Origin of the sequence: Janthinobacterium sp. 344 (assembly GCF_900112025.1) — a bacterium.
Lineage (GTDB): Bacteria > Pseudomonadota > Gammaproteobacteria > Burkholderiales > Burkholderiaceae_D > Janthinobacterium.
The window spans coordinates 148339-379024 of the sequence record NZ_FOKL01000002.1 but is presented as its reverse complement, the minus strand read 5'-3'; the positions used below and the strand labels follow the sequence as shown (position 1 = coordinate 379024).

The 230686-nt window shown below is 63.1% G+C and carries 208 protein-coding genes, 1 tRNA gene and 1 other RNA gene (1 of these 210 cut by a window edge); 145 read left to right on the top strand and 65 right to left on the bottom strand.

Going from position 1 to position 230686, the window contains the following annotated elements:
- Positions 1-475, top strand: partial view of a nicotinate phosphoribosyltransferase gene (gene pncB, locus BM193_RS07930; protein WP_092798365.1) — the end only. The gene continues 716 nt to the left of window position 1, outside the view; only the last 475 of its 1191 coding nucleotides appear in the window; the start codon falls outside the window, past its left edge; the stop codon is at positions 473-475.
- Positions 476-628: 153 nt separating this feature from the next.
- On the opposite strand, the gene BM193_RS07925 is transcribed toward pncB, so the two are convergent.
- Complete coding sequence (locus tag BM193_RS07925) at positions 629-928, bottom strand: antibiotic biosynthesis monooxygenase family protein (protein WP_092798366.1); 300 nt, start codon at positions 926-928, stop codon at positions 629-631.
- A 118-nt stretch (positions 929-1046) separates the two neighbouring features.
- A complete protein-coding gene (locus BM193_RS07920; RefSeq protein ID WP_092798367.1) occupies positions 1047-1397 on the bottom strand; it encodes a hypothetical protein in 351 nt (116 codons plus the stop codon).
- Positions 1398-1591: 194 nt separating this feature from the next.
- Between BM193_RS07920 and BM193_RS07915 the strand changes: the two genes are divergently transcribed.
- The 4 genes from BM193_RS07915 (at position 1592) to BM193_RS07900 (ending at position 5131) form a co-directional block, all read left to right on the top strand.
- Positions 1592-2173 carry a DJ-1/PfpI family protein gene (locus BM193_RS07915; RefSeq protein WP_092798368.1) on the top strand — a complete coding sequence of 194 codons (582 nt, stop codon included), beginning with the start codon at positions 1592-1594 and terminating at the stop codon, positions 2171-2173.
- Between the two features lie 66 nt (positions 2174-2239).
- Positions 2240-3469, top strand: coding sequence for a GAF domain-containing sensor histidine kinase (locus tag BM193_RS07910; RefSeq protein WP_092798369.1), 1230 nt, complete (start codon positions 2240-2242; stop codon positions 3467-3469).
- A 3-nt stretch (positions 3470-3472) separates the two neighbouring features.
- The gene (locus BM193_RS07905) at positions 3473-4156 is read left to right on the top strand and encodes a response regulator (RefSeq protein WP_092798370.1); all 684 of its coding nucleotides are present in this window, start codon (positions 3473-3475) and stop codon (positions 4154-4156) included.
- A 279-nt stretch (positions 4157-4435) separates the two neighbouring features.
- Positions 4436-5131: a Crp/Fnr family transcriptional regulator gene (locus tag BM193_RS07900; protein WP_092798371.1), complete on the top strand. Its 696-nt coding sequence runs from the start codon at positions 4436-4438 to the stop codon at positions 5129-5131.
- Here the strand turns inward: BM193_RS07900 and BM193_RS07895 are convergent.
- The gene (locus BM193_RS07895) at positions 5128-6318 is read right to left on the bottom strand and encodes an MFS transporter (protein WP_092798372.1); all 1191 of its coding nucleotides are present in this window, start codon (positions 6316-6318) and stop codon (positions 5128-5130) included. The genes BM193_RS07900 and BM193_RS07895 overlap by 4 nt on opposite strands.
- Before the next feature lie 91 nt (positions 6319-6409).
- Here BM193_RS07895 and BM193_RS07890 point away from each other — a divergent pair, with 91 nt between their 5' ends.
- The 4 genes from BM193_RS07890 (at position 6410) to BM193_RS07875 (ending at position 9867) form a co-directional block, all read left to right on the top strand.
- A complete protein-coding gene (locus BM193_RS07890) occupies positions 6410-6862 on the top strand; it encodes a winged helix-turn-helix transcriptional regulator (RefSeq protein WP_092798566.1) in 453 nt (150 codons plus the stop codon).
- Positions 6859-8073 (top strand): D-amino acid dehydrogenase, encoded by a 1215-nt coding sequence (locus BM193_RS07885; RefSeq protein WP_092798373.1) that lies wholly within the window; start codon positions 6859-6861, stop codon positions 8071-8073. The genes BM193_RS07890 and BM193_RS07885 overlap by 4 nt, the downstream gene beginning before the upstream one ends.
- Positions 8074-8076: 3 nt before the next feature.
- Positions 8077-9048: a GlxA family transcriptional regulator gene (locus BM193_RS07880; protein ID WP_092798374.1), complete on the top strand. Its 972-nt coding sequence runs from the start codon at positions 8077-8079 to the stop codon at positions 9046-9048.
- A gap of 129 nt (positions 9049-9177) precedes the next feature.
- Positions 9178-9867 carry a M24 family metallopeptidase gene (locus BM193_RS07875; protein ID WP_092798375.1) on the top strand — a complete coding sequence of 230 codons (690 nt, stop codon included), beginning with the start codon at positions 9178-9180 and terminating at the stop codon, positions 9865-9867.
- Here BM193_RS07875 and BM193_RS07870 read toward each other — a convergent pair.
- Both BM193_RS07870 and BM193_RS07865 read right to left on the bottom strand, forming a co-directional pair.
- On the bottom strand, positions 9864-10943 hold the full coding sequence (locus BM193_RS07870) for a hypothetical protein (protein ID WP_092798376.1): 1080 nt from the start codon (positions 10941-10943) through the stop codon (positions 9864-9866). The two genes, BM193_RS07875 and BM193_RS07870, sit on opposite strands and share 4 nt — an antisense overlap.
- Positions 10944-11012: 69 nt before the next feature.
- Positions 11013-12044, bottom strand: coding sequence for a MerR family transcriptional regulator (locus BM193_RS07865; RefSeq protein ID WP_092798377.1), 1032 nt, complete (start codon positions 12042-12044; stop codon positions 11013-11015).
- A gap of 339 nt (positions 12045-12383) precedes the next feature.
- Between BM193_RS07865 and BM193_RS07860 the strand changes: the two genes are divergently transcribed.
- The 12 genes from BM193_RS07860 to BM193_RS07805 all read left to right on the top strand — a co-directional run bounded on the left by BM193_RS07860 (position 12384) and on the right by BM193_RS07805 (position 23773).
- Complete coding sequence (locus BM193_RS07860) at positions 12384-13394, top strand: zinc-binding alcohol dehydrogenase family protein (protein ID WP_092798567.1); 1011 nt, start codon at positions 12384-12386, stop codon at positions 13392-13394.
- A gap of 131 nt (positions 13395-13525) precedes the next feature.
- Positions 13526-14443: a GntR family transcriptional regulator gene (locus BM193_RS07855; RefSeq protein ID WP_092798378.1), complete on the top strand. Its 918-nt coding sequence runs from the start codon at positions 13526-13528 to the stop codon at positions 14441-14443.
- A gap of 28 nt (positions 14444-14471) precedes the next feature.
- Complete coding sequence (locus BM193_RS07850) at positions 14472-14804, top strand: UxaA family hydrolase (RefSeq protein ID WP_092798379.1); 333 nt, start codon at positions 14472-14474, stop codon at positions 14802-14804.
- On the top strand, positions 14801-16024 hold the full coding sequence (locus BM193_RS07845; protein ID WP_175533198.1) for a UxaA family hydrolase: 1224 nt from the start codon (positions 14801-14803) through the stop codon (positions 16022-16024). Before BM193_RS07850 ends, BM193_RS07845 begins: the two co-directional genes overlap by 4 nt.
- Before the next feature lie 10 nt (positions 16025-16034).
- Positions 16035-17069: an aldo/keto reductase gene (locus tag BM193_RS07840; protein ID WP_092798569.1), complete on the top strand. Its 1035-nt coding sequence runs from the start codon at positions 16035-16037 to the stop codon at positions 17067-17069.
- Complete coding sequence (locus BM193_RS07835; RefSeq protein WP_175533197.1) at positions 17066-17896, top strand: amidohydrolase family protein; 831 nt, start codon at positions 17066-17068, stop codon at positions 17894-17896. Before BM193_RS07840 ends, BM193_RS07835 begins: the two co-directional genes overlap by 4 nt.
- Before the next feature lie 42 nt (positions 17897-17938).
- Positions 17939-18268: an L-rhamnose mutarotase gene (locus BM193_RS07830; protein WP_092798380.1), complete on the top strand. Its 330-nt coding sequence runs from the start codon at positions 17939-17941 to the stop codon at positions 18266-18268.
- 76 nt (positions 18269-18344) lie between these two features.
- The gene (locus BM193_RS07825; RefSeq protein ID WP_092798381.1) at positions 18345-19100 is read left to right on the top strand and encodes an SDR family oxidoreductase; all 756 of its coding nucleotides are present in this window, start codon (positions 18345-18347) and stop codon (positions 19098-19100) included.
- A 188-nt stretch (positions 19101-19288) separates the two neighbouring features.
- The gene (locus tag BM193_RS07820) at positions 19289-20155 is read left to right on the top strand and encodes a fumarylacetoacetate hydrolase family protein (protein WP_092798382.1); all 867 of its coding nucleotides are present in this window, start codon (positions 19289-19291) and stop codon (positions 20153-20155) included.
- A gap of 76 nt (positions 20156-20231) precedes the next feature.
- Complete coding sequence (locus BM193_RS07815; RefSeq protein ID WP_254785951.1) at positions 20232-21776, top strand: sugar ABC transporter ATP-binding protein; 1545 nt, start codon at positions 20232-20234, stop codon at positions 21774-21776.
- Between the two features lie 5 nt (positions 21777-21781).
- A complete protein-coding gene (locus BM193_RS07810) occupies positions 21782-22756 on the top strand; it encodes an ABC transporter permease (RefSeq protein WP_092798384.1) in 975 nt (324 codons plus the stop codon).
- Between the two features lie 54 nt (positions 22757-22810).
- A complete protein-coding gene (locus BM193_RS07805) occupies positions 22811-23773 on the top strand; it encodes an ABC transporter substrate-binding protein (protein WP_092832267.1) in 963 nt (320 codons plus the stop codon).
- A 19-nt stretch (positions 23774-23792) separates the two neighbouring features.
- On the opposite strand, the gene BM193_RS07800 is transcribed toward BM193_RS07805, so the two are convergent.
- Positions 23793-24704, bottom strand: a complete 912-nt coding sequence (locus tag BM193_RS07800) for a LysR family transcriptional regulator (protein ID WP_092798386.1) — start codon at positions 24702-24704, stop codon at positions 23793-23795.
- Positions 24705-24800: 96 nt separating this feature from the next.
- Here BM193_RS07800 and BM193_RS07795 point away from each other — a divergent pair, with 96 nt between their 5' ends.
- Complete coding sequence (locus tag BM193_RS07795) at positions 24801-25868, top strand: SDR family oxidoreductase (RefSeq protein ID WP_092798571.1); 1068 nt, start codon at positions 24801-24803, stop codon at positions 25866-25868.
- Between the two features lie 99 nt (positions 25869-25967).
- On the opposite strand, the gene BM193_RS07790 is transcribed toward BM193_RS07795, so the two are convergent.
- The 3 genes from BM193_RS07790 to BM193_RS07780 form a co-directional block, all read right to left on the bottom strand.
- Positions 25968-26912, bottom strand: a complete 945-nt coding sequence (locus tag BM193_RS07790) for an SMP-30/gluconolactonase/LRE family protein (protein ID WP_175533196.1) — start codon at positions 26910-26912, stop codon at positions 25968-25970.
- A gap of 64 nt (positions 26913-26976) precedes the next feature.
- Positions 26977-27219 carry an Imm32 family immunity protein gene (locus BM193_RS07785; RefSeq protein ID WP_092798387.1) on the bottom strand — a complete coding sequence of 81 codons (243 nt, stop codon included), beginning with the start codon at positions 27217-27219 and terminating at the stop codon, positions 26977-26979.
- A 3-nt stretch (positions 27220-27222) separates the two neighbouring features.
- Positions 27223-27972, bottom strand: coding sequence for a hypothetical protein (locus BM193_RS07780; protein ID WP_092798388.1), 750 nt, complete (start codon positions 27970-27972; stop codon positions 27223-27225).
- Between the two features lie 469 nt (positions 27973-28441).
- On the opposite strand from BM193_RS07780, the gene BM193_RS07775 reads away from it, so the two are divergent.
- A complete protein-coding gene (locus BM193_RS07775) occupies positions 28442-28684 on the top strand; it encodes a hypothetical protein (RefSeq protein WP_092798389.1) in 243 nt (80 codons plus the stop codon).
- Positions 28685-28908: 224 nt separating this feature from the next.
- Here the strand turns inward: BM193_RS07775 and BM193_RS07770 are convergent, their stop codons facing one another.
- On the bottom strand, positions 28909-29211 hold the full coding sequence (locus tag BM193_RS07770; RefSeq protein WP_092798390.1) for an HNH endonuclease: 303 nt from the start codon (positions 29209-29211) through the stop codon (positions 28909-28911).
- A 573-nt stretch (positions 29212-29784) separates the two neighbouring features.
- Here BM193_RS07770 and BM193_RS28220 point away from each other — a divergent pair.
- Entirely contained in the window at positions 29785-30480 is a 696-nt protein-coding gene (locus BM193_RS28220; RefSeq protein ID WP_139176163.1) for a GNAT family N-acetyltransferase, read from the top strand.
- Position 30481: 1 nt separating this feature from the next.
- Positions 30482-30712, top strand: a complete 231-nt coding sequence (locus tag BM193_RS28215; protein ID WP_139176165.1) for a hypothetical protein — start codon at positions 30482-30484, stop codon at positions 30710-30712.
- Here the strand turns inward: BM193_RS28215 and BM193_RS07765 are convergent.
- The 5 genes from BM193_RS07765 to ompA all read right to left on the bottom strand — a co-directional run bounded on the left by BM193_RS07765 (position 30693) and on the right by ompA (position 34650).
- Entirely contained in the window at positions 30693-31505 is an 813-nt protein-coding gene (locus tag BM193_RS07765) for a site-specific integrase (RefSeq protein WP_139176167.1), read from the bottom strand. The two genes, BM193_RS28215 and BM193_RS07765, sit on opposite strands and share 20 nt — an antisense overlap.
- Positions 31506-31848: 343 nt before the next feature.
- Positions 31849-32209: a transfer-messenger RNA gene (gene ssrA / locus BM193_RS07760) on the bottom strand.
- A 125-nt stretch (positions 32210-32334) separates the two neighbouring features.
- Positions 32335-33039 carry an HAD family hydrolase gene (locus tag BM193_RS07755; RefSeq protein WP_092798391.1) on the bottom strand — a complete coding sequence of 235 codons (705 nt, stop codon included), beginning with the start codon at positions 33037-33039 and terminating at the stop codon, positions 32335-32337.
- 68 nt (positions 33040-33107) lie between these two features.
- The gene (ubiG, locus tag BM193_RS07750; protein ID WP_092798392.1) at positions 33108-33803 is read right to left on the bottom strand and encodes a bifunctional 2-polyprenyl-6-hydroxyphenol methylase/3-demethylubiquinol 3-O-methyltransferase UbiG; all 696 of its coding nucleotides are present in this window, start codon (positions 33801-33803) and stop codon (positions 33108-33110) included.
- A 133-nt stretch (positions 33804-33936) separates the two neighbouring features.
- Positions 33937-34650 carry an outer membrane protein OmpA gene (gene ompA / locus BM193_RS07745; protein ID WP_092798393.1) on the bottom strand — a complete coding sequence of 238 codons (714 nt, stop codon included), beginning with the start codon at positions 34648-34650 and terminating at the stop codon, positions 33937-33939.
- A gap of 610 nt (positions 34651-35260) precedes the next feature.
- On the opposite strand from ompA, the gene gyrA reads away from it, so the two are divergent.
- The 15 genes from gyrA (at position 35261) to BM193_RS07670 (ending at position 52542) form a co-directional block, all read left to right on the top strand.
- Positions 35261-37957, top strand: coding sequence for a DNA gyrase subunit A (gene gyrA, locus BM193_RS07740; protein WP_092798394.1), 2697 nt, complete (start codon positions 35261-35263; stop codon positions 37955-37957).
- A gap of 149 nt (positions 37958-38106) precedes the next feature.
- Positions 38107-38691 (top strand): DUF2059 domain-containing protein, encoded by a 585-nt coding sequence (locus tag BM193_RS07735; protein WP_092798395.1) that lies wholly within the window; start codon positions 38107-38109, stop codon positions 38689-38691.
- A 26-nt stretch (positions 38692-38717) separates the two neighbouring features.
- On the top strand, positions 38718-39809 hold the full coding sequence (serC, locus tag BM193_RS07730; protein WP_092798396.1) for a 3-phosphoserine/phosphohydroxythreonine transaminase: 1092 nt from the start codon (positions 38718-38720) through the stop codon (positions 39807-39809).
- Positions 39810-39989: 180 nt separating this feature from the next.
- Positions 39990-41060, top strand: coding sequence for a prephenate dehydratase (gene pheA / locus BM193_RS07725; protein ID WP_092798397.1), 1071 nt, complete (start codon positions 39990-39992; stop codon positions 41058-41060).
- A gap of 156 nt (positions 41061-41216) precedes the next feature.
- Positions 41217-42323, top strand: a complete 1107-nt coding sequence (gene hisC, locus BM193_RS07720) for a histidinol-phosphate transaminase (protein WP_092798398.1) — start codon at positions 41217-41219, stop codon at positions 42321-42323.
- Between the two features lie 4 nt (positions 42324-42327).
- A complete protein-coding gene (locus BM193_RS07715) occupies positions 42328-43236 on the top strand; it encodes a prephenate dehydrogenase (RefSeq protein WP_175533195.1) in 909 nt (302 codons plus the stop codon).
- Between the two features lie 18 nt (positions 43237-43254).
- Entirely contained in the window at positions 43255-44610 is a 1356-nt protein-coding gene (gene aroA / locus BM193_RS07710) for a 3-phosphoshikimate 1-carboxyvinyltransferase (RefSeq protein ID WP_092798399.1), read from the top strand.
- An 87-nt stretch (positions 44611-44697) separates the two neighbouring features.
- A complete protein-coding gene (gene cmk / locus BM193_RS07705; RefSeq protein WP_092798400.1) occupies positions 44698-45366 on the top strand; it encodes a (d)CMP kinase in 669 nt (222 codons plus the stop codon).
- 153 nt (positions 45367-45519) lie between these two features.
- On the top strand, positions 45520-47232 hold the full coding sequence (gene rpsA / locus BM193_RS07700; RefSeq protein ID WP_071650172.1) for a 30S ribosomal protein S1: 1713 nt from the start codon (positions 45520-45522) through the stop codon (positions 47230-47232).
- Between the two features lie 20 nt (positions 47233-47252).
- The gene (locus BM193_RS07695) at positions 47253-47558 is read left to right on the top strand and encodes an integration host factor subunit beta (protein ID WP_008446215.1); all 306 of its coding nucleotides are present in this window, start codon (positions 47253-47255) and stop codon (positions 47556-47558) included.
- A 234-nt stretch (positions 47559-47792) separates the two neighbouring features.
- On the top strand, positions 47793-48095 hold the full coding sequence (locus BM193_RS07690; protein ID WP_092798574.1) for a LapA family protein: 303 nt from the start codon (positions 47793-47795) through the stop codon (positions 48093-48095).
- A gap of 45 nt (positions 48096-48140) precedes the next feature.
- On the top strand, positions 48141-49316 hold the full coding sequence (gene lapB / locus BM193_RS07685) for a lipopolysaccharide assembly protein LapB (protein WP_092798401.1): 1176 nt from the start codon (positions 48141-48143) through the stop codon (positions 49314-49316).
- 78 nt (positions 49317-49394) lie between these two features.
- A complete protein-coding gene (locus BM193_RS07680) occupies positions 49395-50762 on the top strand; it encodes a UDP-glucose dehydrogenase family protein (protein WP_092798402.1) in 1368 nt (455 codons plus the stop codon).
- Positions 50759-51703 carry a D-glycero-beta-D-manno-heptose-7-phosphate kinase gene (gene rfaE1, locus BM193_RS07675; RefSeq protein WP_092798403.1) on the top strand — a complete coding sequence of 315 codons (945 nt, stop codon included), beginning with the start codon at positions 50759-50761 and terminating at the stop codon, positions 51701-51703. Before BM193_RS07680 ends, rfaE1 begins: the two co-directional genes overlap by 4 nt.
- A gap of 155 nt (positions 51704-51858) precedes the next feature.
- Positions 51859-52542, top strand: a complete 684-nt coding sequence (locus tag BM193_RS07670) for a ComEA family DNA-binding protein (protein ID WP_254785950.1) — start codon at positions 51859-51861, stop codon at positions 52540-52542.
- Positions 52543-52627: 85 nt separating this feature from the next.
- Here the strand turns inward: BM193_RS07670 and BM193_RS07665 are convergent, their stop codons facing one another.
- Entirely contained in the window at positions 52628-53593 is a 966-nt protein-coding gene (locus BM193_RS07665; protein WP_254785947.1) for a LysR family transcriptional regulator, read from the bottom strand.
- Positions 53594-53680: 87 nt separating this feature from the next.
- Here BM193_RS07665 and BM193_RS07660 point away from each other — a divergent pair, with 87 nt between their 5' ends.
- The gene (locus BM193_RS07660; RefSeq protein ID WP_092798405.1) at positions 53681-55090 is read left to right on the top strand and encodes an MFS transporter; all 1410 of its coding nucleotides are present in this window, start codon (positions 53681-53683) and stop codon (positions 55088-55090) included.
- On the opposite strand, the gene BM193_RS07655 is transcribed toward BM193_RS07660, so the two are convergent.
- The 3 genes from BM193_RS07655 to BM193_RS07645 form a co-directional block, all read right to left on the bottom strand.
- Positions 55005-55865: a sterol desaturase family protein gene (locus tag BM193_RS07655; protein WP_092798406.1), complete on the bottom strand. Its 861-nt coding sequence runs from the start codon at positions 55863-55865 to the stop codon at positions 55005-55007. The two genes, BM193_RS07660 and BM193_RS07655, sit on opposite strands and share 86 nt — an antisense overlap.
- A gap of 174 nt (positions 55866-56039) precedes the next feature.
- The gene (locus tag BM193_RS07650; protein WP_092798407.1) at positions 56040-56789 is read right to left on the bottom strand and encodes a PEPxxWA-CTERM sorting domain-containing protein; all 750 of its coding nucleotides are present in this window, start codon (positions 56787-56789) and stop codon (positions 56040-56042) included.
- 243 nt (positions 56790-57032) lie between these two features.
- Positions 57033-58598 (bottom strand): phospholipase D family protein, encoded by a 1566-nt coding sequence (locus tag BM193_RS07645; protein WP_092798408.1) that lies wholly within the window; start codon positions 58596-58598, stop codon positions 57033-57035.
- 203 nt (positions 58599-58801) lie between these two features.
- On the opposite strand from BM193_RS07645, the gene BM193_RS07640 reads away from it, so the two are divergent.
- Positions 58802-60154, top strand: coding sequence for a M20/M25/M40 family metallo-hydrolase (locus BM193_RS07640; protein WP_092798575.1), 1353 nt, complete (start codon positions 58802-58804; stop codon positions 60152-60154).
- Here BM193_RS07640 and BM193_RS07635 read toward each other — a convergent pair.
- Entirely contained in the window at positions 60151-61917 is a 1767-nt protein-coding gene (locus tag BM193_RS07635; RefSeq protein ID WP_092798409.1) for an FAD-dependent oxidoreductase, read from the bottom strand. The two genes, BM193_RS07640 and BM193_RS07635, sit on opposite strands and share 4 nt — an antisense overlap.
- A gap of 247 nt (positions 61918-62164) precedes the next feature.
- Here BM193_RS07635 and cysM point away from each other — a divergent pair, with 247 nt between their 5' ends.
- A complete protein-coding gene (cysM, locus tag BM193_RS07630; RefSeq protein WP_092798410.1) occupies positions 62165-63067 on the top strand; it encodes a cysteine synthase CysM in 903 nt (300 codons plus the stop codon).
- Between the two features lie 253 nt (positions 63068-63320).
- Here cysM and BM193_RS07625 read toward each other — a convergent pair whose 3' ends face one another.
- The 5 genes from BM193_RS07625 to BM193_RS07605 all read right to left on the bottom strand — a co-directional run bounded on the left by BM193_RS07625 (position 63321) and on the right by BM193_RS07605 (position 69513).
- Positions 63321-63653, bottom strand: coding sequence for a hypothetical protein (locus BM193_RS07625; RefSeq protein WP_034751784.1), 333 nt, complete (start codon positions 63651-63653; stop codon positions 63321-63323).
- 439 nt (positions 63654-64092) lie between these two features.
- Positions 64093-65241, bottom strand: coding sequence for a lytic murein transglycosylase B (mltB, locus tag BM193_RS07620; protein WP_092798576.1), 1149 nt, complete (start codon positions 65239-65241; stop codon positions 64093-64095).
- Between the two features lie 11 nt (positions 65242-65252).
- Positions 65253-67316 (bottom strand): transglutaminase TgpA family protein, encoded by a 2064-nt coding sequence (locus BM193_RS07615; RefSeq protein ID WP_092798411.1) that lies wholly within the window; start codon positions 67314-67316, stop codon positions 65253-65255.
- Positions 67313-68590 carry a DUF58 domain-containing protein gene (locus BM193_RS07610; RefSeq protein WP_092798412.1) on the bottom strand — a complete coding sequence of 426 codons (1278 nt, stop codon included), beginning with the start codon at positions 68588-68590 and terminating at the stop codon, positions 67313-67315. The genes BM193_RS07615 and BM193_RS07610 overlap by 4 nt, the downstream gene beginning before the upstream one ends.
- 5 nt (positions 68591-68595) lie before the next feature.
- On the bottom strand, positions 68596-69513 hold the full coding sequence (locus BM193_RS07605; RefSeq protein WP_092798413.1) for an AAA family ATPase: 918 nt from the start codon (positions 69511-69513) through the stop codon (positions 68596-68598).
- 226 nt (positions 69514-69739) lie between these two features.
- Between BM193_RS07605 and BM193_RS07600 the strand changes: the two genes are divergently transcribed.
- Positions 69740-70666, top strand: a complete 927-nt coding sequence (locus BM193_RS07600; protein WP_092798414.1) for a histone deacetylase family protein — start codon at positions 69740-69742, stop codon at positions 70664-70666.
- Between the two features lie 9 nt (positions 70667-70675).
- Here the strand turns inward: BM193_RS07600 and BM193_RS07595 are convergent, their stop codons facing one another.
- Positions 70676-71065 carry a hypothetical protein gene (locus tag BM193_RS07595; protein ID WP_139176169.1) on the bottom strand — a complete coding sequence of 130 codons (390 nt, stop codon included), beginning with the start codon at positions 71063-71065 and terminating at the stop codon, positions 70676-70678.
- Positions 71066-71240: 175 nt separating this feature from the next.
- Positions 71241-72029, bottom strand: a complete 789-nt coding sequence (locus BM193_RS07590) for a hypothetical protein (protein ID WP_092798416.1) — start codon at positions 72027-72029, stop codon at positions 71241-71243.
- 204 nt (positions 72030-72233) lie between these two features.
- On the opposite strand from BM193_RS07590, the gene ylqF reads away from it, so the two are divergent.
- Positions 72234-73181 (top strand): ribosome biogenesis GTPase YlqF, encoded by a 948-nt coding sequence (gene ylqF / locus BM193_RS07585; RefSeq protein ID WP_092798417.1) that lies wholly within the window; start codon positions 72234-72236, stop codon positions 73179-73181.
- A gap of 156 nt (positions 73182-73337) precedes the next feature.
- Here the strand turns inward: ylqF and BM193_RS07580 are convergent, their stop codons facing one another.
- The gene (locus BM193_RS07580) at positions 73338-74141 is read right to left on the bottom strand and encodes a DODA-type extradiol aromatic ring-opening family dioxygenase (protein ID WP_092798418.1); all 804 of its coding nucleotides are present in this window, start codon (positions 74139-74141) and stop codon (positions 73338-73340) included.
- 113 nt (positions 74142-74254) lie between these two features.
- Between BM193_RS07580 and BM193_RS07575 the strand changes: the two genes are divergently transcribed.
- The 5 genes from BM193_RS07575 (at position 74255) to BM193_RS07555 (ending at position 78758) form a co-directional block, all read left to right on the top strand.
- The gene (locus BM193_RS07575) at positions 74255-75145 is read left to right on the top strand and encodes a LysR family transcriptional regulator (RefSeq protein ID WP_092798419.1); all 891 of its coding nucleotides are present in this window, start codon (positions 74255-74257) and stop codon (positions 75143-75145) included.
- Between the two features lie 150 nt (positions 75146-75295).
- Positions 75296-76864 carry a TonB-dependent receptor domain-containing protein gene (locus tag BM193_RS07570; RefSeq protein ID WP_175533194.1) on the top strand — a complete coding sequence of 523 codons (1569 nt, stop codon included), beginning with the start codon at positions 75296-75298 and terminating at the stop codon, positions 76862-76864.
- A 158-nt stretch (positions 76865-77022) separates the two neighbouring features.
- A complete protein-coding gene (locus BM193_RS07565; protein WP_092798421.1) occupies positions 77023-77694 on the top strand; it encodes a thiol:disulfide interchange protein DsbA/DsbL in 672 nt (223 codons plus the stop codon).
- A 12-nt stretch (positions 77695-77706) separates the two neighbouring features.
- A complete protein-coding gene (locus tag BM193_RS07560; RefSeq protein ID WP_092798422.1) occupies positions 77707-77931 on the top strand; it encodes a hypothetical protein in 225 nt (74 codons plus the stop codon).
- An 80-nt stretch (positions 77932-78011) separates the two neighbouring features.
- Positions 78012-78758, top strand: a complete 747-nt coding sequence (locus BM193_RS07555; RefSeq protein WP_092798423.1) for an SDR family oxidoreductase — start codon at positions 78012-78014, stop codon at positions 78756-78758.
- Here BM193_RS07555 and BM193_RS07550 read toward each other — a convergent pair.
- The 6 genes from BM193_RS07550 to BM193_RS07525 form a co-directional block, all read right to left on the bottom strand.
- Entirely contained in the window at positions 78755-79654 is a 900-nt protein-coding gene (locus BM193_RS07550; RefSeq protein WP_092798424.1) for an efflux RND transporter periplasmic adaptor subunit, read from the bottom strand. The two genes, BM193_RS07555 and BM193_RS07550, sit on opposite strands and share 4 nt — an antisense overlap.
- Positions 79655-79706: 52 nt before the next feature.
- On the bottom strand, positions 79707-79907 hold the full coding sequence (locus tag BM193_RS07545) for a DUF1656 domain-containing protein (RefSeq protein WP_070224633.1): 201 nt from the start codon (positions 79905-79907) through the stop codon (positions 79707-79709).
- A complete protein-coding gene (locus BM193_RS07540; protein WP_254785945.1) occupies positions 79897-82041 on the bottom strand; it encodes an FUSC family protein in 2145 nt (714 codons plus the stop codon). The genes BM193_RS07545 and BM193_RS07540 overlap by 11 nt, the downstream gene beginning before the upstream one ends.
- 10 nt (positions 82042-82051) lie before the next feature.
- Positions 82052-82558 carry a MarR family winged helix-turn-helix transcriptional regulator gene (locus BM193_RS07535; RefSeq protein ID WP_092798578.1) on the bottom strand — a complete coding sequence of 169 codons (507 nt, stop codon included), beginning with the start codon at positions 82556-82558 and terminating at the stop codon, positions 82052-82054.
- A 73-nt stretch (positions 82559-82631) separates the two neighbouring features.
- Positions 82632-84044, bottom strand: coding sequence for an efflux transporter outer membrane subunit (locus tag BM193_RS07530; protein WP_092798425.1), 1413 nt, complete (start codon positions 84042-84044; stop codon positions 82632-82634).
- 130 nt (positions 84045-84174) lie between these two features.
- Positions 84175-84489, bottom strand: a complete 315-nt coding sequence (locus BM193_RS07525; RefSeq protein WP_092798426.1) for a DUF4148 domain-containing protein — start codon at positions 84487-84489, stop codon at positions 84175-84177.
- A gap of 285 nt (positions 84490-84774) precedes the next feature.
- On the opposite strand from BM193_RS07525, the gene BM193_RS07520 reads away from it, so the two are divergent.
- From BM193_RS07520 to BM193_RS07510, 3 genes are all read left to right on the top strand, one after another.
- Positions 84775-85107 carry a hypothetical protein gene (locus BM193_RS07520; protein WP_092798427.1) on the top strand — a complete coding sequence of 111 codons (333 nt, stop codon included), beginning with the start codon at positions 84775-84777 and terminating at the stop codon, positions 85105-85107.
- 124 nt (positions 85108-85231) lie between these two features.
- Complete coding sequence (locus tag BM193_RS07515; RefSeq protein ID WP_254785943.1) at positions 85232-85537, top strand: hypothetical protein; 306 nt, start codon at positions 85232-85234, stop codon at positions 85535-85537.
- Between the two features lie 103 nt (positions 85538-85640).
- Complete coding sequence (locus BM193_RS07510) at positions 85641-86111, top strand: DUF2244 domain-containing protein (protein WP_092798429.1); 471 nt, start codon at positions 85641-85643, stop codon at positions 86109-86111.
- 19 nt (positions 86112-86130) lie between these two features.
- Here the strand turns inward: BM193_RS07510 and mgrA are convergent, their stop codons facing one another.
- Entirely contained in the window at positions 86131-87171 is a 1041-nt protein-coding gene (gene mgrA, locus BM193_RS07505) for an L-glyceraldehyde 3-phosphate reductase (protein ID WP_092798430.1), read from the bottom strand.
- Between the two features lie 140 nt (positions 87172-87311).
- Here mgrA and BM193_RS07500 point away from each other — a divergent pair, with 140 nt between their 5' ends.
- Complete coding sequence (locus BM193_RS07500) at positions 87312-88874, top strand: CYTH and CHAD domain-containing protein (RefSeq protein ID WP_175533193.1); 1563 nt, start codon at positions 87312-87314, stop codon at positions 88872-88874.
- Positions 88875-88908: 34 nt separating this feature from the next.
- On the opposite strand, the gene BM193_RS07495 is transcribed toward BM193_RS07500, so the two are convergent.
- The 4 genes from BM193_RS07495 to BM193_RS07480 form a co-directional block, all read right to left on the bottom strand.
- Positions 88909-89775: a Kdo hydroxylase KdoO gene (locus BM193_RS07495; protein WP_092798432.1), complete on the bottom strand. Its 867-nt coding sequence runs from the start codon at positions 89773-89775 to the stop codon at positions 88909-88911.
- An 80-nt stretch (positions 89776-89855) separates the two neighbouring features.
- Positions 89856-90227 carry a lysozyme inhibitor LprI family protein gene (locus BM193_RS07490; protein ID WP_092798433.1) on the bottom strand — a complete coding sequence of 124 codons (372 nt, stop codon included), beginning with the start codon at positions 90225-90227 and terminating at the stop codon, positions 89856-89858.
- Positions 90228-90460: 233 nt separating this feature from the next.
- Positions 90461-91039 (bottom strand): superoxide dismutase [Fe], encoded by a 579-nt coding sequence (gene sodB, locus BM193_RS07485; RefSeq protein WP_071078930.1) that lies wholly within the window; start codon positions 91037-91039, stop codon positions 90461-90463.
- A gap of 184 nt (positions 91040-91223) precedes the next feature.
- Positions 91224-92243, bottom strand: a complete 1020-nt coding sequence (locus BM193_RS07480; protein WP_092798434.1) for a LacI family DNA-binding transcriptional regulator — start codon at positions 92241-92243, stop codon at positions 91224-91226.
- 449 nt (positions 92244-92692) lie between these two features.
- Here BM193_RS07480 and BM193_RS07475 point away from each other — a divergent pair, with 449 nt between their 5' ends.
- From BM193_RS07475 to BM193_RS07450, 6 genes are all read left to right on the top strand, one after another.
- On the top strand, positions 92693-93988 hold the full coding sequence (locus BM193_RS07475) for an extracellular solute-binding protein (protein ID WP_092798435.1): 1296 nt from the start codon (positions 92693-92695) through the stop codon (positions 93986-93988).
- Between the two features lie 77 nt (positions 93989-94065).
- Positions 94066-94989, top strand: coding sequence for a carbohydrate ABC transporter permease (locus BM193_RS07470; RefSeq protein ID WP_217638488.1), 924 nt, complete (start codon positions 94066-94068; stop codon positions 94987-94989).
- A complete protein-coding gene (locus tag BM193_RS07465; RefSeq protein ID WP_092798437.1) occupies positions 94986-95804 on the top strand; it encodes a carbohydrate ABC transporter permease in 819 nt (272 codons plus the stop codon). Before BM193_RS07470 ends, BM193_RS07465 begins: the two co-directional genes overlap by 4 nt.
- A 32-nt stretch (positions 95805-95836) precedes the next feature.
- Positions 95837-97210, top strand: coding sequence for a GH1 family beta-glucosidase (locus BM193_RS07460; RefSeq protein WP_092798438.1), 1374 nt, complete (start codon positions 95837-95839; stop codon positions 97208-97210).
- A gap of 1 nt (position 97211) precedes the next feature.
- The gene (locus tag BM193_RS07455) at positions 97212-98264 is read left to right on the top strand and encodes an ABC transporter ATP-binding protein (RefSeq protein ID WP_092798439.1); all 1053 of its coding nucleotides are present in this window, start codon (positions 97212-97214) and stop codon (positions 98262-98264) included.
- 106 nt (positions 98265-98370) lie between these two features.
- The gene (locus tag BM193_RS07450; protein ID WP_092798440.1) at positions 98371-100818 is read left to right on the top strand and encodes a TonB-dependent receptor; all 2448 of its coding nucleotides are present in this window, start codon (positions 98371-98373) and stop codon (positions 100816-100818) included.
- A gap of 130 nt (positions 100819-100948) precedes the next feature.
- Here the strand turns inward: BM193_RS07450 and xseA are convergent, their stop codons facing one another.
- Positions 100949-102310, bottom strand: coding sequence for an exodeoxyribonuclease VII large subunit (gene xseA / locus BM193_RS07445; protein WP_092798441.1), 1362 nt, complete (start codon positions 102308-102310; stop codon positions 100949-100951).
- A 1340-nt stretch (positions 102311-103650) separates the two neighbouring features.
- Between xseA and BM193_RS07440 the strand changes: the two genes are divergently transcribed.
- The 9 genes from BM193_RS07440 (at position 103651) to BM193_RS07400 (ending at position 111120) form a co-directional block, all read left to right on the top strand.
- Positions 103651-104256 carry a MotA/TolQ/ExbB proton channel family protein gene (locus BM193_RS07440; protein ID WP_092798442.1) on the top strand — a complete coding sequence of 202 codons (606 nt, stop codon included), beginning with the start codon at positions 103651-103653 and terminating at the stop codon, positions 104254-104256.
- Positions 104253-104693 carry an ExbD/TolR family protein gene (locus BM193_RS07435; RefSeq protein WP_092798443.1) on the top strand — a complete coding sequence of 147 codons (441 nt, stop codon included), beginning with the start codon at positions 104253-104255 and terminating at the stop codon, positions 104691-104693. The genes BM193_RS07440 and BM193_RS07435 overlap by 4 nt, the downstream gene beginning before the upstream one ends.
- A gap of 114 nt (positions 104694-104807) precedes the next feature.
- A complete protein-coding gene (lpxK, locus tag BM193_RS07430) occupies positions 104808-105863 on the top strand; it encodes a tetraacyldisaccharide 4'-kinase (protein ID WP_092798444.1) in 1056 nt (351 codons plus the stop codon).
- Entirely contained in the window at positions 105844-106020 is a 177-nt protein-coding gene (locus BM193_RS07425) for a Trm112 family protein (protein WP_092798445.1), read from the top strand. The genes lpxK and BM193_RS07425 overlap by 20 nt, the downstream gene beginning before the upstream one ends.
- 2 nt (positions 106021-106022) lie before the next feature.
- Complete coding sequence (kdsB, locus tag BM193_RS07420) at positions 106023-106778, top strand: 3-deoxy-manno-octulosonate cytidylyltransferase (protein WP_092798446.1); 756 nt, start codon at positions 106023-106025, stop codon at positions 106776-106778.
- A gap of 243 nt (positions 106779-107021) precedes the next feature.
- The gene (gene adk / locus BM193_RS07415) at positions 107022-107678 is read left to right on the top strand and encodes an adenylate kinase (RefSeq protein ID WP_070224611.1); all 657 of its coding nucleotides are present in this window, start codon (positions 107022-107024) and stop codon (positions 107676-107678) included.
- A 179-nt stretch (positions 107679-107857) separates the two neighbouring features.
- On the top strand, positions 107858-109981 hold the full coding sequence (locus tag BM193_RS07410; protein WP_092798447.1) for a sodium-translocating pyrophosphatase: 2124 nt from the start codon (positions 107858-107860) through the stop codon (positions 109979-109981).
- A 192-nt stretch (positions 109982-110173) separates the two neighbouring features.
- Positions 110174-110608, top strand: a complete 435-nt coding sequence (locus BM193_RS07405; protein ID WP_092798579.1) for a hypothetical protein — start codon at positions 110174-110176, stop codon at positions 110606-110608.
- Between the two features lie 11 nt (positions 110609-110619).
- Positions 110620-111120, top strand: coding sequence for a glycine zipper family protein (locus BM193_RS07400; RefSeq protein ID WP_092798580.1), 501 nt, complete (start codon positions 110620-110622; stop codon positions 111118-111120).
- On the opposite strand, the gene BM193_RS07395 is transcribed toward BM193_RS07400, so the two are convergent.
- The gene (locus BM193_RS07395) at positions 111117-113177 is read right to left on the bottom strand and encodes a TonB-dependent receptor domain-containing protein (protein WP_092798448.1); all 2061 of its coding nucleotides are present in this window, start codon (positions 113175-113177) and stop codon (positions 111117-111119) included. The genes BM193_RS07400 and BM193_RS07395 overlap by 4 nt on opposite strands.
- A gap of 280 nt (positions 113178-113457) precedes the next feature.
- Between BM193_RS07395 and BM193_RS07390 the strand changes: the two genes are divergently transcribed.
- From BM193_RS07390 to BM193_RS07185, 43 genes are all read left to right on the top strand, one after another.
- Entirely contained in the window at positions 113458-113898 is a 441-nt protein-coding gene (locus BM193_RS07390) for a hypothetical protein (protein WP_139176171.1), read from the top strand.
- A gap of 166 nt (positions 113899-114064) precedes the next feature.
- Positions 114065-114823 (top strand): 3-hydroxyacyl-CoA dehydrogenase, encoded by a 759-nt coding sequence (locus BM193_RS07385; protein WP_092798450.1) that lies wholly within the window; start codon positions 114065-114067, stop codon positions 114821-114823.
- A 210-nt stretch (positions 114824-115033) separates the two neighbouring features.
- The gene (gene ggt, locus BM193_RS07380) at positions 115034-116809 is read left to right on the top strand and encodes a gamma-glutamyltransferase (RefSeq protein ID WP_092798451.1); all 1776 of its coding nucleotides are present in this window, start codon (positions 115034-115036) and stop codon (positions 116807-116809) included.
- Between the two features lie 219 nt (positions 116810-117028).
- Entirely contained in the window at positions 117029-118198 is a 1170-nt protein-coding gene (locus BM193_RS07375; protein WP_092798452.1) for a patatin-like phospholipase family protein, read from the top strand.
- A gap of 87 nt (positions 118199-118285) precedes the next feature.
- Positions 118286-121159: a ligand-binding sensor domain-containing protein gene (locus BM193_RS07370; RefSeq protein WP_254785941.1), complete on the top strand. Its 2874-nt coding sequence runs from the start codon at positions 118286-118288 to the stop codon at positions 121157-121159.
- 36 nt (positions 121160-121195) lie between these two features.
- The gene (locus BM193_RS29050) at positions 121196-122515 is read left to right on the top strand and encodes an ATP-binding protein (protein WP_254785939.1); all 1320 of its coding nucleotides are present in this window, start codon (positions 121196-121198) and stop codon (positions 122513-122515) included.
- A gap of 86 nt (positions 122516-122601) precedes the next feature.
- Positions 122602-123312 (top strand): response regulator, encoded by a 711-nt coding sequence (locus BM193_RS07365; RefSeq protein WP_092798453.1) that lies wholly within the window; start codon positions 122602-122604, stop codon positions 123310-123312.
- Between the two features lie 93 nt (positions 123313-123405).
- Positions 123406-125025, top strand: a complete 1620-nt coding sequence (locus BM193_RS07360; RefSeq protein ID WP_092798454.1) for an AMP-binding protein — start codon at positions 123406-123408, stop codon at positions 125023-125025.
- Positions 125022-127397: a bifunctional salicylyl-CoA 5-hydroxylase/oxidoreductase gene (locus BM193_RS07355; RefSeq protein WP_092798455.1), complete on the top strand. Its 2376-nt coding sequence runs from the start codon at positions 125022-125024 to the stop codon at positions 127395-127397. Before BM193_RS07360 ends, BM193_RS07355 begins: the two co-directional genes overlap by 4 nt.
- Positions 127398-127416: 19 nt before the next feature.
- Positions 127417-128199 (top strand): SDR family NAD(P)-dependent oxidoreductase, encoded by a 783-nt coding sequence (locus tag BM193_RS07350; protein ID WP_254785938.1) that lies wholly within the window; start codon positions 127417-127419, stop codon positions 128197-128199.
- A 25-nt stretch (positions 128200-128224) separates the two neighbouring features.
- Positions 128225-128746, top strand: coding sequence for a MarR family winged helix-turn-helix transcriptional regulator (locus BM193_RS07345; protein WP_092798457.1), 522 nt, complete (start codon positions 128225-128227; stop codon positions 128744-128746).
- 10 nt (positions 128747-128756) lie between these two features.
- Positions 128757-129611, top strand: a complete 855-nt coding sequence (locus BM193_RS07340; RefSeq protein ID WP_092798458.1) for an enoyl-CoA hydratase family protein — start codon at positions 128757-128759, stop codon at positions 129609-129611.
- A 1-nt stretch (position 129612) separates the two neighbouring features.
- Positions 129613-130764 carry an acyl-CoA dehydrogenase family protein gene (locus tag BM193_RS07335; protein WP_092798459.1) on the top strand — a complete coding sequence of 384 codons (1152 nt, stop codon included), beginning with the start codon at positions 129613-129615 and terminating at the stop codon, positions 130762-130764.
- A gap of 35 nt (positions 130765-130799) precedes the next feature.
- On the top strand, positions 130800-131192 hold the full coding sequence (locus tag BM193_RS07330) for a RidA family protein (protein ID WP_092798582.1): 393 nt from the start codon (positions 130800-130802) through the stop codon (positions 131190-131192).
- A 120-nt stretch (positions 131193-131312) separates the two neighbouring features.
- Positions 131313-132050 carry a PEP_CTERM-anchored TLD domain-containing protein gene (locus BM193_RS07325; RefSeq protein WP_254785936.1) on the top strand — a complete coding sequence of 246 codons (738 nt, stop codon included), beginning with the start codon at positions 131313-131315 and terminating at the stop codon, positions 132048-132050.
- 69 nt (positions 132051-132119) lie between these two features.
- Positions 132120-132194 (top strand) — tRNA-Arg (locus BM193_RS07320).
- A 172-nt stretch (positions 132195-132366) separates the two neighbouring features.
- Entirely contained in the window at positions 132367-134259 is a 1893-nt protein-coding gene (locus tag BM193_RS07315) for an ATP-binding cassette domain-containing protein (protein ID WP_092798460.1), read from the top strand.
- A gap of 176 nt (positions 134260-134435) precedes the next feature.
- The gene (locus BM193_RS07310) at positions 134436-135098 is read left to right on the top strand and encodes a CAAX prenyl protease-related protein (protein WP_175533192.1); all 663 of its coding nucleotides are present in this window, start codon (positions 134436-134438) and stop codon (positions 135096-135098) included.
- Positions 135099-135138: 40 nt separating this feature from the next.
- A complete protein-coding gene (gene epsL, locus BM193_RS07305) occupies positions 135139-136410 on the top strand; it encodes an XrtB/PEP-CTERM-associated polysaccharide biosynthesis outer membrane protein EpsL (RefSeq protein WP_254785934.1) in 1272 nt (423 codons plus the stop codon).
- A gap of 8 nt (positions 136411-136418) precedes the next feature.
- Entirely contained in the window at positions 136419-137801 is a 1383-nt protein-coding gene (locus tag BM193_RS07300; RefSeq protein ID WP_092798463.1) for an undecaprenyl-phosphate glucose phosphotransferase, read from the top strand.
- Positions 137802-138415: 614 nt separating this feature from the next.
- Positions 138416-139402 carry an EpsD family peptidyl-prolyl cis-trans isomerase gene (locus BM193_RS07295; protein WP_254785932.1) on the top strand — a complete coding sequence of 329 codons (987 nt, stop codon included), beginning with the start codon at positions 138416-138418 and terminating at the stop codon, positions 139400-139402.
- A 46-nt stretch (positions 139403-139448) separates the two neighbouring features.
- On the top strand, positions 139449-140237 hold the full coding sequence (gene epsE / locus BM193_RS07290) for a polysaccharide export protein EpsE (RefSeq protein ID WP_175533191.1): 789 nt from the start codon (positions 139449-139451) through the stop codon (positions 140235-140237).
- A 65-nt stretch (positions 140238-140302) separates the two neighbouring features.
- Positions 140303-141706 carry a chain length determinant protein EpsF gene (gene epsF / locus BM193_RS07285; RefSeq protein ID WP_092798465.1) on the top strand — a complete coding sequence of 468 codons (1404 nt, stop codon included), beginning with the start codon at positions 140303-140305 and terminating at the stop codon, positions 141704-141706.
- Positions 141707-141724: 18 nt separating this feature from the next.
- A complete protein-coding gene (gene epsG / locus BM193_RS07280) occupies positions 141725-142603 on the top strand; it encodes a chain length determinant protein tyrosine kinase EpsG (RefSeq protein WP_254785995.1) in 879 nt (292 codons plus the stop codon).
- Positions 142604-142644: 41 nt separating this feature from the next.
- Complete coding sequence (gene xrtB / locus BM193_RS07275; protein ID WP_254785993.1) at positions 142645-143514, top strand: exosortase B; 870 nt, start codon at positions 142645-142647, stop codon at positions 143512-143514.
- On the top strand, positions 143511-144194 hold the full coding sequence (epsI, locus tag BM193_RS07270; RefSeq protein WP_175533190.1) for an exosortase-associated protein EpsI, B-type: 684 nt from the start codon (positions 143511-143513) through the stop codon (positions 144192-144194). The genes xrtB and epsI overlap by 4 nt, the downstream gene beginning before the upstream one ends.
- 82 nt (positions 144195-144276) lie before the next feature.
- Positions 144277-145848 carry a hypothetical protein gene (locus tag BM193_RS07265; RefSeq protein ID WP_092798469.1) on the top strand — a complete coding sequence of 524 codons (1572 nt, stop codon included), beginning with the start codon at positions 144277-144279 and terminating at the stop codon, positions 145846-145848.
- Positions 145849-145897: 49 nt separating this feature from the next.
- Positions 145898-146605 carry a glycosyltransferase family 32 protein gene (locus BM193_RS07260; protein WP_092798470.1) on the top strand — a complete coding sequence of 236 codons (708 nt, stop codon included), beginning with the start codon at positions 145898-145900 and terminating at the stop codon, positions 146603-146605.
- A gap of 68 nt (positions 146606-146673) precedes the next feature.
- The gene (locus BM193_RS07255) at positions 146674-147702 is read left to right on the top strand and encodes a glycosyltransferase family 2 protein (protein ID WP_092798471.1); all 1029 of its coding nucleotides are present in this window, start codon (positions 146674-146676) and stop codon (positions 147700-147702) included.
- The gene (locus tag BM193_RS07250; protein WP_175533188.1) at positions 147699-148991 is read left to right on the top strand and encodes a flippase; all 1293 of its coding nucleotides are present in this window, start codon (positions 147699-147701) and stop codon (positions 148989-148991) included. The genes BM193_RS07255 and BM193_RS07250 overlap by 4 nt, the downstream gene beginning before the upstream one ends.
- Before the next feature lie 409 nt (positions 148992-149400).
- Positions 149401-151638, top strand: a complete 2238-nt coding sequence (locus BM193_RS07245) for a DUF4962 domain-containing protein (RefSeq protein ID WP_254785929.1) — start codon at positions 149401-149403, stop codon at positions 151636-151638.
- Between the two features lie 113 nt (positions 151639-151751).
- Positions 151752-152978: a glycosyltransferase gene (locus BM193_RS07240; protein WP_092798473.1), complete on the top strand. Its 1227-nt coding sequence runs from the start codon at positions 151752-151754 to the stop codon at positions 152976-152978.
- 158 nt (positions 152979-153136) lie between these two features.
- The gene (locus BM193_RS07235) at positions 153137-154456 is read left to right on the top strand and encodes a phenylacetate--CoA ligase family protein (RefSeq protein ID WP_139176175.1); all 1320 of its coding nucleotides are present in this window, start codon (positions 153137-153139) and stop codon (positions 154454-154456) included.
- 98 nt (positions 154457-154554) lie between these two features.
- A complete protein-coding gene (locus BM193_RS07230) occupies positions 154555-155127 on the top strand; it encodes a serine acetyltransferase (RefSeq protein ID WP_217638489.1) in 573 nt (190 codons plus the stop codon).
- Between the two features lie 61 nt (positions 155128-155188).
- On the top strand, positions 155189-156259 hold the full coding sequence (locus BM193_RS07225) for a glycosyltransferase family 4 protein (protein ID WP_175533187.1): 1071 nt from the start codon (positions 155189-155191) through the stop codon (positions 156257-156259).
- A 143-nt stretch (positions 156260-156402) separates the two neighbouring features.
- Positions 156403-158259, top strand: a complete 1857-nt coding sequence (locus tag BM193_RS07220; protein ID WP_254785927.1) for a heparinase II/III family protein — start codon at positions 156403-156405, stop codon at positions 158257-158259.
- Between the two features lie 17 nt (positions 158260-158276).
- Complete coding sequence (locus tag BM193_RS07215) at positions 158277-159587, top strand: nucleotide sugar dehydrogenase (RefSeq protein WP_092798476.1); 1311 nt, start codon at positions 158277-158279, stop codon at positions 159585-159587.
- The gene (locus tag BM193_RS07210) at positions 159568-160830 is read left to right on the top strand and encodes a glycosyltransferase family 4 protein (RefSeq protein WP_092798477.1); all 1263 of its coding nucleotides are present in this window, start codon (positions 159568-159570) and stop codon (positions 160828-160830) included. The genes BM193_RS07215 and BM193_RS07210 overlap by 20 nt, the downstream gene beginning before the upstream one ends.
- Before the next feature lie 50 nt (positions 160831-160880).
- The gene (locus BM193_RS07205; protein ID WP_092798478.1) at positions 160881-162035 is read left to right on the top strand and encodes a nucleotidyltransferase family protein; all 1155 of its coding nucleotides are present in this window, start codon (positions 160881-160883) and stop codon (positions 162033-162035) included.
- 20 nt (positions 162036-162055) lie between these two features.
- On the top strand, positions 162056-163522 hold the full coding sequence (locus BM193_RS07200; RefSeq protein ID WP_092798479.1) for a mannose-1-phosphate guanylyltransferase/mannose-6-phosphate isomerase: 1467 nt from the start codon (positions 162056-162058) through the stop codon (positions 163520-163522).
- A 182-nt stretch (positions 163523-163704) separates the two neighbouring features.
- Positions 163705-164262: an FxDxF family PEP-CTERM protein gene (locus tag BM193_RS07195; protein ID WP_092798480.1), complete on the top strand. Its 558-nt coding sequence runs from the start codon at positions 163705-163707 to the stop codon at positions 164260-164262.
- Between the two features lie 84 nt (positions 164263-164346).
- Positions 164347-164925, top strand: a complete 579-nt coding sequence (locus BM193_RS07190) for an FxDxF family PEP-CTERM protein (protein WP_092798481.1) — start codon at positions 164347-164349, stop codon at positions 164923-164925.
- Between the two features lie 215 nt (positions 164926-165140).
- Positions 165141-166097, top strand: a complete 957-nt coding sequence (locus BM193_RS07185) for a TIGR03790 family protein (protein ID WP_092798482.1) — start codon at positions 165141-165143, stop codon at positions 166095-166097.
- Positions 166098-166193: 96 nt separating this feature from the next.
- On the opposite strand, the gene BM193_RS07180 is transcribed toward BM193_RS07185, so the two are convergent.
- Positions 166194-166886: a PEP-CTERM sorting domain-containing protein gene (locus BM193_RS07180; protein WP_175533186.1), complete on the bottom strand. Its 693-nt coding sequence runs from the start codon at positions 166884-166886 to the stop codon at positions 166194-166196.
- 522 nt (positions 166887-167408) lie between these two features.
- Between BM193_RS07180 and BM193_RS07175 the strand changes: the two genes are divergently transcribed.
- The 4 genes from BM193_RS07175 to BM193_RS07160 all read left to right on the top strand — a co-directional run bounded on the left by BM193_RS07175 (position 167409) and on the right by BM193_RS07160 (position 172624).
- Positions 167409-170405 (top strand): ExeM/NucH family extracellular endonuclease, encoded by a 2997-nt coding sequence (locus tag BM193_RS07175; RefSeq protein WP_092798484.1) that lies wholly within the window; start codon positions 167409-167411, stop codon positions 170403-170405.
- Between the two features lie 10 nt (positions 170406-170415).
- Positions 170416-171054, top strand: a complete 639-nt coding sequence (locus tag BM193_RS07170) for an NF038129 family PEP-CTERM protein (RefSeq protein WP_092798485.1) — start codon at positions 170416-170418, stop codon at positions 171052-171054.
- 194 nt (positions 171055-171248) lie between these two features.
- Positions 171249-171950: a winged helix-turn-helix domain-containing protein gene (locus BM193_RS07165; protein ID WP_092798486.1), complete on the top strand. Its 702-nt coding sequence runs from the start codon at positions 171249-171251 to the stop codon at positions 171948-171950.
- The gene (locus tag BM193_RS07160) at positions 171947-172624 is read left to right on the top strand and encodes a LuxR C-terminal-related transcriptional regulator (protein ID WP_092798487.1); all 678 of its coding nucleotides are present in this window, start codon (positions 171947-171949) and stop codon (positions 172622-172624) included. Before BM193_RS07165 ends, BM193_RS07160 begins: the two co-directional genes overlap by 4 nt.
- Here BM193_RS07160 and BM193_RS07155 read toward each other — a convergent pair.
- The 3 genes from BM193_RS07155 to BM193_RS07145 form a co-directional block, all read right to left on the bottom strand.
- On the bottom strand, positions 172615-173067 hold the full coding sequence (locus BM193_RS07155; protein WP_175533185.1) for a protease inhibitor I9 family protein: 453 nt from the start codon (positions 173065-173067) through the stop codon (positions 172615-172617). The two genes, BM193_RS07160 and BM193_RS07155, sit on opposite strands and share 10 nt — an antisense overlap.
- A gap of 363 nt (positions 173068-173430) precedes the next feature.
- Positions 173431-176595, bottom strand: coding sequence for a S8 family serine peptidase (locus tag BM193_RS07150; protein WP_092798489.1), 3165 nt, complete (start codon positions 176593-176595; stop codon positions 173431-173433).
- Positions 176596-176638: 43 nt separating this feature from the next.
- Complete coding sequence (locus tag BM193_RS07145) at positions 176639-177394, bottom strand: NF038120 family PEP-CTERM protein (RefSeq protein ID WP_254785925.1); 756 nt, start codon at positions 177392-177394, stop codon at positions 176639-176641.
- 473 nt (positions 177395-177867) lie between these two features.
- Between BM193_RS07145 and gspG the strand changes: the two genes are divergently transcribed.
- The 12 genes from gspG (at position 177868) to BM193_RS07085 (ending at position 188052) form a co-directional block, all read left to right on the top strand.
- Positions 177868-178311, top strand: coding sequence for a type II secretion system major pseudopilin GspG (gspG, locus tag BM193_RS07140; RefSeq protein ID WP_092798490.1), 444 nt, complete (start codon positions 177868-177870; stop codon positions 178309-178311).
- 36 nt (positions 178312-178347) lie between these two features.
- Positions 178348-179553, top strand: a complete 1206-nt coding sequence (locus BM193_RS07135; protein ID WP_092798491.1) for a type II secretion system F family protein — start codon at positions 178348-178350, stop codon at positions 179551-179553.
- Entirely contained in the window at positions 179550-181250 is a 1701-nt protein-coding gene (locus BM193_RS07130; RefSeq protein WP_092798492.1) for a GspE/PulE family protein, read from the top strand. Before BM193_RS07135 ends, BM193_RS07130 begins: the two co-directional genes overlap by 4 nt.
- Before the next feature lie 19 nt (positions 181251-181269).
- Positions 181270-182094, top strand: coding sequence for a hypothetical protein (locus BM193_RS07125; RefSeq protein WP_139176177.1), 825 nt, complete (start codon positions 181270-181272; stop codon positions 182092-182094).
- Entirely contained in the window at positions 182091-182639 is a 549-nt protein-coding gene (locus BM193_RS07120) for a hypothetical protein (protein ID WP_092798494.1), read from the top strand. Before BM193_RS07125 ends, BM193_RS07120 begins: the two co-directional genes overlap by 4 nt.
- The gene (locus tag BM193_RS07115; RefSeq protein ID WP_092798495.1) at positions 182636-183211 is read left to right on the top strand and encodes a hypothetical protein; all 576 of its coding nucleotides are present in this window, start codon (positions 182636-182638) and stop codon (positions 183209-183211) included. Before BM193_RS07120 ends, BM193_RS07115 begins: the two co-directional genes overlap by 4 nt.
- Positions 183208-183729, top strand: coding sequence for a hypothetical protein (locus tag BM193_RS07110; protein ID WP_092798496.1), 522 nt, complete (start codon positions 183208-183210; stop codon positions 183727-183729). The genes BM193_RS07115 and BM193_RS07110 overlap by 4 nt, the downstream gene beginning before the upstream one ends.
- Positions 183729-185762, top strand: coding sequence for a secretin N-terminal domain-containing protein (locus BM193_RS07105; RefSeq protein WP_092798497.1), 2034 nt, complete (start codon positions 183729-183731; stop codon positions 185760-185762). Before BM193_RS07110 ends, BM193_RS07105 begins: the two co-directional genes overlap by 1 nt.
- Positions 185759-186250, top strand: coding sequence for a type II secretion system protein (locus BM193_RS07100; protein WP_092798498.1), 492 nt, complete (start codon positions 185759-185761; stop codon positions 186248-186250). Before BM193_RS07105 ends, BM193_RS07100 begins: the two co-directional genes overlap by 4 nt.
- 3 nt (positions 186251-186253) lie before the next feature.
- Positions 186254-186646: a type II secretion system protein gene (locus BM193_RS07095; protein WP_092798499.1), complete on the top strand. Its 393-nt coding sequence runs from the start codon at positions 186254-186256 to the stop codon at positions 186644-186646.
- A 4-nt stretch (positions 186647-186650) separates the two neighbouring features.
- Complete coding sequence (locus BM193_RS07090; RefSeq protein WP_092798500.1) at positions 186651-187328, top strand: type II secretion system protein; 678 nt, start codon at positions 186651-186653, stop codon at positions 187326-187328.
- A 226-nt stretch (positions 187329-187554) separates the two neighbouring features.
- Positions 187555-188052 (top strand): FxDxF family PEP-CTERM protein, encoded by a 498-nt coding sequence (locus BM193_RS07085; RefSeq protein WP_092798501.1) that lies wholly within the window; start codon positions 187555-187557, stop codon positions 188050-188052.
- A gap of 404 nt (positions 188053-188456) precedes the next feature.
- On the opposite strand, the gene murJ is transcribed toward BM193_RS07085, so the two are convergent.
- Positions 188457-190004 (bottom strand): murein biosynthesis integral membrane protein MurJ, encoded by a 1548-nt coding sequence (gene murJ, locus BM193_RS07080; protein WP_092798502.1) that lies wholly within the window; start codon positions 190002-190004, stop codon positions 188457-188459.
- Positions 190005-190301: 297 nt separating this feature from the next.
- Between murJ and rpsT the strand changes: the two genes are divergently transcribed.
- Positions 190302-190568 (top strand): 30S ribosomal protein S20, encoded by a 267-nt coding sequence (gene rpsT / locus BM193_RS07075; RefSeq protein WP_010395935.1) that lies wholly within the window; start codon positions 190302-190304, stop codon positions 190566-190568.
- A gap of 154 nt (positions 190569-190722) precedes the next feature.
- On the opposite strand, the gene BM193_RS07070 is transcribed toward rpsT, so the two are convergent.
- The 3 genes from BM193_RS07070 to BM193_RS07060 form a co-directional block, all read right to left on the bottom strand.
- Complete coding sequence (locus BM193_RS07070) at positions 190723-191181, bottom strand: DUF192 domain-containing protein (protein ID WP_092798503.1); 459 nt, start codon at positions 191179-191181, stop codon at positions 190723-190725.
- A 148-nt stretch (positions 191182-191329) separates the two neighbouring features.
- Positions 191330-191656 carry a hypothetical protein gene (locus BM193_RS07065; protein WP_092798504.1) on the bottom strand — a complete coding sequence of 109 codons (327 nt, stop codon included), beginning with the start codon at positions 191654-191656 and terminating at the stop codon, positions 191330-191332.
- A 117-nt stretch (positions 191657-191773) separates the two neighbouring features.
- Entirely contained in the window at positions 191774-192337 is a 564-nt protein-coding gene (locus BM193_RS07060; protein WP_092798505.1) for a pseudouridine synthase, read from the bottom strand.
- A gap of 320 nt (positions 192338-192657) precedes the next feature.
- Between BM193_RS07060 and icd the strand changes: the two genes are divergently transcribed.
- Complete coding sequence (icd, locus tag BM193_RS07055; RefSeq protein WP_092798506.1) at positions 192658-193911, top strand: NADP-dependent isocitrate dehydrogenase; 1254 nt, start codon at positions 192658-192660, stop codon at positions 193909-193911.
- An 87-nt stretch (positions 193912-193998) separates the two neighbouring features.
- Here icd and BM193_RS07050 read toward each other — a convergent pair whose 3' ends face one another.
- Complete coding sequence (locus BM193_RS07050) at positions 193999-194202, bottom strand: transcription antiterminator/RNA stability regulator CspE (RefSeq protein WP_010395943.1); 204 nt, start codon at positions 194200-194202, stop codon at positions 193999-194001.
- Between the two features lie 321 nt (positions 194203-194523).
- On the opposite strand from BM193_RS07050, the gene clpS reads away from it, so the two are divergent.
- The 3 genes from clpS to BM193_RS07035 all read left to right on the top strand — a co-directional run bounded on the left by clpS (position 194524) and on the right by BM193_RS07035 (position 200785).
- Positions 194524-194826, top strand: a complete 303-nt coding sequence (gene clpS, locus BM193_RS07045) for an ATP-dependent Clp protease adapter ClpS (protein ID WP_034751577.1) — start codon at positions 194524-194526, stop codon at positions 194824-194826.
- Positions 194823-197123, top strand: coding sequence for an ATP-dependent Clp protease ATP-binding subunit ClpA (clpA, locus tag BM193_RS07040; protein ID WP_092798507.1), 2301 nt, complete (start codon positions 194823-194825; stop codon positions 197121-197123). The genes clpS and clpA overlap by 4 nt, the downstream gene beginning before the upstream one ends.
- 299 nt (positions 197124-197422) lie before the next feature.
- On the top strand, positions 197423-200785 hold the full coding sequence (locus BM193_RS07035; protein WP_175533184.1) for a S41 family peptidase: 3363 nt from the start codon (positions 197423-197425) through the stop codon (positions 200783-200785).
- A gap of 183 nt (positions 200786-200968) precedes the next feature.
- Here the strand turns inward: BM193_RS07035 and BM193_RS07030 are convergent, their stop codons facing one another.
- Together BM193_RS07030 and prpR are read right to left on the bottom strand one after the other, a co-directional pair.
- On the bottom strand, positions 200969-201895 hold the full coding sequence (locus tag BM193_RS07030) for a phytanoyl-CoA dioxygenase family protein (protein WP_139176179.1): 927 nt from the start codon (positions 201893-201895) through the stop codon (positions 200969-200971).
- A gap of 26 nt (positions 201896-201921) precedes the next feature.
- Positions 201922-203547 (bottom strand): propionate catabolism operon regulatory protein PrpR, encoded by a 1626-nt coding sequence (prpR, locus tag BM193_RS07025; RefSeq protein WP_092798509.1) that lies wholly within the window; start codon positions 203545-203547, stop codon positions 201922-201924.
- Positions 203548-203757: 210 nt separating this feature from the next.
- Between prpR and BM193_RS07020 the strand changes: the two genes are divergently transcribed.
- Entirely contained in the window at positions 203758-207420 is a 3663-nt protein-coding gene (locus BM193_RS07020; RefSeq protein WP_092798590.1) for a sensor domain-containing protein, read from the top strand.
- Here BM193_RS07020 and xth read toward each other — a convergent pair.
- On the bottom strand, positions 207417-208181 hold the full coding sequence (xth, locus tag BM193_RS07015) for an exodeoxyribonuclease III (protein ID WP_092798510.1): 765 nt from the start codon (positions 208179-208181) through the stop codon (positions 207417-207419). The genes BM193_RS07020 and xth overlap by 4 nt on opposite strands.
- Positions 208182-208786: 605 nt before the next feature.
- On the opposite strand from xth, the gene BM193_RS07010 reads away from it, so the two are divergent.
- The 4 genes from BM193_RS07010 to BM193_RS06995 all read left to right on the top strand — a co-directional run bounded on the left by BM193_RS07010 (position 208787) and on the right by BM193_RS06995 (position 210440).
- Positions 208787-209158, top strand: a complete 372-nt coding sequence (locus BM193_RS07010) for a phiTE_015 family protein (protein ID WP_092798511.1) — start codon at positions 208787-208789, stop codon at positions 209156-209158.
- Positions 209159-209168: 10 nt separating this feature from the next.
- Positions 209169-209357: a DUF1653 domain-containing protein gene (locus BM193_RS07005; protein WP_065306721.1), complete on the top strand. Its 189-nt coding sequence runs from the start codon at positions 209169-209171 to the stop codon at positions 209355-209357.
- A 68-nt stretch (positions 209358-209425) separates the two neighbouring features.
- Entirely contained in the window at positions 209426-209896 is a 471-nt protein-coding gene (locus tag BM193_RS07000) for a CreA family protein (protein ID WP_092798512.1), read from the top strand.
- A 10-nt stretch (positions 209897-209906) separates the two neighbouring features.
- A complete protein-coding gene (locus BM193_RS06995; protein ID WP_175533183.1) occupies positions 209907-210440 on the top strand; it encodes a hypothetical protein in 534 nt (177 codons plus the stop codon).
- Positions 210441-210627: 187 nt separating this feature from the next.
- Here the strand turns inward: BM193_RS06995 and BM193_RS06990 are convergent, their stop codons facing one another.
- A complete protein-coding gene (locus BM193_RS06990) occupies positions 210628-212121 on the bottom strand; it encodes a leucyl aminopeptidase (protein WP_092798513.1) in 1494 nt (497 codons plus the stop codon).
- Between the two features lie 67 nt (positions 212122-212188).
- On the opposite strand from BM193_RS06990, the gene lptF reads away from it, so the two are divergent.
- From lptF to BM193_RS06970, 4 genes are read left to right on the top strand one after another with little or no spacing between them, the layout of a single operon-like run.
- Positions 212189-213334 (top strand): LPS export ABC transporter permease LptF, encoded by a 1146-nt coding sequence (lptF, locus tag BM193_RS06985; RefSeq protein WP_092798514.1) that lies wholly within the window; start codon positions 212189-212191, stop codon positions 213332-213334.
- A complete protein-coding gene (lptG, locus tag BM193_RS06980) occupies positions 213331-214500 on the top strand; it encodes an LPS export ABC transporter permease LptG (protein ID WP_092798515.1) in 1170 nt (389 codons plus the stop codon). Before lptF ends, lptG begins: the two co-directional genes overlap by 4 nt.
- A complete protein-coding gene (locus tag BM193_RS06975; RefSeq protein WP_092798516.1) occupies positions 214500-214907 on the top strand; it encodes a sirohydrochlorin chelatase in 408 nt (135 codons plus the stop codon). Before lptG ends, BM193_RS06975 begins: the two co-directional genes overlap by 1 nt.
- Positions 214904-215872: a Stealth CR1 domain-containing protein gene (locus BM193_RS06970; RefSeq protein ID WP_254785923.1), complete on the top strand. Its 969-nt coding sequence runs from the start codon at positions 214904-214906 to the stop codon at positions 215870-215872. The genes BM193_RS06975 and BM193_RS06970 overlap by 4 nt, the downstream gene beginning before the upstream one ends.
- On the opposite strand, the gene BM193_RS06965 is transcribed toward BM193_RS06970, so the two are convergent.
- The 8 genes from BM193_RS06965 to BM193_RS06930 all read right to left on the bottom strand — a co-directional run bounded on the left by BM193_RS06965 (position 215869) and on the right by BM193_RS06930 (position 223633).
- Positions 215869-216501 (bottom strand): hypothetical protein, encoded by a 633-nt coding sequence (locus BM193_RS06965; protein ID WP_092798518.1) that lies wholly within the window; start codon positions 216499-216501, stop codon positions 215869-215871. The two genes, BM193_RS06970 and BM193_RS06965, sit on opposite strands and share 4 nt — an antisense overlap.
- Before the next feature lie 263 nt (positions 216502-216764).
- Positions 216765-217532, bottom strand: a complete 768-nt coding sequence (gene cobA / locus BM193_RS06960) for a uroporphyrinogen-III C-methyltransferase (RefSeq protein ID WP_092798519.1) — start codon at positions 217530-217532, stop codon at positions 216765-216767.
- A gap of 27 nt (positions 217533-217559) precedes the next feature.
- On the bottom strand, positions 217560-218876 hold the full coding sequence (locus BM193_RS06955; protein WP_092798520.1) for a sulfate adenylyltransferase subunit 1: 1317 nt from the start codon (positions 218874-218876) through the stop codon (positions 217560-217562).
- Positions 218876-219787 (bottom strand): sulfate adenylyltransferase subunit CysD, encoded by a 912-nt coding sequence (gene cysD / locus BM193_RS06950; RefSeq protein ID WP_092798521.1) that lies wholly within the window; start codon positions 219785-219787, stop codon positions 218876-218878. The genes BM193_RS06955 and cysD overlap by 1 nt, the downstream gene beginning before the upstream one ends.
- A 34-nt stretch (positions 219788-219821) precedes the next feature.
- Positions 219822-220538: a phosphoadenylyl-sulfate reductase gene (locus BM193_RS06945; RefSeq protein WP_092798522.1), complete on the bottom strand. Its 717-nt coding sequence runs from the start codon at positions 220536-220538 to the stop codon at positions 219822-219824.
- A gap of 9 nt (positions 220539-220547) precedes the next feature.
- The gene (locus tag BM193_RS06940; RefSeq protein WP_092798523.1) at positions 220548-221108 is read right to left on the bottom strand and encodes a DUF934 domain-containing protein; all 561 of its coding nucleotides are present in this window, start codon (positions 221106-221108) and stop codon (positions 220548-220550) included.
- Positions 221101-222789 carry a nitrite/sulfite reductase gene (locus BM193_RS06935; protein ID WP_092798524.1) on the bottom strand — a complete coding sequence of 563 codons (1689 nt, stop codon included), beginning with the start codon at positions 222787-222789 and terminating at the stop codon, positions 221101-221103. The genes BM193_RS06940 and BM193_RS06935 overlap by 8 nt, the downstream gene beginning before the upstream one ends.
- 70 nt (positions 222790-222859) lie before the next feature.
- Positions 222860-223633: a sulfite exporter TauE/SafE family protein gene (locus tag BM193_RS06930; protein WP_092798525.1), complete on the bottom strand. Its 774-nt coding sequence runs from the start codon at positions 223631-223633 to the stop codon at positions 222860-222862.
- Positions 223634-223792: 159 nt separating this feature from the next.
- On the opposite strand from BM193_RS06930, the gene BM193_RS06925 reads away from it, so the two are divergent.
- From BM193_RS06925 to BM193_RS06915, 3 genes are all read left to right on the top strand, one after another.
- Complete coding sequence (locus BM193_RS06925; RefSeq protein ID WP_092798526.1) at positions 223793-224734, top strand: CysB family HTH-type transcriptional regulator; 942 nt, start codon at positions 223793-223795, stop codon at positions 224732-224734.
- Positions 224735-224795: 61 nt separating this feature from the next.
- Positions 224796-225446, top strand: a complete 651-nt coding sequence (locus tag BM193_RS06920) for a class I SAM-dependent methyltransferase (RefSeq protein WP_092798527.1) — start codon at positions 224796-224798, stop codon at positions 225444-225446.
- 199 nt (positions 225447-225645) lie between these two features.
- A complete protein-coding gene (locus tag BM193_RS06915) occupies positions 225646-226644 on the top strand; it encodes a porin (RefSeq protein WP_092798528.1) in 999 nt (332 codons plus the stop codon).
- Positions 226645-226692: 48 nt separating this feature from the next.
- Here BM193_RS06915 and BM193_RS06910 read toward each other — a convergent pair whose 3' ends face one another.
- The 3 genes from BM193_RS06910 to BM193_RS06900 all read right to left on the bottom strand — a co-directional run bounded on the left by BM193_RS06910 (position 226693) and on the right by BM193_RS06900 (position 230175).
- Positions 226693-227826, bottom strand: coding sequence for a PAS domain-containing sensor histidine kinase (locus tag BM193_RS06910; RefSeq protein WP_254785921.1), 1134 nt, complete (start codon positions 227824-227826; stop codon positions 226693-226695).
- Positions 227827-228055: 229 nt separating this feature from the next.
- The gene (locus tag BM193_RS06905; protein ID WP_092798530.1) at positions 228056-228814 is read right to left on the bottom strand and encodes a LytR/AlgR family response regulator transcription factor; all 759 of its coding nucleotides are present in this window, start codon (positions 228812-228814) and stop codon (positions 228056-228058) included.
- A 68-nt stretch (positions 228815-228882) separates the two neighbouring features.
- Positions 228883-230175 (bottom strand): sensor histidine kinase, encoded by a 1293-nt coding sequence (locus tag BM193_RS06900; RefSeq protein ID WP_092798531.1) that lies wholly within the window; start codon positions 230173-230175, stop codon positions 228883-228885.
- Between the last annotated feature and the right edge of the window lie 511 nt (positions 230176-230686).

The window sequence follows — 230686 nt, the reverse complement described above, 5'->3', positions numbered from 1 at the left end:
AGCGGCACTGGAAGACTGGGTGCAGGAATACCGTGGCGACCTGGGCATCGCCTTGACGGACGTGGTGGGCATGGATGCCTTCCTGGCCGACTTCGACCTGTATTTCGCCAAGCTGTTCGACGGCTTGCGCCACGATTCGGGCGATCCGGTCGAATGGGGCGAAAAGGCGCTGGCCCACTACGCGGCCCTGCGCATCGACGCCAACACCAAGCGCCTCGTGTTTTCGGACGGACTGGACCTGGACAAGGCCTTTGCCCTGTACCAGCACTTCGCCGACCGCATCATGACGGGCTTTGGCATCGGCACCAATCTGACCAACGACGTCGGCTTGACGCCGCTCAACATCGTCATGAAGCTGGTGCGCTGCAATGGCCAGTCCGTGGCGAAACTGTCGGACTCGCCAGGCAAGACCCTGTGCAAGGATGAGACTTTCCTCGCCTATCTGCGGCAAGTGTTCCACCATCCTGCCGTCTGAGCGGCTGGCGCCGGCTTGATGACGTCAAGCTGGCATCTGGCATCTGGCGCAGGTCGGATTGGCGCGGCAACGCCGCGCGTAAGCCGACAAAGCCGCGCTCCAAGCCGCGCTCAAATGCGGCGGGCTGTGCCCGGGGGGATTTGAAAACCCCGCTTAAAACCCCGTCACCACCGTGTTCATGTGCTCCACCTGCGGCGGCGCGGCGAAAAACTCGCCGACCAAGGCACGCCAGGCCTGGAAGTCGTCGCTGCCGCGGAAATGCACGGTATGGTCTTCCAGGGTCGTCCAGCCCACCACCAGGCGGTAGGCGTCGCCGTTTTCGATCGAGCGTTCCAGGCGCATCGATTCGCAGCCGCGTGCGCGCTGGAACAGGGGCACGGCTTTGGTCACGGCCGCTTCGAACGCGTCGTGCGTGGCCGGTTTGATGTGGATGTGGGCAATTTCAAAAATCATGGCGAGTTCCGCTGTGGAATGAAGGAACGCTGATCTTGCCATAATTCGGCGCCGCAGGGGAGGGCGGGCCCAGCGCACTGCCCGCCGCTGCCATTGCCGTTATTGCCGCTGTTGCCCGTTATTGCCGCTGTTGCCCGCGATCGCCATGCTGCGCGCGCTTGCCGCCGACACTGCCGCCGTCCTTGCCACCAGCATGGCTGGCCGTGCGCTGTTCGATGTCGCTGCCACCCCACTGCTGCACGATGGTGTGTGCGCGTTCGGCTTCGCCCGCATGGCGCAGGGCGACGACGAGGCGGAACATGCCGCGCCAGGCCGCCTTGCCTTGCAAGGAACCCGCTTCATCGCCCACCGTGTCGAGTTCCACCGCGTTCGTGGGAAAACCCTGTTCCAGCAGGGCGCTGCGGGCCTGCTGCGCATCGGTCAAATGATCGAAGATGCGGATCAGGACGGGAGGGGCGAGGGTGCTCATGGCCGGGCTTTCCAGAGGTGTCGTCTGAATTTGACCTATGAGCCTTTAAATAATTCTGCCTCAGCCTCTAAATTCCTGCATTAAGGCGCAAAAGTTTGATAAATATCCAGTATGGTTGCCAAGTCGCGCTAAGATACGCCTTGCGGTGCATCGGGCAGGCGGGATGCGGGATCAATCTTTCATAGGAGAACCAAATGGCAGCGAAGAAAATTCTGTTTTTGACCGGCGATTTTGCAGAAGATTATGAAACGATGGTGCCATTTCAGGCCCTGCTGATGCTGGGCCATGCCGTGCATGCCGTCTGCCCCGGCAAGAAAAGCGGCGAGACGATCAAGACGGCCATCCACGATTTCGAGGGCGACCAGACCTACACGGAAAAGCCGGGCCACCTGTTTACCCTGAATGCCAGCTTCGACGAGATCGATCCGGCCGACTATGACGCCGTGATGATCGCCGGCGGCCGCGCCCCCGAATACCTGCGCCTGAACGAGAAAGTCATCGCCGCCGTGCGCCATTTCGCCGCAGCGGGCAAGCCCGTCGCCGCCGTCTGCCACGGCGCGCAATTGCTGGCCGCCGCCGATGTCATCCGCGGCAAGCGCATTTCCGCCTATCCCGCCTGCGCGCCGGAAGTGAAACTGGCGGGCGGCACGTATGCCGACATCGCCGTCACGGACGCCGTCACGGATGGCCAGTTCGTCACGGCGCCCGCCTGGCCCGCGCATCCGGCGTGGCTGGCGCAGTTCGTCAAGCTGCTGGGTACCGAGATCCATTTATAATCTTGTCTGCCCGGCGCGCCGCAGTGGCGCTAGCCGGGCGTATCACTTTTCAGATTCGAGTTTTTCATGCAAGCGCCGCGCAGTCATTCTTCCCGCAAACAACTCCCCGCTTCGCGCTGGCGCCAGCGCCGCCTGGCGCAATCGTCCGGCCTGAGCGCCGCGCAGGAGCGCCAGCTGGCCACCCTGCACGAGATTTCCACCCTGCTGGCGGGACAGCACGCCATCGACGCCCTGTGCCGCGGCTTTTTGCGCCACGTGATGCAGTTCGCGCAGGCCGAAGGCGGCACCGTGCGCATTCTCGATCCGCAGCAGGATACCGTGCACATGATCGTGCATGAGGGCATTTCCGACGCCATGGTGGAAGAGGAACACTGCATCCGCAACAACGATTGCCTGTGCGGCGCGGCCGTGGCGCAGGGCGTGATCCAGATCCGCGATTTCCGCCAGGTCGATGCGCTGCAGCGCTACCGTTGCCAGGACGAGGGTTTCATCGCCATCGCCGTGTTTCCCATCCTCGCGCGCGAGCAGGTGGTGGGCAGCTTTTCGCTGCACTTTGCGCGCCCGCAAGCCGTGCATGCGCAGCAGCAGGGCTGGCTGGAAACGCTGGGCCAGAGCCTGGGCATCGCCATTGAAAACCAGCGCCTGATCGCGCGCGAAAAGGAATTCGCCGTGGCGCGCGAACGCAGCCTGCTGGCCGAGGGCTTGCACGACAGCATCGCGCAAAGCCTGAACTTCATCAGCCTGCAAGTGCAGATGCTCGACGATTCCGTGCGCCGTGGCCAGCTCGACGAGGCGGCCGAAGTACTGCCGCTGATGCGCATGGGCGTCGAGCAAAGCTACCAGGACGTGCGCGAGCTGCTGGTCAATTTCCGCACGCGCTGGCACGGCAGCGACCTGGAAAGCAAGCTGGCGGAAGTGCTGGCCAAGTTCGAGCTGCAGACGGGCGTGGCGGGCACCCTGGAGATGAGCGGCAATGGCGCGCCGCTGGCGCCCGAGCAGCAGCTGCAGATCCTGTTCATCGTGCAGGAGGCGCTGTCGAATATCCGCAAGCATGCGCAGGCCGGCAACGTGGCGCTGCGCGTGGAGAACGGCCGCGATTTTGCGCTGCAGGTGCGCGACGATGGCGAAGGGTTTGCCGCCAATGTGCGCGACAAGAAAACGGAATTGCAGATCGGCTTGCGTATCATGCAGGAGCGGGCCGAGCGGCTGGGCGCGCAATTCGCCATCGACAGCACGCCCGGTGGCGGCACGACGATCTCGCTGGCCCTGCCGGAAGCCCGGCGCCAGGCCGCGTAACAGATGACTCATATTTATCAAGCAGAAGAACTCAACACAGTGAACGCACCCATCAAAATCCTGCTGGTCGACGACCACACCTTGCTGCGCAGCGGCGTCAAGCTGCTGCTGCAGCGCAATCCTCTGTTCCAGGTGGTGGGCGAGGCGTCGAACGGACTCGACGGCGTGCGCCTGGCGGCCGAGCTGCAGCCCGACGTAGTGCTGATGGACTTGAACATGCCGGGCGTGTCCGGCGTGGAAGCGCTGCAGCTGATCTTGCAGGACTTGCCGCAGATGGTGGTGCTGATGCTGACCGTGTCGGAAAACGCGGCCGACCTGGGCGCGGCCCTGCGCGCGGGCGCGCGTGGCTACTTGCTGAAAAACATCGAGGCCGAGCAGCTGGGCCAGGCCATCCTGCGCGCCGCGGCCGGCGAGTCCGTGATCGCCGACGCCATGACGGCCAAGCTGGTGTCGCAGTTCCGCGCCGGCCAGAGCGCGCCCGAAGCGGACTACGACAAGCTGACGCCGCGCGAACGCGAAGCCATGGCTTGCCTGGCACGCGGTCAGAGCAACAAGGAAATCGCGCGCCAGCTGGACGTGGCCGAAAGCACGGTCAAGATTCACGTGCAAAACATTCTCAAGAAGCTTAAGCTCAGCAGCCGCGTGCAGATCGCCGTCTACGCCGTCGAGCGCGAGCTGGGCAAATAAGAGTAGCGACATAAGCGGCTGCGCGTCGCACTTTGCGACCTGCGATGCTCATCGTGCTCAGGCACAGTTCCGCTTCTCAGTCGCAACGCGCTGCCGCTCGCTGCGGTTCTGCTCAGCACTCTAAAAATCAAACAATGCGCAAATACATGGCAAAAAATGCGCGATTGTTTGACCTGCATGGCGTTCCGGCCTAGACAACCCTAGTTCCTTTGACGTATGGCCTTGACCGTGCCTGCGCATTACACTCTTAGTCATTCGCTAATCTAATAAGAGAGTGTCATGCATAAGGTCAACGTCGATGGCTTGCTGTCGAGCCAGGCTCTGTTCCGCCATATTTCCCCTTCGCAATTAGAGCAATTGCGCCAGGATGTCGTGCGCGTCGAAGTGGAAAAAGGCAAAGTGCTGTTCCGCAAGGGCGAAGTGGCGGAAGGCGCCTATGTGGTGGTCTTCGGCCTCGTCAAGCTGAGCGTGTTTTCCATGGAAGGGACCGACAAGGTCCTGGAATTGATCCGCCCGGGCCAGAGTTTCGGCGAAGCCATGATTTTCCTCGATGAACCGTATCCGTTCTGCGCCGAAGCGCTCGAGCACTGCCTGCTGCTGCGCATCCCGCCGCACGCGCTGCTGCGCCTGCTGGACCAGTCGCCCCGCATCGCGCGCCAGATGATGAACAGCCTGTCGCACCACCTGATGGGCTTCATCCGCAACGTGGAGCGCTGCTCCGTGCAGAACGCCACCCAGCGCGTGGTCGAGTATCTGCTGCAGGCCTCGGACCAGCAACGCTCGAACGAGGTCAAGCTGGACCTGAAGAAAAGTCTGTTGGCATCGTTCCTGAACCTGGCGCCCGCCACCCTGTCGCGCGTGCTGCACCAGCTGACGGACTTGCACCTGATTAAAGTCAGCGGCTCGCTGATCCAGATCCAGCCCGATGCACTGAAAACATATCGCCATGGCTCGGCCACGGCGCTGCTCAATTAAGTCTTTTCAGCAGGCAAGGTCAGCCGCCAGAACAGCAGGGCCAGCAAGCTGACCGCCGCGCCCAGCGCGCACACCCCATGCCAGCCCGCCAGCGCATACACGCTGGTGGCGGCAATCGCTCCCATCCCGCTTCCCACCGCATAAAACAGCATGTAGCACGCCACCAGGCGGCTGTGCGCGTCGCTGTCTTCCTTGAAGATCAGGCTCTGGTTCGTCACGTGGATGGCCTGGCCCGCCAGGTCCAGCGCGATGATGCCGACGATTAGCGGCCACAGGGCCGCGCCCGCAAAACTGAGCGGCAGCCATGCGGCCAGCAGCAGCAGCAGGGCCGCGCCCGTCGTCCATTGCGCGCGGCCCTGGTCCGCCATGGCCCCCGCGCGCGCCGCGCCCAGCGCGCCGATCACGCCCACCAGGCCAAAGGCGCCGATGGCCGTGTGCGTATAGCCTTGCGCCGTCAGGGGCAGCACCAGCGCGCTCCAGAAAATATTGAACACGGCAAACATCAGCAAGGCCAGCATGCCGCGCACGCGCAAGACCTTGTTGTGCCTCAGCATGTCCAGCATCGACAGCAGCAGCGTGCCATACGCGAGCTTTTTATGCGGCAATGCCGGCGGCGGCAGCATGCGCCACAGCAGCAACAGCAGGGCGCCAGCGATGGCGGCCGACACGCAATACACGGCGCGCCAGTCGGCCACGTCCGCCACTACGCCGGACAGGGTGCGCGCCAGCAGCAAGCCGATCACCACGCCGCCCTGCGCCATGCCGACCACGCGGCCCCGCTCATGGGCGGCCGCCGCGCTGGCCGCATAGGCGATCAAGCCCTGCGTCATGGCCGTGCCCAGCAAGCCCACCAGCAGCATGCCGGCCAGCAAGGCGGCCGTGGAGCGGGCGCAGGCCAGCGCCGCCAGCACCATGGCCAGCAGGGCCAGCTGGAACAGGGTCAGGCGGCGCCGGTTCAGCATGTCGCCCAGCGGCACCAGCAGCAGCAGGGCCAGCGCGCAGCCCAGCTGCGTGGCCGTGATGACCATGCCGCTGGCCGCCTCCGTCATGCCGAATTCGTGCGCCAGGGTGGCCAGCAGAGGCTGGGCGTAATACACATTGGCCACGCTGAGGCCGGCCGCCGTGGCAAACAGCCAGACGAGAGTGGGGGGAAGGGTGGTCGTGATGGGTGGGTTCGTATCGCGCATGGGATTCCGGATAAGTGGTTTCAAATTAAAACTAGTTGGAGTCTACGGCGAATAGTTTTAAAATGCAACCACTCAATCCTGGAGCATGACGATGGCCAAGCGCAAGAGCCTGAAAACCGATCCCTGTCCCGTGGCGCGCGCGCTCGACGTGATCGGCGAGCGCTGGTCGCTCTTGATCGTGCGCGACGCCTTCGACGGCATGCGCCGCTTTGGCGAATTCCAGAAAAGCCTGGGCGTGGCGAAGAACATCCTGGCCGACCGCCTGCACACCCTGGTGCAGGAGGGCATTTTTGATGTCGCGCCCGCCTCGGACGGCACGGCCTACCAGGAATATGTGCTCACACAAAAGGGACTGGGCCTGTTCCCCGTCGTCGTCGGCTTGCGCCAGTGGAGCGAGGCGCAATTGTTCGAGCAGGGCGAGGCGCATTCGACCCTGCTGCAACGCGCTTCAGGCTTGCCCGTGCGCCGCATGGAGGTGCAGGCGCCGGACGGGCGGGTCCTGCAGGCGGGCGATACCGTCGTGCACAAGGTGGCGGCGCCATGAGCCGCACGGTGGCTGTCATCGGCGGAGGCATCACGGGCGTCACCACGGCCTACGCGCTGGCGAAACGGGGCATGCACGTGACCCTGATTGAACGCCACCGCTATGCGGCCATGGAAACGTCGTATGCGAACGGCGGGCAATTGTCGGCCTCGCATGCGGAAGTGTGGAACCACAAGGCGACCGTGCTGAACGCGCTGAAATGGATGGCCCGGCGCGACGCGCCGCTGCTGCTCAACCCGACGCCGGGCTGGCACAAGCTGAGCTGGTTTGCGGCGTTTCTCGCCGCCATGCCTGACTATGAACGCAATACGATTGCCACGACGCGCATGGCGATTGCCGCGCGCGATCACCTGTTTGCGTGGGCGCAAGAAGAAAATATCGATTTCGACCATCGCCGCGCCGGCATCCTGCATGTCTACCGGGAACGCGCCGGTTTCGAGCGGGCGGCCCGCGTCTCGCGCCTGCTGGCGCAGGGCGGCTTGCAGCGGCGCGCCGTCACGCCGCACGAGATGCGCGCCATCGAGCCAGCCCTGCACGGCGATTTTTACGGCGGCTACTACACGGACAGCGATTCCACGGGCGACATCCACAAGTTCACCAGCGGCCTGGCCGACGCCTGCGCGCGCCTGGGCGTGGCCTGCCGCTATGACACGCAGGTGACGGCGCTGGCGCGCGAGCACGGCAAGGTGCGCGTGAGCGCGGGTGGGGACAGCACCGTGTTCGACGCCGTCGTCATCTGCGCGGGCACGGCCAGCCGCGCCATGGCGGCAACGCTGGGCGACCATGTCAACGTGTATCCCGTGAAAGGGTATTCCATCACCGTGCAGCTCGATGACGACGCCAGCCGCGCAGCGGCCCCCAAGGTCAGCCTGCTCGACGATGCGACCAAGCTGGTCAGCAGCCGCCTGGGCGAAGACCGCCTGCGGGTGGCGGGCACGGCGGAATTCAACGGCATCAACCACGACATCCGCGCCGACCGCATCCGTCCATTGCTGCAATGGGTGGCGCAATGTTTTCCCGGCGTGCATACGCGCAAGGTGATTCCCTGGGCCGGCCTGCGTCCCATGCTGCCCGACATGCTGCCGAAAGTGGGGCGCGGCAAGGCGCCCGGCGTGTACTACAACACGGGCCACGGCCACCTGGGCTGGACCCTGGCGGCGGCGACGGCCGAGCTGGTGGCGCAGCAAGTGGCGGCCGTGGCGCAGGATTGACGCATGCCGACGATTGCCATCCTGATCTTTCCCGGCGTGCAGGCGCTCGACGTCAGCGGACCCATGGACGTGTTCGCCGAAGCGAACCGTTTTTTACCGGCGGATCGGCAGTACACGATCGAGGTGCTGGGCACGCGGGAAGGCATGCTGCGCTGCTCGAACGGGCTGTGCCTGGCCGCGCACCGCCACTATGCACAGGCGCGGGCGTCCTACGACCTGTTGCTGGTGGCGGGCGGCCCCGGCTTGCCGGCGCAAGCGCCTGACGCCGACCTGAGCGCCTGGCTGGCCGGCGCGGCCGGCAGGGCGCGCCGCCATGGTTCCATCTGCAATGGCGCATTCTTGCTGGGCCACGCGGGTTTGCTCGATGGTAAGAAAGTGGCCACGCACTGGAACGACGCGGCCGCCCTGGCCGCCCGCTTTCCGCTGGCGCGCGTCGATGCGGACAGCATTTATGTGCACGACGGCAAGCTGGTCAGTTCGGCGGGCGTGACGGCCGGCATCGACCTGTCGCTCTCCTTGCTGGCCGAGGATGGCGGGGTGGGTGGCGCGCAGCTGGCGCTGCAGGTGGCGCGCCGGCTGGTGGTGTACACGCAGCGGCAGGGCGGGCAATCGCAGTTCAGCCCGCACCTGACGCCCGTGGTCGATGCGGCCTCGCCCGTGGCGCAGGCGCAGCAATACGTGCTGGCGCACCTGGGCGAGGCGCTGGACGTGGAGACCCTGGCGCGGCTGGTGGCCATGAGTCCGCGCAACTTTGCCCGCGTGTTTGCGCGCGAACTGGGCGTGACGCCGGCGCATTTCATCGAAAGTGCCCGGCTCGATGCGGCGCGCGCCCTGCTGGCCGCCAGCGCCGAGCCGTTGAAAACCATAGCCTGGCGCTGCGGCTTCGGCACGGCCGACCAGCTGCGCACGGTATTCCTGCGGCGCCTGGGAGTATCTGCCAAACAATACCGGCAACACTTTTCCCGCCCTCGATAGCCCGATGGCAGGAATTCCCGGCTGGCTGTCCGGAAAGCGCGGCAGCCAGCCGCCCCGCCAGTCCAGCCGCACACCTATACTTTTCCTGCTGGCGCGCCATTCCGGCCGCGCCCTGGAAAAGGTCCAACCATGGAAGAAATACTCGACGCCGAGCGGGTCGGTCCCGCCTACACGGAAGACGGCATGCTGCTGGCGCGCCGCAAGACGCGCGAGGCGATCGCCGCCATTGCCGCGCGCATCCGCCCCGGCATGCTGGAAGAAGATGCCGTCGCGATGGCGAAACAGGTGCTGCTGGACATGGGCCTGGCCCTGAGCTGGCATCCCACGCGCGTGCGCTTCGGGCGCAATACGATAAAACCGATGAAGCGCGCTTCCGAGCCGGGCGTGATACTGCAGGAGCACGATATCTTCTTCCTCGATATCGCCCCCCGCGTGCAGGCATGGGAAGGCGATGGCGGCGCCACATTCACGCTGGGCGACAGCGAACAACAGGCGGACTATGCGCGCTGCGCGCACGACGCGCAATGGCTGTTCCACCAGGTGCGCGCCGTGTGGCAGCGCGACCGGCTCACCGGACAGGCCCTGTATGCCTACGCGGCGGATGAGGCACGCAAGCTGGGCTGGGAACTCAATGTCGACCTGGGCGGCCACAGGGTCTCGGACTTTCCGCACGCGACCATCCACGCGGGCGCGCTGGCCGACGCGGAGTTTTCACCGTCGCCCATGCGCTGGATCCTGGAAATTCACCTGCGCCATCCGACCCTGCCGTATGGCGCTTTCTTCGAAGACATGCTGCTCGATGACAGCTACTATGCCTAGTTCTTCGGCAACAAATCGCTGAGCGCGGCGCGGCCCTTGACGGTGAGGAAGGGACCGACCTTGTTGTAGGGCAGTAAAAAATCGTTTTCGCAGCCGCTGCCGTTCGCGTCTTCCCAGAACGACACGCCTTCCGGCTTCAAGGACAGGTGGAAGCGGCCGCGGCCGTCGTAATCCGTGCCCTGGCATTCGGCATCGATCTTGACGTCCTTGAACAGGGCCTGGCGCAAGCGGTCCGGCAATTCGGCCTTGTCGTCGCCATCGCTGGCGCTGGCGCCGAACCAGTTCCACACGTCCGTTTCCTGGCCCGTTTTCACGTCCCAGGTGCGGAAGCGGATGGAAATGCCGCTGGCGCCATAGCCGGCCGCCCAGCGGTAGAATTTGATCGTCACCCAGCGCGGCGACCAGTAGGTGGGCTCCGCATACACCTCGTCTTCCGTCGTGAAGCCGTTGCGGCCCAGGTATTCGCGGCGCGTGGCATAGAAGTCGGCCAGGTCTTTCTTGTTCTTTGCCAGCACGCCGCGCAGCTGCGCGTTGATTTTCGCGATGCCGTCGCCGGGCGCCATCAGTTCCACGGTGATGGTGTCGCCCACTTGCAGGTTGCGGTATTGCTTGCCTTCGAAGGCGATGGGCTTGCTGACCTTGGTGCCGGGAAAATCTTCCAGCGCCAGGTTGTAGGCGTCGCTGGCGCAGGACGGATGGTCGCGCTCGCCCGCCGCTTCCAGCAGGCTCAAGGCCAGGGGCAGGGCCTTGCCGCTTTTCGGCTCCGTCCACGTGCCGGTGAGCTTTCCGCCCTGCGGCGCACCCAGGCGCCACGTGCCCGTGGTATCGCCCTTGGCGTCGGATTCGCTCCAGTCGCTCTTGCCGTTCGCCATGGACAGCATGATCGGCGTCTTGTAGCGCGTGTAGTAGTAGCTGCCGCTGCGGTCAGCCCCCTGCGTGGGGCTGGGCTGGTTGAAGCAGGCGACGATATTGGCCTTGCCCAGCGTGCCCTGCCACACGCCTTGCACGGGCGCATCGGCAGCCATGGCGCTGTGCAAGGCGGGCAGGGACAGGCAGGCGAACAAAAAACGGCGCATCGGATTTTCCTGTGGTTGACGATGGCCGATTCTACATGGCCATCGCCGGTACGCGCCGCACGTCCGCTGCTATGCCGGCTTTTCCTGCGCCACCACGGCCATCGCCGCGCCCAGGTATTGCAGCATGGCCCCATCGACGAAGCTGCCTTGCATCAAGCGCGGTTCCTGCTGGTGCGCCTGGCGAAATTTCAGCTGCGTGGCAGGGTCCGTGCCCGCATACGCGCGGAACAGCTCCAGCCACTGCCGCGCCAGTTGCAGCACGGCCGCATCCGTGGGCGGCGTGCGCGCATCCATGGCGGCGCGCACGGCGGCGATCAGGGCCGGCCATTCGCCCGCGCGCTTGCCATAATTGGCCACCAGGTAGGCGTATTCCCGTTCATCGAGGAAGGGTTTGTACAGCGCCATGCGCGAGGCGTTGAAGGCGGCCAGGATGAACCGCATCAAGTCGGCATCGATGCTGGTCGTGTGCTGCATGGACGGCTCCTGCGCATGCATGTCGTTCAGGCGCGCGAACAGGCCTGGGTGGGCGCCCGTGTCGCGCACCAGCTTGACCATCCATTCCGTCGCCAGCGCCTGCGCTGGCGCATCGTCGGGGCCGGCGCCCGTGGCCTGCAGCGCGCGCACCCTGGCGACGAGCGCCTTCCATTCCTGTTCCACGGCGCTATCTGTCAGCAGCGGCAATTGCCGCAGTTCTTCGGGGGTAAAGTATTTGTCGTACATGGTCATCAACTCCATTGTGGTGAGCCACTCGGCCAGTTCCGGTGCCTGTCCTTGCGCCAGTTGCGCCTGCAGGGCGAGCAGGCGCTCGCGCAGGGTGGAAGCCTGCGCGATCTGGCGTTCCAGCATGGCGATCTGCTGCGCCACGATGGAATGCAGCGGCAGGTCCGGGCCGGCGAGGGCATTGGCGATATCGGCCAGCGACAGCCCGAATTTGCGCAGCGCCATGATCCGGTGGAGCCGGTCCATGTCGCCGTGCTGGTACAGGCGGTAGCCAGTTTGCGTGCGCGCCGAAGGCGAGAGCAGGCCGATGCGGTCGTAGTGGTGCAGGGTGCGGATGGTCAGGCCCGTGAGCCTGGCCAGTTCACCGATTTTCAACAGCATCGCCTTCTCCTTGTCCTCAGTGCGTGCTACCACGATGGCGCCTGACGCAAGGTCAGGGTCAAGCAGGAATGTAGCAGAGAGCCCGAAAAAAACCGAAAAAGAATCCGTTGACCTTCATTTTTTTGTACGGTATATTTATAAAACCGAACGACGGCAGCAGCTAGAGAAACAGGTTCAGGCCGGGCGGCATGGTGGCATGATCGTTGTGCGGCGCAGCAAGACGCGCCACTGGCAGGGCTGGAAAGACAATCCGCGCAGACGGATTTTTTTCACAGTTGGTTTGTACGTTAAATATAATATGCCGCCGGCAAGATCCGGACGGCGAGAGAGACGACCATGATGAAAAGTATCGTTTGCGATACGCCTGGCAGTTTGCGCATGGAGCGGCGCCCCATGCCCGTGCCGGCCGACGGTGAAGTGCTGCTGCGCATCCGCCGCATCGGCATCTGCGGCACCGACATGCATATCTTCCGCGGCACCCAGCCTTTTCTCAGTTATCCGCGCGTCATGGGCCATGAGCTGTCCGGCCACGTGGCCAGCGCGCCGGCCGGCTCGCGCCTGGCCGTGGGCGACCAGGTGTACGTCATGCCGTACCTGTCCTGCGGCACGTGCATCGCCTGCCGCCAGGGCAAGACCAACTGCTGCACGCGCATCGAGGTGCTGGGAGTGCACCGCGACGGCGGCATGAGCGAATACCTGGCGCTGCCCGAGCGCTTCGTCTTCCGGACGGAAGGTATTTCGCTCGACGACGCGGCGATGATCGAATTTCTCGCCATCGGCGCGCATGCCGTCAAGCGCGGCGCGGTCGATGCGGGCAAGCGCGTGCTGGTGGTGGGGGCTGGCCCCATCGGCATGGCCGTGATGCTGTTCGCATCGTTGAAAGGCGCCGACGTGACGGTGCTCGATGGCCGCGCCGACCGCCTGCAGTTCTGCCGCGAGGCGCTGGGCATCGCCCGCACGGTGCCGCTGGGCGACGGCGACACAGCGCTGCTGTCGGACGCCACCGGCGGCGAATTTTTCGACGTGGTGTTTGACGCCACCGGCAATATCGCGGCCATGGAGCGGGGGCTGGACTTCGTTGCCCATGGCGGCGCCTATGTGCTGGTATCGATCGTGCGCGATCGCCTGTCCTTTTCCGACCCCGAATTCCACAAGCGCGAAACCACCTTGCTGGGCAGCCGCAATGCCACGGCCGAGGATTTCGAGGACGTGGTGGCGGCCATGAAGGCGGGGCGGGTACCCACCGCGCTGCTCAACACGCACCGCGCCACGCTCGATGAGTTTACCGGCGTGCTGGAACACTGGATGCAGCCGTCGGCTGGCGTCATCAAGGCCATCGTCGAGGTCTGAGATGCGCCACCTTCCCCACCGCCAGAGCGCTTGCCGCCATGCCGCAGCGGCGTGCCGATTCCACGCGATATCGACTAAAATGCCAACTCATTCCACTTTCTCTTTCGCTGACATAGCGCCCGCACCCTTCCATGTCAAAACCCGCCACCGTCTTCAAGCGCAGCACCAATCTGCTACTGCAATTTCTCGCCGAGAATGTCGCGGTGGGCGAGATGCTGCCGACGGAGCAGTACCTGACGACCATCTGCCAGGGCAGCCGCACGGCGGTGCGCAGCGCGATCGCGTATCTGTCCACGCGGCGCCTGATCAGCAGTCCGGCGGAACGGCGTTTGCTGCGCAAGCCGATACCGGGCGACTACTTCGACATCGCCGAGTTGCAGTCGGGCGCCGAGCGCATCCAGCAGGTGCTGATGGAACGCGTGTACCAGCGCGACATGCCGCCCGGCGCGGAGTTTTCGGAAGCGGAGCTGGCGCGCGAGGCGGGCGCCAGTACCGTCAGCGTGCGCGAGTTCCTGATCGGCTTTTCGCGCTTCGGCCTGATCGAAAAGAAGCCGCGCGGCGGCTGGCGCCTGTGCGCCTTCGACCGCTCCTTCGCCACCGAGCTGGCCGACATGCGGCGCATGTTCGAGATGGCGGCCGTGGAGCAATTCGCCACCCTGCCGCCCGGCGATCCGGCCTACGCGGAACTGGCGCGCCTGATACGCCAGCACGAGAAGCTGGCGGCGAAGATCGACACGCGCCACAACGCGTTTCCGGCGCTGGACCGCGAGTTCCACACCTTTTTGATCGGGCTGCTCAACAACCGCTTCGCCCAGGGTTTCTACGATATCGTCTCGTTTGTCTTCCACTATCACTACCAGTGGGACAAGGGCGAGGAAAAGGGCCGCAACAAGTATGCGGTGCAGGAGCACCTGGCGATCCTGCGGGCGCTGGCCGAGCACGACGTGCCCAAGGCGCTCGAGTGCATGAAGTCGCACCTCAATTCCTCGCGCAGCACCATGCTCGAATCGATCATCACGCGCGAACAGCTGGCCCAGCCCGGCGTCTAGCAACGCCAGCGGCAGCGGGGGAGCGTCCATGAGCGCCACCACGCCACCGAGCCTGCTGCTGATGTCGCCCGACGACAATTGCCTGATCGCCCGCACGGCCCTGCGGCGCGGCGACAGCGTCAGCATCGACGGCGCCGCCGTGACCCTGGCGCAGGATATCCAGATCGGCCACAAGGTGGCGCGCCGCGCGCTGGCCGTGGGCGACAAGGTGCTGCGCTATGGCGCGCTGATCGGCAGCATCACGGCGCCCGTCGCCATCGGCGAACATATCCATACGCACAACCTGGCAAGCGATTACATCCCCACGTTTACCCTGGGCCAGGACGGCCACCATTTCCTGGACAAGGACGCCACGCCATGAACGCTCCCCTGACAAACCCGCCCTTGTCGGGCTACCTGCGCGCCGATGGCCGCAAGGGCATCCGCAACATCGTGGTGGTGGCCTACATGGTCGAATGCGCGCACCACGTGGCGCGCCAGATGGTCAATGCCTTTCCCGGCCAGTCCGTGCACCTGATCGGCTTCACGGGCTGCTTCCCGAATGAGTACGCGGACCAGGTGATGCGCCGCCTGCTGACGCACCCGAACGTGGGGGCCGTGCTGCTGGTGTCGCTGGGCTGCGAAGGCTTCAACAAGTATGGCTTGAGCAGCGCGGTGGCCGACAGCGAGCGCCCCGTGCACACCATCACCATCCAGGAAAACAGCGGCACGCGCCCCAGCGTGCGCAGCGGCGTGGAATGGATAGGCTGGGCACTGGAGCACCTGGCGGGCCAGGTCCGCGTGCCGATGGCGCTCGATGAACTGGTGGTCGCCACCATCTGCGGCGGCTCCGACAGCACCAGCGGCATCACCGCCAATCCCGCCGTCGGCGTGGCCTTCGACACCCTGATCGCCGCCGGCAGCCCGTGCATCTTCGAGGAGACGGGGGAACTGGTCGGCTGCGAATACCACATGCAGCGGCGCGCCGTCAGCCCGGCGCTGGGCGACGCGATCGTCGAGACGGTGGCCAAGGCCGCGCGCTACTACACCATCATGGGCCACGGCAGCTTCTCGCCGGGGAACGCGGACGGCGGCCTGACCACGCAGGAGGAAAAATCGCTGGGCGCCTACGCCAAGAGCGGCTCCTCGCCCATCGTCGGCATATTGAAACCGGGCGACCAGCCGGCCGGCGGCGGCCTGTACCTGCTCGACGTGGTGCCGGACGGCGAGCCGCGCTTCGGCTTCCCGAACGTCTCGGACAACGCGGAAATCGTCGAACTCATTTCCTGCGGCGCGCACATCACCCTGTTTACCACGGGGCGCGGCTCCGTGGTCGGTTCGGCCATCTCGCCCGTCATCAAGGTGTGCGCCAATCCGCAGACCTTCGAGCGCCTGGCCGACGACATGGATGTCAACGCTGGCAAGATCCTCACGGGCGAAGCGACCCTGGAGGAAGTGGGCGCCGAAATCGTCGCCGCCGTGCTGCATGTCGCCAACGGTGAACTGAGCCGCTCGGAAGACCTGGGACACCAGGAATTCGTGCTGACGTATAAACAATTCGACGCGGCGGGGCCAGGCTGTTTTCCCCTGCGCGCTGCCTGAGGTGGCCATGATGGACGTGACACAACGTCGTACCCTGCCGCGCGGCGGCCTGTCCCTGCCATGCATCGGCATGGGCTGCGCCCCGCTGGGCGGTTTGTACCAGCCTGTCAGCGAGGCGCAGGCGCGCGCCACGCTCGATGGCGCCTGGGAGGAGGGCGTGCGCTTTTTCGATACGGCGCCGTTCTACGGCTATACGCTGTCCGAACGCCGCCTGGGCGCCGCGCTGCGCGGCCGGCCGCGCGAGCAGTTCGTCGTCAGCACCAAGGCGGGGCGGCTGATGCGGCCCGATGAAGGCGTACTGCCCGGCGCCGACGGCTTTGCCGCGCCGCTGCCCTTCCGTCCGCATTTCGACTACACCTACGACGGCATCCTGCGCTCGCATGACGACAGCCTGCGGCGCCTGGGACTCGAGCGCATCGACATCCTTTTCGTGCACGATATCGGCAAGGTGACGCATGGCGCCAACGATGGCCATTACTGGCGCCAGCTGACGCAGGGCGGCGGCTTTCGCGCGCTCGACGCGCTGCGCGCCAGCGGGCAGGTGGCGGCCGTGGGCCTGGGCGTCAACGAGACGGACGTGATTCTGCGGGCGATGGCGGAATTCGACCTCGATTGCACCTTGCTGGCCGGCCGCTACACCCTGCTGGAGCAGGAGGCGCTGTCGCCGCTGCTGGACCTGTGCGTCGAACGGGGCAACGCCATCGTCATCGGCGGCCCGTTCAACTCGGGCGTGCTGGCGGGGAACGGCAAATTCAATTATGCCGACGCGCCCGCCGAGATATTGGAAATCGTCGCGCAGCTCGACCTCGTCTGCCGCAGGTACGGCGTGCCGCTGCAGGCGGCCGCGCTGCAATTTCCGCTCGCCCATCCGGCCGTGGTGTCGTGCATCCCGGGCGGGCAGGACCTGGCGCAGCTGCGGCAAAACCTGGGCTGGTTCGCCGCGCCGCTGCCCGACGCCTTGTGGCTGGCATTGCTGCGCGCGGGCCTCATCGATGAACGCGCGCCCGTGCCGCTGCGCGCGCCATTCCTGGCGGCCACCGCATGATGCGCATCGACGCCCACCAGCACTTCTGGCAGCTGGCCGCGCGCGCGGGCGCCTGGCCGCCGCCGTCCTTGGCCGCCATCCACCGCGACTTCGCGCCGCACGACCTGGCGCCGCTGCTGGCCGAACATGGCATCGCCGGCACGGTGCTGGTGCAGTCGCTGCCGTCGTCCGCCGATACCGATTACCTGCTGGCGCTGGCGGAAAAGACCAGCTTTATCCGTGCCGTCGTGGGCTGGACCGATCTGCTGGCGATGGAGGCGCCGGCGGCGATTGCCCGCCTGGCATCCAACCGCAAGCTGAAAGGCCTGCGCCCGATGCTGCAGGATCTCGATGACGCGCAGTGGATTGCCGATCCCGCGCTGGCGCCGGCGTTGAGGGCCATGGCGGCACACGGCTTGCGGCTCGACGCGCTGGTGCTGCCGCGCCACTTGCCGGCGCTGCTGCAGTGCGCGCTTGCCTATCCATCGCTTGCCATCGTGATCGACCATGCGGCCAAGCCGCCGATTGCCGACGCAGTCTTTGGCCACTGGCGCGAACACATGGCGCAGCTGGCCGCGCTGCCGAACGTGCACTGCAAGCTGTCCGGGCTGGTGACGGAAGCGCGGCCCGGCTGGAATGTGGACGAGCTGCGCCCGTATGTCGCGCATGTGCTGGACGTGTTCGGCGCCCGGCGCGTGATCTGGGGCAGCGACTGGCCGGTGGTCGACCTGGCCGGCGGCTATGCGGCCTGGCTGGCCGCCAGCGAGGCGCTGCTGACGCATCTGGGCCAGCAGGACAGGAACGATATTTTCGGCCTCAATGCTTGCCGGTTTTATGGGCTTGAATAAGGTGGCTGGCTGGTCGGCTGACGCCAATAGAAAGGAGTCGCAATGCAAAGAATGGGCATGGTCATCGGCATTGCGCCGGACCGCATCGCCGAATACAAGACCCTGCACGCCGCCGTCTGGCCGCAGGTGCTGGCCAAGCTGTCGGCGGCGCATGTCGGCAATTATTCGATCTTTTTGCGCGAGCCGGAAAACCTGCTGTTCGCTTACTGGGAATATCACGGCAAGGATTTTGAGGCCGACATGGCGGCCATCGCCGCCGATCCGGAAACGCAGCGCTGGTGGACCTTTTGCGCTCCATGCCAGCTGCCCCTGGCCTCGCGCGCCGACGGCGAGCACTGGGCGATGATGGAGCAGGTTTTCTACCTTGCTTAGCAAGAATCCGGGGTCAGACCCGCCGGGTCTGACCCCAGCAGTTAAGGTGTTTGGTTAAAAAATAAAAGGAGACAACATGACCGCCAGACTACAAGGCAAAACCGCCCTGCTGACGGCCGCCGGCCAGGGCATCGGCCGCGCCACGGCCGAAGCGTTCGTGCGCGAAGGCGCCACCGTGATCGCCACGGATATCAACCAGGCGCAGCTCGATGCGCTGAAGGAGCAGACGGGATGCGCGATCCGCCGGCTCGACGTCACCGATGGCGCGGCGATCAGCGCGCTGGTGCACGACATCGGCGACGTCGACATCCTGTTCAATTGCGCGGGGTTTGTCGATGGCGGCAGCATCCTCGACTGCGACGAGGCGGCCTGGGAGCGATCCTTCGAGATCAACGCCCGCTCCATGTACCGGCTGATGCGCGCCGTGCTGCCCGGCATGCTGGCCAGGGGCGGCGGCTCCATCGTCAACATGGCGTCGGTGGCGTCGAGCGTGAAAGGGGCGCCGAACCGCTTTATTTACGGCACCACCAAGGCGGCCGTGGTGGGCATGACCAAGTCGGTGGCGGCGGACTTCGTCACGCGCGGCATCCGCTGCAACGCCATCTGCCCCGGCACCATCGAATCGCCATCGCTGCAGGAGCGCATCGCCGCGCAGGCGGCGGCGACCGGCGCCAGCATCGCTGACGTGCAGGCCGCCTTCGTGGCGCGCCAGCCCATGGGCCGCGTGGGCCGCGCCACGGAAATCGCCGCGCTGGCCGTCTACCTGGCTTCCGACGAATCGGCTTTCACCACCGGCATGGTGCACGTCATTGACGGCGGCTGGTCCAACTAAGGACACCCGACCAAACCTACTGCGCGTCGCGATATGCGGCTTGCGATGCTCACTGTACATTCGTACAGCTGCGCTTCTCGGCCACATCTCGCTTCCGCTCGCTACGGTTTTGCCGGGTGTCGTGAAGGCGCGGGCCTGATTGCTAGCGAACTTTTTATGTTGTTTGATATTTACTTGAAAGTTTAATCATGAAACTGATGCGTTATGGCGCCAAGGGCGCGGAAAAACCGGCACTGATCGATGCGGATGGCGCCGTGCGCGACCTGTCCGGCGTGCTGGCCGATATCACCGCGGCCACGCTTGGCAAGGAGGGCCTGGCGAGCCTGGCCGCCCTGGATGTCGGCAGCCTGCCGGTGGTGGACCATCCGGGGCGCATCGCGCCGCCCTGGAAGGGATTGGGCAAGTTCATCTGCGTGGGCTTGAACTACGCCGACCACGCGGCCGAATCGGGCATGGCGGTGCCGTTTGAACCGGTGCTGTTCATGAAGGCCAGCAGCGCCGTCATCGGCGCCAACGACGCCGTGGTGCTGCCAAAGGAATCGGGCAAGAGCGACTGGGAAGTGGAGCTGGGCGTCGTCATCGGCAGCACCGCGCGCTATGTCAGCGAAGAAGACGCGCTGTCGCACGTGGCCGGCTACTGCGTGGTGAACGACCTGTCCGAACGCGAGTACCAGCTGGAGCGGGGCGGCCAGTGGGACAAGGGCAAGGGCTGCGACACCTTCGGCCCGGTCGGCCCGTGGCTCGTCACCAGCGACGAGGTGGCGGACCCGCAAGACCTGGGCCTGTGGCTGGAAGTGAACGGCAAGCGGGTCCAGGATGGCAATACGCGCACCATGGTCTTCGGCGTGGCCAGCCTGGTCAGCTACATCAGCCGCTTCATGACCCTGTACCCGGGCGACATCATCAGCACGGGCACGCCGCCCGGCGTGGGCATGGGCCAGAAGCCGTCGGCCGTGTACCTGAAGCCGGGCGACACCATGCGCCTGGGGATCGACGGCCTCGGTGAACAGCGGCAGACGGTGCATGCCTGGAATCCGCAATTGATCGACGGCTGACAGCGGCACCTGACCGGCGCGCCACGCAACATGCCCAGACATGGGCGCGCCGGCTTATCGCAGTGGAGGAGACACGATGCATCAATCCGAAGAGATACTCGCGCTGAACAAGGTGAGCAAGCGCTTTCCCGGCGTGCTGGCGCTGGACAGCGTCAGCTTCAGCCTGCGCAAGGGCGAGGCGCACGCGCTGTGCGGCGAGAACGGCGCCGGCAAATCCACCCTGATGAAGGTGATGAGCGGCGTGTACCAGGCCGACGAGGGGGAACTGGTCTACAAGGGCAAGGTGTGCAGTTTTTCCTGCAGCGTGGACGCGGAAGCGGCCGGCATCGCCATCATTCACCAGGAACTGAACCTGATTCCGCACCTGAGCGTGGCGGAAAACATCTTCCTGTCGCGCGAACCCGTGCGCGGCATCTTCATCGACCGCAAGAAAATGCGCGCCGATGCGCAAGCCCTGCTGGACCGCCTCAAGCTGCGCATCGACCCGCGCCAGCTGGTAAAAAACCTGTCCTGCGCGCAGCAGCAGATGGTGGAAATCGCCAAGGCGCTGTCGCTCAAGACGGAAGTGCTGATCATGGATGAACCCACGTCCTCGCTGACGGAAAGCGAGACGGGGCAGCTGTTCGACATCATCAATGAATTGAAACGCAACGGCGTGAGCGTGGTCTACATCTCGCACCGGCTCGAGGAAATGCAGCACATCATCGACAGGGTGACGGTGCTGCGCGACGGGAAATTCGTCTGCACCGACGATTTTTCCGCCACCACGCTCGACGCCATCGTGGCCAACATGGTGGGCCGCACGCTCGACGAGAAATTTCCCGAGCGCGTATCGCAGCCGACCGGCGATGTGCTGCTGCGCGTGACGGACCTGCACCGCAAGGATGTCTTCGGGCCGCTGAGCTTTGACCTGCGGCGCGGCGAGATCCTCGGCTTTTCCGGCCTGATGGGCGCCGGGCGCACGGAGGTGGCGCGCGCCATCTTTGGCGCCGATCCGCTCACCGGCGGCGCGATCCACCTGGGCGATGCGGCCATCAGCATCGGCAGCCCGATCGACGCCATCGGCCACGGCATCGCCTATCTGTCGGAAGACCGCAAGAGCCATGGCCTGGCGGTGCGCATGTCGGTGGCGGCGAACCTGACCCTGACGAATGTCTCGGCGCTGGCCAACCGCTTCGGCTTCATCGATTTCGCCAAAGAGGAAGCGGTGGCCAGGCAGTACATCGCGGCGCTGGGCATCAAGACGCCGAACTCCCGGCAGATCGCGCGCAATCTGTCGGGCGGCAACCAGCAAAAGATCGTCATCAGCAAATGGCTGTACCGCGAATCGAAAATCATCTTCTTCGACGAACCGACGCGCGGCATCGACGTGGGCGCCAAGTTCGCCATCTACCAGCTGCTCGACAAGCTCGCCTCGGAAGGCATCGGCGTGGTGCTGATCACCTCCGAACTGCCCGAGATCATGGGCATGACGGACAGGGTGGCCGTGTTCCACGAAGGGCGCATCAGCGGCATTGTCAACACGCGTGAATCGTCGCAGGAAGAAATCATGCATCTCGCCTCGGGGCGCATAGCCAGTCCCACGCTGGGCCAGGCGGCAGTCCCACAAACAGAAAGCTGAGAATAATGAACAAAGAACTGATCCAAAAATTCGCCGCGCTGGGCAGCCTGTCCCTGCTGCTGCTGGTGTTCTCGCTGACCAGCGACGCCTTTTTCTCCGTCAGCAACGGCATGAGCGTGGCCCTGCAGGTGACGTCGATCGCCTACCTGGGCATCGCCGCCACTTGCGTCATCATCACGGGCGGCATCGACCTCAGTTCCGGCTCCGTGCTGGCGCTGGCCGGCGTGGCCGCCGCGCTGCTGGTGAAAAGCGGCGTGCCCGTGCCCGTCGCCATGTTGGGCGGCATCGTGGTGGGCGCCATGTGCGGCGCCGTGAACGGCTTTTGCATCACGCAATTGAAGCTGCCGCCCTTCATCGCCACCCTGGGCATGATGCTGATCGCGCGCGGCCTGGCCTTGCAGGTGACGGGCGCGCGCGCCATCTCGGGCCTGGGCGAATCGTTCGGCGAACTGGGTAATGGCGTGTTGTGGCGCATCGAGCGCGACACGGGCGGCACGTTTCCCGAGGTCGTCTTTCCCGGCATTCCGTACCCGGTGGTGCTGATGGTGGTGATCGCCGTGGCCGTGTCCATCATGCTCAGCCGCACCACCTTTGGCCGGCATATCTACGCCGTCGGCTCGAACGCCGAGGCGGCCCGCCTGTCCGGCGTGAAGGTGGGCCGCGTCACCCTGCTGGTGTACACCCTGTCGGGCGCCTTGTCCGGCCTGACCGGCTGCGTGCTGATGTCGCGCCTGGTGACGGCGCAGCCGAACGAAGGCGTGATGTATGAACTCGATGCGATCGCCAGCGCCGTGATCGGCGGCGCCTCGCTGATCGGCGGCATCGGCACCATTTCCGGCACCGTCATCGGCTCCTTCGTCATCGGCATCCTGCGCAATGGCCTGAACATGAACGGCGTGTCGAGCTTTATCCAGCAAATCATTATCGGACTGGTCATCCTGCTGACCGTCTGGATCGATCAGAAGCGCAACCGCGCCTGAGGCAGTGCAGCAACGCAGTCACACCCATAAATCTAAAATTAAATGAGGACGACAATGAAAACCATCCAAGCCTTCAACACCATCCTGCTCGGCCTGTTGACCGCGGCATTTGCCCTGGGCAGCAGCGCCGCCGTGGCCGCGCCGGGAGAGATCGCGGTGATCGTCAAGACCACCAACTCGAACTACTGGCAGAACGTGAAGAAGGGCGCGTCGGCCAGCGCCGCCGATGCCAAGGGCTATACCATGACGTTCCAGGGACCGGCGTCGGAATCGGCCATCGCCGACCAGGTCAGCATGGTGGAAAACGCCGTCACGCGCAAGGTGGCGGGCATCGTGCTGGCCGCCTCGGACCCGGACGCGCTGGTGCCGGCCCTGAAAAAGGCGTGGGAAGCGAAGATCCCCGTGGTGCTGATCGATTCGCTGGTGGCCGACAGCGGCAAGCGTTATTACCAGTCCTTCCTGTCGACCGATAATGAGGCGGCGGGCGAGCAAAGCGCCAAGGCGCTGATCTCGCAAGTGGGCAAAACGGGCAAGATCGCCGTGATGTCGTACGTGGCCGGCGCCGGTTCCGAAACGGGCAGGGTGGGCGGCTTCAAGCGCTACATCGAAAAGAACTCGCAGCTGCAGATCGTCGGCACGTATTACTCGCAGTCGCAGATGGCCACGGCGCTGAACCAGACCACCGACGTGCTGGCATCGAACCCTGACCTGAAGGGCATTTTCGGCGCCAACGAGCCGACGGCGGTGGGCATGGGCCGCGCCATCGCGCAGGCCGGCAAGGCGGGTAAGGTGATCGCCGTGGGTTTTGACGGCAACGAGGACCTGAAGAACTTCGTCAAGGACGGCATCCTGTACGCGACCGCCGTGCAGGGTTCGTATTCGATGGGCGCGCTGGGCGTGAAAACGGTGGTCAGCCTGATCGAAGGCAAGAAGGTGGCGCCGTTCGTCAACACGGGCGTGGTCATCGTCACCAAGGCGAATGTCGACCTGCCGGAAGCGAAGAACGTGCTGTATTGATTTTCAGGTTTTCACATCCTCAGATCGTCAGGCGCTGGCGCAATTCCTGCAGCAGGGTGCCCGTCTTCGGCGTCAGCTGGCGCGCCAGCGGCCATGCCAGGTACAGCGGCAAGCCTGGCGTGGCCAGCTGCGGCAGCACGGCCACGATGGCGCCTGATGCCAGGTATTCTTCCACCAGCCAGGTAGCCAGCTGCGCCACGCCCAGGCCCGCCAGCACGGCGGCCGTGCGCGCCTCGGCGTCGCCCACCGTCATGCGCGGCGCGGCCACGCGGTATTCCAGCTGGCCGCCATGTTCATCGCCGGGAAAGACCCACGGCATGGGCGAGCCGTCGCCGCGGCCGTAGGCGATGCAGTCGTGCCGCTCCAGTTCCGCGATGGAGGCGGGCGTGCCGCGCCGCGCCAGGTAGGCGGGCGCCGCGCACAGGATCAGGCGTTCCGCGCCCAGCTGCATCTGGCCCAGCGCGGCAGGCCAGTGCGATGGCGCGCCGATGCGCACGGCGATATCGATGCGCTCCTCGAACAGGTCGACGAAGCGGTCGCTGAAGGCGATCGACGGCTGCAACTTCGGATACTGCGCGCACAGCTCCAGCAGCGCCGGCATCACGCGCAGCCGGCCATACGAGGCGGGCACGCCGATGCGCACCTTGCCCGCCAGTTCCGTCGCGTGTTCGGCCAGCACGTCTTCCGCGTCCGCCAGTTCCTGCAGCACGCGCTTGCAGGTGGCGTAGTAGGCGCGGCCCGCCTCGCTCAGCTTCAGGCGGCGCGTGCTGCGCTCGAACAGCAGCACGCCCAGCCGCTCCTCCAGCCGCGCCACGCTCTTGCTGACGGCCGAACTGCTCAGGTGCAATCGCTCGGCCGCCCTGGTAAAACTGCCCGCGTCCGCCGTGGCGAGAAACGGCGTGATGCCTTTGAGATGTTCCGATGAAAACATGATTGAAGAATTTTTTTCACGAATAAGGTGAAATACTATCGTGGATAAGAATTCTCGTCGCGGATATGATGGGTTTTTCTTTTGGAGGCCCCCTTCATGCAAAACCACGCCCTCATCATCGGCGCCAGCGGCGTCATCGGCAGCAACCTGGCCAGCCATCTGCTGGCGCAAGGCTGGCGGGTCACGGGCGTCTCGCGCGGCCGCACGCCCGTGCCGGCCGGCTGTACCGCATTGCAGCTCGATGCGACGGATGGCGCGGCTGTCACCGCCGCGCTGGCGGACCTGGACGCCAGCCACGTCTTCTTCACGGCGTGGGCGCGCCAGGCCAGCGAGCAGGAAAACATCCGCGTCAACGGCGCCATGGTGGCCAACGTGCTGGCCGCGCTGGGACCACAGGGCCACGTGCGCCACGCGGCGCTGGTGACTGGCCTCAAGCACTACCTGGGACCGTTCGACGCGTACGGCAAGGGGGCGGTGCCCGTGACGCCGTTCCGCGAAGAGCAGGGCCGCCAGGAGGTGGAGAATTTTTACTACGAACAGGAAGACCGCCTGTTCGCGGCCGCCGCGCAATATGGCTTTACGTGGAGCGTGCACCGCCCGCACACCATCATCGGCTACGCGCTGGGCAACGCCATGAACATGGGACTGACCCTGGCCGTGTACGCCAACCTGTGCAAGGCCAGCGGCCAGCCTTTCGTCTTCCCCGGTTCGTCAGCGCAGTGGCATGGCTTGTCCGACGTGACGGACGCGGGCCAGATCGCGCGCCACCTGGCATGGGCGGCGGACAGCCCTTGCGCGCGCAACGAGGATTTTAATATCGTCAACGGCGACGTCTTCCGCTGGAAGTGGCTGTGGCCGCGCCTGGCCGCATATTTCGGCGTCGTGGCGGTGGACATGCCGGAGACGATGGCGCCCCTGGCGGAGCGCATGCAGGACGCGCCGGCGCAATGGCGCGCTATCGCCGAACAGCATCAGCTGGTGGAACCCGACATCGGCCACCTCGCCTCATGGTGGCATACGGACGCCGACCTGGGACGGCCGATGGAAGTCATGACGGACATGGGCAAGAGCCGCAAGGCCGGTTTCCTCGATTACCAGGATACGCCCGATGCTTTCTTCAAGCTGTTCGAGAAGCTGAAGGCGGAGCGCGTGATTCCCCGCTGACCCTGTCGCGGCCAGCCACGCTGTCGGATGACGCGCTGCGCGCTCATCCGACCTGCCCGGCCATTGCGCTTGCGTATAGGTCGTAATCCGACGCCAGCTCTATTCCGGCTTGCGGCGTTCCTGCGCCCGCTGCCATTCCAGGCCCGGCCGGTCGACGCGAAATTGCAGCAAGCGTCCCTGCACCACTTCCGTCACGTAGGCCGTGCGGCCATCGGGGCCGCCGAAGGTGATGTTGCTGGGCTTGGCGCCTGGCACGCTGATCTCGCGCAGGATGCGTCCCTGCGGCGACAGCTTGACGACGCTGGCCTTGCCATAGCGCGTCACGTACAGGTTGCCGTCGACGTCCACGCGCATGCCGTCCATGCCGAAATCGTCGAACTTGATCAGCAGGCGCTTGCCCGTCAAGCTACCGTCCGCTTCGATGTCGTAGGCCCAGATATTGCGCTGCACGCTTTCATTCACGTACAGGGTCTTGCCGTCGGGACTCACTTCGATGCCGTTGGCCGTGCCCATGGTGTCGAGCGCCAGGGTCACTGTGCCGTCCTGGGCGATGCGCCACACGCGGCCCGTGTTTTCCTTCCAGTTCGGATCGCTCGCATACAGCACGTCGTCCCGCGTGATGGCGATATCGTTGGGCTGCGTCATGCGCGGTTCGCGCGCGTGGATGGTCAATGCGCGGGTGGCCGGATCGACCAGGTAGATCGTGTGTTCCATGTAGTCGGCCAGATACATCTGGCCACGGCTGCCGAAGCGGATGCCGTTGGCGATGCTGGTGCCGGGCAAGGTCAGCCACACTTCGCCGCTGCCGTCCGGACGCACCTTGCCGATGGTTTGCTGGCGCGCGAAGTTGACGGCATAAATATTGCCATCCGCATCCACGGCCGGGCCTTCGATACCCTTGGTGAAGGAATGCGGTGCCGTCAGGGTGGTGGCGAGGAACAGCGCTTCGTGCGCGGGCGGGCTGGCGCAGGCGGACAGGGTGGCCAGCGGCATGGCCAGCAGGGCCGCGCGCAGCCACGGCAGGGCGTATCGGGAATGGGGCATCTGGTGTTCTCTGTGAGGCGAAGGTGGCGTATGTTACCCGACGTGGGGCGGCCGGGGCGCCAATCTAGGCGGCCACCACGACCAGGTCGGGGAAGTCGTCCTGCCAGTCCGGCCATGCATCCTGCAGATGCGCGTGCATGCCGGCGCGCTCCTGCGCCTGATCAAACGTATCGGCGCTGGCCAGCAGAAAATGGGCGATGGCGCGCAGGGTGGCCGGGTCGGCGTGGATGGTCACGTCGGAGCAGGGCAGCGCTTGCTCGGACGGCGTGTCTTGCAAGTAGCAATGCAGGGAAAGGTGGGGGCGCATGGGTCAATTGTTGATGTACGCGCCCAGCATGGCGTGCGCGTTCAGCGCGGCGCGGGCCGCTTCCAGTTCCTCGGGGGGCAGGTACCAGAAGGTCCAGGCGCCATGCGCTTCGCAGCGGCCATCTGCCAGCATCGCGTCGCGTAGCGCTTGCCGGCGCGCGGGCGGCAGCGCGTCCAGTTTGGCTTGCGTGAAACCATTGATGGCATACACATCGCGCAGGTGCGCGTCTTCCTGGCCGCGCCGCTGGATGGCGGCCCAGTTATTTGCGGGGCAAGGAATGCCAAAGGTCATCGGATGGGCCTCATCGAGCTGCCGGTAGCCGAGTGCGTAGCCGGTGCCATAGCCCTGCGTTTCAGCGTAGCAGTACAGATACTCGCAATGCTCGAACAGGCCGGGTATGGCCCGTGCTCCGTCGAACAACGGCGCCAGCGCAAGCTTGCCGGCGTGTATGGACAGCATGAGCGGCGAGCGCGACGCATAGATGGCTTGCGCGTCGCAGTTGACGGCCTCGTCAGCTTCGTCGGGCGGCACGATACGCGGCGAAAGCAGACAGATGCCGTCGGTCTCTGGCGCGAACAGCATCTTCTCGTAATTTCGCTGTGAGAACTTGACGATCTTGCCGCGCCGGTTGCCGTAGCGCTCGACGGGTTCGCCGATCTGCGCGAACCAGGCGAACAGCTGGGCGCTGGCGGCAGCGGGATCAAAGGCGGTATCTTTCTTGAATTCGCCTACCAGGAAGTGATATGGGTCCATGTGTCGCTAGAGTGAATGGGCAGCGCGCATGATGCCATGCGCTTGGCCATACGGCTAGCGCGCGCAACTGTGTGGGCGGGCTGATGAACTATGCTGTGTGGAGGAACGATGGATGCATGGCGGCCCATGCCAGGGATGTGCCGCCTCGTGAAGACCGCGCTCTCTATACTGTGCCCGCCTGGTGGCCATGGGCGGCGATGGCGGGGCGAAAGCCGAGGACGCACGATTGGACGGCGCAATGGATGCGTTCAAGCGTATGATGCAAGCAGAGATGTGGCTGCCGCAAGGCGGCCCGCCCGCCACCGGCATCGCGTGCCGCAGCGCCACCCGCGCGCGCCTTTGCGTGGTTCGACGGCTGCCTGCGTGCACAGTATCGGCTGCGGCTGCGGCCGTGGCCTCCGCTGCTGGCGTGACTGGATTTTTTCGTGGTTTTGGCATTCATTGGTAGCAACGACAACGAGGAGACATCATGGAAAAGCCCGAATTCATCTTGGCCGCCAAGGCCATGGAAACCTTGGAGATGTATCAGACCTTCTACGGCAGCTCCGGCGAATACCAGGCGCATCAGCAGGAAGTGCTGAAGCTGCTGCGCCACAAGGGCGCATCGCTGCTGGTGTCCGAGCATGGCGCGGCGAAATTCTTATTGGCATTTGCCGATGCGCTGGAGGTGGCGGGGTTGCCGGGGGAGTATGTGCCATTGAGCAGGCGGTAGCGCTTCACGGGCCTGATGCTTGCATGGAAAAACAGACGCATTGTCATGCCAGCATCCATGCTTAGGCCGGGCTGCGCCATGGCCGCTGCTGACGATATGGAATCCACGCTGAGCAACCGTTGCCCGGCCACTGTGCCCGGCAATCATGCGCTGCGCCTTGCGGTGGGAGCGGACGGCGCCGATGCGCGCTCCGAATCGCCACCCGTAGTTTAAGACTGCGCTTCTCAGCGCGGGAGTTGATAGCGTATCAGCAGCGTAGGTCCTTTGCCGCCGGATGGCGTCAGCAGTATCTCGTCGCCGGGCAGCATCTCTTCATACATTACCGTACAGCAGGTCGGCATCGAGTGGCCGCGCGCCGGATAGACGCCCACGTCGGTGTGCAGGTTCGCAGCGCGTACGTCCACGCTGGTCTTGCCGGCTTTGGCTTCCTCTTGCAGCAGCTTGCGCAGTGCGGTGACGAAGTCCCCTTTGCTGAGCCTGGCTGGTGCCTGGGGGGCTTGCGGGCGAGCGCTTGTGTCGTTTTTCATGGCTGTTTCTTTCAGTTATACATTTCCGCCACTATATCATTTGTCCATTTGTCCATTTTTCCGGAATGTTGCATGAAAGTTCATTTGTGGGGTTGACTATTCGAGACCGAACGAGCGGGCGAGTCACGGGCGAGGGGCGGGTCTGCCCTTCGGACGCGGCTTGAGGCATCGATATTGTCGTGAGGGAAAACCATCTGCGGCGCAAGAGCTGGCCAAATGAATCGGAGAGGGTTGCGCTTGCAAGTGCAATCCGGTGTTGCGGCGCAGGGCTGCGGTCGCCGACGGCCCCGCCGCCCCCCCCCCCCCCGCGCCTCGTACCGGTCGCGGATTGGACGCCCGTGCTCTGCATGCATGGAATAAATAAAAAGGGCCGGCCCGCTAAAACGGGGATGCCCATTTTATTTATTCAGTGGTGGGGAGGGCGGGGAATCGAACCCACCGCAAAATGAGGAAGCGCCCAGCCAAAGACAGCGAGGTCGTCTAAAAGCTGTCATCGGTGTTAGACGTGATTTTTGCATATGGGAAATTTAAGTGACATACTGGGTGTTCGATGACGTAGCGTGAGGACTAAGTGTGGAAACTGTAAAAGTTGAATTTACTGGTAACGTATCTTTGAATATCCATCCGGAGATAGGCGATGATATCTTTCTTGACGAAAAAAATATCACATCTCGGCTATGGGAGTTGGCTGGAGCTTTCGACGGTTCTGATCTAACAGTTACCTTTGAGATCACTGAAACAGTGTGGGGTGCAGTACCTGCATTTGTCTTGACGGTGAATCATAAAGTGCTATTGGAAAAGCCTATGATAAGGAAAATTCTTCTCGTCTCTGAAGATAGCAATGTAGAAGGTAGTGCTCACCTGAGCATCATGGAAAATGTTGAATTTTACTTACGTAAAGACTATCGAGGGCAGGGCATTGGCCGAGAGTGCTTTGCTGTAGAGGTTGCAGCAGCACATGATCTTGGTTTCGCTAAAATACTTGCCAACGCCGCAAGTCGCCCAAAGGATGGTTGGATTGTATGGCCGAAATTGGGATACGACGCTGTAATCGAACAAGATATTTATGAAAAGATCATGTCAAGGTCAGATGCCCCGACATCTTTGCCACCACTGGGAGTGGCAAGAATTTCGGATCTTTGGGAGCAAAATTTGTTCGCCTTGTGGGACGAGCATGGCACAGGGTGTATCATGGAGTTTGATTGCTCCTCACGACAAAGTTGGTCGATGAGGCGACTTTTGGAGTCGAAAAAAGGAATAGGTGAATAAAATGGCAACATTTTCTTATAAAGGCGGCAAAACATTGGGCGTGGCACCTATGGCCGCAGTAAAAGCATCCATGAAAAAAAGCGCTGCTAAGGGGCACATAGAATATCTTGATGTTAAGGTTCACCACACTATGATCAAGGCGGATTCGATTAAAATCATCACGAATGCTCCAACCGTCAATGATTTTTTTAAAATTGCAGATAAAAAAAAGCTCACTTACGATGAGTCGTAAAAAGCAGTCTATCTGAAATCCCGTAGATGCCCTCAGCCTTGCTTCCTGCATTTATATCTGCATCAGGCATCCAGCGTCCGTATACTCGGGCGATCATTGTCCAGTCAGCATGGCCCATTTGTTTGGCAACCCACATTGGGTGTTCCCCAGCCGATAGCATCATGCTGGCGTATGTGTGCCGCGTTTGATAAGGGTTGCGATACCGCACGCCAGCATTTTGCAGGATGCCGGTCCATAAAGTCTTGCGGATCGGCTGGTCCCCTTCCCAGCGCCGTTCCAGGCGCGGATTTTGAAAAACTTCTTCGCCCTTCGCCCACGTGAATGCCTTTTGCTCCTGCAGCGCATGCATGGCACGCTCCAGAAGCTTGATTTCGCGGCGGCCGGCGTTCGTTTTCGTGCTCTCTGCCGTTTTGGAATGCTGGGTGAGGGCACGCGTCACCATCACGACGCCCCGCACGAAGTCCACGTCGGCCCAATCCAGGGCCACCAGTTCGGACGTGTGCAGACCGGTCCAGAAGGCAAACTGCAGCAGTTTGCGCCCCTGGCCGGTTGCTTGCGTGAGAATCGCCGCCTGCTCTTCTTTCGTGAACGGGTCGATATCGTCCTTCGACTGGGGCGCCTCGACCTTGGAATAGCACCAGCGCGCCAGCGGATTGACCTCGATCAGCTCGTCTTCTATCGCGTCGTCCAGCGCCTTGCGCAGCACGCTCTGGATGTTCGCCATGGTCTTGTTGGTTGCATTCATGGGCTCCGGCTTCGCCCGCACGTCCTTTTTTCGTAACGCCGACAGCATGATGGTGCCACCAGGGGGATCAACTGGCTAACGACGATCTTGCGATAGCCGTTGTACGTGGTGGCCTTGGGGCGAGGGCCAGGTCTGTCATTCGTATGCGGCCTGAATGGTCGATGTTGTTGTTAGGAAAACCGCCTGCGGCGCAAGAGCTAGCCAGACGAATCGGAGAGGGTTGCGCTTGCAAGCGCAACCCGGTTTTGCGGCGCCGAGCTGCGCTCGCCGACGGCCCCGCAAAACCCCCGCGCCCGTGCCGGACGCGGATGCGATGCCCGCGCTCTGCATGCATGGAATAAATAAAAAGGGCCTCCCCGCCAAAACGGGGAAGCCCTTTTTATTTATTCAGTGGTGGAGACGGCGGGAATCGAACCCGCGTCCGCAAGCACTCCACAGACAGTTCTACATACTTAGCACTATCATTTAATTTAACTCAGCCAGCACGGATGTGCACGTTATGGGCAAGCGAGTTACCTATTATTTAGTCGGACGCTAAGTAACCCAGCATACGACGAGTCCCTGTAAATGACTCTAGAGCTTTTGACGGCCCACCCCAGGGACGAGGTGTTCTAGAGCTAACAGCGATTAAGCTGCCAGTGCGTACGAGTTATCGTTTGCAGTTAAGTTTTTTCTGGGTGTATTTACGAGGTAACCAGCCCTCGGTATGCCCTGCGCTGCTTTGCAACCCACGTCGAAACCAGGTCGTCCCCACAGAACCTTCATTGTAGCGCAATCTTCACACTCTTGCATGATGCATTCGCAGTACGGGATACCAGGCCAGGCGAATGCACTGTCCAGCCTCAATCCTCAATCCTCAAGCCTCAAGCCTCAAGCCTCAGGCGGCCAGCTGCCGCTCGCGCGCCGCCTTCACCACAGTGCTTACCAGCTCCAGCAGCGCCTGCGGGGTGTCCAGCAGGTGGTCGGCCTTCCAGTGCTGCGGCTCGACGGCGCCGCAGTAGCCCCAGGCGCAGGCCACCGTGCGCATGCCGGCGGCGCGGCCGGCCTGGATGTCGCGCAGGTCGTCGCCCACGTACCAGCAGTCCTCCGGCGCCAGAGCGAGGCGGCGGGCCGCTTCCAGCAGGGGCGCGGGGTGCGGTTTCGGGTGCGCCATGGTGTCGCCCGAGATCACACAGCCGGCGCCGCCCAGGCCGATCTGGCCAACCAGCGGGTCGGTGAAGCGGGCGGCCTTGTTGGTCACTACGCCCCAGGCCAGGCCCAGGGCGCTCAAGCCATCCAGCATGGCGGGGATGCCGTCGAACAAGCGGCTTTCCACGGCCAGGGCCGCTTCATAGTTGTTCAGGAAACCGTCTTTCAGGGCTTCGTAGCCGCTTTCGCCGGGGGCAATGCCATACGACGCGGCGATCATGCCGCGCGCGCCGGCCGAGGCGGTGGGGCGCAGGATGTCGTAGGGCGTCGGCGCCAGGCCGGCGCGCGAGCGCAGCAGGTTGATGGCCGCCGCCAGGTCGGGCGCGGTGTCGGCCAGGGTGCCGTCGAGGTCGAACAGGATGGCGCGCGGGGCTGGCGGATGGTCAGTGATCATGGCGGGCGAAGTGTGTCAAGTAGGAATGAAAAATGGCGGCCGCAGCCGCCTTGTTTTGTGCGTGATGGTTACAGGGGCCGGGTGCAGGCCACCAAATAATTGACGCTGGTATCGCTATTAAGTGAGTAAATCTTGGTCAAGGGATTGTAGCCCATGCCGCGCATGCTGTTGACGTCCAGGCCGGCGCTGCGCACGTATTGCGACAGTTCGGCCGGGGTGATGAATTTGTCGTAGTCGTGCGTGCCTTTCGGCAGCAGGCGCAGGACATATTCCGCGCCCAGGATGGCGAACAGATACGCTTTCGGGTTGCGGTTCAGGGTCGACAGGAAGACGTGGCCGCCCGGTTTCACCAGCGCGGCGCAGGCCTTGACGATGGCGGCGGGATCCGGCACGTGTTCCAGCATTTCCATGCAGGTGACGACGTCGTACTGGCCCGGCTCTTCCTCTGCCATCGCTTCGGCGGCGATCAGCTTGTAGCGCACCTTGGCGCCCGATTCCAGGCTGTGCAGGTCGGCGACCTTCAGGGCCTTGTCGGACAGGTCGATGCCCGTCACGTCGGCGCCCTTGCGGGCCATCGATTCGGCCAGGATGCCGCCGCCGCAGCCGATGTCGATCACGCGCTTGCCGGCGAGCGGCACTTTCGCGTTGATCCATTCCAGGCGCAGGGGGTTAATTTCGTGCAGGGGACGAAACTCGGAAGTGGGGTCCCACCAGCGGTGGGCCAGCTCACTGAATTTTTGGATTTCAAGAGGGTCGGCGTTCATAGGTCGAATAATAGCGGCAATTTTACAATTGGGCAGCCACGGACGAAAAAAACCCCGCCGGAGCGGGGTTTTTTCATGCAGGCCTTGACTTGCGCGATAACTTGCGGCAAGCGCCAGCTTAGCGGCTCAGCTATTACTTGTTGCGGGTACCGACAACTTCGATTTCCACGCGACGGTTTTTAGCACGGCCTTCAGCGGTAGCGTTGCTAGCCACTGGTTGTTTTTCGCCTTTGCCTTCGGTGTACACGCGGTTGCTTTCAACGCCTTTGGAAACCAGGTAGGCTTTGACAGCATCAGCACGACGTACCGACAGTTTTTGGTTGTAAGCATCGGTGCCGACGGAGTCGGTATGACCCACAGCGATGATGACTTCCAGGTTGATGCCGCCCAGTTGTGCGGTCAGCTCGTCCAGCTTGGCTTTGCCTTCTGGCTTCAGCGTAGCTTTGTCGAAATCGAAGAATGCATCAGCAGCGAAGCTGACTTTTTCCGAGGTAGGAGCAACCACGACTGGCACTGGTACGACGACGACTGGTGCTGGAGCAACTACGACTGGTGGCGGAGGTGGAGCCACGCATTTGCCGTCTTGCAGAGTTTCTGGCTCTACGCACAGGGGCACGTCGCAACCTGGCACCGCGTCAGCTGGTGTCCAGTAACCGGTGCGCCAGCACAGGCCGAATGGGTCACGCACGATCACGCCGCGAGCATCTTGCACGTAAGCGCTTTTTGGGCTAGGTGCTTTGATGTCAGTAGTAACTGGCGCGAACGGTGGGGAGGTTGGGGTTTGGGCCGAAGCCGAGCCAGCAATCACTGCGGATGCAGCGAAAAACAGCGTTACAAATTTATTCATTCTTTTTTCCTTTCGGGGGGTGATATCCGCAGAACAACACTGCGCTACTGGTGCTACGTGCCAAGATTTTATCATGTAGACCATATGCGCTCGTTTCAGATTGCGAAACTAGCAATTAACTTCCCAGTCATTTTGCCACACGCATCAGGGGCACACGACCGTGGTTAAATCAAAGCTTGCCCGATTTTAGACCGCACGTTGTTTTCGCGCAACGTAAATGCCCATTTGTAACGCGTCTGTAACAATTGATCGTTTTTTTTGCCTCTTTTTAGGGCAGAGGCCTTGAACTGGTATTGCCATTGTGCATTATCGACAGCCGGGGCGCATGGCGCCGGTGCAAACTGTCAATATTGCCGACCCGGCCAATTTGTACAGGTAGCGGGGCGCGCATGCTAAAATCGTGCGCTTGGCTGTTAAGAGTGTCAGACAAAAAGTTCACGGCGGCGCGGCATGGCCTCGACGTACCAGCGGTACGCCTGGCGGCATTGTCGCTGCCCTGGCCACTTTTTGCCCGGCACTCCGCCATAACAGCCACCCAGGATATGCAGTATTGCGTCATACATTGCGTAGCAGATAAGTTAACCACAGCCTGAGAGCAGTCGAACCGCCAATGGATCAATTCGCAAAAGAAACAATTCCAATTTCCCTCGAAGAAGAGATGCGCAAGAGCTACCTCGATTACGCCATGAGCGTGATCGTCGGGCGCGCTCTGCCGGATGCGCGCGATGGCTTGAAGCCAGTGCACCGCCGGGTCTTGTTCGCGATGCATGAAATGAACAACGTGTGGAACCGCCCTTACGTCAAGTGCGCCCGCGTGGTCGGCGAAACCATGGGTAAGTACCACCCCCACGGCGACGCCTCGATCTACGACACCTTGGTGCGCATGGCGCAAGATTTTTCGCTGCGTTACATGCTCATCGATGGCCAGGGCAACTTCGGCTCCGTCGACGGCGACGGCGCCGCGGCGATGCGTTACACCGAGTGCCGCCTGGACAAGATCGCCAGCGAATTGCTGGCCGACATCGACAAGGACACCGTCGACTTCCAGCCCAACTATGATGGCAAGGAAAAAGAACCGACGGTCTTGCCGACGCGTATCCCGAACCTGCTGATCAACGGCTCCTCCGGTATCGCGGTGGGCATGGCGACGAACATTCCGCCACACAACATCACCGAAGTCATCAACGGCGCGCTGCACGTGCTGCGCAACCCGGACTGCACGATCGATGAATTGATCGAACTGATCCCTGCACCCGATTTCCCCACCGCCGGCATCATCTACGGCGTGTCGGGCGTGCGCGACGGCTACCGCACGGGCCGTGGCCGCGTGGTCATGCGCGCCAAGACGCACTTCGAGGAATACGGCAAGGACGGCGGCCGCATCGCCATCATCGTCGACGAGCTGCCATTCCAGGTCAACAAGAAATCCTTGCTGGAACGCATCGCCGAAAACGTGCGCGACAAGAAGCTGGACGGCATTTCCGACATCCGCGACGAGTCCGACAAGTCGGGCATGCGCGTGGTGATCGAGCTGAAACGGGGCGAAGTGCCGGAAGTGGTGCTGAACAATCTGTACAAGCAGACGCAGCTGCAAGACACCTTCGGCATGAACATGGTGGCCCTGGTCGATGGCCAGCCAAAGCTGCTGAACCTCAAGCAGATGCTGCAATGCTTCCTGTCGCACCGCCGCGAAGTGGTGACGCGCCGCACCGTGTTCGAACTGCGCAAGGCGCGCGAGCGGGGCCACGTGCTCGAAGGCCTGGCCGTCGCGCTGGCCAACATCGATGACTTCATCGCCATCATCAAGGCCGCGCCGACGCCGCCGATCGCCAAGGTCGAGCTGATGGCACGTCCCTGGGATTCCTCCGTCGTGCGCGAAATGCTGGCCCGCACGGGCGACGGCACGACGCCAGGCGGCGTGGATGCCTACCGTCCGGAAAACCTGCCGAAGCACTATGGCATGCAGGCCGATGGCCTGTACAAGCTGTCGGACGACCAGGCGCAGGAAATTTTGCAGATGCGCCTGCAGCGCCTGACCGGCCTGGAACAGGACAAGATCGTCAACGAGTACAAAGACATCATGGCGCATATCGCCGACTTGCTCGACATCCTGGCCAAGCCGGAGCGCGTGACCGTCATCATCACCGATGAAATGACCCTGGCGATGAACGAATACGGCGCCGGCAACAAGGACGTGCGCCGCTCGCAGATCGAACTCAATGCCACCGACCTGGAAACGGAAGACCTGATCACGCCGCAGGACATGGTCGTGACCCTGTCGCACACGGGCTACATGAAGGCGCAGCCGATCACCGAATACCGCGCGCAAAAACGCGGCGGCCGCGGCAAGCAGGCGATGGCGACGAAAGAGGAAGACTGGATCGACCAGCTGTTCATCGCCAATACGCACGACTACATCCTGTGCTTCTCGGATCGTGGCCGCATGTACTGGCTGAAGGTGTGGGAAGTGCCGCAAGGCTCGCGCAACTCGCGCGGCAAGCCGATCGTCAACATGTTCCCGCTGCAGGACAACGAGAAGATCACCGTGATCCTGCCGCTGTCGGGCGAGAACCGCACCTTCCCGGAAGACCATTACGTCTTCATGTCGACCAGCCTGGGCACCGTGAAAAAGACGCCGCTGAAGGACTTCAGCAATCCACGCAAGGCCGGCATCATCGCGGTCGACCTGGACGATGGCGACTTCCTGATCGGCGCGGCGCTGACCGATGGCCAGCACGACGTGATGCTGTTCTCCGATTCGGGCAAGGCAGTGCGCTTCGACGAAAACGATGTGCGTCCGATGGGCCGCACGGCGCGCGGCGTGCGCGGCATGAACCTGGAAGAAGGCCAGCACGTGATCGCCCTGCTGGTGGCCGAGAACGAGCAGCAGTCGGTGCTGACGGCCACGGAAAACGGCTACGGCAAGCGTACGCCGATCACCGAGTACACGCGCCACGGCCGTGGCACGAAAGGCATGATCGCCATCCAGACCAGCGAGCGCAACGGTAAAGTGGTTGCCGCGACCCTGGTCGACACCAGCGATGAAATCATGCTGATCACCACCGGTGGCGTCCTGATCCGCACCCGCGTGTCGGAAATCCGCGAGATGGGCCGCGCGACGCAGGGCGTGACCCTGATCGCCGTGGAAGACGGCACCAAGCTGTCCGGCCTGCAGCGCGTGGTGGAAACCGATATCGACGAAGTCGAGCTGACGACGGAGGCGGGCACGGATGCCGCGCCGGCGGCAGCGGCTGAACCAGCCGATCCGGCTGCGGCCGACCGGGCAGACCCGGCCCAGCCGGAGTAAGATGATTGGGGCTCTTTCGGGAGCCCCAATTGCTATTGGCGCGCCAGTTGCGCCTCAGCAGAATTTCGCAGGTCGGCTTAGCCCGTCGGGCGCAAGCCGGCGCCTGCCGGCCGCAACCCTTTTACCCGTCACTCAAGACCCCGCATGCCATGAGAAAAATCGTCGCCACCTTCTTCGCCGCGTTGTCGCTGGCCTTCCTTGCGACCCTGCCAGCCCTGGCCCAGAGCGCGCAAGCGACGCCGGCGCGCCAGGCCGCGCCCAGCCCCGCCATGAAAGTGGCCGTGCGGCGCATGCTCGACGCGATGCAGTTCCCGCAGCTGACGCGCAATATCTTCGACCAGATGCTGCAATCGGTGCCGGCCATGATCCGCCAGTCGGCGCAGCAGCAGATCAATACCGACCCGCGGCTCGACGAGCAGCGCAAGGCGCGCGCGCTGGCCAGCGCCGAGGAAGAGATTCCCCTTGCCGTCGGCACCCTGACGCAGGTGCTGGCCGACCCGACCCTCATCGACGAACTGGCCGCCGAGATGGTGCCCCTGTACGCGCGCTACTACACGGTGCAGGAAGTCGAGCAGCTGACGGCGTTTTACCAGACCCCGCTGGGGCGCAAGATGCTGGCCACCATGCCGCAGCTGTCGGCCGAATCGATGGCCATCAGCCAGCGCGTGCTGATCCCGCGCGTGAACGCCGTGCTGGAGCAGGTCATGCGGGCGGCCACGCAGCCGTCCCACTAATTTTCATTTTTGCCAAGGACCATATCGTGACTCCTATCTATAATTTTTCCGCCGGCCCGGCCGTGCTGCCGAAGGAAGTGCTGGCGCAAGCCGCGGCCGAAATGCAGGACTGGCATGGCAGCGGCATGTCGGTGATGGAAATGAGCCACCGTGGTCCCGAGTTCATCTCCATCTACAAACAGGCCGTGGCCGACCTGCGCGAACTGCTGGCCGTGCCCGAGAATTACAAGATCCTGTTCCTGCAGGGTGGCGGCCTGGGCGAAAACGCCATCATCCCCATGAACCTGGTGCGCCATGGCGCCACGCAGCCGGCCACCGTGGACTTCGTGCACACGGGTTCCTGGTCCGGCAAGTCGATCAAGGAAGCGGCCAAGTACGCCACCGTCAACGTGGCGGCATCGTCGCAGGCGGCCGGTTTCACGCATGTGCCGGCCGTCTCGGAGTGGCAGCTGACGCCAGGCGCCGCCTACCTGCACATCTGCACCAATGAAACCATCGACGGCGTGGAGTTCCAGCAGGCGCCAGGCGTGCCGGCAGGCACCACCATCGTGGCCGACATGTCGTCGCACATCCTGTCTCGCGTGGTCGACGTGTCGCAATATGGCGTGATCTTCGGCGGCGCGCAAAAGAATATCGGCCCGGCCGGCCTGACCGTGGTCATCGTGCGCGAAGACCTGCTGGGCAAGGCGCTGGCCATCTGCCCGTCCGCCTTCGACTGGTCCATCGTGGCCGAACATGAGTCGATGTACAACACGCCGCCCACCTACGGCATCTATATCGCCGGCCTGGTTTTCCAGTGGCTCAAACGCCAGGGTGGCGTGGCAGCCATGGAACAGCGTAATATTGAGAAAGCGGCGCTGCTGTACGCGGCGCTCGATGCGGACGACTTCTACCAGAACCGGGTCGCCCCGGAATACCGCTCGCGCATGACCATCCCGTTCTACCTGCGCGATGAAAGTCTGAACGACGCATTCCTGGCCGGCGCCAAGCAGCGCGGCCTGCTGCAACTGAAGGGCCACAAGTCCGTCGGCGGCATGCGTGCATCGATCTATAACGCGATGCCGATCGAGGGCGTGCAAGCCCTGGTCAACTATTTGAACGAGTTTGCCGGACGCTAGAATGCCAGCCAAAAAGTCCAGGGCGTTGTTGCATTGCCTCGTCGTACATTCGTACTGTCAGCGGCAACGCGCCTAGCCCTGATCATTTTGTCCGGCATCCTCATGAATGAGCGCGCCGGCCCGCCGCCGGCGCAGGCCGCGCGGCAATGATTGAAGTACAGCTGACGAAACAAACCAACCATGACCGATAAATTGAAACCGCTGCGCGAACAGATCGATGCGATCGACGCGCAAATCCTCGACCTCCTGAACCGCCGCGCGCAGATCGCCCAGCAAGTGGGCCACGTGAAGGCGGAAACGCAGGCGCCCGTGTTCCGCCCCGAGCGCGAGGCGCAGGTGCTGCGCGGCGTGGCAGAACGCAATCCCGGCCCGATGGGCGACCGCGAGGTGCAGACCATCTTCCGCGAAATCATGTCATCCTGCCGTTCGCTGGAAAAGCGCGTCACCGTGGCCTACCTTGGCCCGGCCGGCACCTTCAGCGAGCAGGCCGTCTATCAACAGTTTGGCAGCGCCGTCGAAGGCTTGCCATGCGCGTCCATCGATGAAGTGTTCCGTTCCGCCGAGGCGGGCACGGCGGACTTCGGCGTCGTGCCCATCGAGAATTCCTCGGAAGGCGCCGTCAACCGCACGCTGGACATGATGCTGCAGACGAGCCTCATCATCAGCGGCGAAGTATCGATCGCCGTGCACCACAGCCTGATGACGAAGAGCGGCAACATGGAGGGCGTCACGTCCATCTGCGCCCATTCGCAGGCGCTGGCCCAGTGCCAAGTGTGGCTGAACCAGAATTACCCGCACATCGCGCGCCACGCCGTGGCCTCTAACGCGGAAGCGGCGCGCATGGCCGGCGAAGACGGCACGGTGGCGGCGATCGCCAGCGAACTGGCGGGCGCGCAGTACAAGCTGGGCGTGGTCAAGGGCCATATCCAGGACGATCCGCACAACCGCACGCGCTTTGCCGTCGTCGGCACCTTGCAGACGGCGCCGTCGGGCAAGGACCAGACCTCGCTGGTCTTGGCCGTGCCGAACAAGGCGGGCGCCGTGTACCAGCTGCTGGCGCCCCTGGCGAAACATGGCGTGTCGATGACGCGCTTCGAGTCGCGCCCGGCGCGCATGGGCAGCTGGGAGTATTATTTCTATGTCGACGTGGAAGGCCACGTGCACGACGCCGCCGTCGCCCAGGCGCTGGCCGAGCTGCAGAGCAATGCGGCGTTTTTCAAGGTGCTGGGGTCGTATCCGGTCAGTTTGTGAGTGGGGGTGGGCCGGGGTCAGACCCGCTGGGTCTGACCCCAGCCTTCCGTTGCGCTCCTGCCACCGCTGCGTTTTACCGTTACAGTAAGCATACAGAAATGCTGGGGTCAGACCCGACGGGTCTGACCCCTATGATCAACTTTTAATGAGTTCACCATGTCTAAAAATATCGGTCCAGAATACGTCCGCGCCATCGCCCCTTACCAGAGCGGCAAGCCGATCGCGGAAGTCGCGCGTGAATTCGGCCTCGACGAGGCAGCCATCGTCAAGCTGGCGTCGAATGAAAACCCGTACGGCATGCCGGCATCGGCCAAGCAGGCGATGATCGCCGCCATCGATGACCTGGGCCGCTACCCGGACGCCAACGGCTTTGACCTGAAAGCGGTGCTGTCGAAGCGCTACGACGTGCCGGCCGACTGGATCACGCTGGGCAATGGCAGCAACGACATCCTGGAAATCGCCGCGCACGCCTTCGTGCAGCATGGCCAGTCCGTGGTGTATTCGCAGTACTCGTTCGCCGTCTACGCGCTGGCCACGCAAGGCCTGGGCGCGCGCCATATCGTCGTGCCGGCACAAGCGTATGGCCATGACCTGGACGCCATGGCGGCGGCGATCGCCGACGACACGCGCCTGGTCTTCATCGCCAACCCGAACAACCCCACCGGCACCTTCCTGACGGCGGCGCAGCTCGAAGCGTTCCTCAAGAAAGTCCCGCAGCACGTCGTCGTCGTGCTGGACGAAGCCTACAACGAGTTCCTCTCGGCCGATGACCAGTACGAGTCGACGGCGTGGGTGCGCCAGTATCCGAACCTGGTGGTTTCGCGCACCCTGTCGAAGGCGTATGGCCTGGCCGGCCTGCGCATCGGCTTCGCCATCGCCCAGCCGGCGCTGACGGACCTGATGAACCGCATCCGCCAGCCGTTCAACGTCAACTCGCTGGCGCAGGCGGCCGCGATTGCCGCCCTGAACGACAAGGACTTCCTGGAGCAGAGCGCGCGCAACAACGCGGCCGGCTACCAGCAGTTCACCGAAGCGTTCACCCAGCTGGGCCTGGAATTCGTGCCGTCGCACGGCAATTTCGTGCTGGTGAAGGTGGGCGACGATGACGAGGCGGGCGCGCGCGTGAACCTGGCGCTGCTCAAGCAGGGCGTCATCGTGCGTCCCGTGGGCAGCTATGGCTTGCCGCAATGGCTGCGCATCTCCATCGGCCTGCCGCAGGAAAACGCCATCTTCATCGCCGCGCTGACGAAAGCGCTGGCCTGAGCCCATGACGACGCCTGCACTGAAAAAAATCGTCGTCTTCGGCGTGGGCCTGATCGGCGGCTCGTTCGCGCGCGCCCTGAAGCACGCGGGCGCGGTCGGCACGGTGGTCGGCATGGGCCGCTCGTCCGCGTCGATGGCGCGCGCGCTCGAACTGGGCATCATCGACGCCATCGGCGGCGACATGGCCAGTGCCATGGCGGGCGCCGACCTGGTGCTGCTGGCCGCGCCCGTGGCGCAGACGGGGGCCATCCTGGCGTCCATCGCGCCGCACCTGCAGCCCGGCACCATCGTCACCGATGCGGGCAGCACGAAAAGCGACGTGGTGGCGGCGGCGCGCGCGGCACTTGGCGGCAAGCTGGCGCAATTCGTGCCCGGCCACCCGATCGCGGGACGCGAGACGAATGGCCCCGATGCGGCCATCATCGATCTGTATCAAGGCAAGAAAGTGGTGCTCACGCCGCTGGCGGAAAACGCCGCGGCCGACGTGGAGCGGGTGGCGGACGCCTGGCGCGCCTGCGGCGCCATCCTGCACACCCTGAGCCCCGAAGAACACGACAAGGTGTTTGCCGCCGTCAGCCATCTGCCGCATCTGCTGGCCTTTGCGCTGGTCGACGACATCGCCAGGAAGCCGCACGCGGGCCTGCTGTTCCAATACGCGGCCAGCGGCTTTCGCGACTTTACGCGCATCGCCGGCTCATCGCCGGAAATGTGGCGCGACATCAGCCTGGCCAACCAGCCGGCGCTGCTGCACGAACTGGATGCCTACCTGGCGCAGTTGACGACCTTGCGCGCGCACCTGGCGGCCCATGACGGCGCGGCCATTGAAAACGTGTATGCGAACGCCCAGCACGCCCGGCAGCAATGGATCGAGGCGATCGAAACGGCGGAAATTCCGGCCGCGCCCGGACAATAAATATTCAAGGAATCCAGCATGACCCAGACCAAGCACTACCCCCACCATATCGATTTGAAACCGGTGATGCATGTCGAAGGCACGGTGCGTCTGCCCGGCTCGAAAAGCATTTCCAACCGCGTGCTGCTGCTGGCCGCGCTGGCCAAGGGCACGACCAAGATCGTCGATCTGCTCGCTTCCGACGACACCTTCGTCATGCTCACGGCGTTGACGTCGCTGGGCGTGAAATGGACGCAGGACGAGCTGCAGGGCGACCCGGCCACCGCCCACCAGATCCACCACGTGGAAGGCTGCGGCGGCGTCTTCCCGCACCACGCGGCGGACCTCTTCATGGGCAATGCCGGCACGGCCATCCGCCCGCTGACGGCGGCGCTGGCCGTGATCGGCGGCGACTACACCCTGCACGGCGTGTCGCGCATGCACGAACGCCCCATCGGCGACCTGGTCGACGCGCTGAACGCCGTCGGCACGCAGATCGAATACACGGGCGAGCAGGGCTTCCCGCCGCTGCGCATCCGCCGTGGCCACATCCACGCGCAGCGCATCGCCGTGCGCGGCAACGTGTCGAGCCAGTTCCTGACGGCCCTCTTGATGGTGGCGCCGCTGATGGCGCGCGACCATGCCGTGACCATCGATGTGACGGGCGAGCTCATTTCCAAGCCGTACATCGAGATCACGCTGAACCTGATGCGCCGTTTCGGCGTGACGGTCGAGCATGACGGCTGGCAGTCGTTCACCGTGCAGCCGGGCCAGCAGTACCAGAGCCCGGGCACCATCCACGTCGAAGGCGATGCCTCGTCGGCGTCGTACTTCCTGGCGGCCGGCGCCATCGGCGGCGGTCCCGTGCGCGTGGAAGGCGTGGGACGCGACAGCATCCAGGGCGACGTGCGCTTCGTCGAAGCGCTGCAGCAGATGGGCGCGACCATCACCATGGGCGAAAACTGGATCGAGGCGCGCTCGAACGGCCCGTTGAAAGCCGTCGACATGGATTTCAACCACATTCCCGACGCGGCCATGACGATCGCCGTGGCCGCCCTGTACGCGGATGGCACGAGCACCTTGCGCAATATCGCCAGCTGGAGGGTGAAGGAAACGGACCGCCTGGCCGCCATGGCGACCGAATTGCGCAAGCTGGGCGCGGACGTGGAAGAGGGCGCGGACTACCTGCGCGTGACGCCGCCGGCCGAGATCCAGGCGGCCACCATCGACACGTATGACGACCACCGCATGGCCATGTGCTTCTCGCTCGCCTCGCTCGATGGCGCCGCGCGCCGCGGCAATGAAATGCGCATCAACGACCCGAAATGCGTGGCCAAGACCTTCCCCGAGTATTTTGCCGCGTTCGCGGGGATTGCCAAGGACACTTTGATTTAACCAGTAACCCCAAACGAAATCTGGGGTCAGACCCTCAGGGTCTGACCCCGGCTCTGATTTGGGGTTCAGTTTTTTACTGACAAAATAATGCCGACCTCCAACATCCCAGTCATCGCCATCGACGGCCCCACCGCTTCCGGCAAGGGCACGGTGGCGCACCGCGTGGCCGACAAGCTGGGCTTTCATTACCTCGATTCGGGCGCGCTGTACCGCCTGACGGCCTTGAGCGCGCTGCGCCGCGGCACGGACTTGCGCGACGAGCACGCGCTGGCCAAGCTGGCCGAACATCTGCAGTGCCACTTTGCGGGCGGCGAAATCCTGCTGGCCCAGGAAAACGTCACCGAGCAGATCCGTGCCGAAGAAGTGGGCAATACGGCGTCGAAAATTGCCGTATTGCCAACGGTGCGCCAGGCCCTGGTCGGTTTGCAGCTGGGTTTTCGCAAGACGCCGGGCCTGGTGGCCGACGGGCGCGACATGGGCACGGTGATCTTCCCGCATGCCCAATTGAAGGTGTTCCTCACGGCCAGCGTCGAGGCGCGCGCGCAACGGCGCTACAAGCAATTGATAGACAAGGGTTTTTCTGCTAATATGGAAGACCTTCTGATGGATTTGCAGGCGCGGGACGAACGTGATACTCACCGTGCGATTGCGCCGCTGGTCCCCGCGGAAGGGGCGCATGTCCTCGATACCTCGGCCATGACGGCGGATGAAGCCGTTGAAACCGTGTTGAAATGGTATGCCGCAGTTGCAAAATAAGCAGCAAAATAAGTAGCAAAATGGTGTGTATTGATGTGTAGTGCATGCCATGTGGTGCCCGTTGACGGCTCCTGGCCTGTCCGGGTGTGTCAAAAACCTAACCCAGTTTAAGTCGCATCGTGCGATCTCTGCTGGATAACCTGTGTGAACCCTATGTCTACTGTTACAACTAACGAATCTACCGGTATGGAAAGTTTTGCTGCGCTCTTCGAGGAATCGTTGTCGCGTCAAGATATGCGCTCCGGCGAAGTTATTTCCGCTGAAGTCGTGCGCCTCGACCACAATTTCGTGATCGTCAACGCCGGCCTCAAATCCGAAGCATTCATCCCTGTCGAAGAATTCAAGAACGACCACGGCGAACTGGAAGTCAAAGTTGGTGACTTCGTTTCCGTGGCGATCGAATCGCTGGAAAACGGTTTCGGCGATACCATCCTGTCGCGCGATAAAGCCAAGCGTCTGGCTTCGTGGCTGGCTCTGGAAAAAGCGATGGAATCGGGCGAAATCGTCGTCGGTACCGTCAATGGTAAAGTCAAAGGCGGTCTGACCGTGTTGACCAACGGCATCCGCGCATTCCTGCCGGGCTCGCTGGTTGATACCCGTCCTGTCAAAGACACCACCCCATTCGAAGGCAAAACCCTCGAATTCAAAGTGATCAAGCTGGATCGCAAGCGTAACAACGTGGTTCTGTCCCGCCGCGCCGTCATCGAAGCGTCGATGGGCGAAGAGCGTCAGAAACTGATGGAAACGCTGAAAGAAGGCACGGTCGTGACCGGCGTCGTCAAAAATATCACCGACTACGGCGCGTTCGTGGATCTGGGCGGTATCGATGGCCTGCTGCACATCACCGACCTGGCATGGCGCCGTGTACGTCACCCGTCGGAAGTGTTGACGGTTGGCCAGGAAATCACCGCCAAGGTCCTGAAGTACGATCAAGAGAAAAACCGTGTTTCGCTGGGCGTGAAACAACTGGGCGACGATCCTTGGACCGGTCTGTCCCGTCGTTACCCACAAAGCACCCGTCTGTTCGGTAAAGTAACGAACCTGACCGACTACGGCGCGTTCGTTGAAGTGGAACAGGGTATCGAAGGTCTGGTACACGTTTCCGAAATGGACTGGACGAACAAAAACGTTGCTCCTAACAAAGTTGTCCAACTGGGCGACGAAGTAGAAGTGATGGTTCTGGAAATCGACGAAGAGCGTCGTCGTATTTCGCTGGGCATGAAACAGTGCAAAGCCAACCCATGGGACGACTTCGGTGTTACCCATAAGAAAGGTGACAAAGTCCGCGGCGCGATCAAATCGATCACCGACTTCGGCGTGTTCATCGGCCTGGCCGGCAACATCGACGGTCTGGTGCACCTGTCCGACCTGTCCTGGACCGAAACCGGCGAAGAAGCCGTGCGTCGCTTCAAGAAAGGTGACGAACTGGAAGCCATCGTTCTGGCCATCGACGTTGAGCGCGAGCGCGTTTCCCTGGGCGTCAAGCAACTGGAAGGTGATCCATTCAACAACTTCGCAGCCATGAACGACAAAGGCTCGCTGGTAACCGGTACCGTTAAATCGGTTGAGCCTAAAGGCGCCGTGATCCAACTGTCCGAAGAAGTTGAAGGCTACCTGCGCGCTTCCGAAATCTCGCGCGACCGCGTTGAAGATGCTGGTACGCACCTGAAAGTCGGCGACACCGTTGAAGCAATGGTCTTGAACATCGACCGCAAAGCCCGTGGTATCCAACTGTCGATCAAAGCGAAAGACAACGTGGAAACCCAGGAAGCCATGCAGAAGATGGCAGCGACCGACAACAACGCAGCTTCGGGCACCACCAGCCTGGGCGCCTTGTTGAAAGCTAAGTTCGATAACAAGAACTAAGACTTCGCGGATACTGGCAGATGACAAAGTCCGAGCTGATCAACCGCCTCGCTGAGCGTTATTCTCAGCTGGTGGCGAAAGATGCGGAGTATGCCGTCAAGACCATTCTCGATGCGATGACCAACGCCCTGGCGACGGGTCAGCGCATCGAGATCCGCGGTTTTGGCAGTTTTGCCCTGAACAGCAGGCCCCCGCGCATCGGCCGCAACCCGAAATCCGGCGACAAGGTGATGGTTCCTGAAAAACGGGTCCCGCACTTCAAGCCGGGCAAACAGTTGCGCGAGCGGGTGGACGCGATGGTCGGACAACCGATCATCGAGGATTAATCGTCTGCTGGAAGGCGACATAGAAAGCGGCGTCCTTGGATGCCGCTTTTTTTTGTTAATATGCTGAGAATACCTGACATAAGCTACTGCGCGTCGCGCTTTGCGGCCGGCGATGCTCACCGTACTTCAGTACGGTTGCGCTTCTTGGCCACAAATCACTGACGCTCGCTACGCTTCTGCCAGGCATTCCAAGGTTGTGCCATACGGCATTTTTTGTACTTTCTGGGCGTATCGATGAAAATCATCTCCACCATCGTTGGCTGTGTTCTTTTCGTCCTGTTCTTCAGTTTTGCGCTGAAGAATGCGCAGGTTGTCGACCTGCATGTATTCCTCAATTATGAAATCCGTGGTCCCCTGGTCCTGATGCTGCTGGGCTTTTTTGTCGCCGGCGCCAGCCTGGGCGTGCTGGCCCTGACGCCGACCGTGTTCCGTCACCGCCGCGAGGCGAGCAAGCAAAAAACCACGATCGCCGCACTGCAGACCGTTGGCGTGGCCAGCAATGTCCAGCCACAACCGGACAGCGTGACCGCGCAATAAGCGGCGCCGCCGCTCCTATCTTCTTACTCGAATAAAAACAAACGCATGGATATTGAACTCTGGTGGCTCTTGGGTATTCCCGTGTTTTTCGCACTGGGCTGGATTGCCGCGCGCGTCGACATCCATCAACTGGTGTCGGAATCGCGCAGCCTGCCGCGCAATTACTTCAAGGGCTTGAACTTCCTGCTCAATGAACAGCACGACAAGGCCATCGATGCCTTCATCGAAGTGGTCAAGCTGGACCCGGAATCGGCCGACATGCACTTTGCGCTGGGCAATCTGTTCCGCCGCCGGGGCGAGACGGAGCGCGCCATCCGCGTGCACCAAAACCTGCTGGCGCGTCCCGACCTGCCGCTGGAGCAGCAAGGCCACGCCGCCTACGAACTGGGCATGGATTACCTGAAGGCGGGCCTGCTGGACCGCGCCGAAGAAACCTTCAATGGCCTGGTCGATACGCAGTATGCGGCCCAGGCGCGCCGCGCGCTGCTGGAAATCTACCAGCGCGAAAAGGAATGGCCACGCGCCATCGAAGCGGCCGTGGGCCTGCAGGAATCGGGCGCCGGCGCGCGCCAGAAGGAAATCGCCCAGTTCTATTGCGAACTGGCGCATGACGCGCTGGTGCACCTGAAGCCGGACGAAGCCATGCCGCTGCTGGAAAAAGCCCTGCAGACGGACCGCAAGAGCGTGCGCGCCACCATCCTGACGGGTGACGTGCTGCTGGCGCGCGGCGACGTGGAAGGCGCGCTGACCACCTGGCGCCGCGTGGAGCAGCAAAGCGTGCCGCACGTGGCCCTGGTGGCGCAGCGCCTGATGGATGGCTACACGAAAGTGGGCCGCCCGCAGGAAGGCGTCAACCTGCTGCGCTCCTACCTGGAAGAGGCGTCGTCGATCGACCTGATCGAAGTCGTCTTCAAGGCCGTCATCGAACTCGATGGCGTGGAAGCGGCGAAGCAGCTGGTCAGCGCGGAACTGCGCCGCACGCCGACCCTGCTGGGCCTCGATAAACTGCTGGAAGCGCGCATGATGGATGCGCCGGCCGCCATCTGGTCCGAGCTGTCGATGGTGAAAAACCTGGTGCACGGCTACACGCAAAAGCTGGCCCGCTACCAGTGCAGCCACTGCGGCTTCAAGGCGCGCCAGTTCTACTGGCACTGCCCGGGCTGCAACAAGTGGGAAACCTATCCACCACGCCGTACCGAAGAGCTCAACGTCATGAATTAACCCGACACGCCACCTTGCCCCGCGCAACGTGGCGTGTACTCGTATGTAACACCTATATTTCAGAAATACGGCACAACCATGAAAATCACCATTATCGGCACGGGCTATGTGGGCCTCGTGACGGGCGCCTGCCTGGCGGAACTGGGCAACGACGTCTTTTGCCTCGACCTGGACGCACACAAGGTCGCCTTGCTCAACAGCGGCGGCATCCCCATCCATGAACCGGGCCTGGAAGAAGTCGTGGCGCGCAACCGCGCCGCCGGCCGCATGACCTTCTCCACCGACGTGGAAGCGGCGGCCGCGCATGGCGTGATGCAATTCATCGCCGTCGGCACGCCGCCCGATGAAGACGGTTCGGCCGACCTGCAATACGTGCTGGCCGCCGCGCGCGGCATCGGCAAGTACATGAGCGACTTCAAGGTTATCGTCGACAAGTCGACCGTGCCCGTCGGCACGGCGGAAAAAGTGCGCGCCGCCATCCAGGGCGAGCTGGACGCGCGCGGCGTGGCCACCGCGTTCTCGGTGGCGTCGAACCCGGAATTCCTCAAGGAAGGCGCGGCCGTCGAAGACTTCATGCGCCCGGACCGCATCGTCATCGGCGTCGATGCCACGCCGGACGGCGAGCGCGCGCGCGACTTGCTGAAAAGCCTGTACGCGCCGTTCAACCGCAACCACGAACGCACCTACTGGATGGACGTGCGCTCGGCCGAGTTCACGAAATATGCGGCCAACGCCATGCTGGCCACGCGCATCTCGTTCATGAATGAACTGGCGAACCTGGCCGACAAGGTGGGCGTCGATATCGAAGCCGTGCGCCACGGCATCGGTTCGGACCCGCGCATCGGCCACAGCTTCCTGTACGCCGGTTGCGGCTACGGCGGTTCCTGCTTCCCGAAAGACGTGCAGGCGCTCGAGCGCACGGCACGCGGCCACGGCCAGGAATTGCTGATCCTGCGCGCCGTGGAAGCGGTCAATGACAAGCAGAAACATATCCTCGGCGGCAAGGTGGTCAAGCGTTTCGGCGCGGACTTGACGGGCCGGCATTTCGCCGTGTGGGGCCTGGCCTTCAAGCCGAATACGGATGACATGCGCGAAGCGTCGGCGCGCGTGCTGCTGGCCGACCTGTTGCAGCGCGGCGCCACGGTGGCCGTCTACGATCCGGTCGCCATGATGGAAGCGCGCCGCGTGCTGGAGCTGGACTTGACGCCGGAGCAACTGGCCAAGGTGCGCTTCGCCGACAGCCCGCAGGATGCGCTGACGCAGGCCGATGCGCTGGCCATCGTGACCGAATGGAAAGCCTTCCGCAGCCCCGATTTCGAGCAGATCAAGGCGCGCCTGAAGGAAGCCGTGATCTTTGACGGCCGCAACCTGTTCGAGCCGGCCGTCATGGCCGAGAATGGCATCGAATACCACGGGATCGGTCGCTCGATCCTGACGCGCGCATGAGCGCCCGTGACTTGACGGCGGCCGCCGCGCTGGCCCAGGTGCGCCTGCTGGTGGTGGGCGATGTGATGCTGGACCGCTACTGGTTCGGTGATGTCAGCCGTATCTCGCCGGAAGCGCCGGTGCCCATCGTGCGCATCGAAAAGCGCGAAGAGCGCCTGGGCGGCGCGGCCAACGTGGCGCGCAACGCGGCCGCGCTGGGCGCGAAGACGAGCTTGCTGGGCGTGGTCGGCGACGACGAGGCCGGCAGCCAGGTCGAGCGCCTGCTCGAAGGCGGCGGCATCCACAGCTACCTGCAGCGCGATGCGGCCATTTCCACCATCATCAAGCTGCGCGTGATCGGCCGCCAGCAGCAGATGCTGCGCATCGATTTCGAGGATGCGCCCAGCGATACCGTGCTGCGCGACAAGCTCAAGCAGTTCAATGCGCTGCTGCCCAGCTATGACGTGGTGATCCTGTCCGACTACGCCAAGGGCAGCCTGGTGAACGTGGCCGAGATGATCAAGGCGGCCCGCGCCGCCGGCAAGATCGTCATGGTCGATCCGAAAGGCGATGATTTCAGCCGCTATACGGGGGCGTCAGTGCTCACTCCGAATAAATCGGAACTGCGCCGCGTGATCGGCAACTGGAGCACGGAAGAGCAGCTCACGGAGCGCGCGCAGCAGGTGCGCGCGCAGCTGGGCCTGGAAGCCTTGCTGCTGACCCGTTCGGAAGAGGGCATGAGCTTGTACACGGCCGATGACGTGCTGCACATGCCCACCGATGCGCGCGAAGTGTTCGACGTCTCGGGCGCCGGCGACACGGTGATCGCCACCATGGCGGCCATGCTGGGCGCCGGCATGAGCCTGAGCGACGCCGTGCGCACGGCCAACCGCGCCGGCGGCATTGTCGTCGGCAAACTGGGCACGGCCACCGTGACCCGCGACGAGCTGTTCCCGCAATAAACTGCAGTTGCGCCTGCGCCAGCCGGGTTTGATCTGGCGCAGGCTTTGTCTTCCTGTCTTGTCAACCGTATCACGTCCCAGCCGTTAAAGCCGTTAAGGCGCTGTTCCTCCCTTGCGTTCGAGTCACCTTGAAACCACATCACGGAGAGATACCCATGTTTAAAAAAATACTGCTGGCCATCGCCACCCTGATCGCGACGATGGGCTTTGCGTTTGCCCAGGTCGACGTCAACAAGGCGGACCAGGCGGCACTCGACAGCGTCAAGGGCATCGGCCCCGTCACCTCGAAAGCCATCGTGGACGAGCGCGCCAAGGGCGGCGCCTTCAAGGACTGGGCCGATTTCGAAAGCCGCGTGAAGGGGATCGGCCCGAAAAGCGCCGTGAAGCTGTCGGAAGCGGGCTTGCAGGTGAATGGCCAGGCCAAGTCCGGCGCGCCGGCGGCACCGGCGCCGGCGGTGAAAGCGGCGCCGGCAAAAAAGGAAACTGCTGTGAAGGAAGTTGCAGCGAAAGAAGCCGCACCGAAGCCAGCTGCTGCGACCGACACCGCTGCGGCGCCAGCCAAGACGGCCGCTGAGACGAAAAAAGAAGCTGCTGCCGCCAAGAAAGAAGCCAAGGCCGCCGCCGCTGCCGCCAAGAAAGAAGCCGCCGCTGCCAAGGCCGCTGCCGTACCTGCCGCCGCTGCCGCTGCCGATGGCGCCGCCACCGTGAAAACGGCCGCCGAGACGAAGAAGGAAGCTGCCGCTGCCAAGAAGGAAGCAAAGGCTGCCGCTGCCGCCGCGAAGAAGGAAGCGAAACTGGCTGCGGCCGACGCGAAGAAAGCGGAAGCCGAGAAAAAGTAAGCGTTTTGCCGTAGAGCGTGCTGCGTGGTGGTGCCGCGCAGCATTGCAAGAGAACCCCGCGTGGTACCGGCCGCGCGGGGTTTTTTTATGCCAGCCCGGTCGCCGCTTGCGCCGCTTGCAGGCTGGGCGGGACGTTGGCGCGCAGGGTGTCGATGACCAGGCGCAGGCGTGCCGTCATGGCGCGCGTGGCGGGCCAGGCCGCATACAGGGGCAGGCCCGGCCCCGCGTAATCGTCGAGCACGGCGTGCAGGCGGCCGTCGGCCAGGGCATCGGCCACCAGCCAGCGCGGCAGCTGCGCCAGGCCATGGCCGGCCAGGGCCGCCTGCGCCACGGCCTCCAGGTGGCCCAGGCGCAGCCGCGCCGCGACGGGCACGCCGTAGGGCTTGCCGTGCCCATCCTGGAATTGCCACGCTTCCAGCCCGCCCTCGCGCAACGTGCCGATGCAGGCGTGTTGCACCAGCTCGCCGGGCGTGGCGGGCACGCCGTGTCGTGCCAGGTAGGCCGGCGCCGCGCACAATACCAGGCGCTGCACCCCCAGCTGGCGCGCCGCCAGGTGGGCGCTGTCTTCCAGCAAGCCGATGCGCACGGCCAGGTCGCAGCCTTCCTCGGCAAAGTCGACGGCACGGTTGGAAAACTGCGCCTCGATGGACAGGGCGGGATAGTCGCCGGCCAGTTGCAGCAGCTGGGGCATGACCCAGTCGCGCCCCAGCAGCACGGGCATGGCGATGCGCAGGCGGCCCGTGGGCTGGGCGCGGCGCTCGGCCAGGCCCGCTTCAGCCTGCTCCAGTTCCCGCAAGGCGCGCAGGCAGCTTTCGTGGAAGACCAGTCCCTCATCGGTGAGCGACAGGCTGCGCGTGGTGCGGTGGAACAGCCGCGTGGCCAACCGCCGTTCCAGGCGCGCCACGGCCTTGCCCACGCTCGATGGCGACATGCCCAGTTGCTGCGCGGCGCGGCTAAAGCTGCCCGCCTCCACGGCTTGCACGAAGGCGCGGATGCCGGCAAAACGCTCGTTGGAAATCATCGGTGGCTCCATGGACGAAGATTCGATCATTTTAGTATCAAATATGGCGAATGAGTGTCTGCACTGGCGCTTGAGAGTCGCGGATAGAATCGGCGCATGTCCGTATCGGGAGATCCCATGCATCGCAACTCTATTGACCGCCGGCGCCGCTGGCTGGCCCTGGCGGGCATCGCCATCGCCAGTTTCCTCGGCTGTATCGATTTTACGATCGTCAACACGGCCATTCCCGCCATCCAGCATGAACTGGGCGCGGGCGTGGAACAGGCGCAGTGGATCGTCACCGTGTTCGTGATGGCCTTGTCGGCCTGCATGGTGGCGGCGGGCCGCCTGGCCGATCTGCTGGGACGGCGCCGCCTGCTGTACGCGGGCATGCTGGTGTTTGGCGCCGCCTCGCTGGGGGCGGGCCTGGCTGCGTCCATCGCCTCGCTGGTGGCCTGGCGCCTGGTGCAGGGGATCGCTTGCGCCGCCCTGTACACGACCTCGGCGGCCATCGTCGCGCAAGCTTTTCCCGACGGCGAGCGGGGCAGGGCATTGGGCTTGCTGTTCGCGGCGAATGGCCTGGGCCTGGCCATCGGCCCCGTGGCGGGCGGCTTGCTGGTTGCCAGCCTGGGCTGGCGTGCCGTCTTTTTGCTGAACGTGCCGCTGATCGCCGCCGCCTTCGCCTTGTGCCTGGGGCGGGTGGCGGAATCACGGGGCGAGACGGCGCCCCGGCGCTTCGACGTGGCCGGCTTGCTGTTGCTGGCCACGGCCTTGCCGTGTTTGCTGCTGGCCATCGGCCAGGGCGACCACTGGGGCTGGACGTCGGCGGCCACGGCGGGCACGGGCGGCGCGGCGCTGGCCTTGCTGCTGGTGTTCGTGTGGGTGGAGCGCAAGGTGGCGGCGCCCCTGCTCGACATGGGCCTATTCGTGAATGGCCGTTTCCTGCTGGCCAGCCTGGCGAATTTCTCGCTGGCCTTTTTTTATTGCGCCGCCTTTTTCCTGCTGCCGCTGTACCTGGGCGAAGTGCGGGGGCAGGGCAGCAGTCAGGTCGGCTGGCTGCTGTTGCCGATCACGGCCGTGATGGCTGCCGTTTCGCCGCTGGCCGGGCGCGTGGCCGACCGCGTTGGCACGGCGCCCGTGCTGGTGGCAGGCTTTGCTTTTCTTGCCGTATCGGCGGCATGGCAATCTGCCTTTGGCGCCGCCACGGCCTGGGTCCAGGTGGTGGCGGCGCTGGCCTGCATGGGTATCGGCTGGGGCTGCATCCTGGGGCCGGCCACCGTGGCGGCGCTGGCTTGCGTGCCGCCCCAGCTGGCCAGCGTGGCCATGGGAGCGTCGTGGACCTTGCACAATGTGGGCGCGGCGCTGGGCTTGACGATCGCCACGGCCGTTTTCCAGGCCGCCAGCGGCGCCGGTGGCCGCTTCATGGCCGGCTTCCAGGCGGCGCTATGGCTGCTGCTGGCGCTCAGTCTGCTGACATTGGCGGTGTTGCTTGGGGCACTGTGGCAGGCGCGCGGCGCCAGGGCGCAAGCAGCTGGCCAGGCAGGCTGACGGGCATGGGCGCCTCGATGCCGCAGCTTGCCGGCCAGTCGGCGGGCAAATGGTGCGTGCCGAAGAGGCGGTCCAGCACCGGCAAGGTCGAGGCGTAATTGCGGTTGATATGCTCGAACTTGCTGTGGTGCCAGTGGTGGAAGGCGGGCGTGGCCACCAGCCATTCGAGCGGGCCGAAGCGCCAGCGCAGGTTGGCGTGGATGAAGAAACCCCAGACGGTGCCGATCAGCAACAGCAGCACGGGCGCGGCGCTGCCGGCCGCGCCGGGGCCGGCCAGGCCCAGCAGATATAGAGGCGTCAGGCCGAACAGGCGCGTGACGACCATGTCGACGGGGTGGGTGCGTGTATTGGCCAGGAAATACAGGTGTTCCGTGCTGTGATGCACGGCGTGGTAGCGCCACAGCAATGGAATTTCATGGCTGAGGCGATGCCCCCAGTAAGTGCCAACTTCGCCGATCAGCAAGCCCAGCAGCAGCTTGGCCCACAGGGGCAGGGACGCCATGGCGGCGGGCACGGCATCGGGCAGAAAGCGCTGGCCGGCCACGGCGACCAGGGCCAGGGGCACGGCCAGCAGCGCGGCCGGCAGCAGGCTGCTGATGAAATAGAACCCCAGGTCGCTGAACAGTTCCATGCGCGAGCGCCCCGCATGGCGTTCGCCAAACAAGCGTTCGAGGGGCACGAAGAGGACGGCCAGCAGCGCCAGCCACAGGCTCAGGCGCAGGACATCGATGACGATGGCGGGTAGTTGCGTTTGCAGCGTGTGCAGCAGGCTCATGGCAGGAACGTGAATGGGCGGTGAAAACCCCGGCCCAGGAAATGCCGGTTCGGATTGGCCCGCGCGCCAGGGCGTCACAACACCGTGGCGAACGGATGCGCGGCGCGGCCCGGAAGCGCGGCTGTACCGGGCGTACAGCGCGCCTCGCAGGAGGCGCGCCGCGCCGTGGGTTTGTCAGCTTTTGCGGCGGCGCGCCATGAAGCCCAGCAGGCCCAGGCCGCCGATCAGCATGCCCCAGGTCGACGGTTCCGGCACGGCCGACACCAGCGACACGCCGTCGAGCAGCATGAACGGTGGCGCGCCTGTCGGGCTGCCCTTGGCCATGAACGACAGCAATTCGCTGCTATTCGTTGCCGTGAAAGTCATATTCGCCTGGTGCCAGCCCGTGAAACCCTGGCTGACGTTGGCCAGCGATGCCGTCTGCTGCTTGCTGTTGCCCAGCGAAACGTCCCAATAATTGATCAGGTTATCGCCGCGGAAGCCCACCTGCTGGCCTGCGCCATACGAGAAGCTCAGCGTGTAAGCCTGGCCGGCCACCAGGCCGCTGACCAGTTGCGTGACGGGGCCAGGAAAGTAATCCCAGTCGGCGGCCAGCACGTTGCCGCCCGTGGGGCTCACGCCCAGGCCGTTTTGCGGGCCGCGGCCGCTGTAGGAGTTCGGCCCCCACAAGGCCAGCGCCGTCTTGGCGTTGGTGTCGTCGATGTTGTTGCCGTTCAAGACGAAGTTGTAGCCCTTGCTGGACCAGTCGGTCAGGTAGGTACGGTCGTCGCGGGCATAGTTGCCTTCATTCAGCTGTTTCGATGTGCCATTGCTGGTCAGTTCGAAGTCGCCGTTCTTGACGAGGTTGACAGAGGCAGCCTGCGCGCCGGCGGCGCACACGGTGGCAGCGGCGGCCACCGCCAGCAGATTCAATGTTTTACGCATGAGAGTAGCTCCAAAAGTGACAGGTGGGTGTTGCAGTCTGTCGGCGAGCTTTTGGCCAACGATGGGTTGATCGCGGATGGGGCGAGTAGAGGATGCTAAAAAGTATTTCTGTGACAACTAGTGTGTCTTGTTGGCTAGATTATAGCAGCGTTTGGCAAAAAGGCACGTGACATGTCTTGAAAACAACATATATTTTTACGTGGCAACTTCATCAAGATTGGGATTTTTGCATGGCCGGCATGCTTACAGCTGCGACTCGATCGGCAGCCAGCGCATCAGCGACACCAGGGTGCGGCGCCAGAAGCCCGCCTCCGGGTCGTGCTTCCACACCTTGGCCGGCTCTTCCGTGGCGTCGGACCAGCGCAGCGCGCCATCGTCGAGGAACAAGCGGTAGCTGGTGTCGCTGGCCGTCGAGCGCAGGAACAGCGCGCGCATGTCGGCCGCCAAGGCGGGGTCGGTGAACAGGACGCCCATTTCCGTGTTCAGCTGGGCCGAGCGGGGATCGAGGTTGAAGGAGCCGACGAAGCCGCGCTGGCCATCGACCACGACGGCCTTGGTATGCAGGCTGGCGCGGCTCGAACCCATCAGGCTGATGCGCTTGCGGTGCAGGGTCTTCAATTCGAACAGCTGCACGCCGCCGCCCAGCAGCACCTGGCGGTAGCGCGCATAGCCCGCATGCACGAGGGCCACGTCGGTGGCTGCCAGCGAGTTGGTCAGCACGCTGACCTGGACGCCGGCGGTGACCTTGTCAGCCAGCATGGCGCTGAGCGCTGCGCCGGGCACGAAGTAGGGCGAGGTCAGCAGCGCTTCCTCGCGCGCCTGCGTCAGCAGCGGCAGCAGGCTGTGCATGAGCCAGTGCTCGCTGCGCTGCAGGCTGGCCACGGGCGCGGCTTTTTCCGGCGGGTCCGATACCACCTGCACCTGCTCGCTCCAGTGCAGGCGCACGCGGCCATCCAGGTGCGCCTGCAGCTGGCCCGCATCGGTCAGCTGCTGCAGGTACGGCGACGCGCCCACTTCGCCCGTGAGCGCGGCGAGACGCGCGCGCACGGCCTGCAATTCCGGCGCGCCCGCGTTCTTGCCTTCATGCAGGGCGCGGATGGGGATGACGGCGCGGCTGTTCCAGAAGCGGTCGAAGATATCGCTCGCTTGCCGCACGGCGGGCCCCACCAGCAGCAGGTCGGCATCCTGGAAATTGACTTGCTCGGCCGCATCGAAATATTCATCGCCGATATTGCGCCCGCCGACGATGGCGACCCGCCCATCGACGATCCAGGCCTTGTTGTGCATGCGCCGGTTCATGCTCAGCACGCGCAAGGCCATTTCCACGGCGCGGCGCCACACGCCGTCGCGGTTGCGGCCCGGGTTGAAGATGCGCACCTCGATCAGCGGATGGCTGTCGAGCGCGAGGATGGCGGCGTCCTGGCCGCGCGCGTTGATATCGTCGAGCATCACGCGCACGCGCACGCCACGGTCGGCCGCGCGCAGCAATTCGCGCACCAGCAAGCGTCCCGTGACGTCGTTATGCCAGATGTAGTACTGCAGGTCGATGCTGCGGCCCGCTTCGCGCGCGCTCAGGGCGCGCAGGGCGAACGCTTCGAGATTCTCGTCGATCAGGGCCGTGCCGCTCTGGTTCGGGCGCTGCGCCAGCTGCGGCGCCAGCACGCGGTCGAGCAGGGTGGCGTCCGTCGCCACGGGCAGGGCCGTGCCTGGCGCCCCCAGCGACCGCTCGGCGAAGCGGCCGTAGCTGTACAGGGCGGCCACGCTGAGCAGGGCGAACAGCGCGGCGAACAGCAGCAGTTTGACGAGCATGCGGCGCACCGTCAGCGGATCGCGCGCGCGCGGCGGCGGGCGGGAAGAGGGGTGGTCTGGCGCATGCGGCGGTCTTTCATGATCTGGGCGGGGAGTGGCCGATTGTAGCAGTTTCTATAATGCACGATTTTCATCCTGAAACATCCTTGCCCGCCGTCAAAAATGCGAGAATGGCCACCTACTTATTCTGGGGAGACGGCGGCATGGTACGGATATGGACGGGAGTGACGGCGGCCTTGCTGTCGGCAGGCGTGCTGGCGGCGCCATCGAGTGAATCGCAGCCGCAGATCGAGCGCGTGGTGGCGGAGATCTCGCCGCAGCGCATCGAAGCCTATGTGCGCAAGCTGGTGGGTTTCCAGACGCGCCATACGATGTCCGATACCGTGTCCGACACGCAGGGCATCGGCGCGGCGCGGCGCTGGATCAAGGCCGAGCTGGAGCGCTGCGGCGCGCAGGCGGGCGGGCGTTTGCAGGTGGCGTTCGACAGCCACATCGCGCCCGTGTCGAAGCGCATTTCGCGGCCGACGGAAATCGTCAACGTGGTGGCGACCCTGCCGGGCAGCCAGCCGCAATCGGCGGGGCGCATCTATGTCGTCAGCGGCCATTACGACTCGCGCGCCACCGACGTGATGGATGCCAGGGGCGACGCGCCCGGCGCCAACGACGACGCCTCGGGCACGGCGGCCGTGATCGAAATGGCGTGCGTGATGGCGCGCCACCAGTTCGATGCCACCCTCGTCTTCATGACGGTGGCGGCCGAAGAGCAGGGCTTGCTGGGCTCGGGCCACTGGGCGCAACAGGCGAAGCTGAACAAGCTCAATATCGCCGGCATGCTCAATAACGACATCATCGGCAGCTCGCGCGCCGACGACGGCACGGTCGATGGCGGCCAGGTGCGCCTGTTTGCCGAGGGCATTCCCGCCGTCAAGGAAATGAGCGATGGCGTGCGCGGCCTCGTGGCCACGGGCGGCGAGAACGATTCCATCTCGCGCCAGCTGGCGCGCCATGTGAAACAGGTGGGCGAGCGCTACGTGCCCGGCTTCCAGGTCAACGTCATCCAGCGCGCCGACCGCTACCTGCGCGGTGGCGACCACATGCCTTTCCTGGCACAGGGCTATGCGGCCCTGCGCTTCACGGAGCCGAACGAAGATTTTGCCCACCAGCACCAGGATGTGCGCGTGGAGAACGGCGTGCAATACGGCGACCTGCCGCAATTCGTCGACTATGACTATGTGGCGAAAGTGGCGCGCGTGAATGCGGCGGCGCTCGCCTCGCTGGCCCTGGCGCCCGCCGCGCCGTCGCAGGTGCAGGTGCGCACGGCGCAGCTGGAAAACGCCACCACCTTGCAGTGGCAGCCGAACACGGAACCGGACCTGGCCGGCTACCGGGTCGTCTGGCGCGCCACCACGGCCGATCAATGGCAGGGCGCGCAGGACGTGGGCAATGTCACGCAGGCGCGGCTGAAGCTGTCGAAGGACAATTATTTCTTCGGCGTCCAGGCCATCGACAAGGATGGCAACGTCAGCGTGGCGACCTACCCGACGCCGCTGCGCTAGGCGCTGCCGACGGGCAGGCGGGCCAGAAAGCCGTGGATCTGCGAGACCACGGCCGCGCCTTCGCCCACGGCGGCGGCCACGCGCTTGGTCGAGCCGGCGCGCACGTCGCCGATGGCGAAGACGCCGGGCACGCTCGTTTCCAGCGCGGCCCGCTCCGGCAAGTCGGGCGGGTACGGCAGTGGCGCGGCGTGGCCATGGGCGCGGCATTCGGCGCGCGTGACGTCGAAGCCCGTGCGGATGAATCCCTGTTCGTCGACGGCCACGGCGCAGTCGCGCAGCCAGTCCGTGTTCGGATCGGCGCCGACGAAGAGAAACACGCGGCGCACGCTGCAATCGCATTCTTCGCCCGTCTGCCTGTTGCGCCAGCGGGCGCCCTGCAAGCCATCTTCGTCGCCTTCGAGGGCGATGATTTCCGTGTGCGTGTGCAGGATGATGTTGGGCGTGGCGGCGATGCGGTCGATCAGGTAGCTCGACATGCTGGCCGCCAGTCCCGCGCCACGGATCACCATGTGGACCCTGGCCGCGTGGCCTGACAGAAACACGGCCGCCTGGCCCGCGGAATTGCCGCCGCCCACCAGGATGATTTCCTCTTCCTTGCACAGCTTGGCTTCGATGGGCGAGGCCCAGTAATACACGCCCCGTCCTTCATAGGTTTTCAGGTTGGCCAGCGAGGGCCGGCGGTAGCGCGCGCCGCACGACAGCACCACCGTGCGGGCGCGCACCTGCGTGCCGTCGCACAGCTTGACGCGCAAGGGCCAGCTGTCGCACAGCAAGTTGGCGGCGCTGGCCGGCGTGGCGATCTCGACGCCGAATTTCTGTGCCTGCACATACGCGCGTCCCGCCAGCGCGCGGCCGGAGATACCCGTTGGAAAACCCAGGTAGTTTTCGATGCGCGCGCTGGCGCCCGCCTGGCCCCCATACGCGCGCTGCTCCAGGGCCAGGACCGATAGCCCTTCCGAGGCCGCATACACGGCCGTGGCCAGGCCGGCCGGACCGGCGCCCACCACCAGCACGTCGAAGATCTTGTCGCCCGACAAGTCGGGCAGCATGCCCAGGCAGCGTCCCAGTTCCGCGTTGCCGGGATTCTTCATGACCTTGCCATCGGGGCAGACCACCAGCGGCCATTCCTGCGGCGTGGGCTGGTAGCGCCCGGCCAGCGCGGCGGCCGCCGCATCCGTGGCCGGGTCCAGTACCGTGTGCGGGTGGCCATTGCTGGCCAGAAAACTTTGCAGCTGGAACAGATTGCCATTGCCGCGCGGGCCCACCAGCACGGGGCCGCCCGAGTTGACATTGATCAATCCAACCCGCCGCAGGATCAGCGCGCGCACGATGCGTTCGCCCATTTCCGCCTCGGCCACGATCAGCGCGCGCAGCGATTCAGGGCTGATCACCAGCACTTCCACCTCGCCCACCGCGGCGCCGTTGACGAGGGCGGGACGGCCTGACAGCTGCGCCACTTCGGCGATGAACTGGCCGGCCACCAGTTCGCTCAGCGGCGAGGTCTTGCCCAGGCCTTCGTGGCGGCTGATGGCAACCTTGCCGGAAAGAATGACGAGCATGCCGAAGTCGCTGCTGCCGGCCTGGAACATGGTGGCACCGTCCGCGTGGCGGGCATGGTGGCCGAAACGCTCCAGGCGGCGCAGTTCGGCCGCGCTGAAGACGGGCCAGATCTGGTGGCTTCGGCTGGCCAGGTCCATGGCTGGCGCCTGCACGGCGTCGTCGGTGGTACTTTCGGGAATGAATTCGGGTGTCGTGCTGGGCATGGCTAATCCATTGATTGAATAAGCAAATTACTAAAATAACTAACTGTCACGAGTCTAGCGCATGCGCGCGCGGGGCGCTGGAAAACCGCGCGCCTGCGTCTTGAAATGACGTAAAGCAAGGCGCCGCACGGCGTTGCGGCGGGCGGCGTCACCCGCCCAGGGGCTCGGGGGCGGCGGTTTTTAGCCATACGCCATCGAGCATCTCATATTAGAATGGGTCTTTGTTGAAATGACTCAAACAGACACGATGGCTTACAAGACACTGGAAGATACGATAGGCAATACCCCGCTGGTGCAGCTGACGCGCTTGCCGGGCGCCGATGCGATTGCGCGCAACAATGTCATCCTCGGCAAGCTGGAAGGCAACAACCCGGCCGGCTCCGTGAAAGACCGCGCCGCCATGTCCATGCTCAAGCGCGCGGAAGAGCGCGGCGTCATCAAGCCGGGCGATACCCTGATCGAAGCGACCAGTGGCAACACGGGCATCGCCCTGGCCATGGCCGCCGCCTTGCGCGGCTACAAGATGCTGTTGCTGATGCCCGATAACCTCAGCGTGGAGCGCCGCCAGAGCATGGCTGCCTACGGCGCCGACATCCTGCTGACGCCGAAGACGGGCGGCATGGAATATGCGCGCGACCTGGCCGAGCAGATGCAGAAGGATGGTCGTGGCGTGATCCTCGACCAGTTCGCCAATGAAGACAATTCGCGCGCCCACTATGAAAGCACGGGTCCGGAAATCTGGCGCGATACGCAAGGCCGCGTCACGCACTTCGTCAGCGCCATGGGCACGACGGGCACCATCATGGGCGTGTCGCGTTACCTGAAAGAACAGAATCCCGCCATCCAGATCATCGGCGCCCAGCCCGAGGAAGGTTCGCAGATTCCCGGCATCCGCAAGTGGCCGGAAGCATATCTGCCGAAAATCTACGACAAGAGCCGCGTCGACCAGGTGGAATACGTGAGCCAGGGCGTGGCCGAGCGCATGGCGCGCAGCCTGGCGGCGGAAGAGGGCTTGTTTTGCGGCATCTCGGCGGCCGGCGCGTGCGAAATCGCGCTGCGCATTTCGCAGACGGTGGAAAACGCGACGATCGTGTTTGTCGTCTGCGACCGTGGCGACCGCTATCTGTCGACGGGCGTGTTTCCTGCTTGATACAGGACGCCCAGGCCAACCTGCTGCGCGGCGCCCTTTGCGGCCTGCGATGCTCACCGGCTCGGCGCCCCCGTGCTCTAGCACGGTGGCGCTTCTTGGCCACACAGCACTGCCGCTCGCGACGGTTTTGTCGGGCGTCGATACCGCTTGGGGAATAATGTAAAACGGGAAATATATCGGCCAGGACGGCCTGAGCACTGCTGAAACACCCCCTCCCCATGGCGGGGAGGGAAAACCTGCATCACTGGCAGGATCAGCCTTGTGGCGTTTCGCCTTCTTTTGGCTTGAATTGCTTGTCGCTGATGCGGAATTTGTTGCGACGGTCACCCATCAGGTAACGCAGGTCACGGATGCTCAGGTCGCTGACTTCGTGCATGCGGATCAGCAGCGATGCGCCGACCGGCAGGCGGTGATGGCGGATTTTGCTGATGACTGGCGGCGCCACTTCCAGCGCGCGGGACAATGCTGCGTCGTTTTTCAGGCGCAGGTTTTCGATCAGGGTATCGAGCAATCTGTTTGGGTTGTATTGAAGCAGATCGTCGGAGTCCGAATCGCTGTTCATATCAATGCCGACTTGGTTTGTCATGATGTTATTGTTCCTTCTGTAGTTGCACTGCAAAGTAAAAAACACTCGGAGCTCGCTCTTGCTGCGTTCATGTTCATTCTTTACTAAAAGGAACGAATTCACACACGGTACGATCCGGGAGACAGTTTTTCATAATATATACACAATTGTACAGCAGGATTCAATTTCAGGCTGGAAAGCACTGCAATCTTGCTTTGTACAGAATAGGCGTTGTCTTGTTGCAACACCTATTTATTCTTTATTATGCTCTATGATAGAACAAAAATTGTACTTTGACAAAAGTTAAGTATAAAACCATTTCTGTGTCCCGTGCCGCACAAAGGCTGGCGAGCGAGGCTGGCACGATGTTATCGTCTCCACCATAGCCCTGTTTGCAAGGCCCTTCAACATCGCTTACGCTTTCTTACAAGTAATATTATAACTTTACACTGACTTTCGGTTAGCGTGCGCGCACTTGGCTGATGGCCTTGCCCAAGTCGATCACTGACATGGCATAAAAATAACTTCTGTTGTACTGAGTTATAGCAAAGAAGTTATTGGTTGCCAAGCTATACTCTGTTGCTTCTGAGCCATTTTGTAAATCGATCAGGCCAAACAGCATATTCGGTGGCGGCGCTGCAACGACGCTGACGCCGGCCGATTGCAACTCGTCCAGCCGGTACTTGGCCTGCAAGCCCTGGCCGATGAATTTTTCCCATGCCTGGTTGGCCGACACCGTCACCGGATACACGCTGATGGCGGGATCGTCGCGCCGCCAGCCATGTTCGACGAGGAAATGCGCCACGCTGCCAATGGCGTCGGTCGTTGAATTGCGCAGGTCGATGTGACTATCGCCATCGAAGTCCACCGCATATTTCATGATGCTGCTCGGCATGAACTGGGGCAGGCCGATGGCGCCCGCATACGAACCAAGCAAGGTCAGCGGGTCGATGCCGTCCTTGCGCGCGAACAGCAGCGCGTTTTCCAGCTCACCCTTGAAAAATTCCATGCGCGCCGCGCGGGTCGGGCTTTCCGGATAGGAAAACGCCAGCGTCGTCAGCGCATCGAGCACGCGGAAGCGGCCCGTATTGCGTCCGTACACGGTTTCCACGCCGATGATGCCGACGATGATCTCGGCCGGCACGCCATACTCGCGCTCGGCGCGCGCCAGCGCTTCCGCGTTGTCGTTCCAGAATTTCACGCCCGCATTGATGCGCACCGGCTCGATGAAGCGGGCGCTGTAGGCTTGCCAGTTCTTCGGCTTGCCCGGCGGCGCCGGTTTCATCAGTTGCACGGTCGTGTCCACATAGCGCACCTTGCCGAACAGGGTGTCGAGCTCGGCACGGTCGAAGCCGTGTTTGGCGGCCATGTCGTCGAGGAAGGCGCGCACTTCCTTCCAGTTGGCATAATCGACAAACTCGCCTTCGAAGTCGAATTTCGCGGGGGCTTTCTTCGCAACCACCTTTTTGACGGGCTGGGCCTTGGCCGCGCGCACGGCGCGGGCGCGGTCGGCGGCGGAAATATTGCTGTTTTCGCCCGCCTGCACGTTGGACAGGCACAAGGGAAGGGACAGCAGCAGGGACAGGGCGGGGTATTTGATCGGTAGCAAGGAGCGTCTCATCAGCATTGGGTTAACAGGCGGCGCAAGCTGCGCCGCGCGCGGAATTGTTCATCTGGGCTGGCATTACCATACTTCATCGCGGCATAGATTGCCAGAAAGCGCGCGATGGCGGCGTGCGCCTCGGGCGTGGCCGTGCCCGCCGCCAGCCGCGCAGCATAACCGTGCGGACCCTCGTGCGGCGCACGGCTGTAGCCGCGCCGCGCCTGCTGGCGGCAAAAACGGGCATAGAGATTGTCGAGCGGATCGCCCGGCCGGTGCTGTTTCCAGTAGACCAGGCCGCCGGCCAGCGCCGCCAGCAGGGCCAGCATGGCGCACGCCAGCGCCAGCTTGTTGGGCGGCAGGTTTTTCACGCCATCGAGCATGGCGCGCTGGCGCTGCGGCGTGGGGTCCAGCACCCAGCTGCTCCAGGCGTGCTCGGCCTGCTGCCACTGCTGGCGCCAGGCATCGACGGCACCGCTGGCGCCGCCGTCGAGTCCCACCAGCGCGCGCCAGGCTTGCAGGGGCGACGCGACTGGCGCAGCGGGCAGGGCGGCATCCAGGTTGCGCTCGGTGCGCAGGGGCGCCACGGCATTGGTGGGATCGACTCTTGCCCAGCCCTGGCCGGCCAGCCACACTTCGCTCCAGGCATGCGCGTCGGACTGGCGCACCGTCAGGCTGGTGCCGGTCCCGGTCCCGGTCACGGTCACGGCGGCATCGCGCGCGCCGCCCTGGTAGCCCGTGACGACGCGCGCGGGAATGCCCATGGCGCGCATCAGCACGACAAAGCTGCCCGCGTAATGTTCGCAAAAGCCCGCCTGCGTGCCAAACAAAAAGTCATCGACGCCATCCTTGCCCAGCAGCGGCGGCTGCAGGGTGTAGCGGAATGGCGCGCGGCGGAAGTGGTCGAGCACGGCGGCGATGGCCGCTTGCGGCGCCAGCGCCTGCGCGCCGCTGCCGCGCAGGGCGCGGGCCCAGGCCACGCTGCGCGGGTTGCTGCCTGGCGGCAAGGACAGCCATTGTTGCTGTTGCTCCGGCGACAGGCCCGCCTGCAATCGGTAGCGCGGCATGGAACTGGCGCGGTAATGCACGGTCGAAGTAATGGGCTGTATCGTCAGCACTTCCAGCGCGGCCGAGACGACATAGGGGTTGCCAGGCAGGCGCTCGATGCTGCGCGGCACATCGAGCGCGAAGATGCGCCGCTGGCCGCTGGGCTGCAAGGTCACCGCATAATTGACGGGCTTGCCTGCGAGCGCAATATCGATCCTGCCGTCGATGGCTGGCGGGCGCTTGCCCGCGCCGGCGCCGCTGCGCGTCCAGGTGCTGCCGTCGTAGTCGCCCAGCACCACGCCGCGCCAGTACAGCTGGTCTTGCGGCGGGATCGGCGTGCTGAAGCGGGCAGTGAAGACGGTCTCGCCCGACAGGGCCAGCGACGCGATGGCGCCCGGCTGCATGCTGTCGGACAAGCCCGTGCGTGCGTGCGCGCCGTCGGCGCCCTCGTGTCGCGCGCTCCACAGGGGGCCATCGACACGCGGTACGAACAGGAACAGGATGGCGGCCAGGGGCACGGCCAGCGCCAGCATGCGCCCCAGCAGGCGCAGCCGTTGTGGCAGGCGCGGCTGCACGGCGCCGTATTGTGTCGAGAGCAGGGCAGTCAGCAGGACGAGCACGGTGGCCAGCATCCAGGCGGCACTGAGGATGCCTTGTGCATGGAAAAAGTTCGCCAGCAGGAGGAAAAAACTGAGGAAAACGAACACGAAGACGTCGCGCCGGCCGTGCATTTCCAGCGATTTCATGGCCAGCAGCAGGGCCAGCATGGCGACGCCGGGATCGCGCCCCAGCAGCGTGCCGTAGCTGGCATGCACGCCGGCGATGCCCAGCAGGGCCAGCGGCAGCAATACGCGCAGCGGCGGCTGGCGCTGGCCGCGCACGGTGATGACGGCGCGCCACAGCAGGGGCGCGGCCGTTGCCGCCGACAGCCATGCGGGCAGGTGCAGCGCGTGCGGCGCCAGCACCATGGCGGCGGCCAGCAGCAACAGCAGGATGTCGGCTTTGTCGCGTGGCAAGTTGCTGAGCCAGTGCCTCATGGCCCGTCCCACGTGGCGGACTGGCCGGCCTGTCTGGCGGCCTGTTGATGTGACTGGGGCATCGACTGGGGCATTGACGGGGGCGCTGGCTGCTGAATTGTCGGCTGAATTGCCTGCCGCGGTGTGGGGGGAGGTGCGGGGTGAGACGCCTGCGTGGTGGCTTGTTCGGTCGTCAGCCCGGTTGCCAGCTCGGTCGTCAGCTCAGTCGCCAGCTCGGTCGTCAGCCCGGTCGTCAGCTCAGTTGCCAGCCCGGTTGCCTGCTCGGTTGCCTCGGCCTGCGGTAAGTCATGCAGCGCCAGTGCGCGCAGGCAGGCGTCGCGGTGGCTGGGACCAAGGCCGGGCGCGATGAGCAAGGAACCCAGGCGCAGGCCATAGGCCACGCTGCGCCGTTCCGCATCGAGCACCCAGGCGGCCAGGCGCGACAGCCGCGCTTCCGGCGCCAGGCCATGCAGGCTGGCGTGGTCGAGCATGAGCGGACCAGGGGCCGCGCCCGCAGGCGTATCGGCGGTGGCCTCGAATTGCTTGCTGAACAGGTGTTCGCCGTCGTGGCGGGCGATGTGGCGCCACGCAAGGCGCTGCAGGGGATCGCCTGGCTGGTAGGCACGCACGCCGGCCAGTTCCGGGGCGCCCTCGGACAGCTGTTGAACTTGTTGAACCTGTTGGGCCGGCTGAGCCAGCCGGGTCGGCTGGGTCGGTTGCGTCGTGCCAACGGGCAAGGGCAGCGGCGGTGCGTGCTGTTCGGCGCGCGGATACACGAGTACGCGCGCCTCGGGCTGCCAGTGGCACCAGGCGTGGAACAGGCCCAGCGGGAAGTTGCCCGACAGGCGCACGGCCGGCGCATGCAGCCAGCCCCGTTGTGGCGCGGCCACGCCGATGCTGACGGCCGTTTCCCCATGGGCAACGATATCGGCCAGGCCGGGCGCCGCCGCGGAGCCGCGCACGGCCAGCTGGATCGCATGGCGCGAGCGGGCGCTGCGGTTGATCAGGCGCAGGGTAAACAGGGCGTGGCCGCCGGCGAATACGGCCTGGCCCGGCGCGGCCGCCAGCGACAGGCCCGCCAAGTTGCGGCTGGCAAACAGCATGTCGGCGATGGCGCAGGCGAACGCGAAATACGTCAGCGCGTAGCCCAGGCCCAGGCGGTAATTGACGGCGGCGATCCACAGCGCCAGCAGCAGCGCGGCAAAGGCCAGGCCCGCGCGCGAGGGGCGGATGTGCACGCGCTGCGCGCCCAGCCAGGGGCGTGCCGGCAGCCAGCGAACGGGGCGCAGGCGCATGGGGCTCAGACGGGAATGGTCAACAGCAATTGCCGCAGCAGGCTGCGGCTATCGCTGGCGCCGGGCACCCCGTGCGCCGCATGCAGGCGGTGCGTGCAGACGGGCAGCAGCACGGCTTGCACGTCGTCGGGCGTGACGTGGTCGCGTCCTTGCAGCGCGGCCCAGGCGCGCGCCGCCTGCAGCAGGGCCAGCGCGGCGCGCGGACTGAGGCCGTCGGCAAACGCGCCCGGCGCGCGCGTGGCGTGCACGAGGGCCAGCACATAGTCGACCACGGCGGGCGAGACATGGATGGCGCGCAAGCCCGCTTGCGCTTGCAGCAATTCTTCCCCGCTCATCACGGCAGGCAAGGCTTGCAGCATGGCGCGGCGGTCGGCCCCCAGCAGCAGCGCCCGCTCGGCGGCCGGGTCGGGATAGCCGAGGGTGACGCACATCAGAAAACGGTCAAGCTGCGATTCCGGCAGGGGGAACGTACCCAGCTGGTGCGCGCAGTTCTGCGTGGCGATGACGAAGAACGGCTGCGGCAGCGCATGCGTCACGCCATCGAGCGTCACTTGCCGCTCTTCCATCGCTTCCAGCAAGCCCGATTGGGTCTTCGGCGTGGCGCGGTTGATCTCGTCGGCCAGCAGCACTTGCGTGAACAGGGGGCCGGGGTGGAAGATAAAGCTGGCGCTGCCCCGGTCATACACGCTCATGCCGGCCACGTCGGCGGGCAGCAGGTCGCTGGTAAATTGCTGGCGCTTCCATTGCAGGCCCAGGGAAAGGGCCAGCGCGTGCGCCAGGGTGGTCTTGCCCACGCCGGGCACATCCTCGATCAGCAGGTGGCCACCGGCCAGCAGGCAGGCGAGCGCCTGGCGGATCTGCAAGTCTTTGCCGACGAGAACTTCGCCGATCTGGCGCGCGGCCTGGTGTATTTTCGAAAACATGCTATTTCTATCACAGTAAGGCGGATTATTTAATTTACAATCGCTTTGGCCAGATCAAACCACGCCGCCCGCGCGTGTCGCGCACGTGGTAGATTAGTGAGAGGCAAGGGCGGCACAGACCAGCCAATGATTTTATGCGAGAACGCGCCGGGCCGGCAGGAATGCCATGCAGTATTCCCGTCGTGGAAAAAAGAATGCACAGAGACAGAGGTAACCAGTACAGCGCATGAGCACAGCCATTTATACCCATCCCGATTGCCAGCGCCACGAAATGGGCGACTGGCATCCCGAATCGCCGGCCCGCCTGCAGGCCATCAATGACCAGCTCATCCTCGCGCACATCAGCGACCTGGTCGAGCATCGCGACGGCGTGCCCGCGCAATTGTCCGATATCGAGCGCAACCATAGCGCCACGGCCATCGGCCTGGTACGCGACAATGTGCCGCCCGCGGGCGATTATTACCCGCTCGATGGCGATACCTTGCTCAATGCGCATAGTTATAAGGCGGCGCTGGCCGCCGCCGGTTCGGCCGTGGCCGCCACGGATGCCGTCATCGATGGCGAGATCAGCAATGCCTTCTGCTCGATCCGCCCGCCTGGCCACCATGCGCGGCCCAGCGAACCGATGGGTTTCTGCCTGTTCAACAACGTGGCCATCGCCGCCAAGCATGCGCTCGATGTGCGCGGACTCGAGCGCGTGGCCATCGTCGATTTCGATGTGCACCACGGCAATGGCACGGCTGAATCCGTGGCGCACGATCCGCGCATCCTGATGGTTAGCTTCTTCCAGCACCCGTTTTATCCGTACAGCGACGTGGAATCGTATACGGACACGCGCGTCAACGTGCCCGTGCCTGCCCGCTCGAAGGGCGACGCCGTGCGCCAGCTGGTGCTCGACCACTGGCTGCCCGCGCTGCATCGCCAGCAGCCGCAGATGATTTTCATTTCCGCCGGTTTCGATGCCCACCGTGAAGACGACGTGGGCGGCATGGGCCTGGTGGAGGCCGACTACACGTGGATGACGCAGCAAATGATGGCCGTCGCCAAGCAGTATGGCAAGGGCCGCATCGTCAGTTGCCTGGAGGGGGGCTACAACCTGTCCTCGCTGGGCCGCAGCGTGGCGGCGCACGTGAAGGCGCTGGCGGAACTGTAATCACCGTGGCTACAGCAAGCTGGGGCGGCTGCGCGAATTCGTGTGGCGGTGGGTCTGGTAGTCGAGCGCGTCGCCGGCCATGAAGCTGCGCCACGCCTGCGTGTAGACGGTGGCGGATTTTTCCGCATCGAAACTGTCGAGCTGCAGCATGTCGCGGTGGTGCTTGATTTCATTGACCAGCTGGTCGTACAGCATTTGCAGGCCATAGCTGTCGGCGCTCTGGCGTTTCAGGCGCTCTTCCAGCTGCGTGATGCGCAGTTGCAACTGCCGGCATTCTTTCTTCAGGCGTGATACGCTGCCAGTGCGCGTGGCGCGCTTGGCTACCGCATTCTTGCGCGGGCGCCAGCCCGTACACTCAAGCTCGGCGTGCGCCACTGGCGCCACGCCTGTCTGTTCCATCGTCATATCACCCAATCCCCGTCGCCTGATTCCCCGCACCTGGCGCATGCCAGCCTGGAAATAATTGCTTTTCATTTAAGAGGCGATATTAGAGCACACTTTTTTGTTGCTCGCAGTAAATATAAAAAACCTTGTGGAAATATTTGACCTGATTTCCATCGGCTTGAACGGATCCTTATTGCGTGCTGGACGGTGCGGCAGGGGCGGTGGTCGCCACGGTGCTGTCGTCGGCGTATGTCAGGGTCAGCAGGGTATCGTCGTCCCATGTCAGGTCATGCAGCGGCGGCACGTAGCGTTGCTGGTCGTCCGTGACGCGGATGGCGGCCGTGCGTTCGCCCGAGCGCGCTTGCACGGCCAGCAATGTGCGGAAGACGGGAAACGGCACATGGATCAGCGAAGAGTGGCAGGGCCCGCCCGCCAGGCGGAACAGGTTGCGCCGCACGAACGACAGCTGGTCCTGCTCCACCGCCCAGCGGATTTCGCATTCCATGCGCAGGTCGCCCAGGCGGCGCACATTGCCTGGCAAGCCAGGCGTGTGGATGTCGGCGCGCCAGCGCACGGTGTCGCGCTTCTTGTTGCTGACCAGGTCGGCATTCGCATCGTAGGCGGCCTTGTCGCGCGCCAGGGTAAAACTGCCGTTGGCGGCCAGCGGGATGGGAATCGACAGATTGTCGGCCGCCAGGTGCAACGTCACGCCATCGAGCTTGCCGCTGGCGCTGGCGGGAATGAGCATGAAGCGCAGCGGCGCATTGGGCGCCAGGCGCAGGTGGTCGGCATACGCGTCGACGCCCTTGAGCATGGTGCGATAAGGGCGCAGATCGGGATCGCGCGTGCTTTGCACATCGACGATCCGCTGCAGTTCCCCGTTGGCCGTGTCGGCAGGCGCGGGCGGCTGCTCCTGGGCCATGGCGGACGACAGGCTGGCGGCCAGCAAGGCAAGGAGGGAAAAGCGGGAAAAATGCATGGAAAGCGTGCCAGGTTGAACGTGCAATGGGAGAAAAGCCGGCCACGGTGGACGGATTGCGGATCTTATCATTCATGTAACTGCGAAATTATCACCAATTGTCTCGTTCGTGTCGCACGCCAGCCTTTGCCGTGAGTAAACGCGACGCTGTCGCGGCAACCACGTAAAATAGCGGATTGACCGAACGATTTTGAAAGCAAGAGCATGGCGATACAATGGTACCCAGGACACATGAACGCGGCCCGCAAGAAAGCGGCCGAGACCATGGAAAACACCGATCTGGTGATTGAAGTGGTGGACGCGCGCCTGCCGGCAGCCAGCTGCAATCCCATGGTGGACGAGCTGCGCCTGTTCCGCCAGCGCCCTTGCCTGAAAATCCTCAACAAGACCGACCTGGCCGATCCCGCCGCCACCGCCGCCTGGGTGGCGTACTTCAATGCCCAGGAAGGCGTGACCGCGTATGCGATGACGACCAAGAAGCCGGGCGACGTGGCGCGCATCCCGGAGCTGGCCAAGTCGCTGGCGCCGCACCGTGGCGTGCCAACGAAACCGCTGCGCATCATGATCATGGGCATACCCAACGTGGGCAAGTCGACCCTGATGAATGCGCTGCTGAAAAAGCGCGTGGCCAAGGTGGGCGACGAGCCGGCCGTGACGAAAATGCAGCAAAAGCTGTATCTGGACAAGAACACCATTCTCGTCGACACGCCCGGCATGCTGTGGCCGAAGATCGCCATCCCCAGCGACGGCCTGATGCTGGCGGCCAGCCACGCCATCGGCTCGAACGCGCTGATCGAAGAGGAAGTGGCCGTGTTCCTGGCCGAGGAATTACTCAAGCGCTACCCGGACTTGCTGGCGGCGCGCTACGGCACCAAGGTCGATGAAGTCGATGCCATCGGCGTGGTCGAGGGCATCGCCGCCAAGCGCGGCTTCCGCATCAAGGGCGGCGACTACGATTTCGAGAAAGCGTCGCACACCCTGCTGCTCGATTACCGCAGCGGCATCCTGGGACGTATCTCGCTGGAAACGCCGGACACGCGCGCCGCCCTGCTGGCCCAGCACGCGGCCGAGATGGCGGAAAAGGCGGCCAAGGCCGCCGAGCTCGCTGCTGAAAAGGCGAAGCATGCGGCGCGGGGCAAGCGCGGCACGTAATTCACGGCCGCTGACTCACCCCAAAGCAAATTCCGGGGTCAGACCCCCGGTGACGTTGGCGCGGAACCAGCCGTTAGCGGTGTTGAAGGTCTGACCCCGGCTTACAAAAAGCGCCGCGACATCACTGTCGCGGCGCTTTTTTCATGGGCTGCCCGCTCATCCGAACTTGAAGCTGGTCACCGCCAGCGCCCCAAAGAAATCCTCTTCGTGGTACACCACCTGCGCCGCTTCCTGCTCGGCCGCGCCCAGCGCCACCATCAGCGGCAGCAGATGGTCTTCCTGCGGATGGGCCTGGCGCGCGCCCGGCGCCCGGTCCCATGCCAGCAGCTGTGCCAGCCGTTGTTCTGGCGGCAAGGCCATGGCCTGGCGCAGCCAGGCGTCGAACTGGTGCGAGGCGACGGCGCCCGCCTGGCCGAACTGGCGCAGGTTATGGTAAGACAGGCCGCTGCCGATGATCAGCACGCCCTCCCGGCGCAAGCTGGCCAGCGCGCGGCCCACCTCGACGTGCGTGAGCGGATCGTAGCCGTGCTTCAGCGACAGCTGCACCAGCGGCACGTCCGCCTGCGGGTAAATGGGAAACAGGGCGCTGAAGGTGCCGTGGTCGAACCCCCGCTCATGGTCCAGGCGCGCCGGGTGGCCGGCCGCATCGAGCAACTGCTTGACTTGCGCCGCCAGGTCCCGCGCGCCCGGCGCCGGGTACTGGATTTGATACGTGTGCGGCGGAAAGCCCGAATAATCGTAGATCATGCCCGGCCGCGGGCTGGCCGAGACGAGGAACTGCGGCCCTTCCCAGTGCGCCGTGACGACCAGCACGGCTTTCGGCCGCGCGCCGATCTGGCGCGGAATATCCTGCAGCGACGCTTCCAGCACGTCGTAGCGGCCGCCGAACTGCTCTTTCATGAACGGCCACGGGCCGCCGCCGTGCGACAGGAAATAGGTGGGGAAAATGTGCTCTTGCATGGCGGCTCCTGATGGAATGGCTGACGATGGAATGATGATAGTCATGCTCGGTGAGTTGATCAAGATCGCTATTATTGATATATCATTTCCATTTTGTTGATGATGGGACTGTCATGGATACCTTGCGCAGCATGCGCGTGTTTCGCGCCGTGGTGGAGCTGGACAGTTTCGTGCGCGCCAGCGAGCGCCTGGCTCTGTCGCCGGCCATGGTCAGCAAGCACGTGATGCACCTGGAACGCCACCTGGGCGCGCGCCTGCTGAACCGCAGCAGCCGCCACCTGAGCCTGACGGAAATCGGCAAGGTGTATTTCGAGCAGTGCCGCGAGATGCTCGACAGCCTCGATGAAGTCGAGGCGACGGTGGGCCGCACGACGGTGGTGCCGCGCGGCATGCTGCGCCTGAGCGCCCCCGTGTGGTTCGCCAACGCCATCTTCACGCGGGCCCTGGCGGCTTACCGCGAACGCTTTCCGGAAGTCACGTTCGACATCGACTTGAGCGGGCGCGTGGTGAACCTGGTGGAAGAGGGCTTCGACCTGGCCCTGCGCGTGAGCCAGGCGCCGTCGCCGGCCCTGATCGCGCGGCCCATCGGCGGCATCGCCTTTCACCTGGTGGCCGCGCCCGCCTACCTGGCGCGCGCCGGCCATCCGGACGCGCCGCAGGACCTGGCGCGGCATGCCATGATCAGCTATTCATTGTTGTCAAACGGCAACGAATTAACGTTCGACGGCCCGCAGGGGCGCGACACGGTGAAGTTCTCGCCCGTCCTGCAATGCAATAACGAAAGCCTGCTGCACGCGGCCGCGCTCGACGGCATGGGCATCGCCCTGCTGCCGTCGTGGCAGACGGATGCGGACCTGGCGGCGGGGCGGCTGGTGCGCCTCTTCGACGATTATCGATTGGCGGGCGGCACGGTGTATGCCGTGTACACCAGCCGGCGCTACCTGTCGTCGAAAGTGCGCACCTTCATCGACTTTCTTGCCGACGAAGCGCGCCTGGGAAGCTGAGGCCGTCAGCGCCGGCGGCAAAGCGCAGGCAAGGCGGCCAGGGCCGTGCTTGCGGGGCTGTGCGGCGTGCGTATAATGATTCGCTCTGCCATTTTCCGATTGATCCACACCGTGCGCCCGCGCCGCGCCGTCGCACTCAAGCCAGCCGCCATGATGCCTGTTCCCCTCGCTTTGACCATTGCCACGCGCACCCTGTTGCTGTGCGCCCTGGCCATGCCGGCGTGCGCGCAAGAGGGGGGCAAGGGGGAAGATGGCGTGCCTGCCGCGTCGCAGGGCGCGCTGCATGGCGACTTGTCCAGTGAGCTGGCGCAGGGCGGCCAGCACAGCGTGCGTGGCGCCCTGGCGTACGACCGCGACGGCATGTCGCTCGATGCATCGATGGATGAGCTGCGCAATGGCAATTACCGCGACGGCAGTGTCTTCCACCAGCGCGGCTTCAATGGCGGCGCCGAGTGGAAGCTGCGGCAGGGGCGTTTCGGCTTCACGGTCGACGAGCTGAAGCAGGATACGCGCTACCCGGCGCCCGAGGCGCCCTACCTGGCCATGCTGGCGGCGCGCCCGGAAGACCTGTACCGGTACGAGGTGCGGCGCGCCAGCGCCTTCGTGCAGCGCTACGTGGGCAGTTTCGAGCTGGGCGTGGAGTTGTCGCAGCGGGAAAAGCGCGCCGATGCCCTGTATGCGGGCGAGGAGGGCAGCGCCGAATCGTCGTACCGCAGCCGCTGGCGCCAGCTGTCGCCGCGCGTGCGCCATTACGGCAAGCTGGGCGGCGTGGGCACGGACACGGAAGTGGGCCTGGACCTGACGCAGTGGGAGCGCCGGTCCGGCCGCGCTGCGCTGGGCCGCGACGGCAATGCGCAACGGCGCCAGAATGCGCGCGCGCTGCTGCTGCGCGAAGAGCTGGCGTTCGGCGGCGTGGTCGCGCCGCGCTTGCTGCTGGGGCTGCGGCATGAGCAGATCCAGCTCGATCCGGCCGACATGCCGGCCGACGGCGGCAACTGGGAAAACCAGAATGCGTGGGATGTGCAGGGCAGCTTGCAGCTGCGCCCGCAACTGAGCGTGTATGCGAAGGCCGCGCGCAGCTACCATATCGACGACGATGGTTATACGAGCGCCGGCTACCGTCCGCTGACGGGGCAGGAACGCCGCGAAACGGAGCTGGGCGCCACGTATGGCGATGCCGTGCGCAGCGCCTCGGTGCGCGTGTTCAGCGAACGCCTGAGCAACCAGATCGTCTTCGACCAGAGCCTGGGCCAGCTGGGCTTTGTCGGCAACCTGGAGCCGTCGCGGCGCGACGGCATCGCCGTCGAGGCCAGCGTGGCGCTGGCGCGCGACTGGCGCCTCGACGGACAGGTGCGGCAAGTGCATGCGCGCTACGACGAGTATGCCTATGACGGCCCGGATATCGCGCTGGTGCCGAAAACCCTGGCCAGCGTGCGCCTGTACTGGGCGGGGCCGCGCGGCGCCAGTGCCGACCTCGGCGTGCAGTGGCTGCGCGCCTTGCGCTATGGTCCCGATTTCGACAACAGCTGCCTGGCGCAGGTGCCCGCGTTCGCCACCGTGGACGGGCGCTACGTGCGCAAGCTGGGCGCCTGGGAGCTGGAGCTGGCCGGCAGCAACCTGGCCAACCGCCGCCACTACGGCGATGCGCCGGGCTGCCGTTCGAGCATTTACCAGAATGACAAACGCCAGCTGCGCGTGTCGGCGCGCTACCATTTCTGAGGCGGATGCGCGGCGGCGCCCGAGCGCAGCTTAAGCGCGGCTTAATCGGGCGCAAACGGAACGCGCAATTGCGCCTTTTTTCCATCCGATGTTCATTGGGACGCGCAAAAAGTGGTAATCTCGCCCCGTTCTCGACCACTTTATGATGAAGGATTACTATGCGTTTTCTGCGTTTCTTGCGTCCCCTGCTCGCCGCTGTCACCCTGGTCGCGGCCACCGGCGGCGCCATGGCTGCCGATACCGGCTTTACCACGCTCCCGACGCCAGTGCGTACGGACACGGGCGGCAAGGTGGAAGTGGTGGAATACTTCATGTATTCCTGCCCGCATTGCTACGCGCTCGACCCGCTGATGCACGACTGGGTCAAGAAGCAGGGCGACAAGATCGCCTTCCGCCGCATCCACCTGGCCTTCTCGGGCCCGAAAGATCCGCAGGCGCACGCCTATGTCACCCTGGAGGCGATGGGCCAGCTGGACCGCTTCCACGACAAGATCTTCCGCGCCATCCACGTTGAACGCAACCGCCTGAACCGCGATGACGCCATCCTCGACCTGCTGGTGAAAAACGGCATCGACAAGGCCAAGTACCTGGAGATGTTCAATTCCTTCGGCGTGCAGACCAAGCTCAAACGCAATGAGCAGCTGATCGCGGCCAGCAAGATCGACAGCGCGCCGACCATCGTCATCGATGGCCGCTTCGTCACGTCGCCGGCGCAGCTGTCGCGTCCTGGCCAGTCCGAACCGCAGACCCAGGCGGCCACCCTGCGCGTGATGGATGAACTGGTGGCGCGCGTGCTGAAAGAGCGCGCACCGGCGCCAGCCAGGAAGTAAGCGGAGCGCATCATGAAACAGCTGCCATGGACTTTATGCGTGCTGGCCGTGGCCCTCGTGGCCTGGCTGGCGCTGGCCGTCGTCAACGTGGAAAACCAGCGCAACGCGCTGGCCAGCAAGGCGTGCGTGGACCCCGCGTTCAAGAACGAGGTCGACGCGAAATGCCTGGCATCCGTGCAGACGCGCGAGCACTGGTGGCAGCATCTCGGGTATGCCATGACGCATTTCCGGAACTGACCTGCTCTGTCGAAAAACCCGCCTGGCGCGGGTTTTTTTTCGTCCGCGTATGATGAGCCCACATCAATGCGGGAGGGGCAATGAAGGAAGTGATCCTGATTACGGGCAGCAGCCGCGGCATCGGCGCGGCGACGGCCTTGCTGGCGGCGCGCCAGGGCTATGCCGTGTGCATCAACTATGTGCGCGATGCGCCGGCGGCCGAAGCGCTGCGCGCGCGCATCGTGGCCGAAGGGGGCGAGGCCATCGCCGTGCAGGCCGACGTCAGCGACGCGCAAGACGTGGCGCGCTTGTTCGATGCAGCCGATGCGCGCCTGGGTACGCTCACGGCGCTGGTCAACAATGTGGGCGTGCTGGAGCGCAAATGCCGGCTGGCCGACATTTCCGTGCAGCGCCTCGAGCGCGTGCTGCGCACCAACGTGATCAGTTATTTCCTGTGCTGCCAGCAAGCCGTGCGGCGCATGTCGACGGCGCAGGGCGGGCAGGGCGGACGCATCGTGAATGTCTCGTCGGCGGCGGCGCGCATCGGCTCGGCGGGCGAATACATCGACTACGCGGCCTCGAAAGGCGCCGTCGATACCTTGACCATCGGCCTGGCGAAGGAGGTGGCGGCCGAAGGCATCCGCGTCAACGGCGTGCGGCCCGGCATCGTCTACACGGAGATCCACGCCTCGGGCGGCGAGCCGGGCAGGGTGGCGCGCCTGGCGTCGGGCGTGCCGATGCAGCGCGGCGGCCAGCCGGAAGAAATCGCTGACGCCATCCTGTACCTGCTGGGACCGGGCGCCAGCTACGTCACGGGCAGCATTCTCGACGTGGCGGGCGGCCGTTAGGCCTTGCGCGGCGCGGCGGGCGCCGTCCTGGCCGGCGCCGAATGCGGCGTCACCACCACGGTGCAGGTGGTGCCGGCCACCAGCAGTTGACCCTGCGGCTGTTCATCGATATGGATGCGCACGGGCACGCGCTGGGCCAGGCGCACCCAGTTGAAGGTGGGATTGACGTCGGCCAGCAGTTCGCGGCCCGTGGCGGCGTCGCGGTCGGTGATGCCGCGCGCGATGCTTTCGATGTGGCCGTGCAGGGTGCCGCCGCTCATCAGATTCATTTCCGTCTTGTCGTCCTGCGCCAGCATGCCCAGCTTGGTCTCCTCGAAGTAGCCGACCACGTAGTACGAGGCGCTGTCGATGACGGCCAGCTTGGCCGCGCCGACGGCGGCAAAGTCGCCCTTGTGCACGTTCAGGTTGGTCACGTAGCCGCTGACGGGCGCGCGCACGGTGGTGCGTTCCAGGTTCAGCTGCGCCAGGCTGCGGGCGGCCAGCGCGGCCTGCACTTGCGCATTGGCCGAGGTGGCGGCATAGGCGGCGCTTTCGCGGCTTTCCGTGGAAATGATGCTGGCGTCGAGGCCGGCGCGGCGCTGCGCTTCCTTGCCGCGGCGGCCCAGCTCCGTCCTTTGCGCGGCCAGCACGGCGTCGGCCTGGGCCAGCGCGCTGACGTAGCGCTCCTTGTCGACGACGAACAGCACGTCGCCCTTTTGCACCACCTGGTTGTCGCGCACCAGCACGTCCGTGACGGTGCCGGCCACGTCGGCGCTGATGTTGACGATGTCGGCCTTGATGCGGCCGTCGCGCGTCCATGGCGATTCCATGTAGCGGTCCCAGACAGTTTTACCTATCCACAGCGCCGCGGCCAGCAGCAGCAGGGTGATGGCATAGCGGGTCAGTTTGGTTACCATGTCGGCAGCCCTTCCTTGATTTGGTTGAACAGTTTTTTTAATTTTTGTGCAGCTATTTGTACAGCGACAGCGCCAGCGCGCCAAAGATGGCGATGAAGATGCACAGCCGCGCCAGCGATGGATGCCACACCATGCGGTATACGCCCAGCCAGCCCAGCACGCGGTCGAGCAGGGTTTGCAGGCCGATGCTGAGAATGAACAGGGGCAGCAGGGTAGGAATCAGAATTCCGAACAGGGCGAATTCACGCGGCATGGTGGTCTCCGGCGCCAGGCGCCATTTGGTCGAGTAATGAGGTGTAGATCGAATGCAGGTCGGCCAGCGCCGTCTGCAGGCGCGCGCTGCGCTCGGGTGCCGCATCGGCGTCGGCCTGGGCTGCGCGCACCACGGCGCCCGCCTGCAGGGTGGCCGCCAGGGCCGCCTGCAGCTGCGCGTCGGCGCGCGTGCGCAGCCAGGCGGCGATGTGGTCCACGCATTGCTGCAGCGCGTGGCGCGTGGCGCCGGGCCGGGCGCTGGCGATCAGTTCGCGCAGCTCGATCACCGAGTGGCCGATTTCCAGCAGATTCAATGCCTGGCGCACGACGGCCCGCGTGGCGGCGCCGGGCGCCGGTCCCGCCGCCGCGTTGAGCTGGCTGAGCAGGTCGCGCACGCGGTTGTCGAAGCGGTGCTTGACGCGGCGCACGGGCGCCGTGCACGCGTGCAGCGCCTCGCGCCACAGGGCCGGGCCGATATGGTCCTTGTGGCCCATGGTGTGTTCGGGCAGCAGCACGGCAAACACCAGGGCGGCCAGCATCAGGCCGACGATCAGCGCCATGCCCGTGTTCAGAAAGGCGGCGCCATCGACATGCATCAGGTTCGTCGGCGCCATCTGCGTGATGAAGGTCGACACGCCCAGCCCCACGCCCAGCTTGGCCGGATTGGTCATCAGGTACAGGCCGACGGCGAGAAAGGGCGCAAAACTTAGCACCAGCATGGGAAAGCCGTCGCCATGCACCAGCACGAAATACACGCACACCAGCGACAGCGGCATGGCGATCAAAAAGCCCGTCAGCACCTGGCGGATCATCATGATGGGACGCGGCGAGGACGAGGCCAGCGCGCAGAACACGGCCGCCATCAGCATCGCCGTGCTGGCGTATGGCCAGGCCAGGAAGTAGGCGCCCAGGGCCAGCAGGGCCAGGCTGATGCCGGCGCGCGCGCCGCTGGCGATGACCAGCGCGGGCGGCGTTTTCGGCGCATACGCCTGCGGCGTGCTCACCTCGAGCGGCGTGTCGTGCGCCAGGCTGAAATACACTTCGTGAAAGCGGCTCATGTCGCGCGCGAAGCGTTCCAGCAGCTCGCAGACGGTGTCGAAATCGATGCGCTGCGCATGCGCCACTGGAACCGTGTCAATATCTGTGCGCGCCTGCGCCAGCGCCGCCTGCAAATGCAGCTGCATGGTGTCGAGCGAGTCCTGCGACGGCGTCGACTGCGGGGTTTCGGCAACGATGGCGTACAGGGGCGCGCCCGCCTGCATGACCCGGGTTTCGCCATCGCGCTGCAAGCGGTCGAACAGGCGGTGGAAGGTATAGAAGGTGGTCAGCGCCGTCATGAAGGTGGCGTTGAAGGCGTGCAGCTTGCGGTTTTGCGCGCGCACGTGGCCCACTTTGCTGGTGACTTCGAACAGCGCGGCCGAACGGCCCAGCTCCAGCGCCGCCACGTCGGCGGCAAACTGCAGATGCGTCAGTTCCACCTGCGCCGGCGTGAGCTTTTGCTGCAGCACGTCCTGGCAGAAGGCGAGGAATTTGCCGTAGCGCGCCTGCACCGTGCGCATCACCTGCGTGCCCTGGTGGCGCGGCAGCAGCACGCTGGACACCGCCGCCGAGCAGATGATGCCCAGGCCCACTTCGGCCACGCGCGTGACGGCCAGCGCGAACACCTGCGTCGGCTGCTCGATGGCGGGCAGCACGATCATGCAGGCCGTGTAGCCGGCCAGCACGTACACATACGACTGGGCGTTGCGGTGCAGGGCCGAGCCGCTCGTGCACAGGCCCACCCACAGGGCCAGGCCGGCGAACAGCAGCACCGGCTGCTGCGGAAACAGGCCGATCAGGGCCAGCGCGGCCGTGCATCCCAGCAAGGTGCCGCACAGGCGGTAAAAGCTTTTTTCCAGCACCATGCCGCTGCTGGGCAAGGCCAGGATGATGGTGGTGGTCATGGCCGTGCTGGGCGAATCGAGGCCCAGGCGGTAGGCCAGCCACAGGGCGCAGAACGCGGCGATCAGGGTCTTGCCGACGTAGATCCAGCGTTCGCCTTCCGTCGTGCGCCAGTCCTGCAGCGCCAGCGCCAGCCAGTGGGCCGCCCGCGACAGGGGGCCGGATAGGGATTTTGTTGCTGTGGCTGGCGTCATCGATAGGCTATCAGTTCTGGTTGTTGAGATTGTTCAAGTTGCGCAACTGGCGCACGTACAGCTTGTCGAGCACTTGCAGCTCTTCCGGCGTAAAGCCTTCGTACAGGGCCGACGTTTCCTGGTACACGTCGGGCAGCGCCGTCTCGATCAGCGCGCGGCCTTTGTCCGTCAGCGAAATCATCACCGAGCGGCGGTCGCCCGGACGCGTGCCCCGGTGGATCAGGCCGCGCGCTTCCAGGTCGTTGCACACGCGCGTCAGGTTGGCCGGCTTTTCATGGCAGGCCATGCCCAGGGTGCAGGCGTTCGAGGTTTCGTCGTCCGTGCCGTACAGCACGGCCAGCACCATGTAGCTGGCATCGACCAGGTCGTGCTTTTTCAGCGCGGCATTGGTCAGATCCTTCATGCCTTTCTGGATGTGGTACGTCATGCGCAGCAGGCGCATCAGTTCCATGGGGAAGGCTGGCATGCGCGTGCGGATGTTTTGCAGCCGCTTGGCGGTAGCGTCAAAAGCGGTCATGTCGTATTCCTTCATGTGTGAATAAAGTTCCGATTGTATCTTGTTGAGCTGCAGCAACGCGAACATTGGGGGCCTAGATTCCGCCTCCCAGTGCATTCATCAAGGAAACGTACAGATCCAGTTCGCGCGCTCCATTTTGCGCCTGCTGCTGTTCTTCCGCCAGCAGCGCCACTTGCGTGTTGAGCATGGCGATGGCGTCGCTCATGCCCGCCTTGTAGGCCTTCTCCGCCAGGTCGCGCGCGCGCTGCGCCGTGGCCAGCGCCTGCACGGTCAGGCGGTGCTGCTTTTCCAGCGACTGTGCCTTGGTGACGGCGTTGGCCACGTCCGACATGGCGTTGATGACGGTGGCGTTGTACTGCTCCACGGCGCCGTCGTACACGGCCGTCTGGCTGCCCAGCTGGGCGCGCAGCCGGGCACCGGCGAAGATGGGCAGGCTCAGCGCGGGCGAAACGCCGCGGATGTCCGAGTTGGCATCGAGGAAATGGCTGAAGCCGAAGGCCTGGAAGCCGGCAAACGCCACCAGGTTGACGTTCGGATAAAACTCGGCCTTGGCCGCGTCGATGCGCTGCGCCGCCGCCTCCACGCGCCAGCGCTGGGCGGCGATGTCGGGACGGCGGCCGATCAGGTCGGCGGGCAGGGCGGCGGGAATGGCCAGCGGCTGGTCCAGGCGCAGCACGGGGCGCGTGAGCGCCGCGCCGGCGCCCGGACCCTTGCCGGCCAGCGCCGCCAGCTGATTGCGCAGCAGGGCCAGCGATTCGGCCGACTGTTCCAGCTGGCGCCGTCCCGCCGGCAGGGTGGTTTCGATTTGTGCCACGTCAATATCGGTGCCGATGCCTGCCGCCTTGCGCTGGCGCGTGATGTCGAGGATGCGGGCGCGCTGCGCCAGGCTGCGTTCGATCACGTCCTGCAGCTGGAATTCATACGACAGCTGGATGTAGGTGCGCACCAAGGCCGTTTCCAGCGCCAGGCGGGCCATCTGCGATTCGGCCGACGCCATCTGCACGTCGCCCAGCGCGGCGGACAGGGCGGCGCGGTTGCGGCCCCACAGGTCCAGGTCGTACGAGGCCGTGACGGTGGCCTGGTTGCGCCACGCGTAATTGCCGGCCAGCGGCGCGGGCGTGCTGCCGTGCTGCGAATACAGTTCGCGGTTGATCGAGACGTTCGCGTCGGCCTGCGGGCGGGTCTTGTCTTCCGCCGCGCCGGCCAGCGCCTCGGCCTGGCGCACGCGCGCCTGGGCGCCGCGCAGGGTGGGGCTGTCGGCCAGCGCCTGCTCCATCAGGCGGTTCAATTGGGGGTCGTGCAAGTCTTGCCACCATTGCGTGCGCGGCCATTGTATGGCGGCGCTGGCGGCGGCATCCATGGCCTGGCCCGCCTGCAGTTTATTGGCGTCGAGCAGGGCCGATTGCGGCGCGATATGGCCCATGTCGGCGCAAGCGCTCAAGGCAAGGATCAGGCTGGCGGCAAGCAGACGGCGGTGCAGGGACATGCAGGAACTCCGGGAGAGATAGGTTGGGGTGGTACGGGGGAATCACAGCTCGCCGCGGTGAGCTTCGGGAGTGGCCCGAGTGCTGCGCCGCAACTGAGTTGTTACTGTCGGAAACCGGCTGACTGGTTTCTTATTTGACGACGTGCTTGGTGGTTTGCGCGACATCAAAGTCCGCTTCCGTTTGCGGAATCTGGCCGGCCTTGCGGGCGGCGTAGAACTCGGCCATGACTTCTTCGCGCGTGACCTTGCTGGCGGCGGTGGCCGGCGTTTTCGGGTAGTCGACTTCGCTGGTGGCGATTTCGCCGGCGTTGCGGGCACGGATGTATTCGGCCGTGACATCGGCGCGCGTCAGTTGCTGGCCGGCGGCGGGTGCGGCGCCTTGCGCGAAAGCCGAGGTGACGGTGGTGATGGCGAACAGTGCTGCGATCAGTGATTTGGCTTGCATGGTAATACTCCAATAGTTGCATGATGGCTGGGTGGATGGGCCGGCTCGCCACGTACCGGTCGGTTTGACGGCGCCGCGCGGTGTGGGCGCGGCGCCGTCAATGAAGCGTTTCTGGATGAGAAACTGCTTACTTGAATTAACTATAGCAATGAATAGTACATTTGTGAAGTAAATTCTGAAAATATTTGTGCGATGCCGCATTTCTTGACGGAAATGCATTGCAGGCGTGCGCCGTCGCCTTGGCCAGGCGCGTACCATGGATTTTTTGATGAATGGGAGTCAGCCATGAGCAGCAGCAGCCTCGATCCGGATAATTTACCCGTCACCCCCGACCGCGTGCTCGGCAGCGGCCATGGCAAGGGCGCGCTCGGGCCCAGCGACAGTTCCGACAGCGGCAGCGACATGCAGGGCGTGCCGGGCCAGGATGCGGAGGCGCTCGACAGCGACAGCGATGCGGCCGGCACGGGCGAACGGGCGGGCGTGGAGCCGCAGAACGCGGCGCCCGATGGCGGCGACATCGACGTCGATCATGTGGAGAGCATGGCGCCAGTGCGGCCGGCCGACGGCGGCGACGACGCCGGGGAGCCTCCCGTGCCGGCGCCAGCGGCGCCGCGCTGAATCGCGGCCGCCAGGAATTGCTGCCGCCGCTGCGCCTTCAGCGTAAAATGTGCCTGGGGCGGCATGTGTTGCGCCATGGCCAGCCGGCCGGCACAGGATAGGATGTCAGAGGATGCAAACGCAGATGTCGGAAGACAAAGAAAAAGGCTTGATGTCGATGTACCGCGAGACGCGGCCGCGCGAGTTTATCGCCGAAAAAAGCACCACCAACCACCTCGCGTGGAGCTTGCTGGTGATCGTGCTGGCGCTGGCGTTCTGGATGAGCGTGGCCCTGGTCGCGGCGGAAAACCAGCGCCATGCCCTGGAAACGGGCATGTGCCAGGATCATGTGTTTCCGACGGAAATCGATACGTCCTGCCTGAAACAGGTCCGGTCGCGCGATCACTGGTGGCAGCACCTGGGCCATGCGCTCGTGCATATGGGCAGGTGAGCCGGGCGCGAGTCCGGAAACTGAACTGGAAAACCGGGCCGGGCGGCCGGCCTGAGATGAGCGGGGCCGCCAGGGCCGGGATGCGGCTATTGCGGGAGGCGCCATGCCACGCGATGATGCACGCGAGCAGCCGCAATGGCTGTTTGCGCGCCACAGGGCTTTGAGCACGCGCCAGTTGCTGCGCGCGTATGGGCTGCTGTGCCTGTTTTCCGCCACGATCTCCGCCGCCTTTGCGCTGCGCGGCTTTTGGTATATCCCCATGTTTTCTTTTGCCGAACTGAGCCTCGTGGCGCTGGCCTTGCTGTATTACGTGCGCCATGCGCACGACTACGAGCATATCGCCTTGCGCGATGGGGAATTGATCGTCGAGCAAGTGCGCGCCGGCCGTTGCCGGCGCCACCATTTCGCCCCGTGGCGCACGCGCATCGTGGTGCCGCGGGGCGCGCGTCAGCTGATCCGCATCTGCGACCTGCGCGCGGGCGGCGCGCAGCTGGTGGTGGGCGCGTTCGCCACGCCGGAGCGGCGACGCCAGGTGGCGCAGGAACTCAGCGCGCTGCTGCCGTCGCCGTTCTGAGTCCCCGTGCCCGGCTTCCTTACTTGGCCCGCGATGGTCCCGCCCACAGGTTGATATTGCCTTCGCGCGCCTGGACGTCGATGGCGGCCAGCTCGTCGGCCGTGAACGCCAGCTGCTGCAGCGCCGCCACGTTTTCGCGGATCTGCGCGCTGCTGCTGGCGCCGATCAGGGTCGAGGTGATGCGCGGATCGCGCAGCACCCACGCCAGCGCCATCTGCGCCAGGGTCTGGCCGCGCTGCGCGGCGATCGCGTTCAGGGCGCGCACGCGGGCCAGGTTTTCCGCGCTCAGGTGCTGTTGCGTCAGCGAACCGCCGCCAGGGCGGTTGACGCGCGCATCCTGCGGCACGCCGTCCAGATATTTATCGCTGAGCAAGCCCTGCGCCAGCGCCGTGAACGTGATGCAGCCGATGCCTTCGTCCTGCAAGGTGTCGAGCAGGCCGTCTTCCTCGATCCAGCGGTTGAGCATGTTGTAGGACGGCTGGTGGATCAGGCATGGCACTTTCCACTCTTTCAGCAGCTTGGCCGCCTCGGCCGTCTTTTCCGGCGAATACGAGGACAGGCCCACGTACAGCGCCTTGCCCTGCTGCACGGCGGTGGCCAGCGCGCCCATGGTTTCCTCCAGCGGCGTGTCGGCGTCGTAGCGGTGCGAGTAAAAGATGTCGACGTAGTCCAGGCCCAGGCGCTGCAGGCTCTGGTCGAGGCTGGCCAGCACGTATTTGCGCGAGCCGCCGCCCTGGCCATACGGGCCGGGCCACATGTCCCAGCCCGCCTTGGTGGAAATGATCAGCTCATCGCGGTACGGTAAAAAGTCGTCGCGCAGCAGCTTGCCGAAATTGCTTTCCGCGCTGCCATACGGCGGACCGTAGTTGTTGGCCAGGTCGAAATGCGTGATGCCCAGGTCGAAGGCCGTGCGCAGCATGTCGCGCTGCGAGGCCAGGTTGTTGCTGTCGCCAAAGTTGTGCCACAGGCCCAGGGACAGCAGCGGCAGTTTCAGCCCGCTGCGCCCGCACGTGCGGTACTGCATGCTGTCATAGCGGTTCTCGGCGGCGTGGTACGTCATGGCATCTCCTGAGTATATGAATCGCTTATTTTCGCGCAAAATCAAAGACTGCGTGCGGCACCCGTTGCGTGCCGCTTGCGCCAGGCGCGGCGCCCCTTACAATGGCTGTTCAGGAGTCTGGCTACGAGCGAGGAACGGTCATGGAAATCGAATTGAAATTGCTGTTGGCGCCAGAAGACGCGGCCCGCCTGCGCGCCCATCCGCTGCTGGCGGACTATACGGACAAGCGGCAAGGGGAACCGCAGCTGCTGGCCATGCACGATATCTATGTCGATACGCCCGACTTGCAGCTGTGCCGGCACCAGGCGGGCTTGCGCGTGCGCCAGGTCGACGGGCGCTGGGTGCAAACCCTGAAGGCGGGCGGCAATGTCAGCGGCGGCTTGCACAGCCGCCACGAATGGGAGGGCGAAGTGGCCGGTCCCGCGCCCGAGCTCGATGCGCTCGACGCGGCCATTGGCCGCAAGCAGCCGATCCGTGCGCTGCTGCGCCGGGATGCCGTCCGCGACGCCTTGCGGCCCGTGTTTACCACGCGCATCGAACGCACGGCCTGGCAGCTGCGCACGCCGCAGGGCGACCACATCGAATGCGTGCTGGACCAGGGCGAGATACGGCACGGTGCGGATGGCGACGCGCGCAGCGTACCGGTCAGCGAGATCGAACTGGAGTTGAAGCAGGGGCAGGCGAGCAGCCTGTTCGATGTGGCGCTGGCCCTGCTGCACGACGTGCCGCTGCGGCTGGGCCACATGAGCAAGGCGGAACGCGGCTACCGGCTGGCCGCGCAGCAAGGCGTGCAAGCCGTCAAGGCGCAACCCTTGCGGCTCGATGGCGACATGACGGTGGAACAAGTCTTCCTGGCCATCAGCGGCAATTGCCTGGAGCAGGTGAGCGGCAACCAGGAGGGCGTGGCGCAGGGCGACGACGTGGAAAGCCTGCACCAGATGCGCGTGGGACTACGCCGCCTGCGTTCGGCGCTGGGCATGTTCAAGTCCCTGCTGGCGCTGCCGGACGGCTTGAAGGCGGAACTCGACTGGCTGGGCGGGGCGCTGGGCGAGGCGCGCGACTGGGACGTGCTGGCCGGGAATACCCTGGCGCAGCTCGATGGCGACGCGGCGGCCGATGCGGCGGCGCTGGTGCAGGCGGCCCAGGAGCAGGCGCGCATCAAGCATGCGCAGGCGGCGCAGGCCGTCAACTCCACGCGCTACACGGCCTGGATGCTGGGCTTGCAGCGCTGGCTGCAGGCGCGCGGCTGGCGCGACGCGGCCACGGCGCGCCAGCTGCGGCAGCTCGATGCGAATGTTTCCCCGTTTGCCCGCAGTACCTTGCGCAAGGACCAGCGCCGCCTGATGAAGCGTGGCAAGCGCCTGCTGCATGCCACGCCGCAGCAGCGCCACCAGGTGCGCATCGCGGCCAAGAAGACGCGTTATGCGACGGAATTCTTTGCCTCGCTGTTTGCCCCCCGCGCCGTGAAGCCGTATGTGGGCCGCCTGGCGGCGCTGCAGGATGAGCTGGGCTGGCTCAACGATGTGCGGGTGGCGGACCGCCTGCTGCAGGAATTGCCCGATGGCCAGCCCGACCACGCCGAATTGCGGCTGCACGCGGCGTTCCTGCGCGGCTACCTGGCGGCGCGCGCGCAGTCGCAGGGCACGGATGGCAGCATGCACAAGGCCTGGCGGCGTTTCAAGGCGGCCCGCTCGCCCGCATGAACGCCTGCCTGGCGGCGGGAGGCCTGGCGGCGCGCTACGCCAGCGGGCGTTGCAGCAGGCGTTCGAGGATGGCCAGCGGCGATTTGGCGGGATCGGCCATGGCGCTGACGGGCAGCAGCCAGGTTTGCTCCAGCGCATGTTGTCCGCGCAGGGCCGCATGCGATACCACGTCGCTGAAGACGACCCAGGTCTGGCCCGGCGCGAAAGAATAACTGTGCTGTTCCACTTCTGCCTGGTAGGCCAGATCAGCCTTCATGGCGTCGTGCAGCTGCAGCATGTAGTGGTCATACGGCGTGCGGCGCGACTTGGTGACGTGCAGCCACTGCAGCAGGGACGCCACCCCTGGCCGTGGCCGCGTCGCGCGTGGCAGGAAGCGCTGCGCCACCTGTTCGAATGGCGCGCCCAGCTTCCACACGCGCGGCGCGTGTTCCGGGTGGATGTTGGTAAACACGCGCAGGATGCGCCGGCCCTGCGTGGGCGAGGCGGGGAAGCTGTCGACATGCAGGCGCGTGTCGTCCTTGCGCCACGACGTCACCCTGCCGGCGATTTCCACGGGACGGAAGCTGCCCTTGCCCTGTTGCAGGTGGGGCTGATAGCGGGGCAACAGGCTGACCAGCAAGCTGTGCGTGTGCCGCGCATAGCGCTGCATCAGCGCGGCCAGCAGGGCCGCGTCATAGGCATCGCCATGGCCGCGCACGCCGCGCGAGGGATCCCAGCTGATATTCTTGGCGCTGCCGGCCGCGCCGGTAAGCAAGGGGCATTCTTCTTGTTGTAAAGGAAATGCCAGGCTGGGCAGCCGCAGCAGCTGCCCGTCTTCGAGCGCCTGCAGGGCCGCCGTCTGTTGCGCCATACTGGCGCTGGCGTCCCACTGGCTGAGGGGAATGTCGACAAGCTTGCTCATGGACATGAAGTGAGTAGGGATTCGGAGCCGCCAGTCTAGGCGCCTGCCGGCCGCTCCGTTTGCGCTGGCGCAGGAAGTCCTTACAGTTTGCTGTTCTGGCAGCCCGCGCTCACGCATTCGCGCACGCGGTCCTGCAGGAATTGCGCGCGTTCGATGGTGGTCTGGGTGGCGCAATCGAGGTTGACATAAAAGCCCGACGATTCGCGTTTGGAGCAATTTTGGTTGCGGTTGCCGATCCACGCCAGCTGGCCCGATTTCAGCTTCTGCTTACCATTGGCATCGAGCTTGGCGGCCAGTGCCTTGTAGTTGGCGTTGAGTTCCTTGTCCGCTTCCTGGTACACCTTGTTCAGGCAATACAGGCCGTCGAAGTCGTTGCGCGGCGTGTCGCAGGCCGAGTTGGCGAAGGCGGAACCGGAGGCAAGGACGAGCAGGGCAAGCATGAATTTTTTCATTTTTTTTCTTTCAGCGAGTGGATAGGCGCAGGGCGCATGGCCAAGCGTTGCTCTTGCGCATCTTATAACAACTTGCGCAAGCACCTTGTTCGATTGAACGGGGGCGTTGCCCAGATGGACTATCCGCCGGGGCAAAAAAAAGAAGCCTGGCTGGCAAGCACAGGCTTCTTTTCACAGAGCGTTACCGCGGCGCGTGCCGCAGTCGGGTCCGTTTGACGTTGACAGGAACGCGCTTACGCGAAGTTCTTGGCAACGAATTCCCAGTTGACCAGGCCCCAGAACGTTTCCACGTACTTGGCGCGCAGGTTGCGGTAGTCGATGTAGTAGGCGTGTTCCCACACGTCGCAGGTCAGCAGCGGCTTGTCGCCGGTGGTCAAAGGGCAGCCGGCGTTCGAGGTGTTGACGATGTCGACGGAGCCGTCGGCTTTTTGCACCAGCCAGGTCCAGCCCGAACCGAAGTTGCCCACGCAGGACTTGGTGAATTCTTCCTTGAACTTGTCGAACGACGACCACTTGGCGTTGATCGCGTCAGCCACGGCACCGGTAGGCGCGCCGCCGCCGGCTGGCTTCATGCCGTTCCAGTAGAAGGTGTGGTTCCATACTTGCGCCGCATTGTTGAAGATGCCGCCCGACGATTTCTTGATGATTTCTTCCAGCGACAGGTTCTCGAACTCGGTACCCTTGATCAGGTTGTTCAAGTTGGTGACATATGCCTGGTGATGCTTGGCATAGTGGTATTCCAGGGTTTCTTTCGAAATATGCGGCGCCAGAGCGTCCATTTCATACGGCAGTGGTGGCAGAGTATGTTCCATGTGATGTCCCTTTGTGGTGAGTATTCGGAGTCTACCGGCCTGCGGCCGGAGGTTGAGCCAAGCGTGCTTGCAGCAGGCATTCTTGCTGAACGAGCCACTATTGTAAAGCGGATGCGCCATTGCTGCAGATTCCGCCGCGCGTTGGCGGAGCGCCTGGCGTAGTGATTCTCGTTCAGCACCGGCCCTAGCGAAAACGGCGCGTCGTTTCCCTGACGATCAGTTCCAGCGGCGGGATCGCCGCCCGCACGGTCTCGCCATTGATCAGCCCCAGCAGCGCTTCGGTGGCGATGCGGCCGATGTCGTACAGGGGCTGGTGGATGGTGGTCAGCGGCGGCGTCGTGTAGGACGAGCCGGGCAAGTCATCGAAGCCCACCAGCGAGATATCGTCGGGCACGCGGATGCCCTTGCGGTACAGGCACAGGCGCACGCCGTAGGCAGACAGGTCATTGGCGGCGAAGACGGCGCTGAACTGTTGATGCGTGTCAAACAGGTGGTTCATGGCCAGCATCCCGCTTGCCTCGTGGAAATCGCCTTCCACCATCAGCATCGGGTCGATGGCGATGTCCGCCTCGCGCAGCGCGCGCTGGTAGCCCGTCAGCCGTTCGGTCGCATCCGAGTTGTTGGCGGGGCCCGCCACAAAGGCGATGCGCCGGTGCCCCAGCTCCAGCAGGTGGCGCACGGCCAGGTAGGCGCCGTATTCGTTGTCGAGCTTGAAGCCGATGGCGCTCTTCGTCGCCAGCGCGCGGCCCGTCGAGACGATGGGCCGCTGCTGCGAGAAGTCGAGCACGCTGTCGTCCGAGATGCGCCCGGACAGCAGGATGATGCCGTCGACCTTGCGCGCCAGCAGCAGGCGGATGCGGTCTTCCTCTTCCTGCGCATTCCAGTGGCCGCTGACGATGACGGACGCATAGCCCGTGCCCTTCAAGCCATCGTCCACGCCGCGCAGGCTCTCGTCGAAGAAGGGGCTGGAAATATCCTGCACCACGATGCCGATGGTCATCGAGCGGCCCTTCTTCAGCCCCTGCGCCATCTGGTTCGGCGCGAATTTCATGTGCGCGATGGCCGCCAGCACGGCGTCGCGCTTGTCGTCGGACACCTTGGCCGTGCCATTCAGGATGCGCGAGACGGTGCTGGGCGACACGCCGGCCTGGCGGGCGACGTCGAGCAGGGTGGAGGGAGGGGCGGCGTGGGCGCTATCGGTCAAGGTGATTCCCGGATATCAAGATGGCAGTTCTCAGTGCTCTGAAAACCTTTTCAGTGAAAGATTACCATAAATGCCCACGCGGGGCCGCAGGTCCGGGGCAGGTCGGGTTGGCCCGCAGGGCGCAAGCCGACACATCACGGCCGGCCATGCGTCGGAACGAGCCCTCTCCCGCCCCCAATGCTGTCGGATTACGCGTCCGGACACCTCGACGACCGCGCTAAGCCGACCCATCGTTGAAAACGTTTTCACAAAAAACAACGGCGAACCAAGGGACGCATTTTTGCGCCTTTTCATAGGAGAGCACGCGCAGCGACAGCCCTCTGGCCACGCCACCCTCAATAAAAATGACAACTTTTTCGGTTGACTTGATTTTCTTTGCGGTGTTAAATGGACACATGTTGTGAAAACGTTTTCAAGATAGAAGACGCTCAATAAATGGAGACGAAACAATGAAGTCAAGTATTCCTGGCGCCAAGCCCCTGGCTGCGCTTGCCCTGGCCTTGCCGCTCGCCGCTGGCGCCGCCACCCCGGCGGCCACCGTGGCGGGGGCCGCTCCCGCGCTGGCCCCCGCCACCATCACCGTCGCCTCGTTTCCCGACCTGGACCGTGCCGTGAAGACGGCCTTGCCCCTGTGGGAAAAGCTGTATCCGCAAGTGAAGGTCAAGCTGGTCAGCCTGCAGATCGACGACCACCATAACTCGATGACGACGGCGCTGGCGGCCGGCGCGCGCCTGCCCGACGTGATGGCCATCGACTTCCGCTATGTCGGCAGCTTCGCCGAATCGAAGGGCATGGAAGACCTCCTGCAGGCGCCATATGGGGCAGGGCAGTACCGCGCCCAGTTCGTGCCATTCACCTTCGTGCAGGCGACCAGTTCGCGCGGCACCCTGGGCGCCATGCCGGCCGACCTGGGACCGGGCACCCTGTTCTACCGCAAGGATCTGATGGACAAGGCGGGCATCAAGGAAAGCGATTTGACGGCTTCGTGGGAGTCGTATATCGCCGCCGGCAAGAAGCTCAAGGCGGCCACGGGCACCTATCTGCTGGCCGGCGCCAGCGACCTGGCCGACATTGTTATCCGCGCCAATTTGAAAGATGGCGAAGGCATTTACTTTGGCGACAAGGGACAGGTGCTGGTCGACTCGCCCCGTTTCGTGAAAGCCTTTGAATTGGCCAAGGCGGCGCGCGTGGCGGGCATCGATGCCCGCACCGTGGCGTGGACGGGCGAGTGGGCCGAAGGTTTTAAACGCGACAAGGTGGCCAGCCAGATGATGGGTTCCTGGCTCAGCGGCCACCTGGCCAAGTGGCTGGCGCCCGATTCCAAGGGCCAGTGGCGCACCGCGAATTTGCCGGCCGGCGCGCTGGCGTCGTATGGCGGCTCCTTCTACGGCATCCCGAAAAAGGCGGCCAACAAGGCGCAGGCGTGGGAATTCATCAAGTTCATGACCGTCAACAAGGATATCCAGCTGCACTCGCTGAAGGAGATCGGCGCCTTTCCCGCATTGACGGCGGCGTATGCGGACCCCATGATGGACGAGCCGCAAGCCTATTTCGGCGGCCAGAAGACGCGCCTGCTGGCGCGCGACACGGCGGCGAAAATCCCCGCCATCCGCGTCGACAAGTTCGACGCCGTGGCGCGCGACATTGTCAACATGGAGCTGGAAAGCGTGCTGGCGCAAAACAAGGATATCAGGACGGCGCTGGCCGACGCCAAGGCCCTGATCACCCACCGCGCGCGGCGCTAGGACGCGGCATGAACACGACCATGCCATGCGCCGAAACCGGATCCATTCCGGCGCGGCCCGCAAAAAAACGCTTCAACATGAAAAAATGGGCGCCGTACATTTTCATCAGCCCCTTCTTCATCCTGTTCGCCGTCTTCAGCCTGTTCCCGCTGCTGTTTTCCATCTATTTGTCGTTCAACCAGTGGGAAGCGGCCAGCGGCGTGGAAGCCATGCAGTGGGTGGGCCTGGACAACTACAAGTACGCCTTGAGCGACCCATGGTTCTTGCGCTCGCTGGGCAACACGCTGTGGCTGGCGCTGGCCTCGGGCGTGCCGCAGCACCTGGTGGCCATTCCGCTGGCAGCCTTCATCCACCACAGCTTCAAGCGCTCGCGCAACCTGGTGATCGGCATTTACTTTTTACCGTTCATCACCTCCAGCGTGGCCATCGCCATGGTCTTCAATACCCTGTTTTCGCGCGACTATGGCCAGATCAATGTGCTGATCGAATGGTGCGCCAGCCTGCCGCTGGTGGGCGGCCTGTTCCCGTCAGAGTCGATCGACTGGCTGGGCAGCTCGCTGTTCATCAAGCCGGCCGTCGCCTTCGTGATTTTCTGGCGCTACCTGGGCTGGAACCTGGTGCTGTACCTGTCCGCGCTGCAGGTGATACCGAAGGACTTGTATGAAGCGGCGACCATCGACGGCGCCTCGACACGCCAGCAGTTCTGGTACATCACCCTGCCGCAGCTGCGCCCCATGATCTACCTGGCCGTGACCCTCACCATCATGGGCAACCTGCAGCTGTTCGAGGAACCGTTCGTGCTGGTGGCCGAGTCGAGCGGCGTGAGCCAGTCCGTGATGACGACGGCCATCTTCGTCTACAAGACGGCGTTTTCGTCGGGCGACTTCGGCACGGCGTCGGCCATTTCCTGGCTGCTGTTCCTCATCATCGCCAGCACCACCTGGGTTAACAACCGCATCTTCAGCCGCAATGAACGTCAAGAACGCAAGGAGGCACGATGAACACCACCCGCTGGACGGCCTACGCCATGGTGGCCATCGGCGCCCTGATCATGGTCGCGCCGTTCTACTTCATGTTCGTCTTCGCCACGCACACGAGCGCCGAGATCTACAGCCTGCCGCCGCCGCGCTGGTTCGGCACGGCCCTGCTGCACAACCTGGAACTGCTGCAGGAGCGCCTGCCGTTCTGGCGCAATATCGGCATCAGCCTGTACGTGGCCCTGATGACCACCGCCCTGACCCTGTTCTTTTGCTCGCTGGGCGGCTATGCGTTCGCCATGTACGAATTCCGCTTCAAGCGGCCCTTGTTCACGCTGGTGATGGCGTCGATGATCATTCCGTCCTTCATGAACATGATCCCGACCTTCATGCTGATGGATTTCCTCGGCTGGCTGGACCAGCCGCGCGCCCTGTACGTGCCGGGCGCGGCCGGCGCGCTGGGCATCTTCCTGATGCGCCAGTACATCGGCACGGCCATCCCGAAGGATTTGATCGAGGCGGCGCGCATCGACGGCTGCGGCGAATTCGCCATCTACTGGCGGGTCGTGCTGCCGCTGATCGGCCCCGCCATGGGCACGCTGGGCCTGATCACCTTCATCAACTCCTGGAACAATTTCATCACGCCGCTGGTGGTCATGCGTTCGGTCGAGAACTACACGATCCCGCTGGCCCTGCGCAGCATGCAGGCGCCGAACAACACGGAGTGGGGCGCGCTGATGACGGGCGCCGCCATCGCCGTGCTGCCGCTGCTGCTGATGTTTTTTGTCGCCTCCAAGCGTTTGATTGAAGGCCTGACCCAGGGCGCCGTCAAAGGCTGATCCACACATTTATCTCAACCCCTCACACTGACATGACCACCATGCATAACGACGACATCGACACCAACTTTCCCGCCACCTTCACCTGGGGCGTGGCCACCAGCGCCTACCAGATCGAGGGCGCCGCCGCCATCGACGGCCGCGGCCCGTCCATCTGGGATACCTTCAGCCACACGGAGGGCAAGATCATCGACGGCAGCAATGGCGACGTGGCCTGCGACCACTATCACCGCTACTTTGATGACGTGGAGCTGATCGCCAGCCTGGGCGTGAACGCCTACCGCTTTTCCATGTCCTGGTCGCGCGTGCAGCCTGCGGGTGCCGGCGCCTGGAACGAGGCGGGCTTCGACTTTTATGCGCGCCTGCTCGACGCGCTGGCCGCCAAGGGCCTCGAGGCCCACCTGACCCTGTATCACTGGGACTTGCCGCAAGCCTTGCAGGACGAAGGCGGCTGGCTCAATCGCGCCACCTGCTATCACTTCGCCGCCTATGCGGCCGAAGTGGCGCGCCGCTTCGGCCACAAGGTCGCCAGCATCGCCACCCACAACGAGCCATGGTGCACGGCCGTGCTGGGCCACGGCACGGGCCAGTTCGCGCCGGGCATGGCCGACCCGGCCGCCGCCGTGCAGGTGTCGCACCACCTGCTGCTGTCGCACGGCCTGGCCATGCAGGCGATGCGCACCGTGGACGCGCCGGCCAAGCTGGGCATCGTGCTCAATCAATGGACGGCCACGCCCGCCACCGACAGCGCGCAGGACCGCGAGCTGGCCGACCTCGAATATGCGCGCTCGGTGCAGTGGTATATGGACGCCATCTTCAAGGGCCGCTACCCGGCGCTGGCCCTGAAACACCCGGATGCTTCCGCTTTGTCCATCTTTGAAAACGATTTCATAGATATCAGGCAGCCCATCGATTTCCTCGGCGTGAACTACTACACGCGCGCTTTCATGAGCGCCGAGACGCCGCCGCGCAAGCCCGAATGCAAGCTTGGCGTCAACGACATGGGCTGGGAAACCTACCCGCAAGGCTTGACGGAGCTGCTGGTGGGCCTGCACCGCGAATACCGTCTGCCGCCCGTCTACATCACGGAAAACGGCATGGCCGTGGCCGACAAGCCCGTCGACGGCAAGGTCCACGACCAGCCGCGCATCGAGTACGTGCGGCTGCACCTGGACGCCTTGCGCGCCGTGATCGCCCAGGGCATCGACGTGCGCGGCTATTTCTACTGGAGCCTGATGGATAACTTCGAGTGGAATTCGGGCTACGCCAAGCGCTTCGGCATGCTGTACGTCGACTACGCCACGCAGCAGCGCAGCTTCAAGGACAGCGCCCTGTGGTACCGCGATTTCATCGCCGCGCAGGGCGCCGCGCATGCCGATGCCGCCGTCCTGGCCGGGGAGCACTGAGATGGCCGCCATCTCGCTGCGCGGCATCCGCAAGACCTACGCCGACGGCCCGGAAATCGTCAAGGGCCTCGATCTCGATATCCATGATGGCGAATTCATGGTCTTCGTCGGGCCGTCCGGCTGCGGCAAGTCGACCCTGCTGCGCATGATCGCGGGCCTGGAAGACATCAGCGCGGGCCAGCTGCGCATCGGCGACTTGCTGGCCAACGACGTGGCGCCGGCAGAGCGGGGCATCGCCATGGTCTTCCAGAGCTACGCGCTGTATCCCCACATGTCGGCGCGCGACAACATGGGCTTCGCCCTGAAACTGGCGGGCAGGCCGGAGGCCGAAGTGCGCGCGGCCGTCGGCAAGGTGGCCGAGATCTTGCAGATCACGCACCTGCTCGACCGTAAACCCAAGGCCCTGTCGGGCGGCGAACGCCAGCGCGTGGCCATCGGCCGCGCCATCGTGCGCCAGCCCAAGGTGTTCTTGTTCGACGAGCCCTTATCCAACCTCGATGCGTCCTTGCGCGTGCAGACGCGCATCGAACTGGCCAAGCTGCACCAGGAACTGGGCACCACCATGATCTATGTCACGCATGACCAGGTCGAGGCCATGACCCTGGGCGACAGGGTCGCCGTCTTCCACGGTGGCCACCTGGAGCAGGTGGGCGCGCCCCTGGACCTGTACCGCCACCCGGCCAGCCAGTTCGTGGCTGGCTTCATCGGCGCCCTGCGCATGAATTTTTTGCCGTGCGCCGCCGTGCCGGGCCTGGCCAGCCAGCTCGGTGGCGAGACGGGCATGCTGGTCGGCATCCGCCCCGAACACCTGCGCCTGGTGCCGCGCGGGGAAGGCTACGGCGCCACCGTCACCCTGATCGAGCAGCTGGGCGACGCGCAGATCATCCACGCGACGCTTGACGATCGCATCGACGGCGGCCCGCATGCGGTGGCCATCAAGCTGCACGGCGAGGCGCGCCACGCGCTGGCGCAGGGCAGCGCCATCGGCTTCGCGCCGGAAGAGGGCCATGCCTTTCTATTCGACACGGGCGGGCGCGCCGTGGCTACCCACTGACCCGCACGGAGGCGACATGACTTCAGATTGACACCCAAAAAATGTGCAGCAGTAGCCAAAGAGCTATGTGATCATCATTCAACCAGCGGTACAGGAGACAACAACAATGCAACAGCTCAAACGCAACACCATCGCCTTCAGCCTGGCGCATGCGACCTTCGCCCAGTGCATCCTGCTTGGCAGCGGCACCGCCATGGCGCAAGATGCCGACAAGGCCACGGCGGCCCAGCCAGCCGAACAGATGGACCGCATCGTCGTCACGGCCACGCGCCGCAACACCTTCGTGCAGGAGACGCCGCTGGCCGTCACCGCCTTCAACCAGGACACCCTGCAAAACAATCAAGTGAAAGACCTGGCCTCGCTGGCCACCATGGTGCCCAGCCTCGTCGTCGAGCAGCATGGCGACTCGGGCGGCGTGCACGTCTACATGCGCGGCGTGGGCTCGGCCAACCACACGGAGCTGGGCGACCCGGCCGTCGCCTTTTATGTCGACGGCGTGTATTCGCCGCGTCCCCAGGGCGCCACGGCGCTGATGTATGACTTGAGTCACGTGGAGGTGGCGCGCGGACCGCAGGGCACCTTAAATGGCCGCAATTCGACGGCGGGCGCCGTCAACCTGGTGTCGGCCGCGCCGAATACGTCCAAGTTCATGGGTTCGGCCGGCATCACCGTGGGCGACTACCGCCACCTGCAGACGCAGGGCATGATCAACATCCCGTTTTCCGACGACGTGGCGCTGCGCATCGCCGCCATCAAGGATAGCCACGATGGCACGGTGGATTTCCGCCGCGGCTCGAACGTCATGCCGGGCACGGCCAAGTATGGCGCGGGCGACCAGATGGGCGTGCGCGCCTCGCTGCTGTGGAAGTTCACGCCGCAGCTGCGCGGCACCTTCATCGCCGACTACTTCCTCGACCAGGGTGCCGGCAATGTCTTCCTGGCCGCCGAACCGGCGCCGGGAACGAAGCTGCGCTCGGCCCTGATCGACACGCCGGGCACCCTGGACCAGTCGATTTTGACCTACAAGGGCAAGCTCAATTACAAGCCGACGGAGGCGCTGGACTTCACGTACCTGGGCAGCTGGAGCCGCTACAAGCGCCAGAACAGCAACGATGCGGACGCGGGCCTGTTCCCCGGCTTCAAGTCGGAAAACCGCACCGACTGGGCGCAGTTCGACAGTTATTCGCATGAGCTGCAGGCGCGCTCGGACGACGAGGCGCCGTTCCAGTGGGTGGCCGGCCTGTTCCTCTTCAATGAAAAGAACAAGGTGCGCTTCGATATCGACCGCAGCCAGATTTCGCAGGCCGCCGTGCAGCAGGATATCGCCAACGGCGCCGTGATCTTCGTGCAGCCGACGGTGGGCCAGTATGCGTCGTCGATGTCCTTCATCCAGGGCGACCGCCAGCTCAAATCGAAAGCCGTGTTCGGCCAGGTCAGCCAGCAGGTGACGGACCGGATCAAGCTGACGGCCGGCGCGCGCTACACGAAGGACCACAAGTTCGATATCGGCGGGCAGAACTGGGCCTGCCCGAACTGGCCCGCCAACACGCCGCTGGGCACCACCGTGCTCACGCCGGACCAGATGGCGCAGCTGGTCACGCCGGGCACGGGCCTGGCCAACACGCACAATATCGGACCGGGCGGCGCCATCACGGCGGCAACCTGCGGCAATACGCCGGGCGACAACACGGCGGACCTGAAATATGGGCAAGCCACCTGGCTGGGCCGCATCGAGTACAAGCTGCGGCCGGACATGCTGCTGTTCGGTTCCGTGACGACGGGTTTCCATTCGCCGGCCATGGGCGACGGCGGCGCCACCACCAAGCCGGAAAAGCTGACCAGCTACGAGATCGGCTTCAAGTCGGACTTGCTGAACCGCGAACTGACGCTGAACCTCGATGCCTTCGTGATGAAGTACAAGGACAAGCTCGAATCGCAGGTGGTCAACAGCGTGCTGGCCAACTTCAACGCGGCCGGCGCCACCGTCAAGGGCCTGGAAGCGGAGTGGGTCTGGCGTCCAACGAAGGTGGACCGCCTGACGGGCAACGCCACCTGGCTGAAAGCCGTGTACGACGATTTCCTCTCGTGCGACGTGGATGCGGCGCGCGCGAATGGCCAGGCCTGCGGTTCGACGGCGCCGCTGGTGAACGTGGGCGGCAGCACCATGAAGCACGCGCCGAAGTTTTCCACCACGGTGCAGTACGAACATGACTTCAATGTGGCCGGCGGCCAGCTCACGCCGCGCGCCTCCGTGCACTATGAAACCATGTCCTACGTGGGGGCGGGAGCCTTCAACGGCGACGTGCCGGGCCACGCCGGCGTCAAGCGCCAGGAAGCCTACACGACCCTGGACCTGAGCCTGCGTTTCCAGCCGGCGAACAAGGCATACACGGTGGAAGCGTTCGTGCAGAACGCCACCGACAAGGCCGTCAAGCTCGACGTGCTGGAGCTGTGCACGGATGTGGGCATGCCATGCCAGCCCACGCAGCAGATCTACGGCGCCTTCTACAACGCGCCGCGCACGTTCGGCGCGCGCGTGTCGATGAAGTTTTAATGCGGTAGTGTGAAAGGGCAGTTGCAGTCGCAGTCCACTCAGTAGCGGAAGGTGTTGGGCCGGGGAGCTTCCCCGGCCTTTTTTATGCCAGCGCTTGTTCCAGCGCTTGTTCCAGCGCTTGTTCCAGCGCTTATTCCAGGGTCGCTTGCACGCTGGCGATGCCGACCTGCGCGCTGCCTTCGGCCAGGCGCACGTTGACGTTCTGGCGCGCCTGCAGCTGCGCCGGCGAGCGCACGATCTGCCCCTTTTCATCGCGCAGGATGGCATAGCCGCGTTCCAGGGTGCGCTGGGGGTTGAGCAGTTCCAGCTGCGCCGCCAGGCCGTCGAGGCGGTGGCGCCGCTGGCCCAGCTGCTGCGCCATGGCCGCGCCGCTGCGGCGCTGCGCTTCGGCCAGGCGGGCGCGCGGCGCCGTGACGTCGGGGCGCAGGTTGGCCCAGCGCGCGCGCAGCCGTTCCAGCGCATATTGCGACTGGTTCAGCGGCGCGCGCGCGGCGTGCGTCATGGCCGTCGACAGGGCCAGCAGCTGCAGGCGCTGCTGCCGCAGCTGCGCCTTGGGATTGAGCAGGCGGCGGCTGTGGCGGTCCAGGGTCTGCGCCGCGTCGTCGAGGCAGCGCCGCATGGCGCGGCGCAGGTCCGCCGCATCGGCGCGCAAGGAAGCGAGCCAGTCGGCGCGCGGCGTGGCCGCCAGTTCGGCCGCCGCCGTCGGCGTGGCCGCCCGCAGGTCGGCCGCGAAGTCGGCGATGGTGAAGTCCGTCTCGTGGCCCACGCCGCTGATGACGGGCATGACGCAGTCGGCGATCGCATGCGCCACGCCTTCATCGTTGAACGACCACAGATCCTCGATGCTGCCGCCGCCACGGCACACCAGCAGCACGTCGCACTCGGCCCTGGTGGACGCCGTGCGGATGGCTTGCGCGATTCTCTCGGGCGCCTGCTGGCCCTGCACGGGCGTCGGATACAGAATGATGGCCACGTGCGGCGCGCGGCGCTTGAGCGCGATCAGCACGTCGCGCAGGGCGGCCGCCTGCGGGCTGGTGACGATGCCGATCGTGCGCGCGAACATGGGAATGGCGCGCTTGCGCTCGGGGTCGAAGAGCCCTTGCGCGGCCAGCTTTTCCTTCAGGCGCTGGAACGCTTCATACAGGGCGCCCACGCCGGCGCGGCGGATGGCTTCCACGTTGATCTGGTAATCGCCGCGCGCGCCATACAGGGTGACGAGCGCGCGCACTTCCACCTTGTCGCCTTCGCGCGGGGTGAAGCCGGCGTACTGGGCGCGGCCGCGGAACATCACGGCGCGCACCTGGGCGCCGTCATCCTTCAAGGTGAAATACCAGTGGCCGGAGGCGGCGCGCGTGAAGTTGGAAATCTCGCCGGCGATCCAGGTCAGCGGGAACGAGCGTTCGAGCAGGCGCGCGACGGCCTGGTTCAGGGCGCTGACGGTCAGCACGGGCGGGGCGGCAAAGCCGCTGTCGGTGGGGGTATCGGTCATCATCTGGTGCTATGGGGGAGGGAACTGTCCACATATTATCGGCGAGGTCATGCTTATGTCATATATCGCGCAAAACAACAAGATCTATTTCTAAGTATTTGATTTCATGATGAATTTCCGGGTGCTTGATTTGCGTGCAGAGGGAAAAAGTCCTTTAATATCAAGCACATCAGTGAAGCGCGTGCCACTTACGCACAAAGTTATCCACAGAAAGTGTGCGGAACTTTTTGTCCAGCACAACAGGCCCGGATTGCTCGGTGGCGGTGGATAAAAAATACTCTGCCACATTTTTGCGCATGGAAATAAAGCGTTGATGAATCAAGGGCTTAGTATCGCATGCCTGGCCTTGCGCACAATCTTATCCACAAAAAATGTGCAGAACTCCACCAGGCGGGCGGGGCGAGCCATCGCCAGGCCCATTGCCTGGCTTGCCTTCTTTTTGCGCAACCTGAATAAGGCTATATAAATCAATGACCTAGCATGCAAGCGGGCGCCTTGCTCACAATCTTATCCACAGAATGTGTGCAAAACCGCATAAATCGTTTCACCGTGTGGCGCACTTTTCCATCGCTGCGCGCCGCCATTTATCTGCCTCATTTTTCAGCAGTGAAAAAAAGTCCTTTGAAATCAAGGGTCTTGCATGGAGTCAATCGGCTTGCTCACAATCTTATCCACACTTTATGTGTGGAACTGCAGCGGCGGTGGAAAAGTGGCATGTCGCGGCCAAATGTGTGCGGAAAAAGCGGCCTTTTCCACCCTTGCCACATTTTTATGCAGGCCAATAAAAACGATATAAATCAATGTACTTAGCGCCGATCTTTGCGCTTGCACACAATCTTGTCCACAGATTGTGTGCAGAACTTTATGGCCCGCCCAAGGCCGGCTGGATAGCTGCCTGCCACATTTTTACTCAGCGATATAATTATCTTTAAAATCAGTGGCTTATGCGAATTCCACCGCCTTGCGCACAATCTTGTCCACAGTAAATGTGCAGAACTTTTATTTTGTTGATTCTCTGACATTGACTAAGCGCGATAAGCTGCTATGCCTGTATTTTGCGCAGGAGGATAATCCTGATGTAAATCAATGACTTGGCGTCTGATGTTCATGCTTGCTCACAATCTTATCCACATAAAATGTGCAAAACTGGCTGCCGCAGGCGGGGGCGTGCCGCAGGCTGTGCATAACGGTGCGCGCGGGCGCCACTTGCCGCCGGCGCGTCAACGCGCTACATTGCGCCATTCCGCCGCCGGCGCGCAATTGCTTGCGCCGCCGGCTACGGCGCTGGGTACAATACATGCTGTTCAGGCCATAGTCCGCCTTCCCATTACCAGGAGTTTCTTTTGCTCGCTATCTTCCAGGCCGCTGGCTGGCCCATCTGGCTGTTATTGATCGCTTCCATCGTGGCGCTGGCCCTGATCATCGAGCGCTTGCTGTATTTGCGGCGCGCCAAGATCCTGCCCCGCAAACTGTTCGATGAAGTGGTGCAGGTATATCGCAACGGCAAGATCACGCCCGACACGGTGGCCAAGCTGGAAGACAATTCGCCGCTGGGCGTGGTGCTGGCCGCCGCGCTGCGCAACGTCGACGCGCCGCGCGAGGTGATGAAGGAATCGATCGAAGAGGCGGGCAGCGGCGTGGCCCACGTGCTGGAACGCTACCTGACGACGCTGGGCACCATCGCCACGCTGGCACCGTTGATGGGCCTGTTTGGCACGGTGGTCGGCATGATCGAGATCTTCGGTTCGCAAAACGCCAGCGGCTCCAATCCCGCACAATTGGCGCACGGTATTTCCGTCGCCCTGTACAACACGGGCTTTGGCCTGGCCATCGCCATGCCGACCCTGGTGTTCTACCGTCACTTCCGCGCCCTTGTGGACAGCTTCGTCATTGATATGGAGCAGCAGGCGGTCAAGTTCGTCGACATTGTCCACAGTGGCCGCAAATGAACTTCCGCAGAGGCAAGGGGCGTGAAGACCCCGAAATCAACCTGATCCCGTTCATCGACGTGCTGCTGGTGATCCTGATCTTCCTCATGGTCAGCACCACCTACAGCAAGTTTACGGAGCTGCAGATCACCTTGCCCACGGCCGACGCCGAACAGGCGAAGGAAAAGCCGCAGCAGATCGACGTCACCATCGACGCCAAGGGCAACTATACGGTGAACCGCGAACCGGTCTCGTTCCGCGACGTGGCCGGCCTGGCCGACGCCTTGCAGGCGGCGGCGAAGGCGGCCAACGGCGGCAAGGCGCCGGCGCAGACGCCCGTGGTGGTGGTCAACGCCGACCAGTTCGCCATGCACCAGATGGTCATCCACGTCATGGAGGCGGCACGCCTGGCCGGCTATGAAAAGCTGACGTTTGCGGCGCAAGCGGGCGGCAAGTAAGCGCTTGTTCAACCCCAATCGCAGTGCTGGGGTCAGACCCGCCGGGTCTGACCCCGGATTTTAAATTGGGGTCTGACCCGCCAAGTCAGACCCCAGCCCTTTACTCCTCACCGCATGCCCACATCCTCCCCCGCCAAGCTTGAATCCACTCTCACCCGCGCCTGGCTGCGTCGCGGGCCGCTGGCGTGCGCGCTGTGGCCCGTGTCCCTGCTGTTCGGCGCCCTGAGCGCCGTGCGGCGCGGCCTGTACCGTGCCAATATCCTGAAATCGGCGCGCCTGCCTGTGCCCGTCGTCGTCGTCGGCAACATCTTTATTGGCGGCACGGGCAAGACGCCGCTGACGATCTGGCTGGTGCAAGCCTTGCGCGACGCAGGCATGCGTCCGGGCGTCATTTCGCGCGGCCATGGCAGCGCCGACCGCGCGCCGCGCGCCGTCAGCGCCAGTTCCACGCCGCGGCAGGTGGGCGACGAGCCGCTGCTGATCTTCCAGCATGGCGGCTGTCCCGTGATGGTGGGGCGCGACCGCGCGCAAGCGGGCAGGGCGCTGCTGGCCGCGCACCCGGAGGTCGACGTGCTGGTCACGGACGACGGCTTGCAGCACTACGCCTTGCAGCGCGACGTGGAAATCGTGCTGTTCGACGGCCGCGGCGCCGGCAATGGCTGGCTGCTGCCGGCCGGGCCCCTGCGCGAATCGCCGCGCCGCCGGCGCGACGTGACGGTGATCAATGTGCCCGAGTTGACTCCGGCGCTGGTGGCGCAGGTGGCGCCGCCCGCCACCCTGGTGGTGCAGATGCTGCTGGCGGGTGGCGTGGCCGAGCGCCTGGCCGACCGTAGCGAACAACTGCCGCTGGCGAGCCTGGCGGCCAGCGGCCGGCGCATCGTGGCGGCGGCCGGCATCGGCAATCCGCAGCGGTTTTTCAGCATGCTGCGCGGCGCCGGATTGCATTTTACGGAGCTGCCCCTGCCCGACCATCATGACTTCCTCGACCAGCCATTTGCCGCGCTCGACACGGATGTGATCTTGATCACCGAGAAGGATGCAGTAAAATGTGCGCAAATTGAATATCTCAAAGATGACCCGAGACTGTGGGTCGTCCCCGTCAGTGCGCGCATCGATCGCGCGCTGGCCCAACAAATTGTGGAGAAATGTCGTGGACGCTCGACTGCTTGATATCCTGGTCTGCCCTGTTTGCAAGGGTCCGCTTGAACACGATAAGAAGGCGCAGGAACTGATTTGCCGCGCCGACCGCCTGGCCTACCCGATCCGCGATGGCATCCCCATCATGTGGGCGGACGAGGCGCGCACCCTGCTCGACGCAGTGGAATAAGGATGGCGTTCATCGTCATCATCCCGGCCCGCCTGGCCTCGACGCGCCTGCCCAACAAGCCGCTGGCTGACCTGGGCGGCAAGCCCATGGTGGTGCGCGTGGCCGAGCAGGCGGCCTTGTCGGGCGCCGCCCGCGTCATCGTCGCCACCGACCACGACGACATCCGCGCCGCCTGCGCCGCGCACAACGTGGAAGTGTGCATGACGCGCGCCGACCATCCGTCGGGCACGGACCGCATCGCCGAAGTGGCGCGCACGCTGGACTTGCCGCCCGACGCCGTCGTCGTCAACCTGCAGGGCGACGAGCCGCTGATCGATCCGGCCTTGCTGGCCGCCTGCGCCGCGCAGATCAGCGCGGCCGTCCCCATGGCCACGTGCGCCCATCCGCTGCATGACGTGGCCGATGCGTTCAACCCGAACGTCGTCAAGGTGGTGCTGGACAAAAACGGCCGCGCGCTATATTTTTCGCGCGCCACCATCCCGTGGCACCGCGACGGCTTTGCGCAGTCGAAGGACAGCCTGCCGGCAGGCTATGTGCCGCTGCGGCATATCGGCCTGTATGCCTACAGCAATGCGTTCCTGCAAGCGTATCCTGGCCTGTCCGCCTCGCCGCTGGAAGCCATCGAGGCGCTGGAGCAGTTGCGCGTCTTGTGGCATGGCCATGCCATCGCCGTGCATGTCACGGACTCGGCTCCGGCCGCCGGCGTGGACACGCCGGAAGATTTACAACGCGTCCAGGCGCACTACCGCGACCTGTAAGCGCTACCCGCAAAACGGCAGGCATGCAAATATAATTTGTATGCCTGCAGCAAAAACCACATTTTGAAACGTCCGCTTCGATAATTGCTGGCTTTGATCAATCAGGGCATGGCAAATCGACAGCAAACTGGCGTTTCGGGGATTTTTTGTGGTAAGTTTCGTAGGGAAAGATAGCCATAGCAACATCATCTAAAAATAATTACACATACCACCATCCAAAATCTGTTTTTTAGGAACTTATCAATGCGTCTGATACTTTTAGGAGCACCCGGTGCCGGCAAGGGCACCCAAGCTAACTTCATCAAAGAAAAATACAATATTCCACAAATCTCCACGGGCGACATGCTGCGCGCGGCGATCAAGGAAGGCACCGAACTGGGCCTGGCAGCGAAAAAAGTCATGGATGCGGGCGGCCTGGTGTCGGACGACATCATGATCGGCCTGGTCAAGAACCGCCTGCAGGAAGCCGATTGCGCCAATGGCTACCTGTTCGACGGCTTCCCGCGCACCATCGCGCAAGCGGACGCCATGAAAGATGCCGGCATCAATGTCGACTACGTGCTGGAAATCGACGTGCCCGATGAATCGATCATCGAGCGCATGGATGGCCGCCGCAGCCACCCGGGTTCGGGCCGCGTGTACCACGTCAAATTCAATCCGCCCAAGGTCGATGGCGTCGATGACATCACCGGCGAGCCTTTGATCCAGCGCGATGACGACAAGGCGGAAACCGTCAAGAAGCGCCTGGACGTGTACCACAACCAGACGAAAGTCTTGCTGGGCTACTACAATGACTGGGCCAAGTCCGGCCTGCCAGGCGCGCCGAAATACCGCCGCATCGCCGGCGTCGGTCCGGTCGAGCAAATCCGCGACAGCGCATTTGCCGCCCTGGCGGAATAAGCAGTATTGAAAAGCGGACCTGAGTGTCCGCTTTTTTTGTGCCCGCTTTTCGCCAGCGGCGCCGTGTCGTTTTCGTGGTTCGGTTTTTTTGCAGGTCGTGTTTTCCTGGCTGCGCGTGCCTACCCGGTGCGGTCTGCGGCTGTTGGCAATGACGTCGGATAAAAACAGAAGGGGACGATATGGCAGCCAGTCTGTGGTTTGCGGTAGCCTGCGGCGTAATCGCCGTGGTATATGGTTTGGTGTCGCGTAGCTGGATCCTGCGCCAGGATCCCGGCAACGCGCGCATGCAGGAAATCGCCCTGGCCATCCAGCAGGGCGCGGCCGCCTACCTGGCGCGCCAGTACCGCACCATCGCCATCGTCGGCGTGGTGCTGCTGATCGCCATCTATGCCTTGCTCGGCCTGCACACGGCGCTGGGCTTCCTGATCGGCGCCGTGCTGTCCGGCGCCTGCGGCTTCATCGGCATGAATGTCTCCGTGCGGGCCAATGTGCGCACGGCGCAGGCGGCCACCCACGGCATCAACCAGGCGCTGAACGTCGCCTTCAAGGGCGGGGCGATCACGGGCATGCTGGTGGTCGGCCTGGGCCTGCTGGGCGTGACCCTGTTTTACTGGCTGCTGGTGCGGACGGGCGCGCCGGGCCTGACGCAGCATGACTTGATCAAGCCCCTGATCGGCCTGGCCTTCGGCGCCTCGCTCATTTCCATCTTCGCGCGGCTCGGCGGCGGCATCTTCACCAAGGGCGCCGACGTGGGCGCGGACCTGGTGGGCAAGGTCGAGGCGGGCATTCCCGAGGACGATCCGCGCAACCCGGCCGTCATCGCCGACAACGTGGGCGACAACGTGGGCGACTGCGCCGGCATGGCCGCCGATCTGTTCGAAACCTATGTCGTGACCCTGATCGCCACCATGCTGCTGGGCGCCTTGCTGATGGCCGAGGCCAGCAGCGTGGCCATCATCTACCCGCTGCTGCTGGGCGCCGTCTCCATCCTCGCCTCCATCGTCGGCTGTTCCATGGTCAGGACGGCGCCCGGCAAGAAGATCATGTCGGCCTTGTACACGGGCCTGTGGTGGGCGGCCGGCCTGTCGCTGGTGGGCTTCGCGGTGGTCACGTGGCTGCTGTGGCCCGACGACGCCATGCGCTACAAGATGCTGGGCGCCACCGTCGTCGGCATCGTCCTCACGGGCCTGATGGTCTACATCACCGAGTACTACACGGGCACGGATTTCAAGCCCGTGCGCCATATCGCCGAAGCGTCGACGACGGGCCACGGCACCAACATCATCGCCGGCCTGGGCGTGTCGATGAAGTCCACCGCGTACCCGGTGCTGGCCGTCTGCGTGGCCATCCTCGTGTCGTACCAGCTGGCCGGCCTGTACGGCATCGCCATCGCCGCCACGTCCATGCTGTCGATGGCGGGCATCATCGTCGCCCTCGACGCCTACGGCCCCATCACGGACAACGCGGGCGGCATCGCGGAAATGTCGGGCCTGCCCGACTCGGTGCGCGCCATCACCGACCCGCTCGACGCCGTCGGCAACACCACCAAGGCCGTCACCAAGGGCTATGCCATCGGCTCGGCGGGCCTGGCCGCGCTGGTGCTGTTCGCCGACTACACGCATGCGCTCGAATCCGTGGGCCAGCACATCACGTTTGATTTGTCGAACCCCATGGTCATCGTCGGCCTCTTCATCGGCGGCCTGATCCCGTACCTGTTCGGCGCCATGGCGATGGAAGCCGTGGGCCGCGCAGCCGGCGCCGTGGTGGTGGAAGTGCGTCGGCAGTTCCGCGACATCAAGGGCATCATGGAAGGCACGGCGAAGCCGGAATACGACAAGGCCGTCGACATGCTGACGGCGTCCGCCATCCGCGAAATGATCGTGCCCTCGCTGCTGCCCGTGGTGGTGCCCATCGTCGTCGGCATGCTGCTGGGGCCTGCGGCGCTGGGCGGCCTCTTGATGGGAACGATTGTGACCGGCCTGTTCGTGGCCATTTCCATGACCACGGGCGGCGGCGCCTGGGACAATGCCAAGAAATACATCGAGGACGGGCATTTCGGCGGCAAGGGTTCCGACGCGCACAAGGCGGCCGTCACGGGCGATACCGTGGGCGACCCGTACAAGGATACGGCGGGGCCGGCCGTGAATCCCTTGATCAAGATCATCAATATCGTCGCCCTGCTGCTGGTGCCGCTGCTGCCCGCCACGGGCTGGCTGGCGGTGGCGGCCCCGGCGCCCATCCACGCGCCGCTGCCGCCTATCCTGGCGCCGGCCACGCCCGTGCAATCCCTGCCTGGCCAGTAGTCCGGCACACCCCGTTGCCGCAGCCCCGTGGCCCGCGCCATGGGGCTGTTTGTTTTTACGCTTGTGAAACTTTCCTGCCGTCCATATCCCCGGCGTATCAAAGGTGAGCAATTGTTACGGCGGCTAGGATTGTGCCGCCGGCCTGCCAATAATGAAGCGAGCATCATGGTGGATGTGGCGCAGGAGGATGTCATGGACGGCAATCGCACGGGACGCGGCGCACGGCTGGCGCTGCTGCTAATGGGGCTGGCACTGGGTGGCGCCGGTGGTGTGGCCGGGGCCGCGCCGGGCGGGCATGGCGGCCACGGCGGCTTCCATGGCGGGCATGGCGGTTTTCACGGTGGACACGGGCACTTCCATGGACGGCCGCACGTGGGTGTCTGGCTGGGCTCGGGATGGGGCTACGGCTACGGACCGGGCTGGTATGGCGACCCGTGGTATGGCTATCCCTACGGCTATCCGTACGGGCGCACTGTCATCGTGCAGCCGCCGCCCGTGTATATCGAGCAGGGCGGCGTGCCGACGGCGCAGATGTGGTACTACTGCGCGCGGCCGCAGGGCTATTACCCGTACGTGAAGAATTGCAGCACGGCATGGCGTGCCGTGCCGCCGAACAGCGTGCGCTGAGGGAGGCGAAGATGAACACGACAGCGTTATCCCGGCGTGCCGGCCTGCTGGCGCCCCTGCTGCTGGCCGCCTGCACGGTGCTGCCGGACGGGCCGTCTGCCATGGTCTTGCCCGGCACGGGCAAGAGTTTCGAACAGTTCCGCAGCGACGACCTGCAATGCCGCGGCTATGCGCAAGGGCAACTGGGCGGTGCTTCCGCGCAGCAGGCCGGCGTCGACAGCGGCGTGCGCAGCGCGGCCCTGGGCACGGTACTCGGCGCGGCGGCCGGCGCCGCCATCGATGGCGGCCATGGCGCCGGTGTGGGCGCTGGCACGGGCCTGCTGTTCGGCGCCCTGGCGGGCACGGGCGCGGCGGACACGTCGTCGTACGGCATGCAGCGCCGCTACGACAACGCCTACCAGCAATGCATGTATGCGAGCGGCCACAAGGTGCCCGTCGCCGGGCAGATGCTGGGCAGCGTGCCGGCGAATGCCGCCACGCCGCCGCCCGATACGCCGCCGCCCCGTTATTAGAACCGCGAGGTCAGGCCGACAAACATGCGCCGTCCCGGCACGTAGTAGTCGACCAGGCCATCGGCCAGCGGGCCTTTCTTGAACAGGTTTTGCACGCCGCCGCGCACCGTCCACTGGGGCGTGACCTTGTATGACACGACCGTGTCGACGATGGTGTAGGCCTTGTTGGCCGCCTGGCCCGCGTCGAGTTCCTTGCCCGTGTACTGGGCGGCGACTTCGCCGAACAGCTGGTCGTTCACTTGCCAGCCCAGGGCCGAGTACCACGACAGCTTCGGCGTCGACAGCAGGTTGGCGCCCGTCGTCAGGTTTTTCGCTTCCGACATATACGTGACGTTGTTACGCCAGTTCAGGTTTTTCGTGAAAGGAATGGTGGCCGTCGCTTCCACGCCGCTGGTGCGCGCTTTCTGGATATTCGTCATCTTGGTCCACCACTGCTTCTGGAAAAAGCCCAGCGGCGCGTAGTCGATCTTGTTCTTGAAATCCGTGTGGAAGTACGTCACGCCCACATCCCAACCATGCTGTTCCCACGCCACGCCGATCTCGCCGGCCGTGCTGGTTTCCGGCTTCAGGTCCGCATTGCCGGCCATGTAGCAGCCGCCCGTGATGTAGCCCAGCGGTTTCAGGCTGCCGCAACCGCGTCCGCCCGACTGCGTGGCCGCCGCCGGCGAGTTTTCCTTCAGGCTGGGCGCGCGGAAGCCTTGCGAGATGCCGCCCTTGACGGTCCAGGCAGGAAGCGGGTGGTACACCAGGTACAGGCGCGGGCTGTAGTGGTTGCCGAACTTGCTGTGGTGATCGAGGCGCAGGCCGGCCGTGGCCGTCAAGTCTTCACGCAGGAACAATTGATCTTCCGCGAACAGGGCCGAGGTGGTGCCCGACAGGGTGGCGCCGCTGACGGGGTTGCCCAGGTAGTCGGTGGGGATGGTGCCGATGGTGTCCGTGTTCGTCAGCTCCTGGTGCTTCCACTGGCCGCCCATCACCAGCATCTGCTCGATGCCGCCCCAGCCGATGCGTTTTTCCAGACTGGCGTCGAGCGTGCTGTCCTTGGTCTTGGCCACCGTGCCGACCACTTCGTTGTCGAAATCGTTGTGGTACAGGTTGACCATGGCCTTGCCGAAGTCCCAGCGGCCTTCATAGCCAAGGCTGACGCTCTTGCGCACCAGCTTGCTCGCACCCCAGGCGCCGAACACGGGGTAGCCGTCCTCATCTAGCGTGCTCGAATCCGTGGCTTCCTGCTTGCCGTAGCTGGCGTCCAGCGACAGGTTCTGTTTCTTGCCCACCGCCCAGTTCAACTGGCCCGTGACAGTCTGGTTGCGCTCGCCACCGATGCCGCCCGATTTGCCGATGACTTTTTCATCGGCGTTCTGCCGCGTCTGGCCCACGCCCAGGCGCATGCCCACCGTGTCCGACAGGGGACCGGCCAGGTTCACGCCCAGCTGGTGCGCCGTGCCGCGGCCGCTGTCCTGCGGCTGCGTGTAGTTGGCCGTGGCCGAACCGTTCCACTTGCCCGGCACCTTGCGCGTGATGATATTGATCACGCCGCCCATGGCGTCCGAGCCGTACAGCGAGGACATGGGGCCGCGCACCACTTCGATGCGCTCGATCATGTCGGGCGAGATCCAGTTCAAGTCCTGGCGGCCCAGGTCGGGACGGTAGGCCGTGTCGGCCGAGCTGCCCACGCGCTTGCCGTCGACGAGGATCAGCGTGTATTTGTCGGGCAGGCCGCGCAATTTGATTTTTGACTCTTCGCCCACGGGGCTGGTGCCGCCCGTCACGCCGGGGATGCGGCGCAGCAGGGTGTTCAGGTCGTACACGGGCTGGCGCTCGATTTCCTCGCGCGTGATGACGCTGATGCTGGCCGGCGCATCCTTGATGTCGATGGCCGTGCCCGAGGCGGTGACGACCACCGTGTTCAGGGTGGCCTCGGCGGCGCTATTGCCTTCGGCCCAGGCGCTGCCGACGGCCAGCGAGAGCAGGCAGGGCAGGAGCAAGGTGGCGCGCGAGGGGAGAGTGGGGCGGATGGCGGGCGGTGTGGCGAAGACTGGACTGCGGTTGAACATGGTGTGCTTTCCCGAATATTGTTATTTCCTGGCTGCCTTTCGGGTGGCTTGGGTATGAAGTGATGAGGCAGTCTTATCTCGTGAATGAGAATAAGAATCGTTCTTATTGTAATGCCATCCTGGCAAGAAGGAAAGTGCTAGCTGGAAATAAAACACCGTTACCCGTTGCGCACGTCCCGTCCGGGGCGCGTGGAAGCGTGAGAAATTGTTACGCGCGCTGGTATCCTTGGCCGTCTGTGCCAATAATGAAGCGGGCGTCTTTGACGAGGAGGAGGGCAACATGCAAACCGCGCCAGCAGCAACGTTACGGGCCAGCGCCGCGCTGGTACTTGCCATGGTCGTGCTTGCCAGCAACCATGCCGGTGCCGTGGAGCCTGCAGCGGCGGAAGACTTGCCCGTGTGCCGCCTCGATCCGCACGACAGCAGCAAGCTGGCCGTCGAACCGTGCCGTCCTGCGCCCCCCGTGCAGCCGCGCCGTGCCGTGGAGCAGGTGATCGGCCGCATGCCGGCACAGCGCATGGCGCCGCCCGTCGTCGCCATGCCGCCATTGCCGCCCACGCCCGCCGTTCCCATGCCCAGCCTGCCGCGCCCGGTAGGTTCCTGCGACGCGGGCGGCTGCCGCGACACCTCCGGCGCGCGCTACAACGGCGCGGGCAATGCCACGCTCGACGCCAATGGCCGCATCTGCCATCGCAACGGCGCCTTCGTGCAGTGTTTTTGAGCGCTTGCGTGACGCAGGACCCCGTTTTTTGCTGAACAGTCCCAAAGTGGCTACAATGGTTGCCGATGTTACGTTTACGTAAACGTAATGGCGGGCGTCACCGTGGCATCATGCGACATCCAATTATTCGGGCCGGGCACACGGCCATCACCCTTCAGGAGACTTCATGCAGATTCAGGACAATGTATTCATCATCACGGGCGGCGCGTCGGGCCTGGGCGCGGCGACGGCGCGCATGCTGACGGCGGCGGGCGGCAAGGTCGTGCTGGCCGACGTGCAGACCGAGGCGGGCCAGGCGCTGGCCGCCGAGCTGCATGGCGTGTTCGTGCAATGCGACGTGACGTCCGAGGAAGACGGCATGGCGGTGGTGGCGGCGGCGGGCAAGCTGGGTACCTTGCGCGGCCTGGTCAACTGCGCCGGCGTGGCGCCGGCCGTGAAAACCGTGGGCAAGGATGGACCGCACCCGCTGGCCCTGTTCCAGAAAGTCGTCAACATCAACCTGGTGGGCACCTTCAATATGTGCCGCCTGGCGGCCGACGCCATGGCGAAACAGGAGGCCACGGCGGAAGGCGAGCGCGGCGTCATCATCAACACGGCGTCCGTGGCGGCGTATGACGGCCAGATCGGCCAGGCGGCCTATGCGTCGTCGAAGGCGGCCGTGGTGGGCCTGACCCTGCCGATGGCGCGCGACCTGTCGCGCAACGGCATCCGCGTCATGACGGTGGCGCCCGGCATCTTCGAAACGCCGATGTTGCTGGGCATGCCGGCCGAAGTGCAGGATGCGCTGGGCAAGATGGTGCCGTTCCCGTCGCGCCTGGGCAAGCCCGGCGAATACGCGCAGCTGGTGAAGGCCATCGTGGAAAACGTCATGCTCAATGGCGAGTCCATCCGTCTGGACGGTGCGATCCGCATGCAACCGAAATAAGAGCACCTGGACAATGCCCAGGGCGTTGTTGCATGGCCCGGGTTTGTCATGCTTTGTACTATTCGTACTGTCTTCGGTCACGCGCCTGGCCCGGGACATCGCCAGGCACTCTCACGCAGGCAGCGCCCTCATGGGCATTTGATGTAGGATACCCCCGTATGGGGCGTACAGCCTTGCTCGGCTGTGCGCCCTTTTTTTATCGGAGAATCCATGATCACATTGAAGCCGCTGGCGCTGAGCCTGACCTTGCTGGGGACCCTGGCCGCCAGTCCCGCATTTGCCGAGGTGCCGCAAAAGGCGCCGGAAATCGCCACTGCCTACGCGGAAAAAAGTGGCTGGGCGGCGCAGAAATTCATGGTGGCCGCCGCCAATCCGCTGGCCGCCGATGCCGGCTACCAGATGCTGAAAAAGGGCGGCAGCGCCATCGACGCGGCCATCGCCACGCAGCTGGTGCTCACGTTGGTCGAGCCGCAATCGTCGGGCATCGGCGGCGGCGCCTTCCTGCTGTACTCCACCGCCAAGGGCGTGCAAGCGTTCGACGGACGCGAAACGGCGCCCGCCGCCGCCGATGAACACCTGTTCCAGAATCCGGACGGCAGTCCCGTTTCGCGCGCCACGGGCGTGGTGGGCGGGCGCTCCGTGGGCGCGCCGGGCGTGCTGCGCATGCTGGAACTGGCGCACAAGGAGCACGGCAAGCTGCCGTGGGCGACCCTGTTCGGCCCCGCCATCCGCCTGGCGCACGGCGGTTTTCCCGTCAGCCAGCGTCTCAATGGTTTGCTGAACTGGGACCAGGCCCTGAAGCGCGACCCCGTCGCCGCCGCGTATTTCTACGACCAGGATGGCAAGGCCTGGCCCGTCGGCCATGTGCTGAAGAACCCGCAGCTGGCGCGCACCCTGCGCGAGATCGCCCGCGGCGGCGCCGACGCCTTTTACCAGGGCCGCATCGCGCGCGACATCGCCGCCAAGGTGGCATCGCACCCGAGCAACCCGGGCAAGCTGACGGCGCTTGACATCGCCGGCTATCGCGCCAAGGTGCGCGAACCCGTCTGCAGCGACTACAAGGCCTGGACCGTGTGCGGCATGCCGCCGCCATCGTCGGGCGGCATCGCCATCGCGCAAATGCTGGGCATCCTGGAAGTGAAGGATATCCGTCCGTATCCGCCTGTCGACGGCGTGCTCGACGCGCAGGCGATCCATTTGTTCTCGGAAGCGGGACGCCTGGCCTACGCGGACCGCAACCGCTACGTGGCCGATACGGACTTCGTGCCGCTGCCGGGCAAGGGCATCGCCTCGATGCTCGATCAAACCTATCTGGCGCAGCGCGCCTCGCTGATCGGCGACAAATCCATGGGCAAGGCCTTGCCCGGCACGCCGCCCGGCATGCAGGTGGCGTGGGGCATGGACAACGCGCTGCAGCGCCCATCGACCTCGCACCTGGTGGCCGTCGACGCTTTCGGCGGCGGCCTGTCGATGACCACCAGCGTGGAAGACGCCTTCGGCTCGCGCCAGATGGTCGACGGCTTTTTGCTGAATAACCAGCTGACGGATTTCTCGTTCGATTCGCGCGATGCCGATGGTCCCATCGCCAACCGGGTCGAGGCCGGCAAGCGCCCGCGCAGCGCCATGTCGCCCACGTTGGTGTTTGAAAAGGGCACGCACAAGCTGGTGCTGGCCACCGGCTCGCCGGGCGGCTCGTCCATCATCAACTATGTCGCCAAGGTCCTGGTCGGCACCATGGACTGGGGCCTGAACGTGCAGCAAGCCATCAGCCTGCCGAACTTCGGCAGCCGCAACGGTCCGACGGAGCTGGAAAAAGGCCGCGCGCCGGCCGCCCAGGTCGAGGCGCTGCAGGCCATGGGCCATGAGGTGCGCGTCATCGAGCAGAACTCGGGCTTGCAGGGCATCATGCGCCTGAATGCGCATGGCAAGGATTTCTGGTTTGGCGGCGCCGACCCGCGCCGTGAAGGCATGGTCCGGGGCGATTAGGGGCACCGGACCAAACCTGCTGCGCGTCGGTATAGGCGGCCTGCGATGCTCACCGCCTCGGCGCCCCCGTACTTAGTACGGGGGCGCTTCTTAGCCGCCTCTCCCTTCCGCTCGCTACGGTTTTGTCCGGCGCCGTGATGCAAACAATATACCTGCAGGAACTGGCGCCTGCCTTCCAAACTTTTCCACAAAGTATCAAGACCCTGCTAATCTGCCGGCATGGGAATGCAAAATAAAACCGGCTTGATACTTACGGGAGGGGGCGCCCGTGCCGCCTACCAGGTGGGGGTGCTGCAGGCGATTTCGGCGATTCTGTGGGAAGCGGGCTGGGCGCCGGCGCGCAACCCGTTCGACATCATCTGCGGCACCTCGGCCGGCGCCATCAACGCCACGGCGCTGGCCTGCCGCGCCGACAATTTCGGCGAGGGCGTGCAAAAGCTGCTCGACGTGTGGCAGCATATCGAGGTGGAGCAGGTGTACCGTGCCGATTCGCTGGGCGTGCTGCGCTCGGGGGCGCGCTGGCTGTCCTTGCTGTCGTTTGGCTGGCTGCTGCGCCAGTGGCACGCCTCGCCGCCCAATTCCCTGCTCGACAATACACCGCTGGTCAGCCTGCTGCACCGCATGCTCGACCTGCCGCGCCTGGACGCCGCGCTGGCCGATGGCCTGCTGCATGCGCTGGCCGTCACGGCGTCGTCGTATTCGGGCAGCCGCCACATGACGTTTTACCAGACGGCCGAGGATATCGCGCCCTGGGTGCGCACGCAGCGCCTGGCCTTGCCGGACCAGATCGGCGTGGAGCACTTGCTGGCCTCGGCCGCCATTCCCTTCATTTTTCCCGCCGTGCCCCTGTATGTGGGCGGCCAGCGCGAATACTGCGGCGACGGTTCGATGCGCCAGCTGGCGCCGATCTCGCCGGCCATCCACCTGGGCGCCAACAAGGTGCTGGTGGTGGGCGCGGGGCGCATGACGGAACCGGCTCCGGGCGCGGCCGAATCGGCGCGCTATCCCAGCCTGGCGCAGATCGCCGGCCATGCGCTGTCGTCGATCTTCCTCGATGGCCTGGCCGTCGACATCGAGCGCCTGAACCGCATCAACCTGACCCTGTCGATGCTGCCGCCCGAATTGCTGGGCAAGACGGCCTTGCGGCCCGTGGAGCTGCTGGTGATCGCGCCGTCCGAGCGGCTCGATGCCATCGCCAGCCGGCATATCGGCAGTTTGCCCCGTCCCATCCGCACCATGTTGTCGGGTATCGGCGCGGCCGAGGCCCGCGGTGCGGCACTGGCATCGTATTTATTGTTCGAATCGACGTATACTAACGAGCTGATCCGTCTTGGACAGCGCGATACGCAGGCCCGCAAGGACGATGTACTGGCGTTTTTTGGTTCTTGAGACGGCCCCCGGGAAGCGTTCCCGGAGTTTTCGCGTTTTTTTGACAGGGCGACTGTGCTGGTATTCCGACGTGCTTGCGATGTGGTGTTGTTATTCAGTCTACTGTTGAGTGGCTGGGCCAGGGCCGCGCCTGCGCCCACCCTGCGTTTCGACCAGCTCAGCGTCGAACAGGGCCTGGCGCAGGAATCCGTGCTGGCCATCGCGCAGGACCGGCAAGGCTTCATGTGGTTCGGCAGCCAGTCTGGCCTCAGCCGTTTCGATGGCTACCGCATGGTGGTCTACAAGAATATCGAGGGCGACAAGACCAGCCTGGCCGACAACTGGGTGGGCCAGCTGCATGTCGATAAGCAGGGCCAGCTGTGGATCGGCACGGACAATGGCCTGGACCGCTTCGACGCGGCCAGCCAGACCTTCATCCATTATGGGCTGGCGGAAAAGAGCCGGCGCGGCAACGGCAACCGGCATATCCGCGCCATCCTCGACGATGGCGCGCGCGGCTTCTGGATCGCCACGGCGGATGGCTTGCAGCATTTTGATCCGGCCACGGGCCGCTTTCGCACCTGGCACCATGAAGAGGGCAATCCGCACAGCCTGGGCGACAATGAAATCAAGGCCCTGGCCATGGATGCGCAAAATCGCCTGTGGATCGGTACCGTCACGGGCCTGGACATGCTGGCGCCGGGCAGCGAGCGCTTCGAGCATTTTGCCATCGACGCGGACGCCGCTTCCAAATACAACGTGATCCAGTCGCTGCTGGTCGACCGCCAGCAGAATCTGTGGATCGGCACCATGGCCGGCGTCGAGCGCTGGCGTCTTGGCGGAGCCGGACAGGCGCCCCAGGCGCGCGTGCGCCTGAGTGAAAAACACGGATTTTCCGCCATCCGCGTGGCCAGCCTGTACCAGGATGTCGATGCCACCGTCTGGGTGGGCAGCAATGCCGATGGCCTGTTCCGCTGGCTGCCCGAAAGTGACACCTTCCTGCAGTACCGCCACCAGACGGGCGACAAGTTCAGCGTCGCCGACAACCAGCTGTCGTCCTTGTACCGCGACCGCGCGGGCACCTTCTGGGTCGGCTCCTGGTACAACGGCGTGAGCCGGGTCGACCTGGGCAGCGGCGGCTTTGCGCGCATGGCGCGCGCGCCGGGCGACGTGGGGGCGCTGGCGGACAAGAAGGTGCGGGCGGTGGCCGATGCGGGCAACGGCAAGCTGTGGCTGGCCACCAAAGGCGGCTTGAAACTGTACGACACGCGCGACGGCAGCTCGCAGCTGTTCGACCTGGGCAGCGCGCCCGGCATGTCGCGCGACGAGCAGGTGACGACCCTGTACAAGGCGCCGGACGGCACCTTGTGGGTGGGCGGCTCGACGGGCCTGCACCGCTTCGATCCGGCACAGGGACGCTTCTTCACCACGCGTTTCGCCGCCGGCGACCCGAACAGCGACACCATCCGCAATGTCGTCAGTGACCGCAGCGGCATGCTGTGGGTATCGACGCGCGGCGGCGTGCACCGCTACGACCCCGTGAGCAAGCGCTTTACCACCTACCGCCATGATCCGGCCAATCCGAACAGCCTGTCCGACAACATGGTGCGTCCCGTGCTGGAAGACCGCAAGGGACAGTTGTGGATCGGCTCCTTCCACGGCCTCGACTTGCTGGACCGCGCCACCGGCCAGTTCCGCCATTTCCGCCACGACCCGCAAAACCCGCAGAGCCTGAGCCACGACGAGGTGCATTTCCTGCACGAGGACAAGCACGGCGTGCTGTGGGTAGGCACGGCCAATGGCTTGAACCGCATGGACGTGGGGGCGAAGGGCGAGATCCGCTTTCGCCGCTACCTGCGCAAGGATGGCATGGCCGACGATGCCGTCGCCAGCATCCTTGGCGACGACAACGAGCAGCTGTGGCTGAGCACCAACAGCGGCATTACGCGCCTCGACACGCGCAGCGGCCTGTTTCGCAATTACGACAGCGCCGATGGCACGGTGGAAGGCTCGTACTTCGATGGCGCGGCCCTGCGCGCGGCCGACGGCACCATGTATTTCGGCGGCTTCAACGGCATGACCGCGTTCGTGCCGCAGGATATCCACGACAACCGCGTGCCGCCGCTGGTGGCCATCACGGAGCTGCAGATCTTCAACAAGCCCGTGGCCATCGGCCGCGGCGAATTCGCGCAGGTGCTCAAGACGGCCATCGACCATACGAACACCTTGAGCCTGACCAGCCGCGAGAGCGTCTTTTCGCTGGAGTTCGCGGCCCTGCATTTCGCCGCGCCGCAGCGCAATGTGTTCGCCTACCGGCTCGAAGGCTTCGACCAGGACTGGGTCATGACGAATGCGGGGCGGCGCTTCGCCACCTACACCAATCTCGATCCCGGCAATTACGTATTTCGCGTGAAGGCCGCCAACAAGGATGGCGTATGGAACGAGAGCGGCGCCACCCTGGCCATCACCATCCTGCCGCCGTTCTGGAAAACCTGGTGGTTCCGCACCCTGGTGGCGGCGCTGCTGCTGGGCGCCGGCTATGGCATCTACCGCCAGCGCATGCGCGCCGTGCGGCAGCAGCAAAATGAGCTGGAAAAGCAGGTGAGCGAACGGACCGCCGAGGTGTCGCAAAAGAACGCCGAGTTGCAGATCAAGGAAATCGAGGTGCTGGCGCAGTCGGACGAGCTGGCGCAAGCCAACAGCAGCCTGAAGAAAAACGAGGAAAGCCTGCGCCAGGCCAAGCGCAAGGCGGAGGATGCGACGCGGCAGAAATCGGAATTCCTCGCCAACATGAGCCATGAAATGCGCACCCCGCTGGCCGGCGTGATCGGCATGCTGGGCTTTGCCCTGCGCGACGAGCAGCTGCACGACGCCACGCGCGAGCAGATCCTGCGCGGCCAGGCCAATGCCCAGTCGCTGCTGGTGATCATCAACGACTTGCTCGATTTTTCCAAGATCGAGGCGGGCAAGCTGAGTATTTAAAACATCGACTTCGCGCTTGGCGCGGCGATCGAAAATGTGGTCAGCCTGTTCGAGGAACAGGCGGCCGCGCGCAGCATCGGTTTCGCCATCGACTTCGCGCCCGACCTGCCGCCCTTCGTGGTGGGCGACCCGACGCGCCTGCGCCAGGTGCTGGTCAACCTGGTCGGCAATGCCTTCAAATTCACCCAGCGCGGCGCCGTCAGCGTCTGCGTCGAGCGCGCGGGCCTGGGTACCAGCCAGGGCGGGCGCCAGGTGAACCTGATCCGCTTTACTGTCAGCGACAGCGGCATCGGCATCGACCCCGATGCGATGCTGCGCCTGTTCCAGAAGTTCGAGCAGGCCGATGCCAGCACCACGCGGCGCTACGGCGGCACGGGGCTGGGCCTGGCGATCTGCCGCCAGCTGGTCGAACTGATGGAGGGCGAGATCGAGGTGGCCAGCACGCCGGGGCAGGGCAGCACGTTCACTTTCACCCTGCCGCTGGCCGATGGCGTGGCGCCGCCACTGGTGCCGCAGGTGGCGCTGGCGCCGCACAGCCACCAGCTGCGCGTGCTGTGCGCGGAAGACTTCCCCACCAACCAGATCATCATCCGCGTCATGCTGGAAGAACTGGGCCACCGCGTCGACGTGGTGGCCAACGGCGTGCTGGCCGTGGCGGCCTGCGTGCATACGCGCTATGACCTGATCCTGATGGACGGGCGCATGCCGGAGATGGATGGCGCCACGGCCACGCGCCTGATCCGCGTGGGCGGCTGGCCGGACCAGCCGGTGCGCGACCAGGAACTGATGATCGTGGCCCTGACGGCGAACGCCAGCGACGAGGACCGCAGCCGCTACCTGGGCGTGGGCATGGATGATTTTCTCAGCAAGCCGGTGGACGAGGCGGCGCTGCACGGCTTGCTGGCGCGCGCCATCGAGCGCCAGTTGCAGCGCGGCTTCATGTTGCCGCGCATGCCGTCCAGCGTGCCGCGCAACGTGGCGCGCGGCCAGGCCGAACTCGATGCGCTGTTTGGCGTCGCGCCGAAGACGGGCGCCATGCCGCTGCCATCGCCGCCAGCCCAGGCCAGCCGCGGCGGCGACCTGCAGCGGCGCATCCGCGTCGCCTTCGTCGCCGATCTGGAAGGACGCCTGCTCGAACTCGACGCCGCCCTGGCCGCGCAGGACCAGGATGGGGCCGGGCGCCTGCTGCACGGCTTGAAGGGCAGCGCCGCGTATCTCGACGAAACGGAGCTGCACATGCTGTGCACGGAAATGGAGGAGGCGGCGGACGCCGGGCGCTGGACGCAGGTGGCCTTGCACTTGCCGCGCCTGCGCGCACTGCTGGCGCAAATCGCCATTCCCGGCAAGGAAATGTAAAATAGGCAAGTTCAGCCATGGGAAATGGCCGGAAACTGGGTAGAATACGCGGCAGGCAGCCGATAGTGCCGGCAATGGAGACTGGAATGAAAGTACTGGTGGTTGACGATGATGTCGTTTCGCGCATGGTGCTGATGCACCTGATCGACAGCTGTGGCGTGCACGATATCGTGGAGGCCGAGGATGGCGCGGCCGCGTGGGAGCAGCTCGAACGCGGCTTGCGCCCGGCGCTGTGCTTCTGCGACTTGCGCATGCCGCGCCTGTCAGGCATGGAACTGCTGCAAAAAATCCGCTCCGACAGCGCCCTCGACGCCATGCCGCTGGTGCTGGTGTCGTCGGCGAATGACCACGAGACGGTGCGGGACGCCGTGCAGGCCGGCGCGGCCGGCTACATCGTCAAGCCGTTCCAGCAGGAGCAGGTGCGCCAGCATATCGATGCCTGTTTCGACGTGGCGCCATTGCCCGCCGAGGCGCCGCTGGCGACGGCGCAGCGCCTGGGTATCGACGGCGAGCGCCTCCTGGCCTATCTGACGGGTTTCCAGGGACAGGTCGGCGCCGCAGAAGAACAGGTCGAAACCTTGCTGGCGCGCGGCGAGCCGGCGCTGGCGCGCCAGCAGCTGGAGCGCCTGCACCTGGGCTGCCGCACTTTGGGGCTGCATGGGGCGCAGGCTGGCATGCTGGCCCTGTTGCAGGCGCCGGTCCTCGATGGCGGCCAGATGCACACGGCGCTGGGCGCGCTGGCGCGCAGCGTGGCGCAGCAAATGCGCCTGCTCGGCGAGCAGGACGGCGCTGACTGACGCCGCTGTTTTCCGCTTGCCGGAAAAATACTTTAGGTTTAAAGTATCTGCTTCCGGGCCGGTTGTAGTGGCCCGCCACCAGCCAGGATGAGCATGAGCCGCGACCCTTCGCCTACCAGCGCCACTCCCCAGGATGACTTCGCGCGCGCGCACCTGCCGCCGCGCGCACTGTGGCCAGAACTGTGCTTTGACTTGCCGGAACTGCAGTATCCGGCACGCCTGAACTGCGTCGCCGCGCTGCTCGATGCGGCCGTCGCCAGCGGTGGCGGCGAACGCATCGCCATCCATGCCGACGGCCAGCGCTGGAGCTATGCCCAGCTGCTGCGGCAAGTCGACCGCATCGCCCATGTGCTGCGCAGCGATCTGCGACTGATCCCCGGCAACCGCGTGCTGCTGCGCGGCGCGAATACGTCGATGATGGCGGCGTGCCTGCTGGCCGTGCTGAAGGCCGGCTGCATCGCCGTGCCCACCATGCCGCTGCTGCGCGCGCGCGAACTGTCGACCATTCTCGCCAAGGCCGAAGTCAACGCCGTGCTGTGCGCGCAAGGCTTGCGCGCGGAACTCGATGGCTTGGCGGGCTTGCCGGCGATGCTGTGCTTTGGCGCCGATGACGCGCAGCTGGAACGGCACATGGCGGCGCACGCCGGTCCTTTTGCCGCGCACGATACGGCAGCCGACGATGTCTGCCTGATCAGCTTTACCTCGGGCACGACGGGCGTGCCCAAGGGCACCATGCACATGCACCGCGACGTGCTGGCCATCTGCGACTGCTTTCCCCGCTCCATGCTGCAGGTGAGCGCCGACGATATCTTCATCGGCACGCCGCCGCTGGCGTTTACGTTTGGCCTCGGTGGCCTGCTGCTGTTCCCCCTGCGCTTCGGCGCGGCCACCGTGCTGCTGGAAAAGCTCACGCCGGAAACCCTGCTGCGCGCCATCGGCACCTACGCTGCGACCATCTGCTTTACGGCGCCCACCTTTTACCGCCAGATGGCGCCGTTGGCCGGCCAGCACGATCTGCGCAGCCTGCGCCTGTCGGTATCGGCCGGCGAAGCGCTGCCGCTGGCCACGCGCGACGCCTGGCAGGCGGCGTCGGGCCTGGCCATGACGGACGGCATCGGCGCCACCGAGATGCTGCATATCTTCATTTCCGCCACCGGCGACGGCATCCGCCGCGGCGCCATCGGCAAGGCCATTCCCGGCTACCAGGCCTGCATCGTCGATGACGACGGCGTGGCGCAGCCTCCGGGCGTGACGGGACGCCTGGCCGTGAAAGGCCCCACCGGCTGCCGCTACCTGGCCGACATGCGCCAGCGTGAATATGTGCAGCATGGCTGGAACCTGACGGGCGACACCTTCGAGATGGATGCCGACGGCTATTTCTATTACCGCGCGCGCAGCGACGACATGATCGTCTCGGCCGGCTACAACATCGCCGGCCCGGAAGTGGAAGAGGCGCTGCTGCGCCATCCGGCCGTGGCCGAATGCGGCGTGGTCGGGCGCGCCGATGCCGAGCGTGGCCAGATCGTCGAGGCGCACGTGGTGCTGAAAGGCGGCTACCAGGCCGGCGACGCGCTGGCGGCCGAGCTGCAGGACTTCGTGCGCCAGCAGATCGCCCCCTACAAATATCCGCGCGCCATCCGCTTCCTGCCCGCGCTGCCGCGCACGGAGACGGGCAAGCTGCAGCGCTTCAAACTTCGCACGGACATCCCATGAATATCGTCTGCATCGGCGGCGGCCCCGCCGGCCTGTATTTCAGCCTGCTCATGAAAAAGCAGCATCCGGGCCACCGCATCACCGTCATCGAGCGCAACCGGCCATACGACACGTTTGGCTGGGGCGTCGTGTTTTCCGACCAGACGCTGGGCAACCTGGCCAATGCCGACGAGCCGACGGCGCGCGCCATCCTGCAGGCGTTCAACCACTGGGACGATATCGAGATCCATTTCAAGGGGGCGACCGTGCGCTCGGGCGGCCATGGCTTTTGCGGCATCGGCCGCAAGCGCCTGCTCAATATCCTGCAGGCGCGCTGCGAGGAACTCGGTGTGCAGCTGGTGTTCGAGACGGAAGTGCAGGACGACCAGGCCATCGCGCGCGAGTACGGCGCCGACCTGGTGATCGCCAGCGATGGCTTGAACAGCCGCATCCGCACGCGCTACGCGGCCAGCTACCAGCCCGACATCGAGCAGCGCCATTGCCGCTTCGTCTGGCTGGGCACGCGCAAGAAATTCGAGGCTTTCACGTTTGCCTTCCGCCAGACGCCATTCGGCTGGTTCCAGGCGCATATCTACCAGTATGACGGCGAGACCTCGACCTTCATCGTCGAGACGCCCGAACACGTGTGGCGCGCGGCGGGACTGGACGGCATGAGCCAGGAAGAAGGCATCGCCTTTTGCGAGGCGCTGTTTGCCGCGCAACTCGATGGCCATGGCCTGATGAGCAACTCGCCGCACTTGCGCGGCTCGGCGCAGTGGATCACTTTCCCGCGCATCGTCTGCCGCCAGTGGCTGCATGTGCAGGACGGCGTGCCCGTGGTGCTGATGGGCGACGCGGCGCACACGGCGCATTACTCGATCGGCTCCGGCACCAAGCTGGCGCTGGAAGACGCGATCGAACTGGCGCGCTGCTTTGGCCAGCAGGCCAGCACCAGCGAGGCGCTGGCCGCCTACCAGCAGGCGCGCGCCGTCGAAGTGCTGAAGATCCAGAGCGCGGCGCGCAATTCCATGGAATGGTTTGAAAACGTCGAGCGCTACAGCGCCATGGAAGCGCCGCAGTTCGCCTATTCCATGCTCACGCGCAGCCAGCGCATCTCGCATGAAAACCTGCGCCTGCGCGACCCCGCCTACGTGGCCGATTATGAACAGTGGCTGGCGCGGCGCGCCGCCGGGCAGGCCGGCGTGGACTTGCCGGAGCACCCCGTGCCGCCCATGCTGACGCCATTCAAATTGCGCGGCGTGCTGCTGAAAAACCGCATCGCCGTCTCGCCGATGGCGCAGTACAGCGCCGTCGACGGCGTGGCCGGCGACTACCACCTGATGCACCTGGGCGCGCGCGCCATGGGCGGCGCGGGCCTGGTGTTTGCCGAGATGACGTGCGTGTCGGCCGATGCGCGCATCACGCCCGCCTGTCCCGGCATGTACAGCGAAGCGCACACGCAGGCCTGGCGGCGCATCGTCGATTTCGTGCATGCCAGCAGCGACGCGAAGATCGCCCTGCAACTCGGACACGCGGGCGCGAAAGGTTCGACGCGCCCCATGTGGGACGGCATCGACCTGCCGCTCAGGGAGGGCAACTGGCCGCTGCTCTCGGCCTCGGAGCAGCAGTATCTGGCCGGCGTGTCGCAGGTGGCGCGCGCGGCCACGGAGGGCGACCTGGCGCGCATCGAGCAGGACTTCGTGCGCGCCACCCTGGCGGCAGCCGTCGCCGGTTTCGATTGGCTGGAACTGCATTGCGCACACGGTTATCTGTTGTCGAGTTTTATCTCGCCGCTGACCAACCGCCGCACCGACGATTACGGCGGCAGCCTGGAAAACCGCTGCCGCTATCCGCTGCGCGTGTTTCGCGCCATGCGCGCGGCCTGGCCGCAGGATAAACCCATGAGCGTGCGCATCTCGGCGCATGACTGGGTCGAGGGCGGCATCACGCCCGACGACGCGGTGCGCATCGCGCGCCTGTTCAAGCAGGCCGGCGCCGACCTGATCGACTGCTCCTCGGGCCAGGTCAGCAAGCTGGAACAGCCCGTGTATGGCCGCATGTTCCAGGCGCCGTTCGCCGACCGCGTGCGCAACGAGGCGGGCATCGCCAGCATGGCTGTCGGTTCCATTTTCGAGGCCGACCACGCCAACAGCATCATCGCCGCCGGGCGCGCCGACCTGTGCGCCGTGGGCCGCCCGCACCTGGCCAACCCGGCCTGGACGTTGACGGAAACGGCGCGCATCGGCTACAGCGGCGCCGCTTCAAGCTGGCCGAAACAGTACCGGCCGGGCCAGCAGCAGCTGGAACGCAATTTGCAGCGCGAACGCCAGCTGGCCGCCGCCAGCACGGGCCTCACCCCGCAACAGGTGGCCGCCCGGCTGCTGGAAGGATGACATGAACAAGGAAGCATTGATGGACGCATCAGCAGCAAAACATGCGCTGGTGACGGGGGCCGGCAGCGGCATCGGGCTCGCCTGTGCGGGCGCCTTGCTGGACGCGGGCGCCAGAGTCACCCTGGCCGGGCGCGATGGCGCGCGCCTGGCCCGCGCGCGGCTGCAGCTGGAAGAACAGGGCCACGCGGGCAGGGTCGCCATCTGCGTGCTCGACGTGAGCGTGGAAGCGTCCGTGCAGGCGGGCTTCGCGCAGGCGGCCGCGCATTTCGGCCGCATCGATATCCTCGTCAATAACGCGGGCCAGGCGCATGCGGCGCCATTTTGCAAGACGGATGCGGCCATCTGGCAGCAGATGCTGGCCGTGAACCTGACAGGCGTGTTCCACTGCTGCCAGGCGGCCATGCCGGGCATGCTGGAAGCGGGCTGGGGGCGCATCGTCAACGTGGCGTCGACGGCGGGCTTGAAAGGCTATCGTTATGTCAGCGCCTATGTCGCCGCCAAGCATGGCGTGATCGGCCTGACGCGGGCACTGGCGCTGGAAGTGGCGCCGCGCGGCGTGACCGTCAACGCCGTCTGCCCCGGCTACACGGAAACGCAGATGGTGGCGCAGGCCGTGCAGAATATCGTGCGCAAGACGGGCCGCAGCGAAGACGCGGCGCGCGCGGAACTGGCGGCGGCCAATCCGCAGCAGCGCCTGGTGCAGGCGCAAGAGGTGGCCGATGCGGTGGCGTGGCTATGCCTGCCCGCGTCGTCGGCCATGAATGGACAATCGATCGCCGTCGCCGGCGGCGAAGTGATGTAACTGACTGAAGCAACTACGGAAGATCATGGATAAAGACAGCGCTGATGCGCAAGAACAGCCGGTGCTGGACCTGGCCAGCCGGCTCACGCAAGACCATCACCAGTCGCTCAAGCTGTGGCTGCGCATGCTGTCGTGCACGGTGAAAATCGAGAACGAGGTGCGCACGCGCTTGCGCGCCACCTTTGGCATCACCTTGCCGCGCTTCGACTTGATGGCGCAGCTTGAACGATTTCCCGACGGCTTGCGCATGGGCGAACTGTCCAAGCGCATGATGGTCACGGGCGGCAATATCACGGGCATCACCGACCAGCTGGAGCAGGAAAAACTGGTGGCGCGCGTGGTCGACCCGAAGGACCGACGCTCGTACAGCGTCAAGCTGACGCCGGCCGGCCGGCGCGCGTTTGACGAGATGGCCAAGGTGCACGAAGGCTGGATCACGGAACTGCTGCAAGGCGTGGCACCGGAAGAGAAAACCCAGTTGATCGATCTGCTGTCGCAGATGAAGCAGCACTTGAATGAACACGATCGTGACACCATCGATAAATAAAGGAAGCACCATGCGTCATCTTCCCGGCCAGCCGCAAGACCTGCCAGGCAACCGCGCCAGCCTGGCGGGCTACGCCGCGCGGCATTTTCTGTTTTCCGTCGAAGGCGGCGTCGCCACCTTGACCTTGCACCGGCCCGAGCGCAAGAATCCGCTCACCTTCGATTCGTATGCGGAGCTGCGCGAGCTGTTTCGCGCGCTGGCGCATGCGGACGATGTCAAGGCGATGGTCATCACCGGCAGCGGTGGCAACTTCTGCTCGGGCGGCGACGTGCACGACATCATCGGCCCCCTGACGCAGCTCGACATGCCCGGGCTGCTGGCGTTTACGCGCATGACGGGCGACGTGGTGAAAGCCATGCGCGCCTGCCCGCAGCCCATCGTCGCCGCCATCGACGGCATATGCGCGGGCGCCGGCGCCATGCTGGCGCTGGCGTCCGACATCCGCATCGGCACGGCGCGCAGCAAGACGGCCTTTCTGTTTACCCGCGTGGGCCTGGCCGGCTGCGACATGGGCGCCTGCGCCCTGCTGCCGCGCGTGATCGGCCAGGGCCGCGCCGCCGAACTGCTGTACACGGGCCGCTCCCTGGCTGGTGCCGAGGCCGAACGCTGGGGCTTTCTGAACCGCCTGGTCGAGCCGGAGGAGCTGGCCGAGGCGGCGCGGCTGTTCGCCGCCGGCCTGGCCAGCGGCCCCACGTTCGCGCACGGCATGACGAAGAAAATGCTGCAGCAGGAGTGGAACATGGGCGTCGATGAAGCCATCGAGGCGGAGGCGCAGGCGCAGGCCATTTGCATGGCCACCAACGATTTCCACCGTGCCTACCACGCCTTCGTGGCGAAGGAAGCACCGCAGTTCGAGGGTAACTAAGATGCGTGATACCAGCTATCTGGACTGGCCGTTTTTCGAGGCGCGCCATGGGGAACTTGAGGGCGAGCTTGATGCGTGGGCCACGCGGTACCTGGGCGCCGCGCACGGCGGCGATGTCGACGCGGCATGCCGCGCGCTGGTGGCGCAATTGGGGCAGGGCGGCTGGCTGGCGCACGCCACGAGCGCCGATGGCCACGTCGACACGCGGGCCATTTGCCTGATCCGCGAAACGCTGGCGCGCCACGAGGGCCTGGCCGATTTCGCCTTTGCCATGCAGGGCCTGGGCTCGGGCGCCATCGGCCTGTTCGGCAGCGCGGACAACAAGGCGCGCTACCTGCCGGACGTGGCCAGCGGCAAGCGCATCGCCGCGTTTGCCCTGTCCGAGCCACAGGCGGGGTCCGACGTGGCGGCGATGCAGTGCGCCGCGCGCCGCGATGGCGACGACTATGTGCTCGACGGTGAAAAGACGTGGATCTCGAACGGCGGCATCGCCGACTTTTACGTGGTGTTCGCGCGTACGGGCGAGGCGCCGGGCGCGCGCGGCCTCAGCGCCTTCATCGTCGACGCGGACAATCCGGGTCTCGAAATCGCCGAGCGCATCGCCGTCATCGCCCCGCATCCGCTGGCGCGCCTGCGTTTCAATCAGTGCCGCGTCCCGGTCTCGCAGCGCCTGGGCGTAGCGGGGCAGGGTTTCAAGGTGGCGATGGCCACGCTGGACGTCTTTCGCACCTCGGTGGCGGCCGCCGCCCTGGGCTTTGCGCGCCGTGCCTACGACGAGGCGCTGCGCCACGCCATGGCGCGCCAGATGTTCGGCCAGACGCTGGCGGACTTCCAGCTGACGCAGGCAAAATTGGCGCAGATGGCCACCGGCATTGACGCGGCCGCGCTGCTGACCTACCGCGCCGCCTGGCAGCGCGACCAGGGCCGCAAGGTGACGAAGGAAGCGGCCATGGCCAAGCTGACGGCGACGGAAACGGCGCAGCAGGTGATCGACGCGGCCGTGCAGATGTTTGGCGGCCTGGGCGTCGTCAGCGACCACCCGGTCGAGCGCCTGTACCGCGAAATCCGCGCGCTGCGCATTTATGAGGGCGCCAGCGAAGTACAGCAGCTGATCATCGCGCGCGAACTGCTGCGCGAGGCGGGCAGCGCATGAACGGCATGAACCACATGAACAACGAGGAGAACACGATGCAAGTGCTGCAACCAGCAGGATGGGCCCGGCCGCGCGGCTACGCGAATGGCATCGCCGCCAGCGGACGCACGGTATTCGTCAGCGGCATGATCGGCTGGGACGCGCAGGGACAATTCCACACGGACGATTTCGCCGGCCAGGCGCGCCAGGCGCTGCAAAACATCGTCGCCGTACTGGCCGAGGCGGGCGCCTTGCCCGAACACATCGTGCGCATGAACTGGTATGTGCTGGACAAGAAGGAATATGTGGCGGCATATCCACACATCGGCGTGGCCTATCGGGACATCATCGGCAAGCATTTCCCGGCCATGACGGCGGTGCAGGTGGCGGGGCTGATCGAGGACAGGGCGAGGGTGGAGATTGAAGTGACCGCTGTGTTGCCTGAATGAATTATTTTTGTCGAAATTATATTTTTTTGCGCTAAAATAAAAAATATAAAAACAATATCTGCTATGTTATATTTGGCAACCGGAAAATACGCCGGCTTCAAATACTGACAGTCGAGGCAGATGATGCACAATAATTTAAAGGCGGTAAGAAGTGTGGTGCTGGCCGTGGCCGGTATGGGTGTTTGCCTGGGCGCGCAGGCCGGAACCGGCACGTCGCTACTCTCTCCCGGCTATCAAACGCAACTGGAAAGCTGGCTTGGCGAAGGCCGTCTGGCGCTGACGAATATCTACAGCAAGGCGGCGGGCGACACCTCGCTCGATTTCCACAAGGCCTCCGATGGCAAGGGGCGCACGTTTTCCATCATGGAAGCCACGAATGCCTCGGGGCAAACTTGGATTGTTGGTGGCTACAATCCGCAAAGCTGGAATTCAAGCGGCAGCTACAACATGTCATCTGATAACAGTCAGCGCACGGCGTTCATCTTTAATCTCACTAGTGGGGTGATCCGACCGCAGACACCGCGTGGCTATGCGATCGATATGGTAGGTGCTTACCAAACTTATAATGGCGCCGAGTATGGTCCGGTTTTTGGTTATGGACATGACCTGTTCGTTTCGGGCAATCTCAGCTCTGCTGGCTACTCGAATATGTATTCTTACATTGATCCCGTCAAGGGGGGCTTCGGTGAAAGCCTGCTCGATGGCTCGCAGTACAGCAAGCCCGACGTCACTTATGGTGCGCTGCAGATTTTCACGATCGGCGTCGTGCCCGAACCTGCGACCTATGCGCTCTTGCTAGCCGGACTGTGTATGCTGGCCGCTTCGCGCCTGTACAAGCGTCGCGCCACTCTGGCCTGAGCTGTCATAACAGTGCCACCTGCCAGACTGTCCATGGCGGGCGCCAGCCTGTATAATGCCGCTGCGCGTGTCGCCATCGTACAATGGATAGTACAAGGTCCTCCTAAGACTTAAATGCAGGTTCGATTCCTGCTGGCGACACCACGTTTCCACGCAACGCGCGTCGGCAGCCTGTGATCATCCAGGCGGTAGTTACCGGTCGATGGCGATTGAAGTCCGAGTTATCGGTACAATGCGTGCTTCATTCATCCAATCGGCGGCTGTTTTGCACACCACGCGGTGTGCGCGAGACGGCGCCCGAGCACTCTTACTCATTATGGCTGTCATTTCTCTTTCATCGGCGCAACTTGCGTTCGGTCACGTCGCGCTGCTCGATCACGCGGAATTTTCACTGGAAACCTCGGAACGGGTCGGCTTGATCGGCCGCAACGGCACGGGTAAATCGTCGCTGTTGAAGGTTATTTCGGGCAAGTTCAAGCTCGATGACGGCTTGCTGGTCATGCAGCAAGGCATCAAGATCGCCTACGTGGAACAGGAACCGCAATTCGATCCGGAGATGTCCGTGTTCGATGCCGTCGCCTCCGGCATGGGCGAATCGCAGGCGTGGCTGAAGGAATACGATGCGCTGACGGGCCAGTTTGGCCAGGGCAATGACGACGAGCTGATGGAACGCATGCACGACATCCAGGTCAAACTCGATGCGGCCGATGCGTGGAGCTTGCCGAACAAGGTGGAAACCGTGCTCGACCGTTTGAACCTGACGGGCGATATGGCCATGAAAACCCTGTCCGGCGGGATGCAGAAGCGCGTGGCGCTGGCGCGCGCGCTGGTGTCGGCACCCGACGTGCTGCTGCTCGATGAACCGACCAACCATCTGGATTTCAGCTCCATCCTGTGGCTGGAAGGCTTGCTGCGCGACTTCAAGGGTAGCGTGCTGTTCATTACCCATGACCGCTCCTTCCTCGACAACGTTGCCACGCGCATCATCGAACTGGACCGCGGCCGCTTGCTGTCGTATCCGGGCAACTTCACGGCCTATCAGGTGCGCAAGGCGGAGCAGCTGGAAATCGAGGAAGTGGAAAACGCCAAGTTCGACAAGTTCCTGGCGCAGGAAGAAGTGTGGATACGCAAGGGCGTCAAGGCGCGCCGCGTGCGCGACGAAGGCCGCGTGCGCCGCCTGGAAGCGCTGCGCCTGACGCGCAATGCGCGCCGCGAACAGCAGGGCCAAGTGAAACTGGACGTGTCGGCTGGCGAACGCTCGGGCAAGATCGTGGCGGACCTGGAAAACGTCTCGAAGATCTACGGCGACAAGGTCATCGTCAAGGACTTCAGCGCCACCATCCTGCGCGGCGACAAGGTCGGCCTGATCGGCGCCAACGGCGCCGGCAAGACCACCTTGCTGAAGATGATCCTCGGCGAAGAGCAGTCGGACACGGGCACCATCCGCCTGGGCACCAAGCTGCAGGTGGCGTACTTCGACCAGATGCGCACGCAGCTGAATGAAGAGGCGAACCTGATGGAAACCATCGCGCCGGGCAGCGACTGGGTCGAAATCAACGGCCAGCGCCGCCACGTGATGACGTATCTGAACGACTTCCTGTTCGCGCCGGAACGCGCCCGTTCGCCCGTCAAGTCGCTGTCCGGCGGCGAGCGCAACCGTTTGCTGCTGGCGCGTCTGTTCGCCAAGCCGGCCAACGTGCTGGTGCTCGATGAGCCGACGAATGACTTGGATATCGATACCCTGGAATTGCTGGAAGAGTTGCTGGAAGAATACACCGGCACCGTGTTCCTGGTCAGCCATGACCGCACCTTCCTCGACAACGTCGTCACGCAGGTGATCGTTGCCGAAGGCGAGGGCAAGTGGCGCGAATTCGTCGGCGGCTACACGGACTGGGAACGCGTACGCACCTTGCCGATCGCCACGGCACCGGCCAGCAAGCCCGCCGTCAAGGTCGAAGTGGCCGCGCCGGCCGCCAAGCAGAAAAAGCTCAGCTACAAGGAGCAGCGCGAGCTGGAAGAGTTGCCGAAGCTGATCGCCAAGCTGGAAGACGAGCAATCGGTGCTGGCGGCCGAGCTGTCGCACCCGGACTTCTACAAGAAGACGCCAGCCGAAGGCAAGCGCCTGAACGCCCGCGTGGCAGAGATCGAAAGCGAACTGCTGGAAGCGTTGGAAAAGTGGGAACAGATCGAGGCGCGCGCCAACGGTTGATTGTTTTCCCCATCTCCTGTTGTAATTAAGTTAGGATTACTTGCCACGGCAACGGTTCGGCTTGATATAATTATATAATTATATTTTTTACATCGGGAGATGCATGTTTGTTATCAAAAACACGCGATCCGGGCCAAGGCGTCCGGCGCGCCAGTCCATCCTGGGTGTGGCGCACGATGTTTGACCGTGCCGCCTTGCCCCGGGTAGCGCCATTCCTGGCCTATCTCTCCTTTATCTTCGTCGCCGACATGCTGGGCCGTGCGGGCTTTGCCGCGCAGGAGCTGCGCTGGCTGTATGCCGTCAAGATCGGCGTCGTGCTGGGCATGCTGTGGTACTGGCGCCGCACTTACACGGAACTGGCGTGGACGCCGCTCGGTGCGCGCGCCATGGCCGAGGCGCTGGCTGCCGGGCTTGTTGTTTTTCTGCTGTGGATCAACCTCGGTGCCAGCTGGATGACGATCGGCAGCGCAGACGGCTTCGACCCGCGCAATGACGGCCGGATCGAATGGAGCCTGGTGGTGCTGCGCATCGCCGGCGCGGCCCTGGTGGTGCCCGTGATGGAAGAGCTGTTCTGGCGCTCCTTTCTGCTGCGCTGGATCGACGCTCAAGATTTCCTGAGATTCAATCCGCGCCTGGTCAGTGCCAAGGCTTTTGTTGTCAGCGTGGTATTGTTTGGTTTTGAACACAACTTGTGGCTGGCAGGCATCGTTGCCGGCGCCGCGTACAGCCTGCTGTACATGCGCAGCCAGAACTTGTGGTCGGCCATCCTGGCGCATGGCGTGACAAATGGCGTGCTGGGCCTCTGGATTGTTTCCGGAGGACACTGGACTTACTGGTAATATTGCCAACTAACTGTTTGCTCTTTCAAAGACAATGCCCATGTTGAATTCCCTGCGTAAACACTTTCACCCGCGGTCGGGATCTGTCCTTAAGCCGGCTCGCCTGGCGCAGGCAGTGGTTCGCTCCTTGCCGGTGTCCATGCTGTTCGCTGGCGGTGCGACATTGAGTCTGCCTGCAGCCGCAGCGTTCAGCGATACGATATCGCCGTTTGTTTCGACCTCGTACTCGTATGATGACAACTTGTTCAGGCTTGACGATAATTCTCCCGGTTTTAATGGTCAGCGTTCGGATACTTCGCGCCAAGTGCAGGCTGGCTTCCTGTTCAATCGTCCGATTGGACGGCAGGTGCTGACAGGGCAGGCAAAATGGTCGCGCGTGTACTTCGACCATTTTGACCAGCTCGATTACAATGGCAAGGATTTTTTGGCGGATCTGGAATGGCATATCGCCAATCACCTGGACGGCCATGTGGGTGTCAGTTATGGGCAGACTTTGACACCGTTTAGCGATTTGCAGACGACGGATCGGAATTTGCGCGTGGTCCGGCGTGAATATGCGAATGGCGGATGGCGCTTTCATCCCAGCTGGCGGGTGCGGGGCGGCTACTCACGGGAACGCTATTCTTATGACTCCATTGCTCAAAGCATTTCCAATCGCCAAGAAGATGCGACAGAACTCGGCCTCGATTACTTGCCGGCCAGTGAGAGTCGTATCGGCGTACAGTTGCGTCATGTGAAAGGGCGCTATCCAAACCGCGCCAACCTGGCGGCATTTGGCATCGAGCAAGGTTATGAGCAGGACGAGATCAAGGCCAATATTTATTGGCGCTTCAGTGGCATCACGCAGGCGCAATTGCTGGCTGGCTGGGTCAAGCGCAAGAATGAATTGTTTTCTGGTCGCGATGCCAGCGGGGCCAATGGACGCCTGATTGTGTATTGGGCGCCGCTGGGGAAAGTGCGGTTTACGGGTAGTCTGTGGCACGAGTTCGCCTCGGTAGAGAATTCCCTGATTTCGAGCAGCCTGAATAACGGCGCCAGCATTGCGACGGCCTGGGATGTTTCAGCCAAGGTGCGTGTGGATGCGCAGCTGCGCCATGAAAAACGCGACTTTTCCGCAGCCCATGGCTTGGTGCTGCCACGCGACGTCAACGACACGACGCGTTCAGCCTCTTTAGGTGTGACTTATGCGCCGCGTCCCAACATACAGCTTGGCGTCAATGCTTTTCACAACTCGCGTAATGGCGCCCCCATTATCAACACAGGTAGTTACCGGGCTAAAGGCCTTTCCTTTAGTGCAAGTGCACAGTTCTGAAGAGCATCATGACGGTTAATGATATACCCCTGATTTCGTTTTTCCAACGCATACTCGACCCATTGATCATCATGGGTACGCTGTACCTGCTGTCGGTTTTGTCGGGTTCGCCTTTCACCGGATATTCGCTGGTGCTGATGATCCTGGCGTTTTTTATTTCATCGTCGGTATTCCAGTATGTCGACCCCTACCGTACGTGGCGCAGCGGCCGCATGCTGGCCTATGCCCGCGATGTCTTTGTCAGCTGGACCATCACGGCCCTGATCCTGATCTTTCTTGGCTCGGCGACAGGATTGACGTTTCATTTTGACCGCGAGCTGGTGCTGGCGTGGTTCTTGCTCACGCCATTTATATTGCTGCTCAGCCACCTCGCCGCGCGGCGCATGGTAGCCGATCCCGGCCGCGATAGTGAAGTGCGTTCGGTCGTTATCATTGGCGCCAATGATGCGAGCCTGAAGTTTGCCGGGACCGTGGAGCGCAATCCGAATCTGTTCATGAGCGTGCGGGGATTCTTTGATGACCGTACCGATGACCGCTGGCCCGAGAAAATGCGCGAACCGATGCTGGGCAAGATGGCAGATATCGCTGCATACGTGCGCGAGCACAATATCAAGATGATATTCATCAGCCAGCCCATTTCTGCCCAGCCGCGCATCCGCAAGATGCTCGATGAATTGCAGGATACGACAGCGTCCGTGTATTTCCTGCCAGATATCTATATCTTCGACCTGATGCAGGCGCGTTTCGACAACGTGGGCGGCATGCCGGTCATCGCCATCCGTGAATCGCCGTTCACGGGTTTTAACAGCATGGTCAAGCGCGGCAGCGATATCGTGCTGGGCCTGCTGATACAGATCATGTTGTTGCCAGTGATGCTGGTCATTGCCATCGCCGTCAAGATGACGTCGAAGGGCCCCGTGATTTTCCGCCAGCGCCGCTACGGGTTGTATGGCGAGGAGATCATTGTGTATAAATTCCGTTCCATGACGGTTAGCGAGGATGGGGCGACGGTGACCCAAGCGACCAAGAATGATCAGCGGGTCACGCGCATCGGTGGTTTTTTACGTAGGAGTTCGCTTGACGAATTGCCACAATTTATTAATGTACTGCAGGGGCGCATGAGTATCGTTGGCCCGCGTCCCCATGCGGTGGCGCATAACGAACAGTATCGTAAGTTGATCAAGGGCTACATGCTGCGCCATAAGGTCAAACCTGGTATCACGGGATGGGCACAGGTGAACGGTCTGCGTGGCGAGACGGAAACGTTGGACAAAATGGAGGCACGCATCCATTTTGACCTCGACTATCTGCGTAATTGGTCGTTATGGTTGGATTTGTGGATCATCATGCGAACGGTGAAAGTGGTCTTGAAACGCGACAATGCGCATTGACGCACGCGATGCCCGGTAGATTGCATGAGTTTACTTTTATTCAAACAATCCGCGATAAAATGAAGATGTCCGGTCTCTACACGTGGGATGACGGCAAGTACGCCTCAGGCAGCTGGCAGCTGGCAGCAGGGTCGCACCGCAGGCAAGGACACGTTTTGCTGATGCTTGAGCCCCATCGCTGGTAGTATCGCCTGGCGAAGCATCTCGGCTGTTGTCCAATGCCCTTTAACTTGCGTTTTTATATCGTGATATCACGTCATTTTTAATGGCATCAAAGGTCCGTAATAGTCAGTAGCGGGAATCAGATGCTGTGTGATAACTGCATGTGCGATAGCGAAGTTGATCAATGAGGAAAGTGACGAAAAGTTGTATTTTTCATCACCAATCGTATGGAAATAGTTGTATTTAATCCTTCTTAATAGATTTTTAAGCAAATATTTCCCTTGTCCTCTTTCATTTTGTGTATCATATTTATAATATTGACAAGCATTTGACTAGGCCCCATAATTTCGCTGGAATCTACTGTTTTTGACAATATTGTGGTTTTTTTGATATGCATGATATTGGTCTGACATGGACACAGTGATTTCCTCTATGAAACCGAAGGAGTACCCTTGAACCAATTCCATACCTCTCATTTCACCACCATCAATTCGGTTGTTCGTTCCCGCTTGGTGTGTGCTGCCATCGTGCTGCTGGCCGTTGCCGGATTGTCGGCCTGTGGTAACAAGGAAAAAAAGGCTGGTCAAGCTTTAGCTAGCGTCAATGGTGAGGAGATTACGGTGTTGCAACTAAATGAGGAGTTGCAGCGCGCTAATGTGTCTGCTGCGCAGCAAGAGGCGGCCACCAAGCAATTACTGGAGGCGTTGATTGACCGGCAATTGCTGGCAGCCGAGGCGGCCAAGGACAAGACGGATCGTGATCCGAAGGTTATGCAGGCAATTGAGAGGGCAAAAGCTCTGATCGTGGCGCAAGCTTACATGCAAAAGAAAATAGGCACCATTCCCCGCCCTAGCAAGGAAGAGATCGAAGACTATTTTAATAAAAATCCGCAGTTTTTTTCGCAGCGCAAGCAATTTGATATGCGGGAATTGGTCATTGCCACTTCCGACATGAATGAAAAGCTGAAGGCGGAGATGGATGGCGCCAAGTCTTTGGAAGACGTGGCCAGTTGGCTCGACGCCAACAGTGTGAAGTACGTTCGCACTCAGTTATCGCGTACCAGCGCCGATCTGGCGCCAGAGTTGAGCGGCAAGTTGTTGTCCATGCCAAAAGGCCAGCTTTTTATTATCCGTGAAGGCGATCGTACCCTGCTCATCGCATTGGCCGATGTCAAAGATGTTCCGGCCACGCTGGCGCAGGCGGCACCACAAATTGAACAATTTCTTTTTAATAAGAAAAGCAAGGATGCAGGTGATGCCGAGCTGAAGCGTTTGAGGTCGACGGCAAAGATTGAATATCTGAGCCAAGGAAGCAAGGCTGCGGCTTCTTCCGCTGCGTCGGCCCCGGGCGCGTCAACGCCGGCGGTCGCGCCGCCAGCACCAGCACCAACGACGAGTTCGAGCGAGGCGAATGACCGTGGCGTTGCCGGTTTGAAGTAATCGGTAGCATTCTTGTCCTGCAACTTACTATGGAAATTAACGAATCATGAAACGACTTGCGATGTGGGTAATGGCAGCCTTGATGGCTCTGAGTGCTGGTTTCGCTGGCGCTGCCGATGTGCTGCTTGGTGCCGGAGATGTGCTGAAAATTTCGGTATATGGTAGCCCGGACCTGGCGCTGGAAACGCGCGTGAGCGAAGCCGGTGAAATTACCTTCCCCTTGGTCGGTAATGTGGCGCTGGGTGGCCTGTCCGTGTCTGCGGCTGAAAAAAAACTCGGCGGCCTGTTGGAAGGGGGGGGCTTTCTCCGCAAGGCACAAGTCAATATCATCGTTACCATGTTGCAGAGTCAGCAGGTTTCAGTGCTGGGGCAGGTCAATCGCCCTGGTCGCTATCCCGTGGAAGGCAAACGTAGCGTCATGGATCTGCTGGCGATGGCTGGCGGAATTGCCGCTGATGGTGGTGACACCATCAGCCTGATCCGCAAGCGCGGCGGCACCACCACCAAGGAGCTGGTGGATGTAGTGGAGATGGTACGTATCGGCAACTTCACCCGTGATCTGGATGTGATGGGCAATGACGTGATTTATGTCGAGCGTGCGCCACGCTTTTATATTTATGGTGAAGTTCAGCGCCCCGGCGCGTTTCGTCTGGAACGCTCCATGACAGTATTGCAGGCTTTGTCGGTTGGCGGCGGACTGACGCAACGTGGTACGGAACGTGGCACGCGTATCAAACGACGTGATGAGACCGGCAAACTGCAGATCATTGATGCCAAGCATGATGATTTGTTGCAAGTCGACGACGTGGTGTACGTAAAAGAAAGTTTGTTCTAATTGAACTGCTGCCGGCTGTCTGACGGTCGGCTGTCTGGTTTCTTTTACTTGATGAAAGTTTTAGCATGAATTTCAACCAATTTCTATTGATCTTGCGTGCACGCAAGACAATTTTTCTGGCGACTCTGATAGTGGTTGTGTGCACCACCATTGTGGTGAGCTTCCTGTTGCCGAAAACTTATAAAGCCTCAAGTGCCTTGTTGCTTAACTATAAGGGTGTCGATCCTTTGACCGGACTGACTTTGCCTGGTCAGCTGTTGCCTGGTTACATGGCGACACAAATCGATATCATCTCGAGTAAAAATGTTGCGTTGCGCGTAGTTGATCAGTTGAAGCTTGCAGAGAGTCCGGCTGTTGTGGCTCAGTTCAACGAGGCAACTCAAGGGCGCGGCAATGTGCGCGATTGGCTGGCTGATTTGCTGCTGATGAAACTCGAGATCGTGCCATCGCGTGAAAGCAGCGTCGTGGAAATCAGTTTTAAGGGCAGTGACCCGCAATTCGTTGCAGCTGTGGCTAATGCATTTGCCGACGAATATCAGCGCGCCAGTATCAAGTTGAAAGTTGAGCCTCTGCAAAAAGCGTCGAGCTATTTCAACGAACAAACCAAATTGCTCCGAGATAACGTCGAAGTAGCGCAAAGCCGCTTGTCGAAGTATCAGCAGGAAAACGGCATTGTCAGCGTCGACAACCGCCTGGATGTGGAGTCGAATCGCCTTAACGATCTTTCGGCACAGCTGGTTGCGGCCCAGGGCCAATCGATGGAGGCGTCGTCGCGTCAGCAGATGGCACAGGGTCAGCGTTCGGCCGAGTCACCTGATGTGTCGACTAATCCACTGATCCAGAATCTGAAGATCGGCCTTGGCAATGCCGAGTCGAAGCTGGCGGAAGTTGGTCAGCGCCTCGGACAAAATCATCCGCAATATCAAAGTGCCCAGGCCGAAGTGCAAAAATTGCGTGCAGATTTGCGCGATCAGCTGCAGGTGACGTCGAACAGTGTGGGTAATAATGCGCAGATATTTCAGCAGCGCGAAGCCGCAATTCGGGCAGCATTACAAGCACAGAAAGACAAGGTATTGGAACTGAATCGGACACGCGATGAGATGAATGTATTGGCCAAGGATGTGGAGAACGCACAACGGGCTTTCGATACCACCTCGCAGCGCTTCGCCCAGACCAAGATTGAAGGACAATCGGATCAATCGGATATTTCCGTCCTCAATCCGGCGGTCCCACCTATTTCCCCATCAGGTCCCCGCATCATGCTCAATACCGTCCTGTCGATTTTCCTGGGAACGCTGTTAGGCCTGGGTTTTTGCATGCTGGCTGAAATGTTTGACCGCCGCGTGCGCTCCGAGAACGACCTGGCCGGCATTCTTGGTATTCCCGTACTGGGTCTGATTGAGTGGAAGGCGCAGCCCAAAAGGCGTCCCCGTCTGCTCAATGCTTTTTTTTCACGACGCCGCGCCTGAACTGAAATGGAAGATAATATGAATCATCCCGCTGACTTGATTTCCGCGCCGACCCCGGTATCTCCTGGCCGCGACTCCAGCATAGGGGGCTTGCTGCTGGAATCGGGCAAGATCACGCCAGAAAATGCCGAACGTGTCCTACGCATGCAAAAGGAATTGGGAATCCGATTTGGCGAAGCAGCGCAACGTCTGGGTTTGATTACCGATGCCGACATCCAGCAAGTGCTGGCGCGCCAGTTTGACTATCCATATCTGCAAGTGGGCGAGGCAAACTATGCCAGCGAGCTTGTCGCCGCATATCAGCCATTTAGCCCGCAAGTTGAAAAATTACGCGCCGTTCGCAGCCAGTTGATGCTGCGCTGGTTTGCCCGTGGACGTAAATCTCTGGTGATACTGGGCGTAAATCCCGGGGATGGTGCCAGCTTGTTTGCCGCGAATCTGGCGATTGTTTTTTCACAGTTGGGTGAACATACCTTGTTGGTCGATGCCAACCTGCGCACTCCTCGTCAGCATGAGATATTCAGTCTTCCTGGCCGCCAGGGGCTCTCAGATGTGCTGGCTGGACGCGGTGGTCTGGATAGCGTGACAAAAGTGGAGTCCTTTGTCGATCTGTCGGTCCTGGGCGCGGGCACTTTGCCGCCGAATCCTCAGGAAATGCTGAGCCGGCCGGCTTTCGCCAGCCTTAATGCGCAACTGGAAAGCAGCTATGACGTTGTTCTGTACGACGCCTCAGCCTTCTCGATCGGTTCCGATGCCCTTGCGCTGGCGGCACGCACTGGTGGCGTATTGCTTGTTGTCCGCAAAAACCATACGCACTTGAATGATATCGATGTGATGAATGAACAACTGACGCAAAGCGGCGCGCAGGTGGTCGGTTCTGTCGTGGTTGATTTCTAATGAGTAGCTCAGCGCCGCGCGGTTTGCGCTTTGGTGGTTTGATGACACCGTCAAACTTGCGCAATTTGCTGCCCATTGTCATCGGCTTTGGCTTTCTTGTGGTGCCATCGTTTTACAATCTGTTTACCGGCATCTGGTCTACCGAAGAGCAGGCGCACGGGCCGATTATTCTGGTGCTGTCGCTGTGGCTCATTACGCGCAAATGGTCTGAATTCATGGCTGCAGCCCATGCTGGCAATTCCAAGGTCGGCTGGGGATTGTTCGTCTTGGCGCTGCTGCTCTATATTGCCGGTCGTTCGCAACAAATTCTCGCATTCGAAATTGGCTCCTTTGTCTTGATGGGCCTTTCCATTTTGCTGGTCAAGGCGGGAGGCGCCGCCGTGCGCGTGTTGTGGTTCCCATTCTTCTTCATGTTGTTCATGATTCCCTTGCCCAGTGCAATAGTGGCGGCGCTGACCATGCCGATGAAAATGGCAGTTTCATATGTAACGGAAAGTCTGTTATTCATGCTTGGCTATCCGATCGCACGTAGTGGCGTCATCCTGCAAATTGGCCAATATCAATTACTGGTTGCCGATGCGTGTGCCGGACTGCAAACACTGCTGACCTTGGAGGCATTGGGCCTGTTTTACCTGAACGTCGTGCGCCATACTTCCGTTTTCCGGAACACAATGCTGGCGTTGCTCATTATTCCTATTTCTTTTACTGCCAACGTGACGCGGGTCGTGACATTGACGTTGATTACGTATTATTTTGGTGACGCGGCAGGACAAGGTTTCTTGCACGGTTTTGCCGGAATGGTGCTGTTCATTAGTGCCTTGATATTGATCATCGCGGTCGACTCGCTGTTGCAGAGTTTTGTCAAATGGCGCGCTGCGCGCCATGGCGGCGCCACCGGAGAAGCGGCATGAATACCTCTTGGCTACAAAGTTGCATTCTGGGCGGTGCCATGTTGTTGTCGGGCGGTTTGGCGAAAATGGTGACGCCGACGACCAAATTGTCCGACAGTCGGCCGCCAATGGTATTAGCAGAGGCAATCCCCAGCAAATTTGGCGACTGGGAGGAAGATAGGGAGCAGGTATCGGCAGTTGTCAATCCCACTGCGGCTGCCGAGATTGCCCGTATTTATGCACAGACCTTATCGCGGACCTATGTCAATAAGGACGGCGAGCGGATCATGCTGTCGATCGCGTATGGCACCGATCAGAGCGATAATCTTTCTGTCCATTTCCCGGAAGGTTGTTATGTCGGGCAGGGTTTTGCCATTGGCGCGACCACGCGCGGCGGCCTCGATACGTCGGTGGGCAAAGTGCCTGTTGCGCGACTGGTAGCAAGCATGAACAGCCGCAATGAACCCATTACGTATTGGGTGGTGGTAGGCGACAAGGCCGTGGATAGTTCATGGGAGATGAAGAAGGTCAAGCTGAAGTATGCCTTGCGCGGCGAAATCCCGGATGCCACCTTGATGCGGGTTTCCAATATCACCGGCGATGTGGAACATGGATATCGACTACAGCAACAGTTTGTCAGCGCCATGCTGGCGTCCATGAAGCCTGATGCGCGTTATCATTTTTCAGGGCAGAAGAAGTAAGCCTCGCTCTCGCAACCCAAGCGGACGCGCTCCGGATTGGGCTGCCATTATCAAATGAGTTTTTACTGGTGACGGATTAGAAATGAAATTTTTTCCAACCAGGGTGGCAGGCGTTGTGCCGCGGCGCGGCGCGCTGGCGACGCCGCGCGGCACAGGCCCTGGTGCTCTTGGTATTGTTATTGGCGGGGCACTGCTCCTGCTGGCCATATTGCTTGGTGCGGTCGTTGCGCTCGACTCTGTACAACTGACAGTGGTCTTGGCAGGGGTGCTGGCGGGTATTCCCATCATGTTTTTACTCAGTACCCGCAATTTGCTGCCGGTATTGTTCATCGTGGTTTTTCTCGTGCAAGGCGCAACGCAGACATTTTTCAAGATGCGTCTCGGTACCTGGTTTGCGAGCGGGGTTGCGTCCCTGTTCATGTTGCGTGCGATGCTGGAATTTGTGGCGTTGCAGCGCCGGCCCACTGATCATATGAAGCAGCGTAGTGTCTCAGCAGATATGGTGTATGTCGTGGCCCTTGTCTATCTGGCCTTTTTCTTTTTCAGTCTGTTGCTGGGGCATGCGAGCATCCCCCAGCGTATTTCAGCATTGCGTTTTGGCGTGCCAATGTTTGGCATTCTATTTGCTTTTTATTGGTTCAAATGGCCGGTAGCGCGCGTGCAGATGATGTGGTGGCTGTTGGTGGCGATCGTTGTCTTTCAACTGCCGGTCACCATTTACCAGCATTTTGGGCCGGCCAAGGCCACTGACTGGGATGCGGTGGTTGGCACGTTCGGTACAGGTATGAGTCCCTCGCTTATTATCGTGACCTTGGCAGCGATGTTATATGCGTTGGCGCGCTGGCATCATGGCGCATCGAAGGCCAATTTTGCGATATGGATCTGCCTCACCGGTTTAGCCGTGATGCTGCTTGGTGAGGTCAAAGCCGTGGTGTTCTGGATACCGATAGGCATATTCTTCATTTTACGTCGACGCATCATGAAAAATGTCGTTGGGTTCTTTCTTTTCGGCATGTTTGTCCTGGTTTTTGTCAGCGGGACGTTTTTGGCCTATAAAGCGATGTATTGGGGCGAGCAGGGAGCCGCCGGCAATACGATTGAGGAGAAACTGGAAAAAACAGGCGGGTATTTTTTCGATACCAAGGTAATCAACTACCGTACGGGTGAAATCAGCCGGGGAGCATCGCTGTATTTGTGGTACCGCGATCCATTGCCCTCCGCCCTGGAGCGCCTGGTGGGGTATGGCCCAGGAGCGAGCCAGAGTTCTGTCAGCACGGGTAAGGGTATTGTGGCCAAACGCTATGGTGGCCTGAGCATCAATGCCACCGCGCTGGCTCAATTGCTGTGGGATGTGGGCATCCTGGGGACAATTTCATTCGTGCTACTGATACTGTTTGGCTTTCGGGCCGGTGTGCGTTATGTGGCCACTGCCCATGCCAGCGCGTCCACACTGGCGATTGTTGATACCTGTACCGGTATGTTGATAATATTTTCAACCATGCTAATTTACAATCGAAGCATTCTCGATGAGCCGACCATGCAGCTCCTATTTTTCTTTTCCCTGGGATGCATCGTGCAGTACTGCCGCTTTGGCGATGATACGCCGGTCCATAGCAAAGCATCGCAGTCTTCGGCACAGGCTGCTCTGGGATGAAGCAGTTTCCAATTCAATGATTAGGCGTGTCAAATAAATAAGAAATTTTATGATACCTAAAGTTATACATTTTTGCTGGTTCGGCAAGGGTGAGATGAGCGTCTTGCACCGTCGTTGTATTGAGTCATGGAAGAAATACTGCCCAGATTATGAATTGAAATTGTGGAATGAGGAAAACTCTGACCTTGACAATGATTATTGCAGGGCGGCCATTGCACGCAAAAAATGGGCTTTTGTGTCCGACTGGGTTCGCTTTGACGTGCTGTATCGCCATGGCGGGATCTATCTCGATACGGATTTGGAGTTGATTCGCTCGCTTGATCCCTTGATATCCAGCAGCCGTTGCATACTGGCGCGCGAAAGTGCTGCTTCGGTGGCAACTGCCTTTATTGCCAGTCCGGCAGGAAATCCCGTTCTTGGCATGGCTCGTGAGCTGTTTCTTCAAGATTTGGCACCACGCAAGCTCTTTACGTCGTCGCCTATCGTGGCCGTGCGCGCACTGGAACGGATCGATGCTGGACACTGGGAAGTGCTGACGGAAAAATCGTTTTATCCGTTCAACCCCTATGATCATGCCAATCCGCTCAATGCGCGTCAGTTCATGTACTCGGATGTCGATGCCTCAACCTTTGGGGTGCATCACTACGGACTGACTGCCTCCTGGACGGACAGGGGGCTGAAACGGATGCTGCACAAGGTACAAGCGCGGCTCGGTATGCGGCCTCATTGGGGGGTTTCTTTTACACCGTTTGCGTGATCAAGGCATCTCTTTACCTCCGGCGCCATTGCGGTCTGCCTCCGTTCGCCTATTCTTTATAGTCCGCTATGCCTACCATTTCAGTCATCATGCCCGCATACAATGCGGAGAAATACCTGACCGCAGCCATCGATAGCATTCTGGGCCAAACCTTTCGGGACATCGAATTGCTCGTCATTGACGATGGCTCTTGCGATGCCACCGCTGCCATTGTGTCGGGCTATGCGGACCCGCGTGTAATACTGTTGAGCAATGCCGGCAATCGCGGTCTGATTTACTCGCGTAACCTGGGCATCGATGTTGCGAAAGCGCCTTATATTGCTTTTCTCGACAGCGATGATATCGCTTTTCCGGAGCGCCTGGCCTGCCAACTTGCTTACCTGCAAGCGCATCCGGACATTGCCGCCGTAGGAAGCTGGACCCAACCCATGGATCAGAACGGGGTCTACCGTCCTTATGTGTGGCAGTATCCCGGTGATAGTGACTTCCTGAGGGCGACGTTTCTCTTCCGCTGTTACATCACGACTTCTGCCTTCTTTGCCCGTGCCGAGGTTCTCAAGACCTTGCGTTTTGCTGCGGCACATGATCTGGCGGAGGATTACGATTTATACAATCGCGGCATGGCGCAATACAAATTTGAAAATATTCAGCAGCCATTGATTGCTTATCGCGTGCACTCCAACAATATCAGCAAGATCAAGCGCGAGAGGCTGGACTGGAATATGCAGGAGATTTCACTGCGCTTGCTGCGTGCCTTAGGTCTTGATCCCAGTGCCGACGAGATGGCCTTGCATCGCTATATTGAGCGGCTCGATGTTCCGCCGCACGATGTGCTCAGACGCAGCCGTGCATGGTTGCAGAAGATCGAGGCGGCAAACCGCCAGGCGCAGGTCTATCCCGCGCATGCCATGGGACATGCAGTTGCCGAGCGTTGGTTTTCTGTTTGCTACGCCAATGCCAGTATCGCCGTGCTGCCGACTTATCTGTGTGGCCCGCTTACCGCCGGCGGTGTGCTTGGGATGAAAGCGTATGGAAAATTGCTGTTAAAGTCGCTCGCGCATACCTTACAGCCGTCGCGGGCAAGCAAGGCAAGATGAAGTCGAGCATCCTTAGCTTCCTTTGGCTGGCCAGCGAGAAACTGCTGCGGATTTTTACCGGCGTATTCGTCGGTCTCTGGCTGGCGCGTTTTCTGGGGCCGGAGCAGTACGGCGTCTATATGTATGCCGTTGCCTGGGTTGGCCTGTTTAACGCCATCGCATGGTTTGGCGTCGGCGAGAACGTCATCCGCAATCTGGTCAAGAATCCAGACAGTGATGCCGAACTGCTGGGTTCGGCATTTGCCATTCGTTTGCTCGGTTCGATCACTGCAGGGGTACTGGCAGTTGCCGCCATGGCGAGTTTTGGCAAGTCCGATGCCAATTTGCTGATGCTCGTTCTGCTGATGAGCCTAGCAATACCATTTGCCGAAACACCTGCCGGTATCTTTCTTTATTTTCAAAGCAAGCTCGATATCGCATTACCTGTTCTGCTGCAGAATGTGGTGCGCATTGCCAGTGCTGGGCTACGCATTGCCCTCATCCTGTGCGGCAGCTCGATTATCTGGTTTGGTGCCGCCGTCTTGCTGGAATCGATGGCGATCTTCGTCGTGCTGTTTGGTCTGTACCTGTATCGCGGCGGAAAAATCAGTTCCTGGGTCTATCGTTGGGCGAATATACGCAACATGCTGCGACAAGGTACGCCGATTGCCATCGCCGCACTGGTGGCTTCGCTAAGCGCCAGAGTCGATCAATTGATGCTGGGCTGGTTTGCCGATTTTTCCCAGGTCGGTATGTACAGTGCGGCCTTGCGGTTTTCTGAGTTCTGGTGGGCCTTTGCACCCATCGTGATGAACTCCCTCTCGCCCAAGTATATTTTTAATGTCGACGACGAGGTCAAGCTCCAGGCGAATATCGCCAAGATCATGGCTTGCATGCTGCTTGTCAGCCTGGTGCCCGTGATATTTATTGTTGCTATCGGCAAGTATGCGATTCCTTTGTTGCTGGGCGCCGAGTATGCGGCGGCACTCCCTGTGTTGTACGTGCATATCTGTATTGCCATGCTTGTCTTCTTTGATGCGCCCACCTCGCAATTTTTGCTGGCACACAATCGGCAACGTCAGATGATATGGAAGTCCGTCTTCATGCTCACCGTAAATGCGATGCTCAATCTGGTACTGGTCTCCTCCTTTGGCGCATTAGGGGCAGCGCTCGCGACGTTGTTGGCATATGTGCTGACCATCATATGCTTCTATCGTCTCTTTCCCATCTATCGGGATTTGGCGCGGTTGCAAAAACAGGCTTTATATTATATCTGGCAGGTAGTGTCGACGCGTAAGTTACCCGATTGATATATGCTGTCGCCGGCGCTGCGGCAGCGTATTAGGCGACAGTATATTGTGGGAAAAAGGTTATATTTGTAGTTATTTAAAGGTATTTTGATAATATTTATAAAATAACTATAATTGCAAAAATTTATTAATGCATTAATCTAGATAATTTCCTTACTCTTTGTTTTTTAAGGTTTTTTTACTAATGCGGTAAGGAAAAAAACAGCCTTCGGTTGTCACTGGGCAACAGATTTTACGCTGCGGCGGTGTATAGTTAAGTTTGTTTGCAATTATGTCGTGTAGCTCGGTAATTACTGTTGCGATAGAAACTATTTTTTTGGTTGAATGGTGAAAATGGTAATGGCGAAACAAGCACATGCGCAATGATGACCGCATGGTCAATGCGGTCTTTTAATCTCTGGAGATAAAAATGACTTTCGACAAGAGTACCTTTGCTCTAGTGCTTGGGCTCGTGCTAGCGTCGACTTGTGTCGTCAGCCGGGCTGACTGGACGCAGTCTGTCGATATGGCAGCAGTCAAACCCATGCCTGACTTTGGTCAGATGCAGCCACAAAATCCACCGTCGTTCAGCTGGTCGCGGCATGTGTCTCGGCCCGCTTCTTATACGATCGAAATTAAAACAGGTGATAAGGTCGTGGCAACTTACACCAGCAAGCGCAATTTCCTATTGCCGACCAAGGCGCTGGCGGAGGGGACGTACACGTGGCGCGTGACCCCGACAGGTACCGAGCTCTGGTCGACGCCTCGCTCCTTCGTGATTGGTGCCACCTCGAAGATATTCGAGGTACCTGAAAGCGACGTCTTGCGTTCCAACGTACTGCGGCATGGTCGCTCCACGCAATTGCCCAAGGATTTCCTGCCGGTGAGTAAATGGACGCCGCAAATGCAGGCAGACCGGGGTCCTGCACTGACACGTTTGAGCAATGACGTGCTATTAAAAGTGACGACTATTCCCAATCTGCTCGACTCCGAGTGGATAACCATGTTGTCCAGTGTTTCCAGTGCGGCCAAGTCAGCCGCTGATACTGCTATCCGCAACGGCGTGGGAGCGGGGACCCGCCAGTTCGAGTCGGCCGCGCTGCTCTTCCGTCTGACGAATGACCCCAGGTTTTTGGCCGAGGCACTGCGCCGCGGTGATCAACTGGCGGCTCTCGACCCAAATGGTCCCACAAGCTATGCCAATCAGGATCAGGCCACCCGACAAATTTCCCTGTCGCTGGCCAAGGGCGTGGATATGATGTGGAACTATATCGATCTGACGCGTCGCAACCGCTGGCTGGCGTCGGTGAATACGCGGACTGCCGTCATCTATGCGGATCTTTCCGGTAGTGATGGGCGACTGGACCAGTTTCCCTATGACTCGCACGGCGGCAATACCCTCGGTTATCTGGCCATGATCGCGACGCTGTGCCAGGGTGATATACCCGCTGCGCAGGCCTGGTTCGATTTTTCGGTCAGGGCATACATTAATGCGGTTTTTGCATGGAGTGGCGCGGAAGGCGGGTTTTCGCAAGGTACGGCATATGCGACCTATACGGCCGATGCGGCGATGCAGATCTGGCAGCCATTAAGCGAGGCGATTGGCTTCAATGTGTATTCGAAACCATGGGCCGACGGTTTTGCCAAGTATTTCATGTATTTTCTTCCTCCGGGAACACCTGGCCATGTCTTTGGCGACCAGCGGGAGGTGCAGCCTGACTTTGCGCTGACCAAGGCGTTTGCCTCGCGGTTCGGCAGCCCTGCGGCGGCCTGGTATGTCAAGAATCAGGTTGGTGACGAGTATGCGCTGACGTTATTGCAGGCAAAGTATCCCTTGCCCGTGCAGGCGGCTGCCACAACGCTGGCGGCGCCACCAGATGCGGCGCTGTTCCCGAGCATTGGCTGGGTTGCCATGCATAGCAGCCTGGCGGATCGTGGCCGCACTTCGCTGTACTTCAAGTCCAGTCCGTATGGTTCCTACAATCACAGCCACAGCGACCAGAATACTTTCGTGCTCAATAGCGGTGGTCGGCGCCTGATGATTGAATCGGGCTATGAGGATTACTATATGTCGCCGCTGGTCGTTGATTGGTATCGCCAGACCAAGTCGCACAACGGCATTACTTATGATGGTGGTATCGGTCAGTTCACCAAAGGGAACGTTGAAAATCTTGCCTATAACGGCAAGATTGTGGCTTTCTCGACGACTGCGACACTCGACTATGCGGAAGGTGATGCCACGGCCGCCTACGGTGGCAACTTGAGCCAGGCTTCGCGCAAGGTATGGTATCTGCGTGGACAAGATGCGGTTGTCTTGCTGGATAAGCTGAGCTCGCCGATTGCCCATCAGTTTGAGTGGAATATGCATGGAGCGGCACCGATTGTTTCGAGCGGCGCTGGTCTGGCGAGCATTACGAATATCGACCGTTCGGTGTGTATCACGCAATTGAATCCTTCGGACTCAACTTTTCTCAAGCGTATCGGTGCGCCGCCGAAACCAGGGGTGTTCGAGGATCATGCCGCTTTCGTCAAGAATGTCGCGGCCACATCGGCCGAGTTCCTGGTAGTACTCGATGTCGGTTGCAAGCGCCCTGCAATCGCCTTGGTCAATACCGCCACCGGCCGTAGTCTGTCGATCGGTTCGCGCGTCATCACTTTGCCCAAGTAAGCATGGCCGCCTGAGATGTCTCAGGTAATTTAACGAACAAAAAGGGGGAATACTTTTAGTATTTCCCCTTTTTTTGGTTTACAATCGCCATGTTAATATTGTTGGAATGACAATTGAATCAAGAGCCCACCTTAAAAATTCTCCAACTGGTGCCTGAGGCGTTGCCCACGTTCCGGGCGGACGTCTCCGTATTGTTTGGAAAATACTTGCCGCGTCATGGTGTGCAAACCGATATTGTTGGCAAAGCCAGTCCCGCTTCCCATGCAGCGCAGGGGTTTGCCTCATCGCGGCGCCCTCGGGCGACGGCCTCGCGCTGGCGCAAGGAGTGTTCATTCTTGGCCTTGTGCACACGTGCCTTGCTGGGGGCTCGCAAGGATAATTGCGACGTGATCCAGGTACGCGACATGGTGTCGATAGGCTTGCTTGCCATGCTGCTGGCGCGTATCAAAGGTATTCCAATGACTTACTGGATGTCTTACCTTATGAGTGAGGGCCGCATCGAGCGCGCGCGCGCGCAGCTGCGTCTGCGGCCATCGTTGCGCGCGCGCCTGGTGCTGCTGAAGGGTATCGTTGAAATGCAGTTGCTGTATCGCGTACTCTTACCCCGCGCGGCGCACGTATTTGTGCAGAGCGATGCGATGCTCCAGCTATTGCTGGACCATAAGATCAATGCCGCGCGGCTTACTGCAGTGCCGATGGCAGTCGATATGGAGGTGGTTGATGGCAAGGCACTTGGGCGTGCGCATGTTGGCTGGGAAGGGCTGCCGGTAATTGCTTATCTGGGCACGCTGGACCAGGCGCGGTGCCTGGACCATTTGTTGGATGCCTTTCTGCTGGTGCGCGCGAGTGTGCCCGAGGCGCGTCTGCTGCTGATCGGTGACTCGCCCACCCCCTCGGACGTACCGCAGCTGCTCGCGTATGCAGCCCGCCTTGGTTTGGCCGATGCCGTGCATGTGACCGGATGGATGCCGTCGAGTCAGGCTTGGGAATATTTATTGGGAGCCGAGGCTGCGGTGTCGTATGTTCCCCGTGGCAAACTATATGACGTCAGTTCTCCCACCAAAATACTCGAGTATCTGGCGCTGGGCATGCCTTGCGTTGGCAATGATATCCCCGATCAGGCGCAGGTCTTGACGGCGAGCCAGGCAGGCTGGCTGGTCGAGAGTAGCGCCACGGCCATGGCGACTGCACTTGTCGAGATCTTGCAAGATACTCAGGCAGCGCGCGCGCGCGCGCAGGCGGGTCCTTCATATATCCATGCATCGCGCAGCTATCGCGCATTGGGGGAGGCGCTGGCGCAGCGTTATCTGGCGCTGTTTTCACGGCAAAGCAAAGGCTGATTCTGTATATATTTGCATCATTGTTGACGACATGTTATTGTTGCAGTGCAGCGCAAAGGCGCTGAGTCAACCGGCATGCGTATATTGCAATGTTGCAGCTCTGCACAGTATGACCGGCATGCCTGATTTAATTAACTTCCAACGCGATGCTAAGTTCCTTGAAGAAAGAACTGCTCTACGGCTCAAGAGCGGTATTACGTGACAATATATGGAATCGCCGCTTGCTCGCCCGTTTGCGTAGCCATGAGACGCTTACAGCGGAAGCCCTGTTGGCCTTGCAGCAAAAGCTTTTGCACGCCAGTATGCAAAAGGCGTTGGTCGCGCTTCCTTATTACCAGCATATATCAGCCGATTTCGGCATAAGCGAAGCTGCGTGTGTTTTACGCGAAGCATTCCCGCTGATGGATAAGCAGACTCTGCTGGCCAATCCCCGCACTTTGTATCCCCATGCGGGAAAACGTCGTCCATGGGAAGCCATCGGCAAGACCAGCGGTACGACAGGAACGCCGCTGAGTATCTGGCGCAGCCCCATATCGGTGGCGATGGAAAACGCCTTTATCAAACGCCACTGGAGCTGGAGTGGATTTCACGACGGCATGCGCCGCGCCACCTTGCGTGGTGACATGGTTGTTCCTTTGGAACAGGCGACGGCGCCATACTGGTTTTACAATCGCTACAACCAACAGCTGCTGTTGTCATCGCGTCATCTGGTGGAGCGCTGTGCCGATCCGATGATCGATATGCTTGAACGTTTCGCTCCAGCCATGCTGCAAGCCTATCCATCGACCGCGTACACGCTGGCACAGCTGCTGGAGCGCCGCGGCCGCACCTTGCGCATTCCGTTTCTTTTTTCAGCCTCTGAACCGCTTTATCCGCACCAGCGCAAACTGATCATGGAGCGTCTGGGATGCCAGGTAATGGATATGTATGGCATGGCCGAAAGGGTGGCGTTTGCGACCCAATGCGAATATGGCGAGATGCATATCAATCCCGATTATTCTTTCGTCGAGATTATTGATGAGCATGGCTTGCCCACTACAGGCTATGGACGTGTGGTTGGCACGACGCTGCACAATCTGGCGATGCCGCTCATGCGTTACCAGTTGAGCGACCAGAGCCGGTGGAAGCCGGGCAGCTGCCGTTGCGGTCGTCATTTCCCGATGATCGAAGCGGTGACGGGCAAACTGGAAGACAGTCTGACCGGTAGCGGCGGCGCGGTTGTCAGCCCGTCGGTACTGACGTTTGCCTTCAAAGGCGTGAGCAATATCGAAAAGTCGCAAGTGGCGCAAGTAGGTCGCGAGCAGTGGCAAATACGACTTGTTCCTGGTGCCGGTTTCAGTGAAGAGGACGGACGAAAGTTAATCGACAATGTGCGCACGCTCGTCGACCCTGGTGTGCAGGTCGATATCGTCTTGCGCGAGTCACTGCCCAATACGGAGGCAGGAAAGTTCCGCTGGGTAGTCAATGAGTGGAAATGAACATATGGACACCTATATTGTAAGAAATTGTTTTAAAATATATACATTATTACAATATTCTATATAATTGCCGTTTTGTTTTCAGATGGGATTACGGCATGTTGATGCGAGCGATAGTGTCTGTTTTTGGCTCTGACTGGAAGCTCAAGGCGCTCTGTAACAAGGTGCAATATGCTCCGCTGAAGCGTTTGCTGATCAAACTGTACGGCTCGTATCAATATGAGAACGGCAGTTCGATCGCCTGGAACTCGACTTTTCTTGGCCAGCCTTGCTTTCCCCACGGTATCAAGAGTGTATTCATTTCAGGTGGCGCACGCATCGGCCGTAACTGTATTATTTTTCAGCAGGTCACCATAGGCTCGAACATGATGCCGGGATCGAAAGGCATGGGGGCACCCGAGATCGGTGACAGCTGCTATATCGGTGCCGGTGCCAAGATCGTGGGTAAGGTTCGTGTAGGCAACAATGTGCGCATAGGCGCCAATTCTGTCGTCTATAGCGATGTACCTGACAACAGTGTGGTGTTATCTGGTCAGCAGAAGGTAATTGTCCGCGAAGGTCGGCAAGATAACCGTTTTTACAGCTTTCGCGGAAAGTGGATGTACTTTGAGGATGGACATTGGCGCGATGTCGATGATGCCAATGTACTCGTCGAGTTGAATGCGGACTGAGGATAGCTACGCTAGCACACAGTCGACGCTGGTCAGTCGTGACGATGGCGTGAAAGGAAATATGAAGAAAATTGTAATGATAGGGACCAGTCTCCAGACCATGGGGGGGATCGCTTCGGTAATCAAGGTGTATGTGACGGCTGGCTTGTTTGAACTGTACCACATGGAATATCTGGCCACGCATTGTGACGGTGGTGCGCGACGCAAGCTCGGTATCATGCTGCGTGCCTATGCCCGCTTCCTAGTCTTGCTGTTCAGTGGTCGCCTCGGTCTGCTGCATGTCCATGTGGCCTCTCGCGCCAGTTTCTGGCGCAAATCCTTTTTTTTTCTGCTGGCCTTCCTATGCCGCGTTCCCACAATTTTGCATTTGCATGGCGCTGAATTCGGCCAGTTTTATGCTGATGAATGCGGACCTGTACAGCGCGCTCTGATTCGCTTTGTTTTCAACCGGGCAAGCCGCGTGGTCGTGTTGTCCGAAGCCTGGAAGCACTGGGTCGAGACCATTAGTAGTAATAGCCGTATCGATGTCATCTACAATCCCGTCATATTGCCGCCGAGTGTAGCTGCGTGGCATGCGCGCCAGCGCGGGAATATTCTTTCGCTGGGACGCATCGGCAAGCGTAAAGGGAGCTTCGACCTCCTCGATGCCGCCGCCCGCGTTGCCGACAAGGTCAGCGACTTGCGTCTGCTGTATGGCGGTGATGGGGATGCGGATGCGGCGCGCCTGCATGCCGATACGGTCGGCATGCAGGCGCGCCTGTCCCTGCTTGGCTGGGTCGGCCCGCAAGAGCGCGAGCGATACTTGAATAGCGCCTATATTTATGCCTTGCCTTCCTATAATGAAGGATTGCCGATGAGCGTGCTTGAGGCCATGGCGGCGGGCATGCCTATTCTGAGCACCCCGGTCGGCGGCATACCTGAAGCAGTTACTGATGGGGTGGAGGGATTTTTGGTGCCGCCCGGTGATGTGGCCGCATTGGCGGACCGCCTGCAGCAATTGCTGCAGGACGATGTGCTGGCCGCACGAATGGGCACAGCGGCACGGCGCAAAGTTGAACAGTGTTTTTCCAGTCAAGCGGTCTTGCCGCGTCTTCAGACCATGTACCAGGAATTGGGGTTTGCACCTGTATGACTTCGATTGCCTGGAAAATCAACCGCCTTAAGCTGATGGGCGCGCCTGAAATTGCCTGGCGCGTGCAACAGTTGCTGCAGAAAAAGGCCAGCAAGTTTGGAATTGGCCTGCTACGCGATGTACCCTCACCGGATGTGACGTGCATGGGCCAGCCGTTCTTGGCCGGCGATGGTCACGATACCGATAGCGCCGCCTTGCGCACCGCCGCCGACGCCGTGCTGGCGGGCCGCTGGAACGTGTTTGCGCTGCGTGGCGTGGACCTGGGTTTTCCGCCGCAATGGAACCGCGATCCGAAGACGGGTACCGTGGCGCCGTTGACCTTGGGTAAGCAGATCGATTACCGCAGCGAAAAAGTGGTGGGCGATATCAAGTATCTGTGGGAGCCGAACCGTCACCTGGAGCTGGTGGCGCTGGCGCAGGCATGGAAGGTGACGGGCGAGCAGCGCTACGCTGACGGTGCGCGCACCTTGCTGCAGTCGTGGTTCGAGCAATGTCCGTATCCGCTGGGCGTGCATTGGACCAGTTCGCTTGAACTGGCGCTGCGCCTGCTGAACTGGGCCTGCGCCTGGGAACTGCTCGGCGGCCTCGGCTCGCCGCTGTTCCAGGGCGAGCCGGGCCAGCGCTTCCTGCGCCAGTGGCTGGCAGCCATTTACCAGCATTGCCACTTTATCGCCGGCTACTTTTCACGTCATTCGTCCGCCAATAATCATCTGTTTGGCGAGTACATGGGCTTGTTTGTTGCCAGTAGCGTATGGCCGTGCTGGCCCGTCAGCAGGCAGTGGCAGGCGCTGGCGCGCAAGGGCTTGGAAGAAGAGGCGCTCAAACAGAATACGCCCGACGGCGTGAACCGCGAGCAAGCCGTGTATTACCAGCATGAAGTGATGGACATGATGCTGCTGTGCCAGCAGATAGCGCAGGCCAACGGCGCGGGCTTTTCCGCGGCGTACCTGCAGCGTCTGGAGCGCCTGGCCGACTTTATCGCTGCTCTCATGGACGTGGCGGGCAACGTGCCGATGACGGGCGATGCCGACGATGCGCAGATGGTGCGCCTGGCGCACGAGGATGGCTGGCATCGCTACCGCTCGCTGCTGGCCAGCTGTGCCGTGTTGTTTGGTCGCGCCGACTTCAAGCGCAAGGCCGGGCATTTTGACGACAAGAACCGCTGGCTGTTTGGTGTGGCGGGCTTGCAACAGTGGCAGGCGCTCGACGCCAGCGGGGCAGAAGCGCCCGTCATGGCGTTTCCCGAAGGCGGCTATTTCCTGCTCGGCAGCGACTTTGGCACGTCCGATGAAGTGCGCATGGTCGTCGACTGCGCGCCGCTCGGCTATCTGTCGATTGCCGCGCATGGGCATGCCGATGCGCTGGCCTTTACGCTGTCCGTGGGCGGGGAAGAGTTACTGACCGATCCCGGCACCTATGCCTATCACACGCAAAAAAAATGGCGCGACTACTTCCGCAGCACGCCAGCGCATAACACCGTCTCCGTCGATGGGCTGGACCAGTCTGAAATCGGCGGCAATTTCATGTGGCTGAAAAAGGCCAATGCGCGCATGATTGTTCATGAAACGAATTCTGCCGTGCAAGTTTTTGAGGGCCAGCACGATGGCTACGGCCGCCTGGCCGATCCCGTGCTGCACCGCCGTAGTATCGAGTTCAACCTTAATAATAAATGCATTGTTGTAAAAGACATATTACAATGTACAAATGTACATGATATTGCCCTGCATTGGCAGTTCGGCGACCACTGTGTGGTGACTGTTGATGATGGGCAATTGTTGGCACAGGGACAGCGCTCCGGCCTGCGCATGCGGTGTTCGCATGGCTCGCCGGACATATTGCGCGGCAGCGATACACCGCCTGGCGGCTGGATCTCGCGCCGCTTCGACGAGAAGGCGCCGATTGCCAGTGCCGCCTGGCGCGCGCAAGTGCAGGGAACAACTGAAATCGTGACGCACATCGAGCTGATGCCGTTGGCATCGCCGGCTGATTCGCCAGCTTAATCATTAAGGAGCATATTTTGAAAATCAGTATTTTTGGCCTCGGCTACGTGGGTGCCGTCTCGGCCGGTTGCCTGGCAACGGATGGCCATGAAGTGATCGGCGTCGATCCGAACAAGACCAAGGTCGACCTGATCAACCAGGGCACCACGCCGATCATCGAGAAAGACATCGGCGAGATGATCGCCGCCACCGTGAAGAGCGGGCATCTGCGCGCCACGGCGGACGTGCGCGACGCCGTCTTCGGCTCGGACATGTCGCTCATTTGCGTGGGCACGCCGTCGCAGCTGAATGGCAACCTGGACCTGAGCCACGTGCGCAAGGTGTGCCAGGAAATCGGCGCGGCGATTGCCGAGAAAGATACTTTTCACGTCGTCGTGGCGCGCTCGACCATGCTGCCCGGCTCCATGCGCGCGCTCGTCATCCCGACCCTGGAAGCGGCCTCGGGCAAGGTGGCCGGGGTCGACTTCGGCGTCTGCAACAATCCGGAATTCCTGCGCGAGGGCACGGCCGTCTACGACTACTACAATCCGCCGAAGACGGTGATCGGCGAATCGGACGAGAAGGCCGGCGCGCTGCTGGTGCAGCTGTATGAAAAGATGGACGCGCCGCTGGTGCGCACGGACGTCGAGACGGCCGAGATGGTCAAGTACACGGACAATACCTGGCACGCCGTGAAAGTGGCGTTCGCCAACGAGATCGGTAATATCTGCAAGGCGGTCGGCATCGACGGTCACAAGGTGATGGAAATCTTCTGCCAGGATACCAAGCTGAACCTGTCGCCGTACTACATGAAGCCCGGCTTCGCCTTCGGCGGCTCGTGCCTGCCGAAGGACGTGCGCGCGCTGACCTACAAGGCGCGCAGCCTGGACCTCGACCTGCCATTGCTCAACTCCATCCTGCCATCGAACCAGCGGCAAGTGGAAAAGGGCATCAAGATGATCGCCGACAAGGGCGCGCGCAAGGTGGGCATCCTGGGATTCTCGTTCAAGGCCGGCACGGACGACTTGCGCGAGTCACCGCTGGTCGATGTCATCGAGCACTTGCTGGGCAAGGGCTATGAACTCAAGCTGTACGACAAGAATGTCAACCTGGCAGCCTTGACGGGTGCCAACCAGGATTACATCCTGAACCACATTCCGCATATCTCCAAGTTGATGGTTAGCAATATGCAGGACGTGCTGGACTTCGCCGACACCATCGTCATCGGCAACGGCGCGGCCGAATTCAAGAGCGTGCCAGGCAGCCTGAAGCCGCACCAGCATATCGTCGACCTCGTGCGTATCAGCAAGGAACAAAGTGGAGAGCAATATGACGGCATCTGCTGGTAAGAACGTGGCAGGCGCGCCGCGCCGCGTGCTGATCCTGGTGGAAAACCTGCCTTCGCCGTTCGACCGGCGCGTGTGGCAGGAGGCGACCACCTTGCATGCGAACGGCTATGAAGTATCGATCATCTGTCCCACGGGCAAGGGTTACGAGTCGCGCTACGAAGCCATCGACGGCATCCATATCTACCGCTACAACCTGCCGCTGGAAGCGGAGGGCGCGAAGGGCTACCTGGTCGAGTATTCGCTGGCGCTGTTCCACACCTTCCGCCTGGCGTGGAAAGTACATTTCGCGCGCGGCTTCGACGTCATCCACGCCTGCAATCCGCCCGATCTGCTGTTCCTCATCGGCGGCTTCTTCAAGCTGACGATGGGCAAGCGCTTCCTGTTCGACCACCACGACATCAACCCGGAACTGTACGAGGCCAAGTTCGGCCGGCGCGATTTCTTTTATAAACTGATGGTGCTGTTCGAGCGCTGGTCGTTCCAGAGCGCCGACGTGTCGATCGCCACCAACGAGTCGTACAAGAAGATCGCCATCGAGCGGGGCGGCATGGACCCGAACGATGTGTATGTGGTGCGCAGCGGTCCCAAGCTGGACCGCCTGCGCGTGCTGCCGCCCGTGCCGGAACTCAAGAAAGGCCGGACTTACCTGGTCGGCTACGTGGGCGTGATGGGCGCGCAGGAAGGCATCGACCTGCTGCTGCAGGCGGCGCAATACATCGTGCAGACCCTGGGCCGCCAGGACGTGCAGTTCGGCCTGGTCGGCGGCGGCACCTCGCTCGAGCAGATGAAGCAGATGGCGCAGGACATGGGCATCGCCGACTATGTGACCTTCACGGGACGAGTGCCGGACCAGCAATTGCTGGAAATGCTCAACACCTCGGATGTATGCGTGAACCCGGACGTGGCCAACGACATGAACGACAAGTCGACCATGAACAAAATCATGGAATACATGGCATTGGGCAAGCCGATCGTGCAGTTCGACCTGGTCGAGGGCAAGGTCTCGGCGCAGCAGGCATCGTTGTATGCCCTGAAAAACGATCCCATCGACATGGCGCGCAAGATCGTCGAACTGCTCGACGACCCCGCCCGCCGCGAGCAGATGGGCGCCTTTGGCCGCCACCGCGTGATCAACGAACTGGAGTGGGAGTATGAGGCGCCGAAGCTGCTGGCCGCGTATGCGCGCCTGTTTCCCGGCGCCGTGCCCGCCGCCTCCGTGACCTTGAGCAAGGATGGCCGCTGACATGCGCCGCCCAACCAGCCATCCCCAACCCTGATGGAGCAAGCCCGACGATGAAAGCAATGATACTGGCAGCAGGCAAGGGCACGCGCGTGCGTCCCCTGACCTACGATTTGCCCAAGCCCATGATCCCCATCCTGGGCAAACCCGTGATGGCCTACCTGGTGGAACACCTGGCGCAGCATGGCGTGACCGAGATCATGGTCAACGTCAGCTATCTGCATGACAAGATCGAGGAGTATTTCGGCGAGGGCCACCAGTTCGGCGTGCAGATCGGCTATTCCTTCGAGGGGTATACGAATGATGCGGGCGAGGTCGTGCCACAGCCGCTGGGTTCGGCTGGCGGCATGAAGAAGATCCAGGAGTTCGGCGGCTTCTTCGATGACACCACGATCGTGCTGTGCGGCGACGCCTTGATCGACCTGGACCTCGAGGCGGCCCTGCGCGAGCACCGCCGTTCGGGCGCGCTGGCCTCCGTCATTACGCTGGAAGTGCCGTGGGACAAGGTGTCGAGCTATGGCGTGGTGGTCAGCGACGATGACGGACGCATCCGGGCATTCCAGGAAAAGCCGGCGCAGGCCGAGGCGCTGTCGAATTGCGTCAGCACCGGCATCTACCTGTTCGAGCCCGAAGTGCTGGACCTGATTCCCAGCGACCGGCCCTTCGATATCGGTTCGGAACTGTTTCCCCTGCTGGTCGAGCAGGGTTTGCCCTTCTATGCGCAAAAGCGCCAGTACAACTGGATCGACATCGGCAGCGTGAAGGATTACTGGGAGGTGCTGCAAAGCGTTTTGATGGGAGAGGTGGCCCAGCTGCACGTGCCCGGCACGGAAATCGCCGAGGGCGTGTGGACCGGTTTGAACACCAGCATCGACTGGAGTGGCGGCACGCGCATCGAAGGCCCTGTCTACATCGGTTCGGGATGCCGCATCGAGGCGGGCGCCACCATCATCGGCCCCACCTGGATCGGCCATGGCAGCCATGTCTGCAGCGGCGCCGAAGTGGTGCGCAGCGTGCTGTTCGAATATACGCGCGTCTTGCCCGATGTGCTGCTCGATGAAATGATCGTCTTCAAGGATTTCAGCGTCGACCGTGCCGGCGAGATGCGGCATGTCTCCGATGACGCGACCATTGCTTGGGGCAATGCGCGTGACCGGCGCAGCCAGCGCCGCGCGGAAGTGCCGCCGGCCCGGTACGCTACCCAATAAACTGTTTGTGAAGTGACACCATGAAAATTTACCCAGTGATTCTGTCCGGCGGTTCGGGCACCCGTTTATGGCCGCTGTCGCGCGCCGTCTTGCCCAAGCAGCTGTTGCCGCTGGTAACAGACAAAACCATGCTGCAGGAAACGGCGCTGCGCGTGCAGAGTCTGCCCAACCGCCGCGCCGGCGATGGCGCGCTTGCCGATGTCGAAGTCATGCCGCCGCTGGTGGTGTGTGGCAATGAGCATCGCTTCATGGTGGCCGAGCAGTTGCGCGAGATCGGCCTGGCGCCGCTGGGCATTTTGCTCGAACCGGTGGGCCGCAATACGGCGCCGGCCGTGGCGGTGGCAGCGCAGTACCTGCTGGCGATCGATGCGCAGGCCTTGATGCTGGTCTTGCCGGCCGATCACGTCATCACCGATGTCGCCGCGTTTCACCTGGCCATCGCCGAGGCGGCGGCCCTGGCCGGCGATGGCGCCCTGGCCACCTTCGGCATCGTGCCGACGGCGCCGGAAACAGGGTATGGCTATATCCGCAGCGGCGCACCGGTGGCGCCGGGCGCGGCGGGTTTCCACGTCGAACGTTTCGTGGAAAAGCCGGACCTGGCCACGGCGCAATCGTTCCTTGCCGCAGGTAGTTACTTCTGGAACAGCGGCATGTTCCTGTTCCGCGCCGAGCGTTATCTGAGCGAACTGGGGCAATTCCAGCCAGCTATGCTGGCCGCCTGCGAGGCGGCCGTGCGTAACGGCTACCGTGACCTCGATTTTTGCCGTCTGGAAGAAAAGGCCTTTGCCGCCTGCGCATCGGACTCGATCGATTATGCGGTCATGGAGCATACGGCGCATGCCGTGGTGTTGCCGGCTGCCATAGGCTGGAGCGATGTCGGCTCGTGGTCGGCCCTGTGGGAAGTGCAGCAGAAGCAGGGCGATGTCAGCGCCAGCGGCAACGTGGTGCGCGGCGATGTGTATCTCGATGGCGTCAGCAATTGCCTGGTGCGCGCGGAAAGCCGCATGGTTGCCGTGCTGGGCGTACAAGACCTGGTGGTGGTGGAAACGGACGACGCGGTACTGATCGCGCACAAGGATCAGGTCCAGCGTGTCAAGCAGGTGGTCGACCATCTGAAACAGGCCGGCCGCAGCGAGCACCAGCAGCACCGCAAGGTATATCGCCCTTGGGGCAGTTATGAAGGCATCGATATCGGCGAGCGCTTCCAGGTCAAGCGCATCACCGTCAATCCGGGGGGCAAGCTGTCCCTGCAGATGCACCATCACCGCGCCGAGCACTGGGTGGTCGTCAGCGGCACGGCCAGTGTGACTTGCGGTGACAAGGTGACCCTGTTGACGGAAAATGAATCGACCTACATTCCCATCGGCATGACCCATCGGCTGGAAAATCCCGGCAAGCTGCCCTTGCACCTGATTGAGGTACAGTCGGGAAGCTATCTGGGCGAAGACGATATTGTGCGGCTGGAGGATGTGTACCAGCGCGTCTGATGCCAGGCTGTTGGCACGTCCAAGAGCTAGGAAACTATTGGTTATTGGAATGATGCTATAAAGTAACTTTTCATTGGAAAATAGTTAACATAAAAAATTGCTTTATGCTATGATTCTGCCTGGTTTGATTGGATAACTCATGTGGATGCAAGCGCATCCGCATTCACGCTTGGTGGAATCGCATGAAGAAAAATACGTATTCGGTGCTGGCTGCGCTGGCCTTTGCCGGTTCAGCTTTATTCTCGCAGGCAGCCATGGCCGCGCCCGTCGACATCAGCTCCACGCCTGGCGCTGTGAATCTGGCAGCGGGTGGTTCGCTGACGTTCGGCGACAAGTTCAAGAACAACCAAAAAAACAATTTTTTCAATGACTTGTTCACGTTCAACGTGGCACAGGCCAGTGATTTGAGCGTGGTCCTGAATTCGCGCAGCAGCAGCGCCACGAACGGTTTGAACCTGACGGGTTTCGGCTTGTACAGCAGCGTTGGCAATACCTTGCTGCTGGGCGGTGACCAGTTGTTGACCGGCATTGATGACAAATGGACCCTGTCGTACGCCAATCTGGCCGCCGGTTCCTATTACTTGAAAGTCAGCGGCAACGTAGTGTCGAACACGGGCGCGGCTTTCAGTGCGAACGGCAGTCTGGTATCGGCCGTGCCTGAGCCAGGTACGTACGCGATGTTGCTGGCAGGCCTGGGTTTGCTGGGCTGCATGGCACGCCGTCGCCAGAAGGCGGCTTGAGTCCGGCCTGGCTGGTAGGTATCCCTGTTTGCGTTTCCATCCCGCAGCTGGCCTGAGCCAGTTGCAGTCATCTTGGTGAAAAGTATGAAAAAATTCCTGAAATCCCTGTTTGTGGCCGCCATGTTTGCCGGCAGCAGCCTGGCCGCCCACGCGGCCCCGGTTGACATCAGCCACGCCACGGTGGATCTGACGCAAGACTTGCTCGACTATTCCAGCAGCGAACTGCTGGGTTCGTTTTCGCTGGCGCAAGGCCAATTGGCCGGCGCGGGCAACAACTTTTTCAGCGACAAATTCACCTTCAGCGTGACGGGCTTTAACGACCTGAGCGCACTGGCGACATCGCTCAAGCCGAGCGCCAATTCCGGCCTGACCCTGACCGGCTTCAGCCTGGGTAATGCCAGCGGCATTCTGTTTCACGGTGCCCTTGACCTGATCAATTTCACGGCGCAAGACCAGGCCTGGTCCCTGCAGTCCGGTTTGACGCCTCTGGCTGCTGGGAATTACTTCCTGCAAATTGACGGTTATGTCGCCTCGCCAACGGGCGGCAGCTACAGCGGCATCCTGGCCGTCACGCCGGTACCGGAACCGGAAACCTACGGCATGCTGCTGGCAGGTCTGGGTTTGCTGGGTTTCCTGGCACGCCGCCGCAAGCTGCAAGCCTGAAGAGAAATAATTCTTGTACATGAAACGGAGGCTGCGGCCTCCGTTTTTTTTTGTCTATTCTGTTGTACGTATGGCGCTATAATTGTTCGCAACCGTTGGTAGCTGATGCATGGCTGCTTTGATACTCTCTTCCGTGACCATATCGACCATTGCGTACCTCTCTCTGCTTTTCACTAGCGTTTGCCGTCGGCATCGCACATGCCGACACGACACCGATGGCAACAGGTCTGCAGCCTTCGCAATTGGCGATCGTTATCAATGATGCGGAACCAAATAGCGTGGAAGTGGGTGAGTATTATCGCCAGTCACATGCGATCCCTGCCGCAAATATTGTGCATGTCTCCATTCCGAATCGTCCTGCCAAGCTCAGTGCGGATCAGTTCGCGCAACTGAAGGGACGCATCAATGAGCAGTTGAAGCCCGGTATCCAAGCTGTGCTGATGGTGTGGAGCGCGCCATATGCTGTCGAGTGCAATTCGATCACCTCTGCATTTACGCTGGGCTTTGATGCCGCGCAATGCGTCAAGACCTGTGATCCTGGAAAGCCCAGCGCTTATTTCAACTCGACCGTTACCCAGCCGTTCACGCAGCTGGGCTTGCGCTTGTCGATGTTGTTGCCGGTGGATTTTGTCGAGGAAGCCAAGGCCGTGGTGGACCGCGGCAAGGCCAGCGGCTTCGCTGTCCCCAAGGCCAGCGCTTATTATTTGCGCACTACGGAAGCCTCGCGCAATAGCCGTGCCGCGTTTTTTCCTCCGGATGGGGTGGTAAACCAGCGCAAACTGACGATCAAGAACATCAAAGCCAACAGTCTCGAGGGCGCGCAGGATGTGATGGTCTATCAAACCGGCATGTCAAAGGTAGATAAGCTCGATACCTTGCGCTTCTTGCCGGGCGCGCTGGCCGACCATTTGACCTCGTTTGGGGGGGATTTGCGGGGTAATGGACAGATGAGCAGCCAGCGCTGGCTGGAAGCTGGCGCGACGGCGAGCTATGGCACCGTGACGGAGCCCTGCAATTATTGGCAGAAATTTCCCAATCCCACCGTCTTGCTGCGCCATTATCTGTCTGGCGTGACCGCGCTCGAAGCGTACTGGCGCAGCGTTGCCTGGCCAGCGCAAGGATTGTTTATCGGTGATCCGCTGGCGGCGCCCTATGCAAGTTACCGGCGCTGACGAAAGATTGTTGACGTTCCTGAGTGAAAACAACGAACATCAAAAAAGAGCCGTGGCCCTTTCCCGATGCTCATCAGGCGGCTATGTCCCCCGTTGTCATGCGGCGGCGTTTGCCGCGTGGCGGTATTTTCGGCGTGTGGCAACGGCAATCAAGCCCAGGCCGACGACCATCATCAAATAGGTTTGTGGTTCGGGAATCGGGGAAATTGGTGGCGTGACTGGCACGATGGGCGTATTCCGGCCGCTGTCCAGGCCGCCAGTGGCGCCGCCACCGCCGACGCCGCCAGCGCTTGGCGGCAGGTTGCCGCCGAGTTCGCTGCTTGCCAGCAAGCGCGTATCGTCGCCTGGGAAGGTCGAATGGACCATGCCAGGCTGGTGTGCCGGCTCCCAGTCGTTGAATTTCTCATTTTGTGCAAACTGGTACGTGCCCGTGTCGCTGGCATGCATGCCGCCCACCTTCCCGCTTCGCGCGTTTGCCGCACCGCTGCCTTCTTCTTCGCCCAGCAGGCCGAGTGAATGGGTGCGACCAGCCATGTATGGCTTGCGTAAATCAGGCATGGCATCATCCGCGCCATACGTTGGCGTTTCGCCTGTGCCGTCGTTCGTACGTGCGCCGAAACCGACATAGCCATCGAGCAGCCGGCAAGAGCTGTATGTGCTTTCCATGTCGGCGTCACCAGCCTTGCCTTGTTGCGCTGGCGCGCCGCCATCGGCAACTTCGCAGCGCTTGCTGTTGTCGGTTTGATTGCGTTGTGTATTGTCTTGTGCCGATGCGGCCATCGGCGACATGGCCAGTGCCGCAGCAAGCAGCAGCAGGGGCGTGGTAAATCGTGTAATTGGTTTTAACATGGCTGATCTCTTTAGAAGCGCGCAACGCGTTAAGTGAGTTCCCGCCCTCAGCTGGCGATTGTCGCGACAGCGCGGAAGCGCTGCTTGGCAAGCTGGAGCTGCATCTCAAGGTCAGGCGTGGACGAGGCCTGTGTTATCTGACGGTGTTGCAAGTGAGCTGAAAGCATAATTCTATTGCAAGGAATTAAACTTGTTTGTTGGAAATATATCATATTTCGACCCTCCGCGTCTGTTAAAACTGCCGGGTATTTTATTTTTGTTGCTGATTAGATACTTTATTGCCTGGCGATATTGCGCGCTGCGCGCACAGGCGAGTACTCCATTCGGCTTAATCAAATGTCATCAAGTCGTCATGCTGGTTCGTTAATATGCAAATAACAAGTCTGCAATCATTTTGTTAATTGCGGCGCGCCGGCCTGCCGATGCGCGCTGGTGCCATTTTTTCTATCGACCGGGATCTCCATGCACACTTCGCTTTCTTCCCCGCGCACCCCCTTGCGCCTGACCGTCATGGCCGCCATGCTGGCCAGCCTGTCCTTGCCGGCCTTGGCCGCTTCCGATGTCGTCATCAGCCAGGTGTATGGCGGTGGCGGCAATAGCGGCGCCTTGTATACCAATGACTTCATCGAAGTATTCAACCGTGGCGCCAGCCCGGTGAATGTGAGTAACTGGAGCGTGCAATACGCCTCGGCCACGGGTGTCACCTGGGCCGTGACGGCCTTGCCGGCCATCGATCTGCAGCCGGGCCAGTACCTGCTGGTGCAGCAAGCCAAGGGCGCGGGCGGCACGGCGGCGCTGCCCACACCGGACGCCAGCGGCAGCATCGCCATGTCGGGCACGGCGGGCAAGGTCTTGCTGAGCAATAGCAAGACTGCGCAAACGGGCGCCAACCCCGCGGGGAGCAGCGTCATCGACCTGGTCGGTTTCGGTACGGCCAACGGCTTCGAGGGCAACGTGGCGCCGGCGCCATCGAATACCCTGGCGATCCTGCGGGCGAATGGCGGTTGCGGCGACACGGACGACAACGGCGCCGATTTCGCCGCTGGCAGCGTGGCGCCGCGCAATACGGCGTCTGCCTTGCATGTGTGCGGCGGCCCCGTGGTGCACCAGATCATCACCAGCTGCCCCGCCAGCCTGGCCCTGGCCGTGGGCAATGGCGGCAATGCCGTGCTGCGCGCCTCCGACGTGGATGGCGTCGTGAATGCCGCCAGCCTGGGTTCGCCGGCCGTGGCCGGCATCAGCCTGGCCAATTTCAGCGCGGCCGGCGTGGCCGGCGACAGCGCCAGCGTGAGCCTGCTGGTGGCCGCCGGTGTGCCAGTCGGCAATTATCCTGTCACTGTGAATTTCAGCAACGACCAGCAGCAAAGCGCCAGCTGCACGATCGATGTCGCCGTGCAAGGCCTGGCCGCCATCAGCCACACGATTCCGCAAATCCAGGGCAGCGGCGCAAGCAGCCCCTACGCCAATTCCGTGCAGACGACGGAGGGCGTGGTGACATTGAAAGTGGGCACCGGCTTCTTCATCCAGGATGCGGCCGGCGATGGCGACCCGTTGACCTCGGACGGCATCTTCGTCTACACGGGCACTACCGTCACCACGGTGCAGCCGGGCGAACTGGTGCGCGTGACGGGCACGGTGGTCGAATATACGCCGTCGGGCGCAAAAAATTCCTACACGGAATTCAAGGACGTGACGGCCATTCTCACGCAAAGCGCTGGCCACAGCGTCGTGCCGGCGAACGTGACCTTGCCGAACGATAATCTGGCCGCCGTCGAAGGCATGCTGGTGCGCTTCACGCAACCGTTGACCGTGTCGCAAAACGCCTACGTGGGCTCGCGTGGCGAGCTGACCCTGTCGGCGGGACGGCGCGAAGTGCCGACCAACCGCTATCCGGCGGGCTCCGCCGAGGCGCAGGCCTTGATCGCCGCGAATGCGAACAACCTGATCGTGCTCGATGACGGCATTTTCGTCACGCCGCCGACGATTCCGTATATCGGCCAGGATGGCACCGTGCGCAGCGGCGACACCATCGCCGACCTGACGGGCGTGGTGGACTTTGGCGCCATCGGCGGCGGCGGGGCCGCCTACAAATTGCAGCCCACGCAAACGCCGCAGTTTTCGCGCGACAACCCGCGCACGGGCAGCCCGGCACTGCCGGCGGGCAACGTCAAGGTGGCCAGCGCCAATGTGCTGAACTTCTTCACGACCTTCACGAATGGCAATAACGTGTTTGGCCAGACGGGGCAGGGCTGCACCCTGGGCACGTCGACGAGCAAGAGCAACTGCCGCGGCGCCGACAATCTGGCCGAATTCGTGCGCCAGCGCGACAAGATCGTGGCCGAACTGCAAGCCATCGATGCGGACGTGGTGGGCTTGATGGAAATCCAGAACAATGGCGAAACGGCCGTGACCTATCTGGTCGACCAGCTCAATGCGGCCATCGGCGGCGTCACCTACGCGGTGGTGCCGAAACCGGCCGCCACGGGCACGGATGCCATCCGCGTGGCGATGATCTACAAGCCTGCCAAGCTGGGCCTGGTGGGCGGCGCCTTGTCGGATGCCAACGCCATCAACAACCGTCCGCCGATGGCGCAGACCTTCCGTGCCGGCAATGGCGAGAAATTCTCGCTGATCGTCAACCACCTGAAATCGAAGGGCAGCTGCCCGTCCGGCAGTGGCGCCGATGCGGACAACAACGATAGCCAGAGCTGCTGGAACGCCACCCGCGTGCAGCAGGCGCAGCGCCTGGTGGGCAGCTTCGTGCCGCAGGTGGCGGCCGCCGCCGGCGATGCCGACGTGCTGGTCATCGGCGACCTGAACTCGTATGGCGCGGAAGACCCGATCCAGGTCATCACGGGTGCCGGCTTCGTCAACGAACTCGAGCGTTTCGTGCGTCCGTCGGGCATGCCGTATTCGTATGTATTCGGCGGCCAGAGCGGCTATCTCGACCATGCGCTGGCCAGCGCCTCGCTGAGCCCGCAAGTGGCGGGCGTGGCCGAATGGCATGTGAATGCGGACGAGCCCGAAGTGATCGACTACAACATCGACTCGGCCAAGCCGCAAGACCTGTACAACGCCTTGCCGTACCGCGCCTCGGACCATGATCCCGTCGTCATCAGCCTGGACTTGCAGCCGGCGTACCGCGACATCACGGCCGCCGTCTCGACGGCCAGTTCGGGCCTGACCTTCAACCGCGCCACGCAAAAGTACACGGGCACGTTCTCGTTCACCAACACGGGCGCGGCCGCCATCAGCGGCCCGTTCCAGGTGGTGTTCGGCGGCTTGCCGGCCGGCGTCACCCTGGCCAACGCCAGCGGCAGCCATGCGGGCGCCGCGTATGTCACCGTCAACGCGGCCAGCCTGGCGCCGGGCGCGACGGCCTCGTTCGCCGTCAGCTTCACCAATCCGTCGAAAGTGACGATCAATTACTCGGCCAGCATCTTCGCCGGCAACTTCTAAGGACACCATCATGTTGACAGTAAAATTCAATCTCACCCTGCGCCGCGCCGTGCTGGCCGCCTTGCTCGCTGGCAGCAGCAGCCTGGCGCTGGCGGACCCGCTCGGCTATCACGTGGAAATCGACACGAGCGCCTTTTCCGGCGCCGGCTTCCTCGACTTCGCCTTTATCGCCGGCAACAGTCCCGCACCGGGCGCCAGCGCCACCCTGAGCAACTTCTCGGGCGCCTTCGGCGCGCTGGAATCGCAGGAAGGCAATGTCAGCGGCAGCGTACCCGGCAGCTTGACCTTCGGCAACAGCGGTGCCTACAACGATTGGTTTCATAACGTGACCCTGGGCGGCAAGTTCGCCTTCAACATCGTCTTTGGCGGCGACTTCTTGAACACGGCCGGCAATGCGGGCACGACCTTCGGCGTGGGCTTGCTCGATGCTAGCGGCACGGCTTACCTGGGCAACGTGAATGGCAACCTGCTGCAGTTCGAACTGACGCCGCTCAATGGCGGCGTGCCCGCCAGCATCGCCGGCAGCACCTATGCCAACATCGCTTCGATCTCGGCCGTGCCGGAAGCGTCGGAATGGCTGATGCTGACGGGCGGCCTGGCGCTGATCGGTTTTGCCCTGCGCCGCCGCCAGCCCGTCATGCCGGCATAAGGTACAGTTGTCCCGCCTGAACACAGCGCGCCCCTGGTGCGCTGTGTTTTTTTTTCGCCTATTTATTTGGAATAGCTATAAATCAGGAAACTAAATTGTATTAGTCAGCGTTTTACGCTTGATGCATAGTCAAAAACTTGTCGGGCCGTCTAGTTTTTCATGGAGGGCCGCCAACTTTTTCGGAAGGATGCATCATGCGCCGTCATATTCTGCTGCTCGATCCCGCGCCCGCCATGCAAGCCTTGCTGCTGCATAACCTTGAAGGGGCCGGCTACCGGGTCAGTTGCGCCCTGAACGCGCGCGGCGCGCAGGCGCTGATGGCCGTGGATGCGCCCGACTTGCTGCTGCTGGAATGGGAGTTGCCGGACGCCTCGGGGATTACCTTGCTGCGCCAGCTGCGCCAGGATGGCGCGCTGTGCGAATTGCCCATCATCATGGCCAGCGCGCGCGACAGCGAGCACGACAAGGTGCTGGCGCTGGAAAGCGGTGCCGATGATTACCTGTGCAAGCCCTTCGGCCCGCGCGAGATGCTGGCCCGCGTGCACGCGCTGCTGCGCCGACGCGCGCGCATGCTGTTGCGCGACGCAGGCGGCCAGGCGGCGCTGCGCCTCGATCCCCATACCTTGCGCGTGACGGCCGGCAAGGTGCCCATCAATCTGGGCCGCGTGGAATTCAAGCTGCTGCATTTCCTCATGGACCATCCCGGCAGGGTGCACAGTCGCGCGCAACTGCTGGACCAGGTGTGGGGCCAGGCCGCCTATCTGGATGAACGCACGGTCGATGCCCACGTGGGGCGCTTGCGCCACGCCTTGCAGCCGGGCGGCTGCGGCCACCATATCGAAACCGTGCGCGGCAGCGGCTACCGTTACCAGGCGTGTGACGCCGCCTGCGCATGATGCCGCTGACGGCCAGGGAGCAGGAATATCTGCTGCATGCCATCGTCGGCGCGCATGGCATCGCCGCGCGCAGCGATTTCTTCCTGTGGAGCCAGGGGCCGCTGCAGGCGTTGCTGCCGCACGCCGTCCTCGTCTGCGCGCAGCTGGGGGGCGACGGCGCCGTGCTGCGCAGCGAAGCGTGGCATAGCGCCGTGCTCGATACGGGGCAATTATGCGTGCTCCAGGAGCAGGTGGCGCAGCTGGCGCGGGCCTGGCGCGCGGCGGGCCAGCAGGCGCGCATGATCGATCAGGTGCTCGTGCATGGCAACCTGGCGGCCGGTGGCGGCAGTCTGTTTGCGCTGCATGCCACGCCGATGCCCGGGGCGGACGCGGCGCGCCAGGCGTATGTGCTGGAATTGCTGCTGCCGTATCTGCAGTTGCACTGGCTGGCATTGCCGGACAGCCTCCCGCCGCGCACCATCGCCGCGCCGCGCGCGGCCAGCGCCCGCGAACTGGAGATCTTGCGCTGGGTCAGTATCGGCAAGAGCAACGAGGAAGTGGGCTTGATCCTCGGCATCAGCGGCTGGACCGTGAAAAGCCACTTGCAGCGCATCTATAAATTATTGGGCGTGAGCAACCGCACGCAAGCCGTCACGCGTGGCATGGCGCTACGGCTGATCGGCCATCACAGCTGATCCTGCGGGCGTCCCTGTTTCATCCCGCCACTTTCATTCACATGTTCCACCGTGCTCAGCGATACTTGCAGCACGCCAGGGTGCGCCTTCAGGCGCGCCGCTTCGTCCGGCGTCAGCATGGCGGCAAAACCGTTCAAGGTCACGGTGTAGCGGTACTGCACGGGCGCTTCGGCCACCAGCGCCAGCACGGCATTCTGCTTGTCTTCCAGGTAGGCCGTGTAGCGGCGCGCCGCCTCGCTGCCCGTGTCGAGGCGCCGGCCCTGGGCGATGGCGGGCGCCAGGCCCGGCACGCCGCCCGTGTAGGCGGCCAGCGGCGCATCGGCCAGTTGCACGATGTAGGCGCGCCGTGCCTGCGCGGCGGGCGCCTGCCCGTCCGTTTGCACGGCGCCGGCCAGGCTGGCGGCAGTGGCGAGCAGGGCGAAGGTCAGAGTGCGTGTGGGCATGTCGCTTCCTTTCATGCGAGGTCGTGCAACGATTGTACTCCCGTGGCAGAACGGGGAGGGCGGCGCTGCCTTGCCGTCTCCCCGTCCATGGCAGCACCGTTTATTGCGCTGCCGCCTTAGCTTTGACCGTCACGAAGGTCGATGCCGCCGTCGCGCCGTTGGCATCCTGCCATTCGATCATGCCCAGGTAGCGCTATTTGCAGCAGGCAATAGCGTTCATCGAGGCCGAGGCTGGCGACAGCGGGGCCGGCGCCGGATGGACAATGGTGCGTCGCGCCGCATCAGGCGGCATCAGGATTCCTGTGACATAGCCAAAAAAAACGCGCCCCGCAGGGCGCGTTGTGTCACGTCAGAACGTTGCCGTTACAGCTTGGCGTCCGCCTTCACCTTGCGCTGGCTGGGGACGGCCAGCGGCAGCGGGTTGTTGGTCTCCACCGACAGCACGGTGGTGGAGGCTGCCGCGTTGTTGCCATCAAGGAAGACTACGCCGCCCAGGTAGCGCTTGCCCGTTTCCAGGCCCGACCAGCTGACGCCGGCCGTGGCGCTGCCGCCCACGTACACCTTGCCTGGCAGGGTGGCTTTCAGGTTGCCGCCCTTGTCGGCTGTCGTGACGACGGCCGACGACAGGCCGAAGCCGGTCGATACGCCATTTGCCAGTTCATAGCCGATCACGCACACCTTGTAGCTGCCTGCCGCCGGGGTGGTCACGGTGATCGCCTCGTTCGAGCCGGCCGTGGCCGACATGGCGACGGCCGTGCCGGCGCCATTGAGCAGCATCAAGTCGAGGTCATTGCCCGTGCCTTCGGTGGTGTCGCGGTCGAAGATTTCAAAACGCGCCACCACCGTGCTGGCGGGAATGCTGACATTGACGGTGCGCACGCCGCCGCTGCCGGCCTTGCACGCGGCCGTCATCTGCGCCACCGTTTCCATGCTGCCTGCCGGCGCCTGGTTCACGGTTTGCTCGCTGCGGGCCACTTCCTTCAGGCCGCCCGTTGCCGCGCCCACCTTGCCCGCAAAGCCCGTGCTCAGGTTGATCTGGCGCAAGCCACTGACCTTGTCAGCCTGCAGCAGGGCAGGCGACTGCACGGCGCGGCCGGAACGCGCCGTGACGGGGCTGCGTACCGTGTGCACGCCGTCGCTCCAGACCAGTGCGCCGTACTGCCAGACATTGTCGGCCGCCGTGGTGCGCGTCAGTGTCACCGTGAAGGACTTGGTTTCACCTGGCGCCAGCACCAGGGTGCTTGGCGCGACGGCGATGCTGTAGCCGCTGATCGAGGCGCTTGCCGTGTAGCTGGCGCTGCTGCTGCCCACGTTGGTGACGCGGCGCGTGACCGTTTGCGTGCCCAGCACATTGGCGATGGTGATCGACGGCATGTTCAGGTTATAGCCGGCCAACGTGCCACCGGCGCACTCGGCAGTCATGCCGACGCCGCACATGTATTTCTTGTAGTCGGCCAGGGTGGCGTCGTACACCAGGCCCGGATCGGCAGCCTTGTTCGGCGTCACATGGCCGGCGCCCTGGCCCCATGGCAGGATGCCGCGCGCATCGCCGGCCTGGATGTCGGGCAGGGTGGTGCTGCCGGTGGTCATCAGGGCCGACTTGATGGCGGCCGGGCTCCACGTCGGATGCTGCTGGCGCAGCAGGGCTGCCAGGCCGGCCACGTGCGGGCTGGCCATCGAGGTGCCTTGCAGGAAGATGTAGGCTTGCGCCGGCACCAGGCTGCCATCTTGCACGGCATCGCGCTGGGCGCGCGACAGGGCGGGCGTGCCGCCGGCCAGGATGTCCACGCCAGGCGCCGTGAGGTCCGGTTTCAGCAGGTTGGCATCGAACAGGTTCGGGCCGCGCGACGAGAAATCAGCCACCACGGGGGCGGCCGGGCCGTTGCCGTTGGTGACGAAACGCGAGATGGCGGCCGTGGCCGCGCCCGTCTGCGCCTGGGCGTTGATCAGCGCGCCATCGGCGGCACTGACATGCACGGCGGGCAGCACGTGCGGGTCGGACACCAGGCCGATGCCCGTGTCGACCAGCACCATGCCGGCGCCGCCCGCTTCCAGCACGGCGACGCCCTTGTCGGTGCGTGCCGTGGTGCCGCGCAGGCAGCTGACGACCTTGCCGGCGACCTTGGCCGGATCCAGCAGGGCCACGCCGCCGTTGTCGCCGGCGCGGTAGCACAGGGCCAGTTTTTGCGCATCGGCGCCGGGCAAGCCCGCATCCTGTGCGCGGATCAGCGCGGTCGCCGGCAGCGGGTTGTAGTTGAGCGAGGCGCCCGTGTAGCTGGCGCCGTTGCCCAGCGTGACGGTGGCCTGGTTGGCGCGGTTGTGCGTCGAGGCCGCCACGGTGGTGATCCATGGGCTGACGTGGGCCACGGTATTGGCCGGTCCCGCATTGCCGGCCGAGGCGGCAACGAAGACGCCCGCGTTCGAGGCATGCAAAAAGGCTTGTTCCACGGGGTCATTGACGACGCCGCCGCCGCTGATCGAATAGTTGATCACGTGCACGCCGTCGCGCACGGCTTTCTCGATGGCCGCCACGCTGTCGCCGCCGTAGCAGCCGTTCTTCGCGCCCGTGGCCTGGGTCGCCAGGTTGTACGACCAGCACACCTTGTAGACGGACAGGCGCGCGCGCGGCGCGATGCCGGAAATGGCCCCCAGCGGGGTGCCGTTGGCGCTTGCCGGCACGCCGCTGTTGCCGCCCGCGGTGGACGAGGTATGCGTGCCATGGCCGCCTTCACCGCTGGGGTCGCCCACGGAATCGCGCGGCGAGGTGAATTCGCTCCAGTGCTGGATCTTGTCCGTTTCGGTCAGGCGCACGGCGTTGAAGTACTGCGCGCCGATCAGCTTGTTGTTGCAATGGGCTTGCGTAAAGGCTTCACCCGTCTGGCAAGTGCCGCTCCAGCCAGCCGGCGGCGCGCCGTAGGCCAGGGTGGCGTTCGCATCGAAGGTGGGGGTGCCGTTGGCGTCGACCTTGTCGGCATAGGACAGGTTTTCCGGCCACACGCCGCCATCGACGATGCCGATGATGATGTCTTCGCCCGCATGCTGCTTGCCGCCCAGCTGGTTCCACAGGCCGCCCGGCTGGTCCAGGCCAAGGAAGGTGGGCGTGTAATTCGTTTGCAGCGTGCGCGGCTCGTCCGGGGCGATGCTGGCCACGTCGCCGCTCGCCTGCAGCTGGCGCACTTCGGCGTCGGTCAGCAGGGCGGAAAAGCCGTTGAGCACGATCTTGTACTGGTATTGCACGGGCGCGGCGGCGATGATGGCTTGCACGCGGGCCTGTTTCTGGTCGAGGTAATCGCCATACAGCTGGACTTCGCTGCTGGCCAGGTCGAGGCGCGCGCCGGCTGCCGGCTGGGTGGCGCTCAAGCCGTCCACGGTGCCGGCGTAGGAGGCGATCGGCTGATCGGTGAGCTGCACGATATAGGGACGGCGCAGGTCGTCGGCGTGCGCGTTGAGGCTCAGGCTGGCAAACAGGCTGAGGATGGCCAGCGAGAGGGGACGCAAGGTCGGACGCAAGGTCGGGCGGAATGTCATGAATGGTTTCCTGGTAACGGTAGCGGGATCGGAAAAGGACGCATCAGGCTTGCTGGCGGCGGCGCGCGGCAAAGCCCACGCCGGCCAGGCCCAGCAGCAGCATGGCGTAGGTCGATGGCTCCGGTACCGAGGCGACGATATTGTCGAGCGCGAACTGGCCCTTGTTGGTGCTGAAGGCGCTGCAGCTGCCCGCCGTGTTGCAGCTGAAGCCGAAGAAGGCTACCGAGGCGAACTGCTGGCTGCCGAAGCTGCTGCTGGTGTCGTAATGCTGGAACAGGAAGTTGCCGCCGATGGGGCCGCCGAGCTGGTAGGTTTCATACACGGAACTACCGTCGGCATAGAAGCCTTGCAGGCGCAGCAGGCCGGAAACGGCTGGATACGAGATGCCCTGGGCATGGCCGATGAAGCTGGCGTCGAAGCCTTGTACGCTGACCAGGCCGCCTGGCTGGCTGGCCTCGAGGAAGAGGATGCCGTCGTTCAGCGCCGCATAGTAATTGCTGCTGTTGTTGGTCGGGCAGGCGATATCGCAGGAATAGCGGTCGCTGCCGTCCAGGATGGCGCCCACCAGGTCGCCAGGGTTGGCGCCCAGGACATTCGACTCGCCCGTCAGGCGGAAGCCGCCCGTTTCGAAGTAATCCGTGTGGCCGACAAAGGTATTGTCGAAATTGTTGAAGTCGATCACGCCGGCCATGGCGGCCGGGGCGGCGCCGCCGGCCAGCGCCAGCAAGGCGGCGGCAGCGATGTGTTTGAGGGGGAACGTGGCCGGACGGCCGGATTGCGATTGCACGATATGAGTCATGGATCTTCCCTTGGTAGTTTTAAGGATGCAATATGTTTTGCGTCTTCTTCAATCCCTTGCTGCTGGCCGGATAAGACCAATCGGCAAAAAATTGATTTTTACTATAGCAAAAGATGCAATTCTATTGTGCAATATTCTTTCAAATTTAATTTGAAGGTTACAAATTTTGAATGAATAAAATTTATCTTTTACTATGGAAAATGAAACCGATAGTTACTTGCTTCCCAATTGAAAATAGTTGATTGCAGGTTAGTCCCGCTACCATGCCGGCGCATCTTGCGGAACCGCCACCGCGCTGTCGCCGCGATGGTTTCCCATGGAATTTGTTGTTCACAGTACAAATAAAAAGATTGTATTAACCACAATCGGCATGGTAGGCTGACGAGCATCAGGCAAGCGTGCGCCGCCTGTGCGTGGCCACCAGCTGTGCACGTGGGCGCAATGGATTGAATGTCAGTAAAAGGGGTATCCGGATGCATGCAGCACACAGGCAGGGTTTCACGGCGGCGCGCCGGGCGCGCGGCTTTACATTGCTCGAATTGTTGGTCGTTATCGTCATCATCGGCTTGCTCGCCGCGTATGTCGGTCCCAAGTATTTCGCCCAGCTGGGCAAGTCCGAGGTGACGGTGGCCAAGGCACAGATCGAGGCGTTTGAAAAATCGCTCGACACTTACCGGCTCGACGTGGGCCGCTATCCGACCACGGAAGAGGGGCTGGCCGCGCTGCTGGTCGCCCCCCCGACCGCCGGCACGCGCTGGAACGGTCCCTACCTGAAAAAAGCCGTGCCGCTCGATCCGTGGGGCCATGCCTATCAATACCGCGCGCCCGGCAGCAAGGGCGAATACGATATCGTCTCCATGGGCAAGGATGGCCAGCCGGGCGGCAGCGGCGAGAATGCCGACATCAGCTCGCAATAGCGCCAGCAGTCATTTCTTCTCTACGGATACGCCATCATGCAGTTTGAAGTGCGCGCGCTTGCCTCCGACCAGACGGTGTCGACCCTGTTGACCTGTGTGATCGATGGGCGCGACGAAGCCGATGCGCGCCGCCAGGCCGAGGCGCGCGGCCTGTTCGTCAGCGCCATCCGGCCCGTGCGCGCCACGCCGTTCAGCGCCGCCGGACGCCAGCGGGCGCGGGCCCTGCCGCTGCTGCTGTTCAGCCAGGAATTGCTGGCCCTGCTCAACGCGGGCCTCGGCATCGTCGAGGCGCTGGAAGCCTTGCTGGAAAAGGAAGCCTCGCCGGCCACGCGCGGCGTGCTCACGCGCCTGCTCGAGGGCTTGCGTGAGGGCAAGCGCTTTTCCGCCGTGCTGGCGGAGCAGGCCGAACTGTTCCCTCCCTTGTACATCGGCATCGTCAAGGCGGCCGAAGGCACCAGCGACCTGCCGCGCGCCCTGTCGCGCTACATCGATTACCAGCAGCGCATCGATATCGTGCGCGGCAAGATCGTCAGCGCCGCCATCTACCCCGCCATCCTGCTGGCCGTGGGCGGCGGCGTCAGCGCTTTCCTGATCAGCTACGTGGTGCCGCGCTTCGCCGAGGTCTACCAGGGTGCCGGGCGCAACCTGCCATGGATGTCGCAGGTCATGCTCAGCTGGGGCCAGTTCGTCACCGAGCATGGCGTGCTGCTGCTGGCCGGCGTGGCCATCGTCGGCAGCGCCGTGGTCACGGCCGTGCGCCGCGTGCTGCGCAACGGCGGCGTGGCGCGCCTGCTGGCCAAATTGCCCGGCATCGGCGAGCGCGTGCGCATCTATGAATTGTCGCGCCTGTACCTGACCCTGGGCATGCTCTCCGAAGGGGGCATCACCATCGTGCAGGCGATTTCCACCGTGCAGGCGATGGTCTCGCCGCGCATGCAGGCGTCCCTGCAGCAGGCGCGTGGGGCCGTCGAGGCGGGCCAGCCCCTGTCGTCCGCATTCGAGCAGCATCAATTGACGACGCCGATTTCCCTGCGCATGCTGCGCGTGGGCGAGCGCACGGGCGACATGGGCCCCATGCTGACGCAGTCGGCGGCCTTTTATGACGGCGAAATCAGCCGCTGGATCGACCGTTTCACGCGCACCTTCGAACCCCTGCTGATGGCCGCCATCGGCCTGGTGGTGGGGGCCATCGTGATCCTGCTGTACATGCCCATCTTTGACCTGGCCGGCGACATTTCATGAACCAGATTTCTTCCGCGCCGCTGGCGGCCGCGATCGACCCTGCGCTGATACAGCGCGCGCGCGCCCTGAGCCTGCAATCGAAGCGCGGCCTGGTCGAGGAATTGCAGCAGCTGAGCGGCGTCGATGCGCGCCAGGTGGTGCGCGAACTGGCGCTGCCGTTCGGCCTGGACGTGCTGGAAACGGCGGACATGCTGGCCATGGCGCCGGCCTTCGACCTGCTGCCGTTGTCGCTGGCGCTGGCGCGCCACAGCGTGCTGCTGCGCGCGTCCGATGGCCGGCTGCTGGGCGTGATTGCCGATCCGTTCGACCTCGACCTGCAAACCTGGCTCGGCGCGCGTACCGGGCAGGGGACGCTGGACGTGCGCCTGGCGCTGCTGGCCGATATCGATGCCTATCTGTCGAAGCAGGAAGAGTCGGTGCGCGCCGTCGACAGCCTGCTGCCCGGTGCCGCCAGTGACGCGCGGCGCGACGGCAAGACGGCCGCCGTGCTGTCGTTCGCCAGCGTCTCGGAAGCGGCCAGTCCTGCCGTCAAGCTGGTCAACTCGACCCTGTACGATGCGCTGAAGGCGGGCGCGTCGGACATCCACCTGGAAAGCACGGCCGGCGGCCTGGCCGTCAAGTACCGCGTCGACGGCGTGCTCGATCATGCCACCTCGGTCAACGGCATCGAAGTGGCGGAGCACATCATCTCGCGCCTGAAGGTGCTGGCCGAACTCGATATCGCCGAGCGCCGCGTGCCGCAGGACGGCAGCTTCCGCGTCGAGGCGGGCGGGCGCGACATCGACCTGCGCGTCTCCATCATGCCCAGCATCCATGGCGAGGATGCCGTCATCCGCATTCTCGACAAGCGCGCCATGATCGAAGCGTATGGCGCCCTGACGCTGGAGGCGCTGGGCTTCGACGCGCCCTCGCTGGTGGCCTTGCGCAGCCTGGCGCAGGAGGCGTATGGCATGCTGCTGGTGACGGGGCCGACGGGGTCGGGCAAGACCACCACCCTGTACGCGGCGCTGACGGAAATCCACAACGGGCGCGAAAAGATCATCACCATCGAAGACCCCGTCGAATACCAGTTGCCCGGCATTTTGCAGATACCCGTGAATGAAAAGAAGGGGCTGACGTTCGCCAAGGGCCTGCGCTCGATCCTGCGGCACGACCCCGACAAGATCATGGTGGGCGAGATCCGCGACCGCGAGACGGCGGAAATCGCCGTGCAGTCGGCGCTCACGGGCCACCTGGTGCTGACCACCGTGCACGCGAACAATGTCTTCGACGTCTTTGGCCGGTTTACCCACATGGGCATCGATCCGTATGCGTTTGTGTCGGCCCTGAACGGCATCTGGGCGCAGCGCCTGATCCGCACGAATTGCCCGCACTGCGCCACGGACTACACGCCGGACGACAGCGAACTGGCTAGCGTGGGATTGACGCGCGCCGAGGTGAGGGACTACCAGTTCAAGCAGGGCGCCGGCTGCGGCGACTGCCGCGGCACGGGCTACAAGGGGCGCCGTTCGATCGCCGAAATTCTCGTGCTGACCGATGAAATCCGCGAACTCATCGTCGATAAAAAGCCGATCCGCCAGATCAAGGCGGCGGCGCACGCGAACGGCACGCGCAGCCTGCGCCTGGCGGCGCTGGAGCTGGTCAAGCGGGGCGCCACCACCATCACGGAAATCAAGAGGGTCACTCTGCATGCGTAGCGGCTTGGGAAAGTTGAGCTTGGAACGGTTTGGCCTGGGACGGGGCTTGCGCCTGGGCGTGGCGGCGGGCAGCGTGAGCCTGTGGCGCACCAGCCGCTGGCGCGCCCCCGCGTGGACGCTGGTGGCCGAGCAGGCCTGCGTGCCGCAGAGCGGTCTGCACGGCGACTTTGCCGCGTTGGGGCAGGCGCTGGAACAGCTGCTGCCGGAAGGCGAATACGCGGGCTGGCCCTTGTCCGTGGTGCTCGACGATGGCCTGGCGCGCCTGTGGCAGGTGGATCTGCCGCAGGGCGCCACGCGCCTGGCCGATCTCGAGGCGGCCGCCGCGCTGCGCTTCCAGTCGCTGTATGGCGATGCGCCTGGCCTGTGGCAAAGCAGCGGCGCCTGGACGGCGCGCACGCCATTCTTTTGCGCCGCGCCGCGCGCGCTGCTGGCGCAGATCAACCGCGTGGCGGCGCAGCGCAAGCTGGCGCCGCTCTTCATCACGCCGCAGTTCGCGCGTCACTGGAACCGCTGGCACGGCGCCTTGCAAACGCACTCCTGGCTGGGGCAACTGCACGATGGCATGCTGACCCTGGGCGTAGTGCAGGATGGCGCCTTGCGTGCCGTGCGCGCGCTGGGCGTGCCGCCCGGCGCCGGGCCGGAATGGCTGGAGCAGACGCTGCTCCGCGAGGCGCTGCTGCAGGGCGTTGCCGCGCCCGCGATGCTGCAGTTGTGCGGCGCCGCGCCTGCCGCCTGGCTGGCGCCGCGCGCTGCCGCGGCAGTGACCTGCTCGGCGTTTGCGCCGGTGGCCGACGGCGCCCTGTCGCCCGCCGCGCAGCTGGCGCACAGCGGAGGGCTGGCATGACGCGCCTCGATATCGATTTCGCGCCGCCTCACTGGCGGCGCAGCCTGTACCGCGTGCCCGCCTGGGTGTGGGTTGCTGGCGTAGCCGGCCTCGCCTTGTGTGCGGCGGCCGCGTATGGTGGCAGCGCCGCCCTGCAGCGCCAGCATGTGCGCGAGGCGCAGCTGCTGCGCGCCCAGCAGCGCGTCGCGGCACAGGCGCAGGGACCGGCGCCGGTGGCTGTCACGCCGATCGCGCCGGCGCAGGCGGCGGCCGTGAATGCGGCCATCCTGCAATTGAATCTGCCGTGGCGCGACTTGCAGGATGCGCTGGCCAGCGCCACGCCGCCCGACATCGCGCTGCTGGCGCTGGAGCCGGATGCGCGCAAGCGGGTGCTGAAGATCACGGCGGAAACGAAGAGCAGCGACGCCATGATCGCCTACATCGCGCAGCTCAAGCAGCAGGACTTGTTCGCCGGCCGCGCGCGCCTGCTGCGTCATGAAATCAATGAACTCGATCCGAACCGGCCATTGCGCTTCCAGGTCGAAGCCAGCTGGGGGACGCCATGAAGGCCATCGACCTGCGCTCGCCGCGCCTGCAGGCGCAATTGCTGCTGCGCCGGGCCGGCGCGCCGGCCTGCATCGCCGTGGCGCTATGCCTGCTGGGCGTGGCCGGCGGCGTATGGGCCTGGCAGCAGCGCGCCGTGGCGGCGCAGCTGGAAGCGCGCCCCTTGCCCGTGGCGTCGCTGGCCGTGGCGGCCGCGGCGCCAGCGGCGAGCGCCAACGACAACCTGGCCCGCTTCTATGCCACCCTGGGACCGCAGCGCCACGCGGAGCAGCACGTCAAGCAGCTGTTCGACCTGGCGGCGAAGCATGGCCTGGTGCTGGCGCAGGGCGAATACAAGAGCAGCTATGACAAGGCCAGCCGCGTCAGCACTTACCAGGTGATGCTGCCGCTGAAGGGCGGTTATGCGGCCGTCTGGCGGTTCGCGCTGCAGGCGCTGCGCGCCATGCCGTTTGCCTCGCTCGATGAACTGAGTTTCCGCCGCGAGCAGATCGCCGATACGCAGCTCGAAGCGCGCTTGCGCCTGACCTTCTATTTGACCGATGCGCCGTCCGGCAGCGCGGGAGAAACGCCATGACGCCGCGTCACATCCTGCTGCTGGCGGGCGTGCTGGGCGCGGGCGCCTTGCTGCTGTTTGGCGAGCGCCAACCCGTGGCCGAGGTGGCCGAAGCGGTGGAGCGGGCCGTGGCGCCCGCGCGCCAGCGCGATGCCAGGCCGCAGGCGGCGCAGCCGGCCATCCTGGCGCTGCTGCCGCGCAGTGAGGTGGCGGGCGAGGATGGCGAGACGTTCGGCGGCGCCGATGGCGTCTTCCAGAGCCAGAACTGGACCCCGCCGCCGCCGAAAATGGTGGCGGTCGCGCCGCCGCCGCCACCACCGCCGATGGCGCCGCCCCTGCCATTCGTCTATCTGGGCAAGGCGGCCGCCGACGGCGCCTGGGAAGTCTTCCTGTCGCGCGCCGACAAGACGTATATCGTGCGCGCCGATACCATCATCGATGGCGCCTACAAGGTTGTGACGATCGCGCCGCCCGTCATGACGCTCACTTATCTGCCGTTGAACCAGGTTCAGCAGATCAACATTGGAGTACTCGAGTGATGTCCCGTTCCTTTTCATCGGCGCTGCTGCTGGTGCTGCTGGCCGGCTGCGCCGGGCAGCAAGCCTACCGCGACGGGCGCGAGCTGATCGCGCAAGACCAGGTGCCGGCCGGCCTGCAAAAACTGCAGGAAGCGCTGCAGCAAGATCCCGGCAATGCGCAATTTCGCAGCGCCTATCTGCAGGCGCGAGCGCGCGCCACCAGCACCCGTCTGCAGCAGGCAGAGGGGCAGGCGCGGGCGGGGCAGGGCGACCTGGCGCGCGCGTCGTTCCTGAGCGTGCTGGAAATCGATGCGCAGAACGAGCGCGCCAACAGCGGCTTGCGCGCGCTCGAACGCGAACAGCGCCAGGGCAAGTTGCTGGCCGAAGCACAGAAAGATGTCGAGGCCAAGCGCTATGACCCGGCGCGCCAGCGCCTGAGCGCCATCCTCACCGAGCAGCCGAATCACGCCGGCGCGCGCGCGCTGCTGCGCGACGTCGATGAGAAAACCGCGCCGCCCGTGGTGGAGTCGGGCCTGGCCAGATCGTACAAGCAGCCGATCACCATCGAGTTCCGCGACGCGCCGTTGAAACAGGTGTTCGAGCTGATCGCGCGACGTTCGGGCCTCAATTTTGTCTTCGACAAGGATGTCAAGGCGGATGCGAAAACCTCGATCTTCCTGAAAAACAGCACGGTGGAATCGGCCGTCTACTTCCTGCTGGTGACGAACCAGCTGGAGCAGCAGGTGATGGATGCGAACACGATTCTGATCTATCCGAACGTGGCGGCGAAATTGAAGGAATACCAGGAAGTGCTGGTAAAGACCTTCTTCCTGGCGAACGCGGACGCCAAGCAGGTGGCCAACACGCTCAAGACCATTTTGAAGACGCGCGACGTGGTGGCCGATGAAAAACTCAACCTGGTCATCGTGCGCGACACGCCCGAGGCGATCCGCCTGGCCGAGCGCCTGATCGCGCTGCAGGACGTGCCGGAAGCGGAAGTGGTGCTGGAGCTGGAAATTCTCGAGGTCAAGCGCAGCCGCCTGCTGGAGCTGGGCGTGGCCTGGCCGACGAGTCTGACGCTGTCGCCGCTCTCCACCTCGGGCGGCGCGGGCCTGACCATCAACGATTTGAACAACCTGAACCAGCGCACCATCGGCGTGAGCGACCTGTCCGTGACGGCCAACGCCAAGAAGACGGATGGCGACGCGAATATCCTGGCCAATCCGCGCATCCGCGTGCGCAACCGCGAAAAGGCGAAATTCGTCATCGGCGACAAGGTGCCGGTGATTACCACCACCATCTCGCCTGGCACGGGCGGCTTCGCTTCCGAGTCGATCAGCTACCTCGACGTGGGCTTGACGGTGAATGCCGAACCCACCATTTATCTGAACGACGAAGTGGGCATCCGCATCTCGCTCGAGGTGAGCAACCTGGGCGCGGCCACCATCACCAAGAGCGGTTCGACCCTGTACCAGATCGGCACGCGCCAGGCCTCGACCATGCTGCAGTTGAAGGATGGCGAGAACCAGGTGCTGGCGGGCCTGATCAACAATGAAGAGCGCAGCGCCGGCAACAAGGTGCCGGGCCTGGGCGACATTCCCGTGCTGGGACGCCTGTTCGGCAGCAGCAAGGATGACAGCCAGAAGACGGAAATCGTGCTGTCGATCACGCCGCACCTGGTGCGCACGGTGCAGCGTCCGGAGGCGAAGGAGTCGGAATTCTCGGCCGGCACGGAAGGCAGTTTCCGCCGCCGTCCCGACATGGCGGCCAAGGCCCCCACGCAGATGCCGGGCACGGTGATCGTGCGCTCCGGTCCGTCCGCCGTCGGCATGCAGCCGGCGCCGCCGCAGCCGATGATGACGCCGGGCCAGCTGCCGGCGCCGCTGCCGCAGACGGTGCCCGCGCCGGAAGTGTCGCCGTCGCCGTCATCGCCGCCTGAGCCGGCCGCGTCGCCCCTGCCGATATCGTCCGGCCAGCCCGTGCCGCTGCAAACGGCGCCGTTGCCGCTGTCATCAGGCCAGCCCGTGCCGGTGGCGCAGCCGCCCGCCAAATGAGACTGGCGCATGCACCGCAGGGACGGCGCGGCTTTAGCCTGATCGAGCTGCTGGTGACCCTGGCCATCCTCGGCGTGCTGGGCACCCTGGTGGTGCCCGTCACGCAGGTGGCCATGCAGCGGCGCCAGGAGCAGGAGTTGCGGCGCGCGCTGCGCGACATCCGCCAGGGCATCGACGCCTATAAGCGCGCCGGCGACGAAGGGCGCATCGTGCGCGCGCCCGACGCCAGCGGCTACCCGAAAAGCCTGGAGCTGCTGGTGGCGGGCGTGGTGGACCAGCGCAATCCCAAGCGTGGCAAGATTTTTTTCCTGCGCCGCGTGCCGCGCGACCCGTTCAATGCGGATGCCGGCCTGACCGATGCGCAGACCTGGGGCAAGCGCAGCTATGCCAGCGAGGCCAGCGAGCCGCGCGAGGGCGACGACGTGTACGATGTGTATTCCATGTCCAACAAGATCGGCCTGAATGACGTGCCTTACCGCCAATGGTGAACCATGCCTGCCCATGACCGCAGCGCCCGCGTGCGCGGCTTTACCCTGATCGAACTGCTGGTGGTGCTGGGCATCGTGGCGTTGCTGCTGACCCTGGCCGTGCCCCGCTATTTCCCCAGTCTCGACAAGGCCAAGGAAACTGTGCTGATGGATAACTTGCGCAATCTGCGCATGACGATCGACCAGTACCACGGCGATACGGGGCGCTATCCCGAGTCGCTGGAGCAATTGGTGGACAAGAAATACCTGCGCGCCATGCCGATCGACCCCATCACGGACAGCGATGCCAGCTGGGTCATCGTGCCGCCGCCCGACGATACGCCGGGACAGGTATACGACGTCAAAAGTGGCGCGCCGGGCAAGGACCGCAGCGGCACGCCGTTCGCCGACTGGTAGCGACATGCGCCGTCCGCCAGCCATGCCGCGTCAGCGCCAGCGCGGCTTTACTTATCTGGGGCTGATCATCCTGGTGGCCATCCTGGGCCTGGTGGGCGCGGCTGGCCTGAAGATGGGTTCCCTGCTGCAGCGCCAGGCGGCGGAACAGGAGTTGCTCGACATCGGCGCGCAATTTTCCGACGCCCTCTACAGTTATGCGGCCGCCACGCCGGCGGGCCAGCCGCAGCAGCCGCCGAATCTGGCCGCCTTGCTGCGCGATCCCCGTTACCCCCAGGTGCGCCGGCATCTGCGCAAGCTGTTTGCCGACCCCATCACGGGGCGCGCCGAGTGGGGCCTGCTGTATCAGCCCGGCAGCAATGGCATCATAGGCGTGCACAGCTTGTCGAAGGCGGCGCCATTAAAGGTGGGCAATTTCGAGGCGCGCTTCGCTGGCCTGGAAGGCAAGACGCATTTTTCGGAGTGGCACTTCATGCTCGATGCGCAGGCGCAAGTGGCGCAGGCCGCGGCGGCGGCAAGCGTGCCGGCGGGGGAACCGCCAGCCGACGCGCCTGGTTTACCTGTGCCATCGTTGTTTTCCAGGCCTGTTGCTCCACCGCAAGAAGAACCGTCGCCGGAGCCTGTTGAGCCGCCTGAACCTCCAAGTCCTGCCGAAAACCCCACCGATCCTGCTGTTTTGCCTTAAAAACAGGCAAACGGCAGATCAATGCCCAGGTAACTATTTTCGATGGGAAAGTCATAGATATAGGCAAATATTTCGCCTTGAAAATACTTATCTCAGGTGAAACTTCGATAAAATATTTATAAGTAATTTGATGCATTTATGCTACCATCCTCATCAGTACTTCCGGTACTAAAACTATTGGTGGCCTGCGCATTGCAGCCATAAATTACTTTTTGAGGGATAAACTATGAAATTGAAATTTATCGCTGCAGGCATTCTGGCAGCAGCATCGTTCAGCGCGTCCGCGGCAACCTACGACCTGGGCATCCTGGATCCAACCGGTTCCGATACCCTGTCGGCGATCACCACGAAGTTTGCCGCGAACGCCACGGTCGATGACTTCTGGACCTTCAAGCTGATCACCCCATCGTCGGCCTCGTTTGGCGCACTGCAAACGTTCTCCGTCGTCGAAGGCGCGATCAAGGACTTTTCGGCAACCTTGCTCGGTTATGGCAACCTGACCAACACCAGCTCGGCTGGCATCCAGAGCCTGAGCTGGGATGGTCAGCTGGCCGCCGGTTCGTACACCGTGCACGTCACGGGCCTGACCGGTCTGAAAAACGCCGCCTACCTGGGTTCCGTCTCGGCACTGCCAGTGCCAGAGCCAGAAACCTATGGCATGCTGCTCGGTGGCCTGGCACTGGTGGGCGCTGTCGCCCGCCGCCGCGCCAAGAAAGCTGCTTAAGCTTTCTCCGCAACGAAAAAAACCCGCTTCGGCGGGTTTTTTTTCGTCTTTGGTGAGTGCGGCATGGACAGGCTGCGAGAGGCGACACGCAAGCGTCATCGCCGGCGCCATGGGCAAGCTGCGCAGGGCTGGGCGGCAAGTCGAAGACAGTACGCCAGCACGGCGAGGCGCAAGCGTCATCGCTGGCGCCATGGACAGGCTGCGAGAGGCGAGACGCAAGCGTCATCGCCGGCGCCATGGACAAGCTGCGCAGGGCTAGGCGCCAAGTCGAAGACAGTACGCCAGTACGGCGAGACGCAAGCGTCATCGCCGGCGCCATGGACATGCTGCGCAGGGCTAGGCGCCAAGTCGAAGACAGTACGCCAGTACGGCGAGACGCAGGCAACAACGCCCTGCGCAGCTTGTCATGCGTGGCGCTTGAAGTCGCGGAAGCGGAAGCCAACCAGGAACAGGGTGGCAAAGTACGCCACGCCGCACACGGCCACCACCAGGGCCAGGGCGCCGGCCCGCAGCAGCGGATGGGCTTGCATGGCGATCCAGTCGATGCGCATGGCGCCCACATACGCCACGCCGCCCATGACGACGAGTGCCGGCAGCAGGCGCAGGAAGAATAGGGCCCAGCCCGGTTTCGGCTGGTAGATGCCGCGCTTGCGCAAGCCCCAGTAGAGAAACGTGGCGTTCAGGCAGGCGCCCAGGCCGATCGACAGGGCCAGGCCGGCCACGGCGATGTAGGGCACGAACAGCAGATTCATCAGCTGTGTGGCGATCAGCACGCCGATGGCGATTTTCACGGGCGTGCGGATGTCCTGGCGCGCATAGAAGGCGGGTGCCAGGGTTTTCACGAGGATGATGCCGATCAGACCCAGGCTGTAGGCCACCAGCGGCTGCGTCGACATGGTCACGGATTCGGCCGTGAACTTGCCGTAGTGGAAGAGGGTGGCGATCAGCGGCGTGGCCAGGGTCGCCATGCCGACGGCGGCGGGCAGGGCCAGCAGGAAGGTCAGGCGCAAGCCCCAGTCCAGCAGGGCCGAGTATTCCGTCTTGTCGCCATCCACGTTCGCCTTTGACAGGCTGGGCAGCAAGATGGTGCCCAGGGCCACGCCCAGCATGGCGGTGGGGAATTCCATCAGGCGGTCCGCATACGACAGCCAGGAAATGCTGCCCTCGGCCAGGCGCGAGGCGATGCTGGTGTTGATCATCAGGCTGATCTGCGCTGCCGAGACGGCGAACACGGCCGGTCCCATCTTTTTCAGCACGCGGCGCACGCCGCCGTCGGACAGGCCGATGGCGGGATTGATCGACAGGCGCGGCAGCATGCCGATCTTGATCAGCGCGGGAATCTGGATGGCCACCTGCAGCAGGCCGCCGGCGAACACGGCGATGGCCATGGCGTAGATCGGCTGTTTCAGGTATGGCGCGAGGAACAGCGAGGCGGCGATGAAGGACAAATTCAGCAGCACGGGCGTGAACGCGGGAATCTTGAATTCGCGCCAGGTATTCAAAATGCCGCCGGCCAGGGCCACGAACGACATGCAGCTAATATAAGGGAACATCAGGCGCGTCATCCACACGGCCGCGTCGAAGGCGCCCGGGTCCTTGGACAGGCCCGTGGCGATCACGTAGACGAACCACGGCGCACCGACGATGCCGATGGCCGAGACGAGCAGGGTGGCCCAGACGAGCGTGGTGGCCACATGGTCGGCCAATTGTTTGCTCGCTTCCTGGCCATGCTGGTTCTTGTATTCAGACAAGATCGGCACGAACGCTTGCGAAAACGCGCCCTCGGCAAACAAGCGGCGCAACAGGTTGGGGATGCGGAAGGCAACGATGAAGGCGTCCGTGTAGGCGCCGGCGCCGAAAGCGCGGGCGAACAGGCTTTCACGCAATAAACCGGTTACACGGGACAGCATGGTCATGCTGGAAATGGCGGCGAGGGTTTTAAGCAAGTTCATGGGGGCAGATTATAGCCGGGCGCGGTACCGGTAAACGCTTAAAATATGGTAACAATTGCTGCCGATCCGCCCCTGCCGGCCCCATTTTCAGGTGTTTTTGGCGTCACACACGGTTTTTTGATTTGCCCCCGCTTGAAAATATCGCTATAATCGAAGGCTGTACAGAATTCTGTTACGCAGACACTAATGTTTGACAGGCACTGGTTTGGCACACATGGTTCGGCAGACGCACAGAACGCACCGGTTGGCAAACACTAATGTTTGCAAACGCACTTTGACCCTGTTTTAGGAAATTCCATGGCAAATACCGCACAAGCGCGCAAACGCGCTCGTCAAGCAGTTAAGCAAAACGCACACAATTCGTCCCAACGTTCGACCTTGCGCACGGCTATCAAAGCTGCTCGCAAAGCGATCCAGGGCGGCGACAAGGCAGCTGCTGCTGCAATCTTCCAAGCATCCGTGTCGACCATCGACCGTATCGCTGACAAGAAGATCATTCACAAAAACAAGGCAGCTCGCCATAAGAGCCGTCTGGCAGCTGCTTTGAAAGCACTGTCCGCTTAATATTCGCCAGCAGGCAAGCCGCCAAGGCGGCCTTGCCTGTGCCGGTACGCTGGCACTGGTTGAAAAGCAAAAACCCGCAGATGCAATCTGGCGGGTTTTTTCGCGTGCGCGCGTGGTTTGTGGGGCCGCATGCGCGGCCATGTGACATGCTTTCCTAGCGTGGCGCCGGCAAATTGCCGATATTCATGCCCGGCCTGATATTGCGCTGCTTGAACCAGCCCAGGTGCATTTCCAGCGCATAGCGCACGGGCACGGTTCTGGTCGAGCAGTGGCTGTCGAGCGTGTGCGGCTGCATGTCCTCGATATTGACGATTGTGCCGCCGGCATCGATGAACGCCACGGACAGGGGCAGCGGCGTGTTCTTCATCCACATGCACTGCGTGGCCGGCATGCCGAAAACAAACAGCATGCCCGCATTCACCGGCATTTTTTCGCGGTACATCAAACCTTGCTCGCGCTGCTCTTCCGTGGCGGCCACTTCCGCCTGGATCAGATGCATGCCGGCTGACAATTGCAGGCTCTTGCCCGGTTGCGCCTGCGCTTGAGCCTGGTTCATGCCGGTGCAGGCCAGCACGGCGATGGACATACCGAGATTGCTGAGGAGATTTTTCATGGGGCGGGGCGATGGCAATCGAAGCGGCGATTAAGCCATGCTGGTGCGCGCCAGGTCAAGCCTGCTGCCTGGCGGCAGGAAAAGCGTGGGGTGACAGCAACAAGCGCGCCGCCGTCACCGCGCAATGGGGCGTGTTTGCCGGGCTAGCTTACTTTGCCGGCTTGGCTGGCTCGGCGGCAGACTGCTTCGCCTTGCGCGCCTGGGGCATCAGGCGCTGCGGTGCATCGGTGGCGGCGGAGGCCTTGCTTGATGCGGCCGAGCGAGCGGCATCCGTCGCGGCGGAGGCCGCGCCGTTGGCCGAGGCGGGTGGCGCCGGCTTGCTGGCGTCAGTGGCTGCCGATGCGTGGCTGGCAGCCGATGCCGGCGGCGGTTTGCTGGCGTCCGTCGCTGCCGAAGCATGCACTTGCGCGCCCGATTGCGCGAACGCGGCGCCAGCCAGCAGGGTTGCTGCCAGGGCCAGGATTGCTTTTGTCATCATCGTTCCTTTTTATCAAGTTAAGGTGCGATGATTTTAATGCATTATCTAAAAATAAATAATGCTTAATGGCAAAATTTAGCAGGAATGGCCGTCTTTCCGGTTTGCGTGCCGCCCTTACGCCTTGCCGATGCCGTCGGCTGGCACTTCGCACCATTCGCCGGGCAGCAAGGGGTGGCTGGCCAGCGAAAATGGGCCGATGGCGCTGCGCACCAGGCGCAGGGTGGGCAGGCCGACGGCCGCCGTCATGCGCCGCACTTGCCGGTTTTTCCCTTCCTTCAAGGTGATCGCCAGCCACGACGTGGGCTTGTCGGCGCGCGCGCGGATGGGCGGATGGCGGGGCCACAGCCAGTCCGGTTCGGCGATGCGCACGGCCTGGCACGGCTTGGTGATGAAGTCGCCCAGGTCCAGTGGCGCCTGCAGGCGCGCCAGGCTGGCCGCATCGGGCACGCCATCGACTTGCACCAGGTAGGTTTTCGCCTCCTTGCGGTCGGGGTGGCTGATCTCGTGCTGCAGGCGGCCGTCGTCCGTCAGCAGCAGCAGGCCTTCGCTGTCGGCATCGAGCCGGCCGGCCGGGTAGATGCCGGGAATGGTCAGGTGGTCGGCCAGGGTGGCGCGGCCTTCCTGCGGCGAAAACTGGCACAGGACCTGGAAGGGTTTGTTAAAGAGGATGAGTGGCATGCGGATGAACTGTCAAGGTAATAAGAGGGATACGGGAATGGTGGCGGCTGGGAGGCGCCGCAAAAGCGTGGCGCCCTGTAGGATACTGGTGCATAATATGAAATGCCTGTCTTATATCTTATAGAAGACCATGGCGACGTGGCGATCAGGTTTTTTGGTGCTGCGGCCGGCATGGCGATGCACCTGGCCTGGGTGTTCTTTCCCTGCTAAAGTGCGTTGTTGCCGCCATGTCCGCACTTGTTTTTGTAAACTCTGCAACCGCAGAGCGCGCCGCCGGCCTGTGTCGCCTGCCTGCGGTGTGTCCCACTTCGGAGATCACGATGTATCAACATATCACTGTACCTGCTGACGGCCAAAAAATCACCGTCAACGCCGACTTTTCGCTGAATGTACCAGATAATCCGGTCATTCCCTTCATCGAAGGCGATGGCACGGGCATCGATATCAGTCCGGTGATGATCAAGGTGATCGACGCCGCCGTGGCCAGGGCCTATGGCGGCGCGCGCAAGATCAGCTGGATGGAAATCTATGCGGGTGAAAAATCGACCACAGTGTACGGTCCCGACGTGTGGCTGCCGGAAGAAACGCTGGATGTGCTGAAAGACTACGTGGTCTCCATCAAGGGGCCGCTGACCACGCCCGTGGGCGGCGGCATCCGTTCGCTCAACGTGGCCCTGCGCCAGCAGCTGGACCTGTATGTCTGCCTGCGCCCCGTGCGCTATTTCACGGGCGTGCCGTCGCCGGTGAAGGAGCCGGAAAAAACGGACATGGTGATTTTCCGCGAAAACTCGGAAGACATCTATGCGGGCATCGAGTACCAGCAGGGTTCCGACGGGGCGAAAAAGCTCATCGATTTCCTCGTCAAGGAAATGGGCGTGTCGAAGATCCGCTTCCCGAACACCTCCGGCATCGGCATCAAGCCCGTGTCCATCGAAGGCACCGAGCGCCTGGTGCGCAAGGCCATCCAGTATGCGATCGACAATGACAAGCCGTCCGTGACGATCGTACACAAAGGTAACATCATGAAGTACACGGAAGGCGGCTTCCGCGACTGGGCATATGCGCTGGCGCAAAAGGAATTCGGCGCCGAGCTGATCGATGGCGGCCCCTGGTGCAAGTTAAAGAATCCGAAGACGGGCCGCGATATCCTCATCAAGGACTCGATTGCTGACGCTTTCCTGCAACAGATCCTGCTGCGCCCGGCCGAATACAGCGTCATCGCCACCCTGAATCTGAACGGCGACTATATTTCCGACGCGCTGGCGGCGCAGGTGGGCGGCATCGGCATCGCGCCGGGTGCCAACCTGTCCGATTCCGTGGCCATGTTCGAGGCGACGCACGGCACGGCGCCGAAATACGCGGGCAAGGATTACGTCAACCCCGGTTCGCTGATCCTGTCGGCGGAAATGATGCTGCGTCACATGGGCTGGCTGGAAGCGGCCGACCTGGTGATTGCCGCGATGCAGAAATCCATCGCCTCGAAGCGCGTCACCTACGACTTTGCCCGCCTGATGGAAGGCGCCACGCAGGTTTCGTGCTCGGGCTTCGGCGAGGTGATGATCGAACACATGTGATAACAGCGCCACAGGGCGTCGCGCCCTGTGGACGAAAAAAAACCCCGTTTGACAACGGGGTTTTTCACATCTGAGGGCCGGCGATGCTTAGGCTGCTTGGATGTTGGAAGCTTGCTTGCCTTTAGGGCCTTGCGTGACTTCGAATTGAACTTTTTGACCTTCTTTGAGGGTCTTGAAACCGTTCATGTTGATTGCGGAGAAGTGAGCAAACAAATCTTCGCCGCCGTCATCTGGAGTGATGAAGCCAAAACCTTTGGAATCATTGAACCACTTAACTGTACCTGTTGCCATAAAAAGAACTTTCAAAATTAAAACAAATCACACGAGCCATAAAAGCAAGAAGCTTCTTGCCCCCTCCTCGACGTCTCACTTCTTATCAAGCTGTACATTACTGCAACAGTCGATACAGCATTGTTGGCGGAATAAATAATGAAGTCAAGCGCTTTTCCATCGATATTGCCAAATTCTTCACAACGACCAAAAAAGCAACTCTTGATTTTGACGGCAAGGTCGCCATCTGCGCAGTATTAAGAAAACGCGTAAGATTGAAAACAATTGGAAAGGCGTAGATATTGCGCATGACAACCACTGTGAAAGCATTAGAATAAGCGTATGGCAACCAAGCACGACACAGAAACCCTGCTGGAGCGGCAGGTGCTGAAGCCGCCACCACTCTATCAGGTAGCCTTGCTCAATGACGACTACACCCCGATGGAATTTGTGGTGGCGATCATTCAGGAGTATTTCAACAAGGACCGTGAAACGGCGACGCAAATCATGCTCAGTGTTCATCGCTACGGCAAAGGAGTGTGCGGCGTGTTCTCTAAAGATATAGCGTGTACCAAAGTGGAGTTCGTTTTAACGCATGCGCGCAAGGCGGGGCATCCCCTGCAGTGCGTGATGGAGGAAGTATGATTGCGCAGGAATTAGAAGTAAGTTTGCACATGGCGTTTGTCGAAGCTCGGCAGGCACGGCACGAATTCATCACGGTTGAGCATTTATTGCTGGCACTGCTGGACAATCCCTCCGCAGCTGAGGTATTGCGTGCCTGCGCGGTCAATATTGAAGACCTGCGCAAGACCCTCACCAATTTCATCGGCGATAACACGCCGACCGTGCCTGGCACGGGCGAAGTCGACACCCAGCCGACGCTTGGTTTCCAGCGCGTGATTCAGCGCGCCATCATGCATGTCCAGTCCGCCTCGAATGGCAAGAAGGAAGTCACCGGCGCCAATGTGCTGGTGGCCATCTTCGGCGAAAAGGATTCGCATGCGGTTTACTACCTGCACCAGCAGGGCGTGACGCGTCTGGATGTGGTCAATTTCATTTCGCACGGCGTGCGCAAGGACCAGTCGACGGAAAGCGCGAAAGCCTCGGAAGGCGTCGAGGAAGCGCCGGTCGATGGCCAGCCGAAGGAAAGCCCGCTCGACCAGTTCACGCAAAACCTGAACAAGGCCGCCGCCGAAGGCAAGATCGACCCGCTGATCGGACGCGAGGACGAAGTCGACCGCGTGATCCAGATCCTGTGCCGTCGCCGCAAGAACAATCCGCTGCTGGTCGGCGAGGCGGGCGTGGGCAAGACGGCCATCGCCGAAGGCCTGGCGTACCGCATCACGCAAAGCGATGTGCCGGAAATCCTGCAGAATGCCGTCGTGTATTCGCTGGACATGGGCGCCTTGCTGGCCGGTACCAAATACCGCGGTGACTTCGAACAGCGCCTGAAAGCCGTGCTCAAGCAGTTGAAGGACAATCCGAACGGCATCCTGTTCATCGACGAGATCCACACCATCATCGGTGCGGGCTCGGCCTCGGGCGGCACGCTGGACGCGTCCAACCTGCTGAAACCGGCGCTGGCGAATGGTCAACTGAAATGCATCGGCGCGACCACGTACACGGAATTCCGCGGCGTGTTCGAGAAGGACCATGCGCTCTCCCGCCGTTTCCAGAAAGTGGACGTCAACGAGCCGACCGTCGAGCAAACCGTGCAGATCTTGCGCGGCCTCAAGTCGCGCTTCGAAGAGCACCATGGCGTGAAATACTCGGCATCGGCCCTGTCGACGGCGGCCGAACTGGCGGCGCGCTTCATCAACGACCGCCACCTGCCCGACAAGGCGATCGACGTCATCGATGAAGCGGGCGCGGCGCAGCGCATCCTGCCGAAGTCGAAGCAAAAGAAAACCATCGGCAAGGCCGAGATCGAGGACATCATCGCCAAGATCGCGCGCATCCCGCCGCAAACGGTCAACCAGGACGACCGCAGCAAGCTGCAGACGATCGACCGCGACTTGCGCAACGTGGTGTTCGGGCAAGATCCGGCCATCGACGCGCTGGCCTCGGCCATCAAGATGGCGCGTGCCGGCCTGGGCAAGACGGACAAGCCGATCGGCTCCTTCCTGTTCTCCGGTCCGACGGGCGTGGGCAAGACCGAGGTGGCCAAGCAATTGGCCTTCATCCTCGGCATCGAGCTGATCCGTTTCGACATGTCCGAATACATGGAACGCCACGCCGTCAGCCGTTTGATCGGCGCGCCGCCGGGCTATGTCGGTTTCGACCAGGGCGGCTTGCTGACGGAAGCGATCACCAAGAAGCCGCATGCGGTCTTGCTGCTCGATGAAATTGAAAAAGCCCATCCGGACATTTTCAATATCCTGCTGCAAGTGATGGACCACGGTACCTTGACAGACAACAACGGCCGCAAAGCCGATTTCCGCAACGTGATCATCATCATGACGACGAATGCGGGCGCGGAAAGCCTGCAAAAGACGTCGATCGGCTTCACCAACTCGAAGCAGGCAGGCGACGAGATGGCCGACATCAAGCGCATGTTCACGCCGGAGTTCCGCAACCGTATCGACGCGACCATCAGCTTCCGCGCGCTGGACCAGGAAATCATCCTGCGCGTGGTCGACAAGTTCCTGATGCAGCTGGAAGAGCAGTTGCACGAGAAAAAGGTCGAAGCCGTCTTCACGGAAAAGCTGCGCACCTTCCTCGGCAAGAAGGGCTTCGATCCGCTGATGGGCGCCCGTCCGATGGCACGTTTGATCCAGGACATGATCCGCAAGGCGCTGGCCGACGAGCTGCTGTTCGGCCGCCTGGTCACGGGCGGCAAGGTCACGGTCGACCTCGACGACAAGGACCAGGTCTTGCTGGAATTCCCGGAACCGCCAGACGCGGCGCCGACGGCAGCACCGGAAACGGTGGAAGTGGAATAAAACACCGAACCAAACCTACTGCGCGCCGCGATTTGCGGCCTCCGATGCTCACTGCCTCGGCGGCCCCGTGCTTTGCACAGTTCCGCTTCTCGGCCGCAACTCGCTGCCGCTCGCTACGGTTTTGTTCGGCGTTCAGCGCATTTCTGCTCTTGTCAAAAAACCCGCCCACGCAAGTGGCGCGGGTTTTTTTACGTTTTTGTGGGCAATAAAGAAGGTTTTCTTTGGTCGCGGTTATGCCAGAATTGCTGTCCGGTATCGACATGATGTCCATGCCACCTGACCGCTATCTGGATGCCCACATGAAAATTTCCCGAACTCTCGCCTTGCTGCTGTTGTCCTCCGGAATGCTGGCTAACGCTGCGGCCGCCGCTGCCGCGCCCGCCGGCAGCTATTTCCGCTTTCCCGCCGTGCGCGGCGATACCGTTGTCTTTACGGCCGAAGGCGATCTGTGGAAAAGCAATCTACGCGGTGGCGCGGCGCAGCGCCTGACCACGCATCCCGGCTATGAAACGAACGCGGCGATTTCGCGCGACGGGCAGTGGCTGGCGTTTTCCGCCTCATACGAGGGCGCGCAGGAAGCGTATGTGATGCCGCTGGCGGGCGGCTTGCCGCGCCGCATCTCGTACGACAATGGCGGCGTGCTGGTGCTGGGCTGGACGGCGCAGGGCGAAGTGCTGGTCAGCACGCAGAATACGGACGGTCCCGCCTCGCGCCGCATCGTCGCCGCCATCGATCCCGTGAAACAGACGCGCCGCGTGTTTCCCGTGGCCGATGCGAATGACGCCGTGCTCGACGATGCCGGCACGACCTTGTATTTCACGCGCTTCGGCCTGGCCATGACGAATGACAATGTGCGCAACTACCGTGGCGGCGCGCATGCGACGCTGTGGCGCTATGCGCTGGGCGGCAAGACGGAAGCCGTGCCCATGCATCAGGATGCGGCGGTGTTGGCCGGCAACAACAAGCGCCCCATGTGGTGGCAGGGCCGCGTCTACTACATCAGCGACGCGGGCGGCAGCGACAATCTGTGGAGCATGCTGCCCGATGGTTCCGACCGCCGCGCATTGACGGCCCACACGCAGTGGGACGTGCGCAATGCGTCCCTGGGCGACGGCAAGATCGTCTACCAGCTGGGCGCGGACTTGCACGTGCTGGACCTGGCCGCGCCAGCGGCATCGGCTTCCGTCTCGCCGCCGCTGGCCATCAGCCTGGTGTCCGACTTCGACCAGCAGCGCGCGCGCCAGATCCGCTCGCCGCTCGATACGCTCTCCAACGTGCAGCTGTCCGGCAAGGACGAGCGCATCATCCTCACCGCCAGGGGCCGTGTCAGCATCGCCGGCACGGGCAGCCTGCGCCGCGTCGACATCGCCATACCGGAAGGCGCGCGGGCGCGCGACGCCGTCTTTTCCAGCGACGAGAAATCCGTCTTCGCCATCGTCGACACGAGCGGCGAGAACGAAATCTGGAAGTACGCGGCCGATGGCTCGGGCAAGGGCGAGCAGCTGACGACGCAGGGCAATAACCACCGCTGGAAACTGTACCCGTCGCCGGATGGCCGCTGGCTGGCGCACACGGACAAGAAGGGCCGCTTCTGGCTGCTGGACCTGGCGAACAAAGGCAACCAGCTGATCGACGACGCGGGCAAGGCGGGCGTGGACAAGCACGACGAAGTGCAATGGTCGCCCGACAGCCGCAACCTGGCCATCGTGCGGGTGGCCAGCAACGAGCAGCGCGAGCAGATCGGCGTCTACAACCTCGCCTCGAAACAGCTGCAATTCGTCACCAGCGACCGTTACACCTCCGCTTCGCCCGTGTTTTCCCCAGATGGGAAATGGCTGTATTTCATGTCGGCGCGCAATTTTCAGCTGGCCAACGGTTCGCCCTGGGGCGACCGCAACATGGGTCCCGTATTCGACAAGCGCATCGGCGTGTATGCGCTGGCGCTGCAGCCGGGCAACCGCTTCCCGTTCCAGCCCGACGATGAGCTGAGCCGCCCCGGCGTCAAGCCGGCCGAGACGGATGATGAAAAGGCGGCCGAACTGGCGGCGGAAAAGGCACTGGAAAAGGCCGGCGGCAAGGCGGCCGTGAAAAAGGCGCCCGCCAGCTTGCCGGACGTCGTCCTCAAGGGCCTGGCCGAGCGCCTGTACGAAGTGCCACTGCCAGCGGGCAACTACGATGCGCTGGCCGTCGATGACAAGCGCCTGTATTTTCTCGAGCGCGAAGGCAGCGAGCGCAAGTTCAGCCTGAAGACCTTGGCGATCGGCAATACCGGCTCGAAGCCGGAACTGCTGGTGGCAAACGTGCGCGAATTCGACCTGGCCCAGGATAAAAAGCATTTGTACTACCGCACGTCGGCCGAAAACGGCCCGGGCGAGATGCTGGTCATCGAGGCGGGCGCCAAGCTGCCGGCCGACCTGTCGAAGGCGAAAGTAAAAATCGACGACTGGACGTTCGTCTCGAACCCGCGCCTGGAATGGAAGCAGATGTTCAACGACGCCTGGCGCTTGCACCGCGACTTCCTGTATGACGCGAAGATGCGCGGCGTGGACTGGAAGGCCGCGCGCGACAAGTATGCGCCGCTGGTCGAGCGCGTCACGGACCGCGCCGAACTCAATGATTTACTCGGCATGATGGTGGCCGAAGTGGGCGCCTTGCATTCGCAGATCCGGCCCGGCGAATTGCGCCGCACGGAGCAGGAAGGCACGCCGGCCGGCCTGGGCGCCGTCCTGGCGCGCACGGCAGGCGGCTACCAGGTTGAACATATCTACCGCAGCGAGGCGGAGCTGCCGTCGGCGCGCGCGCCGCTGTCGCGCCCCGAGGTCGACGTGCGCGAAGGCGACGTGATCACGGCCGTCAATGGCAAGGACGTATTGGCCGCGCGCGACATCAGCGACCTGCTGCTGAACCAGGCGGACAAGCAGGTGCTGCTGCAGGTCAAACGGGGCAATGGCGCGCCGCGCGCCGTCATCGTCAAGCCCGTCAACATGGTGAAACAGACGGCGCTGCGCTATGGCGACTGGGAACTGAGCCGCGCCGAGCAGGTGGCGGCCGCCTCGCAGGGACGCATCGGCTACCTGCACCTGCGCGCCATGGGCCCCAACGACATCGCCTCGTTCGCGCGCGACTTCTACGCCAATATCAACCGCGAAGGCCTGATCATCGACGTGCGGCGCAATAACGGCGGCAATATCGACAGCTGGATCATCGAAAAGCTGCTGCGCAAGGCCTGGGCCTTCTGGGCACCGCCAGGCGTGCAGCCCTCGTCGAACATGCAGAACACCTTCCGCGGCCACCTGGTGGTGCTGGTCGACGAGCTCACGTATTCGGATGGCGAGACCTTCGCCGCCGGCATCAAGGCATTGAAACTGGCGCCGCTGGTGGGCAAGCGCACGGCCGGCGCCGGCGTCTGGCTCAGCGACAATACGCGGCTGGCCGACAACGGCATGGCGCGCGTGGCGGAGAACGGCCAGTTCGGCATCGACGGCCAGTGGCTGATCGAAGGCGTGGGCGTGGTGCCGGACGTCGAGGTGGAGAATCCGCCGCACGCCACCTTCAATGGCGCCGACCGCCAGCTGGAGGTGGCGCTGGACATGCTGGCGAAAAAGCTCAAGGAGCAGCCGCGTCCGGCCTTCCAGCCACAGGCGATTCCCGCGCTGAAGTAAGCCCGCTGGCGGCCGGGTGACGCCCATGCCTGGCCGCGCGCGCATGCGGCATCCCTGGCCGGCTTGTCGACTGCGTGGCGCCGCCGCTGCGCTGCGACGGGTGCCACCGGCCCACGCCGGCACCGATGGCCGCAAGGTGGCGGCTGGCGGCAGGATGAACGGCGGCAGGCGGGGGTGGGTGGCTCAGAGCCACTCATCGTGATCCGGGCACTCCTCGGGCAGGTACGTCAGGTACTGCACCATGCGCGGTGCGGGGCCGTGGTTGGGCGTGGCGCAATGGGGCAGGGCCTGGTGCCAGACGATGAAATCGCCGGCCTTGCCCTCGACGGGGACCAGCTGCAGCTGCTCCACGGCCCAGGCGCGCGGTGCATGGCCGGCTGGCACGCCTTGCAGCCAAGCGCCGATGCGGTGCTGGAAGCCGGGCACGCAGTGGAAGGCGCCATGCCGCGCGGGGCAATCGCTCAGGTACAGCATGCCCTGCAGCTTGAACGGAATCGGCAGCTGCAGGCTGACGTCCCAGTGCAGGGCGCTGCCGGCGAAGTGCTGCTCCGGCGTTTGCGGCGGATTGAAGCTCACCTTGTCGATGCTGGGATAAATGCGCGTGCCGCTGCCGTACAGCTGCTGGCAGGCGTGGCGGATATGGACGTTGTGGCGGTTCTCTTCTAGCGCAGGATGGTCGGAAAACTGCAGCATCAAGCCCCGCTTGCCCGGGTGCGGCCGGTACCACGATGCGGACTCGCCGGCGCTGGCGGCCAGGTAATCCCAGATGGCTTGCCGGGCCGCCGCGCATTGCGCCGGCGGCACCACGCCGCGCAGCACCAGGTAGCCGTGTTCTTCGAAATGCCGCAGCTCGTCGGCCGACAGCACGTCCTCGTGCGCGCTGCCGGCGTGGGCCGGGCGCGGCCGCGTGCGGGCGGCCAGCCAGGCCGTGAAGGCTTCCAGCGTGGGCCGCTGCTGGTACAGGAACAGCAGCGTGTCTTCCAGCGAGATGCCGCGCGCGTACAGGGCTTTGAGGTCCTGCTGGTCGCGCGCCAGGCCAGCGGGTCGGCCTTGGCCGGCGGGGCGGGTACAGCGCTGCCATAGCGCGTGCAAATGAGGCCAGTCGTCCATGCTGTCGCCTTTGAAAGAATGAAAAATCAGCCGCTGCGCAGGCGGCGCCACAGGGTGGTGCGGCTGATGCCCAGGTAGCTGGCGGCCGCGTCGCGGCGCCCGCCGAAGCGCGCCAGCACGGCGCTGGCGCTTTCCTCTTCCAGGCGCGGCGCGGCGATGGCCACTGGCGCGGCCGGGGGCGCCACCGCGATGGCGCCCTGCGCCAGTTCCGGCGCCACGCCCAGGACAAAAGCGGGCGTCAGCGCCTGCAGCGGCTCGGCGGCCAGGAACAAGGCCAGGCGCTCGGCCAGATTGCGCAGTTCGCGCACATTGCCGGGCCAGGCGTAGCGGCGCAGCAGCGGCGCGCAGCCGGTAATTTCCGCGTGCAGGTTCGGATGCGGGCGCGCGCCAAGGGCGGCCAGCGCGTTTTTCAATGACCATTCGGCCAGGCCGGGGATGTCGCTGGCGCGTTCGCGCAGGGCCGGCAGGTGCAGGCGCAGCACGGCCAGGCGGTAGAACAGGTCGGCGCGGAAGCGGCCTTCGCGGATGCGCTGTTCCAGGTCGCAGTGCGTGGCGCTGATGATGCGCACGTTGATGGCGATGGGGCGCGTGCCGCCCACGCGCACCACTTCGCGCTCTTCCAGCACGCGCAGCAAGCGCGTTTGCAGGGCCAGCGGCATTTCGCCGATTTCGTCGAGGAACAGCGTGCCATGGTTGGCCGCCTCGAACAGGCCCGCATGGCCGCCCCGGCGCGCGCCCGTAAAGGCGCCGTCTTCGTGGCCGAACAGTTCCGATTCCAGCAAGGACTCGGCGATGGCGCCGCAATTGATGGCGATGAAGGGGCGGTTCGCGCCCAGGCTGCGCGGGCTTTCGCGGTGGATCGCCTGCGCCACCAGTTCCTTGCCGCTGCCCGTCTCGCCCTGGATCAGCACCGTCGCCGGCGAGCGCGCATACAGCACCACCGACTGGCGCAGCGCTTCCATCGCCTCGGATTCGCCGCGCAGATCGTGCAAGCCGTGGCGCGCGCGCAGGGTGTCGGCCACCACCGCGCGCCGGCCGCGGCCCGATTCGAGCTGGGTCAGGCGCGCCAGTTCCAGCGCGTCGTCGAAGGCGCGGCGGATGGCTGTGGCCGAATATACGAAGACGGCGGCCAGTCCCGCCTCTTCGGCCAGGTCGGTGACGAGGCCCGCGCCGACGATGGCCTTGACGCCGGCAGCCTTGAGTTCATTGATCTGCGCGCGCGCATCCTCTTCCGTGGCATACGTGCGTTGCGCGATCTGGAAGCCGAAGGTGGCGGCAAATTCGGCCAGTTCGGGCATCGGGTCCTGGTAGGTGACGACGCCGATCTGCGGCGAGATGCGCCGCGCGCGCGCCAGCGCCTGCATCACGTCGTAGCCGCTGGCCTTGGCGATGATGACGGGCACCGACAGGCGGCCCTTCAGATAGGCGCCGTTCGAGCCGGCCGCGATGACGGCGTCGCAGCGCTCGGTGGCCATGCGTTCGCGGATATGCCGCACGGCATCGTCGAAGCCCAGGTTGATCGGCTCGATCGTCGCCAGGTCGTCGTATTCGAGCGTGATGTCGCGGAACAGGTCGAACAGGCGCGAGACGGAAACGGTCCAGATGACGGGTTTGTCGCGGTGGTCGAGGGGCGGATGGGAAGGGCGGCGCATGCTTTATTCTAAACGATTTGTTTCATATTTTCGTCGTGCAACGTCATTGCAACAGGCCCGTTGCAAGTGGTCTGTGGTGTTTCAGTTATTGCCAAGAAGGAATATGAAAAAACCCGTGGAAACTGGTTTATGATCTGACAGCACCATGATGCCTGGCGGCGTTTTCTCCAGGCGCATGCTTACTTTGCCTTTAACCGTCCCATGGTGTCCATGAACCGCGTACCGGCCAGTCCCGATGTCATCACCGATGCCTTGCAGCTGATCGCCTTGCCCGCCTGTGCCTGCGATGCCGGCGGCATGGTGGTGGCGGCGAATGACGCGCTGCACGCCTTGCTGGGCATGGATATCTCGGGCCGTCCGCTGGCCGACTGTTTCAGCGAGGCTTACCGGGCCTCGAGCGCCAGCATGCTGCGCGGCGCGCTGGGCGCGGCGGGCCGCGAACGCCACTGGGACAGCAGCCTGCAGGGGCGCGGCGCGACTATCGGCGTGCAGGTGTGGGCCAAGCCCCTGCAGCTCGGCGACGGCCTGCCCGGCGCGACCCTGGTGTTTGCCGATATCAGCGTGCAGCAGCGCGACCAGCAAGCGTTGCGCAAGACCCTGCTGGAACAGCAGGCCATCCTGGAAAGCGCGGCCGTCGGCATCGTGTTCTCCAAGGGCGGTTTCATCGAGGAGTGCAATATCCGCGCCGCCGAAATGTTCGGCTATGCGCGCCACCAGCTGACAGGCTTGCCAGGCGCGGTGCTGTACCGCTCCGCTGCCGACTGCCGCGCGCTGGGACTCGAGGCGGCGCCGCTGCTCTCCAAGGGCAAGCCGTTCCGCGCCGAGCTGGAATTGCGGCGCCAGGATGGCTCGCTGTTCTGGAGCCGGCTGCACGGGCGCGCCGTCGACCCGCTCAATACGCATGACGGCACGGTGTGGATCATCGAAGACATCAGCGACCACCGGCGCGACGAAGACCAGCTGCGGCGCGCCGTGCTGGAGATGCAGGCCGTGATGGACAACGCGCCGCTGGCCATCGGCTTCCAGCGCGACAAGGGCGTGCTGCGCTACAACCGGCGCTTCGCCGAATGCTTCGGTTTCGAGGGCGACAGCGGCGTGGGCCTGCCCGTGGCCGACCTGTACCCGTCGCGCGCCGCGTATGACAACGTCGTGCGGCAGGCGGCGCCCCTGCTGCGGCGCGGCTTGCCGTTCCAGGGCGAGATGGAAATGCGCCGCCGCGACGGCTCCACGTTCTGGGCGCTGGCCTATGGCTATGTGCTCAACCCCGAGCAGCAGCCTGACCGCGCGCTGCGCGATACGATCTGGCTGTTCGATGACCGCAGCACGCAAAAGGCGGCCGAGGAGGCGACGCGCCAGCTGATGCTGGAGCAGCAGGCGATCCTCGACAATGCCTCCGTCGGCATCCTGTTTTCCCGTTCGCGCCTGATCCTGCGCTGCAATCCCCGCTTTGCCGCCATGTTCGGCTATACGCAGGACGAGATGACGGGCCGTCCCGCCGCCGACCTGTTTCCTTCACCCGCCGCCTACGAGGAGTTCGGCGTGCAAGCCACGCCGCTGCTGGGGCAGGGGCTGCCATACGAGCAGGACGAGGCGCAGTTCCGCCGCCGCGACGGCAGCCTGTTCTGGTGCCGCATCCGCGCCAAGGCCGTCGACCAGGAGCACAGCGAGCAGGGCACCATCTGGATACTCGAAGACGTCACGGCCAGCCGCCAGACGCAGATGGAAGTGGCGGCCATCATGACGAATGCCTCGGTGAGCATCCTGTTTACCAAGAACCGCGTCCTGACGCGCTATAACCTGGGCTTTGCGGCCATGTTCGGCTACAGCGGAGACGAGGCGCTGGGCCTGCCCGGGCGCGCGCTGTACGTGTCGCAGCAATCGTACGACTTGTTGGGCGCGGCCGCGTTTCCCTTCCTCTCCGTGGGCAAGCCGTTCCAGACGGAAGTGGAGATGATGCGGCGCGACGGCACGACCTTGTGGGCCCAGCTGATCGCCTATGTCGTCAACCCCAGCGATCCCGCCGCCGGCACCATCTGGATCATCGAGGACCGCACGGAAGCCAAGCGCGCCGAGGAATCCCTGCGCAACGCGCTGCTGGAAAACCAGGCCATCCTCGACAGCGCCGTGCTGGGCATCTCGGTGGTGGAGGGCGGCTTCAATTTGCGCAGCAACAGCAAGATGGAGGAGCTGTTCGGCTATGCGCCCGGCGAGATCAACGGCCTGTCGGTGCAGGCGCTGTATCCGGACATGGCGGCCTGGAAGGCGGCGCGCAGCGAGACGGCGCGCGATTTCGAGGCGGGCAGGGTGCACATGTCGGAATACCAGCTGGTGCGCAAGGATGGCAGCCGCTTCTGGGCGCGCCTGTCCGGGCGGCCGTTCGACCTGGCGCATGCGCATGGCCGCTCGGTGTGGCTGGTCGACGATGTGACGGCGCGCCGCGAGGCGGCCGAAGCGGTGCGCCGCGCGCGCGACGAACTGGAACTGCGGGTGCAGGAGCGCACGGCGGAACTGGCCGGCGCCAACCTGCTGCTGCAGGGGGAGATCGTCGAGCGGCGCCAGGCCGAGGCGCGCGTGCACCACATGGCCTACCACGACAACCTGACGGGCCTGCCGAACCGCGCGTTGCTGTCGGACCGCCTGGAGCGGGCCATGCTGGCGTCGCAGCGCACCGGGCGCAAGCTGGCCGTGATGTTCATCGATCTCGACCGCTTCAAGACCATCAACGATTCGCTGGGCCACATGACGGGCGACCTGCTGCTCAAGGAAGTGGCCGCACGCCTGTGCCGCGCGGTGCGCGCCAGCGACACGGTGGCGCGCCTGGGCGGCGATGAATTCGTCGTGCTGGTGCCCGGCATCCGCGGCGCCGATGAAGCGGCGCGCGTGGCCGAGAAAATCATCGAGGCGCTGACGCCGGCCTTTCCGCTCGATGGCCACGTGCTGCACGTCACGCCGTCGATCGGCATCTGCGTGTACCCGGACGATGGCGGCGACGTCGACGCGCTGATGCGCCATGCCGACGCGGCCATGTACCATGCGAAGGGCAATGGCCGCAACAATTACCAGTTCTTCACGCAGACGATGAACCAGGCGGCGGCCCTGCATTTTGACCTGGAAAGCAGCTTGCGCACGGCGCTGGCGCTGCAGCAGTTCGAGTTGTTTTACCAGCCGGTGATCGACATCGCCACGCGCCGCCTGCATGGCATGGAAGTGCTGCTGCGCTGGCGCCGGCCCGGCCACGGCCTGGTGCTGCCGGACCGCTTCATTCCCATCATGGAGGAAAACGGCCTGATCGTGCCGGTCGGCGAGTGGGTCATGCGCCAGGCGTGCGAACAGAGCATGGCCTGGCTGCGCCAGGGGCTGCAGCCGGTGCCGCTGGCGGTGAACCTGTCGCCGCGCCAGTTCATGCACAAGGGCCTGGTGGCGGCCATCGGCAACACCGTGCGCGAGACGGGCATCTCGCCGTCGCTGCTGGAATTCGAGATCACCGAGACGGCGCTGATGCAGCACGGCGAGCATACGCTGGAGATTCTGCGGCAGATTAATGCGATGGGACTGCGCCTGTCGATCGACGACTTCGGCACCGGCTATTCCAGCCTGGCCTACCTGAAGCGCTTCCCCGTGAAGAAGGTCAAGATTGACCGCGCCTTCATCAAGGACCTGGAACACAGCGGCGAGGACCGCGCCATCGTGGCGGCCATCATCGCGCTGGCCGACAGCCTGCAATTGTCTGCCGTGGCCGAAGGCGTGGAGACGGAAGAACAGTTCGCCCTGTTGCAGGCGAACGGCTGCCGCTATGCGCAGGGGTATCTGTTTTCCGCCCCTGTTCCGGCGGCGAATGCGCGCATGCTGCTGGAACGGCTGGCGACCGCCTAGTCGATGGTGGCGACCACGGGCGCATGGTCCGAAGGCTGCTCCCATTTGCGCGGCACGCGATCGATGCTGCACGCCGTGCAGCGGGCCGCCAGGGCGGGCGAGAGCAGGATGTGGTCGATGCGCAGGCCCTTGTTCAGGCGGAAGCCCAGCTGGCGGTAATCCCACCAGCTGAACGATTTTTCCGCCTGCTCGAACAGGCGGAAGGCGTCCGTCAGGCCGATGTCGAGCAGGCGTTGCAGGGCGGCGCGTTCCTTGTCCGAGACCAGCACCTGGCCTGCCCAGGCGACGGGGTCGTGCACGTCGCGGTCGTCGGGCGCGATATTGTAGTCGCCGACGACGGCCAGCTGCGGGTGCTGCCGCGCCTCTTCCGCCAGCCAGTCGTGCAGGGCGGCCAGCCAGCCCAGCTTGTATTCATACTTGTCCGAATCGACGCTCTGGCCATTCGGCACGTAGGCGCAGACGACGCGCACGCCGTCTATGGTGGCGGCCAGGATGCGCTGCTGCGCATCTTCATAGCGCGGGTTGTTCTTGACCACGTCGGTGATCGGCAGCTTCGACAGGATGGCCACGCCGTTGTAGGTTTTCTGGCCGCTGAAGACCACCTGATAACCGGCCGCCTCGATCTCGGCGACGGGGAATTTGTCGTCCGTCAGCTTGGTCTCTTGCAGGCAGAGTATGTCGACCGGGTTGTCGGCCAGCCACTGCAGCACTTGCGGCAGGCGCACTTTGAGCGAATTGACGTTCCAGGTGGCGAGTTTCATGGGAAAAATCCTTGCTTGATAGATAAAGACTGCGGTCATGACCGGAGTGCTGATTGCGTGTCGATAGGCGCGAATCTTACCGCATGCCCGCCACTGGCGTCCTGCGCAGCTTGCCGAGCGCCCGCTTTATTTGCTCGCAGGGAAAAAGAGTATAAAAAAAGTATTTATTTTTAACCAATCGTGGCGCATGAATATTATGTTTTTGTGTATGATTGATCAACCACTATGATTGATTTGGCATAAGTGGCTCGCGCGGCTTGCTGCGTGGGGCCATTTAACACGATAAAGGTGTAAAGTTTCTCGCTAAAACGCGATAAAAACTACTAAAATGGCACAATGTAACAACTGTGTCACACGGCTTTGTTACAGCCAAGTTAACACCCAGACAGGAAGCAGTTGTAATTAGTTGTAATTGCTATTCCGACTTACATGACCACTGTGCCCGGGGGCGGAATGACAATTCCTCCCCGGGCGCCGCCAGACTTGTTATATAAATTGCAGTACTATATCTATGAGACTGTTTTGCGACATCAATAGATGGTACTATTTTGAAATGTTGCAGTTTTAATAGTGAGACTTGCGCGTAGCATTTGCAAAGGAAGAAAATGCGAACTGCATTTGAAGCGTGGGCGCAGCGTGACGGCCACATTGTGCGGCGAAGAGAAGACAAACCGGACGAGTACCTGATTTTCGAGACGCAGCGCCGCTGGGTCATCTGGCAGGCAGCCCTGACGCATGGCAAGACGGCGACCAAGCCGCGGGTCAGCGCCGCTGAAAAAGCGGCCAAGGCGCAGCGCGCCCTGGAAATGTCGTCCGATGAAGCGACGGTGCGCAACAAAGTGCTCAATGAAGTGCTCGATGCCTTCAGTGGCGCCGATGGCGCTGCCGGCATGGAAGGCATTTTGAAAGTGATCCAGGGCCTGAAAATGAAGCAGAAGGCGCTGGCCGACGACAAGAGCGAAGATTCCACGGCTTGAGGGGACGGCGATGCGTTATCGGCACTACAAGGGCGGCATCTACGAACTGGTGTGCGAAGCCACGCTGGAATCGGACCTGACGCCGATGATCGTCTATCGCGCCGCTGACGGTTCGATCTGGACCCGGCCGAAAGACGTGTTCTTTCAGCTGATCGAGGTCGAAGGCGTCATGGTGCAGCGTTTTGCTCCCATCAATTGATGGCCGTGCCCGCACGCCCGGCCAGCCTTGCTGGTTGAGCGCGCAGGCTTACTACTATGAGTCTCTCGATGCATAAATTGCTGGCCGCTACACTGTTGCTGGGCGCTGCGTGCGCCACGGCGCAGGCCGAAACCATCGGCTCCGTCGATACCGTCTTCAAGCTGATCGGTCCGGACCACAAGATCGTCGTGGAAGCCTACGACGATCCCCGCGTCGGCGGCGTCAGCTGCTATCTGTCGCGCGCCAAGACGGGCGGCATCAAGGGCGCCGTCGGCCTGGCCGAAGACAAGGCCGATGCCGCTGTCGCCTGCCGCCAGGTGGGGCCGCTGCAATTCAAGGGCAAGCTGCCGCGCCAGGAAGAAGTGTTCACCGAGCGCGCCTCGATCTTCTTCAAGCATGTGCGCGTGGTGCGCATGGTCGACAGCAAGCGCAACGCGCTGGTCTACCTGGTGTATTCCGACCGCCTGATCGAGGGCAGTCCGAAAAACAGCGTCACCGCCGTCGCCGTGCCTGGCGAGCAGCCTATCCCCGTCCGTTAAGCGAGTTCCCATGCGTGGACCATCGCCTGCCGCTCTTGCCGCCACCATGCTGCTGCTGTGTGGCCTGGGCGGCTGCGCCACCCTGACGGGCAACACCGAGCAGATGGTGCTGGTGCAAACCATCCAGGACAACCGCGAGCTGGCGGGCGCCGGCTGTATCCTCAGCAATGACGTGGGCAAGTGGTTCGTTACCACGCCAGGGCGCATCACCATCCGCAAGAGCCAGGAGCCGTTGAAGGTCGACTGCAAAAAGCACGGCTCGCCCGCCATCGCGCTCGATGGCAGCATCGATCCCAAGCTCAATGGCAGCGTCTGGGGCAATGTCATCCTGACCCTGGGCGTCGGCTATTTTGTCGACCGCAACACGGGCGCCGGCTTCGACTATCCATCGGTGCTGACGTTCGTCATGCAAGACCCGGCCCGACTGGCGCCGCCGCCCGCGCCGATTTCCGCGCCCGCGCCCACGCCCGCAGCCGCCGTGCCGGAAACGGTGGTGCAGCCGAAGGTGGCACCGTCGCCGTTGCCCAATCCCGTCGTCTACTGATTCAATGACACATAAAAAAGCCGCCAGGTCAGTGACCGTGGCGGCTGTCTTCTTGCGTAACGACGCCTGACAAAACCGTGGCGAGCGGGAGCTGGTGGTGGCCGAGAAGCGCCGCTGTATTGTGTATGTACAGCGAGCATCGCCGGCCGCCAATAGCCGCGCGCAGGAGGTCTGCTCTGGCGTTCTCTTATACCCGGTTGATCAGGAAGGTCGTCAGCAGGGGCACCGGACGGCCGGTCGCGCCCTTCGCGCCGCCCGATTTCCATGCCGTGCCGGCGATGTCCAGATGCGCCCAGGTGTACTTCTTGGTGAAGTTTTCCAGGAACGCCGCCGCCGTCACCGAACCGCCGCCTGGCGTGCCGATGTTGGCCAGGTCGGCGAAGTTCGACTTCAGCTGCTCGTTGTACGCCTCTTCGATCGGCATGCGCCATGCGGTGTCGCTGGCTTGCTTGCCGGCGGCCAGCAGTTCATTGGCCAGCTGGTCGTGCGCCGCGTCGCTGCGCGTAAACAGGCCGCTGTTGTGGTGGCCCAGGGCGATGACGCAAGCGCCCGTCAGGGTGGCGATGTCGACCACGGCTGCCGGCTTGAAGCGTTCGGCGTAGGTCAGCGCGTCGCACAATACCAGGCGGCCTTCGGCGTCGGTGTTCAGCACTTCGATGGTCAGGCCGTTCATCGAGGTGACGATATCGCCCGGCTTGGTGGCGCGGCCCGACGGCATGTTTTCGCAGGCGGCGATGACGCCGATGACGTTCAGCTTCAGGTTCATTTCACCGATGGCGCGGAAGGTGCCCAGCACCGATGCGGCGCCGCACATGTCGTATTTCATCTCGTCCATGCCAGGACCGGCCTTGATCGAGATGCCGCCCGTGTCGAAGGTGATGCCCTTGCCGACCAGGACGACTGGCGCGTCCTTGGCCTTGCCGCCCATGTGTTTCAGGACGATGAATTTCGGCGGCTGTTCGCTGCCGTTGGTGACGGACAGGAAGCTGCCCATTTTCAGCGCTTCGAGCTGTTTGCGGTCCAGCACTTCGACTTCAAACTTGTAGTCCTTGGCCAGCTGCTTGGCCGTGGTGGCCAGGTAGGTCGGGTTGGCGATGTTCGCCGGCAGGTCGCCCAGCTTGCGCGTCAGGTCGGAGCCGTTGGCAATGGCGATGGCTTGCGCCAGCGCGCCGCGCGTGGCGGCGGTGGCTGGTGCCGACAGGACGATCTTGCGCACGCCGGCTGGTGCCGGATCTTTTTTGCTTTTTTGCGAGTCGCAGCGGTATTCGCTGTCGTGGGCGGCTTGCACCACGCAACGGATTGCCCAATTTACGTCGCGCTCTTTCACTTCCGTCAGCGGTAATGCGATAATGGCGTCCGCAGCGCCCAGGGAGCCGAAGGCCTTCAGCGCCGCTTGTACACCGCTGGCGAAGCTTTTTTCGCTGACGGTTTCATCGCTGCCCATGCCGACGAGCAGAACGCGTTCGGCGGCGACGCCATCGACTGCGCGCAGCAGCAACGTGCTGCCTGGCTTGCCGCTGATGTCGCCGGACTTCAGCGCAGCCGAAATCGCACCCTTGCTGTCCAGCGATTTTGCCGCTGGCGACAGTTTTTTGTTTTCGAATACCGCAACCGCGATGCATCCGCTTTTGGCCGTGCCGAGGGTGCTCTTGGTATCGAATGCTTTTATGCTAAAGTCCATTTGGTTCTCCGTTTTCATTTACTAGTAACGTGTTACTCAACTAACTGACCCGAATTATAAACTCCGAATGATCTTTCAACGCGCCCTTCGACGTGAATTGGCTAGTGCCGCCGGGGCCACCTTCACTGTTTTGTTCAGCATCCTGCTCACCTGGATGCTGATCGGTATTCTCGGCAAGGCGGCGGGCGGCAAGATCGCCTCGTCCGACGTCATGTCATTGATGGTCTTTTCCGCCCTGATGCAGCTGCCCACCATCCTCATTCTCACCGGTTTCATCTCGGTGCTGATGGTGGTCACGCGCAGCTACAAGGAGTCGGAGATGGTGGTGTGGTTCGCCTCGGGCCTGAGCCTGTCGCGCTGGATCTGGCCGGTGCTGAGCTTTGGCCTGCCGCTGGTGCTGGCCACCGGCATCCTCAGCCTGTACGCCACGCCCTGGGCGCAGATGAAAAGCGATGAATACGTGGCGCGTTTTGAAAAGCGCGAAGACCTGCAGAAGGTCACGCCGGGCCAGTTCCGCGAATCGGCCGGCAGCAACCGCATCTTCTTCGTCGAAGGCGTCAGCGGCGAGAAGAACGTGGTGCAGAACGTCTTCGTCAACACCGTCGATGAAAAAGGCAGCGCCGTCGTCGTCGTCGCCAAGGAAGGCGTGATCAATACCGATGAAAAGGGCCAGCGCTTCCTGGTGCTCAAGAGCGGCCGCCGCTACCAGGGCATACCGACGCAGGCGGACTTCCAGACCATGGAATTCGAACAGTACATCATGCGCATCGAGAGCAAGCAGCAGGAGCTGGGGTCGGAACTGGGCGTGCGCGCCATGAGCACCATGGCGCTGGTCGCCGATCCGAATCCGTACACCATGGCCGAATTGCTGTGGCGCGTGAGTGCGCCGCTGATCGGCCTGATGCTGATCCTGCTGGCCATCCCGCTGGGCTTCGTCAATCCGCGTGCCGGCAGTTCGGCCAACCTGATCGTGGCCCTGCTGATTTTCTTCACCTACAGTAATCTGATCAAGGTCGTCGAAGCGAGCGTGAAGCAGGGCCGCCTGACGTTCGGCGTGGCCTGGTGGCCGCTGCACCTGCTGGCGGCGCTGGCCGTCGTGGCGCTGTTCGCCTGGCGCCTGAATGTGAATCACCGCTACCATCCGCTGGTCCTGCTGGCATCGTTCAAGCGCGCGCGCCTGGCTGGCAAAACAAGTAAGGCGGCATCGAAATGAAGATTTTACAGCGCTATTTTGCCGTCTCGATTTTCCAGGCGGTGTTCTTTGTCCTGCTGGCCTTCCTCGCCCTGCAGGCCTTCATCGACCTGACGGGCGAGCTGCCGAAGGTGGGCAAGAACGGCTACAGCATCCAGTACGCATTCCTGTACGTGCTGGTACTGGTGCCAGGCCACGTGTATGAGGTGATGCCCATCGCCGCCTTGATCGGCACCATTTATACGATGGCGCAGTTTGCCGCCAGCTCGGAATTTACCATCATGCGCGCGTCGAGCATGTCGACAGCGATGGCGGCCGGCTTCCTGTTCCGCATCGGCATCGTCTTCGTCGTCATCACCTTCATCTTCGGCGAGCTGATCACGCCGCGCACGGAAACCCTGGCCGAGCGCCTCAAGCTGACGTCGCGCGGCGCGGCCGTGTCGAGCGAATTCCGTTCGGGCCTGTGGACCAAGGACATGGTCAAGAGCGATGGCCTGACGGGTACCGTCACCGGTTCGCGCTTCTTCAACGTCGGCGAGGCGCAGCCCGATGGCCGCTTGAAAAACGTCAAGCTGTATGAATTCGATACCGACATGCGCCTGCGCACGATGACGGTGGCCAAGAGCGCGACCTACCAGGGCAACAACGTCTGGCGCCTGACCGATGTGACGGAAACCGCGTTCTCGAACAGCGCTGCCGCCACGCCCGGTTTCGAACCGAAGCTGGAAAATTACTATGGCCAGGAAACGAGCATGGTGCGCACCGTGCAAAGCGCCAGCAAGGACATGGTGTCCGAGGTGACGCCGAAGATCCTGACCGTGTCGGCGTCCGATCCCGAGCGCATGTCGGCCAGCGAACTGGCCGTGTACACGCGCCACCTGGCCGAGAACAAGCAGGAGACGGAGCGTTTCCGCATCGCCTTCTGGAAAAAACTGATCGATCCGCTGGCCATTTTCGTGCTGATGGCGCTGGCCTTGCCGTTCGCCTACATGCATACGCGCAGCGGCGGCATCAGCCTGAAAATCTTCATCGGCATCATGATTGGCGTGAGCTTCATGCTGGTCAACACACTGTTCTCGCACCTTGGCCTGCTCAGTACCTGGCCCGCCTTCCTGACGGCGGTGGCGCCAAGCGCCCTGTACCTGCTGCTGGCGCTGGGCGCCCTGTGGTGGGTGGAGCGGCACTGATGGAGACGCACGTGAAACAGGCATTGATCCTCTTCGCCCACGGCGCGCGCGCCGCATCGTGGGCCGCGCCGTTCGAACGCCTGCGCGAGCTGACCCAGGCGCGCATGCCCGGCACCAGCGTGCACCTGGCGTTCCTGGAGCTGATGACGCCGCGCCTGCCCGAGCTGGTGCAAACCCTGCTCGATGACCTGCCCGCCGGTGCCACCCTGGACGCCACAGTGGTGCCCGTATTCCTGGGGCAGGGCGGGCATGTGCTGCGCGATCTGCCCTTATTGGTGGAAGAGCTGCGCCAGCGGCATCCGCAACTACGCCTGAAGGTGGTCGAGGCGGTGGGCGAGAACGCCAGCGTGCTGGCCGCCATCGCCGATTATTGCGTGGCGGCGCCAGGTTCCAGCAGCCTGTCTTGAGCGGCATCGATATCGTCTACCTGTGGGTCGACGGCGCCGATCCCGCCTGGCGCGCGCGCCGGCGGCAGGCCTATGCGGCCTGGGCGCAGGCGCATCCGGGCCAGCTGGCCCTGCACGGCAACGTGGCGGGGCGCTACCGCGACAATGGCGAACTGCGCTACAACCTGCGCGCGCTCGAACGCTTCTTTCCCGGCCATGGCCATGTCTATCTGCTGACGGACCGGCAAGTGCCAGCCTGGCTGCGCGCCTCGCCGCGCCTGACGGTGATCGACCACGCCAGCCTGATGCCCGGCGCCGCGCTGCCCGTGTTCGACTCGGGCCATATCGAATCCTATCTGCACCATATCCCGGGCTTGTCCGAATGCTTTTTGTACCTGAATGACGATGTCTTTCTTGGCGCGCCGTTCGAGCCGGCCTTCTGGTTTGGCGATGGCGAGGACAGGCGCTTGAGCGCCTTCACGGAAAGCGCGCCGCAAGAAGCGCTGGAAGATTTGCGCGACGACGTGGCGGCGCCTGTCAATTGCGCCACCTTGGCCAGGCAATGGCTGTCGGCGCAGTACGCCGACTACCGGCACGAGGCGCACCTGTATGCGCATGCGCCGCGGCCCATGCGGAAAAGTGCGCTGCATGCGCTCGAAGCGCTGGCCCCCGCCATGTTCGCCGGCGTGCGCGCGACGGTGTTCCGTTCATGGCGGGTGCCGGCGTTGCTGCCCGACCTGGTGCCGCGCTGGATGGTGCATCAGGGGTTGGCGCGCGACATGGTACTTGACCCGCTGCATATCGCCAGCGGCGATGCGCGCGCGCCAGACCAGCTTAAGGAGCTGGCGGCGCGCTTCGGCAGCCTGCCGTTTTTCTGCATCAACGATACCTGCGATGAGGCCGAGGACGACGATCCGCGCCTGCTGCGCGTGGCGGCTGCCTTGCAGCGGCTGCTGCCGCTGCCTTCTTCGTTCGAAGCTGTTTAGCGTTTGCCCCTGGGCGCCAGGCTGATACGCGCGGCCGCCGTGCTGTCGGACAGCGAGGCGAGGAACAGCAGCAGGTAGGCGCCCAGTTCCAGCACCTCTTCGCCCAGCAGCGCGTACGCGTCCGGCATGCCATGGAAGACTTTCTTGTCGAACGGCCAGCCGGCTACCATCAGCAGGCCGCCGATGAACGTCAGGATGGTAATGCGCATGCTGAAAATCTGGCCGGCATGGGCGAAAACCTTGCGCGCGCGCGGCGCGAAGAAGATCAGCAGGCGTATCAGGATCAGCAATTCCATCACGCGCAAGGCCTTTTCCGCTTGTGCCCAGGCGGGCGCCGTGCCGAACTGGTCGATGTCGAGTTCGCGCAGCAGGAAGCCGAACATCAGGGCGCACAAGCCCGCGTGCATGAGGAAGCGCAGTGACTGCCGGTCGGGCTCCTGCCAGGCGCGCACGCCGTGCACGGTGCAGGCCAGGGCCAGGAACAGCGCCTGCAGCCATTCCAGCAAATGGTTTTCATCGTCGATATCGGGGAAGACGGTCCACAGGGCGATGGAGGCGAGCATACTCAAGAGCACGGCGCCGGCGACGCCGGCATTGCTGCGGCTGAGCGAAGTCAGTGCTTCGCGCATGGAAGTGAAATTCATGTATGGGTGTGACGGATCAAGTTGCGCGGCGCGGTATTGCAGCCTGCGGCGCAGCTTTTTTCGGGGAGGTTGGCGTGCGGCGCCCTCAGCGGGGAAGCCGCACAGCAAGCGCCATGACGGGGCACAGCGTGAGTTTCATTGCTATCACGCAATAACTTCTCGAGAAAAGATGCGTGAGCATCGTACCATGTTTTTTCTGACGACGTCAGTTACTGACTTTAAAGTCGGTAAAATACGCTGTGTTTATTTCAGGCATGACGGCGTGCCGGCACGCCCTGCGGCGCGTCGATAGCTTGCTGCGCGCGCGTGGCCATGGCCTCGCCCAGCATCACCAGCACGGGGCCGTGCGCGTCGCCCAGGCCATGGGCCAGCGCGCTGAGCGGCAAACGCACGATGCGCTGGTCGGGACGGCTGCAGTTTTCGATCACCACCACGGGCGTCGTGGCAGGGCGGCCCTGCGCCAGCAGGCGCTGCGCCGTGGCGATGGCTTCGCGCCCGCCCATGTATTGCACCAGGGTGTCGCAGTCGGGGATGCGCGTCTGGTCCGCTTCGCCCGGCGCCGTGCTGGAAGTAAAGAAGGCCACGCTGCGCGACACGCCCCGCTTGGTCAGCGGCTGCTGCGTGGCGGCCGCTGCCGCCAGGGCCGTGGTGATGCCGGGCACCACTTCGACTTCGATGCCCGCTTCTTCCAGCGCCCGCAGTTCCTCGTCGGCGCGGCCGAACAGCATGGGGTCGCCCCCTTTCAGGCGCACGACGATGGCGTGCTTGCGCGCGTTGTCGACCAGTTGCTTGTTGATGAACGCCTGCGCCGTCGACAGCTGGCCGCAGCGCTTGCCGACCAGGATTTTATCCGCCTGCGGACACAGCTCCAGCATCTCGCTTGTCACCAGGGCGTCGTGCAGCACGACGTCGGCTTGCGCCAGCAGGCGGGCGCCGCGCAAGGTCATCAGGTCTTGCGCGCCGGGACCGGCGCCGACCAGGTAGACCTTGCCGGGGAGGGATGTGGAGTGGTTCATGCTTGCCTTCCTCAGTCGCAACGCGGCTTACAGCCGAATCATGCCCGCCGCGACGGTCTGGTGGGTGACTTCATCGATCAGGATAAACGCACCGGTGGCGCGGATATCGGCATACGCATCGGCCGCCAGCGGCTGCTGCACGTTCAGGCTGATGCGGGCGATGTCGTTCAGCTTCAGTCCTTCCGCCGGATGGCGCTGCTGCGTGTTGATGTCGAGGATGGAGTCGATCGCCGTCACCTTGGCCGCCGTCTGGCGCGTGCCATGCTTGATCCAGTACTTGCGGCGCAGGTCCAGCGCGTCTTCCGACAGCCAGCACACATCGGCCACCACCTGTTTCAGCAGGGTGGCGGGACGCTCGCTGCTGGCCAGCAGGTCGCCGCGCGAGATATCGAGGTATTCGTTCAGCAGCAGGGTCACGGACTGGCCCACCACGGCCGTCGGCAGCGAGCCGTCCAGCGTGACGATATCTTTCACTGTCGCCGTCTGGCCCGACGGCTGCACCACCAGGGTGTCGCCGATGCTGACCTTGCCCGCCTCGATGCGGCCCATGTAGCCGCGGAAGTCGTTCGCTTCGTGGCCGTTGTGGCGCGCCACTAGCTGCACGGGGAAGCGGAACGGCGCGTCGTGCGATTCGTCGTAGACGGACAAGGATTCCAGCAGCTCGATCAGGGTCGGGCCCGTGTACCAGCCCAGCTTGTCGCCGCGTTCGACGACGTTGTCGCCCGTCAAGGCCGACAGCGGGATCGGCGTGATGTCCTTCAGCCCCAGCGACTGGGCGAATTCGCGGTAGGCGGCGACGATGCGGTTGTACACCGTCTCATCGTAGTCGACCAGGTCCATCTTGTTGACGGCCACGACCACGTGCTCGATCTGCAGCAAATGCGCGATGGTCGAGTGGCGCTTGGTCTGGATCAGCAGTTCCACGCTGCCGTCGTCGCCCAGTTTGACCTTCGACACGTCGATCAGGATGATGACGGCGTCGGCCGTGGACGCCCCCGTGACCATGTTGCGCGTGTACTGCTCGTGGCCCGGCGTGTCGGCGATGATGAATTTGCGTTTCGGCGTGGCGAAGTAACGGTAGGCCACGTCGATGGTGATGCCTTGCTCGCGTTCCGCTTCCAGGCCGTCCGTCAGCAGCGACAGGTCGACCGTGTCGCCCACCGTGCGCTTGTGCTTGGAGCGCGACATGGCGTCGAGCTGGTCGGCGAAGATGCCCTTGCTGTCGAACAGCAAGCGGCCGATCAGGGTGCTCTTGCCATCATCGACGGAACCGGCCGTGATGAAGCGCAGCATGCCGCGCTCCAGGCTGTCGGTCAAAGAGGTGTTCTGGATTGCTGCGTTCATTAGAAATACCCTGCTTTCTTGCGTTTTTCCATCGAGGCTTCGGAAGTCTGGTCATCCATGCGGGTGGCGCCGCGTTCCGTGATTTGCGTGATTGCCGTCTCGGCGATGATGGCGTCCACCGTGTCCGCGCTTGAGGACACGGGGCAGGTGCACGAGATGTCGCCCACCGTGCGGAAGCGCACGACTTGCGTTTCCACCGTCTCGCCTTCGCGCGGCGGCGTCAGGTCCGTCAATGGCACCAGCAAGCCGTTGCGCGGGATCACCTGGCGCTCGTGGGCGAAGTAGATCGGCGGCAATTCCAGCTGCTCGCGGGCGATGTATTGCCACACGTCCAGTTCGGTCCAGTTGGAGATGGGGAAGACGCGCATGTTTTCACCGGGATGCACGCGCGTGTTATACAGGTCCCACAGTTCCGGACGCTGGGCTTTCGGGTCCCAGGCGCCGAATTCGTCGCGGAACGAGAAGATGCGTTCCTTGGCGCGGGCCTTCTCTTCATCGCGGCGGGCGCCGCCGATGCAGGCGTCAAAACCGTGTTCGGCGATGGTCTCCAGCAAGGTCACGGCTTGCGCCGCATTGCGCGAATCCGTGGCCGGGTTGCGCAGGCGCACCGTGCCCCGTTTGATCGACTCTTCCACGGAGCCGACGATCAGGCGTTCGCCCAGCTGTGCCACTTTCTTGTCGCGGAAAGTGATGACTTCCGGGAAGTTGTGGCCCGTGTCGATGTGCACGAGGGGGAATGGAAACTTGCCTGGACGGAAGGCTTTTTCGGCCAGGCGCAGCAGCACGACGGAATCCTTGCCGCCCGAGAACAGCAGGGCGGGATTGGCCGATTCGGCCGCCACTTCGCGCATGATGTGGATGGCTTCCGACTCAAGGCTGTCGAGGTGACGCTGGTTCAAAATATTGCTCATATTAGTAGATGCTTTCTTGTTCTGTTGAGCCTGTTCAGGCTGCCACGGATTTGATGCGTATGAGTTTGCCGTCCACCATGTGCAGGCCGCATTCCTTGGAATCCGGGTTTTCCCACCACCAGCGTCCGGCCCGTACGTCTTCGCCCGGCTGCACGGCGCGCGTGCACGGCTCGCAGCCGATGGACGGATAACCCTGGTCGTGCAATGCATTGTAGGGCACGTCGTTGGCGCGGATGTAGGCCCACACGTCTTCTTCCGACCAGTCGGCCAGCGGATTGAATTTCGTCATGGCGTGCGCCGCGTCCTCTTCCTGCACGTGCAGTTCGGCGCGCGTGGTGGACTGGGCGCGGCGCTGGCCCGTGACCCAGGCCTTGTTGCCGGCCAGGGCGCGGCCCAGCGGCTCGACCTTGCGGATGCGGCAGCATTCGCGGCGCATCTCGACGCTGTCATAAAACGCGTTCAAGCCATGCTGTTCCACGTAGGCGGCCACCGCTTCCGGCTGCGGGCGGTACAGGGTGATGTCGTGGCCGTAACGGGTTTTCACCTTGTCGAGCACGGCCAGGGTTTCCTGGTGCAAGCGGCCCGTTTCCAGGGAAAAGATGCCGATGGGCAGCTTCGCCTTGAGAATCATGTCGGTCAGCACCATGTCTTCGGCTGCCAGGCTAGAGGCGAACACGGCCGGCGAAAAGTCCGCGGCGATGCGTGTCAGCGTTTGCTCGGTGGCGTGAATCAAAGAAGTCAGATCGCTCATGATTGCCCCTCAGATGCCGGCCGCGTTGTCGAGGTCAGGATTCTGGCCTTCGCGGTGGTGGCGGCGGAACAGCGGGGTTTTCTGGTCCCACGACGCCTGGTAGGTTTCCGAGAACACGGACAAGCCTTTCAGGGCGTCATGGATGCTGCGGTCCGGGCGCGTCGCATACGCATCGAAGCCGACGCGGTGCATCGAGAACAATTGGTCGCGCAGCACGTCGCCGATGGCGCGCAATTCGCCGCGAAAACCGAGGCGGGCGCGCAGGTTGAAGGCGATGGAATAACCGCGCCCATCCGTGAACTTCGGGAAATCCACGGCGATGACAGGCAGTTGCGCCACGTCGGCGGCCAGTTCTTCCGGACGCTCGTCGCTGGCCAGCCACACGCCGATGTCGGGCAGGCGGGCCGCCAGGGTCGCGCGCTGGGCTTGCCACACGAGCAAGGGGACGATGACCTTGCCTTCAGGCACGGCCACCGTTTCCGGCGTGTCGGTCTCATCGAGGCGCAGCAAGCCCCAGGTATTCGGCACCACGGCGGCGTTCTTGATGATTTCTTCGCGTACTTCAAACATATTCGTCTTCTCCCACCAGGTTGCCGACCGTGATCGGCGTTGCATATACGTGTTCCTTGAACGGCGCCAGGCCCAGGCGCTGGGCCGTATCGACGAAGCGCTCGCCTTCATGGCGTTCGCGCACGTAGACGTGCAGCAGGCGGCCGATGACTTCAGGCATCTGCAGGGAAGAGAACGACGGTCCGATGATCTTGCCGATGGCCGCGTTGTTGCCCTGCGCGCCGCCGATCGACACTTGATACCATTCGCTGCCATCCTTGTCGACGCCGAGGATGCCGATGCTGCCCACGTGATGGTGGCCGCAGGCATTGATGCAGCCGGAAATATTCAGCTCGATCTCGCCGATGTCGTGCTGGAAGTCGATGCTGTCGAAGCGTTCCGCGATGGCGGCGGCGATCGGCAAGGACTTGGCGTTGGCCAGCGAGCAGAAATCGCCGCCCGGGCAGCAGATCATGTCGGTCAGCAAGCCGATGTTCGGCGTGGCCAGGCCATGCGCCTTGGCTTCCTGCCACAGTTTGAACAGTTTCGTCTGTTCCACGTCGGCCAGCACCAGGTTTTGCTCATGCGTCACGCGCAATTCGCCAAAGCTGTAGCGGTCGGCGAGATCGGCCACGAAGTCGATCTGTTCGGCCGTCGCGTCGCCTGGCGGCACGCCCGTTTTCTTCAAGGACAGCACCACGGCCACGTAGCCAGGGCGCTGGTGCGGCTTGACGTTGCGCGCCAGCCAGTTGACATAGGCCTTGTTGTCCGCATGTTCGGCCTGGTAATCGAACGCTGGCAACGTGGCGTACGCGGGCGGATTGAAGAAGTCCGCCACGCGCTGCATTTCCTCGGTCGTCAGGGTTTCCGGGCCGTCCTTCAAGTCCACCCATTCCGCTTCCACCTGGCGCGTGAATTCTTCCACGCCGATGGCTTTCAGCAGGATCTTGATGCGCGCCTTGTATTTGTTGTCGCGGCGGCCGTGCAGGTTGTACACGCGCATGATGGCCTGGATGTACGTCAGCAAGTGCTGCCACGGCAGGAATTCGCGCACGACGCTGCCCAGGATGGGCGTGCGGCCCATGCCGCCGCCGGCCATCACCTTGAAGCCCACTTCGCCCGCTGCGTTGCGCACGGCCGTCAAACCGATGTCATGCACGGCGATGGCGGCGCGGTCTTCCTCGGCGCCATTGATGGCGACCTTGAACTTGCGCGGCAGGGCGATGAACTCGGGATGGAAGGTGCTCCACTGGCGCAGCACTTCCGCGTACGGGCGCGGATCGATGATTTCATCGGCGGCGACGCCGGCGTACGGGTCCGATGTTGTATTACGGATACAGTTGCCCGATGTCTGGATCGCGTGCATTTCCACGGAGGCCAGGTCCGTCAGGATATCGGGCGTTTGTTCCAGCTCGATCCAGTTGAACTGGATGTTCTGGCGCGTGGTGAAGTGGCCATAGCCGCGGTCGTACTTGCGCGCGATGTGCGCGAACATGCGCATCTGCTTCGACGACAGCAAGCCGTAGGGCACGGCGATGCGCAGCATATAGGCGTGGCGCTGCATGTACAGGCCGTTTTGCAGGCGCAGCGGAATGAATTCCTCTTCCGTCAGTTCATTGGCGATACGCCGCGCAACCTGGTCTCGGTACTGGGCGATGCGCTCTTTGATGATGAGGTGGTCGTACTGATCGTAATGGTACATATCAATTCCTAAAAAATCCGGGGTACTGGAAGATTGCCTGGGATGGTGTGCCTGATACTGTGTTTGACACTTAATAGATTAGCTTTACTGCCACGCCGGTCAAGGTCATCGCCAGCAGCACTCTTAAAAACCTTTCCGGCACGGAGCGGGCCACCCAGGAGCCAAGCGTGATGCCAGGCAGGGAGCCGACCAGCAGCGAGGCCAGCAATTCCCAGTGGATGGAGCCGAGCCACCAGTGGCCCAGCGCGGCGATGGCCGTCAGGGGCACGGCGTAGGCGATGTCGGTGCCCGCCACTTCGGCAGAGCTCATGCGTGGATACAGCATCACCAGCAGGGTCGCGCCGATGGCGCCGGCGCCGATCGACGACACCGTCACCAGCACGCCCAGCACGGCGCCGGAAATAATGGTCGCAGCGGCAAGCTTATTACCTTGTAATTGTTTCTCGGGATGGGCATTGATCCATGCCAGCATGCGGCCCTTGAAGATCAGCGCCACCACCGTCAGCAGCACGGAGCCGGCGATGGAGTAGCGGATGATCTGGCCGATTTCCGGCGACAGGGTGCCGAATGATTTGAGCGCCAGGGTCGAGACGACGGCGGCGGGCAGGGCGCCCATGCACAGGCGCTTGACGATATCCCAGCGGATGGTGCCGCGCAGGCGGTGCGTCAGCGTGCCCGCGCTCTTGGTGATCGAGGCGAAGGCCAGGTCGGTGCCCACGGCCACGGAAGGCGGCACGCCAAAGAGCAGGGTTAACAGCGGCGTCATCAGCGAACCGCCGCCCACGCCGGTCATTCCTACGAGTAATCCTACGGCAAATCCTGAGACTATATAAGACAAAGTCATGCTTGCACCCCCAAAGTACCCGCAATAGTAATAAACTTAGCGTTTAATCCAAACTACTAAGTACGCATTTGCTTATATGCGATATGCGTATATGCATGAACGCAAAATCATGGGTAGGGCGGAAACCGGCAAATCACGGCAATCTAGGGCAAACCAGCAATGAATCTCCATCAACTGCGCTTCGTGCGCGAAGCGGTCCGGCAGAATTACAACCTGACGGACGCCGCCAAAGCCTTGTTTACGTCGCAACCGGGCGTGTCGAAAGCCATTATCGAGCTGGAAGAGGAGCTGGGCGTGGATATTTTCACACGCCACGGCAAACGCATCCGCGGCTTGACGGAGCCGGGCCGCCTGGTGCTGGAGTCCGTCGAGCTGATCATGCAGGAAATCGACAGCATGAAGCGCATCGGCAAGGAGTTCGCGGCGCAGGACAGCGGCAGCTTTACCATTGCCACCACGCATACGCAGGCGCGCTACACCTTGCCCAAGGTGGTGCAGGCCTTCATGCTGAAGTTTCCGAAAGTGCGCTTGTCTTTATTGCAAGGCAATCCGCGCCAGATCGCCGAAATGGTGCAGCGCGACCAGGCCGACCTGGCGATCGCCACGGAGTCGATCGCCGCCATCGATGGCCTGATCACCTTGCCGTGCTATCAGTGGGAACACGTGGTGGTGGTGCCGGCCGAGCATCCGCTGCTCAAGTCGAAATCCGTCACCCTGGAGGAGATCGCCGCTTTCCCCCTGATTACCTATGACAGCGCGTTTGCCGGACGCAATAAAATCGACCACGCTTTCGTGCTGCGGGGCCTGAAACCGGACATCCTGCTGGAGGCCATCGATGCGGACGTGATCAAGACTTATGTCGAGTTGGGCATGGGGATTGGTATCATAGCGGGTATGGCCTTCGATGCCGAGCGCGACAAAGGCTTGCGCGCCATCCCTGTCGGCCACTTGTTCGGCATGAATGTGTCGCGCGTGGCCGTCAAGCAGGGCGCCTATTTACGCAGCTATATTTATACCTTTATCGAGTTGCTGACGCCGACCCTGAATCGCAAGCTCATCGAGCAGGCGATGAGCGGTGAGAAAGAGCACTACGAACTATAACAACGCAGGAACACGGCCGGGCGAGGTGCCCGGTCCAGCATATTTAAGAAGAGAAGAAACAATGATTACCGATCAGCTTGCCAAATATTACGCCACCATCGCGCAGCAGTACGAGCGCGTCTATGACAAGCCCGAACGCCAGGAAGACCTGGAAGTATTGCGCGACAAGGTCGCCGACGCGCTGGAAGGCCACACCGTGCTGGAGCTGGCTTGCGGCACCGGTTATTGGACGGAAGTGATCGCCGAGACGGCCGAGTCCGTGCTGGCCACCGATATCAACGATGAAATGCTGGCGCTGGCCCAGGCCCGCGGCTTGCCGGACAACGTCGCGTTCGCCAAGCTCGACGCTTTTAAGCTGCCCGATGATTTGCTGGGCAAGTTCACGGCCGTGTTCGCCGGCTTCTGGTGGTCGCACGTGAAGCGCGAAGACCAGGACAAATACCTGAAGCAGTTGCGCACGAAGCTGGGCAAGGACATCCTGCTGGTGCTGATCGACAATTCCTATGTCGATGGCAGCAGCACGGTGATCGCGCGCACTGACCTGGAAGGCAATACCCACCAGTTCCGCACGACCGAGGGGGGAGAGCGCTATGAAGTGCTGAAGAATTTCCCATCGGATAGCCACCTGCGCAAGAAGTTTGCCCACTCGGCCCGTGAAATCCGCATGAAGCGCCTGGAATACTACTGGCTGCTGAGCTGCCGCCTGAAGTAAGCGGCGGTGCGGCAAGAAGAACCGCCTGCGGGCGGTTTTTTTTCGTCTGTTGTTTTTATCTGACAAGGTGTTGTTCCAAAAAACAACATCTTGTCGATGTCATATTGTTGAAGTATTTCGTTGGCATGATTCGGTTCAGCAGCTAAGCAGCTAACCCGGCAGCAGCACATCTTGTCCAACCTAATGTAGAGAATCTCAAGTGAAAAAAATTACTCTGGCAGCATTGATCATCGGCGCCTTCGCAGCGGCTACGGCACAAGCACAATCGAACGTCACCGTCTACGGCGTGGTCGATCTGGGCATTGCCAAGACCACCGGCGGTGCGTTGCTGGAACGTGAAAATCAGGCATCGCGCATTGGTTTCAAGGGGACGGAAGATCTGGGTAACGGCTTGAAAGCCATTTTCAACCTGGAAAGCGAATTCAAGGCCGACACCGGCGCGCAAGCGACCGCCAACACCCTGTTCGACCGCCAGGCATGGGTTGGCCTGACCGGCGATTTTGGTACCGTCTACCTGGGCCGTACCAAGGACCTGATCGACGGCACCCTGGCGCGCGTTGACCCGTTCAACACCTACGGCGTGATCGGCAAGATCAATGAGCCAGTCATGCGCGGCGGCCAGTCGCCAAATGGCCCGCAAGCCATTCCAAGCGCATCGGTGGTCGGCGCGTCGCGTGTCAGCAATGCCGTGACCTACAACAGCCCATCGTTCAGCGGCTTCGTGATCAGTGGCCAATACGTCGCCAGCGAAATCAAGGATGCGGATTCTGGCTTCAGCGTGGTTGCCACGTACGACCAGGGTCCCGCCAGCGCGCACGCCGGCTACCAGAAGAAAGTACAGTCCGTTGCCAACGCAGCGGCCGAGCCAAAACTGTGGATCGTCGGCGGCGGCTACAAATTCGGCCCAGCCAAAGTGACCTTCGATTACTCGAAAGCAGATACCGATGCCGCCGTTACCGGCGAATTCAAGAGCTACCTGCTGGGTCTGGCATATGACATCGGCGGTGGCGCCATCAAGGTCAGCTACGTGAAACAGAAGCAGGACAGCAACACCGTGAGCGGCAAGGAAACGGCCAAGGCCTATGGCCTGGGCTACGACTATCCGCTGTCGAAGCGTACCGCCGTGTACGTCTACGGTGGCCGCGACCAGTTCAGCGAAAAATCGATGTACCAGCTGGGCATGACCCACAAGTTCTAAGCAAAGCCGTCTTTTGCCAAGATAGGAAGGCGCCTGCGGGCGCCTTTTTTATTGCATGGCCGGTTCCGCGGCCTCGGCATGCATGGGCAGGGAAATCTCGATGCGTGTTCCGCCCAGCTCGCTGTCGGCGCCGATATGAATGCTGCCATTCAGCCCCCAGACCCGCTCGCGCATGCCCAGCAATCCCAGGGCCGTGGCTTTTTCCAGGTCGCGTTCGGCGATGCCGCGGCCGTCATCCTGGATCGTGATGGCCAGCGAGGAATCGATGCGGTGCAGGGCGATGGTGATATGGCTGGCCTCGGCGTGGCGCGCGATATTCGTCAGCGCCTCTTGCACGATGCGGTAGATGGCCGTGCTGCGCGCGTCGTCGAGCACGAGGTCGGCCTCGTCGGCCAGCAAGTCAAACTGCACGGCGCGGCGCTGCAGGAAGTCGTGGCGCAGTTTTTGCAGCGCGAAATACAGGCCCCCTTCATCGAGCGCGCGCGGACGCAGATTGCTGGCGATGCGGCGCAGCGAGGTAATCGCCGTCACCAGCAGGCTATCCATGCCGTACAGCAGCGCCTGCAATGGCAAGGTTGTGTCCGCGTGCTGGCGCACGAGAGTCAGGTCGACGCGCAAGGTGGCCAGCAATTGGCCCAGGTCGTCATGCAGTTCGCGCGCGATATGCTTGCGTTCTTCTTCGCGGATGGTTTGCAGCGCGCTCGATAATTCGCGCAGTTGCGAAAACGAGCGGGCCAGCTGTTCATGCACCTGCTTGCGCGCGCTGATGTCGCGCACGATGATGGTGAATACGCTGCGGCCGTCTTCCTGCATGGCCGAGAGCGACCCTTCGAGCGGAAACATGGCGCCATCGCTGCGCCGGCCCGTCAAGGTGTAGTCGGTGGCGCGCCGGCCCGTCAGGCGCAGTTCCTGGCTGATGTCGTCAAATGGCGGGTCGCCATCGTGCTTGCCCAGGCTGCGCAAGTCGCGCAGGATGTACTGGCCCAGGCGCATGCCGCGCATGCCGGCTGGCGTGTCGCCGAACAGCCGGGCTGCCGCCGCGTTCGCATGCAGGATGATTTGCCGGCTGTCGATGCTGATGATGGCGTCGCTGGCGCTGTCGATGATGGCCTGTCCCCGCGCCTGGCGCTGCCGGCTGGCTTTCAGCGGGGGAAACAGGCATAGCAAGAGTGCCGCTGCCATGCCCAGGGGCAGCATGCGCAGCAGTGTGGAGCTGCCTCGGTCAGGCTTGGTGATCTCCTAGCGAACGGATTGACGCAGGCACGTAGCGTGGCGATGACGGACAGGACTTTATCCAGCCTATGCCTGCTGGCGCGGCGCAGCTTGATGTGGCGCAGGAGGGGGGAGGGGAAAGATCAAGGCGCCGCACCGGCAAAGGCCGGGCGGCGAAGGGGCGACTTGGCCGTGGGACTTACATTTGCTTGAACAGATGCAAGAAGCTGCGGCTCACTTCCAGCTTGTCGGACTTGCCTTTGATCAGCACCAGGTGGCGTCCGCGGATGTCGCGCGTCACGCCTTCGATGGCATTGACATTGACGAGCGTGGCGCGGTGGATTTGCCAGAACAGCGAAGGATCGAGTTCTTCCGCCAGGTCGCGCACGGGCTTGCGGATCAGTGCCTCGTACTTGGCCGTCTGCACGCAGGTATATTTTTCGTCGGAACGGAAGAACAGGATTTCTTCCACGGGAATCATGCGCAAATCCTGGCCAATGCTGGCCTGTATCCATTGCAGGTAGGTGGGCTTGGCCGTGATTTTTTCCGCCAGCTGCGACAGCATGGCCGTGACGCTGCTGTTGACGTCCAGCGCCGGCTTGTTCAGATGGGTTTTCAGGCGCTCCACCGTCACCAGCAGGCGTTCGTGCTCGGGCGGCTTGAGCACATAATCGACGGCGCCCCGTTCGAAGGCCTCGACGGCGTGGGTGTCGTAGGCCGTCACGAAGACGATGTGCGTCTTGCCGCCGATGGCCTGCGCCGCTTCCATGCCCGTCTTGCCCGGCATGCGGATATCGAGGAAGGCAAAATCGGGCTTGAGTTGCTCGACCAGTTCGATTGCTTCGTCGCCATTCTTGGCTTCGCCGATGATTTCCAGTTGGGGCCAGGCCTGGCCCAGGCGCAAGCGCAGCTGGTCGCGCATCAGTCTTTCGTCGTCGGCAATAATAGCGGTAGGCATAGGTCTCAAGTGTGAACAGGCGGAGATTGATTATTCAATGATTTAGCGTTTTTATCAACTACTCTGTCTTATTTGGACAATTGATATGGCACTTCGATCACCGCGCACACGCCGGACGGTTGATTTGGCGTAATGGTCAGGCTGCCCTGGTCGCCATGCAGCAGTTTCAGGCGTTCGCGGATGGTGGGCAAGCCCAGCCCCGTGCCATCGCTGGGCACCACGCCAAAGCCCAGGCCGTCGTCGGTGACTGTCACGCGCAGCTTGCTGTGCGCCACTTCGGCCACGATGCGCAAGGTGCCGCCTTCCGGTTTGACTTCCAGGCCGTGCTTGATGGCATTTTCCACCATCGATTGCAGCATCATGGGCGGGAAGGCGGCGCTGCGCAGGCCGTCGGGAATCTGGAAATCGACGGTCAGGCGTTCTTCCATGCGCATTTTGAGCAGGTTCAAGTAGGCTTGCACCATGTCCGCTTCACGGCCCAGGTTGGTAATCAGGGCGTTGTCGCGCATTTGCGGCAGCACGGCACGCAGATACTGGATCAGGCTGCGCTGCATCTTGGCGGCGCGCGGTGGGTCGACCTGGATCAGGTGCTCAACGGAGGCCAGCGTATTGAACAGGAAGTGCGGCTCGACTTGCGCCTGCATCATCTGCATCTTCGCTTCGCTGAGCTGGCGCTGCATGGATTCGCGCTCGGCCGCTTCGTTCGCCGTGACCGTTTCCGCTTCGGCGCGCTTCTTGCCGCCGACCAGGGCCTTCATGGCAAACAAGGCCAATACCAGCAGCGAGACAAAACTCTTGAACCAGGTGGACGCTTGCTGGTGATAGCGCGACACTTTTTGCTCTGCCGCATCATCCACCGCTTCTTCGATCGCATTCGACAACTCTTCACCGATTTGTGGCGGCAGTTCGATGTGGACCTCTTCACCCGATGCATTGGTCGTGACGGGATAGTTGGGCTTGGCAGGAGCGGCCGGCGGTTCTGGTGGTTCAGGCGGCACGGTGTTTGCATGCTCGTCCGCCTCGGCGGCATCGGCTGGCTCGCTGGACGCATCTGCGGAACTGCTGCGCCGATTCTTGCTATTACGGGGATTAAAATGAATGCCCGTATCGTCGATCAGGATATTGGTTTCTCCCGTGCCTTTGCTGGCCCGTTTGTGCGACTTGATGACGACCTCTTCATTCGGGCTGGAAGAGAACAGTTCATCCTGCAAAATCGAGCCGGCGATCAGGGCCAGCGCCGCAAACAGAAAGAATTTCCACCAAGATAGTTGCGTAACCCACGTCGTGGTCGCGTCGAATCCCCGTTGCAACCAGGCGAGGATGGTTTTCAACAGTTGCGGCAGGTTGGAAATCGGGAGCATGTGGGCGCTTTCAAATACAAGATACGAGAGTTAATCGACGCGGCGGACAAGTTTAACCTGTTGTTGTGCCGTGTCAGAGTCTGATGTTGCCACTGTGCCTAAAGCCATCATCTTGCGCCAGCCAATTGCGACAGGCTGCACAAAACGGCGCTTGAAGTGAAATGCAGGCTGGCTGGGCGGGGAATGTGCCGGCGGAAAAATAGCCCTTGCGGGGCGCGCGGGCCTTGGCTATAATTCGCCCCCTCGCTGAACGACGCATGCAAATGCCGAGTGAAGCAGGGTGAAAAAAGAAGGTTGACGAAATAGCCGAAACGCTTCATACTCTTCCTTCTTCGCAGCTGACAAACACAACGCTTTGTCGATAGCGCGAAAGCAGCACCGAATACAGTTCTTTAACAATTAACAGTCGATAAGTGTGGGCATTTGATGCAAGTGCAGCGCCGATCTTCGGATTGGCGTCTAACTTAAAATATCAAATGTTCACAAGAAATAATGAAATAGGATACTTCTT

Bases quoted from the DNA above. Each gene is read 5' to 3' on its own strand.
- BM193_RS07925 (WP_092798366.1), bottom strand. From the start codon at position 928: ATGATTTTTGAAATTGCCCACATCCACATCAAACCGGCCACGCACGAC.
- BM193_RS07920 (WP_092798367.1), bottom strand. From the start codon at position 1,397: ATGAGCACCCTCGCCCCTCCCGTCCTGATCCGCATCTTCGATCATTTG.
- BM193_RS07915 (WP_092798368.1), top strand. From the start codon at position 1,592: ATGGCAGCGAAGAAAATTCTGTTTTTGACCGGCGATTTTGCAGAAGAT.
- BM193_RS07910 (WP_092798369.1), top strand. From the start codon at position 2,240: ATGCAAGCGCCGCGCAGTCATTCTTCCCGCAAACAACTCCCCGCTTCG.
- BM193_RS07905 (WP_092798370.1), top strand. From the start codon at position 3,473: ATGACTCATATTTATCAAGCAGAAGAACTCAACACAGTGAACGCACCC.
- BM193_RS07900 (WP_092798371.1), top strand. From the start codon at position 4,436: ATGCATAAGGTCAACGTCGATGGCTTGCTGTCGAGCCAGGCTCTGTTC.
- BM193_RS07895 (WP_092798372.1), bottom strand. From the start codon at position 6,318: ATGCGCGATACGAACCCACCCATCACGACCACCCTTCCCCCCACTCTC.
- BM193_RS07890 (WP_092798566.1), top strand. From the start codon at position 6,410: ATGGCCAAGCGCAAGAGCCTGAAAACCGATCCCTGTCCCGTGGCGCGC.
- BM193_RS07885 (WP_092798373.1), top strand. From the start codon at position 6,859: ATGAGCCGCACGGTGGCTGTCATCGGCGGAGGCATCACGGGCGTCACC.
- BM193_RS07880 (WP_092798374.1), top strand. From the start codon at position 8,077: ATGCCGACGATTGCCATCCTGATCTTTCCCGGCGTGCAGGCGCTCGAC.
- BM193_RS07875 (WP_092798375.1), top strand. From the start codon at position 9,178: ATGGAAGAAATACTCGACGCCGAGCGGGTCGGTCCCGCCTACACGGAA.
- BM193_RS07870 (WP_092798376.1), bottom strand. From the start codon at position 10,943: ATGCGCCGTTTTTTGTTCGCCTGCCTGTCCCTGCCCGCCTTGCACAGC.
- BM193_RS07865 (WP_092798377.1), bottom strand. From the start codon at position 12,044: ATGCTGTTGAAAATCGGTGAACTGGCCAGGCTCACGGGCCTGACCATC.
- BM193_RS07860 (WP_092798567.1), top strand. From the start codon at position 12,384: ATGAAAAGTATCGTTTGCGATACGCCTGGCAGTTTGCGCATGGAGCGG.
- BM193_RS07855 (WP_092798378.1), top strand. From the start codon at position 13,526: ATGTCAAAACCCGCCACCGTCTTCAAGCGCAGCACCAATCTGCTACTG.
- BM193_RS07850 (WP_092798379.1), top strand. From the start codon at position 14,472: ATGAGCGCCACCACGCCACCGAGCCTGCTGCTGATGTCGCCCGACGAC.
- BM193_RS07845 (WP_175533198.1), top strand. From the start codon at position 14,801: ATGAACGCTCCCCTGACAAACCCGCCCTTGTCGGGCTACCTGCGCGCC.
- BM193_RS07840 (WP_092798569.1), top strand. From the start codon at position 16,035: ATGGACGTGACACAACGTCGTACCCTGCCGCGCGGCGGCCTGTCCCTG.
- BM193_RS07835 (WP_175533197.1), top strand. From the start codon at position 17,066: ATGATGCGCATCGACGCCCACCAGCACTTCTGGCAGCTGGCCGCGCGC.
- BM193_RS07830 (WP_092798380.1), top strand. From the start codon at position 17,939: ATGCAAAGAATGGGCATGGTCATCGGCATTGCGCCGGACCGCATCGCC.
- BM193_RS07825 (WP_092798381.1), top strand. From the start codon at position 18,345: ATGACCGCCAGACTACAAGGCAAAACCGCCCTGCTGACGGCCGCCGGC.
- BM193_RS07820 (WP_092798382.1), top strand. From the start codon at position 19,289: ATGAAACTGATGCGTTATGGCGCCAAGGGCGCGGAAAAACCGGCACTG.
- BM193_RS07815 (WP_254785951.1), top strand. From the start codon at position 20,232: ATGCATCAATCCGAAGAGATACTCGCGCTGAACAAGGTGAGCAAGCGC.
- BM193_RS07810 (WP_092798384.1), top strand. From the start codon at position 21,782: ATGAACAAAGAACTGATCCAAAAATTCGCCGCGCTGGGCAGCCTGTCC.
- BM193_RS07805 (WP_092832267.1), top strand. From the start codon at position 22,811: ATGAAAACCATCCAAGCCTTCAACACCATCCTGCTCGGCCTGTTGACC.
- BM193_RS07800 (WP_092798386.1), bottom strand. From the start codon at position 24,704: ATGTTTTCATCGGAACATCTCAAAGGCATCACGCCGTTTCTCGCCACG.
- BM193_RS07795 (WP_092798571.1), top strand. From the start codon at position 24,801: ATGCAAAACCACGCCCTCATCATCGGCGCCAGCGGCGTCATCGGCAGC.
- BM193_RS07790 (WP_175533196.1), bottom strand. From the start codon at position 26,912: ATGCCCCATTCCCGATACGCCCTGCCGTGGCTGCGCGCGGCCCTGCTG.
- BM193_RS07785 (WP_092798387.1), bottom strand. From the start codon at position 27,219: ATGCGCCCCCACCTTTCCCTGCATTGCTACTTGCAAGACACGCCGTCC.
- BM193_RS07780 (WP_092798388.1), bottom strand. From the start codon at position 27,972: ATGGACCCATATCACTTCCTGGTAGGCGAATTCAAGAAAGATACCGCC.
- BM193_RS07775 (WP_092798389.1), top strand. From the start codon at position 28,442: ATGGAAAAGCCCGAATTCATCTTGGCCGCCAAGGCCATGGAAACCTTG.
- BM193_RS07770 (WP_092798390.1), bottom strand. From the start codon at position 29,211: ATGAAAAACGACACAAGCGCTCGCCCGCAAGCCCCCCAGGCACCAGCC.
- BM193_RS28215 (WP_139176165.1), top strand. From the start codon at position 30,482: ATGGCAACATTTTCTTATAAAGGCGGCAAAACATTGGGCGTGGCACCT.
- BM193_RS07765 (WP_139176167.1), bottom strand. From the start codon at position 31,505: ATGCTGTCGGCGTTACGAAAAAAGGACGTGCGGGCGAAGCCGGAGCCC.
- BM193_RS07755 (WP_092798391.1), bottom strand. From the start codon at position 33,039: ATGATCACTGACCATCCGCCAGCCCCGCGCGCCATCCTGTTCGACCTC.
- ubiG (WP_092798392.1), bottom strand. From the start codon at position 33,803: ATGAACGCCGACCCTCTTGAAATCCAAAAATTCAGTGAGCTGGCCCAC.
- ompA (WP_092798393.1), bottom strand. From the start codon at position 34,650: ATGAATAAATTTGTAACGCTGTTTTTCGCTGCATCCGCAGTGATTGCT.
- gyrA (WP_092798394.1), top strand. From the start codon at position 35,261: ATGGATCAATTCGCAAAAGAAACAATTCCAATTTCCCTCGAAGAAGAG.
- BM193_RS07735 (WP_092798395.1), top strand. From the start codon at position 38,107: ATGAGAAAAATCGTCGCCACCTTCTTCGCCGCGTTGTCGCTGGCCTTC.
- pheA (WP_092798397.1), top strand. From the start codon at position 39,990: ATGACCGATAAATTGAAACCGCTGCGCGAACAGATCGATGCGATCGAC.
- hisC (WP_092798398.1), top strand. From the start codon at position 41,217: ATGTCTAAAAATATCGGTCCAGAATACGTCCGCGCCATCGCCCCTTAC.
- BM193_RS07715 (WP_175533195.1), top strand. From the start codon at position 42,328: ATGACGACGCCTGCACTGAAAAAAATCGTCGTCTTCGGCGTGGGCCTG.
- aroA (WP_092798399.1), top strand. From the start codon at position 43,255: ATGACCCAGACCAAGCACTACCCCCACCATATCGATTTGAAACCGGTG.
- cmk (WP_092798400.1), top strand. From the start codon at position 44,698: ATGCCGACCTCCAACATCCCAGTCATCGCCATCGACGGCCCCACCGCT.
- rpsA (WP_071650172.1), top strand. From the start codon at position 45,520: ATGTCTACTGTTACAACTAACGAATCTACCGGTATGGAAAGTTTTGCT.
- BM193_RS07695 (WP_008446215.1), top strand. From the start codon at position 47,253: ATGACAAAGTCCGAGCTGATCAACCGCCTCGCTGAGCGTTATTCTCAG.
- BM193_RS07690 (WP_092798574.1), top strand. From the start codon at position 47,793: ATGAAAATCATCTCCACCATCGTTGGCTGTGTTCTTTTCGTCCTGTTC.
- lapB (WP_092798401.1), top strand. From the start codon at position 48,141: ATGGATATTGAACTCTGGTGGCTCTTGGGTATTCCCGTGTTTTTCGCA.
- BM193_RS07680 (WP_092798402.1), top strand. From the start codon at position 49,395: ATGAAAATCACCATTATCGGCACGGGCTATGTGGGCCTCGTGACGGGC.
- rfaE1 (WP_092798403.1), top strand. From the start codon at position 50,759: ATGAGCGCCCGTGACTTGACGGCGGCCGCCGCGCTGGCCCAGGTGCGC.
- BM193_RS07670 (WP_254785950.1), top strand. From the start codon at position 51,859: ATGTTTAAAAAAATACTGCTGGCCATCGCCACCCTGATCGCGACGATG.
- BM193_RS07665 (WP_254785947.1), bottom strand. From the start codon at position 53,593: ATGATCGAATCTTCGTCCATGGAGCCACCGATGATTTCCAACGAGCGT.
- BM193_RS07660 (WP_092798405.1), top strand. From the start codon at position 53,681: ATGCATCGCAACTCTATTGACCGCCGGCGCCGCTGGCTGGCCCTGGCG.
- BM193_RS07655 (WP_092798406.1), bottom strand. From the start codon at position 55,865: ATGAGCCTGCTGCACACGCTGCAAACGCAACTACCCGCCATCGTCATC.
- BM193_RS07650 (WP_092798407.1), bottom strand. From the start codon at position 56,789: ATGCGTAAAACATTGAATCTGCTGGCGGTGGCCGCCGCTGCCACCGTG.
- BM193_RS07645 (WP_092798408.1), bottom strand. From the start codon at position 58,598: ATGCTCGTCAAACTGCTGCTGTTCGCCGCGCTGTTCGCCCTGCTCAGC.
- BM193_RS07640 (WP_092798575.1), top strand. From the start codon at position 58,802: ATGGTACGGATATGGACGGGAGTGACGGCGGCCTTGCTGTCGGCAGGC.
- BM193_RS07635 (WP_092798409.1), bottom strand. From the start codon at position 61,917: ATGCCCAGCACGACACCCGAATTCATTCCCGAAAGTACCACCGACGAC.
- cysM (WP_092798410.1), top strand. From the start codon at position 62,165: ATGGCTTACAAGACACTGGAAGATACGATAGGCAATACCCCGCTGGTG.
- BM193_RS07625 (WP_034751784.1), bottom strand. From the start codon at position 63,653: ATGACAAACCAAGTCGGCATTGATATGAACAGCGATTCGGACTCCGAC.
- BM193_RS07615 (WP_092798411.1), bottom strand. From the start codon at position 67,316: ATGAGGCACTGGCTCAGCAACTTGCCACGCGACAAAGCCGACATCCTG.
- BM193_RS07610 (WP_092798412.1), bottom strand. From the start codon at position 68,590: ATGCGCCTGCGCCCCGTTCGCTGGCTGCCGGCACGCCCCTGGCTGGGC.
- BM193_RS07605 (WP_092798413.1), bottom strand. From the start codon at position 69,513: ATGTTTTCGAAAATACACCAGGCCGCGCGCCAGATCGGCGAAGTTCTC.
- BM193_RS07600 (WP_092798414.1), top strand. From the start codon at position 69,740: ATGAGCACAGCCATTTATACCCATCCCGATTGCCAGCGCCACGAAATG.
- BM193_RS07595 (WP_139176169.1), bottom strand. From the start codon at position 71,065: ATGGAACAGACAGGCGTGGCGCCAGTGGCGCACGCCGAGCTTGAGTGT.
- BM193_RS07590 (WP_092798416.1), bottom strand. From the start codon at position 72,029: ATGCATTTTTCCCGCTTTTCCCTCCTTGCCTTGCTGGCCGCCAGCCTG.
- ylqF (WP_092798417.1), top strand. From the start codon at position 72,234: ATGGCGATACAATGGTACCCAGGACACATGAACGCGGCCCGCAAGAAA.
- BM193_RS07580 (WP_092798418.1), bottom strand. From the start codon at position 74,141: ATGCAAGAGCACATTTTCCCCACCTATTTCCTGTCGCACGGCGGCGGC.
- BM193_RS07575 (WP_092798419.1), top strand. From the start codon at position 74,255: ATGGATACCTTGCGCAGCATGCGCGTGTTTCGCGCCGTGGTGGAGCTG.
- BM193_RS07570 (WP_175533194.1), top strand. From the start codon at position 75,296: ATGATGCCTGTTCCCCTCGCTTTGACCATTGCCACGCGCACCCTGTTG.
- BM193_RS07565 (WP_092798421.1), top strand. From the start codon at position 77,023: ATGCGTTTTCTGCGTTTCTTGCGTCCCCTGCTCGCCGCTGTCACCCTG.
- BM193_RS07560 (WP_092798422.1), top strand. From the start codon at position 77,707: ATGAAACAGCTGCCATGGACTTTATGCGTGCTGGCCGTGGCCCTCGTG.
- BM193_RS07555 (WP_092798423.1), top strand. From the start codon at position 78,012: ATGAAGGAAGTGATCCTGATTACGGGCAGCAGCCGCGGCATCGGCGCG.
- BM193_RS07550 (WP_092798424.1), bottom strand. From the start codon at position 79,654: ATGGTAACCAAACTGACCCGCTATGCCATCACCCTGCTGCTGCTGGCC.
- BM193_RS07545 (WP_070224633.1), bottom strand. From the start codon at position 79,907: ATGCCGCGTGAATTCGCCCTGTTCGGAATTCTGATTCCTACCCTGCTG.
- BM193_RS07540 (WP_254785945.1), bottom strand. From the start codon at position 82,041: ATGACGCCAGCCACAGCAACAAAATCCCTATCCGGCCCCCTGTCGCGG.
- BM193_RS07535 (WP_092798578.1), bottom strand. From the start codon at position 82,558: ATGACCGCTTTTGACGCTACCGCCAAGCGGCTGCAAAACATCCGCACG.
- BM193_RS07530 (WP_092798425.1), bottom strand. From the start codon at position 84,044: ATGTCCCTGCACCGCCGTCTGCTTGCCGCCAGCCTGATCCTTGCCTTG.
- BM193_RS07525 (WP_092798426.1), bottom strand. From the start codon at position 84,489: ATGCAAGCCAAATCACTGATCGCAGCACTGTTCGCCATCACCACCGTC.
- BM193_RS07520 (WP_092798427.1), top strand. From the start codon at position 84,775: ATGAGCAGCAGCAGCCTCGATCCGGATAATTTACCCGTCACCCCCGAC.
- BM193_RS07515 (WP_254785943.1), top strand. From the start codon at position 85,232: ATGTCGGAAGACAAAGAAAAAGGCTTGATGTCGATGTACCGCGAGACG.
- BM193_RS07510 (WP_092798429.1), top strand. From the start codon at position 85,641: ATGCCACGCGATGATGCACGCGAGCAGCCGCAATGGCTGTTTGCGCGC.
- mgrA (WP_092798430.1), bottom strand. From the start codon at position 87,171: ATGACGTACCACGCCGCCGAGAACCGCTATGACAGCATGCAGTACCGC.
- BM193_RS07500 (WP_175533193.1), top strand. From the start codon at position 87,312: ATGGAAATCGAATTGAAATTGCTGTTGGCGCCAGAAGACGCGGCCCGC.
- BM193_RS07495 (WP_092798432.1), bottom strand. From the start codon at position 89,775: ATGAGCAAGCTTGTCGACATTCCCCTCAGCCAGTGGGACGCCAGCGCC.
- BM193_RS07490 (WP_092798433.1), bottom strand. From the start codon at position 90,227: ATGAAAAAATTCATGCTTGCCCTGCTCGTCCTTGCCTCCGGTTCCGCC.
- sodB (WP_071078930.1), bottom strand. From the start codon at position 91,039: ATGGAACATACTCTGCCACCACTGCCGTATGAAATGGACGCTCTGGCG.
- BM193_RS07475 (WP_092798435.1), top strand. From the start codon at position 92,693: ATGAAGTCAAGTATTCCTGGCGCCAAGCCCCTGGCTGCGCTTGCCCTG.
- BM193_RS07470 (WP_217638488.1), top strand. From the start codon at position 94,066: ATGAAAAAATGGGCGCCGTACATTTTCATCAGCCCCTTCTTCATCCTG.
- BM193_RS07465 (WP_092798437.1), top strand. From the start codon at position 94,986: ATGAACACCACCCGCTGGACGGCCTACGCCATGGTGGCCATCGGCGCC.
- BM193_RS07460 (WP_092798438.1), top strand. From the start codon at position 95,837: ATGACCACCATGCATAACGACGACATCGACACCAACTTTCCCGCCACC.
- BM193_RS07455 (WP_092798439.1), top strand. From the start codon at position 97,212: ATGGCCGCCATCTCGCTGCGCGGCATCCGCAAGACCTACGCCGACGGC.
- BM193_RS07450 (WP_092798440.1), top strand. From the start codon at position 98,371: ATGCAACAGCTCAAACGCAACACCATCGCCTTCAGCCTGGCGCATGCG.
- xseA (WP_092798441.1), bottom strand. From the start codon at position 102,310: ATGATGACCGATACCCCCACCGACAGCGGCTTTGCCGCCCCGCCCGTG.
- BM193_RS07435 (WP_092798443.1), top strand. From the start codon at position 104,253: ATGAACTTCCGCAGAGGCAAGGGGCGTGAAGACCCCGAAATCAACCTG.
- lpxK (WP_092798444.1), top strand. From the start codon at position 104,808: ATGCCCACATCCTCCCCCGCCAAGCTTGAATCCACTCTCACCCGCGCC.
- kdsB (WP_092798446.1), top strand. From the start codon at position 106,023: ATGGCGTTCATCGTCATCATCCCGGCCCGCCTGGCCTCGACGCGCCTG.
- adk (WP_070224611.1), top strand. From the start codon at position 107,022: ATGCGTCTGATACTTTTAGGAGCACCCGGTGCCGGCAAGGGCACCCAA.
- BM193_RS07410 (WP_092798447.1), top strand. From the start codon at position 107,858: ATGGCAGCCAGTCTGTGGTTTGCGGTAGCCTGCGGCGTAATCGCCGTG.
- BM193_RS07405 (WP_092798579.1), top strand. From the start codon at position 110,174: ATGGACGGCAATCGCACGGGACGCGGCGCACGGCTGGCGCTGCTGCTA.
- BM193_RS07400 (WP_092798580.1), top strand. From the start codon at position 110,620: ATGAACACGACAGCGTTATCCCGGCGTGCCGGCCTGCTGGCGCCCCTG.
- BM193_RS07395 (WP_092798448.1), bottom strand. From the start codon at position 113,177: ATGTTCAACCGCAGTCCAGTCTTCGCCACACCGCCCGCCATCCGCCCC.
- BM193_RS07390 (WP_139176171.1), top strand. From the start codon at position 113,458: ATGCAAACCGCGCCAGCAGCAACGTTACGGGCCAGCGCCGCGCTGGTA.
- BM193_RS07385 (WP_092798450.1), top strand. From the start codon at position 114,065: ATGCAGATTCAGGACAATGTATTCATCATCACGGGCGGCGCGTCGGGC.
- ggt (WP_092798451.1), top strand. From the start codon at position 115,034: ATGATCACATTGAAGCCGCTGGCGCTGAGCCTGACCTTGCTGGGGACC.
- BM193_RS07375 (WP_092798452.1), top strand. From the start codon at position 117,029: ATGGGAATGCAAAATAAAACCGGCTTGATACTTACGGGAGGGGGCGCC.
- BM193_RS07365 (WP_092798453.1), top strand. From the start codon at position 122,602: ATGAAAGTACTGGTGGTTGACGATGATGTCGTTTCGCGCATGGTGCTG.
- BM193_RS07360 (WP_092798454.1), top strand. From the start codon at position 123,406: ATGAGCCGCGACCCTTCGCCTACCAGCGCCACTCCCCAGGATGACTTC.
- BM193_RS07355 (WP_092798455.1), top strand. From the start codon at position 125,022: ATGAATATCGTCTGCATCGGCGGCGGCCCCGCCGGCCTGTATTTCAGC.
- BM193_RS07350 (WP_254785938.1), top strand. From the start codon at position 127,417: ATGGACGCATCAGCAGCAAAACATGCGCTGGTGACGGGGGCCGGCAGC.
- BM193_RS07345 (WP_092798457.1), top strand. From the start codon at position 128,225: ATGGATAAAGACAGCGCTGATGCGCAAGAACAGCCGGTGCTGGACCTG.
- BM193_RS07340 (WP_092798458.1), top strand. From the start codon at position 128,757: ATGCGTCATCTTCCCGGCCAGCCGCAAGACCTGCCAGGCAACCGCGCC.
- BM193_RS07335 (WP_092798459.1), top strand. From the start codon at position 129,613: ATGCGTGATACCAGCTATCTGGACTGGCCGTTTTTCGAGGCGCGCCAT.
- BM193_RS07330 (WP_092798582.1), top strand. From the start codon at position 130,800: ATGCAAGTGCTGCAACCAGCAGGATGGGCCCGGCCGCGCGGCTACGCG.
- BM193_RS07325 (WP_254785936.1), top strand. From the start codon at position 131,313: ATGATGCACAATAATTTAAAGGCGGTAAGAAGTGTGGTGCTGGCCGTG.
- BM193_RS07315 (WP_092798460.1), top strand. From the start codon at position 132,367: ATGGCTGTCATTTCTCTTTCATCGGCGCAACTTGCGTTCGGTCACGTC.
- BM193_RS07310 (WP_175533192.1), top strand. From the start codon at position 134,436: ATGTTTGACCGTGCCGCCTTGCCCCGGGTAGCGCCATTCCTGGCCTAT.
- epsL (WP_254785934.1), top strand. From the start codon at position 135,139: ATGTTGAATTCCCTGCGTAAACACTTTCACCCGCGGTCGGGATCTGTC.
- BM193_RS07300 (WP_092798463.1), top strand. From the start codon at position 136,419: ATGACGGTTAATGATATACCCCTGATTTCGTTTTTCCAACGCATACTC.
- epsE (WP_175533191.1), top strand. From the start codon at position 139,449: ATGAAACGACTTGCGATGTGGGTAATGGCAGCCTTGATGGCTCTGAGT.
- epsF (WP_092798465.1), top strand. From the start codon at position 140,303: ATGAATTTCAACCAATTTCTATTGATCTTGCGTGCACGCAAGACAATT.
- epsG (WP_254785995.1), top strand. From the start codon at position 141,725: ATGAATCATCCCGCTGACTTGATTTCCGCGCCGACCCCGGTATCTCCT.
- xrtB (WP_254785993.1), top strand. From the start codon at position 142,645: ATGACACCGTCAAACTTGCGCAATTTGCTGCCCATTGTCATCGGCTTT.
- epsI (WP_175533190.1), top strand. From the start codon at position 143,511: ATGAATACCTCTTGGCTACAAAGTTGCATTCTGGGCGGTGCCATGTTG.
- BM193_RS07265 (WP_092798469.1), top strand. From the start codon at position 144,277: ATGAAATTTTTTCCAACCAGGGTGGCAGGCGTTGTGCCGCGGCGCGGC.
- BM193_RS07260 (WP_092798470.1), top strand. From the start codon at position 145,898: ATGATACCTAAAGTTATACATTTTTGCTGGTTCGGCAAGGGTGAGATG.
- BM193_RS07255 (WP_092798471.1), top strand. From the start codon at position 146,674: ATGCCTACCATTTCAGTCATCATGCCCGCATACAATGCGGAGAAATAC.
- BM193_RS07250 (WP_175533188.1), top strand. From the start codon at position 147,699: ATGAAGTCGAGCATCCTTAGCTTCCTTTGGCTGGCCAGCGAGAAACTG.
- BM193_RS07245 (WP_254785929.1), top strand. From the start codon at position 149,401: ATGACTTTCGACAAGAGTACCTTTGCTCTAGTGCTTGGGCTCGTGCTA.
- BM193_RS07230 (WP_217638489.1), top strand. From the start codon at position 154,555: ATGTTGATGCGAGCGATAGTGTCTGTTTTTGGCTCTGACTGGAAGCTC.
- BM193_RS07225 (WP_175533187.1), top strand. From the start codon at position 155,189: ATGAAGAAAATTGTAATGATAGGGACCAGTCTCCAGACCATGGGGGGG.
- BM193_RS07220 (WP_254785927.1), top strand. From the start codon at position 156,403: ATGGGCCAGCCGTTCTTGGCCGGCGATGGTCACGATACCGATAGCGCC.
- BM193_RS07210 (WP_092798477.1), top strand. From the start codon at position 159,568: ATGACGGCATCTGCTGGTAAGAACGTGGCAGGCGCGCCGCGCCGCGTG.
- BM193_RS07205 (WP_092798478.1), top strand. From the start codon at position 160,881: ATGAAAGCAATGATACTGGCAGCAGGCAAGGGCACGCGCGTGCGTCCC.
- BM193_RS07200 (WP_092798479.1), top strand. From the start codon at position 162,056: ATGAAAATTTACCCAGTGATTCTGTCCGGCGGTTCGGGCACCCGTTTA.
- BM193_RS07195 (WP_092798480.1), top strand. From the start codon at position 163,705: ATGAAGAAAAATACGTATTCGGTGCTGGCTGCGCTGGCCTTTGCCGGT.
- BM193_RS07190 (WP_092798481.1), top strand. From the start codon at position 164,347: ATGAAAAAATTCCTGAAATCCCTGTTTGTGGCCGCCATGTTTGCCGGC.
- BM193_RS07185 (WP_092798482.1), top strand. From the start codon at position 165,141: ATGGCAACAGGTCTGCAGCCTTCGCAATTGGCGATCGTTATCAATGAT.
- BM193_RS07180 (WP_175533186.1), bottom strand. From the start codon at position 166,886: ATGTCGCCGATGGCCGCATCGGCACAAGACAATACACAACGCAATCAA.
- BM193_RS07175 (WP_092798484.1), top strand. From the start codon at position 167,409: ATGCACACTTCGCTTTCTTCCCCGCGCACCCCCTTGCGCCTGACCGTC.
- BM193_RS07170 (WP_092798485.1), top strand. From the start codon at position 170,416: ATGTTGACAGTAAAATTCAATCTCACCCTGCGCCGCGCCGTGCTGGCC.
- BM193_RS07165 (WP_092798486.1), top strand. From the start codon at position 171,249: ATGCGCCGTCATATTCTGCTGCTCGATCCCGCGCCCGCCATGCAAGCC.
- BM193_RS07160 (WP_092798487.1), top strand. From the start codon at position 171,947: ATGATGCCGCTGACGGCCAGGGAGCAGGAATATCTGCTGCATGCCATC.
- BM193_RS07155 (WP_175533185.1), bottom strand. From the start codon at position 173,067: ATGCCCACACGCACTCTGACCTTCGCCCTGCTCGCCACTGCCGCCAGC.
- BM193_RS07150 (WP_092798489.1), bottom strand. From the start codon at position 176,595: ATGACATTCCGCCCGACCTTGCGTCCGACCTTGCGTCCCCTCTCGCTG.
- BM193_RS07145 (WP_254785925.1), bottom strand. From the start codon at position 177,394: ATGACTCATATCGTGCAATCGCAATCCGGCCGTCCGGCCACGTTCCCC.
- gspG (WP_092798490.1), top strand. From the start codon at position 177,868: ATGCATGCAGCACACAGGCAGGGTTTCACGGCGGCGCGCCGGGCGCGC.
- BM193_RS07135 (WP_092798491.1), top strand. From the start codon at position 178,348: ATGCAGTTTGAAGTGCGCGCGCTTGCCTCCGACCAGACGGTGTCGACC.
- BM193_RS07130 (WP_092798492.1), top strand. From the start codon at position 179,550: ATGAACCAGATTTCTTCCGCGCCGCTGGCGGCCGCGATCGACCCTGCG.
- BM193_RS07120 (WP_092798494.1), top strand. From the start codon at position 182,091: ATGACGCGCCTCGATATCGATTTCGCGCCGCCTCACTGGCGGCGCAGC.
- BM193_RS07115 (WP_092798495.1), top strand. From the start codon at position 182,636: ATGAAGGCCATCGACCTGCGCTCGCCGCGCCTGCAGGCGCAATTGCTG.
- BM193_RS07110 (WP_092798496.1), top strand. From the start codon at position 183,208: ATGACGCCGCGTCACATCCTGCTGCTGGCGGGCGTGCTGGGCGCGGGC.
- BM193_RS07105 (WP_092798497.1), top strand. From the start codon at position 183,729: ATGTCCCGTTCCTTTTCATCGGCGCTGCTGCTGGTGCTGCTGGCCGGC.
- BM193_RS07100 (WP_092798498.1), top strand. From the start codon at position 185,759: ATGAGACTGGCGCATGCACCGCAGGGACGGCGCGGCTTTAGCCTGATC.
- BM193_RS07095 (WP_092798499.1), top strand. From the start codon at position 186,254: ATGCCTGCCCATGACCGCAGCGCCCGCGTGCGCGGCTTTACCCTGATC.
- BM193_RS07090 (WP_092798500.1), top strand. From the start codon at position 186,651: ATGCGCCGTCCGCCAGCCATGCCGCGTCAGCGCCAGCGCGGCTTTACT.
- BM193_RS07085 (WP_092798501.1), top strand. From the start codon at position 187,555: ATGAAATTGAAATTTATCGCTGCAGGCATTCTGGCAGCAGCATCGTTC.
- murJ (WP_092798502.1), bottom strand. From the start codon at position 190,004: ATGAACTTGCTTAAAACCCTCGCCGCCATTTCCAGCATGACCATGCTG.
- rpsT (WP_010395935.1), top strand. From the start codon at position 190,302: ATGGCAAATACCGCACAAGCGCGCAAACGCGCTCGTCAAGCAGTTAAG.
- BM193_RS07070 (WP_092798503.1), bottom strand. From the start codon at position 191,181: ATGAAAAATCTCCTCAGCAATCTCGGTATGTCCATCGCCGTGCTGGCC.
- BM193_RS07065 (WP_092798504.1), bottom strand. From the start codon at position 191,656: ATGACAAAAGCAATCCTGGCCCTGGCAGCAACCCTGCTGGCTGGCGCC.
- BM193_RS07060 (WP_092798505.1), bottom strand. From the start codon at position 192,337: ATGCCACTCATCCTCTTTAACAAACCCTTCCAGGTCCTGTGCCAGTTT.
- icd (WP_092798506.1), top strand. From the start codon at position 192,658: ATGTATCAACATATCACTGTACCTGCTGACGGCCAAAAAATCACCGTC.
- BM193_RS07050 (WP_010395943.1), bottom strand. From the start codon at position 194,202: ATGGCAACAGGTACAGTTAAGTGGTTCAATGATTCCAAAGGTTTTGGC.
- clpS (WP_034751577.1), top strand. From the start codon at position 194,524: ATGGCAACCAAGCACGACACAGAAACCCTGCTGGAGCGGCAGGTGCTG.
- clpA (WP_092798507.1), top strand. From the start codon at position 194,823: ATGATTGCGCAGGAATTAGAAGTAAGTTTGCACATGGCGTTTGTCGAA.
- BM193_RS07035 (WP_175533184.1), top strand. From the start codon at position 197,423: ATGAAAATTTCCCGAACTCTCGCCTTGCTGCTGTTGTCCTCCGGAATG.
- BM193_RS07030 (WP_139176179.1), bottom strand. From the start codon at position 201,895: ATGGACGACTGGCCTCATTTGCACGCGCTATGGCAGCGCTGTACCCGC.
- prpR (WP_092798509.1), bottom strand. From the start codon at position 203,547: ATGCGCCGCCCTTCCCATCCGCCCCTCGACCACCGCGACAAACCCGTC.
- BM193_RS07020 (WP_092798590.1), top strand. From the start codon at position 203,758: ATGAACCGCGTACCGGCCAGTCCCGATGTCATCACCGATGCCTTGCAG.
- xth (WP_092798510.1), bottom strand. From the start codon at position 208,181: ATGAAACTCGCCACCTGGAACGTCAATTCGCTCAAAGTGCGCCTGCCG.
- BM193_RS07010 (WP_092798511.1), top strand. From the start codon at position 208,787: ATGCGAACTGCATTTGAAGCGTGGGCGCAGCGTGACGGCCACATTGTG.
- BM193_RS07005 (WP_065306721.1), top strand. From the start codon at position 209,169: ATGCGTTATCGGCACTACAAGGGCGGCATCTACGAACTGGTGTGCGAA.
- BM193_RS07000 (WP_092798512.1), top strand. From the start codon at position 209,426: ATGCATAAATTGCTGGCCGCTACACTGTTGCTGGGCGCTGCGTGCGCC.
- BM193_RS06995 (WP_175533183.1), top strand. From the start codon at position 209,907: ATGCGTGGACCATCGCCTGCCGCTCTTGCCGCCACCATGCTGCTGCTG.
- BM193_RS06990 (WP_092798513.1), bottom strand. From the start codon at position 212,121: ATGGACTTTAGCATAAAAGCATTCGATACCAAGAGCACCCTCGGCACG.
- lptF (WP_092798514.1), top strand. From the start codon at position 212,189: ATGATCTTTCAACGCGCCCTTCGACGTGAATTGGCTAGTGCCGCCGGG.
- lptG (WP_092798515.1), top strand. From the start codon at position 213,331: ATGAAGATTTTACAGCGCTATTTTGCCGTCTCGATTTTCCAGGCGGTG.
- BM193_RS06975 (WP_092798516.1), top strand. From the start codon at position 214,500: ATGGAGACGCACGTGAAACAGGCATTGATCCTCTTCGCCCACGGCGCG.
- BM193_RS06965 (WP_092798518.1), bottom strand. From the start codon at position 216,501: ATGCGCGAAGCACTGACTTCGCTCAGCCGCAGCAATGCCGGCGTCGCC.
- cobA (WP_092798519.1), bottom strand. From the start codon at position 217,532: ATGAACCACTCCACATCCCTCCCCGGCAAGGTCTACCTGGTCGGCGCC.
- BM193_RS06955 (WP_092798520.1), bottom strand. From the start codon at position 218,876: ATGAACGCAGCAATCCAGAACACCTCTTTGACCGACAGCCTGGAGCGC.
- cysD (WP_092798521.1), bottom strand. From the start codon at position 219,787: ATGAGCAATATTTTGAACCAGCGTCACCTCGACAGCCTTGAGTCGGAA.
- BM193_RS06945 (WP_092798522.1), bottom strand. From the start codon at position 220,538: ATGAGCGATCTGACTTCTTTGATTCACGCCACCGAGCAAACGCTGACA.
- BM193_RS06940 (WP_092798523.1), bottom strand. From the start codon at position 221,108: ATGTTTGAAGTACGCGAAGAAATCATCAAGAACGCCGCCGTGGTGCCG.
- BM193_RS06935 (WP_092798524.1), bottom strand. From the start codon at position 222,789: ATGTACCATTACGATCAGTACGACCACCTCATCATCAAAGAGCGCATC.
- BM193_RS06930 (WP_092798525.1), bottom strand. From the start codon at position 223,633: ATGACTTTGTCTTATATAGTCTCAGGATTTGCCGTAGGATTACTCGTA.
- BM193_RS06925 (WP_092798526.1), top strand. From the start codon at position 223,793: ATGAATCTCCATCAACTGCGCTTCGTGCGCGAAGCGGTCCGGCAGAAT.
- BM193_RS06920 (WP_092798527.1), top strand. From the start codon at position 224,796: ATGATTACCGATCAGCTTGCCAAATATTACGCCACCATCGCGCAGCAG.
- BM193_RS06910 (WP_254785921.1), bottom strand. From the start codon at position 227,826: ATGGCAGCGGCACTCTTGCTATGCCTGTTTCCCCCGCTGAAAGCCAGC.
- BM193_RS06905 (WP_092798530.1), bottom strand. From the start codon at position 228,814: ATGCCTACCGCTATTATTGCCGACGACGAAAGACTGATGCGCGACCAG.
- BM193_RS06900 (WP_092798531.1), bottom strand. From the start codon at position 230,175: ATGCTCCCGATTTCCAACCTGCCGCAACTGTTGAAAACCATCCTCGCC.